The 227,000-nt window shown below is 68.3% G+C and carries 219 protein-coding genes and 1 pseudogene (1 of these 220 running past the window's edge); 88 read left to right on the top strand and 132 right to left on the bottom strand.

The window, feature by feature from the left end; translation table 11 throughout:
* The 3 genes in view from ACIA58_RS20020 to ACIA58_RS20010 are tightly spaced (each overlapping or abutting the next) and all read left to right on the top strand, a layout consistent with a single transcriptional unit that may run on beyond the window.
* A protein-coding gene (locus ACIA58_RS20020; RefSeq protein WP_396405215.1) for an MOSC domain-containing protein crosses the window boundary here: on the top strand, positions 1–647 show its 3' end. The gene continues 1,030 nt to the left of window position 1, outside the view; 647 of the gene's 1,677 nt are visible here — the last part of the coding sequence; its start codon lies beyond the left edge, outside the window; it ends in the stop codon at positions 645–647.
* Positions 647–1,069 (top strand): VOC family protein, encoded by a 423-nt coding sequence (locus tag ACIA58_RS20015; protein ID WP_396405214.1) that lies wholly within the window; start codon positions 647–649, stop codon positions 1,067–1,069. Before ACIA58_RS20020 ends, ACIA58_RS20015 begins: the two co-directional genes overlap by 1 nt.
* On the top strand, positions 1,066–2,937 hold the full coding sequence (locus ACIA58_RS20010) for a Na+/H+ antiporter NhaA (protein ID WP_396405213.1): 1,872 nt from the start codon (positions 1,066–1,068) through the stop codon (positions 2,935–2,937). Before ACIA58_RS20015 ends, ACIA58_RS20010 begins: the two co-directional genes overlap by 4 nt.
* On the opposite strand, the gene ACIA58_RS20005 is transcribed toward ACIA58_RS20010, so the two are convergent.
* The 3 genes from ACIA58_RS20005 to ACIA58_RS19995 are packed head-to-tail and all read right to left on the bottom strand — an operon-like array spanning position 2,924 to position 5,634.
* The gene (locus tag ACIA58_RS20005; RefSeq protein WP_396405212.1) at positions 2,924–3,958 is read right to left on the bottom strand and encodes an enolase C-terminal domain-like protein; all 1,035 of its coding nucleotides are present in this window, start codon (positions 3,956–3,958) and stop codon (positions 2,924–2,926) included. The genes ACIA58_RS20010 and ACIA58_RS20005 overlap by 14 nt on opposite strands.
* A gap of 3 nt (positions 3,959–3,961) precedes the next feature.
* Positions 3,962–4,984, bottom strand: coding sequence for a DUF4037 domain-containing protein (locus ACIA58_RS20000; protein ID WP_396405211.1), 1,023 nt, complete (start codon positions 4,982–4,984; stop codon positions 3,962–3,964).
* On the bottom strand, positions 4,981–5,634 hold the full coding sequence (locus tag ACIA58_RS19995; protein WP_396405210.1) for a methyltransferase domain-containing protein: 654 nt from the start codon (positions 5,632–5,634) through the stop codon (positions 4,981–4,983). The genes ACIA58_RS20000 and ACIA58_RS19995 overlap by 4 nt, the downstream gene beginning before the upstream one ends.
* A gap of 53 nt (positions 5,635–5,687) precedes the next feature.
* Between ACIA58_RS19995 and ACIA58_RS19990 the strand changes: the two genes are divergently transcribed.
* Positions 5,688–6,332: an HAD family hydrolase gene (locus ACIA58_RS19990; RefSeq protein ID WP_396405209.1), complete on the top strand. Its 645-nt coding sequence runs from the start codon at positions 5,688–5,690 to the stop codon at positions 6,330–6,332.
* On the opposite strand, the gene ACIA58_RS19985 is transcribed toward ACIA58_RS19990, so the two are convergent.
* Together ACIA58_RS19985 and ACIA58_RS19980 are read right to left on the bottom strand one after the other, a co-directional pair.
* On the bottom strand, positions 6,297–7,400 hold the full coding sequence (locus ACIA58_RS19985) for a Gfo/Idh/MocA family protein (RefSeq protein ID WP_396405208.1): 1,104 nt from the start codon (positions 7,398–7,400) through the stop codon (positions 6,297–6,299). The genes ACIA58_RS19990 and ACIA58_RS19985 overlap by 36 nt on opposite strands.
* 34 nt (positions 7,401–7,434) lie before the next feature.
* Positions 7,435–8,628 carry an ROK family protein gene (locus tag ACIA58_RS19980; RefSeq protein ID WP_396405207.1) on the bottom strand — a complete coding sequence of 398 codons (1,194 nt, stop codon included), beginning with the start codon at positions 8,626–8,628 and terminating at the stop codon, positions 7,435–7,437.
* Between the two features lie 128 nt (positions 8,629–8,756).
* Between ACIA58_RS19980 and ACIA58_RS19975 the strand changes: the two genes are divergently transcribed.
* Genes ACIA58_RS19975 through ACIA58_RS19945 form a run of 7 tightly spaced genes read left to right on the top strand, consistent with a single transcriptional unit; the run spans position 8,757 to position 15,364 of the window.
* Positions 8,757–10,136, top strand: coding sequence for an ABC transporter substrate-binding protein (locus ACIA58_RS19975; RefSeq protein WP_396405206.1), 1,380 nt, complete (start codon positions 8,757–8,759; stop codon positions 10,134–10,136).
* The gene (locus ACIA58_RS19970) at positions 10,136–11,032 is read left to right on the top strand and encodes a carbohydrate ABC transporter permease (protein WP_396405205.1); all 897 of its coding nucleotides are present in this window, start codon (positions 10,136–10,138) and stop codon (positions 11,030–11,032) included. Before ACIA58_RS19975 ends, ACIA58_RS19970 begins: the two co-directional genes overlap by 1 nt.
* Entirely contained in the window at positions 11,029–11,922 is an 894-nt protein-coding gene (locus ACIA58_RS19965) for a carbohydrate ABC transporter permease (RefSeq protein WP_396405204.1), read from the top strand. Before ACIA58_RS19970 ends, ACIA58_RS19965 begins: the two co-directional genes overlap by 4 nt.
* A gap of 10 nt (positions 11,923–11,932) precedes the next feature.
* Complete coding sequence (locus tag ACIA58_RS19960) at positions 11,933–12,247, top strand: EthD family reductase (RefSeq protein ID WP_396405203.1); 315 nt, start codon at positions 11,933–11,935, stop codon at positions 12,245–12,247.
* Positions 12,244–13,329, top strand: a complete 1,086-nt coding sequence (locus ACIA58_RS19955) for a Gfo/Idh/MocA family protein (RefSeq protein WP_396405202.1) — start codon at positions 12,244–12,246, stop codon at positions 13,327–13,329. The genes ACIA58_RS19960 and ACIA58_RS19955 overlap by 4 nt, the downstream gene beginning before the upstream one ends.
* Complete coding sequence (locus ACIA58_RS19950) at positions 13,329–14,528, top strand: Tm-1-like ATP-binding domain-containing protein (RefSeq protein WP_396405201.1); 1,200 nt, start codon at positions 13,329–13,331, stop codon at positions 14,526–14,528. The genes ACIA58_RS19955 and ACIA58_RS19950 overlap by 1 nt, the downstream gene beginning before the upstream one ends.
* Positions 14,525–15,364 (top strand): phosphoenolpyruvate hydrolase family protein, encoded by an 840-nt coding sequence (locus ACIA58_RS19945; RefSeq protein WP_396405200.1) that lies wholly within the window; start codon positions 14,525–14,527, stop codon positions 15,362–15,364. The genes ACIA58_RS19950 and ACIA58_RS19945 overlap by 4 nt, the downstream gene beginning before the upstream one ends.
* A 24-nt stretch (positions 15,365–15,388) precedes the next feature.
* On the opposite strand, the gene ACIA58_RS19940 is transcribed toward ACIA58_RS19945, so the two are convergent.
* Entirely contained in the window at positions 15,389–16,894 is a 1,506-nt protein-coding gene (locus ACIA58_RS19940; RefSeq protein WP_396405199.1) for an alpha-L-arabinofuranosidase C-terminal domain-containing protein, read from the bottom strand.
* Positions 16,895–17,004: 110 nt separating this feature from the next.
* On the opposite strand from ACIA58_RS19940, the gene ACIA58_RS19935 reads away from it, so the two are divergent.
* Positions 17,005–18,213, top strand: a complete 1,209-nt coding sequence (locus ACIA58_RS19935; RefSeq protein WP_396405198.1) for an ROK family protein — start codon at positions 17,005–17,007, stop codon at positions 18,211–18,213.
* Here ACIA58_RS19935 and ACIA58_RS19930 read toward each other — a convergent pair.
* From ACIA58_RS19930 to ACIA58_RS19880, 11 genes are all read right to left on the bottom strand, one after another.
* Positions 18,210–20,198, bottom strand: coding sequence for a hypothetical protein (locus ACIA58_RS19930; protein ID WP_396405197.1), 1,989 nt, complete (start codon positions 20,196–20,198; stop codon positions 18,210–18,212). The genes ACIA58_RS19935 and ACIA58_RS19930 overlap by 4 nt on opposite strands.
* Positions 20,199–20,285: 87 nt before the next feature.
* A complete protein-coding gene (locus tag ACIA58_RS19925; protein ID WP_396405196.1) occupies positions 20,286–21,884 on the bottom strand; it encodes an arylsulfatase in 1,599 nt (532 codons plus the stop codon).
* A 30-nt stretch (positions 21,885–21,914) separates the two neighbouring features.
* A complete protein-coding gene (locus tag ACIA58_RS19920; protein WP_396405195.1) occupies positions 21,915–22,640 on the bottom strand; it encodes an SDR family NAD(P)-dependent oxidoreductase in 726 nt (241 codons plus the stop codon).
* Positions 22,637–23,470 carry a carbohydrate ABC transporter permease gene (locus ACIA58_RS19915; protein WP_396405194.1) on the bottom strand — a complete coding sequence of 278 codons (834 nt, stop codon included), beginning with the start codon at positions 23,468–23,470 and terminating at the stop codon, positions 22,637–22,639. Before ACIA58_RS19915 ends, ACIA58_RS19920 begins: the two co-directional genes overlap by 4 nt.
* Entirely contained in the window at positions 23,460–24,374 is a 915-nt protein-coding gene (locus ACIA58_RS19910; protein WP_396405193.1) for a carbohydrate ABC transporter permease, read from the bottom strand. Before ACIA58_RS19910 ends, ACIA58_RS19915 begins: the two co-directional genes overlap by 11 nt.
* Before the next feature lie 3 nt (positions 24,375–24,377).
* Positions 24,378–25,241, bottom strand: a complete 864-nt coding sequence (locus ACIA58_RS19905; protein ID WP_396405192.1) for an SMP-30/gluconolactonase/LRE family protein — start codon at positions 25,239–25,241, stop codon at positions 24,378–24,380.
* The gene (locus tag ACIA58_RS19900; protein ID WP_396405191.1) at positions 25,238–26,338 is read right to left on the bottom strand and encodes an enolase C-terminal domain-like protein; all 1,101 of its coding nucleotides are present in this window, start codon (positions 26,336–26,338) and stop codon (positions 25,238–25,240) included. Before ACIA58_RS19900 ends, ACIA58_RS19905 begins: the two co-directional genes overlap by 4 nt.
* Positions 26,339–26,343: 5 nt before the next feature.
* Positions 26,344–27,594 (bottom strand): ROK family protein, encoded by a 1,251-nt coding sequence (locus tag ACIA58_RS19895; protein WP_396405190.1) that lies wholly within the window; start codon positions 27,592–27,594, stop codon positions 26,344–26,346.
* A complete protein-coding gene (locus tag ACIA58_RS19890) occupies positions 27,591–28,907 on the bottom strand; it encodes an ABC transporter substrate-binding protein (RefSeq protein ID WP_396405189.1) in 1,317 nt (438 codons plus the stop codon). Before ACIA58_RS19890 ends, ACIA58_RS19895 begins: the two co-directional genes overlap by 4 nt.
* A gap of 2 nt (positions 28,908–28,909) precedes the next feature.
* Positions 28,910–30,400, bottom strand: a complete 1,491-nt coding sequence (locus ACIA58_RS19885) for a sulfatase-like hydrolase/transferase (protein WP_396405188.1) — start codon at positions 30,398–30,400, stop codon at positions 28,910–28,912.
* Between the two features lie 121 nt (positions 30,401–30,521).
* Positions 30,522–30,734, bottom strand: a complete 213-nt coding sequence (locus ACIA58_RS19880; protein ID WP_396405187.1) for a PASTA domain-containing protein — start codon at positions 30,732–30,734, stop codon at positions 30,522–30,524.
* Here ACIA58_RS19880 and ACIA58_RS19875 point away from each other — a divergent pair.
* Entirely contained in the window at positions 30,727–30,873 is a 147-nt protein-coding gene (locus ACIA58_RS19875) for a hypothetical protein (RefSeq protein ID WP_396405186.1), read from the top strand. The two genes, ACIA58_RS19880 and ACIA58_RS19875, sit on opposite strands and share 8 nt — an antisense overlap.
* 141 nt (positions 30,874–31,014) lie before the next feature.
* Positions 31,015–32,169: an N-acetylglucosamine-6-phosphate deacetylase gene (locus ACIA58_RS19870; protein ID WP_396405185.1), complete on the top strand. Its 1,155-nt coding sequence runs from the start codon at positions 31,015–31,017 to the stop codon at positions 32,167–32,169.
* Between the two features lie 11 nt (positions 32,170–32,180).
* Here ACIA58_RS19870 and ACIA58_RS19865 read toward each other — a convergent pair whose 3' ends face one another.
* Positions 32,181–34,949 (bottom strand): BTAD domain-containing putative transcriptional regulator, encoded by a 2,769-nt coding sequence (locus ACIA58_RS19865; protein WP_396405184.1) that lies wholly within the window; start codon positions 34,947–34,949, stop codon positions 32,181–32,183.
* Between the two features lie 142 nt (positions 34,950–35,091).
* Here ACIA58_RS19865 and ACIA58_RS19860 point away from each other — a divergent pair, with 142 nt between their 5' ends.
* A complete protein-coding gene (locus tag ACIA58_RS19860; protein WP_396405183.1) occupies positions 35,092–36,366 on the top strand; it encodes an ABC transporter ATP-binding protein in 1,275 nt (424 codons plus the stop codon).
* Positions 36,367–36,581: 215 nt separating this feature from the next.
* Here ACIA58_RS19860 and ACIA58_RS19855 read toward each other — a convergent pair whose 3' ends face one another.
* From ACIA58_RS19855 to ACIA58_RS19825, 7 genes are all read right to left on the bottom strand, one after another.
* On the bottom strand, positions 36,582–37,352 hold the full coding sequence (locus ACIA58_RS19855) for an SDR family NAD(P)-dependent oxidoreductase (protein ID WP_396405182.1): 771 nt from the start codon (positions 37,350–37,352) through the stop codon (positions 36,582–36,584).
* 156 nt (positions 37,353–37,508) lie between these two features.
* Entirely contained in the window at positions 37,509–38,522 is a 1,014-nt protein-coding gene (locus ACIA58_RS19850; protein ID WP_396405181.1) for a DNA topoisomerase IB, read from the bottom strand.
* Between the two features lie 3 nt (positions 38,523–38,525).
* Complete coding sequence (locus tag ACIA58_RS19845; RefSeq protein ID WP_396405180.1) at positions 38,526–38,867, bottom strand: hypothetical protein; 342 nt, start codon at positions 38,865–38,867, stop codon at positions 38,526–38,528.
* On the bottom strand, positions 38,854–39,147 hold the full coding sequence (locus tag ACIA58_RS19840) for a hypothetical protein (protein ID WP_396405179.1): 294 nt from the start codon (positions 39,145–39,147) through the stop codon (positions 38,854–38,856). Before ACIA58_RS19840 ends, ACIA58_RS19845 begins: the two co-directional genes overlap by 14 nt.
* A 2-nt stretch (positions 39,148–39,149) precedes the next feature.
* A complete protein-coding gene (locus ACIA58_RS19835; protein ID WP_396405178.1) occupies positions 39,150–40,379 on the bottom strand; it encodes an NRAMP family divalent metal transporter in 1,230 nt (409 codons plus the stop codon).
* Positions 40,376–40,795 (bottom strand): hypothetical protein, encoded by a 420-nt coding sequence (locus ACIA58_RS19830; RefSeq protein ID WP_396405177.1) that lies wholly within the window; start codon positions 40,793–40,795, stop codon positions 40,376–40,378. The genes ACIA58_RS19835 and ACIA58_RS19830 overlap by 4 nt, the downstream gene beginning before the upstream one ends.
* Positions 40,796–40,867: 72 nt before the next feature.
* Positions 40,868–42,298 (bottom strand): SpoIIE family protein phosphatase, encoded by a 1,431-nt coding sequence (locus tag ACIA58_RS19825; protein ID WP_396405176.1) that lies wholly within the window; start codon positions 42,296–42,298, stop codon positions 40,868–40,870.
* Between the two features lie 212 nt (positions 42,299–42,510).
* On the opposite strand from ACIA58_RS19825, the gene ACIA58_RS19820 reads away from it, so the two are divergent.
* Entirely contained in the window at positions 42,511–43,146 is a 636-nt protein-coding gene (locus ACIA58_RS19820; RefSeq protein WP_396406488.1) for a GAF and ANTAR domain-containing protein, read from the top strand.
* Here ACIA58_RS19820 and ACIA58_RS19815 read toward each other — a convergent pair.
* A complete protein-coding gene (locus ACIA58_RS19815) occupies positions 43,115–44,065 on the bottom strand; it encodes an aldo/keto reductase (RefSeq protein WP_396405175.1) in 951 nt (316 codons plus the stop codon). The two genes, ACIA58_RS19820 and ACIA58_RS19815, sit on opposite strands and share 32 nt — an antisense overlap.
* A gap of 104 nt (positions 44,066–44,169) precedes the next feature.
* Between ACIA58_RS19815 and ACIA58_RS19810 the strand changes: the two genes are divergently transcribed.
* The 4 genes from ACIA58_RS19810 to ACIA58_RS19795 are packed head-to-tail and all read left to right on the top strand — an operon-like array spanning position 44,170 to position 47,044.
* Positions 44,170–45,021: a fumarylacetoacetate hydrolase family protein gene (locus ACIA58_RS19810; RefSeq protein WP_396405174.1), complete on the top strand. Its 852-nt coding sequence runs from the start codon at positions 44,170–44,172 to the stop codon at positions 45,019–45,021.
* Entirely contained in the window at positions 45,018–45,773 is a 756-nt protein-coding gene (locus ACIA58_RS19805) for an SDR family NAD(P)-dependent oxidoreductase (protein ID WP_396405173.1), read from the top strand. Before ACIA58_RS19810 ends, ACIA58_RS19805 begins: the two co-directional genes overlap by 4 nt.
* A 10-nt stretch (positions 45,774–45,783) precedes the next feature.
* On the top strand, positions 45,784–46,467 hold the full coding sequence (locus ACIA58_RS19800; RefSeq protein ID WP_396405172.1) for a FadR/GntR family transcriptional regulator: 684 nt from the start codon (positions 45,784–45,786) through the stop codon (positions 46,465–46,467).
* Positions 46,468–46,477: 10 nt separating this feature from the next.
* Positions 46,478–47,044, top strand: a complete 567-nt coding sequence (locus tag ACIA58_RS19795) for a hypothetical protein (RefSeq protein WP_396405171.1) — start codon at positions 46,478–46,480, stop codon at positions 47,042–47,044.
* 9 nt (positions 47,045–47,053) lie between these two features.
* On the opposite strand, the gene ACIA58_RS19790 is transcribed toward ACIA58_RS19795, so the two are convergent.
* The 9 genes from ACIA58_RS19790 to ACIA58_RS19750 are packed head-to-tail and all read right to left on the bottom strand — an operon-like array spanning position 47,054 to position 56,169.
* On the bottom strand, positions 47,054–47,824 hold the full coding sequence (locus ACIA58_RS19790; RefSeq protein WP_396405170.1) for an enoyl-CoA hydratase/isomerase family protein: 771 nt from the start codon (positions 47,822–47,824) through the stop codon (positions 47,054–47,056).
* Positions 47,821–48,873, bottom strand: coding sequence for a hypothetical protein (locus ACIA58_RS19785; RefSeq protein ID WP_396405169.1), 1,053 nt, complete (start codon positions 48,871–48,873; stop codon positions 47,821–47,823). The genes ACIA58_RS19790 and ACIA58_RS19785 overlap by 4 nt, the downstream gene beginning before the upstream one ends.
* Positions 48,873–50,087, bottom strand: coding sequence for a CaiB/BaiF CoA transferase family protein (locus ACIA58_RS19780; protein ID WP_396405168.1), 1,215 nt, complete (start codon positions 50,085–50,087; stop codon positions 48,873–48,875). Before ACIA58_RS19780 ends, ACIA58_RS19785 begins: the two co-directional genes overlap by 1 nt.
* Before the next feature lie 15 nt (positions 50,088–50,102).
* Complete coding sequence (locus ACIA58_RS19775; RefSeq protein WP_396405167.1) at positions 50,103–51,221, bottom strand: aldose 1-epimerase family protein; 1,119 nt, start codon at positions 51,219–51,221, stop codon at positions 50,103–50,105.
* Entirely contained in the window at positions 51,218–51,958 is a 741-nt protein-coding gene (locus tag ACIA58_RS19770) for an SDR family NAD(P)-dependent oxidoreductase (RefSeq protein WP_396405166.1), read from the bottom strand. Before ACIA58_RS19770 ends, ACIA58_RS19775 begins: the two co-directional genes overlap by 4 nt.
* The gene (locus ACIA58_RS19765; protein ID WP_396405165.1) at positions 51,951–53,117 is read right to left on the bottom strand and encodes a mandelate racemase/muconate lactonizing enzyme family protein; all 1,167 of its coding nucleotides are present in this window, start codon (positions 53,115–53,117) and stop codon (positions 51,951–51,953) included. The genes ACIA58_RS19770 and ACIA58_RS19765 overlap by 8 nt, the downstream gene beginning before the upstream one ends.
* Positions 53,118–53,119: 2 nt before the next feature.
* Positions 53,120–53,947, bottom strand: coding sequence for a carbohydrate ABC transporter permease (locus ACIA58_RS19760; protein ID WP_396405164.1), 828 nt, complete (start codon positions 53,945–53,947; stop codon positions 53,120–53,122).
* Positions 53,948–53,950: 3 nt separating this feature from the next.
* On the bottom strand, positions 53,951–54,874 hold the full coding sequence (locus ACIA58_RS19755) for a carbohydrate ABC transporter permease (RefSeq protein WP_396405163.1): 924 nt from the start codon (positions 54,872–54,874) through the stop codon (positions 53,951–53,953).
* On the bottom strand, positions 54,871–56,169 hold the full coding sequence (locus tag ACIA58_RS19750) for an ABC transporter substrate-binding protein (RefSeq protein ID WP_396405162.1): 1,299 nt from the start codon (positions 56,167–56,169) through the stop codon (positions 54,871–54,873). The genes ACIA58_RS19755 and ACIA58_RS19750 overlap by 4 nt, the downstream gene beginning before the upstream one ends.
* 148 nt (positions 56,170–56,317) lie before the next feature.
* Here ACIA58_RS19750 and ACIA58_RS19745 point away from each other — a divergent pair, with 148 nt between their 5' ends.
* Both ACIA58_RS19745 and ACIA58_RS19740 read left to right on the top strand, forming a co-directional pair.
* Complete coding sequence (locus ACIA58_RS19745) at positions 56,318–57,058, top strand: FadR/GntR family transcriptional regulator (protein ID WP_396405161.1); 741 nt, start codon at positions 56,318–56,320, stop codon at positions 57,056–57,058.
* A 73-nt stretch (positions 57,059–57,131) separates the two neighbouring features.
* Entirely contained in the window at positions 57,132–59,147 is a 2,016-nt protein-coding gene (locus tag ACIA58_RS19740; protein ID WP_396405160.1) for a right-handed parallel beta-helix repeat-containing protein, read from the top strand.
* 12 nt (positions 59,148–59,159) lie between these two features.
* On the opposite strand, the gene ACIA58_RS19735 is transcribed toward ACIA58_RS19740, so the two are convergent.
* From ACIA58_RS19735 to ACIA58_RS19725, 3 genes are read right to left on the bottom strand one after another with little or no spacing between them, the layout of a single operon-like run.
* Positions 59,160–59,423: a hypothetical protein gene (locus ACIA58_RS19735; protein ID WP_396405159.1), complete on the bottom strand. Its 264-nt coding sequence runs from the start codon at positions 59,421–59,423 to the stop codon at positions 59,160–59,162.
* A 7-nt stretch (positions 59,424–59,430) separates the two neighbouring features.
* Complete coding sequence (locus ACIA58_RS19730; protein WP_396405158.1) at positions 59,431–62,355, bottom strand: tetratricopeptide repeat protein; 2,925 nt, start codon at positions 62,353–62,355, stop codon at positions 59,431–59,433.
* Positions 62,355–62,786, bottom strand: coding sequence for a hypothetical protein (locus tag ACIA58_RS19725; RefSeq protein ID WP_396405157.1), 432 nt, complete (start codon positions 62,784–62,786; stop codon positions 62,355–62,357). The genes ACIA58_RS19730 and ACIA58_RS19725 overlap by 1 nt, the downstream gene beginning before the upstream one ends.
* A 55-nt stretch (positions 62,787–62,841) precedes the next feature.
* On the opposite strand from ACIA58_RS19725, the gene ACIA58_RS19720 reads away from it, so the two are divergent.
* A complete protein-coding gene (locus tag ACIA58_RS19720) occupies positions 62,842–63,201 on the top strand; it encodes a MerR family transcriptional regulator (RefSeq protein WP_396405156.1) in 360 nt (119 codons plus the stop codon).
* 151 nt (positions 63,202–63,352) lie between these two features.
* Here the strand turns inward: ACIA58_RS19720 and ACIA58_RS19715 are convergent, their stop codons facing one another.
* Complete coding sequence (locus tag ACIA58_RS19715) at positions 63,353–63,544, bottom strand: hypothetical protein (protein WP_396405155.1); 192 nt, start codon at positions 63,542–63,544, stop codon at positions 63,353–63,355.
* 314 nt (positions 63,545–63,858) lie between these two features.
* Between ACIA58_RS19715 and ACIA58_RS19710 the strand changes: the two genes are divergently transcribed.
* Together ACIA58_RS19710 and ACIA58_RS19705 are read left to right on the top strand one after the other, a co-directional pair.
* Positions 63,859–65,904 carry a DUF222 domain-containing protein gene (locus ACIA58_RS19710; protein WP_396405154.1) on the top strand — a complete coding sequence of 682 codons (2,046 nt, stop codon included), beginning with the start codon at positions 63,859–63,861 and terminating at the stop codon, positions 65,902–65,904.
* 186 nt (positions 65,905–66,090) lie between these two features.
* Positions 66,091–67,032, top strand: a complete 942-nt coding sequence (locus ACIA58_RS19705) for an aldo/keto reductase (RefSeq protein ID WP_396405153.1) — start codon at positions 66,091–66,093, stop codon at positions 67,030–67,032.
* Here ACIA58_RS19705 and ACIA58_RS19700 read toward each other — a convergent pair.
* Positions 67,029–67,463 carry a MarR family winged helix-turn-helix transcriptional regulator gene (locus tag ACIA58_RS19700; RefSeq protein ID WP_396405152.1) on the bottom strand — a complete coding sequence of 145 codons (435 nt, stop codon included), beginning with the start codon at positions 67,461–67,463 and terminating at the stop codon, positions 67,029–67,031. The genes ACIA58_RS19705 and ACIA58_RS19700 overlap by 4 nt on opposite strands.
* 46 nt (positions 67,464–67,509) lie before the next feature.
* Between ACIA58_RS19700 and ACIA58_RS19695 the strand changes: the two genes are divergently transcribed.
* Entirely contained in the window at positions 67,510–68,922 is a 1,413-nt protein-coding gene (locus tag ACIA58_RS19695) for an MFS transporter (RefSeq protein ID WP_396405151.1), read from the top strand.
* Here ACIA58_RS19695 and ACIA58_RS19690 read toward each other — a convergent pair.
* Both ACIA58_RS19690 and ACIA58_RS19685 read right to left on the bottom strand, forming a co-directional pair.
* Positions 68,885–69,733, bottom strand: coding sequence for an alpha/beta fold hydrolase (locus ACIA58_RS19690; protein ID WP_396405150.1), 849 nt, complete (start codon positions 69,731–69,733; stop codon positions 68,885–68,887). The two genes, ACIA58_RS19695 and ACIA58_RS19690, sit on opposite strands and share 38 nt — an antisense overlap.
* Complete coding sequence (locus ACIA58_RS19685) at positions 69,730–70,665, bottom strand: patatin family protein (RefSeq protein WP_396405149.1); 936 nt, start codon at positions 70,663–70,665, stop codon at positions 69,730–69,732. The genes ACIA58_RS19690 and ACIA58_RS19685 overlap by 4 nt, the downstream gene beginning before the upstream one ends.
* 78 nt (positions 70,666–70,743) lie before the next feature.
* Between ACIA58_RS19685 and ACIA58_RS19680 the strand changes: the two genes are divergently transcribed.
* Both ACIA58_RS19680 and ACIA58_RS19675 read left to right on the top strand, forming a co-directional pair.
* The gene (locus tag ACIA58_RS19680) at positions 70,744–71,337 is read left to right on the top strand and encodes a TetR/AcrR family transcriptional regulator (RefSeq protein WP_396405148.1); all 594 of its coding nucleotides are present in this window, start codon (positions 70,744–70,746) and stop codon (positions 71,335–71,337) included.
* An 81-nt stretch (positions 71,338–71,418) separates the two neighbouring features.
* The gene (locus ACIA58_RS19675; protein WP_396405147.1) at positions 71,419–73,110 is read left to right on the top strand and encodes a cytochrome c biogenesis protein CcdA; all 1,692 of its coding nucleotides are present in this window, start codon (positions 71,419–71,421) and stop codon (positions 73,108–73,110) included.
* Here the strand turns inward: ACIA58_RS19675 and ACIA58_RS19670 are convergent.
* Complete coding sequence (locus tag ACIA58_RS19670) at positions 73,097–73,852, bottom strand: alpha/beta fold hydrolase (RefSeq protein ID WP_396405146.1); 756 nt, start codon at positions 73,850–73,852, stop codon at positions 73,097–73,099. The two genes, ACIA58_RS19675 and ACIA58_RS19670, sit on opposite strands and share 14 nt — an antisense overlap.
* Before the next feature lie 71 nt (positions 73,853–73,923).
* On the opposite strand from ACIA58_RS19670, the gene ACIA58_RS19665 reads away from it, so the two are divergent.
* Complete coding sequence (locus tag ACIA58_RS19665) at positions 73,924–74,982, top strand: LacI family DNA-binding transcriptional regulator (protein WP_396405145.1); 1,059 nt, start codon at positions 73,924–73,926, stop codon at positions 74,980–74,982.
* A gap of 30 nt (positions 74,983–75,012) precedes the next feature.
* Positions 75,013–76,095, top strand: a complete 1,083-nt coding sequence (locus tag ACIA58_RS19660) for a LacI family DNA-binding transcriptional regulator (RefSeq protein ID WP_396405144.1) — start codon at positions 75,013–75,015, stop codon at positions 76,093–76,095.
* Here ACIA58_RS19660 and ACIA58_RS19655 read toward each other — a convergent pair.
* The 5 genes from ACIA58_RS19655 to ACIA58_RS19635 all read right to left on the bottom strand — a co-directional run bounded on the left by ACIA58_RS19655 (position 76,092) and on the right by ACIA58_RS19635 (position 81,176).
* Positions 76,092–76,601: a LacI family DNA-binding transcriptional regulator gene (locus ACIA58_RS19655; protein ID WP_396405143.1), complete on the bottom strand. Its 510-nt coding sequence runs from the start codon at positions 76,599–76,601 to the stop codon at positions 76,092–76,094. The two genes, ACIA58_RS19660 and ACIA58_RS19655, sit on opposite strands and share 4 nt — an antisense overlap.
* A 5-nt stretch (positions 76,602–76,606) precedes the next feature.
* Positions 76,607–78,175 (bottom strand): DUF3502 domain-containing protein, encoded by a 1,569-nt coding sequence (locus tag ACIA58_RS19650; RefSeq protein WP_396405142.1) that lies wholly within the window; start codon positions 78,173–78,175, stop codon positions 76,607–76,609.
* A gap of 63 nt (positions 78,176–78,238) precedes the next feature.
* Positions 78,239–79,159 carry a carbohydrate ABC transporter permease gene (locus tag ACIA58_RS19645; RefSeq protein ID WP_396405141.1) on the bottom strand — a complete coding sequence of 307 codons (921 nt, stop codon included), beginning with the start codon at positions 79,157–79,159 and terminating at the stop codon, positions 78,239–78,241.
* Entirely contained in the window at positions 79,156–80,094 is a 939-nt protein-coding gene (locus tag ACIA58_RS19640) for an ABC transporter permease (RefSeq protein WP_396405140.1), read from the bottom strand. Before ACIA58_RS19640 ends, ACIA58_RS19645 begins: the two co-directional genes overlap by 4 nt.
* 95 nt (positions 80,095–80,189) lie before the next feature.
* A complete protein-coding gene (locus ACIA58_RS19635; RefSeq protein WP_396405139.1) occupies positions 80,190–81,176 on the bottom strand; it encodes a hydroxyacid dehydrogenase in 987 nt (328 codons plus the stop codon).
* Between the two features lie 186 nt (positions 81,177–81,362).
* Here ACIA58_RS19635 and ACIA58_RS19630 point away from each other — a divergent pair, with 186 nt between their 5' ends.
* A complete protein-coding gene (locus ACIA58_RS19630; protein ID WP_396405138.1) occupies positions 81,363–84,779 on the top strand; it encodes a discoidin domain-containing protein in 3,417 nt (1,138 codons plus the stop codon).
* Here ACIA58_RS19630 and ACIA58_RS19625 read toward each other — a convergent pair.
* A complete protein-coding gene (locus ACIA58_RS19625) occupies positions 84,776–86,419 on the bottom strand; it encodes a DUF4091 domain-containing protein (protein WP_396405137.1) in 1,644 nt (547 codons plus the stop codon). The two genes, ACIA58_RS19630 and ACIA58_RS19625, sit on opposite strands and share 4 nt — an antisense overlap.
* 41 nt (positions 86,420–86,460) lie before the next feature.
* Between ACIA58_RS19625 and ACIA58_RS19620 the strand changes: the two genes are divergently transcribed.
* The 3 genes from ACIA58_RS19620 to ACIA58_RS19610 all read left to right on the top strand — a co-directional run bounded on the left by ACIA58_RS19620 (position 86,461) and on the right by ACIA58_RS19610 (position 89,381).
* Positions 86,461–86,703 carry a hypothetical protein gene (locus ACIA58_RS19620; protein WP_396405136.1) on the top strand — a complete coding sequence of 81 codons (243 nt, stop codon included), beginning with the start codon at positions 86,461–86,463 and terminating at the stop codon, positions 86,701–86,703.
* Between the two features lie 148 nt (positions 86,704–86,851).
* Positions 86,852–88,876 (top strand): catalase, encoded by a 2,025-nt coding sequence (locus tag ACIA58_RS19615; RefSeq protein ID WP_396405135.1) that lies wholly within the window; start codon positions 86,852–86,854, stop codon positions 88,874–88,876.
* Positions 88,877–88,919: 43 nt separating this feature from the next.
* Positions 88,920–89,381, top strand: coding sequence for an SRPBCC domain-containing protein (locus ACIA58_RS19610; RefSeq protein ID WP_396405134.1), 462 nt, complete (start codon positions 88,920–88,922; stop codon positions 89,379–89,381).
* Positions 89,382–89,397: 16 nt separating this feature from the next.
* Here the strand turns inward: ACIA58_RS19610 and ACIA58_RS19605 are convergent, their stop codons facing one another.
* Genes ACIA58_RS19605 through ACIA58_RS19595 form a run of 3 tightly spaced genes read right to left on the bottom strand, consistent with a single transcriptional unit; the run spans position 89,398 to position 91,256 of the window.
* Entirely contained in the window at positions 89,398–90,123 is a 726-nt protein-coding gene (locus tag ACIA58_RS19605; RefSeq protein ID WP_396405133.1) for a FadR/GntR family transcriptional regulator, read from the bottom strand.
* Positions 90,120–90,260, bottom strand: a complete 141-nt coding sequence (locus tag ACIA58_RS19600) for a hypothetical protein (protein ID WP_396405132.1) — start codon at positions 90,258–90,260, stop codon at positions 90,120–90,122. The genes ACIA58_RS19605 and ACIA58_RS19600 overlap by 4 nt, the downstream gene beginning before the upstream one ends.
* Positions 90,261–90,296: 36 nt before the next feature.
* Positions 90,297–91,256, bottom strand: a complete 960-nt coding sequence (locus ACIA58_RS19595; protein WP_396405131.1) for a DUF5937 family protein — start codon at positions 91,254–91,256, stop codon at positions 90,297–90,299.
* Between the two features lie 55 nt (positions 91,257–91,311).
* Between ACIA58_RS19595 and ACIA58_RS19590 the strand changes: the two genes are divergently transcribed.
* Positions 91,312–92,553, top strand: coding sequence for an MFS transporter (locus ACIA58_RS19590; RefSeq protein WP_396405130.1), 1,242 nt, complete (start codon positions 91,312–91,314; stop codon positions 92,551–92,553).
* On the opposite strand, the gene ACIA58_RS19585 is transcribed toward ACIA58_RS19590, so the two are convergent.
* Together ACIA58_RS19585 and ACIA58_RS19580 are read right to left on the bottom strand one after the other, a co-directional pair.
* A complete protein-coding gene (locus ACIA58_RS19585) occupies positions 92,554–93,042 on the bottom strand; it encodes a DUF3291 domain-containing protein (protein ID WP_396405129.1) in 489 nt (162 codons plus the stop codon). It abuts the gene before it with no gap.
* Between the two features lie 14 nt (positions 93,043–93,056).
* Positions 93,057–94,133, bottom strand: coding sequence for a LacI family DNA-binding transcriptional regulator (locus ACIA58_RS19580; protein ID WP_396405128.1), 1,077 nt, complete (start codon positions 94,131–94,133; stop codon positions 93,057–93,059).
* 140 nt (positions 94,134–94,273) lie between these two features.
* On the opposite strand from ACIA58_RS19580, the gene ACIA58_RS19575 reads away from it, so the two are divergent.
* From ACIA58_RS19575 to ACIA58_RS19560, 4 genes are read left to right on the top strand one after another with little or no spacing between them, the layout of a single operon-like run.
* Positions 94,274–95,650 carry an ABC transporter substrate-binding protein gene (locus tag ACIA58_RS19575; protein ID WP_396405127.1) on the top strand — a complete coding sequence of 459 codons (1,377 nt, stop codon included), beginning with the start codon at positions 94,274–94,276 and terminating at the stop codon, positions 95,648–95,650.
* 1 nt (position 95,651) lies between these two features.
* Positions 95,652–96,533 (top strand): carbohydrate ABC transporter permease, encoded by an 882-nt coding sequence (locus tag ACIA58_RS19570; protein ID WP_396405126.1) that lies wholly within the window; start codon positions 95,652–95,654, stop codon positions 96,531–96,533.
* Positions 96,530–97,354 carry a carbohydrate ABC transporter permease gene (locus tag ACIA58_RS19565; RefSeq protein ID WP_396405125.1) on the top strand — a complete coding sequence of 275 codons (825 nt, stop codon included), beginning with the start codon at positions 96,530–96,532 and terminating at the stop codon, positions 97,352–97,354. The genes ACIA58_RS19570 and ACIA58_RS19565 overlap by 4 nt, the downstream gene beginning before the upstream one ends.
* An 11-nt stretch (positions 97,355–97,365) precedes the next feature.
* The gene (locus tag ACIA58_RS19560; protein WP_396405124.1) at positions 97,366–98,280 is read left to right on the top strand and encodes a zinc-binding dehydrogenase; all 915 of its coding nucleotides are present in this window, start codon (positions 97,366–97,368) and stop codon (positions 98,278–98,280) included.
* 18 nt (positions 98,281–98,298) lie between these two features.
* On the opposite strand, the gene ACIA58_RS19555 is transcribed toward ACIA58_RS19560, so the two are convergent.
* From ACIA58_RS19555 to ACIA58_RS19540, 4 genes are read right to left on the bottom strand one after another with little or no spacing between them, the layout of a single operon-like run.
* Positions 98,299–99,123 (bottom strand): carbohydrate ABC transporter permease, encoded by an 825-nt coding sequence (locus ACIA58_RS19555; protein WP_396405123.1) that lies wholly within the window; start codon positions 99,121–99,123, stop codon positions 98,299–98,301.
* Entirely contained in the window at positions 99,120–100,055 is a 936-nt protein-coding gene (locus tag ACIA58_RS19550) for a carbohydrate ABC transporter permease (RefSeq protein ID WP_396405122.1), read from the bottom strand. Before ACIA58_RS19550 ends, ACIA58_RS19555 begins: the two co-directional genes overlap by 4 nt.
* The gene (locus ACIA58_RS19545; protein ID WP_396405121.1) at positions 100,052–101,395 is read right to left on the bottom strand and encodes an ABC transporter substrate-binding protein; all 1,344 of its coding nucleotides are present in this window, start codon (positions 101,393–101,395) and stop codon (positions 100,052–100,054) included. Before ACIA58_RS19545 ends, ACIA58_RS19550 begins: the two co-directional genes overlap by 4 nt.
* Complete coding sequence (locus ACIA58_RS19540) at positions 101,383–102,372, bottom strand: alpha/beta hydrolase (RefSeq protein ID WP_396405120.1); 990 nt, start codon at positions 102,370–102,372, stop codon at positions 101,383–101,385. Before ACIA58_RS19540 ends, ACIA58_RS19545 begins: the two co-directional genes overlap by 13 nt.
* 130 nt (positions 102,373–102,502) lie before the next feature.
* Between ACIA58_RS19540 and ACIA58_RS19535 the strand changes: the two genes are divergently transcribed.
* Both ACIA58_RS19535 and ACIA58_RS19530 read left to right on the top strand, forming a co-directional pair.
* Positions 102,503–103,123 (top strand): TetR/AcrR family transcriptional regulator, encoded by a 621-nt coding sequence (locus ACIA58_RS19535; RefSeq protein WP_396405119.1) that lies wholly within the window; start codon positions 102,503–102,505, stop codon positions 103,121–103,123.
* 401 nt (positions 103,124–103,524) lie between these two features.
* Positions 103,525–104,679, top strand: a complete 1,155-nt coding sequence (locus ACIA58_RS19530; protein ID WP_396405118.1) for a phosphotransferase enzyme family protein — start codon at positions 103,525–103,527, stop codon at positions 104,677–104,679.
* Between the two features lie 112 nt (positions 104,680–104,791).
* Here the strand turns inward: ACIA58_RS19530 and ACIA58_RS19525 are convergent, their stop codons facing one another.
* From ACIA58_RS19525 to ACIA58_RS19515, 3 genes are all read right to left on the bottom strand, one after another.
* Positions 104,792–105,421, bottom strand: coding sequence for a ferritin-like domain-containing protein (locus ACIA58_RS19525; RefSeq protein ID WP_396405117.1), 630 nt, complete (start codon positions 105,419–105,421; stop codon positions 104,792–104,794).
* Between the two features lie 12 nt (positions 105,422–105,433).
* Positions 105,434–106,093, bottom strand: a complete 660-nt coding sequence (locus ACIA58_RS19520; RefSeq protein ID WP_396405116.1) for a ferritin-like domain-containing protein — start codon at positions 106,091–106,093, stop codon at positions 105,434–105,436.
* A gap of 62 nt (positions 106,094–106,155) precedes the next feature.
* Positions 106,156–106,872: a class E sortase gene (locus ACIA58_RS19515; protein WP_396405115.1), complete on the bottom strand. Its 717-nt coding sequence runs from the start codon at positions 106,870–106,872 to the stop codon at positions 106,156–106,158.
* Positions 106,873–107,131: 259 nt separating this feature from the next.
* On the opposite strand from ACIA58_RS19515, the gene ACIA58_RS19510 reads away from it, so the two are divergent.
* Positions 107,132–107,410 (top strand): hypothetical protein, encoded by a 279-nt coding sequence (locus tag ACIA58_RS19510; protein WP_396405114.1) that lies wholly within the window; start codon positions 107,132–107,134, stop codon positions 107,408–107,410.
* A 13-nt stretch (positions 107,411–107,423) separates the two neighbouring features.
* Here the strand turns inward: ACIA58_RS19510 and ACIA58_RS19505 are convergent, their stop codons facing one another.
* Positions 107,424–108,272 carry an alpha/beta hydrolase family protein gene (locus tag ACIA58_RS19505; RefSeq protein ID WP_396405113.1) on the bottom strand — a complete coding sequence of 283 codons (849 nt, stop codon included), beginning with the start codon at positions 108,270–108,272 and terminating at the stop codon, positions 107,424–107,426.
* A 279-nt stretch (positions 108,273–108,551) separates the two neighbouring features.
* On the opposite strand from ACIA58_RS19505, the gene ACIA58_RS19500 reads away from it, so the two are divergent.
* The 4 genes from ACIA58_RS19500 (at position 108,552) to ACIA58_RS19485 (ending at position 112,048) form a co-directional block, all read left to right on the top strand.
* Positions 108,552–108,824: a twin-arginine translocation signal domain-containing protein gene (locus tag ACIA58_RS19500; protein WP_396405112.1), complete on the top strand. Its 273-nt coding sequence runs from the start codon at positions 108,552–108,554 to the stop codon at positions 108,822–108,824.
* A gap of 44 nt (positions 108,825–108,868) precedes the next feature.
* Positions 108,869–110,248 carry a DUF4331 domain-containing protein gene (locus ACIA58_RS19495; RefSeq protein WP_396405111.1) on the top strand — a complete coding sequence of 460 codons (1,380 nt, stop codon included), beginning with the start codon at positions 108,869–108,871 and terminating at the stop codon, positions 110,246–110,248.
* Entirely contained in the window at positions 110,245–110,649 is a 405-nt protein-coding gene (locus ACIA58_RS19490; protein WP_396405110.1) for a hypothetical protein, read from the top strand. The genes ACIA58_RS19495 and ACIA58_RS19490 overlap by 4 nt, the downstream gene beginning before the upstream one ends.
* 472 nt (positions 110,650–111,121) lie before the next feature.
* Entirely contained in the window at positions 111,122–112,048 is a 927-nt protein-coding gene (locus ACIA58_RS19485) for a hypothetical protein (RefSeq protein ID WP_396405109.1), read from the top strand.
* 275 nt (positions 112,049–112,323) lie between these two features.
* On the opposite strand, the pseudogene ACIA58_RS19480 reads toward ACIA58_RS19485, so the two are convergent.
* Positions 112,324–112,602: pseudogene (locus ACIA58_RS19480) on the bottom strand (transcriptional regulator); the annotation flags it as partial.
* Between the two features lie 1,061 nt (positions 112,603–113,663).
* Here ACIA58_RS19480 and ACIA58_RS19475 point away from each other — a divergent pair.
* A complete protein-coding gene (locus ACIA58_RS19475; protein ID WP_396405108.1) occupies positions 113,664–114,137 on the top strand; it encodes a pyridoxamine 5'-phosphate oxidase family protein in 474 nt (157 codons plus the stop codon).
* A gap of 125 nt (positions 114,138–114,262) precedes the next feature.
* On the opposite strand, the gene ACIA58_RS19470 is transcribed toward ACIA58_RS19475, so the two are convergent.
* Positions 114,263–114,559 carry a hypothetical protein gene (locus ACIA58_RS19470; RefSeq protein ID WP_396405107.1) on the bottom strand — a complete coding sequence of 99 codons (297 nt, stop codon included), beginning with the start codon at positions 114,557–114,559 and terminating at the stop codon, positions 114,263–114,265.
* A gap of 94 nt (positions 114,560–114,653) precedes the next feature.
* On the opposite strand from ACIA58_RS19470, the gene ACIA58_RS19465 reads away from it, so the two are divergent.
* Positions 114,654–114,806 carry a hypothetical protein gene (locus ACIA58_RS19465; RefSeq protein ID WP_396405106.1) on the top strand — a complete coding sequence of 51 codons (153 nt, stop codon included), beginning with the start codon at positions 114,654–114,656 and terminating at the stop codon, positions 114,804–114,806.
* Between the two features lie 264 nt (positions 114,807–115,070).
* Here ACIA58_RS19465 and ACIA58_RS19460 read toward each other — a convergent pair whose 3' ends face one another.
* Together ACIA58_RS19460 and ACIA58_RS19455 are read right to left on the bottom strand one after the other, a co-directional pair.
* Positions 115,071–116,066: a zinc-binding dehydrogenase gene (locus ACIA58_RS19460; RefSeq protein WP_396405105.1), complete on the bottom strand. Its 996-nt coding sequence runs from the start codon at positions 116,064–116,066 to the stop codon at positions 115,071–115,073.
* Entirely contained in the window at positions 116,059–116,652 is a 594-nt protein-coding gene (locus tag ACIA58_RS19455) for a TetR/AcrR family transcriptional regulator (protein WP_396405104.1), read from the bottom strand. The genes ACIA58_RS19460 and ACIA58_RS19455 overlap by 8 nt, the downstream gene beginning before the upstream one ends.
* A 99-nt stretch (positions 116,653–116,751) precedes the next feature.
* Here ACIA58_RS19455 and ACIA58_RS19450 point away from each other — a divergent pair, with 99 nt between their 5' ends.
* From ACIA58_RS19450 to ACIA58_RS19440, 3 genes are all read left to right on the top strand, one after another.
* The gene (locus ACIA58_RS19450; protein ID WP_396405103.1) at positions 116,752–117,138 is read left to right on the top strand and encodes an MmcQ/YjbR family DNA-binding protein; all 387 of its coding nucleotides are present in this window, start codon (positions 116,752–116,754) and stop codon (positions 117,136–117,138) included.
* 60 nt (positions 117,139–117,198) lie between these two features.
* Positions 117,199–118,632 (top strand): carboxylesterase family protein, encoded by a 1,434-nt coding sequence (locus tag ACIA58_RS19445; protein WP_396405102.1) that lies wholly within the window; start codon positions 117,199–117,201, stop codon positions 118,630–118,632.
* 128 nt (positions 118,633–118,760) lie between these two features.
* Positions 118,761–119,045 carry a hypothetical protein gene (locus ACIA58_RS19440; protein WP_396405101.1) on the top strand — a complete coding sequence of 95 codons (285 nt, stop codon included), beginning with the start codon at positions 118,761–118,763 and terminating at the stop codon, positions 119,043–119,045.
* Positions 119,046–119,084: 39 nt separating this feature from the next.
* Here the strand turns inward: ACIA58_RS19440 and ACIA58_RS19435 are convergent, their stop codons facing one another.
* Both ACIA58_RS19435 and ACIA58_RS19430 read right to left on the bottom strand, forming a co-directional pair.
* A complete protein-coding gene (locus ACIA58_RS19435; RefSeq protein WP_396405100.1) occupies positions 119,085–120,287 on the bottom strand; it encodes an acyl-CoA dehydrogenase family protein in 1,203 nt (400 codons plus the stop codon).
* Positions 120,287–121,591 (bottom strand): acyl-CoA dehydrogenase family protein, encoded by a 1,305-nt coding sequence (locus ACIA58_RS19430; RefSeq protein WP_396405099.1) that lies wholly within the window; start codon positions 121,589–121,591, stop codon positions 120,287–120,289. The genes ACIA58_RS19435 and ACIA58_RS19430 overlap by 1 nt, the downstream gene beginning before the upstream one ends.
* A gap of 86 nt (positions 121,592–121,677) precedes the next feature.
* Here ACIA58_RS19430 and ACIA58_RS19425 point away from each other — a divergent pair, with 86 nt between their 5' ends.
* The 3 genes from ACIA58_RS19425 to ACIA58_RS19415 all read left to right on the top strand — a co-directional run bounded on the left by ACIA58_RS19425 (position 121,678) and on the right by ACIA58_RS19415 (position 124,694).
* Positions 121,678–122,661 carry a LacI family DNA-binding transcriptional regulator gene (locus ACIA58_RS19425; RefSeq protein WP_396405098.1) on the top strand — a complete coding sequence of 328 codons (984 nt, stop codon included), beginning with the start codon at positions 121,678–121,680 and terminating at the stop codon, positions 122,659–122,661.
* A gap of 63 nt (positions 122,662–122,724) precedes the next feature.
* The gene (locus ACIA58_RS19420; protein ID WP_396405097.1) at positions 122,725–123,732 is read left to right on the top strand and encodes an alcohol dehydrogenase catalytic domain-containing protein; all 1,008 of its coding nucleotides are present in this window, start codon (positions 122,725–122,727) and stop codon (positions 123,730–123,732) included.
* A complete protein-coding gene (locus ACIA58_RS19415; RefSeq protein ID WP_396405096.1) occupies positions 123,729–124,694 on the top strand; it encodes a Gfo/Idh/MocA family protein in 966 nt (321 codons plus the stop codon). The genes ACIA58_RS19420 and ACIA58_RS19415 overlap by 4 nt, the downstream gene beginning before the upstream one ends.
* 52 nt (positions 124,695–124,746) lie before the next feature.
* Here the strand turns inward: ACIA58_RS19415 and ACIA58_RS19410 are convergent, their stop codons facing one another.
* The 8 genes from ACIA58_RS19410 to ACIA58_RS19375 all read right to left on the bottom strand — a co-directional run bounded on the left by ACIA58_RS19410 (position 124,747) and on the right by ACIA58_RS19375 (position 134,489).
* Positions 124,747–125,979 carry an RNA polymerase sigma factor gene (locus ACIA58_RS19410; protein WP_396405095.1) on the bottom strand — a complete coding sequence of 411 codons (1,233 nt, stop codon included), beginning with the start codon at positions 125,977–125,979 and terminating at the stop codon, positions 124,747–124,749.
* A 126-nt stretch (positions 125,980–126,105) separates the two neighbouring features.
* Positions 126,106–126,513: a TIGR03668 family PPOX class F420-dependent oxidoreductase gene (locus tag ACIA58_RS19405; protein WP_396405094.1), complete on the bottom strand. Its 408-nt coding sequence runs from the start codon at positions 126,511–126,513 to the stop codon at positions 126,106–126,108.
* Between the two features lie 164 nt (positions 126,514–126,677).
* Entirely contained in the window at positions 126,678–128,270 is a 1,593-nt protein-coding gene (locus ACIA58_RS19400; protein WP_396405093.1) for a phytoene desaturase family protein, read from the bottom strand.
* A 9-nt stretch (positions 128,271–128,279) separates the two neighbouring features.
* On the bottom strand, positions 128,280–129,107 hold the full coding sequence (locus ACIA58_RS19395; RefSeq protein ID WP_396405092.1) for an HpcH/HpaI aldolase/citrate lyase family protein: 828 nt from the start codon (positions 129,105–129,107) through the stop codon (positions 128,280–128,282).
* Positions 129,108–129,132: 25 nt separating this feature from the next.
* Positions 129,133–130,320: a CaiB/BaiF CoA transferase family protein gene (locus ACIA58_RS19390; RefSeq protein ID WP_396405091.1), complete on the bottom strand. Its 1,188-nt coding sequence runs from the start codon at positions 130,318–130,320 to the stop codon at positions 129,133–129,135.
* The gene (locus ACIA58_RS19385) at positions 130,317–132,305 is read right to left on the bottom strand and encodes an SUMF1/EgtB/PvdO family nonheme iron enzyme (RefSeq protein WP_396405090.1); all 1,989 of its coding nucleotides are present in this window, start codon (positions 132,303–132,305) and stop codon (positions 130,317–130,319) included. Before ACIA58_RS19385 ends, ACIA58_RS19390 begins: the two co-directional genes overlap by 4 nt.
* Complete coding sequence (locus ACIA58_RS19380; RefSeq protein WP_396405089.1) at positions 132,302–133,201, bottom strand: ribokinase; 900 nt, start codon at positions 133,199–133,201, stop codon at positions 132,302–132,304. The genes ACIA58_RS19385 and ACIA58_RS19380 overlap by 4 nt, the downstream gene beginning before the upstream one ends.
* Complete coding sequence (locus tag ACIA58_RS19375) at positions 133,191–134,489, bottom strand: ADP-ribosylglycohydrolase family protein (RefSeq protein ID WP_396405088.1); 1,299 nt, start codon at positions 134,487–134,489, stop codon at positions 133,191–133,193. The genes ACIA58_RS19380 and ACIA58_RS19375 overlap by 11 nt, the downstream gene beginning before the upstream one ends.
* Positions 134,490–134,569: 80 nt before the next feature.
* Between ACIA58_RS19375 and ACIA58_RS19370 the strand changes: the two genes are divergently transcribed.
* Positions 134,570–136,150, top strand: a complete 1,581-nt coding sequence (locus tag ACIA58_RS19370; RefSeq protein WP_396405087.1) for an alkaline phosphatase D family protein — start codon at positions 134,570–134,572, stop codon at positions 136,148–136,150.
* Positions 136,151–136,162: 12 nt separating this feature from the next.
* Positions 136,163–136,972, top strand: coding sequence for a hypothetical protein (locus ACIA58_RS19365; RefSeq protein WP_396405086.1), 810 nt, complete (start codon positions 136,163–136,165; stop codon positions 136,970–136,972).
* Positions 136,973–136,975: 3 nt separating this feature from the next.
* On the opposite strand, the gene ACIA58_RS19360 is transcribed toward ACIA58_RS19365, so the two are convergent.
* The 12 genes from ACIA58_RS19360 to ACIA58_RS19305 form a co-directional block, all read right to left on the bottom strand.
* Positions 136,976–138,112, bottom strand: a complete 1,137-nt coding sequence (locus tag ACIA58_RS19360; protein ID WP_396405085.1) for an ADP-ribosylglycohydrolase family protein — start codon at positions 138,110–138,112, stop codon at positions 136,976–136,978.
* Positions 138,109–139,392, bottom strand: a complete 1,284-nt coding sequence (locus ACIA58_RS19355; RefSeq protein WP_396405084.1) for an ABC transporter substrate-binding protein — start codon at positions 139,390–139,392, stop codon at positions 138,109–138,111. Before ACIA58_RS19355 ends, ACIA58_RS19360 begins: the two co-directional genes overlap by 4 nt.
* Before the next feature lie 46 nt (positions 139,393–139,438).
* Positions 139,439–140,272, bottom strand: coding sequence for a carbohydrate ABC transporter permease (locus ACIA58_RS19350; protein ID WP_396405083.1), 834 nt, complete (start codon positions 140,270–140,272; stop codon positions 139,439–139,441).
* Entirely contained in the window at positions 140,269–141,186 is a 918-nt protein-coding gene (locus tag ACIA58_RS19345; protein WP_396405082.1) for a carbohydrate ABC transporter permease, read from the bottom strand. Before ACIA58_RS19345 ends, ACIA58_RS19350 begins: the two co-directional genes overlap by 4 nt.
* Positions 141,183–142,175, bottom strand: a complete 993-nt coding sequence (locus tag ACIA58_RS19340) for a LacI family DNA-binding transcriptional regulator (protein WP_396405081.1) — start codon at positions 142,173–142,175, stop codon at positions 141,183–141,185. The genes ACIA58_RS19345 and ACIA58_RS19340 overlap by 4 nt, the downstream gene beginning before the upstream one ends.
* Positions 142,176–142,334: 159 nt before the next feature.
* Positions 142,335–144,116 (bottom strand): hypothetical protein, encoded by a 1,782-nt coding sequence (locus ACIA58_RS19335; RefSeq protein ID WP_396405080.1) that lies wholly within the window; start codon positions 144,114–144,116, stop codon positions 142,335–142,337.
* Positions 144,117–144,270: 154 nt separating this feature from the next.
* Positions 144,271–145,221 carry a potassium channel family protein gene (locus tag ACIA58_RS19330; RefSeq protein ID WP_396405079.1) on the bottom strand — a complete coding sequence of 317 codons (951 nt, stop codon included), beginning with the start codon at positions 145,219–145,221 and terminating at the stop codon, positions 144,271–144,273.
* Positions 145,193–146,302: a GNAT family N-acetyltransferase gene (locus ACIA58_RS19325; protein WP_396405078.1), complete on the bottom strand. Its 1,110-nt coding sequence runs from the start codon at positions 146,300–146,302 to the stop codon at positions 145,193–145,195. The genes ACIA58_RS19330 and ACIA58_RS19325 overlap by 29 nt, the downstream gene beginning before the upstream one ends.
* Before the next feature lie 82 nt (positions 146,303–146,384).
* Positions 146,385–146,780 carry a hypothetical protein gene (locus ACIA58_RS19320; protein ID WP_396405077.1) on the bottom strand — a complete coding sequence of 132 codons (396 nt, stop codon included), beginning with the start codon at positions 146,778–146,780 and terminating at the stop codon, positions 146,385–146,387.
* A 29-nt stretch (positions 146,781–146,809) separates the two neighbouring features.
* On the bottom strand, positions 146,810–146,986 hold the full coding sequence (locus tag ACIA58_RS19315; protein WP_396405076.1) for a hypothetical protein: 177 nt from the start codon (positions 146,984–146,986) through the stop codon (positions 146,810–146,812).
* Positions 146,987–147,005: 19 nt separating this feature from the next.
* Complete coding sequence (locus ACIA58_RS19310) at positions 147,006–147,134, bottom strand: hypothetical protein (RefSeq protein WP_396405075.1); 129 nt, start codon at positions 147,132–147,134, stop codon at positions 147,006–147,008.
* Between the two features lie 167 nt (positions 147,135–147,301).
* Positions 147,302–148,102: a GNAT family N-acetyltransferase gene (locus ACIA58_RS19305; RefSeq protein ID WP_396405074.1), complete on the bottom strand. Its 801-nt coding sequence runs from the start codon at positions 148,100–148,102 to the stop codon at positions 147,302–147,304.
* Between the two features lie 82 nt (positions 148,103–148,184).
* Here ACIA58_RS19305 and ACIA58_RS19300 point away from each other — a divergent pair, with 82 nt between their 5' ends.
* Positions 148,185–148,799, top strand: coding sequence for a hypothetical protein (locus tag ACIA58_RS19300; RefSeq protein ID WP_396406487.1), 615 nt, complete (start codon positions 148,185–148,187; stop codon positions 148,797–148,799).
* A 175-nt stretch (positions 148,800–148,974) separates the two neighbouring features.
* Here ACIA58_RS19300 and ACIA58_RS19295 read toward each other — a convergent pair whose 3' ends face one another.
* A complete protein-coding gene (locus ACIA58_RS19295) occupies positions 148,975–152,268 on the bottom strand; it encodes a S8 family serine peptidase (protein ID WP_396405073.1) in 3,294 nt (1,097 codons plus the stop codon).
* A 137-nt stretch (positions 152,269–152,405) separates the two neighbouring features.
* Here ACIA58_RS19295 and ACIA58_RS19290 point away from each other — a divergent pair, with 137 nt between their 5' ends.
* From ACIA58_RS19290 to ACIA58_RS19275, 4 genes are all read left to right on the top strand, one after another.
* A complete protein-coding gene (locus tag ACIA58_RS19290; RefSeq protein WP_396405072.1) occupies positions 152,406–153,380 on the top strand; it encodes a helix-turn-helix domain-containing protein in 975 nt (324 codons plus the stop codon).
* A gap of 124 nt (positions 153,381–153,504) precedes the next feature.
* Entirely contained in the window at positions 153,505–154,263 is a 759-nt protein-coding gene (locus ACIA58_RS19285; RefSeq protein ID WP_396405071.1) for an ABC transporter ATP-binding protein, read from the top strand.
* Positions 154,260–156,917: an ABC transporter permease gene (locus ACIA58_RS19280; RefSeq protein ID WP_396405070.1), complete on the top strand. Its 2,658-nt coding sequence runs from the start codon at positions 154,260–154,262 to the stop codon at positions 156,915–156,917. The genes ACIA58_RS19285 and ACIA58_RS19280 overlap by 4 nt, the downstream gene beginning before the upstream one ends.
* 149 nt (positions 156,918–157,066) lie before the next feature.
* Entirely contained in the window at positions 157,067–158,845 is a 1,779-nt protein-coding gene (locus ACIA58_RS19275) for a glycerophosphodiester phosphodiesterase family protein (protein WP_396405069.1), read from the top strand.
* A 69-nt stretch (positions 158,846–158,914) separates the two neighbouring features.
* Here the strand turns inward: ACIA58_RS19275 and ACIA58_RS19270 are convergent, their stop codons facing one another.
* Positions 158,915–159,985: a glutamate--cysteine ligase gene (locus tag ACIA58_RS19270; RefSeq protein ID WP_396405068.1), complete on the bottom strand. Its 1,071-nt coding sequence runs from the start codon at positions 159,983–159,985 to the stop codon at positions 158,915–158,917.
* 42 nt (positions 159,986–160,027) lie between these two features.
* On the opposite strand from ACIA58_RS19270, the gene ACIA58_RS19265 reads away from it, so the two are divergent.
* Positions 160,028–160,765 (top strand): HipA family kinase, encoded by a 738-nt coding sequence (locus tag ACIA58_RS19265; RefSeq protein ID WP_396405067.1) that lies wholly within the window; start codon positions 160,028–160,030, stop codon positions 160,763–160,765.
* Positions 160,762–161,136 (top strand): DUF3037 domain-containing protein, encoded by a 375-nt coding sequence (locus ACIA58_RS19260; RefSeq protein WP_396405066.1) that lies wholly within the window; start codon positions 160,762–160,764, stop codon positions 161,134–161,136. Before ACIA58_RS19265 ends, ACIA58_RS19260 begins: the two co-directional genes overlap by 4 nt.
* On the opposite strand, the gene pgm is transcribed toward ACIA58_RS19260, so the two are convergent.
* The 6 genes from pgm to ACIA58_RS19230 all read right to left on the bottom strand — a co-directional run bounded on the left by pgm (position 161,133) and on the right by ACIA58_RS19230 (position 167,117).
* Positions 161,133–162,758: a phosphoglucomutase (alpha-D-glucose-1,6-bisphosphate-dependent) gene (gene pgm / locus ACIA58_RS19255; RefSeq protein WP_396405065.1), complete on the bottom strand. Its 1,626-nt coding sequence runs from the start codon at positions 162,756–162,758 to the stop codon at positions 161,133–161,135. The genes ACIA58_RS19260 and pgm overlap by 4 nt on opposite strands.
* A 23-nt stretch (positions 162,759–162,781) precedes the next feature.
* A complete protein-coding gene (locus tag ACIA58_RS19250; RefSeq protein WP_396405064.1) occupies positions 162,782–164,236 on the bottom strand; it encodes a fused MFS/spermidine synthase in 1,455 nt (484 codons plus the stop codon).
* A gap of 73 nt (positions 164,237–164,309) precedes the next feature.
* Complete coding sequence (locus ACIA58_RS19245; protein ID WP_396405063.1) at positions 164,310–164,666, bottom strand: MmcQ/YjbR family DNA-binding protein; 357 nt, start codon at positions 164,664–164,666, stop codon at positions 164,310–164,312.
* Positions 164,667–164,670: 4 nt separating this feature from the next.
* Positions 164,671–165,336, bottom strand: coding sequence for a response regulator (locus tag ACIA58_RS19240; protein WP_396405062.1), 666 nt, complete (start codon positions 165,334–165,336; stop codon positions 164,671–164,673).
* Positions 165,311–166,507, bottom strand: coding sequence for a sensor histidine kinase (locus tag ACIA58_RS19235; protein ID WP_396405061.1), 1,197 nt, complete (start codon positions 166,505–166,507; stop codon positions 165,311–165,313). The genes ACIA58_RS19240 and ACIA58_RS19235 overlap by 26 nt, the downstream gene beginning before the upstream one ends.
* 13 nt (positions 166,508–166,520) lie before the next feature.
* Entirely contained in the window at positions 166,521–167,117 is a 597-nt protein-coding gene (locus ACIA58_RS19230) for a hypothetical protein (protein ID WP_396405060.1), read from the bottom strand.
* A gap of 241 nt (positions 167,118–167,358) precedes the next feature.
* On the opposite strand from ACIA58_RS19230, the gene ACIA58_RS19225 reads away from it, so the two are divergent.
* Both ACIA58_RS19225 and ACIA58_RS19220 read left to right on the top strand, forming a co-directional pair.
* Entirely contained in the window at positions 167,359–167,901 is a 543-nt protein-coding gene (locus tag ACIA58_RS19225) for a hypothetical protein (protein WP_396405059.1), read from the top strand.
* Positions 167,902–168,003: 102 nt separating this feature from the next.
* Positions 168,004–168,489 carry a hypothetical protein gene (locus tag ACIA58_RS19220; protein ID WP_396405058.1) on the top strand — a complete coding sequence of 162 codons (486 nt, stop codon included), beginning with the start codon at positions 168,004–168,006 and terminating at the stop codon, positions 168,487–168,489.
* A gap of 70 nt (positions 168,490–168,559) precedes the next feature.
* On the opposite strand, the gene ACIA58_RS19215 is transcribed toward ACIA58_RS19220, so the two are convergent.
* The gene (locus ACIA58_RS19215) at positions 168,560–169,111 is read right to left on the bottom strand and encodes a YceI family protein (protein WP_396405057.1); all 552 of its coding nucleotides are present in this window, start codon (positions 169,109–169,111) and stop codon (positions 168,560–168,562) included.
* Between the two features lie 149 nt (positions 169,112–169,260).
* On the opposite strand from ACIA58_RS19215, the gene ACIA58_RS19210 reads away from it, so the two are divergent.
* The 4 genes from ACIA58_RS19210 (at position 169,261) to ACIA58_RS19195 (ending at position 171,097) form a co-directional block, all read left to right on the top strand.
* The gene (locus ACIA58_RS19210; RefSeq protein WP_396405056.1) at positions 169,261–169,650 is read left to right on the top strand and encodes a hypothetical protein; all 390 of its coding nucleotides are present in this window, start codon (positions 169,261–169,263) and stop codon (positions 169,648–169,650) included.
* A gap of 85 nt (positions 169,651–169,735) precedes the next feature.
* Entirely contained in the window at positions 169,736–170,224 is a 489-nt protein-coding gene (locus ACIA58_RS19205; protein WP_396405055.1) for an FBP domain-containing protein, read from the top strand.
* A gap of 65 nt (positions 170,225–170,289) precedes the next feature.
* Positions 170,290–170,544, top strand: a complete 255-nt coding sequence (locus ACIA58_RS19200) for a hypothetical protein (protein ID WP_396405054.1) — start codon at positions 170,290–170,292, stop codon at positions 170,542–170,544.
* A gap of 31 nt (positions 170,545–170,575) precedes the next feature.
* On the top strand, positions 170,576–171,097 hold the full coding sequence (locus tag ACIA58_RS19195) for an orotate phosphoribosyltransferase (protein WP_396405053.1): 522 nt from the start codon (positions 170,576–170,578) through the stop codon (positions 171,095–171,097).
* 3 nt (positions 171,098–171,100) lie between these two features.
* Here ACIA58_RS19195 and ACIA58_RS19190 read toward each other — a convergent pair whose 3' ends face one another.
* Together ACIA58_RS19190 and ACIA58_RS19185 are read right to left on the bottom strand one after the other, a co-directional pair.
* Positions 171,101–172,342 carry an exonuclease domain-containing protein gene (locus tag ACIA58_RS19190; protein WP_396405052.1) on the bottom strand — a complete coding sequence of 414 codons (1,242 nt, stop codon included), beginning with the start codon at positions 172,340–172,342 and terminating at the stop codon, positions 171,101–171,103.
* Positions 172,343–172,422: 80 nt separating this feature from the next.
* The gene (locus ACIA58_RS19185; protein WP_396405051.1) at positions 172,423–173,058 is read right to left on the bottom strand and encodes a hypothetical protein; all 636 of its coding nucleotides are present in this window, start codon (positions 173,056–173,058) and stop codon (positions 172,423–172,425) included.
* 18 nt (positions 173,059–173,076) lie between these two features.
* On the opposite strand from ACIA58_RS19185, the gene ACIA58_RS19180 reads away from it, so the two are divergent.
* A complete protein-coding gene (locus tag ACIA58_RS19180; RefSeq protein ID WP_165546543.1) occupies positions 173,077–173,232 on the top strand; it encodes a hypothetical protein in 156 nt (51 codons plus the stop codon).
* A gap of 94 nt (positions 173,233–173,326) precedes the next feature.
* On the opposite strand, the gene ACIA58_RS19175 is transcribed toward ACIA58_RS19180, so the two are convergent.
* Positions 173,327–173,827, bottom strand: coding sequence for a metallophosphoesterase family protein (locus tag ACIA58_RS19175; protein ID WP_396405050.1), 501 nt, complete (start codon positions 173,825–173,827; stop codon positions 173,327–173,329).
* Between the two features lie 10 nt (positions 173,828–173,837).
* Entirely contained in the window at positions 173,838–174,827 is a 990-nt protein-coding gene (locus ACIA58_RS19170; RefSeq protein ID WP_396405049.1) for an oxidoreductase, read from the bottom strand.
* Between the two features lie 181 nt (positions 174,828–175,008).
* Here ACIA58_RS19170 and ACIA58_RS19165 point away from each other — a divergent pair, with 181 nt between their 5' ends.
* Positions 175,009–175,320: a hypothetical protein gene (locus tag ACIA58_RS19165; protein ID WP_396405048.1), complete on the top strand. Its 312-nt coding sequence runs from the start codon at positions 175,009–175,011 to the stop codon at positions 175,318–175,320.
* A gap of 189 nt (positions 175,321–175,509) precedes the next feature.
* Here ACIA58_RS19165 and ACIA58_RS19160 read toward each other — a convergent pair whose 3' ends face one another.
* From ACIA58_RS19160 to ACIA58_RS19120, 9 genes are all read right to left on the bottom strand, one after another.
* Positions 175,510–175,989, bottom strand: coding sequence for a hypothetical protein (locus tag ACIA58_RS19160; protein WP_396405047.1), 480 nt, complete (start codon positions 175,987–175,989; stop codon positions 175,510–175,512).
* Positions 175,986–176,231, bottom strand: a complete 246-nt coding sequence (locus ACIA58_RS19155) for a hypothetical protein (RefSeq protein WP_396405046.1) — start codon at positions 176,229–176,231, stop codon at positions 175,986–175,988. Before ACIA58_RS19155 ends, ACIA58_RS19160 begins: the two co-directional genes overlap by 4 nt.
* A gap of 203 nt (positions 176,232–176,434) precedes the next feature.
* Complete coding sequence (locus ACIA58_RS19150; protein ID WP_396405045.1) at positions 176,435–176,608, bottom strand: hypothetical protein; 174 nt, start codon at positions 176,606–176,608, stop codon at positions 176,435–176,437.
* Positions 176,609–176,622: 14 nt separating this feature from the next.
* Complete coding sequence (locus tag ACIA58_RS19145; protein WP_396405044.1) at positions 176,623–177,423, bottom strand: hypothetical protein; 801 nt, start codon at positions 177,421–177,423, stop codon at positions 176,623–176,625.
* Between the two features lie 19 nt (positions 177,424–177,442).
* Positions 177,443–177,703: a hypothetical protein gene (locus ACIA58_RS19140; RefSeq protein ID WP_130388988.1), complete on the bottom strand. Its 261-nt coding sequence runs from the start codon at positions 177,701–177,703 to the stop codon at positions 177,443–177,445.
* Positions 177,704–177,721: 18 nt separating this feature from the next.
* Entirely contained in the window at positions 177,722–178,399 is a 678-nt protein-coding gene (locus ACIA58_RS19135) for a hypothetical protein (protein ID WP_396405043.1), read from the bottom strand.
* Positions 178,396–181,140, bottom strand: a complete 2,745-nt coding sequence (locus ACIA58_RS19130; RefSeq protein ID WP_396405042.1) for an FtsK/SpoIIIE domain-containing protein — start codon at positions 181,138–181,140, stop codon at positions 178,396–178,398. Before ACIA58_RS19130 ends, ACIA58_RS19135 begins: the two co-directional genes overlap by 4 nt.
* Positions 181,141–181,273: 133 nt before the next feature.
* Complete coding sequence (locus tag ACIA58_RS19125; RefSeq protein WP_396405041.1) at positions 181,274–181,669, bottom strand: VOC family protein; 396 nt, start codon at positions 181,667–181,669, stop codon at positions 181,274–181,276.
* A 7-nt stretch (positions 181,670–181,676) separates the two neighbouring features.
* Positions 181,677–181,886, bottom strand: coding sequence for a hypothetical protein (locus ACIA58_RS19120; RefSeq protein ID WP_396405040.1), 210 nt, complete (start codon positions 181,884–181,886; stop codon positions 181,677–181,679).
* 134 nt (positions 181,887–182,020) lie between these two features.
* Between ACIA58_RS19120 and ACIA58_RS19115 the strand changes: the two genes are divergently transcribed.
* Entirely contained in the window at positions 182,021–185,092 is a 3,072-nt protein-coding gene (locus tag ACIA58_RS19115) for a PD-(D/E)XK nuclease family protein (protein ID WP_396405039.1), read from the top strand.
* Complete coding sequence (locus ACIA58_RS19110) at positions 185,085–188,714, top strand: UvrD-helicase domain-containing protein (protein ID WP_396405038.1); 3,630 nt, start codon at positions 185,085–185,087, stop codon at positions 188,712–188,714. Before ACIA58_RS19115 ends, ACIA58_RS19110 begins: the two co-directional genes overlap by 8 nt.
* Here the strand turns inward: ACIA58_RS19110 and ACIA58_RS19105 are convergent.
* Positions 188,711–189,328, bottom strand: a complete 618-nt coding sequence (locus tag ACIA58_RS19105) for a LysE family transporter (protein ID WP_396405037.1) — start codon at positions 189,326–189,328, stop codon at positions 188,711–188,713. The genes ACIA58_RS19110 and ACIA58_RS19105 overlap by 4 nt on opposite strands.
* Before the next feature lie 376 nt (positions 189,329–189,704).
* Here ACIA58_RS19105 and ACIA58_RS19100 point away from each other — a divergent pair, with 376 nt between their 5' ends.
* On the top strand, positions 189,705–190,331 hold the full coding sequence (locus tag ACIA58_RS19100) for a DUF6308 family protein (protein WP_396405036.1): 627 nt from the start codon (positions 189,705–189,707) through the stop codon (positions 190,329–190,331).
* On the opposite strand, the gene ACIA58_RS19095 is transcribed toward ACIA58_RS19100, so the two are convergent.
* Together ACIA58_RS19095 and ACIA58_RS19090 are read right to left on the bottom strand one after the other, a co-directional pair.
* Positions 190,332–191,846 (bottom strand): LLM class flavin-dependent oxidoreductase, encoded by a 1,515-nt coding sequence (locus tag ACIA58_RS19095; RefSeq protein WP_396405035.1) that lies wholly within the window; start codon positions 191,844–191,846, stop codon positions 190,332–190,334.
* Between the two features lie 76 nt (positions 191,847–191,922).
* Positions 191,923–194,946: a BTAD domain-containing putative transcriptional regulator gene (locus tag ACIA58_RS19090; RefSeq protein ID WP_396405034.1), complete on the bottom strand. Its 3,024-nt coding sequence runs from the start codon at positions 194,944–194,946 to the stop codon at positions 191,923–191,925.
* A gap of 93 nt (positions 194,947–195,039) precedes the next feature.
* Here ACIA58_RS19090 and ACIA58_RS19085 point away from each other — a divergent pair, with 93 nt between their 5' ends.
* The 4 genes from ACIA58_RS19085 (at position 195,040) to ACIA58_RS19070 (ending at position 197,435) form a co-directional block, all read left to right on the top strand.
* Positions 195,040–195,603: an NADPH-dependent FMN reductase gene (locus tag ACIA58_RS19085; RefSeq protein WP_396405033.1), complete on the top strand. Its 564-nt coding sequence runs from the start codon at positions 195,040–195,042 to the stop codon at positions 195,601–195,603.
* Positions 195,604–195,624: 21 nt separating this feature from the next.
* A complete protein-coding gene (locus ACIA58_RS19080) occupies positions 195,625–196,164 on the top strand; it encodes a dihydrofolate reductase family protein (RefSeq protein ID WP_396405032.1) in 540 nt (179 codons plus the stop codon).
* Positions 196,165–196,356: 192 nt separating this feature from the next.
* Positions 196,357–196,929, top strand: coding sequence for a hypothetical protein (locus ACIA58_RS19075; RefSeq protein WP_396405031.1), 573 nt, complete (start codon positions 196,357–196,359; stop codon positions 196,927–196,929).
* Entirely contained in the window at positions 196,926–197,435 is a 510-nt protein-coding gene (locus ACIA58_RS19070; RefSeq protein ID WP_396405030.1) for a hypothetical protein, read from the top strand. The genes ACIA58_RS19075 and ACIA58_RS19070 overlap by 4 nt, the downstream gene beginning before the upstream one ends.
* A 55-nt stretch (positions 197,436–197,490) precedes the next feature.
* Here ACIA58_RS19070 and ACIA58_RS19065 read toward each other — a convergent pair whose 3' ends face one another.
* Complete coding sequence (locus tag ACIA58_RS19065) at positions 197,491–198,855, bottom strand: FAD-binding oxidoreductase (RefSeq protein ID WP_396405029.1); 1,365 nt, start codon at positions 198,853–198,855, stop codon at positions 197,491–197,493.
* A gap of 273 nt (positions 198,856–199,128) precedes the next feature.
* Between ACIA58_RS19065 and ACIA58_RS19060 the strand changes: the two genes are divergently transcribed.
* The gene (locus tag ACIA58_RS19060; protein ID WP_396405028.1) at positions 199,129–199,680 is read left to right on the top strand and encodes a dihydrofolate reductase family protein; all 552 of its coding nucleotides are present in this window, start codon (positions 199,129–199,131) and stop codon (positions 199,678–199,680) included.
* 19 nt (positions 199,681–199,699) lie between these two features.
* Here ACIA58_RS19060 and ACIA58_RS19055 read toward each other — a convergent pair whose 3' ends face one another.
* The 5 genes from ACIA58_RS19055 to ACIA58_RS19035 all read right to left on the bottom strand — a co-directional run bounded on the left by ACIA58_RS19055 (position 199,700) and on the right by ACIA58_RS19035 (position 205,276).
* Positions 199,700–200,365 carry a GntR family transcriptional regulator gene (locus ACIA58_RS19055; RefSeq protein ID WP_396405027.1) on the bottom strand — a complete coding sequence of 222 codons (666 nt, stop codon included), beginning with the start codon at positions 200,363–200,365 and terminating at the stop codon, positions 199,700–199,702.
* Positions 200,366–200,405: 40 nt separating this feature from the next.
* Positions 200,406–201,320 carry a D-2-hydroxyacid dehydrogenase gene (locus ACIA58_RS19050; protein WP_396405026.1) on the bottom strand — a complete coding sequence of 305 codons (915 nt, stop codon included), beginning with the start codon at positions 201,318–201,320 and terminating at the stop codon, positions 200,406–200,408.
* Between the two features lie 9 nt (positions 201,321–201,329).
* On the bottom strand, positions 201,330–202,178 hold the full coding sequence (locus ACIA58_RS19045; RefSeq protein WP_396405025.1) for a 2-hydroxy-3-oxopropionate reductase: 849 nt from the start codon (positions 202,176–202,178) through the stop codon (positions 201,330–201,332).
* A complete protein-coding gene (locus ACIA58_RS19040) occupies positions 202,175–204,211 on the bottom strand; it encodes an alpha-amylase family protein (protein ID WP_396405024.1) in 2,037 nt (678 codons plus the stop codon). Before ACIA58_RS19040 ends, ACIA58_RS19045 begins: the two co-directional genes overlap by 4 nt.
* 150 nt (positions 204,212–204,361) lie before the next feature.
* Positions 204,362–205,276, bottom strand: coding sequence for a LysR family transcriptional regulator (locus ACIA58_RS19035; RefSeq protein WP_396405023.1), 915 nt, complete (start codon positions 205,274–205,276; stop codon positions 204,362–204,364).
* Between the two features lie 78 nt (positions 205,277–205,354).
* On the opposite strand from ACIA58_RS19035, the gene ACIA58_RS19030 reads away from it, so the two are divergent.
* On the top strand, positions 205,355–206,260 hold the full coding sequence (locus ACIA58_RS19030; protein ID WP_396405022.1) for a DMT family transporter: 906 nt from the start codon (positions 205,355–205,357) through the stop codon (positions 206,258–206,260).
* 52 nt (positions 206,261–206,312) lie between these two features.
* Here ACIA58_RS19030 and ACIA58_RS19025 read toward each other — a convergent pair whose 3' ends face one another.
* From ACIA58_RS19025 to ACIA58_RS19015, 3 genes are read right to left on the bottom strand one after another with little or no spacing between them, the layout of a single operon-like run.
* A complete protein-coding gene (locus tag ACIA58_RS19025) occupies positions 206,313–207,137 on the bottom strand; it encodes a methyltransferase domain-containing protein (protein WP_396405021.1) in 825 nt (274 codons plus the stop codon).
* Positions 207,134–207,820 (bottom strand): hypothetical protein, encoded by a 687-nt coding sequence (locus ACIA58_RS19020; protein WP_396405020.1) that lies wholly within the window; start codon positions 207,818–207,820, stop codon positions 207,134–207,136. The genes ACIA58_RS19025 and ACIA58_RS19020 overlap by 4 nt, the downstream gene beginning before the upstream one ends.
* On the bottom strand, positions 207,817–208,161 hold the full coding sequence (locus ACIA58_RS19015; RefSeq protein ID WP_396405019.1) for a hypothetical protein: 345 nt from the start codon (positions 208,159–208,161) through the stop codon (positions 207,817–207,819). The genes ACIA58_RS19020 and ACIA58_RS19015 overlap by 4 nt, the downstream gene beginning before the upstream one ends.
* Positions 208,162–208,319: 158 nt before the next feature.
* On the opposite strand from ACIA58_RS19015, the gene ACIA58_RS19010 reads away from it, so the two are divergent.
* Both ACIA58_RS19010 and ACIA58_RS19005 read left to right on the top strand, forming a co-directional pair.
* On the top strand, positions 208,320–210,368 hold the full coding sequence (locus ACIA58_RS19010) for a histidine kinase (RefSeq protein ID WP_396405018.1): 2,049 nt from the start codon (positions 208,320–208,322) through the stop codon (positions 210,366–210,368).
* Entirely contained in the window at positions 210,365–211,045 is a 681-nt protein-coding gene (locus tag ACIA58_RS19005; protein ID WP_396405017.1) for a response regulator, read from the top strand. The genes ACIA58_RS19010 and ACIA58_RS19005 overlap by 4 nt, the downstream gene beginning before the upstream one ends.
* Positions 211,046–211,110: 65 nt before the next feature.
* On the opposite strand, the gene ACIA58_RS19000 is transcribed toward ACIA58_RS19005, so the two are convergent.
* Positions 211,111–212,121 (bottom strand): helix-turn-helix transcriptional regulator, encoded by a 1,011-nt coding sequence (locus ACIA58_RS19000; protein WP_396405016.1) that lies wholly within the window; start codon positions 212,119–212,121, stop codon positions 211,111–211,113.
* Positions 212,122–212,175: 54 nt separating this feature from the next.
* On the opposite strand from ACIA58_RS19000, the gene ACIA58_RS18995 reads away from it, so the two are divergent.
* On the top strand, positions 212,176–213,306 hold the full coding sequence (locus ACIA58_RS18995) for an epoxide hydrolase family protein (protein WP_396405015.1): 1,131 nt from the start codon (positions 212,176–212,178) through the stop codon (positions 213,304–213,306).
* 8 nt (positions 213,307–213,314) lie between these two features.
* Here ACIA58_RS18995 and ACIA58_RS18990 read toward each other — a convergent pair whose 3' ends face one another.
* Positions 213,315–213,476: a hypothetical protein gene (locus ACIA58_RS18990; RefSeq protein WP_396405014.1), complete on the bottom strand. Its 162-nt coding sequence runs from the start codon at positions 213,474–213,476 to the stop codon at positions 213,315–213,317.
* 320 nt (positions 213,477–213,796) lie between these two features.
* Between ACIA58_RS18990 and ACIA58_RS18985 the strand changes: the two genes are divergently transcribed.
* Positions 213,797–214,075: a hypothetical protein gene (locus ACIA58_RS18985; protein ID WP_396405013.1), complete on the top strand. Its 279-nt coding sequence runs from the start codon at positions 213,797–213,799 to the stop codon at positions 214,073–214,075.
* Positions 214,076–214,443: 368 nt separating this feature from the next.
* On the opposite strand, the gene ACIA58_RS18980 is transcribed toward ACIA58_RS18985, so the two are convergent.
* Entirely contained in the window at positions 214,444–214,806 is a 363-nt protein-coding gene (locus ACIA58_RS18980; RefSeq protein ID WP_396405012.1) for a hypothetical protein, read from the bottom strand.
* A gap of 100 nt (positions 214,807–214,906) precedes the next feature.
* Between ACIA58_RS18980 and ACIA58_RS18975 the strand changes: the two genes are divergently transcribed.
* From ACIA58_RS18975 to ACIA58_RS18965, 3 genes are read left to right on the top strand one after another with little or no spacing between them, the layout of a single operon-like run.
* Positions 214,907–215,095 (top strand): hypothetical protein, encoded by a 189-nt coding sequence (locus tag ACIA58_RS18975; protein ID WP_396405011.1) that lies wholly within the window; start codon positions 214,907–214,909, stop codon positions 215,093–215,095.
* A gap of 60 nt (positions 215,096–215,155) precedes the next feature.
* Entirely contained in the window at positions 215,156–215,506 is a 351-nt protein-coding gene (locus ACIA58_RS18970) for a hypothetical protein (RefSeq protein WP_396405010.1), read from the top strand.
* Complete coding sequence (locus tag ACIA58_RS18965; RefSeq protein WP_396405009.1) at positions 215,503–216,147, top strand: hypothetical protein; 645 nt, start codon at positions 215,503–215,505, stop codon at positions 216,145–216,147. Before ACIA58_RS18970 ends, ACIA58_RS18965 begins: the two co-directional genes overlap by 4 nt.
* A gap of 6 nt (positions 216,148–216,153) precedes the next feature.
* On the opposite strand, the gene ACIA58_RS18960 is transcribed toward ACIA58_RS18965, so the two are convergent.
* The 7 genes from ACIA58_RS18960 to ACIA58_RS18930 form a co-directional block, all read right to left on the bottom strand.
* Positions 216,154–217,839 (bottom strand): TIGR02391 family protein, encoded by a 1,686-nt coding sequence (locus tag ACIA58_RS18960; RefSeq protein ID WP_396405008.1) that lies wholly within the window; start codon positions 217,837–217,839, stop codon positions 216,154–216,156.
* A 157-nt stretch (positions 217,840–217,996) separates the two neighbouring features.
* Positions 217,997–218,734 (bottom strand): hypothetical protein, encoded by a 738-nt coding sequence (locus ACIA58_RS18955; protein WP_396405007.1) that lies wholly within the window; start codon positions 218,732–218,734, stop codon positions 217,997–217,999.
* Positions 218,731–219,573: a hypothetical protein gene (locus ACIA58_RS18950; RefSeq protein ID WP_396405006.1), complete on the bottom strand. Its 843-nt coding sequence runs from the start codon at positions 219,571–219,573 to the stop codon at positions 218,731–218,733. Before ACIA58_RS18950 ends, ACIA58_RS18955 begins: the two co-directional genes overlap by 4 nt.
* A gap of 34 nt (positions 219,574–219,607) precedes the next feature.
* The gene (locus tag ACIA58_RS18945; RefSeq protein WP_396405005.1) at positions 219,608–221,416 is read right to left on the bottom strand and encodes a hypothetical protein; all 1,809 of its coding nucleotides are present in this window, start codon (positions 221,414–221,416) and stop codon (positions 219,608–219,610) included.
* Entirely contained in the window at positions 221,413–222,393 is a 981-nt protein-coding gene (locus ACIA58_RS18940; RefSeq protein WP_396405004.1) for a PD-(D/E)XK motif protein, read from the bottom strand. Before ACIA58_RS18940 ends, ACIA58_RS18945 begins: the two co-directional genes overlap by 4 nt.
* Positions 222,390–224,957, bottom strand: coding sequence for a Z1 domain-containing protein (locus ACIA58_RS18935; protein ID WP_396405003.1), 2,568 nt, complete (start codon positions 224,955–224,957; stop codon positions 222,390–222,392). Before ACIA58_RS18935 ends, ACIA58_RS18940 begins: the two co-directional genes overlap by 4 nt.
* A gap of 107 nt (positions 224,958–225,064) precedes the next feature.
* The gene (locus tag ACIA58_RS18930; RefSeq protein ID WP_396405002.1) at positions 225,065–225,547 is read right to left on the bottom strand and encodes a very short patch repair endonuclease; all 483 of its coding nucleotides are present in this window, start codon (positions 225,545–225,547) and stop codon (positions 225,065–225,067) included.
* 124 nt (positions 225,548–225,671) lie between these two features.
* Between ACIA58_RS18930 and ACIA58_RS18925 the strand changes: the two genes are divergently transcribed.
* The gene (locus ACIA58_RS18925) at positions 225,672–226,775 is read left to right on the top strand and encodes a DNA cytosine methyltransferase (RefSeq protein WP_396405001.1); all 1,104 of its coding nucleotides are present in this window, start codon (positions 225,672–225,674) and stop codon (positions 226,773–226,775) included.
* Positions 226,776–227,000: the final 225 nt, after the last annotated feature.

Raw genomic sequence — 227,000 nt, 5'->3', positions numbered from 1 at the left:
TCACTCCCGTCCTGGCGATGCTGCACGCTCTCAGTACGGCCGCCAGTGAACGTGAGATCTGGTGGATCAGCACTGCCCGCACACCTGAAGAGCACCCGCTGGCCGCCGAAGCGCACGAACTGCTCAGCAGGCTGCCGCACGCCAGGGAGTGCATCTTCTACAGCGCCCGAGACGGCCGCCTGACAAAGGACAAGTTGGCCGAGCTGGGGCTCCCGTCCGACGCGTCGGCGTACATCTGCGGACCGGAGTCCTTCATGGCGGACATGCAGGAAGCACTCGCGGCGGTCGGCGTGAGCCAGATCCACACGGAGCTGTTCGGCGCGCTCTCGTCGATGAATCCGGGTGTTGTCGCCCAGACCGCTCGTCCGCCGCACCTGCCTGCCGGCACGCCAGGCACCGGACCGCTGGTGACCTTTGCTCGCAGCGGTATCGCGACGACCATGCCCGACGGCAGTCTGCTCGAGCTGGCCGAGGCGTGTGACGTACCGACGCGCTGGAGCTGCCGGACCGGCGTCTGCCACAACTGCATCACGCCGCTGCTGTCGGGCGAGGTCAGCTACTCCCCCACCCCACTCGAACCCCCGCCGGACGATCAGGTGCTGATCTGCTGCTCCCGTCCGACGACCGACCTTGTTCTGGACATGTGATGGACTACTCGATCCAGGTGCTCACGCTGCCCGTGAGCGACGTCGACGCGTCGCTTGCCTTCTACAAGTCACTCGGCTTCGCGGTCGACGTCGACTACCACCCGCGGGACGGCTTCCGCGTCGTCCAGGTGACGCCGCCCGGCTCGGCCTGCTCGATCCAGTTCGGCGAAGGGCTGACCGATGCCGAACCAGGATCGGCCCGGGCCAACTATCTCGTCGTACCGGATCTCGCCGCCGCACATGCGGATCTCGTTGCCCGCGGCATCGAGGTCGGCGACGTACGGCACAAGACGCCCGCCGACGCCTGGGCCGGGGACCTCGCGCCGGGCCTCGATCCCGAGCGGCGCTCGTACGCGAGCATGGCCGAGTTGTCCGACCCCGACGGCAACACCTGGACCCTGCAGGAGATCCGTCGGTCATGAGCGAGCCTGGCTCCCAACTGGACCCGAGCGGGATGTCGATGGTCGGTCCGGCCACGAGCCCACTCCGGGCGTTCCTACGGACCGAGGCGGCGAGCGCCGCCGTACTCGCCACGGCGATCGCGCTCGCACTCGTGTGGGCCAACGTCGCAAGCACGGGGTACGACGACTTCTGGACCACCCACGTTCCGGTCCGGATCGGACCGCTGTCGGCGGACCTGGATCTTCGGGTCTGGGTGAACAGCGGCCTGATGACGTTCTTCTTCCTGGTCGTGGGACTCGAGGCCCGCCGTGAGTTCGACCTCGGCGAACTGCGCGAACGCCGCCGGCTGATCCTGCCGGTCGCGGCCGGGCTCGCGGGCATGGTCCTACCGGTACTGATCTACCTGGCGTTCAACCACTCCGGCGCCGGACTGCACGGCTGGGGCGCGGCGATGTCGACCGACACCGCTCTCGCGCTCGGCGTACTGGCTGTCGGCGGGAAGCTGGTGCCGGACCGGATCCGGACGTTCCTGCTGACGGTGTTCGTCGTCGACGACGTGGTCGCGCTGGTGGTGATCGCGGTCGCCTACACGCCTGAGGTCCACGCGGCAGGACTCGTCGTCGCGATCGCGACGTACGGCGGTCTGCTGGCCAGCACGCGGCTGGCGTACCAGCAGCGGCGGCTGGTCTTCACCGTGCTGGCGGTGGTGCTGTGGTGCGCCTTGCTTGCCAGTGGCATCGATCCGGTGGTCACCGGTCTGGTGGTCGGGCTTGCGACCTCGGCGTACGTCCCACGACGTGATGCGCTGGAGCAGGCGACCACGCTGGTGCGGCTGTTCCGTGAGCAGCCCACGCCGGAGCTGGCCCGGTCGGCCACTCGCGGTCTGACCGGAACGCTGTCGGCGAATGCGCGCTTGCAGCACACGTACCACCGGATGACGAGCTATGTGATCGTGCCGTTGTTCGCACTGGCGAACGCGGGCATTTCGCTCGACGGCAGCGTTCTGAAGGCTGCGCTGACCGCACCGGTCGCTGTCGGCCTGTTCGTTGCGTTTGTCGTCGGCAAACCGATCGCAGTGGCCGGTACGTCGTGGCTGCTCACTCGCAGCACGCACGGAGCCGTGCGCCCGTCCGTCGGATGGGCAGGTGTCGTCGGCAGCGGCCTCATCGCCGGAGTGCCGTTCACGGTCTCCTTGCTGATCGCCGACCTCGCGTTCACCGGACCTGCGCTGGCGGAGGCGAAGCTCGGCGTACTGGCGGCCGCGATCACCGCGGCAGTCATCACCCTGGTCTTCTACCGCGTCGTGGCTCTGCTTCCTCGCCGGACCCGTGCGCTGCTCGGGACCGGCCGACAGCTGAGCGATCTCTCGACACCGGTGGACCTGGACCGCGACCACGTTCGAGGCCCGCAGGACGCTGTCGTGACAGTGGTCGAGTACGGCGACTTCGAGTGCCCGTGGACGCAGATGGCCGCGCCGACGGCTCGGGAACTGCTCGCGGCGAACAACCACATCCGCTACGTCTGGCGGCACCTGCCGCTGCACGACGTACATCCGCATGCGCAGCTGGCAGCTGAAGCCGCCGAGGCAGCTGGTCGGCAGGGCAGGTTCTGGCAGATGCACGATCTGCTGCTGGCGAACCAGGAGAAGCTCGAGCTCGACGACATCCTGGCGTACGCGACCGACCTGCAGCTCGACCTCGAGCGGTTCCGGGCGGACCTGACGACCCACGACTTCGCCGGCCGGATCGCCCAGGACGTCGACTCGGCCGACCGCAGCGGTGTGGCCGGTACGCCGACCTTCTTCATCAACAACCACCGGCACGAAGGGCCGCAGGACCTCGGCACCCTGAACCAGGCGATCGCCCAGACACTCGCTACGGCATCGTGAGGCCGAAACCGGGCTGCTCGGACAGGACGACGTACCCGTCCTCGAGGGTGTAGGCGCCGGGGCCCGGGACGCCCTCGACGATCGGGACGTTGCCGAGGCCGGCGGCGAGGTGGGCGGCGTACAGGGTCTTGAGCGGCACGCCCCAGGCATGCGGTGAAGCCTCGGCGGCGAGCTGCGGCATGGTGCGGCGCCAGGCGGTGAGGCCGTGGCCGACGACGTCCATCAGGGCGACGTCGACGAGGCCCTCGCCGGCCAGGCGGAGGACGTGGTCGACGTTCGGCTCGTACTCGCCGTCTGCCACCTTGGGCCGGTTCGGCAGCGTCCGCAGGTGCTCGCCGAGCGCCTGCAGATCGGGCCGCCGCTCCAGGAACGGTTCCTCGATCCAGTACAGGTCGCAGTCCGCGACGCCGTCGAGGTACTCGAGCAGTCCGTTGAGGGTGAACCCGTCGTTGCCGTCGACAAGGATCCCGGCGTCCGGGTACAGCTCACGCGCCAGCCGGGTCACCTCGATGTCGCGCGCCAGACCGGCCCGCGGATCCATCCAGCGGTGCCCGCGGCCGATCTTCAGCTTGAAGTCGCGGAAGCCGAACGCGTGGTCCTGCGCGAGGTTCGTCCGGATCGCGTCCAGGCCGTCCTCGAGGTCGTCGAAGTAGATGCCGCCGCTGTAGCAGCGCACCCGCGTCGAGCCGCGGCCGCCGAGCATCGCATAGACCGGTACGTCGAGGATCCGGGCCGCCAGATCGTGCAGCGGATAGTCCAGGAACTCCGCCGCCGGGTCGATCACGCCACGGTCCGGGTCGATCAGCTCCGCCAGATTCCTCCCGATCAGCGGTCGCGGGTCCGCGTCGTGCAAGGGCAGACCCCACCCGGTGGCGCCGCGATCGGTCTCGACGACGTACACCGTCTGCTTCCCCCCGCTCCCGTGGCTGCCCAGGAACGCGTTGCGGCCGATGGTGCGGAGGTAGTCGTAGTGATGATCGGCGGTCGTGACGGAGCGGATGACATGGCTGGCGAGGGTCATCGCTCAACGATAGATGCCGATGAACTTGCGGTAAGCCTCCGGATTGCTCAGTACGTCGGTGTTGTCGGCGAACTGGTCGATCGAGCCGATCAGTCCGCAGCGCGCGACCGCCTCGTCGGTCACCGTGGCCAGACACGCGCGCACGAACCGACCGGCGTCGATGACCTGCGCGGGACGCGTGAAGTACGGCCGCGGCACCGGGTCCAGCTCCTCGGTGAGGTCCAGCGCGTTGTGGCGGCGCGCCACCAGTTCGTACGCCGTGACGAGCGCCCGCTCGCGGTCCTCGAAGCGGACGGCTCCCGTCGCGTCGGCGAGCGCCCGATCCAGACCGTCGGCGTGATCCAGCCGCGCGAACGCCGTACCCAGCCACTTGGTGTACGGCGCATAGGTCCGCGACTGCAGCAGCGCCAACCGCATCACGTCCCGCACCAGGCGTGCGGTGACCACGCGCGACCCGAGCTCGTCACCGACCTCGTAGGTGCGCTGTACGAACGCCTCCTCCTGCGCGATCCGCGACCACTGGCAGGCAAGCATCCACCGCCACACCTGGTCCGGGTACCACGCGAGGGCCTCACGTACCGCGGTCAGCCGTCCGTCGTCGGCGTACACCTGACCGGCCACCACACCGAGCAACTGCTGCTGCGGAGTCACCAACCAGTCTGCAAGCTCGATCCCCTCCGACGCGTCGAACCCGAGCTGTCCACGCAGCCAGTCCCCCAGCGTCGCGACCGTGACATGGTGTCCGGCCTCCTGGCTGTCCCAGCCGAACCGCACCGCATAGCCGTCGTACTCGTCCGGCAGCCCGTCCTCGACGGCTTTGCGAACCCGCTCGACCTCGCCCGCGTCCACCAGTACGACGACCCGCGGTCCCCACCCGTGGTCCATCGAACGCTCGGTGTCGTACCCGAGCACGTCCGATCCCCAGCCCAGCAGTCCGGCCGCACACCCGACGTCTCCCACCAGAGGCGCGATCACGTCGGCGTGGAACCCGACGCCGATCTCAGCCGCACTCCGGAACTCGGTCATGCCGCCTCCTCCCGACGCAGCACGGCCCACAAACCCCAGCCGGCATGTGACATGACCGCAGACCAGCCAGCTCCGGAGGCCTTCTCCAGTGCGGCCAGCACGGTCCCGATCGGCACGTGGTGCGGTGCGTCCTCGCCGAGCGCGTTGGACCACACGACCACACCATCTGGCGTCAGTGTCCGTACAACCTCGTCAGCAAAGAGAGGCACGTCGGCCAGAACGACCGCCTGTGCCGAGGCGTCGCCGGCGGGCAGCTGCGAGGCGTCACCCAGAACGCGCCATGGAGCGGGTGAGCGGCTCAGCATCGCCCAGGTGAGATCCAGACTGACCACCTTCGGCCAGACGCCGTGGATGAGCTCGGACAGCAGTCCGGTCCCGCAGCCCACCTCCAAGCACAGCCCGGCAGGCCACGGTCCACCACGCTGCAGTGCGTCGGTCAGTGGGACAGCACGGTAGCCACCGCGCTCACCGTCCCAGGCCGGCGCCAGCTCGGTGTAGCGGCGTACGACTCGCTCGGCCTCCTCGTGCGACCAGGTGGCCGGGTGCTCGGCCAGCTCACGCGAGGCCTGTTGACTGGCGGCTGCTTCCGGCCGTACCGGCTTCCCGGGGTCTGCCGGTACGACCCGTGTCAGCTCCGTGATCTGACCCACTACGTCACCTTTCCACTCCGAGCAGCTCTGGTGGCCCGTCTACAGTTACCCCGGTGAAGGCTTCGCATGTGGTGTGGGACTGGAACGGGACGCTACTCAATGACAATCACGCCGTACTGGCTGCGGTCAACGAGGTTTGTGCCGGCTTCGGGCGGCCGGAGCTGAGTTGGGTCGAGTGGCAGGCCGCCTACGCGCGGCCGATGCGCGTCTCGTACGAGCAGATCCTGCAGCGCACGCTCGACGAGGAGGAGTGGGCGCGGGTCGACAAGCTGTACCACGAGCGGTACGACGCGCTCCTGCACACCTGCGAGCTCGCCGGCGGCACCCTCGACGTACTGCGGGAGTGGACCGAGAGCGGGCTGACCCAGTCGTTGCTGTCGATGTGGTTCCACGCCCGGCTGACGCCGACGGTCGACCAGTACGGCCTGACGTCGTACTTCACCCGGATCGACGGGCTGCCGGGTGACATCGGCGGCGGGTCGAAGGCCGACAGCCTCGTCCGCCACCTCGAAGCGCTGCGGCTCGACCCCGCGAACGTCGTACTGATCGGCGATGTCGTGGACGACTGCGACGCCGCCCGCGCAGCTGGAACCCAGTGCATCCTCGTCTCGACCGGCGCCATGTCACGCGATTCCCTGGCGGCCACCGGCGCCCCGGTCACCTCATCGATCGCCGAGGCGCTGCGCCGGCTGCACTGAATCACCGGCGGGCAGCCGGCGGTAGAGCTCGTACAGCTTGAGGATCTCCCGGACATCCGCGAGCGTGCCCTTCTCGATCGGTTTCCCGGCCAGCAGCCGCTCGCAGAAATACACCACCTCGGGGACGTAGCCCAGGTAGAACAGGTTCTTGTTGTAGAGCTGCCCGAGCGAGAACTCCGGCTCCCACCGCAGCGGCGCTACCGCGTCGTCGGTGACGAACGACGCGGCCCGCCCGTACGGCAGCTCCGCCCCCGCGCGGTAGTAGGTGATCCGTACGCCGTTGTCCACCACGACGTTCGCGCCGTCGCCGACCACCTCGACCCGCTCGAGCGGCGCACCGGTCGCCGAGCCCGACGCGAGGTGCAGTGTCCCCACCGCGCCGGACTCGAACAGCAGACTCGACACGCTCGCCCCGGTCCGCGGCTCCCACTCGTAGCTCAGGCGCCGCACCGGTCCCATCAGGTGGGTCAGGATCGCGCCCGGGTGGAAGATGTGGTCGAGGAACCCGATCATCTTCACGTCGTCCGAGCGCAGGTCCGGCGCCGGCAACGACTGCGGGTACCGCACCGAGATCGAGGACGCCGTACCGAACTCCGGCGTCCGCAGGATCGACTTCACCTTCTCCATCGCGGGCGTGAAGATCTTCTTCAGCCCGGTCATCACCGTGCGCCCGGTCTCGTCGGCGACCGCCTGCAACCGATCGAGCTGCGCGAGCCCCGCGGCGGTCGGCTTCTCCATCCACACGTGTGCTCCGGCCCGCAGGCAGTCCTGCGCCAACGCGGTCGCCTGCACGTCACCGTCGTCGGTGTACGACGTGACGATGAAGACAGCATCCGGTTGCTCCGCCGCGAGCATCTGCCGGTGGTCGTCGTACGCCGCCGGCGCGCCGAACGACCGGGCATACGTCCGCGCCCGGTCGAGTTCCACGTCGCACACCGCGACCAGCTCGACCGGCGCGTACTGGAACGCGGGATAGACGTTGCGGTACGAGTGCCCGCCCGCACCGATGAAGGCACAGCGCAGGCGCTCGGGGTACTCGAACTGGTAGGTCTGGTACGGCACTGTCATCGCGGGGCTCCTGCCACGAGGCTCGACGGACGTCCTAGACGGATTGCATGGTCAGCAGGTACGCATCGACCGCGGCCGGGCTGAGGGCGTGCTCGACGACCATCATCGCGGCGCCGTACAGACCGGCGTCCGCGCCCATCGTGGCCGGCTCGATCCGTACGTCGCCGGCCGGACCGGACTGCGCCGACCGCGCGATGCTCTCGCGGATCCCCGCGATCAGCTGGTCCTCGGCCTCGGCGAGATAGCCCCACAGACTGATCACGGCCGGATTCAGCAGGTTCACCACGCTCGCGAGCACCTCGCCGATGTCCCGCCCGGCCATCCGCACCGCCAGGCCGGCCTCGACGTGGCCTGCTCTGGCCAACGCGGCCACAGCCCGCGCGTTCGGCGCATCCACTCCACCGGCCCGCAGTCGCAGGGCCAGCGCGGCGCCGCTGGCGACGGCGTTCAAACAACCCAGATTGCCGCAGCTACAGGGCTCTTCGGACGCCCCGACGCGGGTGTGCCCGATCTCGCCCGCGAGCCTCGAGACGCCCTGCACGACCTTGCCGTTGACAACGACTCCGCAGCCGATGACCGTACCGGCCTTGACGCTGATCAGCACCTCCGGCTCGTCGGTCCGGGCACAGTGCTCACCGAACGCCAGCAGGTTGACGTCGTGGTCCACGAAGACCGGTACCGCCCGCCAAGCCGCTAGCGCAGCCTGGACCGTCTCGCCGGACCAGTCGACCCTCGGCGCGTGGGTGGCGAGCTCGATCCGGGCCGGCATCCCGACACCGATCCCGTGGACCTGCGCCGGGTCGACGCCCAGCCGCTCGAGCAGCTGGCCGAACTCGGCGATCGCCACGTCGATGACCGGCACGGCGCCGGTGGTGACGTCGATGTCGGTCATCGTGCTCGCCAGGATCTCGCCGGACAGATCCGTGACCGCGGTCCGGACCCCGGAGATGCCCAGCTGCGCGGCCAGTGTCACGCCGGACCGCGGGTTGAAGCTCAGCGTGGACGCCGGGCGGCCGCGGGACCCGACCGCCGTCGGACCGTCGAGCGACAGCATCCCGGAGGCGAGCAGCACCTCCAGCCGGTCGTTCACGGTCGAGCGGGCGATGCCGAGGTGATCGGCGAGCTGGCCGGTGGTGTTGGCGTCACCCCGCCGGACCAGCTCGAGGATCTCGCCGGCCCGGACGATCCGGGACGGGGGCATCCGCCGCCGGGCGGGCTCTGTGCTCATCGAATCTCCTCTGCAACCGCGACGTTCAGGGTACGACGACTCGATTATGTCAGAATCAACATCTTTCTGTTGACGATCGACATTAAAGATCCTACGCTCGCCGAAAACGCCCTCCTGAGGAGCACGCGATGAGCAGTTCAGGACTCACCCGGAGACAACTGCTCCGGACCGGTGGAGCAACAGCAGCCGCCGGACTGGGAATGGCCGGCCTGGCCGCCTGCGGAGGTTCGGACGACGCCGGCGCGACGGACGGCAAGCTGAGCTTCATGTACTGGGGATCGGCCTTCGAGAAGAAGGCGATCGACGAGATGCTGAAGAAGTACGCCAAGGAGCACAAGGGCGCGAAGGTCGACCCGATGTTCGTGCCCGTCGCGAACTATCCGACCAAGGTGTCCAGCCTGGTCGCCGCGAACACGCCGCCGGACCTCGGCTACCTCGGCACGTCGCAGATGTACGACCTGGCCCAGAAGGACCTGATCCTCAACCTGTTCCCCTACCTGGACAAGTACCCGGCGCTGAAGGACCGGCTGCCCAGCAGCTACTTCTGGTACGGCAAGGACAAACTCGCCGCGAACCAGCTGGCCATGGGCGTGCAGATCCTCTACTACAACACCGACGCGTTCAAGGCGGCCGGTGTCGACCCGGCGCCGTTCACCGCCGGGACCGCGTGGAGCTGGGACGACTTCGTCCAGGCTGCCGACAAGCTGACCGTCGACCAGAACGGCAAGCACCCGTCCGAGGACGGTTTCGACGCGGGCAAGGTGAAGCAGTTCGGCACCATCGCTCCGTTCGGCGGCGGCGGGCTGTACAGCTTGCTGCGCTCGAACGGCGCCGACATGGTGAACGAGGACGGCACGAAGTTCGCGCTCGACTCCGCCGCGGCGATCGACGTACTCAAGAAGCTCCAGGACCTGATCTACGTGCACCGGGTCGCGCCGACCCCGGCGCAGCTCGGCAAGAACGCGCCGACCACGGCGGTGCAGCTGCAGACCAAACGGGTCGGGATGGTCATCGACGGCAACTGGCAGATGCTCGACCTGATGGAGGGCAAGGTGCCGTTCGGGGTCGCCGTCCTCCCGAAGTTCCAGGAGTCGCTCACCATGACCGGGGGCGCCGCCGGCGCGATCTTCGCGAAGACCAAGCACCCGGAGGAGGCGATCGAGCTCTACCTCTACTACAACGACCCGGAGCACGTGGACCTGTTCAAGGACGGCCTGTGGGCTCCGCTGCAGAACAAGTACTACACAGACCAGGCCGAGATCGACAAATGGGTGCTCAAGGACAAGTACCCGCCGAACTTCCAGAGCGCGGTGGTCGAGACGACGCTCAAGCACGGCGTCACCGACTGGGGCCAGCAGATGAAGAACTCCGAGCGGATCCACCAGGTGCTCGACCCGGCGATCGAACAGATCAGCCTGAACAAGGGCGCCCCGGTCGACATCGTCAAGGCGCTGAAGCCGAAGATGCAGGCGCTGCTGCAGGGCAAGTGGCCGAGCCAGGAGCTGTGATGGCCTCCTCCCCGATGAAGCAGGAAGCCCGCTGGGGCGTGCTGCTCGCGCTGCCCGCGATCATCGGCTTCGTCGCCTTCACCTTCCTGCCGATGATCGCGTCCGCGGTGATCAGCCTGACCGACTGGACCATCGGCGCGGCCCCGAAGTTCGTCGGGTTCGCCAACTACAAGCGGATGTTCACCGCCGACGACAGCTTCTTCAAGTCGCTGTGGTCGACGCTCTACTACACGCTCGGCGCCGTACCGCTGCTGCTGGTGGTCGCGTTCGCCGCGGCCATGCTGCTCAACCAGCCGGTCCGCGGGCAGGCGTTCTTCCGGGTCATCTACTACCTGCCCGCGATCGTGCCGATCGTGGCCAACTCGATGCTGTGGATCTGGTTGTTCAACCCCGACTTCGGGCTGCTGAACACGCTGACCGAGAAGGCCGGGCTGCCCCGGTCGCAGTGGATCTTCGACGAGAGCACGGCGATCCCGTCGCTGATCCTGATGTCCGTGTGGGGCTTCGGCAACGTCGCTGTCATCTTCCTGGCGGGACTGCAGGGCGTGCCGCGGCAGCTCTACGAGGCGATCGCGGTGGACGGCGGCGGCGCGTGGCGGAAGTTCCGCCACATCACGCTGCCGATGATGACGCCGACGATCTTCTACAGCCTGGTGACCAGCGTGATCGGCGCACTCCAGGTCTTTGTCCAGGCCGCGGTGATGACCGAGGGCGGGCCGAACGACTCGACGCTGTTCTACATCTACTACCTGTACCGGACCGCGTTCACGAACAACGAGATGGGTTACGCCAGCGCGCTGGCCTGGGTGCTGTTCCTGGTGATCATGGCGGTCACCGTGGTGCTGTTCCGCAATTCCAGTCGCTGGGTCTACTACGAGGCCGGGAGTGCTCGATGACCGCCGTACTGGACAAGCCGGAGACCGTCGCGCCCGCGCCGCCGGCGTCCCGGCCGCTCGCACCGAAGGGCATCGGCAAGAAGATCCTCGTCTACGTGCTGCTGATCGCCGGCGCGGTGCCGACGCTGCTGCCGCTGATCTGGCTGATCCGGAGCGCGCTGATGGACTCCGGGCAGATCTTCGTGTCGCCGCCGGAATGGATCCCGAAGCCGTTCGCCTGGGACAACTTCACCGGCGCGCTCACCCAGGTCCCGTTCGCGCGGTACTTCCTGAACACGCTCGTCATCGAGGCCGGTGTTCTGATCGGGACGATGCTGTCCTGCTCGCTGGCGGCGTTCTCGTTCGCGCGGTTGCGCTGGAAGCACAAGAACCTGGTGTTCGGCATCCTGATGTCGGGGGTGATGCTGCCGTACGCCGTGACGCTGATCCCGACGTTCCTGTTCTGGCAGAAGCTCGGACTGGTGAACACCTACGTCCCGCTGATCCTGCCGCACTGGTTCGGCACCGGGGTGTTCAGCATCTTCCTGCTCCGGCAGTTCTTCCTGTCCATCCCGTACGAGCTGGACGAGTCGGCCTACATCGACGGCGCGACGCCGTTCCAGGTGTACTGGCGGATCATCCTGCCGCTGTCGAAGCCGGCGCTGGCGGTGGTCGGCGTCTTCACCTTCCTCGGGGTGTGGAACGACTATCTCGGGCCGCTGATCTACTTGAACGACTCGGACAAGTACACGCTGGCGATGGGGCTGGCGTCGTTCCAGGGCACCTACACGGCACAGTGGGGCTACCTGATGGCCGCGGCCGCCGTCGTGCTGCTGCCGATCGTGGTGCTGTTCGCCTTCGCGCAGAAGTACTTCGTCGAGGGCATCGCACTGACCGGACTGAAAGGCTGACATGTCCTCCATGTACAAGGTGACCGTGCTCTACGGACCGCCGGACTCGGCAGAGGAATTCGACCGGTACTACGACGAGACGCACATCCCGATCGCACAGAAGATGACCGGGCTGAAGCGCTGGACGGTGTGCCGCTTCGACCCGGCGCCGGACGGTACACCGCCGCAGTACCACTACCAGGCGGAGCTGTACACCGACAGCCGCGCCGACCTCGAGCTGGTGCTCGCGTCGCAGGCGGGCCAGGACGCGAACCAGGACCTGGACAACTTCGCCACCGGCGGCGCCGTGTTCCTGTTCGGCGAGGAGCGGGAGGTACCGGTATGAGCATCGACGTCATCGTGGTCGGACTGGGGTTCGGCGCGGACTTCGCGCCGATCTACCAGGCGCATCCGGACGTCGGCCGGGTCGCGGTCGTCGACGCGGACCCCGCCCGGACGGCGGCAGTCGCGGACCGGCTGGGGATCGCGGAGCGCTTCGCCAGTCTCGACGAGGCGCTCGCCGCACCCGGGTGGGACGCCGTCCATCTGCTGACGCCCGTGCGGTTCCACGCCGAGCAGGTGCGGCAGGTACTGAAGTCCGGACGGCACTGCGCATCGGCGGTGCCGATGGCAACGACTCTTGACGACCTGGACGCGTTGATCGCCGCCCAGGACGATGCCCAACGCAACTACATGATGATGGAGACCGCGGTGTACTCGCGCGAGTTCTTCCACGCCCGGCGCCTTCTGCAGGACGGCCGGCTCGGACGACTCAGCTACTTCAAGGGTGACCACCTGCAGAACCTCGACGGCTATCCGGAGTACTGGCGCGGCTATCCGCCCATGCACTACGTCACGCACGCCCTCTCCCCCGCGCTCGCGCTCGCGGACACGCGCGTCGAGTCGGTGCGCTGCGTCGGGTCCAGCAGGCTCACTCCCGACCACATCGGCGTCGCGGGCGACGGGTTCGGCACCGAGGCCGCGCTGTTCAAGCTGGCCGGGGACGACCTTGTCGCCAACGTGACGATGTCGTTCTTCCAGCTCGGGCGGAGCTACCTCGAGGGATTCTCGGTGTACGGCGACGAGGGCGCCCTGGAATGGCCGCAGCTGGAGGGCGGACCGATGAAGGAGTTCCGGATGGCGCCGCTGACCGAGGACCGGCGCGGCCGAGCAGTGAACGTGGTCGACGTGGAGCCGGACGGGTCGCCGGAGTCGCTCCCGGAGGTCTTGCGGCCGTTCACCTCCGGCGGGCACGGCGGTTCGCATCCGCATCTGGTGCACGAGTTCGTGTCGAGCATCGTCGAGAACCGCACACCCCGGGTCGATGCCAGGACGGCAGCGACGTGGACGGCGCCGGGGATCTGTGCGCACCAGTCCGCGCTGCAAGGCGGCGCCGAGATCCAGGTCCCGGACTACGGAGCTCGTTGATGACCGTGATCGCGCTCGTCGGCGCACTCGACACGAAAGGAGCGGAGTACGCCTTCCTGGCCGACCGGGTCGCTGCCCTCGGCGCCACTCCGCTGCTGATCGACATCGGCGTACTCGACGAACCCACCGTGCCGGCGCGGATCGGCCGGGACCTGATCGCCGAGCTCGGCGGCGGATCGCTGACCGGCCTGCGAGCAGGCGCCGATCGCAACGCGGCGATGACGGTGATGGCGCGCGGAGCGGCCAACGCACTCGTGGACCTGGACGTCGACGGTGTGCTTGCGGTCGGCGGGTCCAACGCGGCGTACGTGATGGCCGAGATCTGCACGCGGTTGCCGTTCGGCTTCCCGAAGGTGCTGGTCTCGACGATCGCGGCCGGCGACACCCGGTCGTACGTCCGCGAGACCGACCTGACGCTGATGTACCCGGTCGTGGACATCAACGGCCTGAACCGGATCAGCCGGCCGGTCCTCGCCAACGCCGCCGACGCCTGCGTCGGGATGGCGCGCAGCCGGTACGCCGAACCGGCGGACGGTGCACCCCTGGTCGGGGTGAGCATGTTCGGCGTCACCACCGCCGCCGGGTCGAGCGTCGTCCGCGGCATGGCGGATCGCGGGTTCGAGGCGCTGACGTTCCACTGCACCGGGGTCGGCGGCCGGACGATGGAGTCGCTGGTGCTCAACGGCACGATCCAGGGCGTCGCGGACCTGACCACGACCGAACTGGCCGACGAGCTGGCGGGCGGGGTGTGCTCGGCCGGTCCGACCCGGCTCACCGCCGCGGCGGTGCGCGGCGTACCGCAGGTGGTCAGCGTCGGCGCGCTCGACATGGTCAACTTCTACGACGCCGTACCGTCCGCGTTCTCCGGCCGGCAGCTGTACCCGCACAACCCGGCGGTCACGCTGATGCGGACGACGGCCGAGGAGTGCGCCGAGCTCGGGCGCCGGATCGCGGACCGGCTCAATCCGTCGACGGCGCCGGTGGCCGTGCTGTTCCCGCACCGCGGGCTGTCCCAGCTGTCCGTGCCGGGCGGGGTCTTCTCTGACCCGGCCGCGGACGAGGCGCTCTACCTGGCTCTGAAGGACGGGCTGCGGCCCGGAATCGACCTGCACGACTTCGACACCGACATCAACGACCCGGTGGTGTCCGGCACCGCCGTGGATCTGCTGGCCACCTGGCTGGAGAAGGAGACACCGTGAACACCAAGTCGCGTACCGAGCTGCTCACCCAGTTCCGCCAGAAGGTCGCCGAGGGACGGCCGATCATCGGCGGCGGCGCGGGCACCGGCCTGTCCGCCAAGTGCGCCGAGGCCGCCGGCCTCGACTTCGTCGTGATCTACAACTCCGGCCGGTACCGGATGGCCGGCCGCTCCTCGATGGCCGGTCTGATGCCGTACGGCGACGCGAACGCGATCGTGATGGAGATGGGCAACGAGGTGCTGCCCGTGACCGACCAGCTGCCGGTGATGGCCGGTGTCTGCGGCACCGACCCGTTCCGCGACATCCCGCGTTTCCTGGACCAGGTGAAGGCGGCCGGGTTCGCCGGCGTCCAGAACTACCCGACCGTGTGCCTCTTCGACGGCATGATCCGCGCGAACCTCGAGGAGACCGGCCTCGGCTTCTACCGCGAGGTCGAGATGATCGCCGCCGCGCGCGAACGCGACCTCGTCACCCTCGCCTACGTCCACAGCGAGGACGAGGCGAGGGCGATGACCGAGGCCGGCACCGACATCCTCGTCCCGCACATGGGCCTGACCACGAACGGCATGATCGGCGCCCGCACCGCGCTCACCCTGGACGACTCGGTCGACCTGGTGACCCGCCTCCGCGACGCGATCCTCGCCGTCGACCCCGGCGCTCTGGTGATCTGCCACGGCGGCCCGATCGCCACCCCGGACGACGCCGCCCACATTCTCGCGAAGGTCGACGGCATCGTCGGCTTCCTCGGCGCCTCCAGCATGGAGCGCCTCCCCACGGAGGTCGCCATGGTGGACCACATGCGCAGCTACCACGCCATCCGCCCGACGGCACCCTGACCTCACGCCGGAGCTACGGGTCCGTCAGGGCACGACCGGAGTCGTGGTGGTGAGCTCGATGATCGTGTAGGAGCTGGGTGGGAGTTCGACGGTGAGGTCGTCGTCGAGTTTCAGCTCGTCGGAGTGTGAGGTCACGCGGTCCGGATCGGTGCGGGTGTTCCGGGCCAGCGGATCGTCGGTATGGAGCTGGTGGAGGTGGACCACGGTGGTGGCCAGGGGCCGGCCGAGGTCGAGGGTGAGGCAGACCGGCTGGTTGCGGTCGCGATTGACGACCGAGAGCCAGACGGTGGTGCCGCCGGGATTCGTGGAGGCGCTGATGTCGAGGGCGGGCAGCTCGGTCGGGGTGCGTTCGAGGGTCTCGCCGGGCACGGTGCCTGCGGCGGTGTCGCCGGCCAGCGAGATGCTGCCGCTGTGGTGGCGTTGCATCCGGAGCGGCCAGTAGACGGTTTCGCGGATCACCTCGTCGTCGGTGACGACGAGGGCGCCGACCACGTTGACGCTCTGGGCGAAGTTCGCCAGGGTCACGCTGCCCGCCTGCCGCTGCAGGACGTTGAGGAACGACGCGACCGCGAGGGCATCGACCGTCCGGTAGCGGGTCTCGCCCGGGCGCCACTTCGGGCTCATCTCGAAGCGCGTGGCGTCGGCACAGTTCCATTCGGTGAAGGCGAGCTCCGGCTTCGGCGTACCGGGCTTCTCGCGGGCGACCAGGTCGACCAGTCCCTGGATCGCGACGATCGCGTCCTCGGTGCGGTGCGGACCACTGAGCACCCGCGCGTAGTCCCCGCCCTCGGCGCTGGGATCGAACGGCCAGTAGGTGTGCAGGGTCAGGTAGTCGATGTGGTCCCAGGCCTCGCGCAGCAGCGCAAGGTTCCAGTCGAGGGCCTGCGCCGGCTCGAAGCAGCCGATCGCGAGCACCTTCAGGTCCGGGTCGAGGCGCTTGATCGCCTTGGCCCACTCACGGCACCGGACGGCGTTGTCCTGCGCGCTGACCTGGCCGATCTCCCAGGCGCCCCACTCCTCGTTGCCGATCTGCCAGTACCGGACGTCGAACGGCTCGTCGTACCCGTGGGAGCGCCGCAGGTTCGCCCACACCGAGTCGCCGGTGCCGTTGCAGTACTCGATCCAGGCGAGCGCCTCGCGTAGCGTGCCGGTCCCGGTCGTCAGGTTGATCTGCGGCTCGGCCCCGATCCGCCGGCAGTACGCGACGAATTCCGCCGTACCGAAGCCGTTGCCGACGTCGTACCCGAAATGCCAGTCGACGGTCCGCCCGCGGTCCGGGCCGACCCCGCGCTCCCACTCGTACGACGTCGCAGTGCAGCCGCCCGGCCAGCGGACCACCGGCGCGCCGAGCTCGGTGATCGCCTCGACCACGGCCCCGCGCAGGCCGTCGTCGCCGGCATCCGGGTGACCCGGGTTGTGCAGCGCCTCGTCGGCCACCCAGCGGCGGCGGGACAGGAACTGCCCGTAGATCTCCGGCCGGATCGTCGCGTTGACGGTCCCCCGCAGCTTGAACGTCGCCTGTGTGCTCACTGAAATCCCTTCGCCCGACTTATCTCTGACTTGAAGTTAAATAGGTTCGCCCGGGTGTGTCAATGGACCATCACCACGCCGGCCGCCACAACCGTGCTAGAACCGTCGGCATGAAGGAGCTCCCGCGCTCTGCCCAGTTGAGCGACATCCGGCAGCAGAACTACTCGACGATCATGCGCGAGCTGATGCGCTCCGGCCCGACCGCTCGCACCGACCTGGCCGCGGCGATCGGGATGTCGACCGGTTCGGTCACCCGGCTGACCGGGGCACTCGTCCGCGCCGGCCTGGTCAAGGAAGCGTCCGAGCCCACGCAGCGCGGAATGGGCCGCCCCAAGGTCCCGGTCGCCGTCGACGAGTCGACGTACGGCGTCGTCGGCGTTCATTTCGGCCTGCACCGGGTCAACACCTGCCTGATCGACCTGCGCGGGCAACTCGTCGCCGAGGTCCACGCGACCGAGCGCACCACCAGCTTCGAGCGTCTGGTCCGCAGCGCGGCGCGGGCGGTCCGGAAGCTGATCGACGGGAGCGAGCTGACGGTCCTCGGCGTCGGGGCCAGCACCGGCGGCTGGGTGGACAGCTCGGCGGGCCGGGTGCTGAGCCAGCCCATCCTCGACTGGCAGAACGCACCGCTCGAGGCGTCTCTGTCGGAGGCGATGGGCCTGCCCGTGCTGATCGACTCCCAGGTCCGCGCCCTCGCACTGGCCGAGCACTGGTTCGGCGCGGCCGCCGGAGTCGACAACTTCATCCATCTGTTCGTCGGCAACGTCATCGGCGCAGGGTTCGTCCTGAACGGAGCGCCGTACCGCGGAGCGCACGCGGCCGCGGGCGGGCTCGACCATCTGCCGATCGCCGACAAGTCCGGTGAGGTGTGCGCCTGCGGCAGCCGCCGTTGCTTCGCCATGGTGGCCGGCGACCTCGAGGTCGCTCGCCGGGCAAAGGCCGCCGGACTGATCGACGCGGATCAGGAGGTGTACGACGTCTTCGCGCTCGCGGTCAACGGCAACGCCAAGGCGCGCCGCCTGTTGCGGGAGCGCGCCGTCGTGGTCGGGGCGGCGACCGCCACCTTGATCGAGCTCCTCGATCCCGAGCTGGTCATTCTCGGTGGTGGGATCACCGCCCCGGTCGACGACGTCGGGACCATCCGCGACGCCGCGCAGGCCAAGCTCGCGGTCGACCGGGACATCGACGCCGGCGCGCGGATCCGGCCGAGCGCCTTCGGTCCGTACGCCTTGGGCATCGCCGCGGGAGCGATCATGCTCGACGCCGTCTACCGCTCCCCCGAGGCCTTCGTCCCGGCTCTCACCGCGCACGCGGTCTAGTACATGAGCTCGATCAGGTTCGCCGAGTGCGGCGGAAGCTCGGCCTCGACCTTTGGCCCCTTCCGAAGCGTCGTCGTCGCCGGCTGCACCGGTTGCGCCTGATCGTTGTTGTACGCCGTGATGTCGTCGTCGGTTACCGTCGTCTGTCGCGCGGACCGCACCGCCGGACCTCCGGCCGGATCAACCGTGATCGGCATCGCCTGGTCCAGGCTCCGGTTCACGACCAGCAGTTGTACGCCCTCCTTCGTCCGGGTCGCGGCGGCAACGACGGCCGTGTAGTGCTGATCCGGCGCCGTCGGATTGCCGGTCATCGTGACGTTGCGCGGCGCCGCGCCGATCATGGGCGCGGCCAACGTCAACGACATCGACCGCCCGGTGACGCCGAACCCGGGTGGCGAGCCCAGGATGTTGCCCCAGTCCCGTTTCGCCGGATCCGCGGCCGGTCCGCCGTTGAGGTTCGAGTTGATCGCGAGGCGGACGCCGTTGGTGAGCTGACCGATCAGCATCGTCGTCTCGTAGACGTTGTGCATCTGCATCGCCGCGAAGTTGTTCGGCGTACTGACTCCGGTCGGACCGTTCTGGCTGATCGTGCCGTACTCCGTGACCGCGAGGGTCGGGCGCCGCCGCGGATCAGGGAAGTTCGCGGCGATGTGCTCGCGCAGCTCGGCCAGCTCCGCGGTCGGGGTGTCGCTGGCGTTCATCAGCTGCTGATAGAGCTCTGCCGGGTCGTAGGCGCCGTCCGCGTCGCCACCGGGCTGATCGGTGTAGGAGTGGATGCCGATGCAGTCGTACGGCCGGTTGCCCATGGCATCGACGAACTCAGGCTTGCCCCAGCCCGAGCAGACGGTGATCTTCGGGTCGACAGCCTTCATCGCCTTCACGAAGTCGAGGAACCCGTCCTGCCGGCCGGTCGTGTACTCGATACTCAGCTTGGCATTCTTCGCCGGGATCGCGCCGTGCGTCCCGTCCCCGAAGCTGACCGTGCCGTCGGCCTGTCCGATCCGGTAGACCTGATCGGTCGCGCCGGCCGTCGCCAGCGAGTCCACCCGCGTCCACCGAACGCCGTTCACCGTCAGCACCGGCTCCGCGATCGGGCCCGACTCGGGTGTCGCGTCGGCGGGCAACGCAATCGGGTTGTAGCGCGTGCGGTACGTCTGGTCCGCGGCGCCCGTGCCCGTCTTCCGGTTCACCAGATCGCAGCCGCTGAACAGTCCGTCGTCGTTCTGGTACGTCGACGACGCGGCCGTCTGCCGGCTCCAACCACCCTCGATGAACTGCTTCACCCGCACCTGCGGGTCCTCGTCGCGCCAGTACCGTTGCCCGTCGAGGAACGGCTCGTTGCCGTACTCCCAGGTCTTGATGCCGTACGGCGCCGGGTGCCCGTTCGCGGCGCGTACTTCGGCCCAGTCGGTCCCGCCGTTCGGGTTGGTCGCCGCCCCGTCGCTGGGCGAATTCATGTACTCGACGTAGTCCGCGGCGTCTGTCGCTGTCTGGTTGATCGACGGGACCATCACCATGGTCTTCGCGCCGATCTGTCCGGCCAGAGCCTCTTCCTCGTCCGGTCCGAAGCCGTTCCGCGATCCCGGCAGATTGCCGAAGCGCACTGCGGCGAATCCGCCGGAGGTCTGGCATCCGCGCTGCGCGACCGGTCCGATCGCCTTCTTGAAGTCGAAGAAGTTCGCGACCGTGCCGCCCGGGTAGCGGATCAGGGCGAGCTTCGCGGCCGCGGCCGCGTCGGCGAATCCCGCCGCCGGGCCGTGGGTGGCCGGGTCCCAGGCTCCGAGCTCGTCGTCGATCCAGCGCGCGTTGGCGCCGAAGATCTCCGGCTCGATCGTCGGCGCCGGCACCCCGTCCGCCATGATCAGCGGCCCGCGATCCACGTGGATCTCGACCCGGCCGCCCGGCCGGGCATCGGCGGGAGCCTGCACCTGCGTCAGTCCGGCCGCCACCAGTACGACGGCCGTCGCCGCTGTCCGTTTCCTCATACCCGCGCCTCCTGACGCTCGTACGCCGCCCGCGCGGTCTGTACTGCGCGGATCACCAGCAGGATGTTCGGTCGACGCGCTGTCATCTCAGGCCGGCTGGTTCGGCATCGAGGCGCGAGCTGCGAGTACGTCGCCGTACGGGATCACGCCGACGGAATCTGCCCACGCCTGCCAGCGTGTGGTCAGGTCCTGCACCCGCTCGGGCTGAGCCGCCGCCAGGTCGTTGCTCTCACTGCGGTCTGTGGCGAGGTCGTACAGCTCCCACGGACCTTCGTACTCGCGGACCAGCTTCCAGCGGCCCGACCGGACGGCCGCGTTGCCGATGTGTTCCCAGAAGAGGTCGTGGTCGACGGCCGATCCGCCCCGGAGCAGGTCGAGCATGCTTGCCCCCGGCAACTCGGGGAGCTGCTCGCCGTCGCGCTCGGCCGCTGCGGACACTCCAGTTGCCTCAAGCAACGTCGGCGCGATGTCGGTGAGCTGGTTCGGAGCATCGATCACGGTAGTGGTGAGATTGCCCGCTGGCCACGACACGATCAGCGGGGTCGCGATGCCGCCTTCGTGCACCCAGCGCTTGTAGAGGCGGAACGGCGTGTTGGACAGGTTCGCCCACGCCTGCCCGTAGCTCGTGTACGTGTCTGCTGTGCCCGGTCGGATGTCGGGCGAGTTGCCCACACGCATCGGCGTACCGTCCGGAGCGCTCGGCGGGATGATCAGGTGATGCTTGCGGAAGCGGTCCGCGGCCTCCGGGTCGCTGCGGAGCTCCTCGGCGCAGCCGCCGTTGTCGGACAGGAACACGACGATCGTGTCGTCGCGCTGTCCGGTGTCGTCGAGCGCGGTCAGGATCGTGCCGACCGCACGGTCCATCGCGCGGACCTGAGCGGCATACGCCTCCATCCGCTCCAGCTGCCACTTCTGCTCGGGCTCGTCGGACCAGGCCGGAACCTCCGGGTCGCGGCGGTCGAGGGTGGCGTCCGCTGCGCAGATGCCGGCGTCGAGCTGACGCTGCCGGCGTCGCGTACGCAGGACGTCCCAGCCTTCGTCGAACCTGCCACGCGTCTCGGCCAGGTCGGACTCCTTCGCGTGCAACGGCCAGTGCGGTGCGGTGAACGCGACGTACCCGAAGAAGGGACGGTCCTCGTCGGTCGCATCGCGGATCGCCTGAGCGGCATGCGAGCCGATCTCGTCGGTGTAGTAGAAGTCCGGCCCCAGCTCGGACAGCGGTACGGGGGTCTCGCCGTCGTGCAGCGTGGTGGTCTGGAAGTAGCTGCCGGCGCCGCTGATCGTGCCCCAGAACCGCTCGAACCCGCGCCGGGTCGGCCAGGTCTCGTTCGGACGTTCCCGCTCGTTCGACAGGTGCCACTTGCCTGTCATGTGCGTCTGGTAGCCGGCCGCACGGAAGGTCTCGGCCAGCGTCGAGGATCGGCTGGTCAGGCTGCCCGGGTAGCCACCGGGCCCGTCGTTGTTCACCAACTCGGCGACGCCGGTCTGGTGCGGGTGCAGGCCGGTCAGCAGCGATGCCCGGGACGGGCTGCAGCGCGCGGTGTTGTAGAAGTTCGTCAACCGCGCGCCGCGCTCGGCGAGGCCGTCGATGTTCGGGGTCCCGATCTCGCCGCCGTAGCAGCCGATGTCGGAGTACCCCATGTCGTCGACCAGGATGATCAGGACGTTCGGACGCGCAGTTCGCACGGATACCTCACTCTCCAAGAGATTCTGAATTCAGGCCCAGCGCGGCAGCATCGCGAGCATCCCGCCGTCGACCGGGAGCGAAACACCGGTCACGCCGCGCGAGTCCGGTCCGAGCAAGAAGGCCACGACCTGCGCGACGTCCTCAGCGGTGACGAAGCGTCCCAGCGGATGGTTGGCCAGCAGGTTGCCGGCGATGTCGGGATCGGACCAGCGGTGCTTGTTCCGTTCCACCGGGACGAAGCCGGGCAGTACGGCGTTGCACCGCACACCGTGCGGACCCCACTCGACCGCACCAGCGCGGACGAGCGCATCCAGCGCCGCCTTCCCCATCGCGTACGCCGCCATGCCGGGGCCTGCGCGTTGCGCGTGCACACTCGAGATGTGCACGATCGACGCCTGATCCGCGGCGGCGACAACCGCCGTACTCCAGGCCCACGCGGCCGACACCTGCACGTCGAACACAGCAGTGAGAGCGGCCGCATCGAGGCTCTCCAACGAGCCCCGTTGCTCCGCGAGGGTCGCGGTCACCAGCCCCCGCACCTGCCCGTACTGCGACGCCGCCGCCACCGCGTGCTCGACGGTCGCCTGGTCGCGCACATCGCCGAGGACCCACTCGAGCGAGTCGATGCCCTCGAGGCCGTCCGGGCGGTCCACCAGGTCGACACCGACGACCGCCCAACCGTGCTTGGCAAGCGTCGTCACGACGGCCGAACCGATACCACCGCCGGCCCCGGTGACCAGCGCGACGGGGCTCATCCCTTGAGGCCCGACGTCGCGACACCGTCGACGATCTTGCGCTGGAACGTGACGAACAGGACGAGCGGCGGCAGCAGCGCAAGGGTGCTCATGGCAAGCATCGGGCCCCAGGACGAGTCACCCGTCGAGTCGAGGAACTGACGCAGGCCGAGCGGCACGGTGAACAGCTGGACGTCGTTCAGGTAGATGAGCTGCTTGAAGAAGTCGTTGTACGTCCAGATGAAGGTGAAGATGATCGTGGTCACCAACGCCGGCCGCAGCAACGGGAAGACGATGTGGCGGTAGATCTTCCACGGCGAACACCCGTCCAGCCGCGCGGCCTCGTCCAGCTCCCGCGGCAGGGCCCGGATGAACTGCACCATCAACAGCACGAAGAACGCGTCGACGGCGAAGAAATGCGGCACGAACAACGGGTAGAACGTGTTCACCCAGCCGAGCTTGTTGAACAAGATGTACTGCGGCACCAGCGTCACGTGCGTCGGCAGCATCAGCGTCACCAGCATCGTCGCGTAGGCGATCCGGCGTCCGATGAAGTGCAGCCGGGCGAACGCGAACGCCGCGAGACTGCACGAGATCACGTTGCCGACGATCGCCAGCACCGAGATGAACAACGAGTTCTCGATGAAGATGCTGAACGCGGTCGAGATGCCCTTCCAGCCCTCGGCGTAGTTCGACGGCTCGAAGTGCCGCGGGATCAGGCCGGGCTGGGAGAAGATCTCGTCGGTCGGCTTGAAGGAGCTCGCCACCATCCACACCAGCGGGTAGAGCATGACGAGCGTGACCACGATGAGGGCGAAGTGCGCGAGGAGACGCTTCTTCTTAATTCTCATAGTGCACCCAGAACTTCGCGAAGAAGAAGTTGACGGCCACGACGGCGCCGGCCAGCAGCACCAGCATCCAGGCCATCGCCGCGGCGTAACCCATGTCGAAGTTCACGAATCCTTCCTGATAGAGGTACAGCGAGTAGAACAGCGTCGAGTCGGCCGGTCCGCCGGAGCCGTCGCTGATGATGAACGCCGGCGCGAACGCCTGGAACGAGCGGATCAGCTGCAACGTGAGGTTGAAGAACAGGATCGGACTCAGCAGCGGCATCGTGATGCTCCAGAACTGGCGGGACTTGCTCGCCCCGTCCACCTGCGCGGCCTCGTAGAACTCGCGCGGGATCTGGCGCAGCCCGGCGAGGAAGATCACCATCGGCGCCCCGAACTGCCAGACCTCGAGGGCGATCAGGGTGCCGAGCGCGGTGTGCGGCTCGGAGATCCACGACGGACCGTGGATCCCGACCAGCGCGAGGATCTGGTTGACCAGGCCGTCACCGTTGAACACCTTCCGCCACAGCACCGCGATCGCGACACTGCCGCCGAACAGCGACGGCAGGTAGATCGCCGACCGGTAGAAGTCGAGTCCCCGCAGTCCACGGTTCAGTACGACGGCGACGGCGAGCGCGAAGCACAGGCTGAGCGGCGTACCCACGAACACGTAGATCGCGGTCACCTTCAGCGACTGCAGGAAGAGCGGGTCGTCGCCGAACATCCGCCCGAAGTTGCCCCAGCCGATCCATTTCGGCGCGGTCAGCAGGTCGTACTTGGTGAAGGCGAGGTACAACGACATCAGCATCGGGCCGGCGGTGAACGCCAGGAATCCGATCAGCCAGGGCGCCAGGAACAGCAGCGCCCATCCGTTCTGATACCGGGTCCGCCGCCCGCCACGTAACGCCGGGAACGCAACAGCCACAGCTCACTCCTGTCCGACTCGTGTCAACTCGACCCCCACAGCCCCTACCCGGCCGGCGTCCCACATCCGCCCGGACTCGGGGAAGCGCTCCAGGGCGGCGGCATCGAGCCGCTTCGTCCCGGTGGTCACGATCAACCGATCCCGCTCCGGTCCGGCAAAACAGCAACTCGTCGCCAGCGGCACCGGCACCTCGACCCGGTGCAACACACGTCCCGCGGGCGAGAAGCAGGTGACGTGCCCACCGCCGGCGAACGCGCTCCAGAGGTTCCCGTCGACGTCGACCGCGAGCCCGTCCGGCGAGCCGTCCGACCCGTCGGCGTCGACGACCGTTCTCGGCTCGGCCGGATCGCGGTCCGGACCCACCCGCCAGGCCGTGATCCGCCCCGGCCGCGTCTCCGTCATGTACATGACCGTTCCGTCCGGGCTCCATCCCATACCGTTTGGTATGGTCCCGCCGTTGATCACCTGCCGGACGCGCCCGTCGGGTTCGCGGACGAAGTACGCGCCTGCGCCCGCGGTCCAGTCGTAGGCCATGCTGCCGACCCAGATCCGTCCCCAGGGGTCGCTCACCGCTTCGTTCAGACGAATGCCGCCTGCCGTCAGCACCTGAGTGCGCCCACCGAGTCCGCCGGTCGTCGTCCACGACACCAGATCGGTGCCGAGAGCAACTACGTACTCGGTCTCGTCGACCGCGATCGCCCCGGCCAGCGGCGTACCGACGTGGGTCGCCTGCGTGCACCACTCGACCCCGTCCAGCGTCGCGCGGTGGAGGGTGCCGCCGTCGATGTCGACCCACGTCAGCGTGCCCGTCGCGGCGTCCCACCGCGGGCACTCGCCGAGCGTCGATACCGGTCCGAACCACGTCACGATGCATCCTTCGCAGTACGTCGGGAGGCTTCCAGCTCGTCGTCGGGTCGCGTTCGGGGCGAGCACCCGATGCCGGGCCCCGCCGGCCGCAGCATGCCGTCGACCACCGCCTCGGGCGGGTCGAGGAAGGTAAGGCGATCCGTCTCGCCCCAGGCGTACTCGAGCCATGTGCCGGCACTAGCCAGCCCGGCGAGATGAGCCGCATGCGCAGTGCCTACCGGCCCGCTCGGGTTGTGGAACGTCAGCTGCGTGTCCCCGATCGCTTCGGCGATCCGCGCAACCCCGGCCGGGCCGCCCGCGTGTTTCGGGTCAACCAGCCAGTACGTCAGCGCGCCACCGGCACAGGCCGTCGCAGCGGCTGCGGGCTGCCAGATGTGCTCCCCCGCCGCCAGCGGCAGCCCGGTCGCGGCAGCCGCGTCCAACGCCGCGCGATCATCGACCCGCACCAGATCCTCGACCCAGTACAGGTCCAACGTGGCCAGCTCCCGCGTGACGACTGCCAAGAGCTCTGCCGGTACCAGGTGATGGCAGTCAACCATCAGATGTACGTCATCAGGGATCGCCTCCCGCACCTTCACCACCAGCTCGAGCCCCGCGTCGATCAGCCGCGTGCCCGACATGCCCCGGGCGTGGTTGTCCAGGAACGGCGCCACCTTAACCGCCGAGAACCCGTTGCCTGCGGCACCCACTGCCTCGGCGACGATCGCCTCCGCGCCGGCTCCGCCGTACCGCCGGTTGACGTTCGCATACAGCCGCACCGGTCCGGGTTCGCCGAGCCCCAGCGACGCCGAGAGTGACCGCCCCTCGAGGCGTGCGACCAGATCGGCGAGCGCCGATTCGTACCCGCTGAGGACCGTCGACCAGAGAAACGCTTCGGGACCCGTTGTCGACCGAAGCTCGGCCCGGACCTGCTCCAGCGGGCGGCCGACGATCGCGGACCGCACCGATCGCGCGGCCGCAACCAACGCGGCCACAGGTCCACCGTCGGACAGCTCGCCGACACCCCTGATGCCGTTGGCAACCAGTTCGACCATCACCCAGGTACTCCGGGCCGACGCACGGTGCGTCCATACCACTGCGGACTCGACACAGACCATGCCCGTCACCCGTACCGCAGCTCGAGCAGACCGGGGACGAACTCCGCCGGCGCCGCGTAAATTCGATCGAGGATCACACTCGCCGCCGACACAGCCACACCGTCCGCGCCGAAGGCGCTCAGCCGCACCACCGAGTCCACGTCCACCGGACGCTTGTCCCGCAGGTACGCGCGCGCCCCGCGCTGCACCGACCGCAGGTACTCCGGCGCGTCCACCACGCCGCCACTGACGACCACGACCTCCGGATCGAGCATGTCGATCAAGGTCCCGGCGGCCACGCCCACCAATTCGGCCCGGGCAACGAGCAGTCCGTCCGCCCGTACGTCGCCGTCCCGCGCCGCCTGCACCAGATGCTCCAACGTCCCCCGGGCGCCGATCAGCCCCTCGCTGCGGGCACGAGCCAGCACAGCCAGGTCGCTGGCCGCCGCGTGGAGGCAGTCCCGCCGCCCGCACGAACACGCCTCGGCGGCCGTGACGCCTACCGACAGATGATCGACCGTCCCGGCCGCCGCCCGGTAGCCGGAGAAGACCCGCCCACCGAGCACGAACCCCGCGCCGACGACGTTCCCCACGAACAGCCCGATCAGATCGTCCATCCCTTGGGCGCCGCCGAACCACCGCTCGGCCATCGCCAGCGCTCGGAAGCTCGAGTCGATTTCGGTGGGCAGACCGAGACCACCGCCGAGCGCGTCCCGCAGCGGGACGTCCCGCCATCGCAGTACCCGATGGTCGCGGACCACGCCGGCCTGGCGGTCGACCCAGCCACCGGTGCTCGCTCCGACGCCAAGGATCTTCCCCGGAACCCGCGAGACCAGGTCCCGGATCCCCTCGACCGCCTGCGCCACGAGCGGCTCGAACCCACGCCGGCCTCGATGCGGCAGCCGCACCTCGGCCAGCAACGTCCCGCGCAGGTCGAGCAGACACACCGTCGTACGGCGGAGGCCGAAGTGCACACCCACCACGCGATGCGTCCGGTCGTCCACCACCATCGGCGTCCGCGGGCGGCCGAGCGCCCCGTGCCCCGACTCCGCCGGCAGCTCCCGCAGCAGACCGGCCTCACACAACAGACTCGTCAGCTTCGTCATCGTCCCTGTCGTCATCCCGGTCAGCCCGGAGAGCTCCGATCGCGCGACCGGCCCGTGCCGCATGACCGCGCGCAGGATCGCCGAGTAGTTCTGCTGCCGTACGTCGAACGGCTGCGCGGATCGCATCCGTCCCCGGTCCGGGCGGATCTCCCAGGCCGTACCGTCGGTCACTTCAGCGCGGCCTTGGCGTCGGAGAAGAACTTGGTCACCGCCTGGGACACGGAGCTCTTGCCGAAGCCGACGACCTGGTTCGCGTTCGGCAGCGATGTCTGCAGCAGCTTGCTCGCGCCGGGCGGGTACATCTGCAGCGCGGCCGGACCCTTGGACGCGACGAGCGCGTAGTTGTCCAGGACGAGCTTGTTCAGGCCGGTCGCCGACTTCGCGACCGAGCTCCGGATGTCCTCGGGGATCGGGACACCGCGGGCCAGGCCCATCGCGTTGGCGGCCTCCGGCTTGCTGGTCAGGTACTTCAGCATCGAGACCGCGCCTTCGATGTTCTTCGACTTCGGCGAGATCGCGAACCAGCCGGCCGGGATGATGTTCGTCCCGGGCTGCGAGCCCGGCCCGCCCGACGGGAACGTGCCGAGGCTGAGCGTCTCCTTCGTCAGACTCTGCATCGACGGCAGCCCCCGCGACGTCGCCGTACCCGTGTAGGCCGCCTTGCCGATCGTCACCGGGTCGTTCTGGAACCCGGTCGCCGCGGCCGTCACCGCCATGGGTACGGCGGACCCGTTGCTGCGCAGGTCCTGCCAGAGCTGAAGCCACGCGGCCAGGTCGTCCTCGCCGAAACCGAGCGAGCTGCCGTCACCGAACAGCGCCTTGCCGCGGCCGCGCATGAAGGACTCGAGCGCGATCGGGTTGCCACCGAGGTCCGCCGTACCGGCCAGCTTGTGGCCGCTCTTGCTCCACACGTCCGCCATGGTGGTCTTGTACTGGTCGATGGTCCAGTCCGGACCGGGCGCGGTCAGGCCGAGGCCCTTCAGCTTCGTGGTGTTGACGATGATGGCCGGCTGGGTCGCGGCGCCGAGCAGCGCGAAGTAGTACTTGCCGTCCGCCTTGGTGGTCGTGGCGACGTAGTCCGGCATCGAGTCGAGGCCGAGGTCGCCCTTGTACTGGTCCAGCGGCGCCACCGCACCGCGCTTGATGTACTCCATCAGGTACGGCAGGTGGATCTGGAACACGTCCGGAGGGTTGCCCCCGGCAACACGGGTGGCCAGCTTGTCGTAGTACCCGGAGAAGCCGGAGTACTGCGGGTTGACCTTCGTCGCGCCCTCGCTCTTCTGGTACAGGTCGAGCGCCTCGATCAGCTTCTTGTTCTGGTCGCCTTCACCCCAGAACATGAAGTCCAGCGCGCCTTTCGAACCACCGCCGCCCGACGAGGAACCGCTGCCGCCGAGGCCGCGGCCGCAGGAGGTGAGGGCGGCAGTTCCGGCCGCCGCGGCTCCGAACTGCAGAAGCCGCCGCCGGGAGAACTGAGAGTTCATGATCAGCCTTTCGATGCCTGTGTGGCGGGAATGCTCTTACGGACCAGGGCTGCGGCCTCCGGCAGTACGTCGGAGACTTCGTTGGCGAGCAGCTCCGCCAGCTGTGCGACCGTCGCGGTTTCGGCGGTCGCGACGTTGTGCTGCTCCCAGGGGTCGGCCGCGAGGTCGTACAGCTCGGCCTCGTCGTGGGACCGGAAGACGTACCGGTGGTCGGCAGTCCGGACGGACAGGTTCAGGCTGTCCCGCGGGTACTGCCAGTGCTTCGCGTGGAACGGGTCTCCGTTCCCGCCGGGACGGCCGTCGTGCAGCATCGTCTCCGCGGTCACGTACTCGCGGATCGGCGCGGCCCTGTCGTCACCGACCATCGCCGCGAACGAGAATCCGTCCTGCGGCTCGTCCCACGTCACGCCGGCCAACTCGCTGATCGTCGCCCCGACGTCGACCAGCGAGACGAAGTTCGCGTTCCGGCTCTGCCGGCCGTCGGGATGCCGGACGATCAGCGGCACGCGGAGGTCTTCCTCGTAGTGCAGGAAGTGGCCCTTCTCCATCAGCCGATGCGCACCCATCAGGTCGCCGTGGTCGGAGGTGAACACGACCACCGTCCGGTCCCACTCACCCGCGTCCTCGAGGTACTGGCGGATCCGGCCGAACTGCGCGTCGACGAGCGCGCACAGACCGAGGTAGTGGCTGGTGACCTCGATCCACTCCTGCTCGGTGAGGTTCTCGAAGTCGCGCGCGAAGTGCGAGTCACGCACCTCGCGCGGCTTCGTCGCCGTACCCGTCGACCAGCTCTCCGGCAGCCGCACGCGGTCGCGGTCGATCAGCTCGTCGTACGGGCTGGGGACGAGCATCGGGAAGTGCGGGGCGTTCATCGAGCACACGGCCAGCCAGGGTTTGTCGGCCGGCCGCTGGTCGAGTCCTTCGAGGAACGTGTCGCACTGCCACGTCTCGAGGAACGAGTCCAGCGGGACACTCGACGTCGCGTACGGCTTCTCACCCAGCGCCGCGAGGTCTCTCGTGGTGAGGTTCTCGATGTGGTCAGGGTCGAACGTGTACCCACGCTTCCCGGCCCAGCTGCGGTAGTCCTCGATGTAGCGCCCCCGGTCCTGACCTCGCAGTACGGCGGGGATCGCGCTGCTGTCCGCCCAGCCCATCTGCCCGGGCGTCGTACCGGGCACATGCCACTTGCCGTTGTAGTGCGTGTGGTAGCCGGCGGCGGCGAATGCCTGCGCGACCCCGGCCGACCGCAGCCGCGGCTCGATCGGCCGCCAGTTCCCGAGTACGCCGTGGTGCCGCGGCATCAGGCCGGTCCACAGGCTCGTCCGCGCCGGGCAGCACAACGGGAACGGGGTGTAGCAGGCGTCGAAGACGGTCGACTCCCCCGCCAGCGCGTCCAGGTACGGCGTCTGCGCAGCGGGGTTTCCGGTACAGCCCAGGGTGTTCCAGCTCTGTTCGTCAGCCATGACGACGAGCACGTTCAGACGGTCGCTCACACGTCCCACCTTGTCGGTCCGACGGCTTTACTTCCAGCTGAAGTTAATTCGGCGCGGATGCTCTGTCAACCGGTTGGGGAGAATTAACTTCAGCCAGAAGGAAATCGGCGGGCCAGCAGACCTACTCGCCGATCTTCTTGGAGCGCAGGACGATCTTGGTGTCGGCGGGTGCGTGGGTGCCGCCGGCCGGCTGCTGGGAGACGACGACCCAGTTGCGGTCGTTGATCAGCAGACGGCCCTGACCGCTGGCGTCCTCCTCGGTCAGGAAGTAGAAACCGGCCGCCTGCATGGTGTCCTGGGCCAGCTGATGGTTCAGCCCGACCACGTTGGGCACGATTCCGGCCTGCACGGACGGACGCGCAACCGAGGACGAAAGCGGCGTACTGGATGCCGGACTGGATGCGGGCGTGCTTGGTGCCGGGGTGCTGATGGGTGGTGCGGTCACCGTCCGGGTGACGGTCACGGTGGGCTGAGCCCCGGCCGCGCCTGTCCCTCCGCACGCTGTCAGCAGAAACAGCGAGCCGAGAGCAATCGCAAACCATCCCCGGGCCACCTTCCACCAATACCCGAATAGCCTGTAGACCTAACTCTCAGCACCGGACCCGAGGAGACACATGCGAGAGGTCCTGGAAGGTCGTACTGCCGCCGGACGGGGTGTGCGGGTGCGGTACTCCGCTGCCGGGATCTCGGAGATCACCGATTTCCCGTCCGCGCCGGACCTGCTGTTGATTCCCGGGCTGGTCGACCTCCAGCTCAACGGGTACGGCGGTCTGGACGTCAACGATCCGGCGCGTCCGGCCGGTGAGCTGACCGAGCTGGTCCGCATGCTCTGGGGGCAGGGGGTCACGACGGTGTACCCGACGATCATCTCCGCGGACGACGCGACCACCACTACCCTCGTCACCCGGGCGGCAGCGGCTCGGGCCTCCGATCCGGTGGTGGCGTACGGCGTACCCGGTCTGCATCTGGAGGGACCGTACATCTCGAGTGCCGAGGGAGCCCGGGGCGCGCACGATCCGGCGGTGATCCGGGACCCGGACCCCGATGAGTTCGACCGCTGGCAGAAGGCCGCCGGCGGGGCCATCGCCATCCTGACCCTCGCCCCGGAACGCACAGGTGCCCTCGACTTCACCCGCTACCTCGCCGCCGGCAGCTCTGATGTGGTGCTGTCGGTTGGGCACTCGCTTGCCACTGCCGACGACATCCACGCCTTCGCGGCTGCGGGTGGGCGGCTCTCGACGCACCTCGGGAACGGCTTGCCCGCGCAGATCGACCGGCACCGGAACCCGATCTGGGCTCAGCTGACCGAGGACTCGCTGACCGCCGGGCTGATTGCCGACGGCCACCATCTTCCCGCCGACACCTTCGCCGCCCTCGTCCGCGCGAAGGGCAGCACCCGCTGCGTCCTCACCAGCGATGCGGCTGCCCTGGCCGGCTGCTCCCCCGGCAACTACGAGACCGCGGTCGGCGGTGCGGTCACCGTCGACCCCGACGGCAGCCTCCGCCTGCAAGGCACGCCGTACCTGGCCGGCAGCGGCGCCTCCCTGCTCGACTGCCTCCGCTGGGCGACCGGCCCCGGCGGACTCCCGCTCGAGACAGCCGTCACGATGGCCACCACCACCCCGGCCGACCTCCTCGGCCTGGCAGACCGCGGCCGCCTCGAGGTAGGCGCCCGCGCAGACCTCGTCCAGCTCACCCGCACCCCGGCCGGCGGCGTCGGCGACGTCGTCACCGTCGTGGTCGACGGCACGATCCTGAGTCACCCCTGACCAGGGCAGTCTCAGCTGTCTGCGACCAGCTCTCGCAGCCGTTCCGCGACAGCAGGCGAGGTGCCCGGCGCAAGCAACGGCAACAGGTTCTCGGCGCGACCCCAGGCCTTCCGCGCGGAGACGAGATCGCCGGCCCGTCGGTACGCCTTCCCGAGGTCGGTCAACACGTCGATCGCCTGGACGTACGACCTGCCCTGCAGCGCGACCGTTGCCGAGCGTTCGAAATAGCCGACCGCTGCCTGGAGGTCGCCCAGCAGGCTGTGCGCCTCACCCAGAGCATTCAGCGACACCGCCACCTGCACCAGATCGCCCAGCTTCTCGCCGACCCTGAGTGCCTCGTCTGCCGTCTCGATGGCTTCGTCCAGCTGCCCGCAGTGCACCTGGGACACCGCGGCGGCGTTGAGCGCGAACAGCATCCAGAGCGTTTCACCGCGCTCGCGATGGGCAGCGACCGAGCGCAGACTGAGGCCGAGCGCAGCGTCGTGCTGTCCTTGGAGTTGCTTCAGTGTGGCCAGGTTCGAGCGCGCCATCGCTTCGCCTTCGTGATCCCCGGTTCGCGCACAGATCTCCATCGCCACCGTCAACTGCTCGTCGGAGCCGGTGAGATCGCCTGCCGAGGCTAAGGTGCCCGCGATCTGATTTCTGGCCACCACCTCGACCTCGGGCAGGTCGGCCTGCTGCGCCGCCGAGATGGCGATCTGCTGGACCGTCGTCGCGTCGTCCACCGCGCCGCGGGAGCGCAGATCGGTCCAGAGTTGCACAGCCAGGAATGCGGTGAGCCGATGATGACCGGCCGCTTCTCCGGCCCGGACAGCCGCAGTGAGGAACCTGCCCTCCGAAGCGAACCAGTCGGCGGCGGCCGACCCATCGGCGAACGTCAACGGTTCCACGCCGTCGAGCCGGTCCGGCTGGAATCGCACCTCCTCGACGAGAGCCGACCGCGCCGCGATCGCCGTCTGCAGGTACCAGTCCAGCAGCCTCTCCTCGGCCGCCCAACGATCGCTCGCGGACACCGATCCGGCGACCAGCTCCGCCGCGTACGCGCGCAGCAGGTCGTGGAACCTGAACAGCCCCGACGACTCTTCGAGCAGATGGACGTCGACCAGCCTGCGCAGGATCCTGCGGGTCGCGGCAACCGGCGTACCGAGCAATGCTGCCGCCACCCCGTTGCCGAACAGCGGCGCCGGACACAGCCCCAGGAGCAGGAACAGCTGCCGGCTCTGCTCGTCCAACGCCTCGACCGACCACGACAACACCGTCCGGAGATCGCTCGAGGCGTCGCCCACCTCGAGCAGGTCGAACCGGTCCGAGAAGTCCTCCAGCTCCTGGACCACGACCGGCAGCTCCGCGACCCCACGCCGCTGAACGTGGTCCGCCGCCACTGCCAGCGCGAGCGGCAGATGGTTGCAGCGGTCGGCGAGCAGATCGAGCAGACCGTCGTCGCTCACTTCCGCCCGCATCCGCGCCCGCAGCAGCCGACGGGCCGAGTCCGACGACAGGTGCGCCACCGGCACCGAACGAGCGGCTTCGCGCGTGGCGAGGCCGCGCAGCAGGCTACGGCTGGTGACCACGACCATCGAGCCACCACCGGGGAGCAGCGGTCGGACCTGCTCCTCGCTCCGCGCGTTGTCCAGCACCAGCAACACGGAGCGGCCCGCCAGCGTCGACCGCAGCAGCGCGCTGCGCGCATCGAGCCCGGACGGTATCGCGTCGAGCGGCAGCCCCAGCCCGGTCAGCAGAACCTCGAGTGCGACGGCTGGGTCCATCGGCTCGCCCGGACCATAACCGTGCAGGTCGACGAAGAGCTGACCGTCGGGGAACCGATCCGCGACCCGATGCCCCCAACGCACCGCGGTGGTCGTCTTGCCGATGCCGCCCTGACCGTGCAGGACGACGGTGCGGATCGGCTCTCGCTCGCCCAGGTCCGCGACGAGTGCTGCGTCAAGTTCCGCGAGTACCTCGTCCTGGCCGACGAATCCTGCCAGATCACTCGGCAGTTGCTCCGCCGCCGCAACCGGTCGGGAGGCTGGCCCAGCACTCACCGGACCCGCCGGACGCTCGGCCGCCAGCACCCGCTCGAACACTCCTCGGAGCTCCGGTCCGGGCTCGATGCCCAGTTCGTCGGCGAGCCTGGCGCGGATGACGCCGTACAGGTCGATCGCCTCCGCGCTGCGGCCGGCCGCGTCGAGCGCGGTCATCAAGCTCGCCCAGAGGGACTCGCGCAGCGGATGCCGACTGGTCAGCTCGAACAACTCGGGCAGCGACTCGGCCGCCCGACCGTCGGCCAGGCGCAACTCGGCGCGCCGCTCGACGGCCGACAGGTACAGCTCCACGAGCCGCGGCCGCTCGTGCCGGTTGAGCCAGTCGCAGAAGCCGTCCCCGAACGGTTCGCCCCGCCAGAGGGCAAGGGCTGTCTCCACCGCCTCGCCGGTCGGGACGGGCGTCAACAGGTCCGCGAACGCGACGGCGTCCACATCGTCGGGCGGCAGATCGAGGTAGTAGCCGTAGTCGCTGGTCCCGATCGTCGAAGCACCCAGCGCCCGCCGAAGCCGTCGTACGGCGACATGCAGGCTCCCCCTGGCGTCTCCGGAGACGCCTTCTCCCCAGCACCGGTCGAGCAGATCCGCGGCCGCCACCGGCTGCCCGGGATTCAGCGCCAGCACGGCGAGCAGGTTCCGGACCCGGTCGCCGCCGAGCTGAACCGGCCGCCCGTCGTCCAGTACCTCGAACGCCCCCAGCATCCGGATCCGCAGCACGTCGACCTCCCCAGTCCTCGACACCCTAGCCTCCGACCGGGCCAGGAGCGGCAACATTCAATTGCCTGAGGCAACAGTCAAGTGGTCAATCTTGCCCCCTGCAAGTACCTGTCAAGCAGCGGCCGGTCCTTGCCGGTGAACCGGGTCTTCCCGTATAAGAAGCGGGATGACAGCGATCCGGCTCGACGGGGTGTCCAAGGTGTTCGAGGGGGAACACCTGGCTGTGGACGAGCTGTCCCTCGACATCGCCGACGGCGAGTTCATGGTGCTGCTCGGGCCGTCCGGGTGCGGGAAGACGACGCTGCTGCGGATGATCGCCGGGCTGGAGCGGGTGACCGCGGGCGAGGTCTGGTTCGGCCGTACCAACGGGACCAGGCTGCCGCCGAAGGACCGCCAGGTCGCGATGGTGTTCCAGACCGGCGCGCTGTACCCGAACCGGACCGTCCGCGAGAACATCATGTTCCCGCTCCAGATCGCCGGGCACGGCGACGACCACGCGAGCTCGACCGCCGCCGGCCTGGCGCAGATCCTCAGCATCGAGTCGGTGCTCGACCGGATGCCGCGCACGCTCTCCGGCGGACAGCGCCAGCGCGTCGCGATCGGACGTGCGCTCGTACGTCGCCCGAACGTGTTCCTCCTGGACGAACCGCTCTCGAACCTGGACGCCACGATGCGGACCGAGCTGCGCCAGGAGATCGGCGCGATGACCCGCGACCTGAATGTCACCACGCTCTACGTCACCCACGACCAGGTCGAGGCGCTCACGCTCGCCGACCGGATCGCCGTCATGCGCGAGGGCCGGATCGAGGACGTCGGCACGCCGGCGCAGGTGTACAACGACCCCGCGACCGCGTTCGTCGCCGGGTTCCTGGGCTCCCCGAGGATCAACCTGCTGTCCGCGACCGTACGCGTCACCGCACACCACCGCGTCGCCCTCGACTTCGGCGCCCAATCCGTCAGCCTGTCCCCGACCGACCGCCGGTCGCTCATCCTGCGCCACCACGAGGGCGCGCAGGTCATCGTCGGCGCCCGGTCCAACGCCTTCCGCGTCATCACCGACGAGGACGTCGCGAACCAGCTGACCGGCACGCTGCGCGCCTTCGAGTTCCACGGCCAGCAGTCGATCGCCTTCGTCGAATGCGGAATCGAAGTCGTAGACCCCGACCGAGTCGGCATCGCCAAACCGATGCACGCGACCCCGGACGTCGGCAGTGCGGCGCCGACCTCCCTGATGACGAGAGTCCTGTCCCGCGTCCGCTCACCCCGCTCAACTCCCCAGACCGAGATCCTCCCGCCCACCCACCGGCGGGCCGACCTGGTCATCGAACTCCCCGCCAACGCAAACCTCACCCGAGGCACCCGAATCCACCTGGCCCTGGACACCACCCAAATCCACCTCTTCGACACCACCGGCCACCGAGTAGACCGAATCACCCGCTAACCCACGCGCTACGTCGCACGCAGCACCGCGCGTTCACGGGGCAGTACGCGCGCGTGCTGAGGTTGGCGGGCGCCGGGCAACGTCTGAGGGGTTATCCGCTCGAGTTGTGGGTTCTGTGCCTTCATGTGGGGGGAGAACCCGCAACACGAAGGGATAACCCCTCAGATGTCGCAGTCCTCAGGCGCTGCGGCGCGATCACCGGTGGCAGGCTGCAGTTAGTGCAGCGTGTAGCCGCCGTCGATGACGACCACTGAGCCGGTCATGAAGCTCGATGCGTCCGAGGCCAGGAAGACGACGGTGGGGGCTATTTCCTCAGGTAGGGCGTAGCGCTGCATCGGGGCGTCGTCGATCCAGCGGGCCTTGAACTGGGGCTCGTCGACCGGGGCCATCTCGGTCTTCACGTAGCCAGGCGCGACTGCGTTCACGCGGATGTTCAGCGGCGCCCACTCGGCGGCGAGTGACTTGGTCAGCTGGTGGACCGCGGCCTTGGAGGCGTTGTACGCCGGTTGCCACTGCGGGCGGTTCACGATCTGGGCCGAGATCGAGCCGATGTTGACGATGGTGCCACCGCCGACCGTGGTGAAGTGGCGTGCGGCCGTCTGGCTGAGCTTCCACAGGCCGTCGACGTTGGTCGAGAAGACCTCGTCCCACTCCTCGTCGGGGATGTCGAGGGACGGCCGATGGACGCAGGCCCCGGCGTTGTTCACCAGGATGTCGAGCCGCCCGGTCGCCTCCAACGCAGCCTCGACCGCGGCCCGCCCGGAATCCCGATTGTTCACGTCGAGCCCCACACCGATCACCGTCCGCCCGGTCGCCTCGGCCAGCCGCGAAGCCGCCTCCTTCGACGCCGCGACGTCACGCGCCCCGATCACCACATCCGCCCCGGCCTCGGCCAGCCCGGTGGCGAACGCGAGCCCGAGCCCCCGATAACCACCCGTCACCAACGCCGTCCGCCCCGCCAACGAGAACTTGTCAAGAACGCTCATCGGGCCATTCTCCCTGGTACGCCGTGGACGCGAGCTGAACGAACGGCCGGACGAGCGGGTTGGCGTCCCCCGTCTTCCAGCTCATCACGACCCGACCGGCGGCAGATCGACAAGCGGTACGACGGTCAGCTCAGCTGTCTGTGCGCCGAGTGACCGCTAGCGTTTGTCCTCGTCCAGGATTCGGTTGACGGAGCGTTCGACGGTGGCGCGGGTCTTGTCGTCGCCGAGATCGTCGCCGACGCGGTCGATCACCTCGGCGATCGTCCGGCCGTGGGCGAACTGGTCGATGATGCGCGGGTCGACGTACGAGCTGCGGGCGACCGCCGGGGTGTTGCCGAGGTGGTCGGAGACCTCCGCGAGCATCTCCTTCACGGCTGTGTTGAGCGCGGTCTTCGTGGTCGGCGGGTCCGCGTCGGCCAGGTCCACCGCGGCATGCACCGTCGCCGTCCAGGTGCGCAGGTCCTTCACCGTGTAGTCGTCGCCGACCAGTTCATGGAAGCGGTCGTTGACCATGCCGGCGTCGATCTCGTGGTAGCCGTCGTCATCGCGATACACCAGCAGCAGCGGATTCTTGTGCCGGCCGCGCTTCAGCGACCGGACGGCCTCGACCAGGCGCTCGTCGTCGAGCACGATCGTCCGATCCTGCCCGCCCTTCGCGACGAAGTCGAAGACCACCTTTCCCTTGCTCACCCGTACGTCGTCACGCAGCAACGTCGCCGCGCCACGGCTGCCGTTCTCGTCGGCGTACTGCGTGTTGCCGGTCCGGAAGACGCCGTAGTCGAGCATCCGCAGCGCCACCGCCAGCACCCGCCGCCGGTCGAGTCCCTGCGCGCACAGATCCTTGTCCACCGCCTCGCGGAACGCCGGCAGCTTGCGCGCCAACTGCCGCACCCGGTCGTGCTTCACCGCGTCCTGCGCCGACCGCCAGTCGTCGTGGTACAGGTACTGCCGTCGTCCGGCCTCGTCGGTGCCCGTCGCCTGGATGTGCCCGTTCGGGTAGGGGCAGATCCACACGTCCTCCCAGGCCGGCGGGATCGCCAGCGTCCGGATCCTCTCCACCACGTCGACGTCCTTGATCTTCTTGCCGTCGAGGTCCAGGTAGCTGAACCCGCGCCCGCGCCGCCGGCGACGGAACCCCGGCTGGTCGACCTGACTTCGTTTCAGCCTCATCGCTCAGTACCGAGCCATTTCTTCCAGTGGGCGGAGATCGGTGCGGCGCGTCGTGATGGTGACGATGCCGTCGGTGATCTGCTCGACCTCGGTCCAGGGGAGGTACCAAACGTTGCCGAGCCGCCAATGGACCAGGCGGCGCAGCAACTCCGGGCCGACATGGCGTTCGTACCCGAACAGCCGGGTGGAACGGTTCTCCACCACGATCAGGCCGTCGACCCGCAACGCGCGCTGCATCGACACCAGCAGCGGCCCGTCCTGGACCAGGCGGACGTCCGCGACGCCGCCGATCTCGTTGCTGTCGGCATCGATCACGCGGTGACCGAGGAGCTCATTCAGTCGCATCGCCGGCTCCGGGGATCTTGTCGATGACGTGGTGCTCGACCCAGTTGTCGTAGTAGTCGAGGTCGAGGCCGTCGGCGGAGACCGTGACGGCTGTCTCGATGTCGGCGATCCGCGCCGCCGGGATCCCGGTCCGGCCGGAGATCAACGCCGCGACCACCGGCGGATCGGCGTCGAGGTCGAGTTCGACGTCGTCGACCTTGCCGGCCAGGTGGCCGTCGGCCTGGTCGATCAGCTGCCGGTCGAGCAGATGCAGCTGCGCATGGAGTACCCGTCCCGACATGGTCACGCTCCTGCTCTGGTGATGATCATCAACGGTATGGCGGCGACCGACGCGATGGTCAGCAGCGCCAGGTAGAACAGCGCGAAGGCGTTCAGAACACGTCCGTTGGTCTCCCGGCCGACGTAGTCCGGATCGTTCGCGACGATCAGGATCGGCAGGTACGTCAGCGGCAACGCCATCGCCGCGAACACCACGGAGTACTCCGTCACCTTCACCGGATCGACAGCCGTCAGCAGGGTCAGCACCGCCAGCACCAGACACACGATGATGACCACGTGGAACCGTGACGCCTCGCGCGGCCGGACGAACTTCCCCCACTGCCAGCCGCGGTACTGCGCGATCGTGTACCCGCACGACAGCGCCGTCTCGAGCGCCGCGCCGAACGTCGCGGCGAACATCCCGATCAGCACGACCGCCAACCCGATCTTGCCCAGGGCAACCGCTACCGGCAGCGCCACCTGGCCCAGCGTGCCGACCTGGATACCGGCCGGCAGGAACAGCACCGCGGCGCAGCCCATGATCGACAGCGACAGCAACCCGCCGAGCGGGAACCCGATGAAGACGTTGTTCCGCTCGGTCCCCAGGTCGCGGCGCGTCCACTTCTCCTCCACCCCTCCGGAGGAGAAGAAGAACACCTCGTACGGCGTCATCGCGGCGCCGAACAGCGCGATCCCGTAGTACGTGTACGTCGCCCAGCCTTCGTGGCCGATCGGATGCGGCCGGACCGCCTGGTGCAGCAACTGCCCCCAGTCCGGACCGAGCTTGAACAGCGCGACAGCGAACACGATGAGCAGCAACCCGAGCAGCCCGAAGACCTGCTCGAGCCGCGAGAACTTGACCCGCCAGATCACCAGCCACACCGCCAACGCAGCGAGCGGCATCCACAACAGGTAGCTGACTCCGCTCGCCAGTTCGAACGCGAGCGCCACACCGCCGATCTCGGCGATCAACGTCAGCAGGGTCACCAAGAACGACGCCACCAGTGCGAGCAATCCGGTCCGCGGTCCGAGCCGCTCCCGGATCAGGTCGAAGACCGGCCGTCCTGACATCGCCACGACCCGCCCGGACATCTCGGCGTACAAGCAGATCCCGATCACGCCGACGATGACGATCCAGGCCAGGTGCATCCCGAACCGGGCGCCCACCAGCGCATTGGTGACCAGGTCGCCGATGTCGACGAACCCGCCGATCGCGGTCAGGATCCCGAGCGTGACGCCGAGGAGCTTCTTCACTTGGTCAGCTCCCCGACCTGGCCGAGGTCCTGGCCGGACTGCCTGAGGGCCGGGAGCTGCTGTTCCGCCCCGGCCAGGTCGTCGTTGCCCAGGGCAATCCGGACCGCCGTCACCGTTGACACCGCAGTGTCCAGCGTCGCGTTCACCTGTTCGTACAACCGGGCCGACTGCTCGGTCGACGGTTGCTGCGCGGAGAACGCGTCCGCTGTCTTTCCGAGGCTCTTCTCGGCGTCGTCGACCATCCGGCCGGCAGGCTGCGCCCAGATCCGGTGCGCGCGCAGCTGCTCGACGACCAGACGGGTCGTGTTCACCTCCGAAGCAGCTGTACGCGCGGTCTGCGCGGCGTTCTCCCGGAGCTTCTGATCGGGATCACCGCATCCGGCCAGAAGTACCGCCGCCAGCACTCCGCCTGCCATCCACCGCAGCACACGCCACCATCCGAGGTCCGATAGTCGTACGACGGACCGGTACCCCTGGTTACACCTGGATCAGGCCGTGCGGTGCGGGAGCTGGGTCAGAGCGAGCACGTGCTCCGCCGGTGTGCCCTGCAGCGCGACCAGCTCGAGTTTGCGATCGCTGCGGCGCAGCGCGGCGGCGAGCACCCGGATGCCTGCGCTGGCCAGATGAGTGACCCGCGACAGGTCGACGGTGAGCGGACGGGTCGCGTGGCGGGCTACCTCACGCAGGATGCGGTCGAACCCGCGTGCGGTGGCGATGTCGATCGGCCCGCCGACCAGAAGTCTGCCGCCGGTGACAGCCGCGGAGAACTCGACCTGGTCCGTCGCGGGCCGCGCCTCCCCGACGACCTTGCTCGGCGCCTTGGTCAGCGCCGTACGCACGGTTGCCGTCGTGCCGGTCGCGGTCCGCTCGACGGTCAGGTCGTCAACTGTCGATCCCGCCAGCGCGAGCCCGTGCCCACGGTCGGCAGCCGGCTCCGAGTCCATCCACCGACCTCGATCCCGCACCGAGATCTCCAGCTCCCCGCTCGGCGCCAGGCCTGCCGCCAGCGTGAGCTCACCGGGTGCGCAGTCGTAGTACGCGTGCTCGACCACGTTCGCCATGAGCTCCAGGACCGCGCTCTCTACTCCGATCACCACGACCGGTTCCGGATCCAGCGCGCGCAACCACGCGGCGAACTCGTCGCGGAACCGCGCCGCCGTCGCCGGAACAGCCGGCCCGCTCTGCGTCAACGCCACCACCGGAGTACGCCGGTGCGCGGCGAGCACAGTGACGTCGTCGGTGTGACCGGCAACCAACCCCAGTGCCTGCTCGGTGACCCGCTCAGCAGAGAGCTGCGGTTCGTCGGCGGCGGCCGCAGTGACTCTCAGCAGGTCGGCAATCGCCTGATCCGGAGTGCACTGCGGACGTTCGAGGATTCCGTCGGTGTACAGCAGGAGCACGTCATCGATGTCGAGGTGCTCGCTGCCGAGCTGGTACTCGCCGGGTGCGCCCAGGGGCGTGCCGCCGGACGGGTCGACGTACCGGGCCGTGCCGGATGTCGACGCGATCAGCGGCGGCGGATGACCCGCGGTGCAGTACGTCAGGTCACCGGTGGACGGATCGAGTACGGCGGCGCACACCGTGGCCGCCTCCGCGCCCGGGACCCGGCGCGCGAACTTCTCCAGCCGAGTGATCGCGTCGGCCGGATCCGCGCCGTCCTGCAGCGCCATCGCCAACGCGGCGCACAACCGGCCTGTCACCCACGGCGCGCGCAGTCCGTGACCGACGACATCCCCTACCGTCAACGCGATCCGGCCGTCGTCGAGAACGACCGTGTCGAACCAGTCGCCGCCCGCGTCTGTCCCGGTCTCGGCCAGCAGGTATCGAGCCGACAGGTCCACACCAGGCAACACCGGCAGCCGAATCTGCGGTGGCGATTCCCGCAACGTGCTCGCCGACCGCCGGGCCTCTTCGTACATTCCCCCGACCTCCATCCCAGAGTGACGCCGGCCTGAGACCTTCCTGTGCCCACTTCCACCCGCAACTCACCTGCCGGCCGGAAACGGTCTCGCGTCGCCTCGTTCCCACCGCGACCGAGGTGCATCATGGAGAGGTGGATGAGATCGAACCTCAGCCGACGTTGCGGGACCGCGACGAGGTCGCCGCGACGTTCGCCCGGCTCGCCCTCGACATGCACGACGCCGGCGGTGTGGAGGAGACGGTCCAGGCGGTGGTGGACTTCGCGCTGCAGGCCGTCGACTGCCAGTACGCCGGGGTCGCCCTGTACGCCAGAGGCAAACAGCCGGAAGTCCCGGCGGCGACCCATCCCACCGTGGCCGAGATCTACCGGTTCCAGATGGAGGGCGAGGCCGGTCCGCTGGTCGAATGCATGCGCAGCCATGCGGCGGTCGTGGTGCCTGACACCACGTCCGAGCAACGCTGGCCGGAGTGGGCCAAGAAGGTCCTCGAGTTGGGTGTCCGCAGCGTTCTCGACGTTCCGTTACGGACCGCGACGGGCACCGTCGGCGTGCTGGGTCTCTACAGCGTCGAGGCCGATGCGTTCGGCCCGGACGCGGAGGCCATCGCCCACATCCTGGCCCGGCACGCCTCGGTCGCCGTCGCGACCGCGCGCCGCGAGCACAACCTGAACCTCGCGGTCGACGCCCGCAAGCTCGTCGGCCAGGCGATGGGCATCCTGATGGAGCGCTACGGCCTGGACGGCGACCGTGCCTTCCTGGTCCTCAAGCGCTACTCGCAACAGACCAACACCAAGCTCCATAACGTAGCGCGACAGCTCATCGACACGCGCGCACTGCCCCGCTCCTGACCAGGGATTCCCACAGCGCAGCGGGTACGGAGGTTCCCAGGCGGGCAACGTTCTGACGAACCTGGTCCGGCGTGGTGGCGCCGGCTACGACCGAGCTGACGCGCGGGTCGAGCAGCGGGTATTGCAGCGCCGCGGTCGGCAGCTCGACGCCGTACTCACGGCAGATCCGGTCGATCTCCAGCGCACGCTTCAGCACCTCGTCAGGTACGTCGTGGTAGTCGTACTTCGCGTCCCGGCTGGGGGTGCCGGCAAGGAGACCGCTGTTGAAGACGGCGGCCGCGACGATCCGGGTGCCATGGATGTCGCACGCTTCAAGCAGGTCGGGTACGACGCTTTGGTCGAGCAGCGTGTAGCGGTTGGCGATCATGAGGACGTCGGCGAGACCCGTGCGCACCGTGGCCAGCAGCGCGTCCACACCGAGCGACCCGGTGCCGATGGCGGACACGACGCCCTCCGCTCGCAGGTCCGCGAGGGCGGACATCGCCGTCTCGATGGCGCCGGGGATGCCTGACAGCTCAGGATCGTGGACGAAGAGCACGTCGATGCGATCGAGGCCGAGCCGGGTGAGCGAGTCCTCGACGCTCGCCCGCACCCCGGCGGCCGAGTAGTCCAGCTCCCGACGCAGCCGAGCCGGTACGACGAACCCTGTGCCGTCCATCGCGGAGCCGTCCCAGTCCGGATTCTCGCGGAGCAGCCGGCCGACCTTCGTCGAGACGACGTACTCGTCGCGCGGCTTGCTCGCGAGGAAGCGTCCCAGTCGCTGCTCGGACAGTCCGAGGCCGTAGTGCGGCGCGGTGTCGAAGTACCGGACTCCCGCGTCCCAGGCGGCGTGCAGGATCTCGTCGGCTTCGTCATCGGTGAACTGCTGGAACAGGTTGCCGAGCGGCGCACATCCGAGACCGAAGCGGGGCAGCTGCATGGACAGAGGCTAGACATCATATGTTTCAGGTGTCAATGTTGGTGCTGAGTGCCGCAAAGCCCTCAACGCTGACCTAAAGATCTGATCTCTGTGGAGGTAGCTTCATGAAGTTCGCCCGCCTGGGACCTGTCGGCCAGGAGGTGCCCGTCGTGGTGCTGGACGACGGCGTCCATAGCCTCGCCGGACTCACCAACGACCTCGACGCCGCCTTCTGGGAGTCCGACGGACCGGCCCGGGTCGCGGCCGCGGGCGACCTGCCGCTCGTCGAGGACGCCGCCGACCTGCGCATCGGCCCGCCGATCAGCCGGCCCGGCGCGATCGTCTGCATCGGCATGAACTACGCCGCCCACGCGGCCGAATCCGGCGCCGAGCCGCCGACCTCACCCGTCGTCTTCTTCAAGGCGCCGAACACGCTGGCCGGCCCGAACGACCCGGTCGTCATCCCCCGCGGCAGCACCAAGACGGACTGGGAGGTCGAGCTCGGCGTCGTGATCGGCAAGCGGGCGTCGTACCTCGACTCCCCGGCGGACAGCCTCGACCACATCGCCGGGTTCGTCGTCGCCAACGACCTGTCGGAGCGGGCGTTCCAGCTGGAGGTGTCCGGCGGTCAATGGAGCAAGGGCAAGATCGCGGCCGGTTTCAGCCCGATCGGTCCCTGGCTCGTGACACCGGACGAGCTCGACCACCAGAAGCTCGGGCTGCGCAGCTTCGTGAACGGCGAGCCGCGCCAGGACTCCAGCACGGCCGACCTGATCTTCGATGTCGCGACGGTCATCCACCACCTGAGCCAGTACATGGTGCTCGACCCGGGGGACCTCATCCTGACGGGTACTCCCGAGGGCGTCGCGTTGTCGGGCCGCTTCCCGTACCTGCGGCCGGGCGATGTGGTCGAGCTCGAGATCGACGGACTGGGCCGCCAGCGGCAGGAGTACGTCGCATGGGAGGCCGGCCGATGAGCCGCGAGTACGACGGCCTGGTCGCGATCGTCACCGGTGGCGGATCCGGCATCGGGGCAGCGGTCGCGCGTGAACTCACGGAGCGCGGTGCGAACGTCGCGGCGTTGGATCTGGATCCGTCCGGAGCCCCGGACGGCGTGCTCGCGATCAAGGCCGACGTGTCCGATGACGAGAGCGTGCGCGTCGCCGTACAGCAGGTTGCCGATGCCTACGGTCGCATCGATGTCGTGGTCAACAATGCGGGTATTGGTGCCCAGGGCACCGTCGAGGACAACCCCGACGAGCAGTGGCACCAGGTCTTCGACGTCAACGTGATGGGCGCGGTCCGGGTCAGCCGGGCCGCACTCCCCCACCTGCGACGGTCGCCCGCCGCCGCGATCGTCAACGTTGCTTCGGTTGCCGCGACCACGGGCATTCCGCAGCGTGCGCTGTACTCGACCACGAAGGGCGCGGTGCAGTCGCTGACGATGGCAATGGCCGCCGACCACCTGCGCGAAGGTGTCCGGGTCAACTGCGTCAACCCCGGCACGGCCGCAACTCCTTGGGTCCAGCGCCTGCTCGACTCGGCGCCGGACCCGGTCGCGGAACGTGCGGCGCTCGACGCGCGTCAGCCCCATGGCCGCCTCGTCACTGCTGAGGAAGTCGCACTCGCTGTGGTCTATCTGGCCGGACCGTCGTCCGGCTCGACGGCGGGTACGGCGCTTGCGGTCGACGGAGGCATGGCTACGCTGCGGATGCGTCCCAAGGACTGAGAGGAAACAGATGGCCCTGACCGATGTCGCGATCGAGAAGATCAAGGCGATGATCCTCGACGGCCGTCTGAAGCCGGGCGACAAGCTGCCACGCGAGGCGGACCTGGCCGAGCAGCTCGGCATCTCCCGCAGTCCGCTGCGCGAGGCCGTCAGCGTGCTGTCGATGCTGCGCGTCCTCGACGTACGCCGGGGTGACGGCACGTACGTCACCAGCCTGTCGCCCGACCTGCTGCTGGAGACGATGGGGTTCATCATCGACTTCCACCAGGACTCGAGCATCCTCGACCTGTTCGAGCTGCGCCGTGCCCTGGAGCCGATGGCGGCGGAGAAGGCTGCCTTGCTGATGAGCGACGAGGACGCCGTACAACTGCTCGCCCTGACCGACGCCGTCGATGCCGACAGCCCGGTCGGGGACGTGGTCGCGAACGATCTGGAGTTCCATCACCGGATCGCGGCGGCGGCCGGCAATCCGGTGCTGTGCTCGTTCGTCGACAGCGTCGCCGGCCGGACCCAGCGCGCCCGCATCTGGCGCGGCGTCACCCAAGAAGGCTCCTTCGAACAGACCCGGCGCGAGCACCGAGCCATCGCCCTCGCCATCACCGACCGCCAACCCAGCGTCGCGGCCGCCCTCTCCCTCTCCCACGTCGCCGGCATCGAAAACTGGATCCGCCGCAACCTCACCCCCACGCCCTAGACTCCTGCGCATGGTGGAGGTCCGGGTAGCCCCGAAGCAGGATCGAAAAGCCGTCAGCGTCGTCCTGGCCGACGCGTTCGCCGCTGATCCGGTGGTCCGCTGGCTGCTGCCCAAGGCGGGACGCGACGTTCGGATGTTTCGGGTCCTCACCTCTCAGTTGCATGCCGCTCCCGGTTGCGCCGACATCGCGCTGGACAAGGGTGAACCGGTCGGGGCCGCCTTGTGGGATCCGCCGGGCCATAGCTTGTCCCTGGGGCAAGGGTTGGCGGCGATGGCGGGGTTGCTGCTTGCGATGGGGTCGGGCTTCCGCCGGGGCGCTGAACTCGAGCGCGCCTTCACCCGGGTGAAGCCGGCCGGACAGTTCTGGTATCTCGCGCAACTCGGCGCCTCGACGCCGGGACGAGGTGTCGGGTCGGCTCTGCTGGAGCACCGCCTCGCGAGCATCGACGGGCCGGCCTATCTGGAGAGCAGCAATCTGCGGAACGTCCCGCTCTACGAGCGATTCGGCTTCGCCGTGATCCAGGAGATCTCGCTCCCGGAAGACGGGCCCACGCTCTGGACGATGCTCCGCAGATAGTCGCCGGGTCTAGGACCGCGTGAACCGTGGCGCGCGCTTGTCCGCGAACGCCGCCCTCCCCTCGACAGCATCCTGAGTGGCGAAGCAGATGGTTTGGAGGTCGCGCTCGTACGCGACGGCCTGGTCGAGCGGCAGGTTGTACGCCGCCGACAGGTTCGCCTTGGCGGTCTCGACGGCAATCGGGGCGCGGGACGCGATCGTCGTGGCCAGCTCGAGCGCACGCGGCAGCAACGCATCGGGCTCGAGTACTTCGCTGACCAGTCCCCACGTCAGCGCCCGCTCAGCATCGATCGGATCGCCGGTCATCAGCATCACGGCGGTGTTGCTCGGCCCGATGGAGTGAGCCAGCAGAGCCGACATCCCACCGCCCCCGATCCAGCCGAGTTTCACCTCCGCGGCGGCGAAGCTCGCGGTCGTCGACGCGAGCCGGATGTCGCAGATGAGTGCGGTCTCGAGACCTCCACCGAGCGCGTAGCCGTTGATCGCCGCAACGATCGGCTTCCGCAGCACCTTCAGCGAGTCGCAGTAGTCCCCGCGATTCCGGAACGCCCACGGCGACTGGTACTTGTCCAGCTCACGAATGTCCGATCCGGCACTGAAGGCACGCCCGCTTCCCGTCAGTACGACGCTACGGATCTCGTCGGAGTCGTTGCACCGCTGGGCAAGCTCGACCAGGGCATCGGACATCTCCTGCGTGACCGCGTTCAACTTGGCCGGCCGATTGAGCGTGATGACGGCGACCTGTCCACGCTGCTCGAACAACACGTCCTCGGTGCTCACGATGAAATCCCTTCACTGTGCAAGCTCTTGATCCGGTCCAGCCCCGTCGCGATCGGCACCGCGCCGGACACCACCTCGCGGACCACCTCACTCGCCGCGGTCTGGAACGCGATGTATCCGGCGTACCGCGGCCGGACCCACGCCGACGCGATCGTCCGCAGTGTGGCGCGGTAGAAGTCCGCAACAGGCGCGTTGACCTGATCCGACGTCCATGCACTCAGCCGTGCAGGCTGACCCGAGTGCTCCGGGATGAAGCTCTCCTGCACGGTTGCTGACAGCAACCACCGGAGGTGATCGGCGAGTTCCGGCGTCAGTGAGCACCGCTTGGTGACCGCGAGGCCGGTGCCACCGATCGTCGAGCCCGGGCGTGACCCCGGTCGGTCGCTCGGGGCGTCGGTGAACGTCACCGGTCGGTCCAGCTTCACGGAGGCGTAGTTCACGTACCCGTAGACCAGCGGGCAGTGCGCCACGGTGTCGTCGGAGGTCATGTCCTCGAGCAACCCGATCGGATCGAGCGACAGCGAGTGCTGGGGCGCACGACCGGCCAGCTCCGTCATCAACTCGAACGCCCGCTGAGCGGTCGGTGTCGGTACGAACTCGGGCTCCTCCCCCAGCGCGACACAGATCGACGCGAACGTCAGCAACGCATGTGGTCCGGCCAGTGACAGCGCAACCGGCGTACGACGCGACAGCTCGATCACGTCCGACCACAGCCGCGGCGGTGCGCCGGCCAGGTCCACCCGCGTCGCGGCAACCTGGGTAGCGGCATCCAGCGGCAGCGCCCACAGCTTCCCGTCCATCCGGTACGACGCGAGGCTCGGCCCGACGAAGTCGTCGACGATCTCGTCCAGCGGCTGCACGCAGTTGTACCGGAGCGCATCGCCGAGATGCGGGTGGTCGAGCACGATCACGTCGTACCGCTCGGCCAGCTGCTCGATCGGCGTCGACTCGAACCCGCTCAACGGATGCACGTCCCACGTCAGCCAATCCGGCGCAGCCGCCACCAACGCGTCACGGCCGCGCGGGTGGTCCCAGGTCAGACCACGCATCACCGCACCGGATCCGGAAGCTTGGTCTCGACGATCGCTCCGCTCTCCATCAGCCCGGCGATCTCCTCCGGGGTGAAGCCCGCCTCGTCGAGTACGTCGCGGCTGTGCTCACCGACGAGCGGCGCACCGCGCTCGATCGTCGCCGGCGTCTTCTCGAAGCTGTACGGGAAGCCCGGCGTCTTCACGTGCCCCTCGGTCGGATGGTCGTACTCCACGAACGTGCCGTTGTGACGGATCTGCGGATCGTTCACCAGCTGCTCGTAGTCGTACACCGGCCCGCACCAGATCCCCGCCGCAGTCAGGTCGGCCAGCCACTCTTCCGTGGTCCTCAGCGCCAGGCGATCCGCAGTACGCCGGAACACCTCGTCGCGATGCGTCCACCCGTGGACCTCGGAGTCCATCTCCAGGAACGCGTCCTCGCCGATGACCCGGCCGAGCGTCGGCAGATCCGGCATCGCCAGCGCGAGGAAGCCGTCCGCGGTCTTGAACGTCCCGTACGGCGATCGGATGTAGACGTGAGCGTGCGGCTCGGCGCCACGCTGCTGCGGGACCCTGCCGGCCGTGAACACCGACAGCTCCTGCATCTGCAGCGTGGTGATCGCATCGAGCATGTTCACCTTCACCAACTGGCCCTCGCCGGTGCGCTCGCGGTGCAGCAGCGCGGCGAGTACTGCCTCGAAGGCGGTCGACGCGGTGACGGCGTCCACGAGGTACTGACCGGCCGGCTGCGGCGGCTCACCGTGACGGCCGGTCGACAGCATTGCGCCGGACTTCGCCTGCAGCAACAAGTCTTGACCGGGCAGGTTCCGATGCGGACCGTCCTCGCCGTACCCGGACATCGACACGTACACGAGTCGCGGATTGATCGCCGACAGCGTCTTGTAGTCGACGCCGAGCCGCTCGGCCACGCCCGGTCGATAGTTCTGCAGGAAGACATCCGCGGTCTCCACCAGACGCAGGAGAACCTCCTTGCCCGCGGCGGACTTGAGGTCGACGGCGAGGGAACGCTTGTTCCGGTTCAGCGACAGGAACGAGACGTTGATCTCGTTGCCCTTGGCACCACCGGCCGCGGCGTGCCGTTGCCACTCGCCGGTCACCGGCTCGACCTTGACGACGTCCGCGCCGAGGTCGCCGAGACGCTGGGCGGCGAACGGGCCGGCCATCGCGATCGAGCAGTCGAGCACGCGGAAGCCTTCGAGAATGCGGTTGGTCATCTGTGCGTCCTTCAGTCAGTCGGGCTGGCCGGAGACGCGACGGATCGCGTCCCGGGAGGACGTGGTGGCCTCGGTGCCGTCGAGCACCCGGATCGTGGTGCGGTACGTGCGCGACTCGCCGTGTTCGAGCCAGGTCATCGATCCGTCCGTACGCGCCGCGGTGTCACCGGCGACGTGGTGCGTCGACGGCTCGAGCCCGACGGCGTACTGGCCGCTGCGCAGGTTCTGCCACTCGAAGAAGCACGGCATCGTCGCGGCGTCCCACGCCACCTCGACGCCGAAGGTGCTGTCCCCGCGGATCAGCGCGACCCGGTACTGACCGTTGTCATCGGCAACCAGGCTGTGCTCGTACACCTGTTCCACGAATCCCGGCCGCGGATCGGGCAGCACCCGGTACGACACGCCCTGCTCGGCGCACGAGTCGCTCCGCCAGGTCGTCTCCTTGATCGGGGCAACGAACTCGGCGCCCGCGTCAACGATCGGCCAGCCGAAGTTCAGGTGGTACAGGAACATGTGCGGCGTACGCTCGAACCCGAGGTTGTCGACGACATCGTGCAACCGGACCTCCAGCCCGTCGAAGTCGACCTCGACGGTCCGGGTCAGCCGCAGATGCTCGCCGAACGACGTGGCCTGCACGACCTCACCACGGACCCGCAAGGTGCATCGGTCGCCGTCCCAGACCTCGCCGGCCTCCAGCAACCGCCCGGGAATCGCGGTCAACCGGCCGTGCAAACCGTGCGACACCGTCTGCTTGGGCGGATAGCCGTACTGCTCGGCGTCCACCTCGTTGCCGAACAACGTGTGGTCGAGTCCCCCCGAGACGAGCAGCCCGTCGAGCGCCCGCAACCACGACAGTCCACCCTCGTCGTTGTTCTCGTGCAGCCCCGGATGCCGGAACCCGTTCCCCGACCGCCACCCGAACGGCACGCCCCGAAACCGGGCGCCCCCGAGATCGAGCGCCCGGTCCACCAGCACCTCGACCTCGAGCCCGGCCGCACTCCGCACCTGGACCGCCCGCACCCCGCGCTCGACCCCGTTGCCCAACACAACTTCCCGGACCCCGCCGACACTGGCCAGGTCCCCCGTCCGCTCCCGCAAGGCCCTGGCCGACAACTCTTCCCCGAAGATGTTCATTCCATCACCCATCCGCCGTCGACATTGATCGTTTGCCCCGTGACGAACGATGCGTCGGGGCCGGTCAGGAACGAGACCACCGAGGCGATCTCGGCCGGGGTGCCGCGGCGTTTGATCGACTGGTGGTCGAGGACGAAGGTGTTGTACGCCGCGGGGTTCTCGTGGATCGTCTCCGCCTTCGTCGGGAACGCGCCGGGCGAGACCGCGTTGACGCGGATGCCGTCCGGTCCGAGTTCGCGGGCGAGTGCCCGGGTGAACGCGACCGCGGCGCCCTTCGTGCTCACGTAGCTGGCCAGCTTGTCCCAGCCGCCGTGCCACGTGATCGACGCGACGTTCACGATCGCACCGGACTGGCGCGCCCGCATCGATCGGGCGGCGGCCTGGGCGGCGACGAAGTACGCGCGCTGGTTGACCGCCACCACGTCGTCGTACTCCGCGAGCGAGATGTCGAGGAACGGCGTCGCCGGGTAGATGGCAGCGTTGTTGACCAGCGCCTGCAGCGGTCCGAGTTCGTCCTCGGCGGCCGTGATCGTCGCGATCAGTCCGTCGGAGTCGCGCAGGTCGATCGGCAGTACGGCGTACCGCCCGCCGGCCGCCTTGAGCGCGGCCTCGGACTCCTCCAAACCGTCACCCGGCAGATCGAGCAGCGCAACGCCGAACCCGTCGCTCGCGAGCCGCAGCGCAATGCCGCGCCCGAGCGACCCACCGGCTCCGGTCACCACAGCGGACTTATTCATTGGCCTCCCATCGGATTGCCGGCTTGCCGACCAAGCGGCGGCCGGCGCGATCAGGTCGGACGTGCGGACCGGCCCCAGAACCCCAGTCGGCGGCATCGCCGAGCCGCGCGACGGCTGCCTCGTCCACCGTGTAGCCGAGGCCGGGTGAGTCGCCGAGGACCAGATGACCGTCGACGACTTCCTGATCGGCGGTGATCCCGATCGGCGTCGTGAGGTCCTGGATCTCGATCGACAGATGATTCGGTACGACGGCCGCTGCGTGCCCCAGCGGATTCCCGTCGTAGCCGACCGGGCTGATCGGCAGATCGAACGCGTGCGCCAACGCCGCCACCCGGAGGAAGTGCGTGATCCCCCAGACGCTGCCGGTCTGCACAACGTCCACCGCGTTCGCCGCCACCAGCGGGCGGAACTGCTCCAGCCCGGTCAGGTTCTCGCCGGTCGCCACCGCTGCCTTGACGGACTGTGTCACGAGAGCGAGCCCGTCGACGTCCCAGCGCCGTACCGGCTCCTCGATCCAGGCCAGGTCGACGTGCTCCTCGATCCGGCGGATGTGCCGGACGGCCTCCTTGCGCGACCAGGCCTCGTTCGCGTCGAGCATCAACGCCGGCGTGTCCCCGTTCTGCTCGCGGTACAGCGCACTGACCAGCTCGAGCCGCCGCAGGTCCGCCGCGACATCCAGACCGCCCTTGAGTTTCACCGCCCGCAGGCCGCGCTCGGCGAACTGCTTGTGCAGCCTGACCAGTTCCTCGTCCGCGAGCGGACTGTCGAGTCCCGACGCGTACGCCGGTACGACGCGATCGCGTGCCCCGAGCAACCGCCACAACGGCTGCTCGGCCGCCTTCGCCTTCAGGTCCCACAACGCCATGTCCAGCGCGCCGATCGCGCCGAACACAGCGCCGGTGTGCCCGCGTTTGAACACCCACGACAGCATCCGGTCGTAGAGCGCCACCACCGCCCGCGGGTCCTGGTCCTCGATCGCGCCGAACACCACGTCCAGACCGTCGTGCGACCCGAGCCCGATGCCCTCCAGCCCCGAGTCGGTGGTGAGTACGACGATCGGCACGGACGTCTTGCCGGAGGCGACCGCCCCGTTCGCGTCACCGATCGGCCGGCCCCAGTCGTGCACCGTCGTCGCGGTCCGGTATCCCGTGATTCGCATGCTCATCCCTTGGTCGAGCCGGCCGTGACGCCGTCGGTGATCTGCCGCTGGAAGAACAGGTAGATCGCGATCACGGGCAGGGCCGCGACCAGGACGCCACCCGCGAACAGCGGGATGTTGTCGGAGTACTGACCGCGCAGCGCGGTGACGCCGACCATCAGCGTCCGGTTCTGCTCCGACTGCATGACGAGCAGCGAGATCAGTACGTCGTTCCAGCAGAACAGCGCGTTCAGGATGCCGACCGACAGCAGCGCGGGCCGCCCGAGCGGCAGCATGATCCGCCGGTACACGCCGAGCGTCGTACTGCCGTCGACCCGGGCCGCCTCGATCACCTCGGCCGGGATCCGCGAGTAGAAGCTCGTCATCAGGAAGATCGTGAACGGCAGGAACTGCCCGGTGTAGGCGAGGATCAGGCCGAGATGCGTGTCCAGCAGCCCGGTCTGCCCGAGCACCCGGAAGAACGGCACCATGATCACCTGGAACGGAATCATCAACGCGCCCAGACAGACCAGGAACAACCACTTCCGGCCCCAGAACGTCAGCTGGCTGAACGCGAAGCCGGCCATCGAGCCGAGCAGCAGCAACAGCGCGACCGCGCCGACGGTGACCACCACCGAGTTGAACGTGTACCGGCCGAGGCCGGAGGTGTTCCACGCGTCGGCGATGTTCGCGGCGGTGAGGTGGTCGGCCAGCGAGAACTGGTTCAGCACGTACTCGCGCCGCGACTTCATCGCCACGTTCAGCGTGAACAGCATCGGATAGATCGTTGCCAACGCCAACAGACACATCGGCACGGCGACGATCCACCGGCCGAACCCGCGTTCGCGCATCGGTCACACCCCCTTCGTGGCGCGCTTGATCAGCCGGATCTGCGCCAGCCCGACGACCAGCATCAGCACGAACAGCACCATCGACGCGGCCGAGGCGAGCGCCGGGCTGTTCATCTGGCCCTGCGTGATCCAGATGTAGAACTCCGGCAGGTACGTCGCACCGCCCGGACCGCCCGCGGTCATCACGTAGACCAGCCCGAACATGCCGGTCAGCATCCCGATCATCGTCGTGACGAACACGAACTGGATGGTCCGGCTGAGCTCCGGAACGATCACGTGCCGGATGGTCTGCGGCAGGTTCGCCCCGTCGCACTTCGCGGCGTCGAGCAACGACTGGTCGAGCGTCGAGAACCCGGCCATGAAGATCACCAGCGCCATCCCGAACGTCGCCCAGATGTGCACGCCGATCACCGAGAAGATCGCGACGTGCGAGTTGCCCAGCCAGTCCACCGGCCCGATCCCGAGCTTGGTCAGTCCCTGGTTCAGCGGGCCGTCGTAGGACAGCAGGATGTTGAAGATCGCGCCGATGATGACCGGCGACAGCACCACCGGGAAGAAGTACACGCTGCGGTAGAAGCGGTGGCCCGGCGTCTTCAGGAACAGGAAGGTGGCCAGGATCCCCGGCACCGCGACCGCGACCGGCAGGGCCAGGAACAGCAGCCCGACGTTCTTGATCGCGGTCCGGAAGACCGGGTCGTGCGCCAGCGCCCGATAGTTGCTGAGGCCCACGAACACGCCGTTGCGGGCGCCGTCTCCGGTGAGCGAGTACTGCGCACCGAGGATCAGCGGGACGATCCGCAGCCCGACGATGACCAGCAGCGCGGGCGTTACCAGCACCAGCGGGGCAAGCTTGTGCTCGCTGATGTGCCGGCGACGGACGTCCGTCGTACGTCGTGGTGTGGTGATGGCTTCCCCTGCCGAGGTCATTTGTCCGACGCCGCCAACTGGGTCAGTGCGGCGTCGACGGTCACGTCACCGCTGATCAACTGCTGGGAGAGCCGGTGCATCAGGTCGAGCGTCTTCGCAGAGAGCGCGGTGTGCAGCAGCGGCTTGCTGTCGGGCAGCCACGAGACGATGTCGCCCGCTGCCTTGACGTCGACCGTCGAGGTGTCGATGGTCTTGTCGGCCGCGATCGCACCAGCCTTCTCGAAGAACTGCTTCTCGGCGTCGGTGCTGGACAGGCTCTTGATCAGGTCGACGGCGAGATCCGGGGACTTCGTCCACTTCATCACGCCGTACCCGATGCCGCCTTCGGCGGGCAGGAACGTCTTCGACACGTTCGCCGGATCGATCACCGGCGCTTGGTAGACGCCCAGGTCCGGACCGAGGAACTCGTCGAAGCTCTTCCAGTGCGCGGTGTCTGAGATCAGCCCGATCACGTTGCCGCCCTTACCGCCGGAGAACATCGTGAACTGGTCGTTGAACATGGCGGTCGAGTTGACGCCCTTGTTGTACCAGCCCTCGTCGTTGGTCTTCTTCCAGAGGTCGAAGATCTGCTTGACCTCGGGCGACTTCCAGTCCCGCTTGCCGGCCAGCCAGGCGTCGTACTGCGCCGGGCTGAAGACGCCGGGGGCGAACCCGGACAGGAAGAACTCGATCCCGATGCCCTCCTTGTTGCCGAGGTTGAAGCACGCGTTGCCGGACTTCTTGATCGCCGCGCAGTCGGTCTGCAGTTCGGCGAGCGTCTTCGGCGGCGTCTCCGGGTCGAGGCCGGCCTTCTTGTAGACGGCCTTGTTGTAGTAGAACGGGAAGCCCTGCAGCGTGATCGGTACGGCGTAGGTCTTGCCGGCGTCCTTGAAGGCGTCCCAGCCGACCAGCCGGTCCTTCAGGTCAGCGGTCTTGTCGTCGAGCGGCAGCAGCGAGGTGGCGCGCTCGCGCATCTGGGCGCCGCCGTTGAACATCGCGATGTCCGGGCCCTTGCCCGCCTGGATCGCGGTCCCGAGCAGTGTGTAGTACTGGTCGTACGGCTGGGCCACGAAGTCGACCTGGACGTCGGGGTGCTTGGCCTCGAAGTCGGACTTGGCCTTGTCGTAGTACGCCTTGGTGCTCGCGTCGCCGGAGTGCCAGTCCCAGACGACCAGCTTCTGCGCCTGCTGCGCAGTACCTCCGGACGAGCTCTGCGGCGCGGCCGCACCACAGGCGGCGGTAGCGAGCGCGACTGCTGCGACGAGGGCGGCGGCGACCCAGCTGCGCTTCGGGATTCGAGTTGAGGCGGTCGGCATGACGCCCTCCTTGGATCAGATTCGGTGAGCTCCAGGCTCGGCGTCGATTGTTAGTTGTCTGTTGTCTGTTGTCAAGAGTTTGTTGACTGCTGCAGACTGGGCGACAATCCGTGAGGTAGGCACCACCGGAAACACCTTGGAGGACAGCGTGGCGGAGCTCGGACAGGCGACCGTGCGACTCGCACCGGCGGCGGCTGCGGCGCGCCCGGCGCGGCTCGCGGACCTGGTGGTGGAGTCGATCGTGGACGGAATCGTGTCCGGCTCGATCGCGCCGAACGCCGTACTGCCGCCCGAGTCGGCGCTGTCGGAGCAGTTCCAGGTGAGCCGGATCACAGTGCGTGAAGCCGTCAAGCTGCTCGAGGCCAAGGGCCTGGTCGAGGTACGCCGCGGTGTCGGCGCCGTGGTCAACGACGACTCGCGATGGAACCTGCTCGACTCGGCCGTCCTCGGCGCGGCCGTCAAGCACGATGCGAACCTGACGATCCTGGACGAGCTGGTCGGAGTACGCATCGCGCTCGAGTCGAGCCTGGCTGGCCAGGCCGCGGAGCACGCGACCGACGAGGACCGCGCCGGGATCGAGGCGGTCTTCCACCGGCTGGAGGCCGACACCACCCGGCCGGAGGTGTTCATCCAGACCGACGTGGAGTTCCACGACCGGATCATGGCCGCGTCGGGCAACCGGCTCGCCCGGTCGATCGTCAGCAGCGTGCACAGCCAGGCCCGCACGAGCATGCGCTACCAGGGTCACCCGAGTGTCGAGGACGTCAGCATCACCAACTCCGAGCACCGGGTCGTGCTGGAGCGCATCCTCGACCGCGACGCCGCCGGCGCCGCGCAGGCCATGACTGACCACATCCGGTCAGCGTGGGAACGTCGCCGCCCCGCCTGACCTTGACGCCACCCCTCGACGGACCTAGGTTCCTGCTCACTGATGTCAGACAACTGTCAACATAGGAGTGAGCATGACCCGACCTCGTCCGCTCCGCGTCTGGGCCGCCACAGCCGCCCTTTCCAGCCTCGCGCTGGCGGCCCTCGCCCTCTCCACCGCCCCGAGCTCCGCCGTCCCGTCGCGCACCGAGGTGATCCTGGTTGCGCCGGACGGCAAGAAGCCCGTCCAGGCCGACCCCGCCGATCACGTCGTCCGCAGCCTGCAGGCCGCCCAGGCCCTCGTCCGGGCGAACAACTCCCGCTCCGACGTCCGCGTGCTGCTGGCCGGCGGAACCTACGAACTCAAGACCCCGCTCCGCTTCGACGCCCGCGACGGCGGCCGGAACGGCCACACCGTCACCTGGCAGAGCGTTCCGGGCCAGCAGGCGACGCTGTCCGGCGGCTCGAAGGTGAGCGGCTGGACGCTGCACGACCCGGCGAAGAACATCTGGTCCGCCGACGTTCCGCGCGGGACCCGGTCGCGACAGTTGTACGTCGACGGAAAGCTCGCCCAGCGCACCCAGCTGCTGCTGGCGGAATCGAAGAACACCCGCGGCCACCTGGTCTTCAGCCAGCGCGGCCTCACCGTCAACGATCCGACGCTGGCCGCGCAGATCGCCGGTCTGTCGAACCCCGGTGACCTCGAGATCGAGGAGCTCGGCTCGTTCACGGACCGCTACTCCCCCGTCCGGTCGGTCGAGGGCAACACCCTGGTGATGGAGCAGCCGGCCTGGGACAACAACAACTTCGGGTACGACACTCTCAAGTCGCCGTACGCCCGCGGTGCGCTGTACCTCAACAACGCCTACGAGCTGCTCTCCGGCCCGAACCAGTGGTACCTCGACTCCGCGAAGGGCAAGGTCTACTACCGGCCCGCCGACGGGCAGACGATGCGGACCACCGACGTACGGCTCCCCCGGCTGGAATCGCTGGTGCAGGTGAGCGGAAGCTACCGCGACCCGGTCCAGAACCTTGCCTTCAGCAACCTGAAGTTCGCGCACACGACCTGGAACTTCCCGAGCGGTCCGCAGGGGTACGTCGACCAGCAGAGCGGCGCGCACGCCGTCGGCACCTACGCGAAGCCGGCCGACTTCCTGACCAGCTGCCAGAACGGCTGCCCGGAGTTCGAGAAGACGCGCAACGAGTGGCAGCAGATACCCGCCGCCGTACAGGTGTCCGCCGCCTCGCATGTCAGCTTCGACGGGAACAGCTTCCAGCAACTCGGGTCGGTCGGCCTCGGTCTCGGCATGGATCCGAACCCGAATGGGATCGGGTACGGCGTCAGCCATACCGCCGTACTGCGCAACACCTTCACCGACAGCGCGGCGTCCGCGATCGTCGTCGGCGGCCTACAGCCGAACGCGCACCATCCGCGCGACCCGCGAATGACCAACCATGACGTGACGATCAGCGACAACACGATCGCCGGCGTCAGCAAGGAGTACCGCGACAACGCCGGCATCCTGTCGACGTACGTGACCCGGGCGACGATCACGCACAACACGCTGACGGACCTGCCGTACGACGGCATCGACATCGGCTGGGGATGGGGCATCAACGACCCGGGCGGCAACCTGTACTACCTCAAGGCCGGGCTCTACAACTACCAGCCGATCTACCAGACACCCACGACGTTCCGCGAGAACCTCGTGGCCGGCAACCTGATCCACGACACCAAGCAGGCGATGCACGACGGCGGCAGCATCTACACGCTCTCGGCGAGCCCCGGCACCGTGATCGAGCGCAACTACGTGTACGACAGCCAGACCACGTTCGGCGCGCTGATCGACCAGGGCACGAGGTACGTCGTGATGCGCAACAACGTGTTCCTGGGCAGCAGCAGCTGGGTCTACATCAACTCCGACGCCGGCAACCCGGACACCTTCAACACCAAGGACAACCTCGTCACCGGCAACTGGTGGGACGTCGGCTCCGCCCGCAACCCGGAAGGCCCGGGCTACAACAACCAGGTCGTCGACAACACCCAACTGACTGGCGCCGTCCCACCGGAAGCACAGGCGGTCATGAGCTCCGCCGGCGCGCGACCCTGACCCCGTCCGGGATCAGGTCGGTTCGTGCTGGGCCTTGCGGACGATCTTCTGGGCGGCTCGCTCGGGGATGAGCAGGCTCAGCAGCACGGTCACGAGGAAGTCGTCCCGGCCCGCTGTGGTGTCCGCCGCGGAATGGCTGATCTCGGGGACCATTCTCGACCCGACCCGCACGAATCCCACGCTGCGAAAGGATTGTGCGCCCTGGTCGTACTCGTACATGAGTGGGAGGACTGTCGATCGGTCGATGGTCAGGACGGCCGTACGGAACATTCCCATCCAGGAATCATCTCCTTCCGAAGCGGCGAGTGCCTGGGCGAGGCGTGTCCCGCAGCATCTGACGGACGTCGACCGCCTGCAGGTACGCCTCGTGGAAGACCTGCGGCTGGCCGGCGGCCAAGCGACGGTAGCGGGTGATCGACTCGTCGATCGCCCGCATCGCCGCGTCGTGGCGGCCGGTCGCGTCGAGGCGCAGGCACAACACCGCGAATCCGAACAGGGAGCGCGCCAGATCGGGTTCGTACGCGGGTGAGCCGGCGCCGACGAGTCCTCGGCGCAGCTCCACGGATCGGGCGCCTGCTGCCAGCGCGTCGACGGCGCGACCGGTCCCGGCGTACCGGAAGGCCAGGTTGAACAGCGCTCGTGCCAGGTCCGCCCGCACCACTGCCGGGTTGTCCCGCGCCAGGCGCTCGAAGATCTCCACGGCCTCCTGGCACGCGGTCAACGCCGAGTCCGGTTGCTCGAGTGCGGCCAGCCGGATGCCGAGGTTGTCGAGTGCCTTGGCGAGATCGAGCTCGTGCCGCGCCGGAGTGTCCACGGCGAGTTGGCGGAAGACTGCGACGGCCTCCTGGCCGGCGGCAAGGGCTTCGGCGGGGCGGTCCGTGAGTGCGAGCTGATCGCCGAGGTGGTCCAGCGCGGCGGCGAGCTCCAGTCGATGCGGGTACGCCGTGCCGAGCCGTCGAAGGATCTCCACTGCCTCACTTGTCGCGAGCACGGCCTCACCCGGGCGACCGAGCTGGCGTTGGCAGACTCCGAGGTGGTTGAGGCTCTTGGCCAGCTCCGGTTCGAACGCGAGCGGGTTGAGGTCGGCCATCTCCCGCCACAGGGCGACCACTCGCACGGCGACGGCCGCAGCCTCCTCCCACCTTCCGGCGCCGAGCTGCCGGAGGTGCAGATTGCCCAGCCGCCGCGCGAGGTCCGGTCGGTGCTGCGCCGGGTTCTCAGCCGCGAGGTGCTCGGTCAGCTCGACGGCGCGGCGGGCCGTCGACAACGCCTCGTCGTACCTGCCGACGTCCGCGAGCCGACTCCCCAGGTTGTCGACGGCAGCGGCCTGGTCGGCCGAGACGCCCTCGTGCCGCGCGACCGCCTCCTCCGCCGTCGCGAGGGCCTGATCGCGGCGCCCTTCACCGGCCAGGCTGATGCTGAGGTTCGTCAACGCGCCGGCCAGCGCAGGAGTGAGCTGTGGATCGGTGCCGGTCAGCCGTCGCCAGACTGCGACCGCGCGCTCGTTGGCTGCCAAGGCTTCGCGCCGGCGCCCCAGCCGGTACAACGGCCGGACGAGGCTGCCGACGGCTTGTGCGAGGAGCATGTCGTCAGCGGACTGTTCAGAGCCGGCGACGGCTTGTTCGGCCGCCGCCAGCGCTTCGCCGTGCCGGCCGGCATTGTCGAGCCGAGCACTGAGCTCCAGCTGCAGCAACACGCTGTCGGCATCGCCGGCACCGACCAGCCGCAGCTCGGTCAACCGGACGACGACATCGGCGATACCGACATCCAGATCAGCCTGTGAACCGGCAGGGAAGTGCGGCTCGATCGCCGTGAGCACGTCGAGGCCGACCTGTGGGATCGCAGCGATCGCGGACAGGGCAGCACTCCCCGCGTCTACCGCCAGCCGGGGCCGGTCGCGTAGCAACGGGAACAGCTGGGCAGGCCCTAGATGCGGCCAGCGCGCGGCCGCCGACGCGAGAAAGGTGACAGCCCGCGCGGGGTCGGCCGTTCGCTCGAGTACGGCGGTCGCCGTGCCGTTCGCCCAGGTCTGCGCCTGATAGGCAGCCGTATGCCCTGGCACGCTCACTGCGAGGAAGTCCTCGGCCAGGCGGTCGGGATACAGCGGCTCCAGCACGGTTCCGTCGGCCGGTGGATAACAGACTGCGTGGTCGCGCAGTACCTGTGTGGAAGGCAACGACAGGTCCAGCGCGTCCAGGACGGCGACGCCGGTCGACGGAGGGACGGCACCGGTCAGCGCTGCTGTGAACACCGCGCGATTCATGACATCGGGCGGAGTCCGGTAGCTGGATGCGGCCGGACCGAGGCGATGCGACTTGTCGTCGTACCGGCGGGTCCAGTGCAGGTACTCGCGATCCAGCAGGTAGCAAGTCAGGCCGGTGGGATCGACGGGCGGCCGATCCCGGGCACCGGCGTGGGCGTCGACCGCGACGAGCGCTGCCATCTGCAGTGCCAGCGGCAGCCCGAAGTCGGCGTCATCCAGCGGGCCGGGAACCGCCACATCGTCCGGCTCGTCGATCTCGTAGACGGTCGCGAAACCGTCCCGCGCCGCCGTGACCATGGCCGACCGGGACTCCGCGTGCAGCGGCGGCAGGAGCTGGCTGGAGGTGTCCACCTGGTAGTCGGCCAGCGCGGAACGAACCGGCGGCCAACTGTCCAGATTGCGGGCGAGCAAGAGGACCCGGGCCGGCACATCAGGCCTGTGCAGCAAGGCGTTGCTGAACAGCCAGGTGAGGTGAGTCAGCGGCCACCGGTCGGCGTAGTCGACGACGAGCAACAACCCCTCGGCCGCGTCGAGACGCAGGTCCTCCTGCCGGCCCGGTGGCAGTACGGCACCTGGGCCATGGACGGCGACGACGACCTTCCAACCCTCCGCACGCGACTCGTCCATGAGCTGCGCAGCCAGCCGGCTCTTGCCCTGCCCGGCCGGACCGTGCAGCCACCGCACGGCCATCCGCGAGCTGTCGTCGCGCCAACGACGTAGCTCGGCCAGCTCCTCCGTCCGGCCGGTGAATTCCGCCACCGCGAACCGGGCGTTGAGCATCCGGCTGGGCGCCTCACGCAGCCACCGCGGATCCGGCTCGGGGCCAGGCTGCCAGCTCAGCAACAGATACAACGGAACGCCGTCACCGAAGACATGCAGGTCGGCGCCGATCACGCCGTACCCGACCCCGCTCTCGACGTGCACGATCTGGCGGTCCGGCACCATCAGCCCGCTTCGTCGGAGTCTGCCGGATGTTCGTGATAGTGCAGGTCGCCACCCTGCACCCCGAACGCACGGCCATTGCCACGAGCAACGATGTGCTGCACGAACGTGGGCTGCGCGAGCGTGGACTGCGCGAGCAGCTCCTTCAACTCGTCCGCGGCCTCAGGCTCCGCACCGAGCAGCTCGCTCAGCCGATCCCGCCACCGCTCGACGAGCTCGCGCTGCAACGTCTCGTGATCGTTCACGTCGGCGTCTGCCAACCGATCCGCGTCCCGCTCCAACTCCGCGAGTACGGCGTCCCGCTCCTTCTTCCCGCGCCGCCCGAACAACCTCGCCACACCGTCCCGGGTCGCCCGCCACGCATCCGTAGCCATCGCCCCGACGACCGCGGCCCCGCCGGCCGCGGCCAGCGTCACCAACGCGTCACCCACCATTCGGAACCTCCTCGCTCCGACCGTACCTGTCCCACGGACCGTCTAGGCTCGGAGCATGACGACCTACGGTCCGGCGGAGGCAGCTGAGCGGTCCGGGTTCAGCATCGACACGTTGCGCTACTACGAGCGGGAGGGCATCCTCCCGCCCGTGGCGCGCAGTTCGGGCGGACGGCGGCAGTACTCCGACGGCGATCTCGCGATGCTCGACTTCCTGCGCTGCTTGCGCGACACCGGCATGCCGATCGAGCGCCTGCGCCGGTACGGCGAGCTCGCGCGGTCGGAGGAGACCATGCCGGAGCGCCTCGCCCTGATCGAGGAACACGCCGCGGTGGTCCAGAGCCGAATCGCCGAGCTCGAGTCCCAACGCGCCCGCCTCGAAGAGAAGGCCGCCTGGTACCGCGAGCAACTCGGGTGAATCCGCAGGGCAGACGAAGAGATTCGGAGTAGCGACCGGCTCCGGTGACCGCCCGCAAGCTTGCTGCGCTGCATAGGGTGCCAGGACAGACTTCGACCCACCGTTACAGACGAATCGAAGTTGCGGCGCAACGCGCCTGCCGGCCCTTGGCTCACACCGGCACGTAGAGCAAGAACGCTCCGACCAGCACGGCGAGCGCGATCGCCGTGGGAAGCGCCATGAAAGCAATGAGTTCATCAAGGCGCGACTGTGTTGCCGTCCAGGCGTAGCTCCCGGAGGGCTGCGCGATGTTGGCCTGTGTCGGACCTCGGTCCGAGGTGATGGTCCGTCGGTGGTCGGGCATCCGACGCCGGGCCTGGTCAGCATCACCGGTTCCACCCGAGCCGGCTCTGCCCTGGATGATGCCGGGCGCGTTCCGCGGTACCGCGGTCGACGGCGAGTACGGGATTCCTGCCGCGACCAACCCGGTCGGGCAGGGCCGCTGCCGGCAGCGGCGCGCGGCGGCAGGGCCAGTTCGCCTTGTGGACAAGGGGTTTCGCTGGTTGACCCGATTTGGCATGCGCGAGTCGAGCAGATAGAATCGAACACATGTTCGACACTGATCTGAGTGAGCTCTCGACGGCCGACCTACTGGAGTCGGCCGCCGAGCACCGCGCGATGGCCAACCGGGCCGACGCGCGGCTACTGCAGCACGCTCAGATCTACGCCGACCGATCCCACCCATCCACCTGCCGCGTCCGACCCGGCCGGCGCTCGTCTGATGGACGGGAGCGCGCCGTAGTGCTCGGCGGCGACGGCTGCCCCGAGATCGCGGAGTTCGCCATCGCCGAATTCGGCGTCGTGCTCGGCATCTCGCCGATGGTCGCCGCCCGGTTCCTCGGCGAAGCCCTCGCCCTACGCCACCGGTTCCCGTTCACCTGGGCCCGCGTCCTGGCCGGCGACGCCACCCCCTGGAAGGCCCGCCAACTCGCATCGGCGTGTGTGAAGTTGTCGGAGGAAGCCGCCCGCTACGTCGACCGTCGCGTCGCACCACTCATCGACTCCATCACCCCGTACCGCCTCGACAAGATCATCCGCGCCGCCAAAACCCACGCCGACCCCGACCTCACCCGCGCCGAAGCAACCGAAGCCGCAGCCGAGCGCGGCGTCTTCATCGGACGATCCGACGACCACGGCAACAAAACCATCTACGCCAAAGCCCCCGCCGGCGCGGTCATCCGCCACGACGCGACCATCGCCGCCATCGCCGACGCCCTCAAAACCATCGGCGACACCCGCCACCTCCAACACCGCCGCGCCGACGCCCTCGGCATCATCGCCGACCCCCGCTTCACCCAAGAACTCCTCACCCAAGCTCACAACCACCCATGCTCAACCACCTCCACAAGCACTCCCACAGGCACCGCTACTGACACCGCCGCCGCACCCGCAGACACCTCAAGCCCGGCCTCATCCCCCGGCCGACATGCAGCGGAGCCAAGCCCCGAAGCGGCCCCCGGCTCGCGAGCCCCAGAAGCAGGCCCTCAAGCACCCGGTGGTATCCGAACCGCAGAAGCATCCGTCGGCGCGCGATCGGCGGCTGCAGCCCGCAGCGCGTTCATTCCGCCCGACCGCCCGACCGCCACACCGTGCCCGTCCGCAGACCCGGATCGCGGCGGTACTGCCCCGCGCCCAGCAAGCCCGCCGTACAACAGCCCCCTCAACCACCCAAACAACACACCACGTACGCCGCACCCGGCACACGACGCCACCACACCACCCCCAACAAGCCCGCCCTACGACGGCCCGCGCGACCACTCCAACAACACACCACGCACGCCGCACCCGGCATGCGACGCCACATCAGCACCCTCGGCAAACCCGCCCTACGACGGCCCGCGCGACCACTCCAACGACACCCGGTGCACGGCAGACCCGGCACGCGACGCCGGCGCCGCGCGCCCGGCGAGCCCGCCGTACGACGGCCCGCAGGCCGGTGACACCAGCCCGGCTGATCCCATCAGGCTGCGGGAGGTTCCGTGGGCGGATGAGGTCGGGCCGTACGATCCTGATCCGCCGAGCGATCCGTTCGATGCTCGGCCGATGGGCCACGTTCCCGGGCCGCGGACCGAGCCCGACGACGGGGCGCCGATGGACGCCGTCGCGCAACGGGCGCTCGACGCACGCCTCGCGCAGATCAAACATGACGCCCACACCAACCCCACGGGCGGACAGGTGCGTCCCGGGCAGGCCGAGATCTTCGTGCACCTCACCGACCTCACCCTTGCCACCGGCAACGGTGTACTTCGCGCCGAGGGCATCGGCCCGCTGCTCGCCGACCAACTCACCGAACTCGTCGGCCACGCGCCCTACACCGTCAAACCCGTCATCGACCTCAACGACACCGTCAGCGCCGACGCCTACGAAATCCCCACCCGCATCCGCGAACGCGTCCGCCTCACCTACCCCGTCGAACTCTTCCCCTACGGCACCCGCGAAACCCATCGCACCATCGATCTCGACCACATCCAGCCTTACAACCCGCACGGCCCGAGCGGCCAGACCAGCACCCGCAACCTCGCCCCTCTCAGCCGCTTCGCCCACCGGGTAAAGACCCACGCCCACGGCTGGGACGTCCGCCGCATCGACTTCAAGACCCTGGAATGGACAACACCCCACGGCTTCACGTTCGAAGTCGGCCCCACCGGGACGCACCGCCGGTGAGGCCTTCGCGCAGCCGTTTGCCGGAGTAGCGGTCCTCGCGGTCCTCGGTCGGCGTAGGCGTTCCGTCGGGCGGCTGATCCGAACACGTCCGCAACTACGGATCGGCGGACGCGCCGAGCCAACTGGATACCCGACTCTCTGGGTCGGCTTGACCTGGTGCGCGCTCCAGGTTGGATCGTCGTCGGCATGACATCTCTTACTTCACCGTTGGTGCTCGGCGCGATGATGTTCGGTACGGCGATCGACGAGGACACGTCGTTCGCGTTGCTCGACCGCTTCGTCGAGCGTGGCGGAGTCTGGATCGACACCGCCGACTGCTACTCCTTCTGGGCCAGCCCGGACGGGCGCGGCGGGGCCAGCGAGCGTGTGCTCGGCCGCTGGCTCGCCGCGCGGCCGGACGTCCGCAACCGGATTCGGATCGCCACCAAGGTCGGCGCGGAACCGCTCTGGGCCGGATCCTGGCCGGATCAGCGGGCGGGCCTGAGCCGTCGCGCGATCCACGACGCGTTCGCCGGCAGCCTCGAACGGCTCGGCATCGAGCAGGTCGACCTGCTGTGGCTCCACCAGGAGGATCGCCGGACGCCGATCGAAGAAACCGTCGAGGCCGTTGCCGAACTCAACGAATCCGGCCAGGTACGACGGGTCGGCGCTTCGAACCACCCGGCCTGGCGCATCGAACGCGCCCGCGCTCATGCCATCTCCAAAGGACTCGCGCCGATCGACGCGCTGCAGCTGAGTGCCACCTACCTCCGGGTCCGCCCCGGCACGCTGCCGGAGGCAACGGCGCACCCGTTCGGGCAACTCAGCGACGAGCAGCTGGATCACGCTCGCGAACACCGGATGGAGGTCTGGGCCTACACGCCGCTGCTGGCCGGCGCGTACGACAACCCGGACAAGCAGATCCCCGAGGCGTACGACCACCTGGGCAGCACCCGCCGCCTCGCTGCTCTGGACGACGTAGCCCAGGAGAGCGGCGCGGCCCGGGGCCAGGTCGTCCTCGCGTGGCTCGTTGCCCAAGGCATCCGCCCGATGCTCGGCGGCAGCAAGCTCCACCAATTGGAATCCGCCCTCGACGCCACCGAGCTGACGCTGACCGCCGAACAGCTGAAGAAGCTCGACGTGAGCTAGCGGTTCGCGCGGAGGTTCTGGGCCAGATCGCCGAGGGCCGGGAGGGCGTCGATGATCGTCCGGGCGGACGCCTTCGGGAGTTGGTCGAGGCAGGCGCCCAGGGCCTCGGTGCGGAGCAGCTTGACGCGTTCGTGCAGCTGTCGGCCGGCATCGGTCGCCTCGACCCGGACGGCGCGCAGGTCGTCCGGGTTCGGGTCGCGCTGGATCAGGCCCAGCTCGGTCAGCCGGCCCACCACCCGCGACAGCATGGTCGGATTGAGCCCCTCGAGCTGAGCCAGTTCGGTCAGCCCGAGGGGGCCACGGAACGTGATCAGACCGAGCACGGACGCCTGGGTCGGCGTCAGGCCCTCGTCGGTCGCCGTGGCGTTGAGCTCCCGCGCGAGCTTGGAGATCACCCCACGAAGCTTGCTCAACGTCTCGGTGTCAGTCATGTCACCCCTTTATTGCCTGCCAGCAAGCAATGTAGTCTGTTCATCGATGGAACCGTCAAGTTCACCACCAGTGATCACCGAGCCTGCCGCAGACGGGTCAGGTGAGCCACTGGCGCACCGGCGGCTCGTCTTCGGCATCGTCGCGATCGCCCTCCTGATGGCCTCGATCGATCAGACCATAGTGGCGACAGCGCTGAATGCAATCCGCAGCGACCTGCGTGCCGAGCTGACCTGGAGCGGCTGGACGATCACCGTCTACGCGCTCGGCCAGATCATCGTCATGCCGCTGGCCGGACGCCTCGGCGACCAGTTCGGGCGGAAGAAGATCTTCCTCGGCGCGGCGGCGCTGTTCACCGTCGCCTCGCTGTGCTGCAGCCTCGCGGACAACATCTACCTGCTGGTCGTCTTCCGCGCCCTCCAGGCGATCGGCGGCGGCGCGTTCATGCCGACCGCGACCGGCATCGTCGCCGAACAGTTCGGCCGCGACCGGGACCGGGCGATCGGCATGTTCACCTCGATCTTCCCGATCGGGGGCATCATCGGCCCGATCATCGGTGGCATCATCGTCACCTACTGGTCCTGGCGCGAGATCTTCGTGGTGAACATCCCGATCGGACTGCTGCTGATCGTCCTGGGTCTGCGATTCATCCCGAGCAGCCCGCCGAAGGCCGCCTCCCGGATCGATGGGACCGGCGCCGCACTCCTGGCGCTGACGATGCTCTTCGGCATGTACGGGATCAGTTCCCTCGGCAGTGCCGGCGCGGAGCCGACCGATCCGCTGTTCATCGTGGCCATGGTGCTCGCACTGACGCTCGGCTTCCTGTTCGTCCGGCACGCGAACCGGCACGCGGCGCCGTTCATCCCGGTCAGCCTGCTGCGCGGCCGCGGGTTCGGGGCGATGAACACGATCAACTTCCTCTTCGGCGCGGCCATGCTCGGCTTCGGCGCGCTCGTCCCGCTGTACGCCGAGTCGCGGTACGGGATCCAGCCGCTCCAGGCCGGGACGTTGCTCACCGCGAGGGCAGTCGGGATGATCTGCGTCGCCGGCCTGGCCGTGTTCGCGCTCCGCCGGACCGGGTATCGCGCTCCGATGATCGGCGGGTTCGTGCTGGTTGCGGCCGGGATGACGCTGATGTCGGTGGCCCCGCGCGGCCTCACGCCGTACGCCTGGCTGGCGATGGCCGCGGGCATCACCGGTATCGGGATGGGTCTGTCGATCCCCGCCTCCAACAACGCCAGCCTGCAACTGGCCCCGGAACAGATCTCCGCGATCGCCGGTCTGCGCGGCATGTTCCGTCAGTCCGGCGGCATCGTCGCCGTCTCGATCACCACCGCGATCCTGAACCACGCCACCGATGCCGGCGCCGCCCAGGCCCACAGCTTCGTGGTCTTCGCCGCCATCCTGCTGCTGATGATCCCGTTCACCTTCCTGGTCCCGGACCACCGCGGCCACTGGTGAAATCGAGGATCAGCCGGGTCAGCTCCCGGGGCTGATCCTCCGGAATGAAGGAGTAGGAGTCGGCGACTCTGACCAGCGTCGCATCGGGCAACGTTTCGGCCAGGCGTTCGAAGAGGCGCGGTGCGAAGATGCGGTCGTCGGCGGCCTGGACGAGGAGGACCGGCTTCTCGAAGCTGGTCAGCGCCTTGGCCGCTGCGAGTGTGTAACTGCTGTCGACGTTCGCGATGAACTTCTTGGCGTCTCGGCGGATCTCGGCGCTGTCGCGGATCGGCTGCAGGTAGGAGTCGAGGATCGTGTCCGGGATGCCACGCTTGGCCAGCCAACCGAAGGTGTTCGGGAGTCGGCGTACGGCGTTGAACCGGAGCAGGCGGCTTGCCAACCAGATTGCGCCCGGCAGGCGGGCCAGTTCGGGGAGCTTGCCGAACGGTGGCGGGAAGAAGTCCTCGAACGCGTCGCAGGGTGTCAGGACGACCCGGCCGATTCGCTCGGGGTGGTTGGCCATCAGGATCTGGGTGAGGGCGCCGCCGGTGTCGTTGGCGACGATGGTTACGTCGGTGAGGTCGAGCTCGTGGAGGAAGCCGTCGATGAGCCGGGCAACACCGGCCGGCGTGAGGTCGGCGTCAGGTGCCATCGGCAGTTGGTGCGCACCGAGCGGCCAGTTCGGGGTGATACAGCGGAAGCCGGCCGCGGCGACGTCCGGCACGATCTTCCGCCAGAGGTTCGCGTTGACCAGGAGGCCGTGCACAAATACGACCGCCGGTCCGGTGCCGAGTTCTGCGTACGTCACCCCACCGGCGGTCTGCCAGTTCACACCGGCACCTCAACACTTCCCGACAGCGCATCGAGAGCCGCACGCCGACCGGTCTCGACCGCCGACTTGAGCGGATCGGGCCGCCGCTCCGTGCGCCCGATGCTCACGCTGCCAACCGGCGGACGGACCTGAATGGTCGCCGGATGCGACGTCAGCAACCGCTCCTCCTCCGCCCGAATCTCGACGCGATGCAACCAAGGCTCGAGGGCTCCCGGCGCGTGGCGAGCGAACCAGCGCGACATCAACATCCGCTCCGCGCGCGACGGCGGCGACTGCGTCTCGTCGAGCCGACGAGTGCGGAAGGCAACGATATGCGTGGCACCTTGCGACAGCGCAGTACGCACGGGAGTGCCTTCACTCACGCCGGCGTCCACGTACGGCGTACCGTCGATCTCGACCGGCGGACCGGCGAGGAGCGGCATCGCGGCCGAAGCGCGGAGCGCCGTCTGCAGACTCGCCTGATCGTGGATGTGCGGATGCAGATCGACCGGCCGGCCGGTCATCGCATCGGTCGCGATCGGATGGATCCCGACAGGGTTGTCGAGGACCTCCTGGAACCCCATCGGCATGATCTCGGTGTAGACCTTCTGGACGAGGTAGCTGGTGTCGACCACCGGCCGGCGGCGCAGGATGCGGCGCGGGTTGATGGTCGTACCCATGATCGTGCGGTCCCACCAGGCGTGCTTCGTGCTGTCGGCGCGACCGCACAGCAGCCAGGCTGCGTTCAATGCCCCGGCGGAGCTGCCGTAGACGGCGTCGAACAGCGGCAGCAGTCCGAGCTGCTCGATCGCAACGGTCATTCCGCTGGAGTACGCGCCGCGCGAGCTTCCGCCCTCGATCAGCAGCACGAGGCGCGCGTCGTCCCGCCGTACGCCGGGAGCACTCCCCTGCTTGCGGCGATCGCGCAGCAACTGGATCACGGACTCGGTCACCAGTCCTTTATACACCGTTGTGTATCGCTGTTACGGATCGGCGTTCCAGAACAGAGCGGGGCGTGCTACGGTCGGCGCGTGCCGCGGGTGAAACAACGGACCGAAGCGCTCCACGAGCGGGGGCTGGCCAGCGCGCTCGTGGTGCTCGCCGAAGAGGGCGCCGCCGGTCTGACCACGCGGGCAGTCGCGGGCCGGGCCAACGCGTCGGTGCCTGCGATCTACGAGGTCTTCGGCGACAAGGCGGGGATCGTTCGGGAGGTCTTCTTCGAGGGCTTCCGGCAGCTCGCGGACGAGTTGGCCGCTCTCCCCCCGCAGGCCGAGCCGTTGGAGGCTTTACGCCGCCTCGCCGAGGCGCTCCGCCGGTTCATCCTGGACCACCACATGCTCGCCGAGGTCATGTTCGCCCGTCCCTTCACCGACTTCGACCCCACGAAGGACGAGGCCCGCGCCGGAGCCAAGGTCCGCAAGATCTTCGTCCAGCACGTCCGTGACGCCGTCACCGCCGGCCACCTCGCCGGCGACCCCACCGACATCGCCCTCCTGCTCTTCACCTTCACCCAGGGCCTGGCCGCCGCCGAGAACGCCCACCGGCTCGGCACCACCAAACCCTCCACCAACCGCCGCTTCCACCTCGGCGTCAACACCCTCCTCAACGGCTTCGCGCAGAGCTGATCCACTGGCGGCACCCATCCGGTGGGTGGTTCGGGACGAAGTAGTGGTGTTCTGTCGGGCTTTCGTCTTGGGGTGCTACTGATGATCACGCTGGCCTTCATCGGATTGCTGGGCGGTCTGATCACCGGGGTCTCTCCGTGTGTCCTGCCGATGCTTCCGATCATCTTCTTCGCGGGTGCCGGGGGTACGTCGACCAGGCGCGATCTGCGGCCGTTGAAGATCATCGTCGGCATCGTGGTGAGCTTCAGCGTGTTCACGCTGATCGGCTCTGTGATCCTGTCGGCGCTCGGGCTCCCGGACGACTTCCTCAGGTGGGGCGGTCTCACCATCCTCACGCTGGTCGGGCTCGGCCTCATCTTCCCGGCGCTCGGCCACCTGATCGAGAAGCCGTTCTACCGGCTGCCGAAGATCAACCGGAACGACAACGGCGCCTTCGTCCTCGGTCTGGGCCTGGGCACCTTGTACGTGCCGTGCGCCGGCCCGGTCCTGGCCGCGATCACGGTGGCCGGCGCCACCGGCAACATCGGCTGGCGGACCGTCGTACTCACGGTGTCGTTCGCACTCGGCGCCGCGCTGCCGCTGCTGATCTTCGCCTCGGCCGGATCGCGCATCTCGCAGCGGGTGAAGGCGTACCGCGATCACGCCCGCGGGTTCCGGATCGGTGGCGGGATCGTGATGATGCTCCTCGCCGTCGCGCTGGCCTTCAACATCACCGATGTGATCCAGCGGGAGCTGCCGTCGTACACCAGCGGGCTGGAGAAGAAGGTGGCGGAGAACAAGACGGTGCAGGGCGCACTCGCGCCGGCCGTCGGCGACGCCTCGGCCGAGCTCAGCAAGTGCACGCCGGGCGCGGCAGAACTCGCGTCGTGCGGGGCGGCACCGGCGTTCCGCGGTACGCAGAAATGGTTCAACACCCCCGCCGGACAGGCGGCTTCTCTCGCCGACCTGAAGGGCAAGGTCGTGCTGGTCGACTTCTGGGCCTACTCGTGCATCAACTGCCAGCGCGCGACACCGCACCTGCTGGCCTGGGACAAGGCGTACAAGTCCCTGGGCCTGGAGATCGTCGGCGTCCACTCCCCCGAGTTCGCCTTCGAGAAGGACGCGGGGAACCTCGGGTCGGCGATCCGCAAGGAAGGCATCAAGTACCCCGTGGTCCAGGACAACAACCTCGCCACGTGGACGGCGTACCGGAACCAGTACTGGCCGGCGAAGTACCTGATCGATGCCGGCGGCACCGTTCGCGCGATCAACTTCGGCGAGGGCAACTATGCCCAGACCGAGCAACAGATCCGCGAGCTGCTCACCGCCGCGAATCCGAACGCCGAACTGCCCAAGCCCGTGGACGGGTCCGTGAAGGCCGACGTCGGCGTCTCCGGACGTACACCGGAAACGTACCTCGCCTACTCCCGCTCGACGAACCTCGCCGGCACCTCGGGCAAGCTCACCCCCGGCAAGACCGTTGCCTTCGGCCTCAATCCGGCGCAGCCGAACGACACCTACAGCCTCGGTGGCAACTGGGCCGTCGGCACTCAGAGTGTCACGTCGACCAGTGGCTCCCAGGCACGCCTCAACTACAACGCGTCGAAGGTCTACCACGTACTGTCCGGCCATGGCACAGTCACCGTCTCGATCCCGGGCGAGCCCGATCGAGTCATCCAGGTCAACGGCACGCCGAACGCCTACGAACTGGTCGACAAACAGTCCGCCGAACGTAAAACCATGACCCTCACCTACAGCCCAGGAGTCTCCGCCTTCACCTTCAGCTTCGGCTGAGCGAAGCCAGCCAGCTGTTGACCAGACCTGCGAATGCTTCCGGTCGTTCGCGATGAAGGAAGTGGCCGGCGTCGGGCCACAAGACCACGCGCGAGCCGGGCCGGACAGCGCAGCTCAGATCCCAGGCCGCCATCGACGGCGTCGGCCGGATGCACAGGAGCGGCCTGGTCAACTGCGCGAGGGCTTCGGCCGCCGCGGGTCGGGCACCGATCGCACCCGGGTCCGTGTACAGGCCGGCGTAGCTGTCGGCCAGGACATGACCCGGCGTACGAACCAACTGATCTCGGACGTCATCGGTCAGGTCCCCCAACTGCGCCACGGCCGCGGCGGCCCCGTCGCGACGGAGGGCGGTCAGCCGCTCCTGGAAGGTCGCTGCCTCGGCTTCGTCAGCGCCGTACGCCGGATCGATCGCCACCACCGCTCGGACCAGATCCGGGCGCTCCATCGCCAGCAGTACCGCGACCTGACCACCCATCGAATGGCCGACCGCCACAACCGGTGGAAGGTCCAACGCGTCGACCAGCGCGGCGAGGTCGACGGCATAGTCGCGCGGACGATATCCACAAGAAGGAACCGGCGACCGCCCGTGGCCGCGGAGGTCGACCGTGACGACCCGTCGGCCGGCGAACTCGACCGGATCCCACGACCGGCCGTCTCCACCCCAGCCGTGCACCAGGAGCACCGGCTCTCCGGTCCCGTGATCGGTGAAGAACAGCCGTACGGCTTCGACATCGGACTGCATGAGTGGCAGCATAGTTAACGTTTTCTATGCAGCTCCACCAGCGAAGTTTTCGATCCATGAGGAGAGCCCGAGTGGCCAGACCGTCGTCGAACGGCCGCCCGACCGTCAAGGACGTAGCCGCCGCCGCGAGCGTGAGCGCCACGACCGTCTCGCGCGTGCTCGGCGGCGACTATCCGGTCAGCGCCTCTACCCGCAAACGGGTGCTCCGCGCGGTCCGCGACCTCGACTACGTCATCAACGCCCAGGCCCGGGCGCTCGTCGGCGGCTCCACCCGGACCGTTGCGTTCGTCGTCCGCGACCTGGTCGGCCCGCTGTTCGCCTGCATCGGCCAAGGCGTCGAGCTGCAGGCCACCGCCGAAGGCAGGGTGTGTCTGGTCTCCACCCATCACGGCGATCCCGATCGCGAGCTCGAGCTGATCGAGTTGATGCGCGAGCAGCAGGCCGAGGCCGTCGTGCTCGTCGGCGGCGGTCTCCGGACCGAGGCCCACACCCGCCGGATGGCCGAGATCGCGCATTCGCTCGACCGGGTCGGCTCCCGGCTGGTGCTGTGCGGCCGCCCGCCGATCGGCCCGGACGTACCGGCCACCGTGGTCGAGTACGACAACGAGGGCGGCGCGTTCGCGGTGACCGACTACCTGATCTCGCTGGGCCACCGCCGGATCGCGTTCGTCGGAGCCGGCGAGCCGGAGCACACGACGACCGGCGCCCGGCTGGGCGGATACACCGCGGCACACACCGCCCGCGGGCTCGAAGCCGACCCCGAACTCATTGTCAGCGGCAACTACGACCGTGAGTCCGGGTACCGGCAGACCACCGCGCTGCTGGCTCGCGGCGCCCGGATGACGGCCGTCGTGGCCGTCACCGACATGGTCGCCAGCGGTGTGCTCGCCGCGCTCCGGGAAGCCGGGATCCGGGTGCCGGAGGACATCTCGGTCGTGGGGTACGACGACATCCCGCTCAGCGCCGACCTGAACCCGGCGCTCACGACCGTACGCATCCCGCACGAGGAGCTCGGCCGCGCCGCCGTACGGCTGGCGCTGCACCGCGACGAGCACGCGCTCGACCAGCACCTGATGCTTGGCACGCACGTGGTGATCCGGTCGTCCACCGCTCCCCCGCGCCAGGATTAGACTCTGGCCGCGACACCACGAAAGGGGAATATGACAGACGAGCGAGCGTCCGGTCGTCGGCGGCCGTCGTCCGGGCCTACCCTGGCCGATGTCGCCGCCCACGCAGGGGTTTCACCGGCGACGGTCTCCCGGGTGCTGGCCGACAACTATCCGGTGTCCCGCTCCGCCCGTCAGCGTGTCCAGCGGTCGATCCGCGAGCTGAACTACTCCGCCAATACACACGCGCGGGCGCTGGCGGCGGGAGCGCGATCGAAGACGATGGCGTTCATCCTGGCCGACGTTCGCGGCCAGTCGTTCGCCGATGCGGCGCACGGGGTCGAGCAGGAAGCCGCGCAGCGCGGCTGGCTCACCCTGATCGGCACGACGCAGGGCGCCCCGGAGCGCGAGCTGGCGCTGGTCCAGCTGATGCGGGAGCAGCGGGCCGGCGCGGTCATCCTGATCGGCGGGGTCACCGACGAGGCCGACGAGTACCGGCAGAAGATGACCGAGATCGCGACCTCGCTCCACGCGGCCGGTTCCCTGCTCGTGCTGTGCGGCCGGCCGCCGCTCGGTGACGGAGTCCCGGCCGCCGTGATCGAGTACGACAACGAGAACGGCGCCTACGCGCTGACAAGCCATCTGCTGTCGCAGGGCCATCGGCGAATCCTGTTCCTGGCCGGCCCCGAGCGGCACAGCACCAGCATCGAGCGGCTCGCCGGCTATCGCAGAGCACTGTTGGACTTCGCCGTACCGGATGCTCCGGAGTTGGTCGAGCACGGTGTCTTCACCCGCGCTTCGGGCTACCAGTTGACCCGGCGCAAGTTGACCGCGGGCCAGGACTTCACCGCCGTGTTCGCGGGCACCGACGTGGTCGCGGCCGGGGTGTACGCCGCCGCGGCCGAGCAGGGTCTGTCCGTGCCGGAGGACCTGTCCGTCGTCGGGTACGACGACGTCGAGCTCGCCCAGGATCTACGGCCCCGCCTGACCACCGTGCACGTGCCGTACGAGGATCTCGGCCGTACGGCGGCCCAGATCGCCGTCGCCGATCAGCACCTGCAGCCGGGCTGGACCGGGGACCATCGGCTCTTCAAGACCCATGTGGTGATCCGGAGCTCGGTCAGCCGGGTCCGTTAGCCGGCCAGCTCCGCGGGCAGGTCGAGGATCGCCGCGAGCGCGTGCGACACCGCGTCGTCGAGGCCGGAATCGACCAGCACACAAGGGATCTGGTGTGCTGCGAGGTACGCCCGCTGCACCTCGGTGAATTCGGCGTCGAGCCCGATCACCCCGCGGCTGCCCCGCGCGAACAGCTGTTCCAGCCACACCCTGGGGACCGGGCAGCCGGGCGTGACCGTCGTGACCACGACGGCCGGCCCAGGCCCCCGGACCCGCTCGGCCAGGCCCGCGAGAACCTCGCCGGCCCAGCTCGTCCCGGTGCTGGCGACGACGACGTCGATGAGCACGGACGCCTCCCGCCGTACTGGGCGCTCCACCGGATACCCAGCGCGTCGCAGTACGGCGCGCACCCGCTCCCGGGTCGCGGGCGCCACGTCGGGATAGGCCCGCAGCACCTTCGACACCGTGGACACCGAGACGCCGGCTTCCCGCGCGACGACCGCGAGCTTCCTCCGCGGGGTGCTCATCGGACTCAGGCGCCCTTGAGGTACGCGTTCGCCTGCTTCTCCATCTCAGCCTGCAGGTCGGCGAGCCCGGCCTTGTCGACCGCCTTCTTCAGGTTGTCCAGCCCCTTGTCGACGTCGACCGCGCCGATCCACAGCGGATTCCCGTACTGCGTCATCGCCGCGCTGACCTGACTGTCCTGCCGCTTCACCGGGGTGACGTCCGGCACGAACGACGCGTAGGGGTCGACAGTGAAGTTGTTGTAGTCCTGCGCCCAGTCGAACCACGCCTCCTCGGTCGGCGTGATGTCCTTGATCTTCAGCTCGAGCTTCTGCCGCCAGCACAGAGCGAAGCCGGGGAAGCCGTACTGCGACAGCTGCTGGAACTTGTCCGTGCCGACGGGCTTCCAGTCCTTGCCTTCGACCCCGTAGCTGAGCAGATCGTGGTTCTCCTTGATCGAGACCCAGTCCTCCAGCTGCATGGCGCGTTCGTTGCTCTTGCCCTTGACGTTGAGCACGACGAAGTTGTCGGCCTGGAACGTCTGGTTCGGCTTCGCGCTCTTGCCGCCACCCAGTGGGATGACGTTGGCGATCTGAGCGCTCGGCACCGCCTTGCGCAGCGGCGCGAGCGACTGCGACGACAGCCCGTCGGTCATCGCCCACCGGGTGGAGATCCGGCCGGACTCGAACTGGGTGCCGATCGTGGACGAGTCGACGTTCAGCGCGTCCTTGTTGATGATGCCGTCCAGGTAGTACTTACGAACCGTGCGGAGCGCGTCGAGCACGCCGGGCGCCTCCCAGAACGGGATCGGATGCGCCGAGCCGGACGACTTGCCGTCCTGGGCCAGGTAGAACGGGAACGAACCACCGCTGAAGGTCTGCACGCTGACGTGCGGGTTCTCCCAGTCGTGCTGGTTGAGCCAGCCGACCGGGGCGAAGGCGACGAGCAGGTCGGGCATGTTGGACGAGATGCCGACCGGAGTGATCTTCTCCTTCTGCTTCACGTCGTACCAGAACTTCTCCAGCTGGTCGAACGAGCTGAGGTCGCCGGCGCCGAGCTTCTCGGCCAGATCCTGCCGGACGGTGAAGTGATGCAGGCGGGCGGCCGAGTTCACCTGCGGGATGCCGTACAGCTTGCCGGACCACTTGTTCTGCTCGAGCAGCTGCGCATCGAGCGTCTTGCTCAGGTTCGGGTACTTGCCGATCAGGTCGCCGACCGGGACCAGAGACTTGCTGGCGACGAGCTGGATCATGTTCAGCCAGCGGGCCTGGAGCGCGGTGTCGAACTTCTCGCCGGCGGTGAACTTCAGCAGCGCCTGCTGCTGGTAGTTGGACCAGGCGATGAACTGCGGCGCGATCGTGAAGCCGAGGTCCTTCTTCAGCTTCTCGTTCACCTTCGCGAGGACGGCGTCCCAGCCCTTCGGCGCGTCACCGGGGAGCAGCAACGCGAGGTTGTCGGTGTTGCCACCGGAGCCGGAACCGGAACCGGACGACGAGTCGCCGCAGCCGCTCAGGCCGATGAGGGACGCGAGGGACAGGCCGCCGGTGGCGGCCAGAAAGCCGCGCCTGCTGAGACCGGCTGGAGATGTGGCGGGCACGATGCCTCCTGGACTACTGAGTGGAGTACTGAATGGAGTACTGAAAGTGGTGGGACGGAGCCGTCAGCCTTTGGTGGCTCCGAGAGTGATGCCTTTGACGAAGTAGCGCTGCGCGAAGGGGTACGCGAGCAGGATCGGGCCGATGGTGACGACCGTCAGGGCGAGCCGGAGCTGGTAGACCGGCGTCGATTGCTCCGCGGCCGTCGGCAGCATCTGCGAGAACGAGACGTTGGAGATCAGGTTCTGCAGCAACAGCGGCAGCGGATACTTGTGCACGTCCGACATGAACAACAGCGCCGTGAACCATTCGTTCCAGTAGTGCACGGCGTAGAACAGACCGATCACCGCGAGGATCGGCTTCGACAGCGGGAGCCCGATGCGGAAGAAGATCTGCATCTCCCCGGCGCCGTCGACCCGCGCCGAGTCGAGGATCTCCTCGGGCAGCTGGCGGAACGCCGACACCTGGATGAACACCAGGAAAGGTGCCACGAGCAACGGCAGGATCACGGCGAAGTAGCTGTTCTGCAGCTTCAGGTACTGCGTGACGAGAAGGTACAGCGGGACCAGGCCGCCGGTGAACAGCATCGGGATGTACGCGAAGACCGCCAACGGCCTGCTGACGTAGGGCAGACGCCGCGCGATGACCCAGCTCAGCCCGGACGTGAAGGCCAGCGCCATCGCCGTACCGACGACGGTGATGACGATGCTTGCGGTGTAGGCGCTCAGCACGGTCGGACCGGTGAAGATCAGCTGGTACGACGTGGTGGAGAACGGCCTCGGGATCAGGCTGTACCCCGTGGTGGCCAGCGTCTGCTCGTCGGTGAACGAACCGGACACGATCATCCAGAACGGCACCAGGCAGATCAGCATGAAGCACGTGACGCCGATGACGCTGACGACGGTGAACGCTTCCGGGCGGCGGCGCCGGCGGGTCACGGTCCGGGCGGTGGTCTTCGCCAGGCTCGAGGTGAGGGCAGTGGTCACAGCAGGCTCGTTTCCTTCGAGTACCGGCGCTGGATCAGCAGGGCCGTCGCGACCAGGACGAACCCGACGACGGACTGGAACAGCCCGATCGCCGCAGTGGTGCCGAAGTCGCCGATCTGGCGCAGGGAACGGAAGACGTAGGTGTCGATGACATCGGTCGTCGGGAAGAGCGTGCCGTTGTCGCCGATGATCGCGTAGATGGTGCCGAAGTCCCCGTAGAAGATCCGGCCGACGCCGAGCACGAGCAGCACCGCCGCCGTCGGCTTGAGCAGCGGGAGCGTGATCCGCAACGCCATCTGCGCGCGGCTCGCGCCGTCGATCTGGCCGGCTTCGTAGACGTCCTCGGGGATCGACGTGATCGCGGCCAGGAAGATGACGCTCATGTAGCCGCCCATCTGCCAGACCTTCACCACGGTGAGGATCCACGGCCACGGACCGGGCTCGGTGTACCAGCTGACCGTCGGCAGGCCGAAGCCCGCCAGCGCGTCGTTCACCGCGCCGCCCGATCCGGCCGGCCCGGACAGCAGCACCTGCAGCATGATCGCGATCACGACCGGCGAGACGAAGTACGGGAAGAAGATCGTCGACTGGGCGACGCGTTTGAAGTACCGGCCGCGGAGCTCGTTGAGCATGATGGCGAGCGTGACGCCGGCAGCCAGCGTCGCGGCGAGGAACAGCACGTTGAGCAGCAGTGTGTTGACCAGGATCCGCTGCGCGTCGCCCGAGCTGAAGAAGTACCGGAAGTTGTCCAGGCCGTTCCACGGGCTGCCGAAGATGCCGCGGCTGATGTCGAACTCCTTGAAGGCGACCACCAGCCCGGCCATCGGCGCGTAGCTGAAGACTGCGAAGAACGCCACGGCGGGCAGTGCGAGCAGGCCCAGCCACAGACTCGTCCGCAGCATCGCGCGGCGCCGCCCGGCCGGTAGATCGGTCATGGCAGTCTCCTTCCGACTTCTATAGAAAGCGCTTTCCATCTGCCGGGAACCTAACTGTGCTGACAAGGCGTGTCAAGGGCAGGGATCGTTGTCTTTCAGGCGCCATAGTCGAGGTCGGCAAGCGTGACCTGGAACCGGAGTGGGTCCCCGGCCAGGAAGCGCTGCAGCTCGTCCGCCACGCAGGCGCCGAGGCGGGCGAGCTCGTTGCCGTGCGAGCCGGCGACGTGCGGCGTCACGAACGCGTTCGGCAGGCTGAGCAGCGGCGAGCCCGGCGGCAACGGCTCGGGATCGGTCACGTCGAGGACCGCCTCGAGCCGTCCCGACCGCAGCTCCGCGATCAGCGCCTCGGTGTCGACGAGCTGTCCGCGCGCGGTGTTGATCAAGGTCGCACCGTCTGGCATCAACGCGAGCTCGTCGGGCCCGATCATGCGGTACGTCTCCGGCGTGGCGGGTGCATGCACACTGACGATGTCGCTGGTCGAGAGCAACGTCGGCAAGTCGACCACGGCCAGGTCCTCGGCGTACGGATCGTAGACCTGGACGTGGAAGTCCAGCGGCCGGAGCAGGTCGATCACCTGCCGGCCGATCCGGGAGGCGCCGATGATGCCGACCGTGCGTCCGTAGTTCCCGATGTCGGGATGGATGAACCCCAGCTCGAACCCCTGGTCCCGGCGATAGCGCTCCCGCAACCCGAACGCGCCCTTGCCGGCCAGCAGGATCGCGCCGAGGGTGTACTCCGCGACCGGCACGGCATTGGCCGACGCCGCGGACGAGACCGCGATACCGCGCTCCCACACCTCAGGACACAAGTGCCCCTTCACGCTGCCGGCGGCATGCAGCACCGCGCGCAGCTTCGGCATCGCGTCCAGCGTCGGTACGTCGATCGGGGGACAACCCCAGCCGGTGATCAGGATCTCCAGGTCGGCCAGCCGTCCTCCGAGTCGCGGATCGTCGAGCCGGTCGACGACCAGCACCGGATCGCAGGCGACGAGCTCGTCGATCCGCCGCCGGACGGCAGCCGGGAACAGCGACGGCCAGTGCTCCGCGGACAGCACGAAGACGGCCGGCGGTCGATCGGGCACGGTACCTCCAACAGGCTAGAGAGCGCTTTCTGGATCCACCGCTCGATGTGCGCTCAAGCCTGGCACAGCAATCGTTAACTACGGCAGTTGCAAAATTTTCGGGACCGGCTTGCTTCTTGGCCGTCGCTGACCGCGATGCGAAGCTCCCGCTGGTCCCCGCCGACGAACCAGGGAGAGTGACCCACGATGAATCAGCTCCGGGCAGCCGTGGCGGTTGCGGTGGCTGCCGTCCTCACGGCGATAGGCGGCCTCGTGGGAGTCGCGCCACCCGCGTCCGCCGCCGGGTTCCCCGCACCGACGATCAACCGCGTGACGTCCGCGGCGGGGTTCGTGCATCCCGGCCTCGCGGTCAGCGCGTCATCCCTGGAGACGGCCCGCGCGCAGGTGCAGCAGCACGTCGAACCCTGGGCGTCGTACTACGCGGCGATGACCGCGACGTCGTACGCGTCGACGACCTTCAGCTCACGGAACCAGGGCCCCGGCGTGGACCAGCCCGCGAACAAGGCGTTCAACTCGCAGGGTGTCGAGTCGCAGTTCATCGACGACGCGTTCCGCTCGTACACCCAGGCGATCCAGTACGTCATCACCGGCGACCCCGTGTACCGCGAGAACGGTCTGCGGCTGATCCGGATCTGGAGCCACATGGACCCGAACGGGTACGTGTACTACCCGGACGCCCACATCCACAGCGGTGCTCCGCTGATGCGGATGCTCGCGGCCGCCGAGATCCTGCGTTACACCAGCGTGAACTCCGGGACCAGCGGCTACGACCTCGCGTGGAACGACAGCGACACCGCGGCCCTGACGGCCAACCTCGTCGTACCGCTGACGCAGACCTTCCTGTACCGCAACCACAACTTCATGGGGCAGCACAGCTACTCGCTCATCGGCGCGATCGCCGGGTACATCTTTACCGACAACCTCCCCCGCTATCGCGAGGCGGTCGAGTGGTTCTCGGTCAACTCGACCAATACCGAAGTCGACACCAACGGCGCACTCAGCAAGGTGATGCCGCTGATCGCCAAGAACGATCCGCGCAATCCGTACGGGCGCTCGTTCGTGCAGTTGCAGGAGATGGGACGGGACCAGGCGCATGCCTGGGACGACGTCACGATGCTGACCCAGCTCGCTCGCGTCATCGACGTCCAGGGGACCCGGCTCGACCCGGTTCGCGGCACGGTGTCGACCCGGCGCGACGCGGTGTCGCCGTACGCGTTCGGCGACTATCGGCTGCTGCGCGGGTCCGAGCAGTTCTTCGCGTTCATGATGGGCAAGGACATCCCCTGGATCGACACCACCCAACGCGGCGGGGTGCTCTCGCAGGCCTACCGCGGCCGGCTCTTCGATCCCACCAACGAGCTCTACACCATCTACGAGGGCTTGCTCGGACCGGCGGTTTCGAAGATCGCGCCGAGCATCACCGAGCTGGCGACCAAGCAGGACGGCGGACCACAGTTCTTCTGGGGCACGGCGCCGTACAACTTCTGGAACAGCAACCCGGACTTCAATCCGGACTCCTGGCTGTCGTTCCCCGCGTCCATCGCCGGTACGACGACGCCGGTGCAGCAGAACGCACTGGTCCAGGCGGAGACGCGTACTGTGCCGGTCACACCGGGAACGTCGGTCAAGGGGACGTACGTCCGGATGAAGGCCCGCTCGACCTTGGCCGTGCGCACGCTGCTGTACGACGACCGCTCCGGCTACAGCCCAGTCGGCGTCCTGATCCGGACGAACGGTACGGCGACGTTGGAGATCCGCAAGGAGCGAACGCTCGCGCCTTACTACTCGTTGACTCTCCCCGACACGCACGGCAAGTGGCGGTACATCACCTACGACATGAGCACGAGCAAGCTCCGCGGCAGTGCGGGTGGCGAGTATCTCGCGTACTACACGGTCCTGGGATCCGCTGTGGATCTCGATGCCGTCAACCTGAAGGCGAAGACCGAGCTGTCACCACCGCAGTTCACGCAGGGGTCCGACATGCGCCTGCTGGGGGTCGCGGGCGAACCGTTGTCGGCTCCGCTCGTTGCCACGGACAACGACCAGCTCACCTACACAGCCGGCACCGCGCTGCCTGCAGGCGCAGCAATCGACGCGCAGACAGGGACGCTGACGTGGCGTCCGACCGCGCGGCAGGTCGGCTCGGTCAACACGTTCGTCGTTGCCTCCGACGCGGCGACGGACGCCGTACTCCGGGTTCGGCTGACGGTCGGTCGGGACCGCTCGGCAGCGATCCGCGCAGCACTGGACGGGTACGACACAACGGTCGGTTACACCAGTGCGACCAAGAACGCGGTCGAGACGGCGAAGACGGTCGCCGAAGGTCACGTGCAGAGCGCGGACTCGGCGACCTTCGCCGCTGACCTCGTCAATCTGCAAACCGCAGTGGCACACCTGGAGAAGCTGACACCGACGATGCCCGACGACGGGTCGTTCGACTACTTCGGCCGGGCCACGTCCGCGACGCTGTCTCAGGTGGCCCTAGGCAACATGCTCGACGGTGACTTCAACACCTTCTCCGGTGATCTGACCGCGCCGGCGATCATCGACTTCGGGTCCGGCTTCCGGGTCACGGCCGACGCGTTCGGTTTGCAGGCCCGCTACAACTTCGCGAACCGTACTCAAGGAGCCAACGTCTACGGATCCAACGACGGACGTTCCTGGACGTTGCTGACGGCCCGCGAAACCACGGACACCTCCGACAGCGGGTTCGCTCTGGAGCGCATCCCGGTCCGGGACGAGGTCAAGGGTCAGAGCTTCCGGTTCCTGAAGCTTCAGGTCGACCATCCGGGTGTTCCGACCGACCCGGCGTACCCGGGCCTGTCAAGCTTCAGCGAGTTCCGGGTCTACGGGCAGCGGGCCCAGATGAGTACGGCGATGAACTCGGTCTCGATCGCCTCGAACGACAGCGATCCGGCGCTCGCGCAGGACGGGGACACCGTGACCCTCAGCATGACCGCTACCGAGGCGCTGAGCACCGTGGCGGCGACCATCGAGGGTCTCGACGCTCACGTGACGAGCACGGACGGCACCCACTGGACGGCGACCACGACGTTGCCCGATGACGTCGCCTACGGCCGCACGCTGCGTTTCAGCATCGACTACACCACGGCCACTGGTCAGACCGGTGCGACGATCGTCGGCACGACCGACGGCACCTCGCTCCAACTCTGGAACACCCGCGTACGTACACTGCCGATCGAGCAGGGCTGGGTCGTTGCCTCCAGCCCCACCTTCCCCGGCGTGGGCACGCCCGAGGCGAACGGGTGGAAGATGTTCGACGGTGACATCAACACCTTCACGGACACGACGTCAGGCAACGGCTGGGTCCAGGTCAGCCCCGGCACGTCTCTGACGTTCGACGCGGTCCGGGTCCATCCCCGCAGCAACTTCCCGGGCCGCGCCAACGGCACTGTCGTCCAAAGTTCGTCCGACGGCGGCAGCACCTGGACGACCCTCGCCACTGTCACGGGCATTGCCGACGGCAACCAGTGGTACGTCTACCCGTTGGCCGCTCCAACGTCCGCATCTCTGATCCGGGTCAGCGACAACCACGGCGGCTTCACCAACCTGGCCGAGGTCCAGCTGCTCACAAGCAGCTAGTCAGGGAGGCCCGTCAGCGCAGCGGTCATGCGCCGGCGGGCCCGGTAGTAGTGCTCCGGATCGAGCACGGGACGGTCGAAGCGCAGGGTCCGGTCCGGGTCGATGATGTCCAGCGCTGCGTCGTTCCCGTGAGCGGTACGGACGGCCTGCAGAGCGCGGTGGTCCCACATGGCCTGCGCGAACACCCGGTGGCGGAGCGACGGCCACGGCGTTCCGTCCGTACCGGGGTAAACGGCGAACGGGTCGCCGGACGGGAACGCGCCACCGGCCGAGGTGTCCGCGAACGGGTTCACCTGGCGAATCGCGTGCCAGGTGTACCAGAAGTTGAAGCCCCAGTGCAGGAATCCGTCCACTCCGGACGCGAACAACTGGTGCCCGATCGCCCGGTTGCGCGCGGAGGGCATCCCGACGAAGCGGTTGGCCACGTCGCGATCCTGGCTGACGCAGTAGTACACCCAGAGGCGCTCCGGGCGCTCGGCCAGGAAAGGTTCGACATGATTGGTGGCGACAACGGGAAGGGGCACGGCGCCCGACGTGTAGAACGCGTGCTCGCTCAGGGCATCGACGATCGTCCAGCCCTTCAGCAGAGCAGCGACGACTCCCTTCGCGGCGAGATAGGTCGCGAGCCCACCCTCCCCCGACGGCTCGTCCGAGATGTGGAAGACGACATGCTCGCGATCCCACTCCTCGTCGAGCACGGCCTGCAGCGCCGGAAGCAGCGCCTCCATCAGTCTCCTGTACTGCGGGTCGGTCGCGCCGACGTCCCACCCGAAGGCTCGCTCCTGGTTCACCACGATGCCGGGCGTGGCCTCCGCTCCCCACTGTGTGAACAGATGGGCGATCTCGACGCCGGTGATCCCGTTGCGCCGGCACAGCTCGAGCCAACGCCGAAGCCGATCGAACCCGAAGCCGTACCCCTCGTCGGTCGCGGTGATGTCGATGAGCTGTACAACGGTCCGGTACGAACCGACCGCCGTGTCGAGCGGCGGCGTCCAGACCGGGGTGAGCAGCGACGTCGCGCCCATCTCGGCCGCCGAGGCCATGAACCGGTCGACCATCGCCCAGTGCTCTTCGCTGAACACCTCGACGCCGTAGTGATCCGCGAGCGAGTCCAGGTGCATCCAGTGGCTCGACACGATGTCCAGCGGCGGTAGCTCGATCCCCGTGATCTCGACGTTCACCGATGTCCGGTGCAGCTCAGCGCCATCCGGCGAGCTGACCACGACCGTGAGTTCGTGGACGCCGGCCCGCGCCGGATCGGAGGTGGTGACGTCGAACCACATCGCACCCCAGCCACCGAACCGCACCGGAGCCTCGCCGCCAGGCGCCGGCCGCAGCAGGTCCGGATACAGCCCAGGCTCGTCGAACTCGTAGCCGTCGTCATGTCCCGGCAGCGCGACGAACGCGCACGGCACGAGGTCCACGACCGAGCCCACCACCAGATCGGCGGCATCCCCCTCGACCCGTACCCGCAGCGGACGCGGATCGCGGAACGTCGCCTCGAGCGGAGGCCGGTACGCGAGCTGGAACGACGCCGGCTCACCCAGGAACGCCTGGAACCGGGTCCCGTCGGCCACCGGCCGCGGCTCCCGCACCGGGTGCACCTTCACCAGCGCATCGCAGACAACGAACTCCCACATCGCGGTCCCACCATCCCAATCTCTGCGCAATAGTGGAACCTATGATGCAGATCCGCGCATCAATGCACAACAGCGCTCGCCGGCCGGCGCGAGTCGTTCGTACTGGGAACGACGCGGTCCAAGCAGGCAAGGTCCTGTACGTCGGAATCTCCGACCCGCCGGCCTGGATCGTTGCCCTCCTGCCGATGGCGGAGTCGCTCGGCTTCGGCGCCCGCGCCACCGGCCAACTCCGCGACAACCTCGCCGCGACCGGCCCATGGGTCTTCGGCGCAGCCTCCGTCTGACCGGCAGCGGGGGTGGATCAGCACGCGTAGGCGGGGGTACTGGGACTCGTCCGGATCAGTCCTGAGGAGTCTCATGCCCCCGAAACGCAAAGCTTCCCGTGCTCCACGTGGATCAAGCGCAGCGCCGGCCGCGCCCGCACAACAACCCGTGGAGCGACCGGTCGAAGCGGCTGAGGGGCGACTGCAGACCAGCTCACTGCTCACCACCGCGCAAGGCGTGCGGCTTCACGACACCGATCATTCGCTGAAGGCCGGGCCGCGCGGGCCGAGCCTGATCGACGATTTCCATCTGCGCGAGAAGATCACCCACTTCGACCACGAGCGGATCCCGGAGCGCGTGGTGCATGCCCGCGGCGCGGCGGCTCACGGCACGTTCACGGCGTACGGGAACGCCGCGGCGGCGACCAAAGCAGGGTTCTTGCAGCGTGGCCGGCAGACACCTGTGTTCGTCCGGTTCTCGACAGTGCTCGGATCCCGCGGCTCGGCCGACACCGTCCGCGACGTCCGTGGTTTCGCGACGAAGTTCTACACCGACGAGGGGAACTTCGATCTGGTCGGCAACAACATGCCGGTCTTCTTCATCCAGGACGGGATCAAGTTCCCCGACATCATCCACGCCGGCAAGCCGCACCCGGACCGCGAGATCCCGCAGGCGCAGAGCGCCCACGACACGTTCTGGGACTTCGTGTCGCTGCACACCGAGGCGACCCACCACGTGATGTGGGCGATGTCCGACCGCGGCATCCCCCGGTCGTTCCGGACGATGGAAGGCTTCGGCGTCCACACGTTCCGGCTGGTGAACGGCGACGGCGAGACGTGCCTGGTCAAGTTCCACTGGAAGCCCGTGGCCGGTATCCACTCGCTGGTCTGGGAAGAAGCTCAGCTCGCCGCCGGAGCCGATCCCGATTTCCACCGGCGCGACCTCGCCGACGGGATCGCCGCCGGCGCACCGCTGGAGTTCGAACTGGGGCTGCAGATCATGCCCGATTCCGACGACCAGACCTTCGCGGGCATCGATCTGCTCGACCCGACCAAGATCGTTCCCGAGGAGCTCTGCGAGGTCCAGTTGGTCGGCAAGCTGTCGCTGGACCGCAACCCGACGAACTACTTCGCCGAGACGGAGCAGGTCGCATTCCACACCGGGAACCTGGTCCCCGGGATCGAGGTCACCGACGATCCCCTCATGCAGGCCAGGCTGTTCTCGTACCTCGACACCCAATTGACCCGCCTCGGCGGCCCGAACTTCACCCAGCTGCCGATCAACTGCCCGCACGCGGCCATCAACGACAACCTCCGCGACGGGATGCACCAGACCGCCGTACATCGCGGCGTCGCGCCGTACCTGCCCAACAGCCTCGGCGCCGAGGGCGAACCGGTGCCTGCCGAGGTCGACGAGGGCGCCTTCGTCCACGTCCCGCGCGAAGTCGAGGGTCCCAAGGTACGGGCGAATCCGGTCTCGTTCGCCGACCACTTCTCGCAGGCCACGCTGTTCTGGGCGAGCATGACCGCCGTCGAACGCGCCCACATCGTCGAGGCCTTCACCTTCGAGCTCGGCAAATGCTACGAGCAGCCGATCCGTGAACGGATGCTCGGCGTACTCGCCAACGTCGCGACAGATCTCTGTACGGCGGTGGCGGCAGGACTCGGATTGCCCGCGCCGAGCGGAACTCCTGCGACCGACCCGGTCCCCTCTCCCGCGCTGTCCCAGATCGTCGACACACCCGGACCGATCGCCGGCCGGGTGGTCGGAGTGGTCGCGGCCGACGGCGCTGACCTCGCGGGCGTCAACAAGCTGCGTCGAGCGGTCGAGGCCAAGGGTGCAGTACTACGGCTGCTTGCGCCGTCCGGTGGCGTGATCAAACGCGGCCGCTCGACCCAGACCGTCGAGCGCACCTTCCTCACCACCCGATCGATCGAGTACGACGCCCTGGTCGTTGCCTCCGGCAACCCGACGCTGACCGACGGCAGGCTGACCGTCCTGCTCGGCGAACTCTTCCGGCACTGCAAGGTGATCGGTGCCTGGGGCGACGGCGACCAGGTACTCACGGCAGCCGGCATCGACACCACCGCGCCAGGCATCGTCCTGGGCGACACCATTGCCAAGCCCTACACCACCGAACTCGTGGCCGCGATCGGCCTTCACCGAGCCTGGAGCCGTTCAGGTCTGGCCTGACCAGCAACTGCTTGAGGAACTGGAAGATGGGCACCAGTGAGGTATGGCGATTACACGACACCGGGTGCGGACGACCGGCACGGATCGGTCGCCGCAGCTGAGGTATATCAGGGCGTTCGACTGTGACGGAGACGACCTGTGGGAGCTGATCACCACGCCGGAGGCGCTGAGCGAGTGGCTCGGAGCAACGATTCTGAGTGACGCACCGCACGGCGAATTCGTCGTCTCGACCGGCGCCACGGAGCGGCGAACGGGACTCGTCACAGCTTGCTTGCCCCCGCACTACTTCCAGGCCGCCTGGGACGAACCGCCCCACCCGTCGAGCACGCTCCTCGTCGACGTCATCCACGGGACGCACCGCTCCGACCTCATCCTCACCCACGGCGGCATCACCCCCGAGCTCGTCGATACCTACGAGTCCTTCTGGACGGCACGCCTCGACCGCCTCACGCAGTACGTCGAAGCGCGACGATCGTTGGCTGCCGGTGGCCGTCCACGTTGGTGATCGAAGGTCCCGTGCGTCAGACGCCGGGCGGCCTGTCCTCGGACGGGTCGTCCGGAGGGCGTTCGTGGAGGTAGTCCTCGACCGCCAAGAGGTGCGCGGCCATGCGCACGCGGGCGCGATCGGGGTCGCCGATCGACAGGGCCTCGAGGATCGAGCGATGCTCGGCGTGGGTGGCCTCGTCGGCGCCCTGCTGACTGATCGATCGCCACAGCCGGTCGCGGGTCGTCCGTCCGCCGAACGCGTCGATCAGGGCGGCGAGCACCGGGTTGCCGGATGCCTGGGCGATGATCCGGTGGAAGGCGATGTCGCAGTCGATGATCGCCTCGTGGTCGGGCTCGGCCGCGGCCAACTCGGCTTCGATCCGCTGCAGCATCTGGTCGGCCGCGGCCAGGTCGCCGGCGCTCATCGACCTCGCCGCGAGACCGGCCGCCTCGGTCTCGAGAACCCGGCGTACGGCGTGCAGATGGTGTGCACCGCTGCGATCGTGCAGGTCCACGGCGAAGCCCATCGGTGCCAGCAGCAACGACGAGTCCAGGCTCGTTACGTAGGTGCCGGCTCCTTGGCGGGTCTCCAGGACCCCCAGCGCCGACAGGGCCCGGACTCCTTCGCGGAGCGGATTCCTCGACACCCCGAGGGCCTCGGCCAAGTCCTTCTCGATCGGCAACCTGTCGCCCGGCCGGAGCTTGCCGTCGATGATCAGGTCGCGGATGCCTTGGACGACGACGTCGGTCTGCGAACTCATGGAACCAGATCGGACCGGTCGGTGGACGCCCAGTACGTCCCGGCCGGGAACGTGTACGTCGCAAGCGTCTCGCTGTGCATCTCCGCACTGTAGCCGGGAGGTGTCCACCTGCCCGACGCCGCGCCCAGCTCACCCATGACCGGCCTCGCCCTCACCCTCGCCCTCGATCTCGCCTAGGCGCCACGGACGAGGCGGTCGCCGAGGTCCGAGCGGCGGTAGAGGACTGAACGGCCGTGCCGCGCGGACGTCAGCAGACCGGCTTCGCGTAGTGCACGGAGGTGCTGGTTGACCGCGGTCGGCGTGACCTTGAGGCGTACCGCGAGCTCGGTCGACGACGTCGGCGTCTCGAGCAGGTTCATCAGCCGTGCGCGGACCCGGCCGATCAAGCCGGCCAAGGCACTCGCGTGCACATCGGGCTCGGTCTCCCAGAGCGTCCCGAGGCCGCGCGCCGGATACATGATGTGCGGTGGTCGATCGGCCGAGATCGGCGCCGACGCCCGCCTGCAGAACAACGAAGGGACGAGGGTCAGGCCCCGGCCCGCGGTCGAGCTCCGGTACGAGAGGCCACTGCGCAGCCGTACGTACACGACGGTCTGCTCGAGGCTGACGTGCGGGTCGACATCGGCGAACATCACCGCGAGGCCGGATTGCGCGATGACCCGGCCGCGGTACACGACGTCGGCCTCGAGCACGGTCCGCATCCGCTGCCAGTACGGCTCGAAGCAGACCTCCCAGTAGTCCCGCAACGCTGCCAGCACCCGGACGAGAATCCGGTCCGGCCGACCTCGGAGTACCGCCGGCAGGGCTGCCGGGTGGACCTCCGCCAGGTCCGCGCGGACGACGGGACCGGGTGTGCCGGTCAGCGCCGCAAGCTCGTCCTCGATCCTGCCGAGCGGGGTGTACGGGCGCGGCGAGAGGAAGTCCGGTGTCCACAGCGCTTCGTTCGTCAGGGCGCGCAGCAGATCCAGGTTCAGCCCGGCTCGCGCTGCCTCGGTGGCCCGCAGCCAGGGCAGCTGCAACGGGAACCGGCCCGGGTCGCGCAGGGTCCGCAGCGACAGGACCAGCTCGTTCAGCGGCGAGATCGCGAAGCGCACCTCACCGAGATCGTTGCCGACGAGCTCGTACTCGATCATGAAGCAATACGCTACATCGGTGGCGTCGCCCGCGGGCGGATGCGACAACAGACGCGTGCCTGAGCTCCTCCGCGATCCCGTCGAGCGGGCGCTCGCCTGCGCCGTCGCCGCCCTCTCCCTGTCCCGTGGCATGTTCTTCACCGTCAGCGCGCTCTACTTCACCCGCGGAGTCGGCCTGTCGCCGACCACCGTCGGGATCGGTCTCACGATCGCCGGAGGAGTCGGCGTCCTGGGGTCGTACGTCGGTGGGTGGCTCAGCGACCGGTACGGCGCCGATCGGCTACAGCAGTGGGCTCTCGCGGCGAACGGCGCCGCGCTACTCGGCTATGCCCTGGCCCACGACGTCGTCACCTTCGTCCTGGTGGCGGCCTGCGTCTCCGCGACCCGTGGTCTGCAGAGCACCGCGCAGATGACGTTGCTCGCCCGCTGGTACGTCGGCCCGGAGCGGGTTGCTGTCCGTGCCCGCCTGCGCGTGGTGATGAATGTCGGCATCGGTATCGGCACCCTGCTCGCGGGACTGGCTCTGCTGGTCGACACGGCAACGGCGTACCGCCTGACTGTGCTGCTGGTCGGCGCCATCACCATCCTCGGCACGATCCCGTTGATCGGCATGCGCAGAAGAGTGTCTGGACTCGCGGAGCGGATGGACGCATCTGCCAGTGCCGAAGGCCCGCGGGGTCCCTCGCCTCTCCGGGACCGGACCTACGTCACGTCGACAGCCCTCAACGCCGTACTCGCGATCCACTTCGGCCTGACGTCCGTCGGCATACCGCTGTGGGTCGCGGACCACACCGACGCGCCGACCGTCGTCGTATCGGCGCTCCTTGTGGTGAACACGGCGTACGTCGCGCTCTTCCAGGTCCGTGCATCCCGCGGCACCCAGGACCTTCGCAAGGCCGGACGATCGGTACGCCGCGCCGGCCTCCTGCTGCTCGTCGCCTGCGCGCTCTTCGCCGTCGCGGGTCACCTCGGCGCCGCAGCAGCCACCTGCGTCCTGCTACTCGCCGCACTCGCCTCCTCCGCCGCGGAGACACGCGGCGAGGCCGGGAGCTGGGGCATGGCGTTCGAGCTGGCCGACCCCGCCCGAGCCGGCGCCTACCAGGGCCTCAGCCAAACCGGCCTCGCACTGGCCCAGATGCTCGGCCCCGCCGTCGTCACAACAACTGCCCTCAACCACGGCACCCCCGGCTGGCTGACCCTCGGCACCCTCTTCGCCACCACCGGCACCGCCACCGCCCTCCTCGCCAACCACGCCGCCAAACACCGAGCACCTCTTGCAGACCTAATTCCGGGCTGATCAGACCCGTCGGGCCCGTTGCTCCGGGCGGCCGTCGGGGGCGAAGCGTCTTCGCAGGGAGAACGCGCGTGGCGTTGGACCGTACCGTCGTAGGTAGTCGATATGGGCCAAGGCTTCTTCAGGTGAAGGTGTAGTCCCCTGCGCGACCCACCACAGCGCTGTGCTCGGTTGCGCGACCGGCTCGAACCACTCAGCGGTACGCCGGACATAGTGGAAATGCTTGCTGCGATAGACGAAAAGGTGCAGCGATTCGTAGCCCTTCCACACCGACACGTTCAGCAGCGTGCGGGGATCGTCCGGAAGACTGTAATGAGCGCCCGTGGTCGGGTACCGCCACACGAATCCCGGCGCGCGCTCGGCAAGTTGGTTGACGTGGGCAAAGGCGTCCATCAACTCCGCCAGCCGAGCATCATCAGCGGCGTACCGCAGTCGGCTCACATTCGCGTGCGCCAACTGCCGGCCGTCGAACTCCCCCAGAGCGCCTTTCAACCCTGCCCCCCGCCTCAGCTCGAGCTGGACGAATTGCGCGACTGCACTTGGACCGGACCGCTGCTCCCCCGGATCACCAGCTCCGGGGCGAGGACGACCTCGTGGTCGCGGGGCAGCTCTCCCGCCAGAATGCCGACGACCAAGCGGACGATCTCCGCACCGACGGACTCGAGCGGCTGGCTGACGCTCGACAATCCTGGCCGCGCCATCGACGCCGGAGGGCTGTCGTCGAATCCGACCACGGCCAGGTCCGTGCCGACCGTCAGACCCAGGCGCTCGGCCTCGTGGTAGCACGCGATTGCCAGCAGATCGTGCGACGCGACGACAGCGGTCGGCCGCCTCTTGCCGAGCAGCTTGGCCGCCAGCCGTTGTGCCTCTTCCAGGGACCGGGCCGCGCCGCGTGTCGTCAGTCCGCTCGTACTCAAACCATGGTGGTGCATTGCAGAGCGCCACCCCCTGAAGCGGTCATCCACCGTCGCGCGGTCCGCGGGCAGGCCGAGGAAGGCGATGTCACGGTGCCCGTTCTCGACCAGGTGATCGACGGCAGCACGAGTCCCGGCCGCGCCGTCGACATCGACCCAGGCGCTTGCGTGCTCGAGGCCCCAGATGCGACCGAACGAAACTGACGGTACGCCGCGGTCCGCCAGCCACGCCGGCCGCGGATCGGCGTACACCGGATCGGACAGGACGAACGCGTCGACGGCGGCCGACTGGATCAGTTCGCCGTACACCTCGAGCTCCTCCGTGTCGTCCTCGGCCGCGCAGAGCAGGATGTTGTACCCCGCTTGGCGTGCGGTGCCGGCGAGCGCGTGGACGAAGCGATCGAGCACCGGGCTGGGGAGACCGTGCGGCGTCGGCTGGACCCGGTACCCGATCGTGCGGGTCGACTGGGTGCGAAGCGAACGCGCAACGCGATTCGGCCGGTACCCGAGCTCCTCGATCGCGGCCCGCACCCGGGCCAGGGTCGGAGCCGCGACCCGCTGCGGCTGGTTGATCGCGTACGAGACGGTCTGCCGACCGACGCCGGCCTTCGCGGCGACCATCTCGATCGTCGGCGGCCTCGACCCTTCGGACTTTTCGCCCTCTGCCACGTGCCCTCCCTGCGCGCATCCAACCTATCCCGGGCCGATCCCGAAGCCTTGACAGCCGGGCCGATCGATTTCTATGTTGTGGATCGTTCCACACGTGGAACGTTCCACACAACAGTCACCCCGGACAGGAGACGAGCGACATGCAGATCGGACGGCGGAGGTTGGTGGTCGGAGCCGCGGCTTTGGCGGCAGCCCTGAGCGCAGGGGCCTGCAGCTCGCTGACACCGGGGAGCAGCGGCGCAGGGCCGGCGAGCGAGCAGACACCGACCGCGAAGTTGTCCCCGGACGACGTACGCAACCTGGGGCCGGTCACCCTGAAAATGATCGACTTCGACCCGGTCGGGCAAGGCCTCGGAGCAGCGCTGGACAAACTGGTGGCCCAGTTCCAGGCCGCCTATCCGAACGTGGCCGTGAAGCGGGTGTCGAAGGACTTCAACAGCTACAGCAAGACGATCAAGCTGACGATGTCCGACGCGGACGCACCGGATATCGCCCAGGCGAACGTCGTCATGGCCCGCACCCTCGTGCCGGCAGGCTTGATCCGTCCTCTGGACGGCTACTACGACGCCTACGGCTGGAAGACCCGTTACCCGTCAACCGTGCTCGACCTGCTGCGGTCGAAGAAGAACGGCAAGACCCTGGGCGAGGGCGAGTACTGGGGCCAGGCGATCGGCGGGAACATGGTCGGCGTCTATTACAACGCCAGTACCCTGAAGCAGCTCGGCCTGACCCTGCCGACGACGTACGGCGAGTTCGAGCACGACCTGCAAGTTGCCAAGGACAACCACGTCCTCCCGGTGCAGCTGGGGAACCTCGAGCAGTGGCCGGCCAACCACGTGCTTTCGACGCTGATGAACGCCACTGAGGACCCACAGCACATCCGGGACTGGATCGAAGGCGCACCCGGCGCGACGTTCGAGACGCCAGGCATCGCCGACGCAGCCCGGACGCTGCGTGACTGGGCCCAGAAGGGATACCTGCCGTCCGACGCGAACGGCGTCACCAACGACCGCTCGATCGCGCAGTTCGGCGCCGGCCAGGGACTGTTCTACATCACCGGCTCATGGCAGATCCCCCGCATCTCCGCCGCGCTGAAGGACAACGGGGGCTTCTTCCTCCTCCCGCCCAAGGCAGCAGGCGGTCCGGCGAGCGCGACCGGCTGGCTCGCGAATCCGTACACGATCTCCACCAAGTCGAAGCATCCCGATCTGGCGGCGTTCTTCCTCGACTACATGGGCGGTCCGGCGGGCACCACGACCGCGGTCGCCGGTGGGTTCCTGCCGTTCGGCGAGCTCCCGGACGGCTATCACCAGTCGAAGACAGCGAGCGATGTGACAGCCGCGTGGAGAGCCGCCATCAAGGACAACGGCCTCGTCCCGTACCTCGATTTTGCGACTCCGTCCCTCGGGGACGTGGCGTTCCCGGCGATCCAGGCGGTCATCGCGGGCCGGATGAGCCCAGAACAGTTCACGAGCAAGGTGCAGGCCAACTGGCGCGAGTACCACGGCGGGTCCTGACATGGCCCGGAACGGATCGCTCCCCGGGGAGCCGCGACATGTTGCCTACCTCTACCTATTGCCCGGGCTGCTCCTGATCTCGGCCTTCGTCCTGCTCCCCCTGCTGCACACCGGCTGGCTGTCGCTGTTCGAGTGGGACGGCGCGACAGTCGGACGGTGGGTCGGGCTCGACAACTACACCAAGGTTCTGGGCGACCCGCAGCTTCGCGCCCTCTTCGGTCACAGCCTGGTGCTGGTCGTCTTCTACTCGCTGATCCCGATCGGACTCGGCCTGCTGATCACCGCGCTGCTGACCCGTCGCCCGGTTCGAGGGATGACGGCGTACCGGGCCCTGTTGTTCGTGCCGCAGTCGGTGTCGCTGGTCGTCGTCGCGGTGGCGTGGCAGTTGATGTACGCGCCGGACGGGATCGTGAACCGGGCGTTGGGAATCGTCGGACTCGATCGTCACATTGCTTGGCTCGGCGAGTTCGGCTGGGCGTTGCCCGCGATCGGCATCATCGGCTCGTGGCTCCTGACGGGGTTGTGCATGGTGCTCTTCATCGCAGGCGTCCAGAAGATCGATCCGGACCTGTACGCCGCCGCGCAGATGGACGGCGCGTCCCCGATCGACGAGTTCCGCTTCATCACCCTGCCGGGGTTGCGCGCGGAGATCTCGGTCGCAGTCACCTTGACGGTGGTCGCCGCACTGCGGAGCTTCGACCTGGTCTACGTGCTGACCAAGGGTGGGCCCGGCACTTCGACCTCGGTCCCGGGGCTCGAGATCTTCGAACGCGCCTTCAGCCGCGGTCAGGTCGGGTCGGCGTCGAGTCTGGCCGTCATCCTCACGATCCTGATCTGCGCGGTGACCGTGCTGATCGGACGCCTGTCGAAGGAGCCGGAATGAGGCAGTCGCCGCTATCACGCACAGGCACGCACGTGCTGCTGATCCTCGGCTCCGTCATGGCGGTACTGCCCTTCGTCAGCATCGCTCTGATTTCGCTGTATCCATCCGATCAGGCGCCGACCGGCCTCGCTCTGCCGCACTCGCTCAACTTCGGCAACTACGCCCGCGCCTGGAGCGCGGCGAACTTCTCGAGGCTGCTGACCTCGAGCGCCGTCGTGGCCGTCTGCGTCGTCCCGCTCGCCAGCATCGTGTGCATCTTGACGGGCTATGCGTTCGGAACCATGCGCTTCCGCGGCAGGAAGGTGCTCTTCGTCGTGTTCCTCATCGGCCTGCTGATGCCGTTCGAAGCCACGATCATCCCGCTGTACTACGACCTGCGGTCGATCGGGCTCAGCAATACCTACGCCGGCCTGATCCTCCCCGAAGCCGCACTCTTCCTCAGCTTCGGCACCTTCTGGATGCGCGCCCACTTCGTGTCGATCTCGCGCGCTCTGGTCGAGTCGGCACGCCTCGACGGCGCCAACTCCTGGACGACGCTGTGGCGAATCCTTGTTCCTGGAGCACACGCGCCGATCACCACCATGATGGTCCTGTTCTTCATCTGGAGCTGGAACGAGTTCCTCCTCGCACTGGTCCTCGCCTCGGCGCCCGCCGTACAGACGGCGCCGGCGGGCCTGGCGTTCTTCTTCGGCGAGCACGTCACGGACGTATCCGGTCTGGCGGCTGCGGCCATCATCATCACCACGCCCGTCCTGGTGGTCTACGTCCTGCTGCAGCGCAGCTTCATCCAGGGCGTGACCTCAGGCGGAATCAAGGGATAGGAGCACATCGGATGACATCAGGACGTCGATACGAACTGCACGGTCCGCGCGCCGGCGGACCAGTGCCCGAACAAGTTCCGGTCCCGGGAATCGGCCAGGTCCTGGTTCGGGTCCTGGCGAACGGCGTGTGCGCGAGCGACCTCACCGCCTGGCGAGAAGGTGCAGGCACCTTGGGGCACGAGCCGGTCGGTACGGCCGTTGAGATCGGCCCCGGCGTCGACCTCGCCCCCGGAACGCTCGTGACAGGCCGATTCGTCCGCTCGTACGCGGACTTCGTACTGGCCGACTCGGTCGATATCGTCGAGGTTCCGGCCGACGTACCTCTGGAACAGGCCGCGATTGCCGAGCCGCTGGGCTGCGTCGTCGAGGCCATGCGAAGAGCGCCCGTCCAGCTCGCAGAACGCGTCACGGTCATCGGGCTGGGATTCATGGGGCTGTGCATGATCCAACTGCTGAAGCTCGCAGCCACTGCCTGCGTGTCAGGGGTCGACTTCCGGGAGGACGCTCGTACCGCCGCGCTGCGGGCCGGTGCCGACGAGGTGTTCGCTCCCGCAGAGCTCGCAACGCGTTCGGCCGACGTCGACCTGGTCATCGAGGCAACAGGCACCCAGTCCGGCCTGGATCTCGCCACAACCTTGGTCCGCCCGCACGGACGGATTTCCCTACTCGGCTACCACCAGTCCACGAGGCAGGTCGACCTCCAGTCCTGGAACTGGAAAGCCATCGACGTCATCAACGCCCACGTCCGCGACCGCCACCTCCTCAGATCCAGTACCCGAGCCGGCCTCGACCTGATAGCCGCCGGCCGCGTCGACTTCACCCCGCTCATCACCCACCGCTTCCCCCTCGACCGCGTAGACGAAGCATTCACCCTCCTGGAAACAAAACCCCCAGGCTTCACCAAAGCCATCATCCAACTGACGTGAGACGCGAGCCTGCTCTGGTCATTTCACGGCTCCCTGCATCAGCGCCCGGACAAAGTTGCGTTGAAAGATCAAGAAGATCACCAGCGACGGCAGCATGATCAGCAGAGATCCCGCACAGAGCAGCACGACGTCGGTGCCGTGCTGCCCCTGGAAGACGCCGAGTCCGCCCGCCACCGTTCGCTTCGCTGGGTCGTCGACGAGGACGAGCGGCAACAAGTACTGGTTCCAGCTGGCCAGGAAGAAGAGCACCGCCAGTGCCGACCAGGCGGACGTTGCCAGTGGCAAATGAATTCGCCGGAACGTCTGCCACCCGGTCGCCCCGTCAACCTTCGCCGCCTCGGTGAGCGCCGGCTCGATGCCGAGGAAGTGCGCACGCATCCAGAAGACACCGAACGGCATGAGCAATCCGATCAGCGGGAGCACGATCGCGAGCCGGGACCCGAGCAGACCCATGCTCTGCAAGTCGTAGTACAGCGGAGTGATCAGCGCCTCGAACGGCAACGTCAGTCCGACGACGAGCAGAGCGTAGATCGCCCGGCCGAACGGCACACTCAGTTGCGCGAGTGCATAACCGGCAGCGGTCGCCATCACGACCGTGGCGGGGACGACGCCCACCACGATCAGAATGCTCGACCGGAACAGGGCGAGGAAGTTCGCCGAACTCCAAGCGTCCACGAAGTTGTGCCAGTGCGGATCGCCCGGCCAGGCCAGCCCTCGAGGAGTGCTGCCGGGCTCGGCGAGCGCGGTGGTGAACATGCTCAGCAGCGGCACGATCGCGAACAGCATCAGCGCCAGCAGGATGCCGGTCCGGGTGAAGCGCTGAGCCACGGTGGACCCCGTCATCTGTCCCTCCCGAGCCGCTGGATCGGCCAGATGATCACGAGGACGAGAGCCGCCAGGAAGACAGCGAGCGCCGACGCCTGGCCGACATGCTGCTGAAGGAACGTCAAGCGATAGATCTCCACTCCGGGCACCATCGTCTGGTAGCCCGGGCCGCCCTGCGTGGAAATCTGGATGACGTCGAAGCTCGCCAACGCCGCGATGACGGTGAACGTCGTACACACGACGAGCTCCCGCCTCAGTCCCGGCAATGTCACGGCGAGGAACTCGTGGACCCGCCCGGCTCCGTCCAGCCGAGCCGCCTCGTACAGCTCGGGTTCGATCTTGCCGATGCCCGCGAGCAACAGCACCGTGCAGAAGCCGAGCATGACCCACACACCGATGACGCCGACCGCCGGTAGCGCGAAGGTGAAGTCACCGAGCCAGGCCCGGGTGTGCCGTTCGAGTCCGGCAGCTCGAAGGACCTGGTTCACGAGGCCGTCCGACGAGTACATCCAGGTCCACGCGATACCCGCCGCGACCAACGGAAGCACCTGCGGGATGAACAGCAGCACCCGAGCGGTCGTGCTGAACGCTCCGGGCCGGAGCTCACGGATCAGCGCCGCCGCAACCAGTCCGAGCCCCACGGGCAGGACCGAGTAGAAGACGATCAGGATGAACGCGTGCTCGACCGAATGCAGCAGCTCAGGCTGGGTGAAGATCGCCTTCCAGTTGTCCAGCCCGGCAGGCTTCGCGCGGCCGATGCCGTCCCAGTCGTAGAACGAGTACTGAATCGACTGGAGCATCGGATACAGCACGAACAACGCGTACATCCCGAACGCTGGTGCGACCCAGATCAGCGCTGCCCAGTTCCGCCTGCGTCGTGCGGAGCGGCGTACGACGTCCCGTGGTGCGAGTGGGTCCTCCGAACGTTGCCGGAGCAGTACGTCGGTCATCGCCGGAGATCGCGTTCGTAGTCGGACTGCACCTTGGCGGCGTACGCCGCGGGTGTCGTCTTGCCGGCCAGGAGGAGCTGGGTCTGCGGGATCAGGCTGTTCACGTGGATGGATGCCGTCGCGTCGGCCATGAAGCCGACCAGGCCGTTGGACTTCAGCAAGTCCTGGAAGGCGCTGACCGTCGCAGCAACCGCCGATCCGTCAGCGGCAGTCGGAGGCTGAGCGTCCGCTGGACCGGCGGGCACGAGGCCGCCGAGAGTGACCGTGTCCTGGCGTGCCTGGGTGTTGGTCTGAATGAAGTCCAGGAACGCAGCCGCGACGTCGGAGTGCGACGACTTGGCCGCGATCCCCAGGTTGGCGGCAGCAGTCATCGCGTACGAGGGACCACCGGCCTGGCCCGGAGGGAACAGGAAGAAGCCGAACTTCCCCGCACCGGACTTGTCCAGCCCGGGCGCCTGCCAGTTGCCGCTCGGGAAGAAGACGCCGTTCCCCTCGAGGAACTCGCGAGGCGCCCGGGTCTGATCGATGTCGTTCACGTCCGCCGGCAGATATCCAGCCCGGCCCCAGCGCTGCAGGGCTGTCGCGCCGTTGACCGTCGCCGGGGTGTTGATGGTCGCGCCCGGCTTGGCGTAGTTCCAGTCCTGGACCGCCTGGGCGGCGGCTGCCGACGACATCACGAGGTTCTGCAACGGATACACGCTGCCGCCGTCCTTGCCGTTGATCATGATCGGCTGCAATCCGGCGTTCTTCGCTTTGCCGAGGAGTTGGTCGAACTCGGCAGCGGTTGCCGGTGGCCGCGACATGCCGACGCGCTGTGCGAGTGCCTTGTTGTAGTACACGCCGGTCAGGCCGAACCCGGGACCGACCGCATAGAGCGAGCCGGTCCCCCGCTGTTTGCCATCCGGACCGACACGCGTCGAAGCAAACTGTGACTGCGGCCATTTGTCCCAGCCGTAGGCCTTCGCGTACGGATCGAGGTTGGTCAGCAGGTTGTCCTCGATCAGGTTGCCGAGCTGCGACACCCGGACGATGTCGGGCGCCGTACTTCCCGCAAGGATGTGCGCGACGTTCGTGGTCAAGGTGGCGTAGTCCTGGTTGTCCACCTTGACCGTCACGTTGCTGTACTTGGCGTGGAACAGTTCACCGAGGGCGGTGTAGAACGGCACGTCGACGCCGCTGTTGACCAGCAGCCTCAGGGTGACGGGCTCACCCCCGACGCCGGTGGACACCGGCTTGGACGGCGCCGGTCCGGCCTCGGAGTTCCCGCCTGGTGCACAGGCCGCGAGGAGCAGCGCGGCAACCGCGGCGACAGCGGTTCGGTACAGGTTCAGCGATCGCACGAGAACTCCTTCGGAGGTTCGCTGGGTTGAGTGGAATGCAAGGCGCGACGGACGGCGTCACCGGCCGTGTTGACGGCATGGTGGGCATCGGGCGTGACGGTGAACATCTCGAAGAAGCCGTGGATCTGACCGCCGTACTCGATGAGTTCGACCGGGACACCGGCCGCCTTCAGGCGCCTGGCATAGTCCTGCGCCTCGCCGCGGAGAAAGTCATGTTCGGCGGTGATGATCGTTGCCGGCGCGACACCGTTCAGGGACTCCGCGTGCAGCGGCGAGGCGTACGGCGTCCTGCGAGCGGCTGGGTCGGAAACGTAGGCCGCCCAGATGTGCTGGAGCCGTTGATAGCTGTTGGCGCCGAACCCGGTCCGCCCGGCGAAGCTCTCGTACCGCGTCCGGAACGCGACCTTGTAGTCCGTGTCCTCGGTGCTGTCGACCGCCGGATAGATCAGCAACTGGCCCGCGAGCTCGACAGACTCGTCGCGCGCTTTGAGGGCTACCGCGGCAGCGAGGTTGCCGCCCGAACTGTCGCCGCCGACCACGACCCGCTCGAACTCGCGCCTCGCCCACCCGGCCGCGGCCCACAAGTCGTCAAAGCCGGCCGGAAAGGGATGTTCGGGCGCGAGCCGGTAATCGACGGACAGTACGGCGCAGGCCGCCCGGTTCGCCAGCGCACGGGCAACGCCATCGGCGGTGTCGAGGTCACCGTGGATCCAGCCACCGCCATGCGCCCAGACGAGCACGCCCCGCTCCGCACCGGTGGACCGGTACAGCCGGCCCGGTACGCCGTCTGCGTCGACCGACTCAACGGAAGCCACCGACGCGGGCTCACCCGTCACCGCCAGCACCTTCGCTCGGGCGTCCGCGCGCACGACCGCAACGTCGGCGCTCCAGGGGTCAGGCGAGATGCCGGTGTTCTGCAAAAACCTCCGGATCTCCTCGCACGGCTGTGGCGGACCGGTCACGAACGCTCCACCCATCGGTAGGTCCTCTCGTTGCCAGAATTCCAGACTGAGTACTCAGTCTGTTTTCGAAAAGCTACCGAGTACTCGGTCGGTTGTCTATGCTTGGCCGCGAACCCGGTCGTCACAACCCGCGAGGAGCTCGACTGTGCCCGCTGCCCAGAAGCCCAAGACCTCCGCCAAGGGCCTCGAGACTCGCGAGCGCATTGTCGATGTCGCCGTGCGCTTCATCGCACGCAACGGCGCCCGCGGCACCAGCCTCGCCGACATCGCCGCGGAGGCGGGCGTGTCACAGACCGGCCTGCTCTACCACTTCCGCACCAAGGAGGCGCTGCTCAACGCGGTCATGGATCGCCACCTGGTCTTCACCGAGGAGTGGCTGTGGGGTGACGGGCCGGACCCCGGGGTCAAGATCGTGGACATCATCGCCCGGCACATGGCCAGCTGGCCGAGTCAGCACGACGACAAGGTCTACAGCCTGCTCGGCATGAACACCGTCGTCCTCGGCGAGAACGTCAGCCCGGAGACCGAGTTGCACCCGCGTCTGGTGGAGGGTTACCAGACCACGATCGATCGCGTCTCCGCGACCCTGCGGTCGGCGCAGCAGCGCGGCGAGATGCGCGACGACATCAACCCCCAGCTCAAAGCCATGGAGATCATCGCCTTCTGCTACGGCGTCGAGGCCGCTTGGTTGGTCGACCCCACAATCCCGGTCGCCAACGCAGCCAAGCAGTGGGCAGCACAACAGACCACCCAGATGACGCCCTGATTCCAGCCGACACAACCCGTTGCCAGGCCCTCGTCGGAAGCTTGTTCGGGGCCGGTCGGCACGCCGTGGATCTGCAGTGGGACGGCGTGATGAGGAGGTCTCGCAGGTAGCAGACCGTGTGCGTTTCCATGTCACTCATGTATCGAAGACAGCGCGGTGTGCCGGCCGACGGAGGTTCGTTGCGGAACGACTCAAGGTCCAGGTCATCGTGATGGTTGACACCGCGTCGATGCCTCTACGATGATCGGCAGTGGCGTGGACCTGACGCCGAGCCTGCGAGGACCTGCCCCAGCCGGGCCCTCGGGATGGCGAAGGGGAATTTGCCCTCATGGTCGCGACCGGTTCAAGCCTGTTCGAGTGTCACGTTGCTGGGGGACGACGACACGTCGAGGAGGCTTGTCATGACCAAGCAGAGCAGTTTCAAGCGCGCGGCACGGGAGCGGGCCCGCGTCACGGGTCAGCGGTACACCCAGGCCCGGGCCGATCTGGAATTGGCGAATCGGCAAGAGTTCGTGCATTCGCGCCCGTTCGAGCAGGCGGCAATCACGGCTCACCTTGAAGAGCATTACGGGATCGGGATCAGCTCGATCATGCCGATCGACGACGATCCCGCCACGCGTCCAAGCGACTCCTGGCCAGGTCACTATCCCTCGACCCTGGTCGTCAAGCACGTCGACGGGCAGCAGTGGATAGCGCGGATCTTTTCCTCATCGGCTGACCGGGTCAGCCGCGTACAAGGTGACGCAGAAATCCTGCAGTTCCTGGCCTCCCACGACTTCCCGGCCGAACGGATCGCCCACGCTGATCCCGTGACAGTCCTCGACGGCAACGGGATTGTCGTCACCACGTTCATCGACGGCGGACGTCCGAGCGCCGGCTCTCCCGAGGTCTGGTACGAACTTGCCGATCTCCTGGGTCGGCTGCATACGCTTCCCTCGGCTGGCGGTGCTGTCGCGCGGGATGGCGGCGCCGAAGAGCACGGCGGCGGCTTTCATGTGGGCCGGCCGAAAGAGGATCTGGCGGCTGCGATGAGCTTCCTGGTCAGCGTCGAGGACGACGTGACCGACGCCGCTCCCGAGAAGTTCGAGTGGCTGCGCGAACAGGTCGAGACCGCGGACGACGCCGAAGGCCTGCCCGAGGCGCTGACCCACGGCAACTATCACCCATGGGCCGCCGTCGGCACACCCGGCAACCTCGCGATCGTCGGCTGGGCAGGATCGGGGCGCGGGCCACGGCTGCCCGCATTGGCCTGGCTCCTGCGCACCGCGGCCGAACACAACACCACCCAGAATGTTGCCGCAGTCATGCACGGATACTCCAAGCACGTCCAACTCACCGACGAGGAACTCCACAGGCTCCCGTCAATCCTCAACCTGCGGCCTCTGTGGCTGGAATGTCTCGACTTCCGGATGGCCGTCAACGACGGCGGTACTCGCGCGATGGACGAGGGCTGGATGCAGCCCGCCAGTCACGAGGTCGCTGAACGTTTGGCGGCACAGGCGATCGCGGCACTGTCGAGTCCCAAGTCTCCGGCCGCGTGGAAACCTACGCGGTGAATCTCGCCTGGGCCGGCGGCGGGTGCCGTCGGCCCAGGTTCGGGCAGATGTCTTTCTCAGCTGAAGAGGCCGAGGAGGCCGTGGTGCCAGCCGCCCGCCTCGCGGATGGGTTCTAATAGGTGATTGCGGCAACGACCTTGGCCGGGTCCTGCAGGAACGGCGCGACCGCCTTCAGTACGTCGGCCTTCGGAATGCCGACCTCGGTCGAACCCATGTACACACCGCCCTCGGCCTTCAGGCCGAGCAGGTTGCCGACCACGGCGGCGTGCCGCGCCTCCACACCGAAGATTCCGGCGGCGGCCTGAAGGATCATCTTGTCCTTCACGAACCCCGCAGCACCCAGATACGCACCAACTCCCTTGTTCTCGAAGATGTGCGACGTGGTCAGGTAGCTCTTCCGGTTCGCGAACGCACCACCGAAGTCCACCGCCGGCGCGCCGACCGGCGTACCGCCGAGCTTCTGGATCGTCGACATGACCGTGGCGACGTGCGACGCCTCGTCCGCGCCGATCTGCATCAGGTACTTCTTCTCCTTGCCCTTCAGCAGGCCGGCGGCGTTGCCCTGCCGGTAGAACTCGGCCTCGAGATACTCCAGCGTCAGCGCGTAGTTCAGTACTTCGACGTCGCTGCCGAAGTCCTTCGCACTGGCGAGCTCGAAGCCGTGCGACAACGCTCCGAGCGCCAGCCCGGGCGATACCGCGGAGGCGTTGCCATGGATCAGATCACGTGCGGTGTCAGTCATCAGCTCTCCTCCTCACTTCGCGATGAACGGCATGGCGGCCTTGAGCACCGGCGCCATCCCGAGATGGGCTTCGATCGGGGCCGGGAACGGGTTCCCGCCCGAGATCTGGGCGATGATCGCCGCGTGCCTGGACTCGACCCCCGCGATCGACGCCGCGGCCGCGAGGATGTGACCGTCCTTCACCAGCGGCACCTGACCGTGGTATGCCTTCACGCCGAGCTCCTCGAACGTGCCCGCGGTCTTCAGGAACGCCGCCCGGCTGGAGAACGTGCCGGCCGGGAACTTCACCTTCGGTGCCGCAACCGGCTTGCCGCCCAGGTCCTGGATGGTTGTCCTGACCGCCGTGACGTGGTTGGCCTCGTGTTGCTGGATCGGGTCGATCAGCTCCAGCTCACGGCCCTTGAGGAGCTTCGCCTTCAGGCCCATCGTGTAGAACGCCGACTCCAGATACTCCAGCGTCAACGCATAGTTGAGGATGTCCAGATCGCTCTTCGCGGCCTGCGTACCGAAGCCGCGATCGGCATTGCCGAAGGCAACCGGATCACCGACGCGAGAAGCGGCGTACGTCAGACCGACACCGACCAGCGCGGCATTGCGCAGGAAGCTGCGCCGACTCTGCTCGTCGCGGAACTCGAGAACCGGTCGGCCCCCGAAAATCGTGCGGATACCCATGATTCTCCTTCTATGGATGATTCAGGTTCCCGTTCGACTCTTGGCGCAGGGATATCGCCTCCTCAATCGGCACGCGCCTGCACGACGATTCGCTGGTAGTGGGCAGTGATCGGATTGCAGGCGAACAGCGTGATCACCTTTGCGCCCGCATCAGCGGGCTGCCGCAGGATGAACTTCACGTACTCCGCCTGCGGCACGATCGTTGTCTTCACGACTCTGTACGTCGTGCGCTTCGAGCCGACCGTCGCGACGATCGGGTCCCCCGGCCGGAGCTTGTCCAGATACAGGAACGGCTTGTCGTGAGTACTCCGATGCCCGCTCACGACACTGTTCCCGCGGCTACCCGGCAACGGCGTACCCGGCCAGTGCCCGACGCCATGGACCAACGCGGCCTCGTCCACCCCGTTGTTCAACGGCTCACTGACGCGCAACCGGGGAATCGACAGTTGCCCCAGGCGCAGTTCTTCGCCCGGCTTGGCCTTGATCGCCTCGATCGGCGCTCCCGCGGCTGGATTGTCACCCGCGGCGAACTGCGGCTCGACAGGCTTGCCGGCGCGTATCTGATCGAGCATCCGATTCACCAATGCCTCTTGGTCCACCGGCGCAGCCGTCGACGACGGTGTCTTGCCCGCCGCGGTGGAGCGCGCCTCACCGGGCGATCGTGCACCGGTTGATGCTCCGCCGCTACCAGGACCCAGCACGACAATCGCAACCGCGACCAGCACCACAAGCCCGGTACTGGCCGCCAGCCATCGCCACAACGGTTTCCAAGCCTTCATCGGCCCTCCTCGCTCGGACGACATGTGGGCACTTCGGAGCCATCGCGAGTCCAGATAGGTCCAATCGCCGATCCGTCGGAGGAGTTGCTCCCAAGCACCCACAGACACCCCGACCGAGAGGCCGAGACATGTATGCACCCGCACCGCTGCGCCGACCAACATCGCGGCCGGAGCCGGCTACGGCTATCTGCTGTGCTGGGTCGTCGTCGGGGCGATCGCGCTCAAGCTGCTGTTCGAGCTGCCCCTGCTCGCCGGCGGAGTGATTACCGGCATCGTCTCGTTCGCGCTCCTGCTTTATCAGTCACGCCGCGGCCAGCGCTCGTTCGAGACCGCGATCGTCGGGTTGCTGGCTGTCGCACTCGCCGGATTCGTCGTTTCGACCATCGCGGCCGCACCCGACGGATCAAGCGTGGTGAGCGGCCTCACGCCCCCGGTTGCGCGGTACCGACTCGCTGGTGCTGGCGGCCGGCATGCTGGGCGCAACCGTGATCAACCGCGCCCTAGTGATCTCACGGGTCGTCCTGAGCTTCGCGCCTGACGGCCTCTTCCCGTCAGCCGATGACGCGGAGGGCTTCGGAGCGGCAGGTGGCCCAGGCCGTGGAGCGAGGGTCTATCAACTCGAAGTGGCCGATGTTCGGGAGTTCGGTCAGCTTCACCTGGTCGCGGGCATTGGCGGCGGCGTCTCGGTAGCGTCTGCTCTGCTCGATCGGAACCTCCCCGTCCCGGGTGCCGTGGATCAGTGCGACCGGTACCTTCAGCGGCAGTCGCTCGAACGGTGATGCCAAGGCATAACGCTCGCGATCCTGATCGGGTGTAGCACCGAGGAAGGCCTGTACGGCGTCGCCGCCGACCCGCTCACGGTAAGCATCGACCAGATCGAGCACCCCTGCCTGCGAGACGACCGCTTTGATCGGAACCTGTGGAGCGGAACCCGGTGCCGTCACCGGCAGGTGGGTCCGGCCAGCGGCCCAGACTGCCAACTGCCCGCCTGCGGAGTGACCGATGGCGACGACCTTGCCCAGGTCGACGCGCGGCTGCTTGGCGAGGGCGTCGATCGCAGCCGCGACATCCTCGAAGGTCGTCGGCCAGCCGCCGCCGTTCCCCACCCGGCGGTACTCGATGGCGTATCCCGCGATTCCCGCTGCGGCCAGATCCCGCGCCAACGGGAGCGCCAGCTCCAGCCCGTACTCCTTCATCCAGAAACCGCCGTGAATCACGACCGCCACCGGTACCTTCGCACCCCCAGCCGGCAAGTGAAGCTGCGCCGATTGCGCGCCGTCCTCCCCGTAGCTGATACCGACCGGATCCGGCGTGTTCGGCACCTCGTCCTTCCCGCAATCCGCTGCGCCGACAATCCCGGCCAGCGCTCCCGCGACAAGCACCCCACGACGAGTGATCACGACACAGCGTTCGGAACCGAAGAACCGCCGGATCGCTGACAGCGCCCATCCGCCGCCCCGCCGCGCCGACTTCGAAAGAAGGCGGCCCGTACCCGGACCTCAGCAATCCGCAGAAGCAATCCAAGAAGTTCCGTCCTGCCACCCATCCGCAGTGGCCGGCGCACCGAACTCACCGCAGCGCCAACGATGTGATCTGCGACACAAATGCGACGTACTCGCATCTGTTGGTGCCCCGCCGGTGACGTCCGGCGGTCGGGCTGGATTACGGAAGGAAGCGACATGACTGACGCCACACGCCGCGGGTTCCTGGTGTTCGCGGGGGCGGGCACCGCGGCCGCGGTCGGTGCGGTTGCGGTACCGAAGATCTTCGAGGACCGACCGGCGAATGCTGCCTCGCAGCTGGACCAGGCCGACCTCACCCACGCCGAATCGTTCGTGGTGCACGTCAAGGACGTGCAGAAGGGCGAGATGGCCATCCTGGTCGGCGAGCGCGAGGTGGTCGTCACCGACCGCGAACTCGCCGCCCGCCTGGCCGGCGTGACCACAGCCTGACACCAGGCTCCCCCGACTTTCTTTTCACACTGGAGGAAACTCTCATGTCTTCGCACCGCGAAGCGCCGGAGATCTCGAAGGACCCGGTCGCGGACAATACCGATGTCTACGCGTTCGTGTCGCCGGACCAGCCGGACACGGTGACGATCATCGCCAACTTCATCCCGTTCCAGAACCCGTTCGGCGGACCCAACTTCTACGAATTCGGCGATGACGTGCTGTACCAGATCCACATCTCCAACAGCGGGACCGGCAAGGCCGACATCAGCTACCAGTTCAGGTTCCACGCCGAGATCCGCAACAAGAAGACGTTCCTGTACAACACCGGTCCGATCGCCTCGATCAAGGACCCGAACTGGAACCGTCCGCAGTTCTACTCCGTCACCCGCGTCGAGCACGGCCGCGCCCGGATCCTGGCCCGGGATCTCGCCGCGCCGCCGGTCAACGTCGGCATCCGCAGTACGCCGAACTACGCCAAGCTAGCCGCCGAGGGCATCCACACCATCGGCACCCATCGCCGGGTGTTCGCCGGCCAGCGCGCGGACGGGTTCTTCGCCGACCTCGGCAGCATCTTCGACCTGGGCACGCTGCGGCCGTTCCAGATGGCGCACCTGATCCCGTCGGCCGCGGCCATGGGCGTCAATGGCCTGCAGGGCTCGAACGTCCACACCATCGCCCTCCAGGTCCCGATCGCCGACCTCACCCGCGACGGCAAGGCGCCCAAGGACGTGCTGGACGCCAAGTCGGTCATCGGCGTCTACGCGACCGCGAGTCGGCAACAGTCCAAGATCCTCGACGACCTGCTCGGCGTACCGGTCTGGCACGGTCCGTACAAGCAGGTCTCCCGGCTGGGCAACCCGCTGTTCAACGAGGTCATCGTCCCGATGGCCGAGAAGGACAGGTGGAACAGCCTCGCGCCCCACGAGGACAAGCGGTTCGCCCAGTACGTCACCAAGCCCGAGCTCGCCGGGCTGCTCCCGGTGCTCTACCCGGGCGTCTTCCCGCGACTCGCGGCGTACAAGAAACCCCGCGCAGACCTGGCCGCGATCTTGCTGACGGGGATCCCGAAGGGCGTGGTGCCCGGATTCCAGAACCACACCGGCCCGGTCCAGGCTGACATGCTGCGGCTGAACGTCGCCGTACCGCCAGCCAAGTCGCCGAGCCCACTCGGTCTGGTCGCCGGCGACGAAGCCGGCTTCCCGAACGGCCGTCGGGTCTTCGACGACGTCGTCACCGTCGAACTGCGGGCCGTCGCCGGTCTCACCATTCCGTTGGTCGACCCCACGTTCAAGCCCGACGATGCCGCAGCAGCAATCAAGGACGGTACGTCGAACACCAACTCCGACTACCTAACCTCGTTCCCCTACCTCGGCACGCCGGCGGGCGGCTATTCGTCCAAGCCGGGAACACCAGCGGTGTCATGACCAAGCCGCTGACGAACGCGGAAGAGAATCCCCACGCCGGCAAAGGCTCCTCAGTCCTGCTCGACATCGGCGACGGCATCGGCGCGATACTCGTCACCATGCCAGCAGGCCTGGAGGACGTGGAAATCGAACGTCGCGCGGCCGATGCGCCGCCCGGGCATCGGCACGAAGACGTCATGTCCGGTCACGGTCATGGACACCGTCACGGGGGTGTCCATGACCCGCACGTCGCGGTCGTTCCGCGCCCCTCTGCCGAGGGACAGATCATCCACTCGGCGGTCTTCTCCGATGTGCCCGAAGGGCGTTACGACCTGTACGTCATGCCCGACGGCCCGGTCCGGCTGACCGTCGACGTACGTAGCGGAGAAGTCACCGAGGCGTCTTGGCCCGACTCGGACTGAGCCGAGATTGATCGGCGGACCTGTGCAGGGCGGTGAGCAGCCTCCAACCGGCCCGATCGAGATGCTCGAGGGCATGTGCACGGTCTGCAGTCTGTAAGGAGAGCCCGCCAGTACGTCCGAACTCTCCTCCGCAGGCCACGCACGATGACTCACAGGACGCTGACGATCTCGATCATCGTGATCGCGAGGGCTTCGTGGGTACGGAGACCATCGGCTCTCCATCGACTACGACAAGGGGAGAGATGGACCGTGGCACATTAGGTTGTTGTTGCGGTTGAGGGTGAACTGTCCGATCACGACGCGTCTGCGGCTGCTGCTCACGAAAAGACCGACGGCCCGGTGGAGTATCACTTGCTGATCGCCACCAAGGAGGCAAGCGACGGAGACAGCGGCCTCGCCCTGTTCGGTGTGCGGCCGGCAGACACCTTCGGCTCGGCGGCGCTCGCACGACGGATGAATGTCCAACCCCCGGATGGCGACGGCCGTGCTCCTTCAGATCTGGGGAAGGTCATTCTGGCGTCACTTTCCTGGTCACCGCGCTCGCCGTTCCCGACTGCCGGTCAGGCGCCGGCGGCATTCCATCGTCGGCGGCGCGGTACTGGTGACGGTGGCTCTGCTCGGCCTCGCGCTGTTGACTCGGGCAGGCACCAGTGACGGCCGGCTCAGTGCCATTGTGGTGATCGCGGCCTTGGCAAGTCTTGGCACCGGAGCGATGCTGCCCTCTCTCCTCGGGCTAACGCTGTCCCAGGTGCCACCCACGAATGCGGTTGCGGTTGCGCAGCAGTTCTGTGAAGCAGCTGGTGTGGCTGTTCTCGGCACCGTGTTCTTCGCGGCTGCGGGGAGTCCGGTGGATGCCGGAGCCGGGTGCGGTATGGCGTGGGTGGCCGGCGCCGGAGCTGCGCTCTGCCTGCTGATCGCGGCTTGCGGCATCGCCGGCTTGCGGCATCGCCATGCGCCGAGATTCCGAGGGGCGCTGAGGCGTGCACGGCTCGGTGATGTCACAGATCTGGGCGCTGCGGCGTCTCGGGAAGGTACCGAAGTTCCGGAATGTCAGGAGAAGGCATTGTCGTACGGTGGACGAGTCGCGTTGTTGTTCATCTCGCTGGCGGTATCGGCGATCTTGTTCTTCGCCGGTATCCAGGTCGTGGTTTCGGCGGCCGCGGAAGCGCGGCGATGTTCGGGCACCCAGCAATGCCTGTCCGCGCAGATCGATGCCGGCAATGCGACGGTCTTCGCATTCGCCGGGTTCGCCTTCGCGGTCGTCGCGGCGGGGTTCGCCATCACGACTTGGCGACGCCAGCCGGCCGGCGCGCAGGATGGAATGGTGCACCAAGGCCCTTGGTCCCAGTGGCCATCGACGCAGCCACCGATGCAGGCGCCGGGCGGTCCGCAGCGGTAGTTCGGCGTACTTCGCCCCGACCGCCCCGCAGTGTCCGTGCTGATCGCACAGCGACAGTAGTTCGCGCATATCCCTGAGAACGGAACGTTCCGCCGCCCGAGATCGTGCTCGAGCCGGTGTGACCGCCAGGTCGAATCGCACCGGCACGGCGATCTCGGCGGTGAAGTCGACTCGGTCGCCATCCCCTCCGACCGGTGCAACCGGCGGATCTCAGCCCAGTCCTCCACTGTCAAGCGAGAGATAGCCGGCACCCAGCCCCGGCAGGTGGACAGCTCCCCCACGAGGTCGTGCATCGCCTTGTCATGGGGGTCACGACCGGCCTCGGTGCGCAGGATCGAGACACAGGTGTCGGCGGCGGTGTCCCAATCCGGGTAGAAACGGAGCGAGTCCTCGTCAAGAAAGGTGTAGCGGGCGAAGTTCGGCTGTCCGCCGGGGTCCCGCTCGTAGAGCGACGAGTGCATTGCGCGGCCGAGGTGGTTGGTCGCCAGCAGGTCCATGCGGCCATTGCGGACGATCGCGGGGCCCTCGGTAATAGTGTCGAGAACCCACTGCAGGCTCGGGCGCGGTGTCCAGCGTTTCGAGGATCGTCGCGGCCGGACCTCGCCCGCCGTACCCGCATGAGCGCATATCCACCTAGCGCGGGCGGCGACACAGGCGCGACGCCCGGTGGCGTCGTCCGGTTCTCCGGCAGCAATGAGTCGCTGACCAGAACTAGTCTCAGATCATCGGTCCGTCAGGGCGCCGGCACGACCAGCCACAACGGTAGGTGTTGCCTGCGATGTCACAGCTGAGCAGAGCTACATCGTCTAGTACTGGTCAGACTGGCGACAACAGGAGGAAGAATGAGGATTGCCCTCAAAGCAGCATCGGTGGCGACCACAGTAGCGGGAGCGATCGCGCTGTCTACCGCCCCGGCATCGGCCGCCTCGCACGGCCACGAAGTGGATCAGCACCTTACGGGCGGCTGCGTTGTGAGCCTCTACTACAACAGCAGCACAAAATGGGCCTATGCGAACGTCGGTCCTTATGCTGCGGGGCCCTGGACGTGCAAGGGGTTCGTCAAGAACACGCACGGGAGCAAGAGCTGGACGGCGACAACGAGTACCGACGCATGGAGCGGCGGGGTCTGGCGGGGCTCGGGGTACAAGGTCCAAGCCTGCGTCTACGCCTACTACAAGGGCACGTATAAGTCCTGGGCCTGCACCAGCTGGCACTAGGCCACCAGCCGGTTCGCCTCACGCTCCGTCTCAGCACGGCCCGGAGGCGAACCGGCCATCGGTCGATCCATCGTAGTGCTCGATCCTCGACGCACCCCACGTGGGAAGTTCCCTCGGCATCTCGCGCTGCCGTCTGCTGAAGGTCGACCACCTTGACTTCCACGGCGAAGACCTCGATGGCGTCAACAGCCCAGTCGTCGACATCGGATCTGGTGCAGCGAGGCTCTGGCCGCGGCGCTATCAGCAACCGGCAACAACGCGGTCGCCACATACTTCATTTCAACTCGTCTCCTACTCTGGGCTGCCTGCCACCCGCCCCATTCCGCGGCGGTCACACCCTTGACCTCAACAGGTCTTGAGCTTGCACGATCGTCGCCATGAACCAACCGACTTTCGACGTGCTGGGCTTCCTCAACGAGCCGAACCTACCGGCCAGCGTGGCCACCACCACGCGGAACGGCAACACCGCTTTGGCGATGATGTGGTTCCTGGTCGAGGACGGGAGATTCTGGTTCCACACTCCCGAAGGAGGCTCCCGGCCGACCGCATTTCTGGACGCGGCTCGTGACCAGCGAGACGTCTCGGTCATGATGGCCACGTTCAACCCACCTGAGGACGTTCGCCAGGTTCGGTTCAGTGGGCCGGCCAGAATCGAAACCAAGGACGTCGCCCGGGTGCGCCGAATCTACGAACGATACGTACCGGAATGGACCACCACCTGGATCGACCACGCCGCCTCCCCAAATACCTTCCTGTGGTCGGTCTCACCGCACCGCGGCATGGCCGTCGCATATCCCGGTCTGCAGAACCGACCAACTTTCCGCTGGTCCAAAGTATCCGAGTTCTTCGACCTCGCGCCCCTCACCGGCTGAGCGATCGGACATGTCCCGCACGCTTCTCGTAGCGACCGGTCAAGGCGCGGGCAATGACGATGACTGCTGGCGAGTCCAGCCGCTCCATCGCATTTGCCGCACCGCCAGAACCTGCAGGCGCTCGATCACAGGCTTGTGTCGCCGCAGAGCGGCCGAACTTCCGGCGGCTGTTCACTACCGAGATGGTCTCCAGCGGCCTGCCGCTGCACATCGCAGCGACGCTGCTCGGCCACCTCAATCTCGACACGCCCCGCGGCTACACCGCCGTGTTCCCCGAGGAAGTGATCGCCGCGCACCAGTTCTTCATCGAACGCCGTCGCGAGCTGCGCCCGTTCGGGGAGCTGCGCCCGGCCTCGGGTGAGAAGTGGCAGGAGTTCGAGCAGCACTTCTTGCTGCGCGAGGTCGCGCTGGGCAGCTGCCATCGGCCCCTACGGGACGCCGTGCGTTCACGAGCATGCGTGCTCACGCTGCCGGTTCCTGCGCGTCGACCCCGATCGGCTGCCACGGATCGAGGAAATGACCAGCAACGCAGAGGCCCGCCTCATCGAAGCCAAGGACAGGGCCTGGCTCGGCGAGGTGGCCGCGCTGGAGGAATCGCTGAAGCATCTTCGGCAACGCCGAACTGAAGCGCTGGCGGCATCGCAGGACGACCTGGTGACTGGCCGCTGATCGCCGCAGACCAGGCCCTGCTGACCGGGTAGTTGCTCCACCGCCTGGGCGAGCTCCAATCCGACTGGCCCGAGAAGATAGGGCGCCAGTTCGCCCACACAGCCAGTGTGACGCTCTCGACGCCGGCGCTAGTTGCCCTCGGCGACGATCGCCACTCGGTCACGTCTCAGTCACAGACGATCACACGACTGATGCCACGCCACCGGCCAGCAGTCACCGGGCCTATAGGCGCCGCGCAGTGGTGGCGCATCTGATGGGCGGGCCTCAGGTTGCGGGTAGGACGATGACGTATTTCCCGGGTTGGTGGCGGGACTCTAGGTCGCGGTGTGCTTCGGCTACCTTTTCGAGCCCTTCGTGGGCTCCGGCGATGACGATGTTCAGGGTGCCGGCCTCGATGGCGCGCAGGTACTGGTCCAGGGCGCCGGAGGGAAGGTCGTTGGCTTCGCCGGCGTAGCTGGTGAGCCGTACTCCGGTGGGGATGGCGAACGGGTCGAAGTCGGGGATGGTCCAGGTACCGCTCAGCGCGCCGACGAAGCAGACTGTGCCGCCGGGTCGTACGAGGGACAGCGTGGCTGGAAGCGCTGTCGCGCCGACGAATTCCAGGGCTGCGTCGAGGCCGTCTGGGGTGAGGTTACGGATCGCGTGCGGCAGAGTGTCGTCGTCGACGAGAGCATGGTCGGCGCCGGTCCGGGTGAGCAGCTCGGATCGGGCTGGGTTCCGGGTTGTTGCGATGACTGTCGCGCCGAGCTGGTGAGCGATCGCGATTGCGGCGAGCCCTACGGTGGACGTGCCGCCGTGGATGAGGACGCTCTGGCCGGATTCCAGCCTCAGCCCGGCGGTGATCGAACCATGGGCGGTTTGCAGCATCTGTGGGAGCGCGCCGACGGCGTCCCATCCGAGGTGGGTATCGAACGGGATGACGTTGACCGCGTTGACGACGGTGTATTCGGCGTAGCTGCCATCGATGGTTCGGCCGAGGCCTCCCATCATCGTGGCGACTTTCTGACCGGTGCGAAGCGCGACTCCGTCGCCGACGGCATCGACGACGCCGACGGCTTCGATGCCCAGGATCCGGGGGAAGGAGAAGTCGGGGCCGGACTCTCCCTGGCGGCTCGTGGCCTCGGACTCGTTGATGCCGAAGGCCATCACCCGGATCCGCACAGACCCGGGTCGAACCTTCGGGATCGGTACGTCGCTGACCGTGAGGCCGTCGATGTCGACGGGGCCGGTGAGTCGGATGGCACGCATTGTTTCAGGCATCGTTCCGCTCCTTCTCGTGGAAAGGGTGACCGGGGGCGGGGAGGGCAACAAGCGCTTCCCAAGCCTGGCGCACGGCCAGCTCGTCGAGCGCGGTATCGGGGTGCGCCAGGCGGTGGCTCCACCAACCCCACAGCAGGGCGTTGATCACAAGCGCCGTGCTGTTCGGGACCACGCGATGGAGCATCACCAGGGAATCGTCCTCGACCGCCTGGAGGACCTCTGCCACCTTCGGGTTCCGCGCAGCGTAGTGGCGTATCTCCTCGTACAGACGGATGTCGGCGAGGCTCGGGCTCGTCGTACCGATCGTCGCCTCGACGAGCGCCTCGACGACGTCTGCCGGGGTGCGGGCCTCCCGGAGCGGGGCCGCGTAGCGGGGTTCGAGATCACTACGGGTGGAATCGAGAGCACTCAGGATGAGGCCCTCGAGGGTCGGGAAGTAGTAGGTCATCGATCCCAGTGGGACCCCGGCGTGCGCGGCGATGCCCCGGTAGGACGCCGCGCCGATGCCGTCGGACCTGATCACGTCGAGCGTCGCTTGCAGGATCCGGGAGCGGCGCCCGGGGTCATTCGGTTTCCCTCGTCGCATATTCCTCTCCAAATGCTTGAGGTAGTGCGTACACTCGTACGCAGAGTGCGTACAGTCGTACGTATCTGGTTTCAATCTAGCCCACGGTGAAGGGATCGCATGAACGGCGTTGAACTGCAGGAGCATGCTCGGGCGCGAGTGCAGGAGCTACCTGGTGCGAATCTGGAGCACCCGTTCGGGCCCGGCTGGGACGTCTACAAGGTCCGGGACAAGGTCTTCATGTTGCTCACCGACGTCGCCGGGGAGCCGATCGTGATCGTGAAGACCGACCCGGACGACAGCAAAGCTCTTCAGGAGCAGCACGACGGCATCACTCCCGGCTATCACATGAACAAGAAGCACTGGATCACACTGCACCCCTCGGGCGGCCTGCCGGAAACCTTGATCGATGACCTGGTCACCGACTCCTACCTGCTTGTTGTCGCGAACTTCCCACGTGCGCAGCGACCGGTTGACCCTGCCACGTTCGCTCGCGCTATGCGGTGACGCGCTCGGGAACCGAGCGGCTTCGGCACGACAACCAAACCCCGGAAGGAACTTCGTCACATGACCAGCACCGACACCACTGAGCAGAGCACCGTGCGCTCCTGGCTGGGCGTGCCGTACGCCACCGCGGACCGCTTCCGCAGCCCGAAGGTTGTGCCCTTCGACCCCGACCTGCCCTACGACCAGAAGGGACCCGCGCCGCTCCAAGCCGGGGACACCAGCTGGCTCGAGGCCGACAACGGGTTCAGCGAGGACTGCCTGAACCTCAACATCTGGGCACCCACAGACAGCGGAGCCAAGCCTCTCCCCGTCATCGTTTACATCTTCGGCGGCGGGTGGATGCTGGGCTCGAACACGCAGACCACCTCCAACGCGTCCGGGCTCGCCGCGACCGGACGAGCCATCGGCGTCTCCCTCAACTACCGGCTCGGCCCGTTCGGTGCGCTCTCCCTCTCCCAGTACGGTGGCGCGCTGGCCGAAGCCACAAACCTCTGCCTGCAAGACATCATCGCCGCCCTGCGATGGGTCCGCGAGAACATCGCCCGGTTCGGCGGCGACCCTGGCAACGTCACCGTCACCGGTCACAGCGCCGGCGCCTACTCCACCCTCAGCCTCCTCGCCGCACCATCCGCCGACGGTCTCTACCACCGTCTGGCGGCGTTCTCCGGTATGCCGGCACGCCAGGTACCGGCTTGGGGGGCGGAAGAGCGCGCGCTAGCCGTCCTCACTGCGCTCGGCGTACAGAACGACCCCGAGCAGCTCCTGAACGTCGACGCGCACCTCCTCGCTGAAACGCTGACCAAATCGCAGTCATCAGACCCTGGCGCAGCGCACGGGGTGGACAACGACCTCATCGGCATCGTCGACGACCGAAACCAGCCGAACGGTGTCCTCGCCGGCCATCCCCTGCGAGTTCTCGAATCCGGTCAGCACCGCGACGTCGACATCCTCTTCAGCAGCACCACCCACGAGATCGACTGGTGGGTCCTGCACAGGACCGAGGACTTCGACCCCGGCAGCATCGACGGCCTCCTCGAGGAGTTCGCCCACCGGAACCGCATCCCCCGCAGCCGCGCCAGCGAGATCATCGCCGCGTACGACGTCGACGGGCGTACTCCTATCCAGGTCCGTGGTGCGCTGCTCACCGACCTCACCTTCACCCTGCCTCAGACCCGTGGCGCGCTCGCGCACGCCGCGGCCGGAGGCAACGCACATCTACTCTCCGTCGGTCCCGTCGAGGGAGCGCAAGCCGTTCACGGAACCGAGATGTACGGCATCGTCGGCCAGACGCGACCTGGCGCCAGCGACCAGCAGATTGCCCGCGACACCTTCGTTCGCGACGCCCTGCTCGCCCTCGCAACGGGCGACACCAACACATTGTGGGAGCCCGTGACCACCGTTCCCAACGCGCATGGCATCGGGGACGTACCCTACGACGCCACCACCCACGCGAAGGACGTACTCGAAATCTTCACCGGCATCGACCGCCCATAGCTGATCCGAGCCCCGGCGAGCTCGACAGCCTGCTGCGGCTCGCAGTTTCAACGTCAAGAGCGTCTTCTTTCTCACGCAGCCGCCGGGGAAGGCGTTTCCGGTTACAGCACCTGTGAAAGGGACATGGCATGAGCGTCAGCAAGGAAGGGATCAGCAGGACCATCATCGAGTTGGAGAAGTCCTTCAACGAGCGGTGGAGCGCCGGCGACAATCGCGGCTACCTCGACGGGTTCGCGGAGGAGGTCAGCGACTTCGATTCGTCGCTCCTGGAGGATCTCGTGGTCGGGCGGGACAAGGTCGTCGCGTGGGTTGACTCGGTCTACTCACACCCGCACATCGTCCGCTCGTCGCCATGCCGTGGACCGGCGGCTCGCTCACGTTGCTCCGTGGGCGACGGCGCGGGCCTCCTCTGAGACGATCTCAGCCAGAGCCAGAACACCTTGCAAATAAGGCTACTTGAGCTCAGCAGACGTCTTCCCCAGCAACCTGCGCGCCACGATCAGTTGCTGGATTTGTTGGGTGCCTTCGAAGATGTCGAGGATTTTGCTGTCGCGGGACCACTTCTCGAGGAGTTCGTGTTCGGAGTAGCCGAGGGTGCCGGTTAGTTCTACGCAGCGGAGGGTTATGTCGTTGGCGGTGCGGCCCGCTTTGGCTTTGGCCATGGAGGCTTGGAGGGAGTTGGGGTGGGCGTTGTCGGCCATCCACGCGGCCTGGAGGGTTAGGAGGTAGGCGGCCTCCCAGTCGGCTTCCATGGACAGGTATGTCGCCGCGGCGGCGGGCTGCAGGTGGACGGGGCGGTCGTAGTCGACGTGTACGCCGGCGTCGGCCAGCAGGTCGCGGGTGAGTTCGAGGGACGCGCGGGCGCAGCCGACGGCCATCGCGGCGACCAGCGGACGGGTGTTGTCGAAGGTCTGCATGACGCCCGCGAAGCCCTTGTCGATGTCGGCCGAGCCGAGGAGGTTCGAGCGCGGGACGCGGCAGTTCTCGAAGCGGATGGTCGCGGTGTCGGACGCGCGGATGCCGAGCTTGTGCTCGAGCCGTTCGACCGTCATCCCCGGCGTGTCCTTCATGACCACGAACGACTTGATCGCGGCCCGGCCGAGCGTCTTGTCGAGCGTCGCCCACACCACGACGGCGTCGCAGCGGCCACCCGCGGTGACGAAGATCTTCTCGCCGTTCAGCACATAGTCGTCGCCATCCAGCCGGGCGGTCGTCTGAATGTTCGCCGAGTCCGATCCGCAGTCCGGCTCGGTGATCCCCATCGCGGCCCACACGCCGTCGAAGCGCCGCAGCTGCTCGTCCGACGCGACGGACGCGATCGCCGAGTTGCCCAGGCCCTGCCGCGGCATCGACAGCAGCAGCCCGACATCACCCCAGCACATCTCCATGATCGACAGCACCGACGACAGGTTCGACCCGTTCACGACACCTTCGTCGCCGGCCGAGGAACGCCGTACGCCGGAAGCGCCCGCGCCCGAACCGGTGCCTGAGGCACCTAATCCGTCGACCATGGCGGCGAGCATGTCCAGCTCGACCGGGTACTCGTGCTCGGCCAGGTCGTACCGGCGCGAGTTCGGCCGCAGCATCTCCGCGGCGACCTGATGCGCCTGGTTGACGAAGGCCCGGAACTTGCGCGGAGTCTCGAGGTTGATCATCAGACCAGCACCGCCCCTTCCATCACGCCGATCGCCCGCAGGTCGCGGTACCAGCGCTCCACCGGATGCTCCTTCACGAACCCGTGCCCGCCGAGCAGTTGTACGCCGTCCGTCCCGATCTGCATGCCCTTCTCGGTGCACAATCGCCGTGCCAACGCGGCCTCCCGGGCGAACGGAAGCCCTTGGGCGGCACGCGATCCGGCCCGGTACGTGACCAGCTTCATGCCTTCGAGCTCGATCCCGATGTTCGCCACCATGAACGCGACCGACTGCCGGTGGCTGATCGGCTCGCCGAAGGCCACACGCGAGTTGACGTACGGCGTGACGTAGTCGAGCACCGCCCGCGCCGTACCGAGCGCCAGCGCACACCACCCGAGCCGCGACAGCCGCACGCACTCGGCATAGTCGTCCAAGGACCCGAGCGGAACGGCCGGCACATCGGTGAGGATCACCCGGCTCATCGAGGCGGCCCGCAGCCCCATCGACGGCTCGGCCTCGATCACCACGCCCGGATGATCGGCCTCCACCACGAACAGCCGCGGACCCGCATCCGTCTGCGCGCCGACCACGAACAGCTCCGCGTCGGCGCCCCGCGGTACCAGCGACTTCACGCCGTTCAGCAGTCCACCCGTGTACCGCGTGCTCAGCGTGAACGGATCGAACAACACCCGCGGCTCGAGCAACGCCAACGCAGCGGCCGGCACCGTCGAACCAGTGAACGCGGGCAGGTACGTCGCCTGCTGCTTCTCGTCGCCCCAGAGCGAGATCGCCGTACTCACGGCCGACGGCGCCAGACACGCGACCGCCTGCCCCATGTCGCCGTGTGCGAGAGCCTCCGCGACGAGTACGCCGGTCATCGCCGAGCGCTCGGTGACGATGCCGCCGAGGTCCTCCGGTACCTCGATCAGGCTCAGCCCGAGCTCGGCCGACGACTCCAGGACCTGGGACTGCGTCGCGCACGCGGTGTCGGCCGCGGCGGCAGCGGGCCGCAGTACCTCGGCGGCGAACTCGCGGACGACGTCGACCATCATCTGCTGGTCCTCGGTCGGCGTCAGGTCGAACCGCCCGGTGCCCTTCGCCGCGGGCAGCCGCGACGGCCCCGACAGGCCCGTCGCCGCGGAGAACCGCCGGGAGAGCGCTCCGGCCGTCCGGAATCCGGTCTTGGTCGCCTCGAACACCGCCCGCTCGGCCGGCTTCCGCAGCCCGAACCGGTCGATCGCCCGCGACCGCGCCAGCTTGTTGAGCAGGGCAACACCGACCCCGATCGCGTCCCGGCGCCCGCGGGTCTTCTCCTGAAGGCTCATACCCGCAACTGTAAACCGAAGTTACAACCCAGGTCACGCCTGACCTTGATAATCTGACGCAACCCAGGCCCTGAAGGAGCGCGGTTGTGGCGGTCAGCATGTCCGACGTGGCCCGCCACGCGGGCGTGTCCCAGCGCACCGTCTCGAATGTGGTGAACAACTACGTCCACGTCTCCCCCGCGACCCGCGCCCGCGTCCAGGCCAGCCTCGACGCCCTCGGGTACCGTCCCAACACGGCGGCCCGCCGCCTGCGCACCGGCCGCACCGGCACCGTCACGCTGGCCGTCCCGACCTTCCGCGAGCGGTACTTCGCCGACCTGGCCGAAGCCGTCATCGCCGCCGCCCGGGATCGCGGGACGACGATCCTCGTCGAGACCACCGGCGGCCGCCACGAGCTCGAGGTCGAGCTGCTCCGCGGCGGCGGCGACGTTCTCACCGACGGCGTGATCATGAGCGCGGTCGCACTGAGCCGCGCGGACCAGCGCAGTACGCACCCGGTCGTGCTGGTCGGCGACCGAGAGCCCGGCAGCGCGATCGACCACGTCGGCATCAAGAACCGCGAGGCAGCGCAGGCCGCGGTCACGCATCTGCTCGATACCGGCCGGCAACGGATCCTCCTGCTCGGTGCGAACCACGGCCCGCGGCGCTCGTACCAGCTCCGCCGCCAGGGCTACCAGGCCGCGCTCAAGAAGCAGGGCATCGACCTGGACCCGGCGCTGATCGTCGAGTGCGACTGGACCACCGCGGCGGCCGCGGAGGCGATCAGCCGGACCTTCGAACAGCTCCACCCGGACGGCATCTTCGCGATGAACGACTCCGCGGCCCTGGGTGCGCTGCGGGCGTTGCAGCGCGACAACGTCGACGTACCGGGCGAGGTGTCCGTCATCGGCTTCGACGACATCGTCGAGTCGAGCCTGTCCACCCCGACGCTCAGCACGATCGCCCCGCTCCTCGACGACATCGCGAGCACCGCGCTCGACCTGCTCGAGGAGCAACTCGAGGAGGATCACGTCCCGCAGCACCGGATGGCCGGCTACGAGCTGCGCATCCGGGAGAGCACCACTCGCTGACACCACCGCACCATCCCGCAACCTCTTGTGGGCCGCGTTTGCTACGTAGTAAATTCCGGCACCATGACGCGCACCGCCCTCGCTCCCAGGTTCACCGGCGCCGGCAACATCGAGTTCGCGGATCACGAGTACGCGGACGCCGGCCCCGGCCAACTGCTCCTCGCCGTCCAGGCCAACGCCCTCTGCGGCACCGACCGGCACCAGTACTACGACGGCTCGTCCGTCGTACCCGGACATGAAGCCGCCGGCACCGTCCTTCAGGCCGGCGAAGGCACGAGCACGCCGGTCGGCGCTCGCGGAGCGGTGTTCCTGATGGACTTCTGCGGCGAGTGCCGCAGCTGCAAGCTGAACGCCACCAACCAGTGCCTGGCCAAGCGGGCCGACATGGGCTTCACCCACGACGGCGGCTACGGCCCGTACGAGGTGGTGCACGAGTCGAACTTCTTCCCGATCACCGACGACATCGAGATCGGCAACGCGACGATGCTGCTCGACGTGATGGGGACCAGCAGCCATGCGATCGGCCGGGCGTCACTGGTCAGACCAGACGTCGAGAGCGTGTACATCGCCGGCGCCGGACCGATCGGACTCGGTCTGACCGTGATGAGCAAACTGAAGTACGGCGCCGACGTCCCGGTCTACATCTCCGACTTCTCCCGCTGGCGGCTCGACTTCGCCGAGTCGTTCGGTGCGATCCCTCTGCTCGCGGACGATCTGACCAAGGCAGGCGCTCCGGACGTCGCCTTCGACTCGTCCGGCAAGCAGTCCGCCCGACGGGCTGCGCTCGACATCGTCAGCAAGCGCGGCGCGCTGATCTGCGTCGGCCACGGCGAATCGCTCACCATCGACGTGTCCGACGACCTGATCTCCCCCGAGCACGCGATCCTCGGCAGCGAGTACTTCCGGTACGACGAGATGCCGGGCAACCTCGCCCTGCTGTCCGACCACCAGGACCTGATCTCCCGAGTGATCAGCCACCGCTTCCCGGTCTCCGAGATCAGCGAGGCGTTCCGGCGGTTCATGGCCGGCGAGACCGGCAAGGTGGTCGTCACCCAGGACGGCGCCTCATGAGGGTCGCCGTCGTCGGTGCAGGCGGCTGGGGCGAGCACCACGCGCGCATTTTCTCCCGCCGCCAAGACACCGAGCTGTGCGGGATCTTCGGCCGTACCCCTGCCCGCACCCAGGCGCGAGCCGAGAAGTACGGCACCACGCCGTACACCGATCTCGACGAGATGCTGGCCACGGAGCAGCCCGAGCTCGTCACGGTGTGCCTGCCGAACGAGGACCACTACGACGTCACGCTGAAACTGGTGCGGACCGGCGTACCGCTGCTGGTCGAGAAGCCGCTGGTGTTCGACCTCGCCGAAGCCGACAGCCTGCTCGCGGAGGCCGGCGACAACTTCTTCGCCATCAACTTCAACCACCGGTACGCCGAACCCGTGCAGCGCGCGAAGGCGCTCATCGACGCCGGCGAACTCGGCGACCTCGTCTTCGCGACCTGGCGCTTCGGCGGCGAGGCGAACCACGGCAACTCGCCGCACGCGAACCTGATCGAGACCCAGTGCCACGGCTTCGACCTGCTCGAGCAACTGGTCGGACCAGTAGCCTCAGTATCCGCGCACATGACCGACAAGACGTACGGCGCCTTCAGCACGGTCGCGCTCGCGCTCGATTTCGAGAACCGCGCGGTCGGCACGATGCTCGGCACGTACGACTCGTCGTACGCCTACCCGGACACCCAGCGGATCGAGATCAACGGCACCGAGGGCCGCCTCGTCATCCACGACACCGTCCGCGCGCTGACGTTCTCCAAGGCCGGCGACCCGGTCGAGCAACGCTGGCACTCGACGTACTTCGACGACGAGTCCCGCACCTTCGCCGGCACCTTCGACCGCCACGTCGATGCCCTGCTGCAAGCCCTCCGCGCCGGCGACCAGCCCCCGGTCCACGCCCGGGCCGGCCGCCGGGCCCTCGAACTGGCCCACGCCGCGATCGAGTCCCACCACAGCGGACGCCGGGTCAGCACCTCCTGACCTCAGTACGATCCTCGAAGCCCTGCAAGACATGTCCCAACCGGTCGCCAACTCATGCCGTGATCGCGTCGGCCTTCGCCTGGAGGTAGCGCTGCTCCGGGAGGCTCGTCGTACGGCGGGCCGCCGCGAGATAGAGCTCGTGCGCCTTGCTGAGGTCGCCGGCGCGCTCGTAGAGATGGGCGCGGACGGCGTCGAGGCGGTGGGTTTCGGTGACGTTCTTGTCGTCCTCGAGCGTCGCCAGCAGGTCGAGACCTGCCTGCGGGCCCTCCACCTGCGAGAGCACGATGGCGCGGTTGAGCGTCACCATCGGGTTCGGGGCGAGCTTCTCCAACACCAGGTACAACGAGAGGATCTGGCGCCAGTCGGTCTCGTCCGCGCTCGGGGCCTCCGCGTGGACGGCGGCGATCGCTGCCTGCAACTGGTACGGGCCGACCGTGCCGCGCTGCAGCGTGTGCAGGATGAGGTCGGCTCCCTCCGTGATCTGCGCGCGGTCCCACAACGACCTGTCCTGCTCGTCGATCGGCATCAGACCGCCGTCCGCGGTCGTCCGCGCCAGCCGGCGCGAGTCGGTGAGCAACATCAACGCCAGTAGGCCGGCGGTCTCGCCGTCGTCCGGCAGCGCTGTACGCAGCATCCGCCCGAGCCGGATCGCCTCCGCGGTCAGCTCGACCCGCTGCAACTCCTCCCCCGAGCTCGCCGTGTAGCCCTCGTTGAAGATCAGGTACAGCACCTGCAGTACGACGCGCAGCCGCTCGGCCCGCTCCGATTCCGGCGGCATCGCGAACCGGCTGCCCGCGGCCTTGATGCTCTTCTTCGCGCGGCTGATCCGCGGCGCCATCGTTGCCTCCGGCACCATGAACGCGGCCGCGATCTCGGCCGTCGTCAGACCGCCGACCGCCCGCAACGTCAACGCGACCTGCGAGGCCGGGGTGATCGCCGGATGGCAGCACAGGAACAGCAACGTCAACGTGTCATCGGTGTCCGGAGCATCGTCGACATCCGCGCCCGGGGCAACCAACTCCTCCGGCCCGGCCATCGCGGCCACGCTGTCCTCGCGCCGCCGCCGCGCACTCTCGCTCCGGAAGGCGTCCGTCAGCCGCCGCGTCGCAACGGTGATCAACCACCCCCGCGGATTCGCCGGTACGCCGTCCACCGGCCACTGCGTCGCCGCCGCCAGCAAGGCCTCCTGCACGGCGTCCTCACACAGGTCGAACTGCCCGTGCCGCCGAGCCAAGAACCCCAACACCTGCGGCGCGAGCTCCCTCAACAGCCCCTCCACGTTCACCCCGCCGAGCCTACGCGCCACGCGGCGTACAACTCGACAGGACGTATACGTCCACTGAACCGGATCAGCTGCTCCGCTGAGCCAGAGCGTGGCCGGGACGAGCGGACACCTCCTGTCGAGCTGCCGTCAGCCGAACGACCAGCCCGACCATCCGTCGACCCGGATCGCGATCACCGGTCCACGCGGCGGGTCGGCCTCGTACTGCGGGTACTTCGCTACCAGCAACGCGACCGCTGCCGGGTCGGTGGACACCACGCGCGCGACGCCGTCCACCCGGACCCACCACAGATGCGTCCAGTCCTCGTCGTACTCGTCGACCAGCACCGCGACCCGCTCGTTGGCAGCAATGTTCCGCAGCCGCTTCAACGCGGTCGTCGTCTTCGGCTTCTGATCAACCGCGATGAACAACTCGTCCCCGTGAACGGCGTACGTGACCGGCACCAGATGCGGCCGCAGATCAGCCCCGACAGTGGCCAGCCGCCCCACCCGGGCCGCCGCCACCCGAGCCCGGCACCCACCCTCATCAAGTCTCACACCCCGACCATAACCACCCGCCCCCTCCGCAAAGCCCGCGCCGATAACGGGTTGTGTGGTCGCTGGCGCGTTGTAGCACTCCACCAGCCAAACAACCCGTCATCCGGGCCCCGATCACCGCGAGACGGAGGGGGCGGATCGGAGGGGGTACGGGCGGCGTGTGGTTAGCGTTGGAGGTGGCGGAGGGCTGCGGTGGGGAGGGTGCGGGTGATCGGGCCCAGGAGGGAGGCGTCGCGGATGGCGGTGCGGGCGGCGAGGTGGCCGCAGGCGCCGTGGACGCCGCCACCGGGGTGGATGGCGGAGCTGCCGAGGTAGAGACCGGTGACGAACGTCCGGGCGCTGCCGAGGCCGATGGTCGGACGGAAGACGAGTTGCTGGTGCAGCTGCATCGTGCCGCCGCCCAGCGCGCCGAACCCGAGCGCCGCGTTACCCGACTCCAGTGCCGACGGGCGCTGCAGATCGCGGCCGATGACCAGGTCGCCGAAGCCCGGCGCGAACCGCTCGATCGCACGCTCCATCCGGCCGGCCAGCTTCTCCGCGGCCGCGTCCTCGGCGATCCCGCGCGGCAGGTGCGAGTACGCCCAGACCGCCTCGGTACCCTCCGGCGACCGCGACGGGTCCGACTTCGTGGTCTGCCCGATCAGCAGGAACGGCTGCGCCGGCACCCGCCCGGTGTCGAGATCCGCGGACACGTGCACCAGGTCGTCCGCCGTCCCGCCGAGGTGGACGACGCCGGCCGACCGCGCCTCGGGCGACTTCCACGGGATCGGTCCGCTGAGCCGGAAGTTCAGCTTGACCGTCGGGTAGTCCCACTCGAACCGCTCGTCCAGATCACGCCGCAGCCCCGCCGGAATGAGTGCCTCCGGCAACAATTCGCCGTACAGCGCCGGGGCGGAGGTGTCCGCGACGACGGCACGCGCCACCGAGACGGTCTCGCCGGAGGCCGTGTGTACGGCGCTCACCCGGCCGGCGGACACCTCGATGCTCGTCACCGGCGTACCGGAGACGAGCAGCGCGCCCGACCGCTCGGCTCGTCGCACCATCGCGTTGGAGAACGCCGACGATCCGCCGACCGCGACCGGGTAGCCGACGTCCTGCGCCATCATCGCGAGCAGCCAGCCCATCGTCCCGCTGACACTGCCCGACAACGGCGCGTCGGCGTGCAGCGCGTTCCCGGCCATGATCGCCGGCCCCTGTCGCCCGGCGAACAACTCCTGCCCCATCCGGTGCATCGGCATCGCCATGAACCGCGCGAACCGCATCAGCTCCCCGACCGAGCCGAGCTTCCGCGCCAGCTGCACGCCCGGTCCGACCGGCGGCCAGGTCGTGAGCAGCGCGTTGAGCAGCGGCTCCCGGATCGACACGTACTGCTGGTACAGCTGCAGCCAGGCCTCGCCGTCACCGGGGTGATCGGCGCCGAGCGACTTCGCGGTGTCCTCGGGATCCGGATGGATCGCCGCCGCGGCGCCGTCCTCGTCGAGCAGATGCACCAGCGGCAGCGGCGCGTTCGACCATTTCAGGCCGAACTTCTCCAGCCCCAGCGCGCGGATCACCGGCGAACCGACCCCGAGCGGATAGTTCGAACTGAAACGATCACTGATCCAGCCGCCGTCCTCGGTCGACCGGACCGCGCCGCCGAACGTGTCGGCGGCCTCCAGCACCAGGACGTCCCAGCCCGCGTCGGCAAGCGTGATCGCGCTCACCAGCCCGTTCGGCCCCGAACCGATCACTACGGCATCAACACTGCGCGGCAGCATGCTTCGAGACTAACTTGACCGGGACGAGATCTCCCGCATCAGGGTGGTGACCTCGCGGGCGCGCCCGATCATGGCCGGGTCGACCATCCGGCCGTCGGGCAGGACGATCACGCCGCCGGCGGAGACGCCCGCCTTCTCAACCGCCTCCAACAGCGCCTCCGCTTCGGCCACCTGAACGGCGGTCGGCGTGAAGGCCTCGACGATCGTCGACAGCTGGCGCGGATGGATCGCCGTACGGCCGACGAAGCCGAGCATCCGCCCTTCCAGGGAGGTACGCCGAAGGCCGTCGAAGTCATCGACCCGCGGGTACACCGACATCATCGGCGCGCCCAGCCCCGCCGCCCTGGACGCCGACACGAGCCGGCCGCGCGACCAGGCCAGTCCGGCCGTGTCGTCGACGCCCAGCGCACTGGACAGATCCGCCTCTCCGAGCGCGACCGAGACGACCCGCGGATCGGCGGTCGCGATCTCGAACGCCCGCTCGACGCCGAGCGGCGACTCGATCAGCGCCGTGATCCTTGCCGACGGCACCTTCTGCAGCACGGCGCGGACGTCGGCCGCGCTCTCCACCTTGGGCAGCCGGATCCGCACCCCGGGTACGGCGGAGATCGCGGCCAGGTCGTCCTCGATCCAGGGCGACCCGAGCGCGTTCACGCGGATCTCGACCGGGCCGTGCGGATTCCCCGCGATCCAGGCGACCGCCCAGCCGCGGGCGTCCGCCTTGGCGTCGACCGGTACCGCGTCCTCCAGGTCGAACACCACCAGATCGGGGCCCGCGGCAACAGCTTTCGCGAACCGGTCCGGCCGGTTGGCCGGAACATACAGTGCCGTCAGCACCTTGAACGCCCCCTCCAGGCGACTACTACACGACTCCGGCGGCTCGCAAAGCCGCGAGTTGGTCCGGGGTAACGCCGATGTCCGCGAGCACATCGTCGGTGTTCGCGCCGTGTGGCCCGCCGGCCCATCGGATCGACCCCGGCGACTCCGACAGCCGGAACAGGACGTTCTGCATCTGCACAGGCCCGCCGAGCTCGTCGTCGTCCACGCTGACGATCGTCCCGAGCGCGGCGTACTGCGGATCGCTCATGATTCCGCGGATGTTGTGCACCGGACCGACGGCGGCCTCGGCCTTCTCGAACTCGGCCATCACCTCGTCCAACGGCCGCTCCGCGATCCACGAACCGACGGCGTCGTCCAGTTCGTCGGCGTGCTCGGCCCGCTCCCGCCCGGTCGCGAACCACGGCTGCGCGACGAGATCGGGCCGACCGACCAGCGTCACCACCCGCTCGGCGATGCTCTGGGAGCTCGTCGACACCGCGACCCAGCGCCCGTCCGCGGTCTTGTACACGTTCCGCGGGGCGTTGTTCGACGAGCGGTTCCCCAGCCGGGGCTGGACGTACCCGGTCTGCTGGTACGCCGTGATGCCGCCGCCGAGCATCATCAGGATCGGCTCGATGATCGCCATGTCGATCACCTGACCCGCCCCGGACCGATCCCGCTCGCGCAGCGCGACCAGCACGGCGTACGCCGTGGCGAGCGCGGTGATCCCGTCCGCGAGGCCGAAGGGCGGCAGCGTCGGCGGCCCGTCCGGCTCACCGGTCACCGCTGCGAATCCGCTCATCGCCTCGGCCAGCGACCCGAACCCGGGCCGCCGTGACCACGGTCCGACCTGCCCGAACGCCGTCACCCGCGCGATCACGAGCCGCGGGTTCGCCGCGAGCAACACATCCGGTCCGAGACCCCAGCGCTCCAGCGTCCCCGGCCGGAAGTTCTCGACGAGCACGTCGTTGCGTTTCACCAGCTCGAGGAACACGTCCCGCCCGCGCGACAGGTCGAGCGTCGCGAGCCGCTTGTTCCGGCCGAGGGTCTTGAACCACAGCCCGACGCCGTCCTTCGACGCGCCGTGGGTCCGCGCGGCGTCCGGGCGGGACGGATGCTCGATCTTCGTCACGTCGGCGCCGAAGTCACCGAGGAAGGTCGCCGCCAGCGGTCCCGCGAACAGCGTCGCCGCCTCGAGCACCTTCACCCCGTCAAGAGGAGCAGACCTCATCCCGCACACCTGAAGCCGATGGTCTCCGAGCGATCGAGACCACCACCGGTCAGCACCAGCTTGAAGCTGACCTCCGGCGCCTGCGGTCCGCCGTCGGCGTACCAATCGGAGCCCTCGGCAACATAGTGCGAACCGCCCTTGAGAATGCAGAACCGGCTGCGGCCGTCGCGGTACTCGCTCTCGGTCAGGTTCCACACGATCGGCTCCAGCCGGCCGAATCCCTCGACCCCGGCCGCGACCTGCCATTCGTCCTCGGTCGGAAGCCTGCCACCGCGCCAGTCGGCGTACGCCCGCGCGTCCGGCAGGTCGACGTACGTCACCGGGTGATCCTCGGTGCCCGGAGCCGGAGCGCCCTCGACCCAGTGCTTCAGGAACCGATTCGCAACCACGGGCCGGTAGCCGGTCGCCGCTAGGAACTCGGAGTACTCCGCGTTGGTCACCTCACGCACCGCGACCGACACACCCGACAGCGACACGTCGCGCTTGACGGTCTGCAGGTCGTGCAACCTGGGCGGCAGCGGCTTCCACTCCTCGACGTACGGGGCGGTGTCGTACAGCCCGGTCTCGCGCCGCCGGTGCCGGACCGTCAGCGTCTGGTCCCCGGCCGGTACGGCGACCGTTGCGCCGATCGATGCGGAACCTGAAATCGTCGGCACCGCGACCAGCTCGGCCGGGCGCATCGGGAACGCGGACTCGGTCAGATGCGGCCGCGGCATGGTGCCCAGCCGGCGCGCGGTCGCCCGGCACGAAGCCCCCGCGGTGGCTCCGACCCGGATGATGCCGGCCACACCACGACCCGGGACGACCAGGTGGACGCCGTCGTCGTCGGCGGTGATCGGGACGCCCGAGGTCACGTCGTACCAGTCGCCGACCTGGTCCTCGGAGCGCAGCACGATGCCGTCGAAGTCCTCCTCGTCGCGGTTGATCAGCGTCCAGAAGGTGATGTCGGCCAGGTCGAACCGGGAGCCGTACACGCCGTGGTCGCGAGCCTTCTCCGGGATCTCCGGCGTCAGCTGGATCCAGTCGCCGTCGATCAGCACCGGCGCGAAGGCCCGCTGCGCGGCGACCATCCGGCGCAGGGTCGCGCGGTCGCGGGCGTTCCAGCCGACCCAGGCCGAGAACACCGACTCCCAGACCAGCATGCCGACGCCGTTCACCCAGGCGGACTGCAGCTCGTCGCTGTGGTCACGGTTCCAGCGGCGGGTGTGGTGCATCATGTGCCGGCGCTCGAACAGGTGCGCGCGCAGCACCCCCGGCGTGTGCGTGTCGGCGAACCACTGCGCCCAGGACAGCGCGTGGTCGCTGATCCTTGCCATCGGCAACCGTGACTCGCCCTCGAGCGCGATCGCCGGGTTCGCCTTGCGGAGCGCGCGGGTGAGGGCCGGATCGCCTTCCTTCAACGTGTCCAGGAAGACCCCGTCGACGGCGAAGTCGGTCACCAGGCTCGCGAACTCGTCGGCGTCGGACCGTGCCGACCGGCGGGTGCCGACGTCCCACGGGTTGTAGTCGAAGAACACCTTCAGGCCGAGCCGGTGCAGGTCGTCGACCAGTGCGCGCAACCCCGGCACGTCCCGATAGAAGTCGAACTGGTTGCGGTCGTCGATCCCGATCACCGGGTAGGCGTGCCAGAGCACGATCGCGTCGTGCCCGCCGAACTCGTCGGCCGCGTGCTTGACGAACTTCTCCGGCGTGAACTTCCCGCTCCGTACGTCGTAGAGCAGGTCGTCCCAGAGCCAGACCAGCGCCACCGAGTACGCCGTCTGGGTCCACTCCCGGCCCGGTTCGTCGTAGTGCGAGCCGTCGTACCGCGTCCGCTCGATAGCGCCGAACCGCCACTCGGCCAGCTTGGCGCGCCAGCGCGGCAGGTCGGACGGGTCCTCCGGTGCGCCGAGGATCTTGGCGTCGTCCAGGAAGGACAGATCGGTCCCGAGCCCCAATTCGACCCTGGTGGGCAGGTCGATGGGCCGCGGTTCGAGCGGATTCACAGGTACACCTCCGCATAACGCGCGTCGATTGCATCCCCGTGAGGCACCGAGGAGATCGCCCCCGCGCCCTGAACACTCAATGAAGCAGCAACGTTAGCGCGTCGGACCGCGTTCGTCAGGTCGCTTCCCGTGATCGAGTCGTTAGCTGACGCGGCAGCTAGCCCCGCGGCCAGCACCCCGCAGAACGTATCCCCCGCGGCAGTCGTGTCGATCACGTCGACAGGTACGCCGGGAACGACGATCTCGTCGCTGTCCCTGGTCAGGACGACCGCGCCGTCCCCACCGAGCGTGACGATCGCGGCCGGCACCTTCTTCAGCAGCGCGGACCGGTCCGGACCGCCGATCGCCTCGGCCTCGGTCTCGTTCACCACCAGGAGATCGACCTCGGCGAGCAGCTCGTCCGGGAGCTCCGCGGCCGGGGCCGCGTTGAGGATGAAATACGCCGACGCCGCGGCCGCCGCCTGCACCGTCGGCAACGGGATCTCCAATTGGGAAAGCACGATTTTCGCTTGACCGATCGCGGCCAGCGCGGCCTCGGACAGGGTCAGCTCGCCGTTCGCGCCGGGCGCGACCACGATCGAATTCTCGCCGCTGTCCTCGACCGTGATGATCGCCGTCCCGGTCGGGGCGTCGCCGGTGGTCGCCAGCGACAGATCGACACCGGCCTCGTCGAGCACCTCACGCAGCAGCGCGCCGCCGTCGTCCGCACCGAGCGCCACGACCATCGCCGTCCGCGCACCGGCCCGCGCCGCGGCGACCGCCTGGTTCGCTCCCTTACCACCCGGCCCACGGCTCATCACGCCCGCGAGAACCGTCTCGCCCGGGCGCGGGATCCGCTGGACCGGCAACACCAGATCCACGTTCGCGCTGCCTACTACTACGACCTCAGGCTGCACGCCGGGCCACCTCCACAGTCCTAGCCGCCAGTTCGTCGATCGCGATCTGGTTCATTCCCGGGAGGCTTGTGGTCACCCGGTTGTCCAGTGGTGTGGACCACTCTGCCGGAACCCCCCGCGTCGCGCCAAACACAGCACCCACCGTCGCGCCGGCCGAGTCGGTGTCCCAGCCGCCCATCACCGCACGACCGATCGCGGTAGCGAAATCCGGAGCAGTCAACGCGTACGCCGTGAGTGCGGTGTTGTTCACCGCATGTACCCAATGCAGGTCGCCGTACTCCGCGTGCAGGGCGTCGAGCGCGTCGTCGAGCTCTGCGTCCGCGAGGGTGAGCCCGAAGCGGACGGCGCGGGCGATCGCGCCCTGCCCGTTGATCACTTCGAGCCCGGAGACAGCCGCCTTGACCGGGTCGTCGAGGACGAGGGCGGCGGCGGACGTCGCGGCCACCCAGAGCGCGCCGTCGACTCCCGCGCCGGTGTGGCTGAGCCGGGCGTCGACGAGGGCCAGCCGAGCGGCCGCGGTACGGTCGCCGGGATGCGCCCAGCCGTAGGCGTCGGTCCGGATCTGGGCGCCGATCCACTCGCGGAACGGGTTCCCGACGACGGCGGCCCGGGCCGGCTCGACACCTTCGAGAAGGTTGCGGTAGGCAACACGTTCGGCGGTGAACACCCGCCCGGCCGGCAGGTCGTTCAGCCAGCTCTGCGCGACGTCCTCCGTGGTCATCCCGGGCCCGAACCGCTCCATCATCAGCAGGGCGAGGATGGCGAAGTTGATGTCGTCGTCCTCGGGCATCCCGTCGATGACCTCGCGCAGGCTGGTCTCCTTGGACCGCCGGTTCCACGGCCAGCGCCGCTGGACGTCGTCCGGCACGCCGACGGCGGTGATGTACCGGGTCAACGGCCACTGGCCCGAGCTGTCCAGGATCTCCCGGATGCCCTCCCGCGGAATCTTCTCCACCGGCTTGCCGAGCAGGTTGCCGGCGGCCCGGCCGAGCCAGGCGTTCAGCGTCCGCGCCTCGAGCTCCACCGGCCGACCGAGCGACGGCAGCTCGGGGATCTCCGGCTCGCGCCAGTCCACCGTCCGCGCGTCGAGCACGTCGAGCAGCTCACGGGCGAGAGCGCGCAGAGCCGACGGCGCGGGCTCCGCGGAGGCGCCCGAGACGGGTGCATCCGTCGTGCCGCCCGCGGCCAGCCAGCGGGCTTGGACGTCGGTGACGTCGACCCCCTCGGACCGAGCCTGGACCAGCTGGTGCGGGAGGAGGTCCTCCGGCTGCACCCAGGTCATTCTCATCGCACTCTTTCCTTCCCTTGTTGCGCCAGGCGAAACGCACACCTGGATCGTTGCGTCGACGCGGACCGATACTCCGAGCCATGCTTCGAACAGCTGTCACCCGCCGCAGCCTTCTGACCGGAACCGCGGCCGCCCTCGCTCTGGCCGGCAACCTCCCCGATCTGGTCGATCTCGTCGATGGAGCAGGGATACCAAACCGCACCGACAAAAGGCCGCTCTTCACTCTCGGCGTCGCCTCCGGCGACCCGCTGCCGGACGCCGTGGTGATCTGGACCCGCCTCGCACCCGGTCCGCTCGAACCGTTCGGCGGCATGGACGACCGCGCTGTGGACGTCGAGTGGGAGGTCGCCGAGGACGAGACGTTCCGTCGAGTGGTACGACGCGGCACGGCGCACGCCCGTCCGGAGTACGCCCACACCGTCCACGTCGACGTGCGCGGGCTGCGTCCGTGGCGGCACTACTTCTACCGCTTCCGCGCGGCGGGTCAGCTCAGTCCGACCGGCCGCACCCGCACCGCGCCGGCGCCGTCCGACGAGCCCGCGGTGACGATGGCGGTCGCGTCCTGCCAGGCCTTCTACGACGGCTTCTACACCGCGTACCAGGACGTCGTCCGCCGGGACCACGACGTCGTACTGTTCCTCGGCGACTACATCTACGAGGTCGGTGTCGGTCCGACGGCCGGCGTACGGAACCAGGCCGTCCCGGTGGACTTCGCCGGCGAGATCTTCACGCTCGACGAGTACCGGGCGCGATACGCGCTGCACAAGACCGACCCCGACCTGCAGGCCGCGCACGCCGCGGCGCCGTGGATCGTGACGCTCGACGACCACGAGGTCGAGGGCAACTGGGCCGGGTACGTGTCCGAGGACGGGCTGTCGTACGACGACTTCCTGGTACGCCGGGCCAACGGCTTCCGCGCGTACTGGGAACACATGCCGCTGCGTCTCGACCAGTCCCCCGACGGCCCGTCGATCCGCTTGCATCGTCACCTGCGCTACGGGCGCACCGCCGACCTGAGCGTCCTGGACACGCGTCAGTTCCGCGACGACCAGACGAGTACGGGAGGCTGGCTGCCGCCGGACGCAGTGTCGACCGATCCGGCCCGAACCATCACCGGCGCCGAGCAGGAACGCTGGCTGCTCGACACACTCGGCCGATCCACCAGCCGCTGGAACGTCGTCGCGCAGCAGGTTGCGATGGCTCAGCTCGACCGCAAGACCGGTCCGGACCTCGAGCTCCCGATGGACACCTGGAACGGGTACACCGCGTCCCGCGACCGGGTGCTGTCCGGTGTCCGCGATCGTGACGTGCGGAACTTCGTCGTACTCACCGGGGACCTGCACCGCAGCGTCGCGTCCGACCTGCGGGTGAACTTCGCGGACCCGTCCACGCCGGCTGTCGGGACCGAGTTCGTCACGACGTCGATCTCGTCCGGGAAGGACGGTGCCGACGCCGACGCGACCGGTCGCGCACTGCTCAGCGAGAACCCGCACGTCAAGTACCAGAACGTCCAGCGCGGCTACCTCAGTTGCCGCCTCGACCGCAGCCGGTGGACGTCGGAGTTCCGCATCGTGGACCGCGTCACCACACCCGGCGGTACGGCGTCCACCCGCGCCACCCTGGTCGTCGAGGACGGCCGTCCCGGAACCCACCTGGTCTGAACGGATACGACGATGAAACGCGCCGCTTTGCTGCTCCTGCTCGCTCCAGTCGCCCTCGTTGCCACCAGCAACGACAACCACGTCGAGATCAGCGCCACCCCGCAGCCGGTCGAGGTCGTGCCGCTGCCGTGCTTCCCGTCCGGCAAGCTCACCCTCGGCATGACCAACACCGGCCGCAAGGCCACGATCGCCGACATGCGCATCGCCGCTGACGACGCGCTCACGCTGTCCCGGCACCAGTTCTCCAGCTACCTGCCGGTCGACCAACTCGTGAAGGCTCCGCTCGAGATCACCGTGCCGCGCGGCACCGCGCCCGCGACCCACGACGTCGACCTCACCGTCGGCCGCGAACACCTGAAGGTCCCGGTCGTCATCAAACCCGTCCCGGCCCGCGACAACCTGCTGCTCGGCGAGCAGGCCGTCGCGTCCTCCACCAACGGCGACATGAAGCTGTGCGGTGGCGTCGACGGCAACACCGACTCCGCCCAGTGGGGCGCCAGCGGCTGGCACGACGCCACCAAGGGCGTCTTCCCCGACACGTACGGCGTCGACTTCGTCCAGCCGACCACGGTCGGCCGCGTCGTCGTCCAGACCCTCGACTCGGCCAAGTATCCCGCGGCCGTCATGGGCATCCGCGACTTCGACGTACAGCTGCGAAACGACGGTGTCTGGACGACCGTCGGCGAGGTCCGGGCGAACACCACGGGACGCCTGACCTTCACCTTCGATCCCCGGCCGGTCGACGCCGTCCAACTGGTGATCCACGACTCCAACGACCACGGCTACTCCCGGATCATCGAGGTCGAGGCCTACAGCTCCTGACATTCAGACCAGCGCATCCAACGCGGCCGCTCGCCGGGCCCAGCGCTCGGCGTCGGCCGCACGGATGTCCCGCACAACAGACGCCATAACGCGGCCCGGCTGCTCCAGCTCCGTCTTGCTGGCCAGCGCGATCTCGGCAGCCCAGTCATCAGGTACGCCGCTGCGCCCGCCCAATGCACCGGCAATCGCGCCTGCCATCGACGCGATCGAGTCCGCGTCGCGTCCGTAGTTGGTGCCGCCCAGCACAGCCCGGCGTACATCTCCCTCGGAGACCAGGACGAAACCGAGCGCGACCGGAAGCTCCTCGATCGCCTTCGTCCGGCTCGGGCGACGTGCGTCCATCGACAGCTCCCGATAGTTGGGACCGACCGTGTCGTAGGGCTCGATCGCCTTGCGCAGCACCGGAATCGCCTGTTCCCAGTCGGTCACCCCGTCGGCTGCCTCGACCACCGCCTCGACGGCCCTCCGAGTGCCGTCCTTGGCCAGGTCGAGCGCTGCCCCGACCGCGGACGCGGGGGTCGCCCCCGGGGTCATCGCGGCGGCGACGGCGGCCGCGAATACACCGGCCGCCTCCCGCCCGTAGCTCGACTGGTGCGCACCGGCGACGTCGAGCGCCTCGGCGTACGCACCCTCGGGATCGCCCGCGTTCGCGACCCCGACCGGCGCCATGTACATCGCCGCACCGCAGTTGACGATGTTGCCGACGCCGGCCTCCCGCGGATCGACGTGCCCGTAGTGCAGGCGGGCGACCAGCCACTTCTCGGCCAGGAACACCCGCTGCAGCAGCAACGCGTCCGCCTCGAGCTCGGGAACCCAGCGGGTCCCGTCGATCATCTTCGGCACCAGCGACTCCGCGACGGCGTACGCGTCGAGATGGGCCCGGCGCTCGTCGTACACCTCGACCAGCGCGTGCGTCATCAACGTGTCGTCGGTGATGTGCCCGTCGCCCTTGTGGTACGGCGCGATCGGGCGAGCGGTTCGCCATTCGTCGTACCACGGGCCGACGATGCCGGTCACCCAGCCGCCGTGCCGCTCCCGGATCGCCTCCGGGGTCCAGCCCTCGACGGCTCCACCGATCGCGTCGCCGACCGCGGAACCGACGAGGGCACCTACCGACTTGTCTTCCAGCAAGGAAGTCACTGGTTGACCTGACCCCATCCGTCGCTCAGTTTCTTGCCCAGGGCAGCCAGATCGGTCTTGTTCGCCAGGTACTCCTGGAGCGCCGGCGTCGCGATCTGGTCCTTCCACTTCGGGTAGTTCTCCACGCTCTGGAACGGCGCCTTGGTCAGCTCGGTGCCGCTGGCAAGCGTCTGCTGCCAGCCGTCCTTGCCGCCGGTGGTCTTCAGGATCGCGTCCCGGGCCGCCTGCGTGGTCGGGATCAGCCAGTCGCCCTGACCGACCGCGGCCAGGTTCTCGGCCTTCATGAAGTAGTCGACGAACTTCGCCGACTGCTCGATGTGCTTGCCCTCGGCCGGTACCGACAGCGTCTGCGGGTTCGCGGCCTGCTTGGTGCTGGTGCCCTTCAGCGGCGGCAGCACCTCCCACTGGAAGGTCTTCGGCGCCTCCGCGAGGATCTGCTGCGCGACATAGTTGCCGGCCACAATCATCCCGTACTTGCCGGCGTAGAAGCCAGGCAGGACGTCGGAGGCGCTCTGCGTCAGCGAGGTCGGGTCGATCGACTTGTCGTCGTACGCCATCGCGTGGATCCGCTTCGGCACCTCGAGCTCGGCGTCGCCGATCGTCGCCTTGGCGTCCTTGCCGGTGCCGTCGAAGAACTTGCCGTCGAAGTTCATGCCCAGGTTCAGCACGGTCGCGGTCGGGCTCTTCAGGCCCCAGCCGAGTCCGTACTTGCCGCCGGCCGTCAGCTTCTTCGCGTCCGCGGCCAGGTCGTCCCAGCTGAGCGAGTCACCGGTCGCGGTGATCCCGGCCTGCTTGAGCATCGCGGAGTTCGCGAGCACGACGTACGACTGCATCAGGGTCGGTGCGCCGTAGATCTTGCCGTCGTTCGAGACCGTGTCCCAGACACCCTGCGAGACGGCGTCCTTGGTCTCCTGGCTCAGGTACGGCGAGAGGTCCGCGAGGTACCCCTGGTTGATGAAGCCGGTGATGTCGGCGGACTCGTCGTGGATGATGTCCGGCGCGGTCCCGCCCTGGAACTGGGTCACCAACTGATCGTGCACCGAGTCCCAGCTGCCCTGGACATACTCGACCTGGATGTTCGGATTGGCGGCGTTCCAGTCGGCGACGATCTTCTTCGTCGCGGCCACCGTCGTCTTCTGGAAGGCGAGGCTCTGGAACTTCAGCGTCACCTTCTCGTTCGACGATCCCGAGCCACCGGAACTGTTGTCGCTGTTGCCCCCGCAAGCCGCGAGCGCCACCAGTGCGCCCGCCGCCGCCAGAGCGGTCAATGCTTTCTTCATTGCATCTCCTCAAACCCGACTACCACGTCTTTTGGTTTCTTGGTTTTCAGCCCTTGACTGCGCCGCTCAGCAGGCCGGAAGTCAACCGGCGCTGCAAGAAGGCGAAGAACACCAGGCTTGGGACAGTTGCGAGTACGGACGCGGCCGCCAGCGGGCCGAACTGCACCTGGCCCTCGGCGCCGACGAAGCGGGCGAGCACCAGCGGAAGCGTTTTGAGTTGCGGATCCTGCAGCAGAACCAGGGCGAAGAAGAACTCGTTCCACGCCGAGATGAAGGTGAACATCGCGGTTGCGATCAGACCCGGCCGGAGCAGCGGCATCACGATCGAGACGATCGTCCGCAGCCGGCTCGCGCCGTCGACCGAGGCCGCCTCCTCCAGCTCGCGCGGCACGGCGGCGACGTACCCCTGCAGCATCCACAGCGCGAACGGAAGTGACCAGACCATGTAGACGATCACCACGCCGGGGATCGTGTTCGTCAGGTGCAGCGGGCGCAGGATCATGAACAGCGGGATCACGATCAGGATCACCGGGAACACCTGGCTGACCAGGATCCAGCCGTTCGTCAGCGGCCGCAGCCGGCTGCGGAAGCGGGCCAGCGCGTACGACACCGGCAGCGCGACGATCAGCACCAGGATCGTGGTGTAGATCGAGATCTGCAGGCTGTTCCCGAGGCCGCGGACCAGGCCCTGCTCGTTCAGCGCGTCGGTGTAGTTGGAGAAGTCGACGTGCTTCGGCAGGATCGACGGCGTGACGCTGGCGAACTCCCGCGGCGACTTGAGCGAGCTGGAGATCAGCCAGAGCAGTGGGAAGCCGAGGAAGATCAGGTACGCCAGGACGGCGATGTACTGAAGAGCGCGGGTGGTGGGTCGGGTTCTCATGCTTCGCTCCTCAACCGGTTCCGCAGGTAGAAGAACAGGAACAGGATGATGATGACCACCATCACGTCCCCCATCGCCGCGGCCATACCGAAGTTCCCGTAGCGGAACGCTTCGTTGTAGGCGAACAGCATCGGCAGCATCGTCTTGCCGCCCGGGCCGCCGGCCGTCAGCACGTAGACCAGGCCGAACGAGTTGAAGTTCCAGATCATGTCCAGGCTGGTGATCGCGACGATCACGGTCCGCAGCTGCGGGAGCGTGATGTTCCAGAACTGGCTCCACGCGCCGGCGCCGTCGACCGCGGCCGCTTCGTACAGGCTGCGGTCGATGCCTTGCAGGCCGGCCAGGAGGGTCACGGTCGTCATCGGCATACCGACCCAGATGCCGACCACGATCACAGCCGGCAGCGCAGTACTGAAGCTGCCGAGGAAGTTGATGGGGTGGTCGGTGAGGTGCAGGTTCTGCAGGATCTCGTTGACCGGGCCGTTGGTCGGGTGCAGCAGCAGACGCCACATGATCGCGACGACCACCGGGGGCATCGCCCACGGGATCAGGGCGATGGTCCGGGCGACGCCGCGGAACTTGATGTCGGTGTTGAGCAGCAGGGCGAGGCCGAGCGCGGCGACGAACTGCAGGATCGTGACGGACAGGGTCCAGATCACGCCGATCCGGAACGAGTCCCAGAACAGCCCGTTGTGCAACAGCTTGCTGAAGTTGTCGAAGCCGACGAAGTTGGTCTCCACATGCAGACCCGCGCGGGCGTCGGTGAAGCCGAGCGCGATGCCGCGGATCAACGGGTAGACACTCAGGATCAGCACCGGGAGCAAGGCCGGCAGGAACAGGAGGATCGCCTCCCGGTTCTGCTTCGGCTTACCCGGCTTCTGCACCTGCGTCGGCGCGGTCAGGGTCGCCGTCACGGGGTGGACCTCCTGATGCTGAGGGACGGCTGTACGACGATGCGCCGCGGCGTCCGGTCGTTGTCCTCGATCCTTGCCAACAGCAACTCAGCCGCCCGCCGCCCCCGCTCCGCCGACCCCAGATTCACACTCGTCAACGTCGGGAAACACTGCTCGGCCAACTCACCGTCATCCATCCCCACCACCGCGACATCCCCCGGCACCTCCAACCCAACCGCAGCCAACTCATGCATCAGTCCGACCGCCAACAGGTCGTTGGCGCAGATCACCGCGTCGAACCCGGCGGCGGCGGTCAGGAGCGCGGGGGCGGCTGCTCGGCCGGCGGCGAAGGTGAAGTCGGCTGCCTCGGCGAGGGCGGCGGGCTCCAGGTCGTGGGCTTTGAGGGCGTCCGCGAAGCCTTTCGAGCGGGCGGCGCCGGGGACTGTGTCGGCGGGGCCGTTCAGGAAGGCGATTCGGTGGCGGCCCTTGGCGACAAGGTGTTCGACGGCGAGGAGGATGCCTTTGGGAGAGTTGGCGCGGACGGTGTCGACGCCGGCTTTGGCGGGGACGTTACCGGCGACGACCACCGGTACCTCGCACTCGCGGATCGACTTGACCAGGTCCTCGTCGACGCGGATCGGGCTGATCAGCAGGCCGTCGGCGTACCCTCGCGCCATCCCCCGGACCAGCGCGACCTCGTCCACCACGTCGGGCCCGGTCGTCGTCACCACCAACCGGTAACCGGCCGCGGACACGACCTCCTCGACCGCGCGCATCATCGTCACGTACACCGGGTTGCCGACATCCGCGACCGCCAGCGTCAGCTGGAAGGTCCGCCCGACCTTGAGCGAACGCGCCCGCGCATCCGGCACGTACCCGAGCTCCTGGACCGCGCGCTGCACCCGCTCGGCCATCTCCTCGGTCGCGGGCAACCCGTTCAGGACGCGCGACACCGACGCCACCGAGACCCCCGCCGCCCGGGCCACCCCAGCGATCGTCGGACGACTCACGCCGACCTCCTGTAATCGTTCTTGTAATCGTTTACAAGCCCGACACTAAGACGCCGCCCCCACCCCGTCAAGTCCACGCGACTTTGGGCACCCGCCAACCATCCAAGTCGCTCGGCAATGGTTGGTGGGTGCCCAAAGTGTCAGTGCATCAGCCGCAGGTCAACACCGCGTACTGAGTTGTGGGTTGGGGAGCACGGGGCTGGTGAGGGTTCCGCCGAAGCGGGCCAGGTCCGGCGTGCCGTACTGCGCGGTCCCGCCGAAAGCCCGCACGGTCCGGTTCGGGATCACGTTGCCGAAGTTCCACACGCACACGCGCGAACCCAGCGACGACCGGCCCAGGCTCCAGAACGGGTAGAACGCCGCACCGACCGGCTTCGCAGTACATCCTGCTCCGGTTCGGGTGTTGCAGAGGATCTCGGACGCGGCCACGTTCGTCTCGAACTGGACCGAGGGGTACGGATGGATCCCGCCGGTGAACGGCCCGAGATACTCGAACGAGGTCGGATGACCGCGTGACCCGTCCGGCCAGTCCGCCTGGTACGACGACCCGTCGAAGTCGAGATCGCCGTTCTGGAAGACATTCTCCTGGCAGCCGGCAATCGGCCACCGTTCCACCACCGCCTTGCCGTTCACGTACGTCGTCCGCGGGCCGGCGATCATGCAGTTGGCGCCGGAGAACTCACAGTTCACGCCGCTGGCGGAGTCGTTGGTCGGACACGCGGCACCGTTCTCCGTGGTCGCGTTCTGGCAGAGCCCGGTGGCCGGGTCGCACGGCCCCTCGCCGGAACCGTTGCCTTCGGCACCACCGTTGCAGACCTGGTAGACGCTCGCATCAGAGAAGCTCTGACCGTCGGCGAACGTGTCGTTGACCGGCAGCCGGCTCGAGACCGACCCGCAGGTCTCGAAGTGACCGAGCTCGTCCTGCATCAGAACGCCACCCTCGAGGGCAGCCCACGGCACCTGGTTCTGCTGCTGGGCGCTGCTGTACTCCGGGTGGAAGTCGAACGGCGTCCCGGTGCAGTCGGCGATGTTGGTGTTCATGAAGCCGTTCGCGGCACTCGCCACGATCGACCCGCTCCGACCGGTACTGAGATCGTCGATCCGGGCCAGTAGGCCGTGCGCGGTGTCGCGCATCACCACCCGCAGTGCATCGCCCTGATGCATCTTCAGGGTCTTGCTGTTGGGCGTCAGGGTCGACACGTCGGTGAGCTGCGGACTCGGCGGACCGGACGGCACCCCGTCGGTCTGCAGGTAGGAGAAGTTCACCGGCTCGATGCAGTTGTTGTTACAGGTCGCGAACCCGAAGGTGCAGGCGAGACTGTCGATGGTCAGCGCCGCGCACCATTGGCTGGCGTCGCAGCTCGGGCCGTCGATGAACGGGCCGAAACCCGGCGGGTAGAGCTGCAGTTCCATGAAGGCCGACCCGGCCGCGTTCGGGTTGTTCGTCTGCGACTCGTTGGCGTCACTGGTCGGCGTACATGGGTTCAGCGGATACGACTTCGGGTCGCACAGCGGCAGGCCGAACCACGGCGCCGGGCTCAGTTCGGCGTACTTGCTGACCTTCGGGCTGTTGACGGTCGGCTTCGCGTTCGGGTCCTTGGACAGCCGCATGAGGTAGGTGATGTCGCTCGCACTGCCCGGCCGGCTGGAGATGAACTTCACCGACGGCTCATCGTGCCCGATGTAGTGCTCGTTGTCCTCGAACCGCCAGGGGACGCCGTTGCGATCGATGGTGATCGGGTCGGTACACAACCCGCCCAGTCCGTGCTTGACGGATTTGTACTTCGGGCTGAACCCGTTGCAGTCCATCATGTTGGTCGCGTTCGGCTTGACCGTGGCCGGAGCCGCGGCCGTTGCTTGCCATCCCAGAGCCGGCATCATCGCGATCGCGAGTGTGACGACGACGGCACCTGTTCCCCACCGATAACTCGATCTGCGCATCGGCGTGCCTCCACCCCGCAGAGATGGGAGGCCCGAGGCTGGGCCGGCGACGGCTCCGGGCCCCCCTTGTGGGCCGCCGTCGGTGCAACAAGCTCAGCCCTATGCCCGGCCGTCACCCGGTGTCAAGAGTTGACTACCCGTTCTCAGCCGGCGCTCAGTCTTCTGGGTCGTCGGCGCCGGGGCGTTCTGCCCAAGGGGTTTCCTTGGCCGGGCGGACGACGATGAGTTTGTCGCCTGCGGCAAGGACCGAGACGTTCGAGTCGTAGTACCGGTGGACCTTGCCGTCGCGGACGACCGACACGACGCGGTCGGGTACGGCGGACGGCGGCTTGCCGACCTCGCGGCCGAGGACGGGGCGTTCGGCAACCTCGAGGCCTTCGCCGTACGTGAGGAGGTCCTCCATCACCTCGCCGAGGTTCGGGCTGACCGAGGTCAGGCCGAGCAGCCGGCCGACGGCCTCGGACGACGTGACGACAGCGTCCGCGCCGCTCTGCCGCAGCAGCGGCACGTTGTCCTCCTCGCGGACCGCGACCACGACATGCGCGTTCGGGTTCAGTTGCCGCACCGCGAGCGTGACCAGCACCGCCGAGTCGTCCCGGTCCGTCGTCACGATCACCTCGCGCGCGGTCATCACCTCGGCGCGACGCAGTACCGTCCGGTTGGTCGCGTCGCCGTGGAAGGCGGCCATCTGGTCGTTGCCCGCGTCACCGATCGCCTGCGCCCGCGGGTCGATCACCACGATGTTGTCGCGCTTGACCCCGTTGCTGATCAGCGTCTGTACGGCGGAGCGGCCCTTGGTGCCGTAGCCGACGACGATGGTGTGGTCCTTCATCCGTTTCCTCCAGCGCGTGTCGCGCATGATCCGGCGACCCTCGTTGGCCAGCACTTCCAGTGTCGTACCGACCAGAACCACCAGGAACGCGATCCGCAGCGGAGTCACGATGAAGGCGTTCACCAGCCGCGCGGTCGGCGTCACCGGTGTGATGTCGCCGTACCCGGTCGTGGTGAGCGTGACGGTTGCGTAGTAGATGCTGTCGATCAGCCCGACTTTGCCGTCGTAGCTGTCCCGGTACCCGTCACGGTCGACCACCACGATCAGCACCATCACGGTCAGCAGCCCTAGCGCGATCAGGATCCGGCTGAAGAGCTGAAAGAGCGGCGAGCGTGTGCTCGCGGGCAGGTTGACCAGCAGACCGTGGGGGTTCCGACCGGTGGGAAGGGGTGGCACGCGTACGACGATATTGCACCGGCGGCCGATCCACCGCATGCGACAGGCTCCGGTCGGACAGCGCGACGCTGACCATCAGGCTGTCGCCGTCCCGGACCACCCGCGACCGCATCCGCAGCCGCTCGAGGGTCCGCAGCATCGCGTGGTTCTCCGGCTGCACCAGGCAGACGACCCGATCGGCGCCGAGCGTCCGCGCCTCCCCCACCACCTGGCGGAGCAATCGGAGCCCGAGCCCCTGTCCCTGCCAGCCGTCCTCGACCAGTACGGCGACCTCCATCGTCGTACTGCCCAGCTCCTCCCACGGCGCCGCCGTCGCCATCCCGATCACGGCGCCGTCCACGTCCGCGACCACCGAGACGCCACCGGACGGTGCGGACAGGTGCCGCGCCGTCCGGGCAGTCAGCTTGGGCATCGGCACGTGGTACCGCCGGGTGCGGCTCTCGTACGAGCAGCGATCGTGCATCGCGACCACGGCGTCGGCGTCCGCCACGGTCGCCGTCCGCAGCACAGGTACACCGCTGCCGGGCCGAGGACCTTCCACCACGTCGAACCGCTCCGCGAGCCGACCGGCGATCTCGACCAGTACGTCGGCCCGCGCCCACTCCGCCGGCGTGTACTCGTCGAAGCCCTGCAGATTCCCGAGCTCCTCGTCGACCGCCACCGGGTCGTCGATCAACCGCAGTACGGCTCGCAGATACCGCGTCGGGGCGTCACTCAGTACGTCGGCCTGGCACGGGCGGACCGTCGTACCCACGCAACCGGCCTCGGCGGCCAACGAGGTCAGAGCATCGGCGCTCCAGCCGGCACCGGCCGAGACCACGAGCTCGTCGACGGCGCCGGTCTCGGCGGTGAAGACCTCGAGGCTGAGGATGTTGATGTCGTCCGCACCACACCGTGCAGCGAGTTCGGCCAGTGCACCGGGCCGGTCGGCGAGTTCGGTCCTGATCTTCCAGAGCATGCGGACGCCCTCCCTCGTGGAAACGTGCTTCCACTGTGCGTCCGGCCTGTTGCCCCGCCGGGTCCGGGATGTTACGCGTGCGTCAACGCTTCCGCCGGACCGTCGGCAGGTGCGGCCTCGGCTTCCGCGCGGCCAGCACGACGGAGGGCTCCCGCTTGTCCAGGTCCGCGTGCCGCAGCAGCTCGGGGTACGTCGCCTGCGGGACGGAGGGGTACGTCGTCACGATCGCGTCGCCGGAGAAGACGAAGAAGATCGCCTGACCGTCCTTGATCACCTTCAGCAAGGAGCCGTCGCGCACGGTGAGAGCATGCTCGACCGCCTTCCGCCGCGCGGACCGCTTGGCCCACGCGGCTTGGACGGCCTGTTGCGCCGGCTCCCGCCCGTGCCGCACCGCCTCGACGACGAGTGGCCCGTAGCGCACGCCGTACTTGACCAGGTTCTTGGCCAGCTTGCCGCTCGGTTTCCCCGCAGTCGCCATGTGTCGAGCGTACTGACCTCAGCCGGTCATCAGCTGACGGCCGCCGCGGGGTCGGCGAGCCAGTGCCGCCAGACCGGGCTCTCCCAGTCGAACTCCAGGTTCGTCATCCAGGTGGCCACCCGGACGATGGGCGGGCCGGAGCCGTGTACGGCGTACGCCAGCTTCACCGCATCCGGCGCTGCGCAGTACCCGACCCTCTGCCTCACATCGGATGCAGCCCGGACGTCAGAGCGTGTGCAGTTTGTCGAAGGGCGACATGACGCGCAGCAGGCGGCCGGCCCCGAAGTCGACTACCACGGCGTGAGTGCCCTCGACGGCGCTGATGCGCCCGATGCCCTCCCGGTCATGGGACACCCGATCACCAGCCTCGAACGTCTTGATGGGGGCAGAAACCCGGGGGGCGAAAGGACTCGTGGGCAGGTGACGACGCGTCGTCGCGCGAGAAGGCTCCATCAGAGCTCCAGTATGCGCCCATCTCGGCCAGATCGCCCATTTCGCGCCAGGACTTAACGGTCAGGTGGTCACGGTTTCCAGATGTAAGGGACCGTCACCGAGACCGGTCGCAGGCCCAGCCGGGCCAGGATGCCGCGGCTGTCCGGCGACGCGTCGACCTGCAGGTACCGGTACCCGCGCTCGGCGGCCAGGTTGCGGCGGTAGGCCACCTGCGCCCGGTAGATGCCCCGGCCGCGCCACTCGGCCAGCGTCGAGCCACCCCACAGCGAGGCGAAGCCGGTGCCGGTGTGGAACCGGATCCAGGACGCACAGACCATCTTCGGCTCGTGCTCGTCTGTCTCCGCGACGAGCACCGCCGCCGGGTCGTCGTCCGCGATCGCCTGGGTGAGCGCATCCGGCAGCCAGGCGTGCGAGTGACCCCACACCGCTTCCTCCATGGCCTGCATCCGCTCCAGATCCGCGCGCGACGCGATCTCGCGCAACCGGACGCCTTCGGGCAGTACGACGTCGCTGGACAGCTCGGCCACGTCACCGAGGAGGAGGCACTCCTCCTCCTCCGGCACGAGGCCGGCCTTGGTCAGCCGCTCGGGCAGATCCGCCGGCAGATCGTGCGAGTAGTACTTCCACTCGAACTTCGCGCCGAGCTTCCTGAAGTACTCGACCTGGTCCGCGATCAACTGATCGAGCTCGGCCCCGTCGATGCCACCCAGGTACTGCACGAATCCGTCGCCCTCGAAGCCGACCTTGCGGATCAGCGGGCCGAGGAGCTCGACCGTGCCGCCGTTCCCGCTGCCGGGGCGCGAGCGGATCTGGTCGTCGTAGGCCGCCCGCAACGCGAGCGCTTCCGGTGAGGTGTCCAGAGGAATCACGCCATCAGTAGACCAGCCCTCGCAAACGCATTTCGGGACACCGGGTCGCGTCGGCATGCGGACGTTCGTCGCGTCAGGCACCATGGAGGCCGTGACCACCCCCAACCCGCGCCGTCCGATCCTGCCCGGCAGCAAGTTGTTCGAGTCGCTGCCCGGTGCTGCCGACCCGGCGACCGTGACCGAGGCCGCGCACCGGACCGCCGAGTTGCTGGTCCGCGGCGTGCGCAAGTCCGAGGATGCCGAGGTGCACGCCCGGGTGGTCAAGCTCGCCGACGAGTACGGCCTGGACGAGCTGGCCGAGCTCTGGTCGGACTCCCCCGCGGACTCGTTGCCCGGAGCACTGTGGCGGCTGTACGTGCTGCGCTCCTGGGTGCACTCCAACGCCGAAGAAGTGTCCCGCGAGTTCGCCACCGGCCGCAAGTACGCCGAGGTGCACGCCGTCGTCGCCGGCGTCGCCGAGCCACCCGGCCCGACCGAGGTCCGCGACATGGTCGACGCCGTACTGCGGGGTGTCGCGACCGGTGACTTCGCGACCACGCTGGACCGGGCGGCCGCGTTCGCGCGGATCGTCGCGACCGGGCGGGCGCACCTCGCCGACGACGGTCACGACCGGGTGCTGTCCGCGTCGAAACTGGTCGAGACCGCTGACCAGCTGCAGACCGCGGCGCGCGCCGAACGCGCCGGACATTTGTGGTAGTTGCGCCCGGCGCGTTCGGATGTTATATGGTCTCGCGGCCCGAGATCTCAACAGGACAAGGGGTTTGGGCACCGGTTACACTGTTCGAGGTGTCGGGCCGGTGCAAGCCCCGGGTCCCAAAATTAGCCGCTACGAGCGGCCACGCGCCGTGAGGCGCTTCCCGGTCCGGCACCCTCTAACTCACCACCCCGTAGAAGTGGTCGAGCGTCTGCGTCACCGACTTCCCGTGCGAATCCGTCAGCTCGACCTTGAGCGTGACGAACGATGCCGCCTTCCGGTTGTCGACCAGCGCGATCGCCTTCGTGCCGAGGTTCAGCGTCGGGACCGGGGTCCAGGTCGCGCCGTCGTCGTACGACGCGGTAACACGGGCCGACGTGAAGCGGCCGGCCGTGTACCACTGGCCCGACTCCGCGGTGATCGTGACCGGGAACGCCGGCACCCGGGGCGCGCGATCGTGCAGGTCGACGGGCAGGTCGTAGTCGGGGAACAGCAGCGGCAACGGCTTGCCCGCGTCCGCCGACGAGCTGCGCCACTTCCACCGGGTCTCGACCGTCGACGGTGACTCCCACGTGTAGTCGCCGCGCTGCCAGCGGATGAGGTCGTACTTCAGCTCCAGGTCGGTCGCCGCGGCCGGCACGTCCCACACGCCCTGGCCGTAATACCCGTACTCCCCCAGGGAGACACCGTTCGCGAACAGCTCCGTGCCGCCCAGGTCGAGGAAGCCCTGCGACGAGAAGTGACCGGGTTGGGTGTCCGCCCAGCCGGCGAAGTTGCTCCAGATCGTGTTGCCGTCACGCGCCGCCGGAGCGTACTTCTGCCCGGTCGTCTGATCGGTCACCAGCCCCGGCCGCAGTCCGGCCTTGTACCAGCTCTCACTGTGCCGGCTGCCGGCCTTGTACGCCGTCGCGGTCGACGTCATCAGCGTCGCGAACGGCCACGCCATGACATCGGAGTGCCCGACCATCTGCGACACCCTGGTGTCCTTGTCGGCAGTCACGAGGTGTTGTACACGTGTCGGTGCCGCCACGGATCCGCGATCGCCGGTCGGGATCAGGTTGATGCTCCACGGCCGCCACACGTCGACGTACTCGGAGTACGTGTAATCCTTGCCCGGCGTGTAGTACGTCGCGTCGATCGTCGCCAGCTCGCGGTCCCGGACGCGGTGCGCCGGCTTGCCCTTCACCTGCTGCTCGTGCGTGAACGCCAAGCTGTAGAGGTACGGCGACTTCGCACCGGCCGGAGATGCGTACTGCCATCCCTCGACCACCTCGAACGTCCCGCGCCGGGCCTTGGAGGTCGTGCCCAGGTAGATCGATTTGACCGTGGTGCCGTAGCTCCGGCTGGAGGACAGGATCCAGTTGTCGACGACACGCCCGTACGTCAGGCTTCCGCCCTTGCGCTGCGTCGGCCGCTCCGTCGTGACAGTGGCCTCGGCGGCGGTGCGGGCGTCGTACGTGATCGTGGTGTCCTTCGTGAGCGTGATCTCCGGATCGCCGAGCAGCGCGTACGAGTCGACCAATCCGTCGGCGCCGTCGTGCGCGATCGTCGCGGCCAGCGAGTACGTGCCGGCGCGTAGGTGCAGCGTCTGGTCGGCACCCTCGAAGCCGACCCGCTGCGCGGCGATGCTGTCGAGATCGAAGACGTCCAGCGAGGAGATCGACGCGGCCGGCTTCCCGTCCCGGTCGATCAGCTTGAACGTGACGTCGACGTACTGCGGCTCGAGGTAGAACCCGAGCGGCGTCACCACAGTCTGCCCGCTGGTGCTCCTGGCAACCACGCGGGTGCTGATCGCGCCGTACAGCCCGTAGTCGAGCGCCGCCGACGGATCGACGGTCACCGGTAGGTCGGCGCTGCCGCCGGCCGGGACGGTCACCGACTTGCCGAAGCTGATCAGGGCCGACGGCAACGGCTTCCCGTTGTTGCCGCGGGCATCGGCCGTGACGGTCAAGGTGACCGGTGCCGTGCCGTCGTTGCGGTAGGTCAGCTGCTTGGTGACCTTCTGGTCCGAGGTGTGCGGCCAGGCGAACGTACCGAGATCGGCAGTGGCCGGACCAGTGACCTCCTGCGTGACGGCCTGAGCGACGTCGAGCTCACCGGCGCCTTGTTCGTAGATGCCGACCTTGCTCTCGGCGCGCACCGAGTTCTGCAGGACGGCCTTGAGTTGCTGGCCGGTCCAGGTCGGGTGCTCCTGCTTGAGGATTGCTGCCGCCCCTGCGACATGCGGCGTCGCCATCGACGTACCGCTCATGTCGATGTACGCCGAGTCGCCGCGGCCGCCTGCCCTCGCGGCGGTGATGTCCACGCCGGGCGCCGCGATGTCGGGCTTGACCGCGTGGTTGGCGAGGACCGGGCCGCGGCTGGAGAAGTCTGCCGTCGTCTGGGTAAGGTCCGTGGCGGCGACGGTCATCGCGGACGCGGCGCAGCCCGGGCTGGTGATCGCCTCGGCCGGTCCGCCGAGGTTGCCTGCGGCAATGACGAACAGGACGCCGGACTCGGCGCTGATCCGGTCGACGGCGGCGGCCATCGGGTCGGTGCAGTCGACGGGTTCCGACGTACCGATGCTCATGCTGATCACATCAGCGCCTTCGGCGACGGCCCACTCCATGCCGGCGATGATCCAGGAGAGGTCACCGCTGCCGTAGTCGTTCAAGACCTTGCCGGACAGCAGTTGCGCGCCCGGGGCGACGCCCTTGTTGCGGCCGTTGGAGGCGACGCCTCGACCGGCGACGGTGGACGAGGTGTGCGTGCCGTGGCCGTCGTGGTCGGCTACGTCGGGGCTGTCGGTGAAGTTCTGCTGTTCCTTGACCGCACCGACGAGGTCCGGGTGCTCGGCGTCGACACCTGAGTCCAGTACGGCGACCGTCGTGCCGGTGCCGTCGTACCCGGCTGCCCAGGCCTGCGGGGCGCCGACGTACGGGACGCTCTGGTCGAGGGTCTTGTGCACCTTCAGGTCGAGCCAGAGCTTCTGGACGTCCCGTCCGGTCGAGAGAGCCTGCCAGGTGTCGTGCGCCCGCGTCTTGTCGGTCTTGTACGCGGCTGCACTCACGGACGACAGCGTCCGGGTGCGGGTCGATCCGGCGGGCACAGCCTGCAGCGCGGCGCGGGCCGTCGGCGTGTAGGTCGCTATGACGGGTATCTGGCTGGTCGACGAGTCGTCGTACCCCTGCCGGATCAGACCGCTCACGTTGAACAGCGCCTGATCCACCTTGCCGCTGTTGACGAGACGGGCGGCGCTGTCGGGTACGACGTACAGGTCCTTGCCGACTGTCCGCGTCTCGTAGCCGGTGTCGGCGGATGCGGGAAAGTAGCGCACATTGCTGCGGCCGGAGCCGGCCGGGGACACCTGCACTTTGTCGCCAGTGATCAGGGTGACGGACTTGGTGTCGTCGACCTGCACAGGCAGGGAGGGCTTGGGCGGCGCTGCTGCCGCGGGAGTGACTGTGAGGGCGAGAAGGGCGGAAAGAGCCACGCCTATGAAGGCTTTGCGCATGGGGACGAGTTCATCGCAAAACCGCCAGCGAAGGATGGGCAGCTGGTGGCAAGATTGCGACAATGCGGTTACCCGCCAGGCCCTGACTCCCACTCCCCCGCCCACAGGGAGGCATCGTGCTCGACGTGCTCGGACTGGATGACGCCGAAGAACTCGCGTACCGCGCCCTCGTCGAGGTGCCGTCGTACGACGCTGCCGAGCTCTCTTCCCGACTCGGCTGCCACCCGATCGAAGCGGCACGCTCGCTGACCGCCCTGGAGACGCTCGGCCTGGCTGCTCGATCCAGCGGCAGCTCCGACCGGTACGTCGCCTCGCCGCCGTCGGTCGCCTTGTCTGCGCTGGCCGTGCAGCGTGAGGAGGAGCTGCGGAGAGCGCAGCGGGAGATCGAGTCGCTCGCTGAGGTCTACCGAGGTACGGACACCGAGCGGTCGGTCAGCGACGTCGTGGACGTGGTCCGCGGGGCCAATGCGGTCGGGCAGCGGTTCGCGCAGCTGCAGATGTCGGCGCGCGAGGAGGTGCTCGGGTTCGTCAAGGCGGAGATCGCTGTCGTGCCACCGGAGGACAACAAGGAGGAAGACGCCGCAGTCACCCGAGGAGTGCGGTACCGCGTGCTGATCGAGCGGAGCGCGTTCAACCGCCCTGGGTTCTTCGCCGCCGCATCCGACTCGCTGAACGCCGGCGAGGAGGTCCGCGTCGTCCAGGAGCTTCCGATGCGGCTGCTGATCGTGGACCGGCGGATTGCCCTGGTGCCGTTGCTGTCCGGCGCCGGTAGCAGCATCGGCGCACTCATCGTGCACAGCAGCGGCATGCTCGACGCGCTGCTTGCCCTGTTCGACCGCGTCTGGCGCGACGGCCTCCCGCTGGTACTCGGCTCGAACGGAATGGTGGAGGGAGCAACCGACGGTCTGCCCGACCTCGACGCCCGCATCCTCGGCCTGCTCCTGGCCGGCCTCACCGACCAGGCTGTGGCCAACCAACTCAACCTGTCGATGCGCACGGTCCAGCGGCGGGTACGCGCCCTCATGGACCTGGTCTCCGCCGACACCCGCCTCCAGCTCGGCTTCCACGCCGCCCGCCGCGGCTGGATCTAGCCGGCTCAGGGGCGATCCGGGGAAAACCCCCTATCGATCCACGCCGAACGCGCGCAGACTCGGAGGCAGTTTGTCGACCGGTGGTCTGGGGTGGCCGCTGATCAGCCAGGGAGGGCGATCGGCAATGGAGGGGACAGTCCCGTATGTCACTGACGTCATCGAGGTCGTGGACGCGAAGGACCTCGTTCGCGTCTACGGCGAAGGAGATACAGCGGTGCACGCGCTGCGCGGTGTCGGCGTGCGCATCGAGCCCGGCCAGCTCACGGCGGTGATGGGGCCGTCCGGTTCGGGCAAGTCGACGCTGATGCACATCCTGGCCGGGCTGGACCGGCCGACGTCCGGCTCGGTCAAGATCGACGGTATCGAGATCACCACTCTCGGCGACGACGCGCTGACCAAGCTCCGTCGCCGGCACATCGGTTTCATCTTCCAGTTCTTCAACCTGCTGCCGATGCTGACCGCGCGCGACAACATCCTGCTGCCGCTCACGATCGCCGGCGCGAAGCCGGACCAGGAGTTCTTCGACGGCCTGGTCGAGCGGGTCGGCCTCGCCGACCGTCTCGAGCACCGGCCGGCCGAGCTGTCCGGCGGGCAGCAGCAGCGGGTCGCCATCGCGCGGGCGCTGGTGTCGCGGCCGACCGTGGTGTTCGCGGACGAGCCGACCGGCAACCTCGACTCCCGGACCAGCGGCGAGATCCTCACGCTGATGCGGTCGTCGGTCGAGGAGTACGGCCAGACGCTGGTGATGGTGACGCACGACGCCCGGGCGGCCGCGATGGCCGACCGCGTGCTGTACCTGGCCGACGGCGAGATCGTGAAGGAGACCGGCAGGTCCAGCCAGCACGAGATCCTCCAGATCATCGACACGCTGGACCTGCAGTGATCCGGTTCGCGTTACAGGGCTTGCTGGCCCGCAAACTCCGTACTGCGCTGACCGCGATCGGCGTCGTCCTCGGGGTCGCGCTGATCTCGGGCACCTACGTGCTGACCGACTCGATCACGTCCGCCTTCGACTCGATCTTCACCCAGAACTACAAGAACACCGACGCCGCGATCACCGGCAAGACGGCGTTCGACGCATCCGAGGACGGGACCGTGACCGCGCCGCCGTTCGACGCCGGCCTGCTCGCGAAGGTCCGGGGGCTGCCCGAGGTGGGTGCGGCCGGCGGCGCGGTCAGCGGCGAGGCGCAACTCATCGGCAAGGACGGCAAGGCGATCGTCTTCGGCGGCGCTCCGCAGCTGGGTTTCAGCGTGGATCCGGCGTTGCCGCAGTTCAACTCGCTCGCCCTCGTGTCCGGATCCTGGCCGAGCGCGAACGAGGTCGTGATCGACACGAAAACCGCCAAGGAGAAGGGTTTCACGGCCGGCGACACGATCGGAGTGCAAGCTCGCGGCGCGGCCGAGCGGATGCGCGTGTCCGGGCTGGTCGAGTTCGGCGAGGTCTCGTCGATCGGCGGCGCGACACTGGCCGGTTTTGATCTCGGGACGGCGCAGCAGCTGTTCGGCAAGACCGGCAAGCTCGACCAGATCCTGATCGCGGCCAAGTCCGGCACGAGCGACCAGCAACTGCTTGACGCCGTCCGATCCGTGCTGCCCGCGGCCACGCAGGTCCGGACCGCCGAGCAACAGGCCGCGGAGGACGCGGCCGGTACCTCGAGCTTTCTGAGCTTCCTGAAGACGTTCCTGCTCGTCTTCGGCGGGATCGCGTTGTTCGTCGGCTCGTTCGTGATCGCCAACTCGCTGTCGATCACGATCGCCCAGCGGACCCGTGAGTTCGCCACGCTCCGAACGCTCGGCGCGTCCCGGCGGCAGCTCCTCGGCACGGTGGTGCTGGAGGCGCTCGTCACGGGTGCGGTGTCGGCCGTGGCCGGGCTGTTCCTCGGGCTCGCGATCGCGACCGGACTGTTCAAGCTCTTCGACGCGGTCGGCTTCACGTTGCCGAACAACGGGCTGGTGTTCCGCACTCGGACCATCGTGGTCGCTCTCGTGGTCGGCGTACTGGTCACCGTCGTCGCCAGTCTGCGTCCGGCCTGGCGTGCGACCAGGGTGCCGCCGATCGCCGCTGTCCGCGAAGGGTCCACGCTCGCGCCGGGGCGTCTGCACCGCTTCCGGCCGCTCGGCGCCGCCCTCCTGGCCGCGGGCGGAATCGCGCTCGTCGTGATCGGTCTGTTCGCCGACGAACTGTCGACCAGCACGCTGTTGTCGCTGCTGGGCGCGGGGGTGCTGTTGCTGTTCATCGGCATCGCTCTGTTCTCCGCCCGACTCGTGCGACCGCTGGCGGCGGTGTCGGATCCGGTCGCGCGCTGGTCGGTCGTCGTCCTGACCGCTCTGATCTGGCCGATCATCCTGGTTCCGCTCTGGCTGGTACGACGTCTGTTCGGACGGCACACCGAGTTCCCCGGCGTCCTGCCGGACGGCCCGGCCGTGGCCATCGGCGGACAGAACAGCCGCCGCGATCCACATCGGACGGCGTCGACCGCGGCGGCGCTGATGATCGGGCTGGCGCTGGTCACGCTCGTCGCCACGTTGGGTGCGGGCCTGATCAGGCCGTTCGAACAGGCCGTCGACGGAATCTTCAGCGCCGACTACGCGGTCACCGCGCAGAACAACTTCAGCCCACTGCCGCCGCCGGTCGCCGCGGAGGTCGCCAAGGTGCCGGGAGTCGAGAAGCTCACCAGCGTGCGCGGCGGCGAGGCCCAGGCGTTCGACAAGACGATCACGATCACCGCGGTCGATCCCCAGGCGCCGGACCTGCTCACCTTCGACTGGCGCTCCGGAACGCAGGCGGCGCTCGGCGAGCTCGGCGCCGACGGCGCGATCGTCGATGCGGCGTACGCCGACAGTCACGCGCTCGTCCTCGGCTCGCGCTTCCCGATGCAGACCGCCACCGGGAAGACCCTTCAACTGCAGGTGAAGGGCGTCTTCCGGCCACCGGCGGGCGGGTCGCCGTTCGGGAACGTGACGATCTCGACGGCCACGTTCGACGCGACCACCTCGCAGCCGTTGAACCTCTACACCTTCGTGAACATGACCGGCGGCGTCACCGCCGCGAACACCGCGACCCTGAACGATGCCCTGAGCACGTTCCCGAACGCCAAGGCGCTGACGCGCGACGAGTTCAAGAAGGCGCAGACCGACAGCATCAAGAGCATCCTGAACGTGCTCTACGTTCTGCTCGCGTTGTCGGTGCTGGTCAGCCTGTTCGGCATCGTCAACACGCTGGTGCTGACGGTCTTCGAGCGGACGCGCGAGCTCGGCATGCTGCGCGCGATCGGTCTGACCCGCGGTCAGGTGAAGCGGATGATCCGCCAGGAGAGCGTGATCACCGCACTGATCGGCGCGGTGATCGGGATCGCCCTCGGCCTGCTGCTGGCCGCTCTGCTGGCCGCCCGGCTGGACGAGATCTCGTTCACCATCCCGGTCGCCCAGCTGGTGATCTTCGCCGTCGTCTCGGTGGTGGTGGGGATCTTCGCCGCGATCTGGCCGGCCCGGCGTGCGGCCAAGCTGAATCCGCTCGAAGCACTCCAGTACGAGTAGCCGCACGCACGAGCGTCGATCGGGCGGATCACCTCCGCTCCGTAGCCGTCTGGTCACTTCTCGGCTACCTTCACGAGGATGTGGGTACTCCTGCGGCAGACAGCCTCAGGACCGTCCCGCCCCACAACCCCTCCGGAAGGAAACCCCTCATGCGCCGCCTTCCCCGCGCGCTGCTTCCGTGCGCGCTGATCGCCGGGCTGCTGCTTCCGGCCGCCCCGGCCGCCGCCCACCGTGGCGATTTCGACATCCAGGCCCACCGCGGCGGTCTCGGACTGACCGTGGAGAGCACGATCGCGTCGTTCTCGCACGGTCTCGAGCTCGGCGTCAGCACGCTGGAGCTCGACGTCCAGATCACCCAGGACGGGTACGCCGTCGTCACGCACGACCGGAAGGTCGACGGCAAGAAGTGCCGAGACACCGCGCCGTACACCGCGGACGACCCGGAGTACCCGTACGTCGGCAAGTTCATCAACACGCTGTCGCTCAAGCAGGTCAAGCAGCTCGATTGCGGATCGCTGCCGCAGTCCGGCTTCCCCGCCCAGCAGCCCGACCCGGGTGCCCGGATGCCCGAGCTGCGCGACATCTTCGCGCTCGTGCACCGCTACCGCGCGTACGGCGTGAAGCTGAACGTGGAGACCAAGGTGGAGGCCGGTGCACCGACCGAGACCGCTCCGCGTGAGCAGTTCGTCCAGGTGGTCGCCAGCGAGATCCGCAAGGCGAACATCGCCCGCCAGGTGACGATCCAGAGCTTCGACTGGGGCTCGCTGATGCGGATGCACCAGGTGATGCCGCAGCTGCCGCTGGTCGCGCTCGACAACTACGACTTCCTCCAGGTCGGCAAGCCGGGCAAGTCGCCGTGGCTGGGCGGCATCGACATCGACGACTTCGGCGGCGACCCGATCAAGGCGGTCAAGTCCTTCGGCGCCTCCGCGATCTCGCCGGTGGACGGCTTCCCGCAGGGCGGCAAGATCAGCGACCCGGCGTTCCGGCCGTACTTCACCAAGGCCACGGTGAAGGCGGCGCACAAGGCCGGGCTGAAGGTCATTCCGTGGACGGTCGACGATCCGGCCACCATCAAGTGGTTCATCGAGCAGGGCGTCGACGGGCTCATCAGCGACTACCCGGACCGTGTGCGCGACGTCGTACGGTCCGAAGGCATCCGGCTCCCGCAGGCGTACGACGCTCCCGCCGTACGGGCGCTGCCGTCGGCGCACGCGCACAACGACTACGACCACCGGCGGCCGTTGCAGGACGCGCTGGACCGTGGATTCAACAGCGTCGAGGCGGACGTGTGGCTGGTGGACGGTGAGCTGCGCGTCGCCCACGACCTGGCCGACGCCAAGCCCGGTCGCAACCTGGAGAGCCTGTACCTGAGGCCGCTGGCGGACCGGGTCCGGGAGAACCACGGGCAGGTCTACAAGCGCGGCCGGGACTTCCAGTTGCTGATCGACATCAAGAGCGACGGACCGTCGACGTACGCCGCCGTTGACAAGGCACTGGCGAAGTACCGCGGCATCAGCACGATCTTCGTCAACGGTCGGGTGCTGGAGGGCGCTGTCACGTCGGTGATCAGCGGCAACCGGCCACTGGACGACATGAAGGCCCAGAAGCTCCGCTACGCCGGGTACGACGGCCGGCTGAGTGACCTGGAGTCCGGTATGCCGGCGTCCCTGATGCCGCTGGTCAGCGACAACTGGTCCAACGTGTTCACCTGGCGTGGCATCGGCCCGATGCCGGAGGCCGAGAGGACCAAGCTGCACGACCTCGTCGTCAACGCCCACCACGCCGGCTACAAGGTCCGCTTCTGGGAGACCCCGGACACCCCGGGCGCCGCCCGCGAGGCCCTCTGGCGCGAGCTGGTCGCCGCGAACGTCGACTACATCAACACCGACGACCTGCACGGCCTCGAGGACTTCCTGCGCGGCTGACCCAAAGGCAAGGCAGGCAGAAAAGCACAGCCCAGAGTCGTAGGCGGGCCTTCCAGCTCGACTGCAGGGTCAGTTCTTCGGGGGCGGTTTGATTTCCGTGAGGGCGACCACGTCGTCGCCCGCACGGAACGCCGCCCGCTGTTTCATGGCTCCGTTGCCGTCACGGAACGCCCGCTCGATGCCCTCTTTCACCAACTCCGCCGCATCGAGCTCCTCCAGTGCGGGCGCAGCGTGCTGCCGGAGGCTCTCCATCACCTCACGCATCGGCAACTTCTCGCCCGTGAAGACGTCCAGGCCGTCAGCCGTGAGCCCGCCCCGGGCCGCGAGCCAGTAGCCCGCCCGCAGGATCTGCGGCTCCAGCGTCGGCCCGCGTCCTCCGTCCTCGAGCGCGGTCATGACCAACGCCCGGCACAGCGTCGCCAGCAGCACAGACTCGTCGACCGTCATCGACACATCGCTGACCCGTACCTCGATCGTCGGCAGGTGTGACGACGGACGGGCGTCCCAGTAGATCATCTGCTCGTCCATCACCGTCCCGGTGGCCAGATGCATCGCGACCATCGCCTCGTAGTGCTCGACCGACTCGAGGTACGGCGGTGGTCCTGCCGACGGCCAGCGCGACCACATGATCCAGCGCCAGCTCGCAAAGCCGGTGTCCTGGTCCAGATACACCGGTGAGTTGGCAGTCAGCGCCAACAGCGCTGGAAGCCAGGGCCTGAGATGGTTGGAGACGCGGACCGCGGACTCCTTGTCCGGTACGTCGACGTGCACGTGACAACCGCACACGCCCTGCTCGCGGGCCAACTGCCCGTAGCGCTCGGCCATCTCCTGGTAGCGGGGTTTCCTCGTCACCAGCTGAGCAGGGTGCCCATGCGGCGGTACAGCGATCGCCAGCAGTCGACCGCCTTCCTCGGCCGCCGCAGCAGCCAGCGCGGCCCGCATCTCTGTCAGCCGCGCGTGCAGCTCGTCCGCGGTCGTGCAGACCGGGCTGTTGATCTCCACCTGCGCCCTCGTCAGCTCGAGCGCGACGTCCAGGTCGTCGTCCAGCTCGTCCAGCACCGTCTTGCTGCGCGGGAGCGGGTCTCCTGTGGCGGATACGAGGAGTAGCTCTTCCTCGACGCCGATAGCGGGTTGCCTCACCGCGGACCGGTACCCGGCCGCTAACCAGTTAGGCTCTGCGGCGTGAGTCTGCCTGTTGTTACCGCGACCCGGTACGTGTTGCCGTTGCGTGAGGGCGGGTCGTTGCCTGGTGTTGTCGAAGGCAACGATCTCGGCACCTACGTGATCAAGTTCCACGGTGCCGGGCAGGGCCCGAAGGCGCTGGTGGCCGAGGTGATCGTCGGCGAGCTGTTCCGCCGGCTCGGCCTGCGGGTGCCGGAACTGAAGCTGATCCGGCTCGATCCGGCGATCGGCAGGTCCGAGCCGGACTTCGAGATCCAGGAGCTGCTGATCCGCAGCGCCGGGCTGAACCTGGCCGTCGACTTCCTGCCGGGCTCGTTCGGGTACGACGGCTCGGCCGGCAACCCGGGCGACGAGGCGATGGCCCGGATCCTGTGGCTGGACGCCTTCGTCGCGAACGTGGACCGCTCGTGGCGCAACACGAACCTGCTGGTGTGGCACAAGAACCTGTGGCTGATCGACCACGGCGCCGCGTTGTACTTCCACCACTCGTGGATGTCCGCGGAGAAGTTCGCCTCGTTGCCGTACGACGCGGCCGACCATGTCTTCTCCGTTGCCACGCCTGGCGTTGCGAAGGTCGACGCCGACCTGGCTGCGGCGATCACCCCGGAGCTGTTGACCGAAGTGATCGGGTTGGTGCCGGACGAGTGGATCGAGCCCGGTGACCGGGAGCGGTACCTCGGGCACCTGCTGGCCCGGCTCGAGCATCGGTCCGCCTGGGTGCCGGGAGGTGCTCGATGAGTCCCTTCGACTACGTCATTCTGCGGGCTGCGCCGAGGATCCAGCGGGGTGAGTTCATCAACGTGGGTGCGGTGCTGTACTGCCGCGAGCTCGACTACCTGGGGGCCGGATGGGACGTGAACCGCGAGCGACTGATGGCCCTGGACCCGAACGTCGATGTGGACGTGGTGTGTGCGTCGTTGGAGCAGGTCCGCGCTATCTGTGCGGGTGACGCCGGCGGTGGGCCGGCGGCGGGCACCACGATCAGCGAGCGGTTCCGGTGGCTGGCGGCGCCCCGCAGCACCGTCGTACATCCGGGACCGATCCACAGCGGGATCACCGCGGACCCCGCTGCGGATCTGGAGCGGTTGCTCGACGCCTTCGTTCGTTAGGCTTCGAGCGCCGTCGACACGACTTCGCGGGCCTGCTCGAAGACCTGCTCCAGATGCTCAGCGCCCTTGAAGGACTCGCCGTAGATCTTGTAGAGGTCCTCGGTCCCGGACGGGCGGGCAGCGAACCACGCCGACTCGGTGGTGACCTTCAGCCCACCGATCGCCGCTCCGTTGCCCGGAGCGTTCGTCAGCCGGTCCACGATCGGCTCACCGGCCAGCTCGGTCGCAGTGACCGCATCCGCGGACAGTGCGGCCAGCTTGGCCTTCTGCTCGCGTGTCGCGGGCGCGTCCACCCGTGAGTACGCCGACGCGCCGAACCGCTCCACCAGCTTGGCGTGTGCCCGTGACGGCGTCTCCCCAGTCACAGCGGTGATCTCACTCGCCAGCAACGCCAGAAGGATGCCGTCCTTGTCCGTCGTCCACACCGTGCCGTCGAAGCGCAGGAAGCTCGCTCCGGCCGACTCCTCGCCACCGAACCCGACCGAGCCGTCGACCAGCCCCGGCACGAACCACTTGAAGCCGACCGGCACCTCCCACAGCCGACGGCCCAGATCGGCGACCACGCGGTCGATCAGCGACGACGACACCAGCGTCTTGCCGACGGCCACGTCCGCGCCCCACTGCCGGTTGCTGAACAGGTAGGAGATCGCTACGGCCAGGTAGTGGTTCGGGTTCATCAGTCCGTCGTCCGGGGTGACGATGCCGTGCCGGTCGGCGTCCGCGTCGTTCCCGGTCGCCAGGTCGTACTTGTCCCGCTGCGCGACCAGCGAGGCCATCGCGTACGGCGAGGAGCAGTCCATCCGGATCTTGCCGTCGTGGTCCAGCGTCATGAAGGACCAGGCCGGGTCGACCCGCGGGTTCACCACGGTCAGGTCGAGACCGTGCCGCTCGGCGATCGCGGCCCAGTAGTCGACGCTCGCACCGCCCAGCGGGTCGGCGCCGATCTTCACTCCGACGTCGCGGATCGCGGCCAGGTTGACCACCGACGGCAGGTCGTCGACGTAGTGGCCGACGAAGTCGTAGTCCCCCGCGTGCTGACGGGCCTGTTCGAACGGCTTGCGTCGTACCTCGCGGTTGTCGCCGGCGATCAGCTGGTTGGCGCGATCGGCGATCCACTTGGTCGCGTCCGAGTCGGCCGGACCACCGTGCGGCGGGTTGTACTTGATACCGCCGTCGCGTGGTGGGTTGTGCGACGGCGTGATGACGATGCCGTCGGCGTCCGCGCCGGCGCCGCGGTTGAGGCGCAGGATCGCATGCGAGACCGCCGGAGTCGGCGTGATCCGGTCGGCGCTGTCCACCAGCGTGACGACGTCGTTGCCGGCCAGCACCTCGAGCACAGTGCGCCAGGCCGGCTCCGACAAGCCGTGGCTGTCCCGGCCGACCAGCAGCGGTCCCGTCGTACCCTGACCGGCCCGGTACTCGCAGACGGCCTGTGTGATGGCCAGGATGTGCGCCTCGTTGAAGGCGCCGTCGAGACTCGCGCCTCGATGCCCCGACGTACCGAAGACGACCTTCTGGGCCGGGTTGTCCACGTCCGGGGTGATATCGCCGTACGCCGCAAGCATGGCGTCGACGTCGACGAGGTCCTCGGGCTGAGCGGGCTGGCCTGCGCGTGGGTGCATGACCACATGCAACCACAAGAGCCTCACTGACCGTACGGCGTGAGCAACTGGTCGACAGGCGCGTAGTCGTCGCTGAGGACGGGGGCGTTCCCGGCGAAGGCGGCCGGGTTGTCCTGGAGCTGCATACCCGGCTCCAGCCGTGCGCTGATCGCAGGCACGTCGAGCGGCCGGTCGGACCCGATCAGCACGAAGTTCCCGCCAGTGCCGCTCTTGCGAACGATCAGCCCGACGTACGGAAAGACGGCCTGCAGCATCCTGACCTCGGCCCTCGCGAACCGGGCTGGGCCGTGGTCGATGACGTTGATCAGGTAGATGCCGTCCGGCCGCAGCACCCGACGTACATCGGTGACCAGCTCGCGGGTGGTCAGGTGCCACGGCACGGACTGTCCGCTGAACGCATCCATCAGGACCAGGTCCCGGCTGTCCGTCGCCTCGGACCGTACGCCGAGCCGGCCGTCCTGCACCCTCACGGCCAGCTCCGGTCCGGTGCGTACGCCGAGCTCCCGCTTGTCGAGCTCGACCACTGCCGGGTCGATCTCGTACACCTGGTGCTTGCTGGTCGGCCGGGTCGCCGTGATGTACCGCGGCATCGTCAGCCCGCCACCACCGACGTGCAGCACGTCCAACGGCTTCCCGTCCTCCCAACTGCCGTTGATCGCCGCAGCGAAGTTCTTGATGTACTCGAACTCCAGATAGGTCGGATCGTCGAGGTCGACGTACGAGTGCCGGAGCTGGTCCAGGTAGAGCGTCCGTCCGCCCTCCCTGGTCGGGTCCGCCACCACCCTGGCGCAGTGGTACGCCGTCTCCACCTCGCACGGGCGTGGTGCGACGACTGTCAACGTGGCGCCGATGACCGCGAGAGCGACCGGCTTCACGGCAGCCTGCGCACCACGCAGCAGGAACGTCAGCGCGGCACCGACAACCACCAGTGCTGCGCCGAGCGTCAGGACGATCGTGCTGATCGGCACGGTCGCGACGAAGACGAATCCGGTCAGCACAGTGCCGACGATGCCGCCGACCGTCGCGTACGCGGACAGCCTGCCGACGACAGTGCCGGTCTGCTCCAGAGTGGACAACCGCAGCTTCGTCACCATCGGCGTGACACCAGCCAGCAGCGCAGCGGGCGCGAAGAGCGTCACGGCAAGCACGAGGAACACCATGTCGTTCGCGAGCGCCTGACCGGTCCACCGCACCACTGGGAGGATCAGCATCACCAGTGCGCCGCCGAAGAGGATCAGCGGACCCAGAGTCCGCTGTGGCGGCACCACGTCGGCGAACTTGCCACCGAGGGCCGCTCCGGTCGCGATCGCGGCCAGTGCGACCCCGATGACCGCCGTGTTCGTCTCCAGCGTCAGCCCGATGTACGGCGCGACCAGGCGAAGCGAGACGAGTTCGAGCACCATGACGGCCGCCGAGCTCCCGAACGCCAGTGCAATCGCCAGCTTCTGACCGACCGGACCAGCCTCGCCCTTGCCCATCGCGTCACCCTATCGGTGCAACGAAAACGTCAACGGAACCGTGATGGACGCATCGAGAGGTTCCGCTGAACGACTAAACCTCGTCCAACCGAGCTATCAGCGTCTTCGGGGCGATCTGACGGAACGCGTTCTCCACCAGGTCCTCGAAGTGCTCCCAGTCGACGTCCACGTCCAGGTACACCCCCAGCCAGCCACGGTGACCGACGTACGGCGGCCGGTAGAAGTGCTCGGGGTCCTCGGCGACCAGCGCCTCCTGCACGCCGGGCGGCGCTGCCATCCAGACGCCGAGGCGGTCGTCGTGGTGATGGTCGGCGTACATGACGAACACCTTCTTGTCCCGTACGAACCAGGTCGGCTCACCATGGCTCGGCCGCTCGGTCGCCTCGGGCATCGAGAGGCACAGGTGGCGTACGCGTTCCAGGACGTCCATTGACCTAGTGTCGCGGACCTGGGATCACTACGCCTGCCTCGTAGGCGTAAACGACGGCCTGAGCACGGTCACGGAGGTCCAGCTTGGTCAAGATGTTGCTGACGTGCGTCTTCACGGTCTGCTCTGCCAGCACCAGTTCGTCGGCGATCTGCCGGTTGGACAGTCCACGCGCGACCAGCCGCAGTACGTCGGTCTCCCGCGGCGTCAGGTGCACCGGCGTGATCGGTACGACGGGCTGGGCGCGGGCGAAGTCCTCCACCAATCGACGGGTGACGGACGGGGCCAGCAGCGCGTCACCAGCGGCTACGATCCGCACCGCCGCGGCCAGCTCGTCCGGTGTGGAGTGCTTCAGCAAGAACCCACTCGCACCGGCCCGGAGCGCGGCGTACACGTAGTCGTCGAGGTCGAACGTCGTCAGCATCACGACGCGCGGCGGCTCACCGGGCGCCGAGCCGGCGAGGATGCGGCGGGTCGCGGCGAGTCCGTCGAGAACGGGCATCCGAACGTCCATGAGGATCACGTCCGGCTTCAGCTCGGCCGCCAGCTCGACCGCCTTGGCGCCGTCACCTGCCTGTCCGACCACCTGGAGATCCGGCTGTGCGTCGAGCAATGCGCTGAATCCGGCCCGCACCATCTCCTGGTCGTCAACCACCATGACCGTGATCGTCACCCAGCACCTCCGTCCCGACCGGAATGATCGCCTGCACCAGATAACCGCCTTCGGGGGTCGGGGCAGCGCTCACCGTCCCCTCCACGAGCGCCACACGCTCACGCATCCCGGTCAGTCCATGGCCACTACCCGGCGCAGGCCTGGTGCTCGCGGGTGGCGGGGTGTTGTGCACGCTGACCTCCAGCTCTTTCTCGGTCCGCCGTACCGCTACCTGCACGACAGAGTGCGGTGCATGGCGTACTGCGTTGCTCAGCGCCTCCTGCACCACCCGGTACGCCGTCAGCTCGATCGTCTCGTCGAAACCAGCCGGCACCGGTCCCGTCAGCCGCACGTCCGCACCAGCTCGGCGCGTGCTCTCGACGAGGTCAGCCAGCTCCGCCAGACCAGGCTGCGGCCCCAGCTCCCCCATCGTCGGCTGCTCGACAGGTTCGCGCAGTAGACGCAGTACTCGACGCATCTCCGTCAGCGAGACACGTGCCGCGTCGGCGATCTCCGTGAACTCCTCGCGGACGTTCTCCGGTACGTCGACCAGACGGTGCGGCGCGCTGTCCGCGCGGACCACCACGACGGACAGGTGGTGTGCCACGACGTCGTGCAGCTCGCGTGCGATCCGGGCCCGCTCCTGCAGACGCTCCCGCTCGGCGCGCTCGGCCTTCGTGATGGTCTCCTGCTCGGCCAGCCGCCTGTTCGTCTGACCGCGGGAGTGGATCAGGTCGCCGACCACGATTGCCACTGCCGAGAGGATCGCCATAGTGATCAGGCCGCGCCAACTGCCGCGGTCCGGCGCCAGTTCGACGGCGGCCACGCCTACGGCTTGCGTCGCCACCCACCAGCCGATCTGCTCACGCCGACCGAGTCCACGGGCGCCCGCGATCGCGACGACGAACGCGTGGCCGAACGCTGCCGTAGTACCCCATGGCCACGGTTCACTCGAGCTGACCGGCGTCGTCACCGCCGCGGTGACGGCTGTCGTCACGAGTGAGACCAGCATCGCCACCCGGGGTCGCAGCCACGCCAGGCCAAGGGCCAGCGCCCGCGCCATCGCGAGCGCCAGCACCGCGCCGAGCTGTACCTCGTAGTGCTGTCCGAGATCCATGACCGTCAGGACGAGCAGCGTCGCGACCCCGAGCGCCGCGCCCCATGCCCATCGCCCGCGCGGCCATTTGTTCACAGTTGGACCCTACTCACAGTTGCTGCAGCCAGGACCAGAAGAACGCCAGACAGCCGGCCGCCAGCACGATAGTTGCCGGAAGCACCCACCTGCGCGCCGCCAGTCCGTACAGCGGCCGCACTAGCTGGGCCTGCAGCGCCGCGATCCCGCGCAGCGCGAACAGGAAGGCGACGACGCACGGTACGGCGATCAGCCCGTGCGCCGTCCACGCCCCGGCCCGCGTCGGACCACCCCACGTGCCGGGCTCGACCGCACCATGGTCGACGAAGCCCCAGAACGGCCCGCGCACCACAGCCACCAGCACCAGCAACATCAGGAACCAGCTGGCCAGCCCGAGCACCGCACTGATCAGCCCGTACGCGAACACGCCACCGGTCGATGGCTCGCCCGCGCCGCCCGCGCGCACGAGACCACGCCACCCGAGCCGGAAGGCCGCCAGCCTCCGCCAGCGCTGCCCAGCGGCCTGTCGCTCCCCGAGCACGGCGTCCGCCATCGTCTGCGCACCGACAGGCGCCAGCACCGCGCCGTACGCCAGCGACCTCCCCAGCCGGCGTGCCTTGCCCTCCACCGGTTTCCTGCCCGCCCCGCGGCGGGCCAATGTGTCCGTCATCGCGTCTCCTCAAGTCTCAGGTCCTGAGATAGAGGCTAGAAATCGGACGCTCCCGGCACATCCAGCCGCAGAGCCAACCGGGGACCAGTACCCCGGTAGGGGGCAAGTGTGATCTACGCCACAGTGACCACGATGCGTGTCCCGACGTTACACGGTCAGTGCCGGACGGCGTACACGGCTCGCTGGGCTGCCCGACGGCACGAGCGGCGAGGCCGCGCCCAACAGGAGGTACTCGGACACCATGCGCATGCGGAACCTGGCGGTGACCGCCACGCTGATCCCGGTTTTGCTGCTACCCGGCTGCGGCACCGACGCCGGCGTCGCCAACGCGGCACCTGCCGCGCAGAAGGCGGCCCGGCCCAGCCTGACCGACCAAGCGGCCACGGAGACCGGCTCCGACGACCCGGTCGTGAACGCGTACTACGCCTACCGGATCGCCCTCGACGTGATGATGCGCAGCGGCGGCGGGAAGACGGCGCAGCTGGAGCAGGTGATGACGCCGAAGATGTTCCAGGCGATCAGCGTCCAGGCGAAGTACTTCCGGACCCGGAAGCTGCACAACACCGGGATCACGAAGGTCCTGTGGGCCAGGCGGACCATCGCGTCGAACGGCGTCATCATCACCGCCTGCTACGACACCTCCGCCGCCCGCACCGTCAACTCCCGCGGCCACTCCGTCCTCCCGAACACCACCCCGACCCGCTGGCTCGACCAGATGCGTGTCCTCCCCCAGCAGTCCCACTGGATCGTCGACGGCGGCACCACCACCCCCAACGCCTGCTGATTCGTCCCAGTGCGATCACGATCGCGCGCCCGGTGGATTCCGCTTACCACCCCCGGGAAGACTCACCACCAAGTGCCGGCTGGGTATGTCTGGGGTTCGCCGATGATCGACACGAGTTTCCGCCGTTGGCTGCCGACGTGGTGCGGTGGCCGTCGTGCGCCGGAGTCCTTCCGGCGGACGAACTCCCGCGTCAGTCGTCTCGCCGTGCAGTACGACGTCGAGGTCGACGCGGCGCTGCAACGCCTGTGGCCGAAGGCGCGGATCTATCACGACCGCGAATTCACCCGGGACCGCGCGGACTTCCTGCTGGTGGTTCGCGGCCGCGGCGTGATGATCGAGACCAAGGTCAAGAGCGACCCCGGCCCGTTCCACGGGTCCACGCTCCCGCCGCTGCTCGATCGCCTGCAGCGCGACGGCCGGCGCCTCGTCGTACTGCTCAACCAGGGCGACCCCGCGCCCGCCCGCGACCTGATCAGCACCAAGCTCGGTGACAAGGGCCGCATCGTCGTCTGGTCCGGCCCCCACCACGACACCGAACTCCGCGCGGCGGTCGAGTGCCTCCTGCACCAAACCACCCGCCACGCCTGACACGGGCCGCGGGGACCTTGAACATGCCGTGACATGTTCAAGGTCCCCGTCAACTGTTCACAGTTCCTGATCAGGCGTTCTTGATTGCCGAGACCTCGAGCTCGAGGGTCACCTTCTCGCTGACCAGTACGCCGCCGCCCTCGAGGGCCGCGTTCCAGCTGACGCCGAAGTCCTTGCGGTTGATCACGACCGAGCCCTCCAGGCCCACCCGCTGGTTACCGAACGGGTCGGTCGCCGCACCGGTGTACTCGAACGTCACCTCGACCGGACGGCTGACGCCACGGATCGTCAGGTCGCCGGACACCACGAACTCCCCGTCGCCGGCCGGCTTGACCGCGGTCGACACGAAGGTGATCTCCGGGTGCTCGTCCATCGCGAGGAAGTCGTTGCTGCGCAGGTGCTCGTCGCGCTGCCCGTTGCGGGTGTTGATGCTCTTCGCCTGGATCGTCACCTTGCCGGACGAGTTGGCCGGGTTCTCGCCGTCGATGTGGAACGAGCCCTCGAACTCGTCGAACGCACCTCGCACCTTGGTCACCATCGCGTGCCGGGCGCTGAACCCGATCCGGGTGTGCGCCGCGTCGAGCGTGTAGTCGCCGGACAGTGCGGCGTACTCGTTGGACATCGCGGATTCCTCCAGAGGACTAGTTGAAGTTTACATAGTACAGATTTCACCTTTGACGCTCAGAAGTCCACCCCGCACCCGGCGTGTTCACCTGCTGGACCTGTCGGGGCCGGACAATGGACCGATCGACAGAAGGAGAGTGGGGTTCGGTGGAGCGGAAGGTGTACTGCGCGTCGGGACCGAGTGACGTCTACCGCGCGGTGAGTACGTCGCTCGGCCGGGAGCGGTTCTGGGCCACATCGGCGCCGGAGTCGGGCGGGGTGATCTCGTTCGTCCTCGCGGACGGACGCACCGGCGAGAGCCGGATCGAGCAGGCCCTCCAGGACGAGTTCTACCGGCTGCGGTACTTCGGCCGGACGCTCACGTTCACGCTCGCCGCCGGAGACACGGGCGGCACCGAGCTCACCCTCGGCTCGGACGATCCGGCCGACGGCGCCGAGATCGTCTCGCTGCTGCTCCGGCTGAAGGCCTCGGTCGACTTCGGCGTCGACCTGCGCAACCACGACACGACCCGGACCACGGCGTACGCCGACAGCTGACCGTTGCCTGCGGCAACAGAGTTAATCGGTTGCGGCGTCGCGGCGGCACCGGGTCTGATGGGTGGCCGAAGATCGGAGGACCGTCGTGGAACCGCTCAGCGCCGAACAGATCAGGCGCTCGTTCGTCAATTCGACCAAGAGCCAGGTGAAGGCAATCGCGCTGCCCTCGCGGTTCGCCGAACTGCCCTGGGAGTCGCTGGACTTCCTCGGCTGGCGGGACGCGAAGGCACCCAACCGCGGTTACCTGGTGGTACGCCGCGACGGCGAGGTGACCGGGATCGCGGTCAGCACCCAGACGTCCGGGGCAGCACGCCGGTTCGCCGGGCTGTGCGACCTGTGCAACACCGCGCATCACGTCAGTGACGTTGCGTTGTTCGCCGCCCGCCGGGCCGGATCGGCCGGCCGCGAGGGGAACACCGTCGGCATGTACATCTGCGCCGATCTCGCCTGTTCGCTGTACATCCGCGGGCTGCGTGAACTGGACCTACCGCAGGGCGAGACCGCCCCACCGGAGGTCCGCGCGGAGCGGCTGACGACTCGCCTGGAAACTTTTGTCCGACGCGTCCTCTCCTGACATCCCAGACACTACGCTGAGGCTGCATAATCGGCCCGCAGAGGACAAAGGGAGAGCGAGTCGCGATGACCGAGTTCCGCATCACGCACGAGATCCACCAAACACACCCGGACATCCGCGAGAAGCTCACCGCCACCACCATCGAGGCGATCAACGAGTCCAGCGCCCGGTCCGCCGAGGACGCCGCCCGGGTGCTGCGGCACAAGCTCGCCGAGATCGGCGTCCAGATGAGCGAACCCGCCTGCCTGTCCGCGATCGAACGCATCCGCTCCGGCAAGCAACTCCGCTTCGAGATCGAGCCGCTCCCGGACGAGGAGTGACCGCGCCTCGGCGCCGGATAGGGTGCCGGGTGTGCTCGAGGAACTAGGACGACGGATCTACGCCACAGCTCACCTGACCGGGGAGTTCGTCCTGCGGTCCGGCCAGACGACGACGGAGTACTTCGACAAGTACCGCTTCGAGGCCGATCCGGTGCTGCTGGACGAAGTGACCGCGGCGATGGTCCCGCTGATCCCCGAGGGCACCGAGGTCCTGGCCGGTCTGGAGATGGGCGGCATCCCGGTCGTGACCGCGCTCGGCCGGCACACCGGTCTGCCGTGCGCGTTCGTCCGCAAGGAGGCGAAGCCGTACGGCACCTGCCGCCTGGCCGAGGGCGCCGACATCGAGGGACGCCGCGTCACGATCGTCGAGGACGTCGTCACCACCGGCGGCCAGATCGTCCTGTCGACCAACGATCTCCGGAGGCTCGGCGCGACCATCACCGACGCACTCTGCGTCATCAACCGCAACGCCACCACCCCCGCTCCCCTCACCGAGGCCGGCCTGACCCTGCACGCCCTGCTCAACCCGGAGCACCTGGTGCCGACAGCCTGAGCCTCACCCGGCCTTGCGCTGGTCGCTGGGCTGGTCCGTAGGCAGCAGCCGGCGGAAGTCGTCCACCGAGATGATCGGGACGTCGAACTCTCGCGCCACCCGAGCCTTCACCGACAAGCTGTCGACGTCCGCGGCCACCAGGAACGTCGTCTCGGGCCGGACCGCCTCTTGCGGGACGAAGCCCGCCGCCACCGCCCGGTCCCACCACACCTCACGCGGCTCGACCATGTCGCCGGTGAAGACCATCGTGCTCCCCTGCGGATACCCCCGCGCCCCCGGACGATCGGGCACGACGTACCGCCCGGCGCTTGCCCGGAGCAGCGCCTCGTCGACATCGACCGCGCGCTGCCCGAGCATCACCGCGATCCGGTCGACATCGCTGCGCTGGTCCGGTGTGATCGTCCCGTCCCCCCAGGACGCCGTCGCGAGCGCCGCCACGTACCACCGGTGGAGACTGTCCACTTGGGGACGGGTCAGGCCCAGGTCGGTTGCCACTTGCACCAACTGGTCGGCGTCGGCTGCTGTGATCTCGCGGTTGGCGAGGATCGTGTCCAGCAGCACGAGGTACGAGTCGGCCTGCGGCGGCTCCGGCACCCGCGGCAACTGGTCGACAAGCCGGCTCATCCAGCCATGCCTCCCGCCCGCGTGCACCGGGCGGACAGTCGGCGCGACGTCCGTCCCCGGCAGGGCGGGCCACTGCAGTCGGCTTATTTCTTCGTACGCCCATTGCCACGGCGGCGGTGACGGAAAAGCCTTCAAGTACCGCGAGAACAGCTCAGCCGTTGCTCGCGTGTCGGCCATCGCCGAGTGCCAGCCCTCGATCGAGATGCCCGCAGCCGCGCAGCAGGCACCCAAGGTCCGCTTCGCGCCCGGATACAGATAGCCGGCCAGCGCCATCGTGCACATCGACCGCTCGGTGATCAGCGGGACGCTGACGCCGAGGCGCGCGAACTCCGCCCGCAGGAACCCGAGGTCGAACTCGACGTTGTGCCCGACAACCATCCGCCCCGCCAGCAGCTGCCCCAACTGCCGAGCGATGTCCCCGAACTCCGGCGCGGCCAGCACGTCGGCGGTGAGGATCCCGTGAATGTGCTGCGGCCCGAGGTCGCGCTGGGGATTCAGCAGCGTCACCCACTCGTGCTCGACCTGCCCGCGGGCGTCGAGCAGCACGACCGCGATCTCGATGACCCGATGCCGATGGCTCGGCAGCAGGCCGGTCGTCTCAGTGTCGATGACCGCATACATCCGGGCCTCCTCCGGCTCTGCTCCGGCTCGATGACCGATTGGAACAACCCAATCACACGCCGCCGACAGTTTCGGATCCGTCAGGCATCGGCCGGGATGTCGACGGCGATCTCTTCGCCCAGCCGGGCCCCGTGCGCCAGCTCCAGTTCATCGCCGCTCCAGAACCGCCCCGGGTCGTACCAGTTCAGCTTCCGCCCGCGCAGCAACCCCATCTCCTCGTAGGTCACCGCGACCACCTCAGCGCAGTACGCCGACTCCAGCTCGAGCTCGCGCGATCCGCGACGGATCGCCGGTACCCGTCCGCGCACCCACCTCGACGCGAGGCGTGCCGTCGACGGGAACGGTGTACCGTCCAGGCGCGCCACTGTCCGCAGTACGGAGTCCTCCATCTCGCGCGTGACAGGGTGGTCGAGCTGCCGCAGCCAGGCCTGCTGACCGTACTTGCGCGCCCACACCAGCACCGCGTCGCGCAGATTGTGCAGCTGCGCGCCGCGCTGGTGCTGGCCGGTCCACATGTCCGGCAGCGAACGCCCCAGCTCGGCGTGCCACATCAGCGGCGGGAGGTCCTCGACGACGACCGCCATCCCGACGTGGTTGACCGGGCTGTTCGTGGTCAGCTGGATAGCGCGATCCGCCGCGCTTCCGCCGCGGAACAGCCAAATGTCACCTGTTCGTGTCAGTTCCGTAGCGTCATCCAGTGAAATCCGGCTGTTCACGTCGCTAGGTTAGTCGCCATGAAGGTATGGAAGGTGGTAGGGCTTGCGGGGCTCGTCGGCGTGGCCGCAACGGGCGTGGTGATCGCGCGGGGCGAGCGGAAGCGCCGTGCGTACACGCCGGAAGAGGTCCGCGATCGCCTCAAGACCCGGGTCAAGGAAGCAGCCAACGCCTGACCCCTCGGCCGGGCAGGCCGGAACACGCCGTAACTCGGTGGTACGGCGCTGTTCTCGCCTGCCCGGCCGAATTCGTTGTACGGCGCAACCAGTCCTAAAGGTTGTGCAGGGCAACGTCTTCCAGCCGGCCGGCGGTGATCGTCGCGGTCTGGTAGGTGCAGTACGGCTGCCGCCTGCGATCCGTCGGCGACCCCGGATTCAACAGCCGCAACCCGCCCGGGGTCGTCGTGTCCCACGGGATGTGGCTGTGCCCGAACACGAGTAGATCCACCCCCGGGTACGCCGCCTCGCACCGAGCCTCACGTCCCGCGGCCGAGCCGGTCTCATGCACCACGGCAACCGAGAGCCCGTCGAGGGTCACGCGCGCAACCTCAGGCAGTCGCGCCCGCAACTCCGGACCGTCGTTGTTGCCCCAGCACCCGATCACCTGTGCTCTTCCTGCCGCCCGGGCCTCCAGCTCGTCCAGCAATCCGACGCTCACCCAATCGCCCGCATGGATGACCACGTCGGCACGCTCGATCGCCTCCCAGACCGGCTCCGGCAGCTTCTTCGCCCGAACCGGCAGGTGAGTGTCCGAGATCAGCACCAGGCGCATGCGGCCTAGACTAGGCGTTCAGCGCCTCGATCAACTCCTTCTCCTTCGCCGGGCTCAGACCCGCGCGGCGGTCCCGATCCAGGCCCAGCTCCCGCTCCCACGCGAGCGCGTCCGCCAGGAACTCCCGGCGCGGACGGTGTCTCAGCCCGGCCGCGGCCGCTGCCGCACCACTCCGCGACGACCAGCCCTCATACCCGGGCTCGGTCAACCACATCGCCAGCGAATCCGGCCCCATGTACTGCTCGACCTTCTGCTCCTCCAGCCACATGCGCGGCGCGAGCACCACCGGCCCGGTGTGGCCGCCCACCTCACGCGCCAGCTCGATCCACTCGCCGAACGGCACGATCGGCCCGCGCGTGTCGAACGTCCCGGTCCGGCCCTCCGTCGCGTTGTCCAGCAACCAGCCGGCTAGGTCCCGGATGTCGATCACCGACGTCGACAACTCGGGCGTGTCGGGCACGAGCATCGGCTCTTCGGGTGCCCGCGCCGCTCGCGCGACCCACGAACCCGACCGGTCGCTGCGGTCCCCCGGCCCGCCGATCAGCCCGGCGCGGGCGATCACGAGCCGATCGCCGACCACATCCCGCGACGCAAGCTCACACGCGACCTTGGCCTCGCCGTACAGCTCACGCTCCACCGCATCCAGCTCGGTCGGCTCCCGCAGTACCGCGGTCTCGTCGGCGCCGGGGGTGTCGTACTTCTCGTAGACATTCACCGACGACACGTACGTCCAATGCTTCGCCCGCGCACCGAACGCCGCCAGCGCACCGCGCACAAAGCCCGGCTGCCACGACACCTCGAACACGGCATCCCACTCCCGCGGCGGCACCGCGTCGTACGCATCCGGGCTGCTGCGGTCCGCCGCGATCAGCGTCGCGCCGTCCGCGACCGCGCCGCTCTCACCACGCGCCACACACGTCACCGAATGCCCGCGCGCAACCGCCTGCGCAGCGATCTCACGACCGAGCCAGGCCGTCCCACCGAGGATCAGAATCTCCATGCAGGCAAGCCAATCAGGCCTGACCGACAAAACCCAGACACCTCTGCCGACGGCAGAACGCGGCGCGTGATCCCCCGCCCGCGTCAGGTCACCGTCAGCGGTCGGGCCTTGCCAGGCAGGCGATCCAGGCGCACTGTCGAAGAAGACACCCAGGGGTGAGTGTCAGGACACAGGGGGAGAAATGGCTGGTTTCGTTCAGATCATCGAGTACCGGACGTCGAAGCCGGACGAGATCAAGGCGCTGATGGACGACTACAGCGCCAAGCGCGAAGCCGAGAGCGACGGGCCCAGCCCGGTCCGCGGCATCACCTGCGCCGACCGGGACGAGAAGGGGCGCTACTTCGCGATCGTCGAATTCGCCTCCTACGAGGACGCGATGGCGAACTCCGGCCGGGACGACACCACCGAGTTCTCGACCCGGATGATGGAGCTCTGCGACGGCCCCGGCGCGTTCTACAACCTCGACCTGGTCGAGGAGATGAACTACCGCTGACCGGTCCCGGCCCAGGCGTATCGCGAGTCCGCCTGGGCCGGTACCGCGTCCGGGTACGGCTTACGCCACCTCGCCGAGGCGTATGCCGTACCCGGACCTCGACCGGTGCCGGGAGGGGATACGGCACCGGCGCACTGGGTCAGATCGGGTCCGCGGCGCCGGATCCGCGCTGAACGGTCCGCTGACGACTCAGCGGAAGACTCGGTACGACGTCCAGGTGGACGGCGGCGCGGCGCCGCGCCTGCCGCGGCTGAAGTCGCCCTCGGGCCCGAAGCCCCGGTCTGGATCCCGGTCGAGGTCGCCGTCGAGGTCGCCGCTCATGTCGCTGCCGAGGTCGCGGTCGGAGTGGAGCGGGTCGGGGTCCTGCGGCTCGGGGGTCGAGTGCAGGTCCGGCCACGGGCGGGGTGGCAGGGACTCGCGGGGCGGCAGCTTGAGGTCGGGGTCGGGGTCCGGCTCGGGGTCGAGCCACTCGACCTCGGTGGCCCCGCCGTGACCGTGGATGGCGATGACGGACTCGATGCCGTCCCACACGGTCGTGGTCGGATAGTCGCCGTACCAGCGCAGCGCGACGGCTCCGTCGGTGAACTGCACACCTTCGGCGACGGGCCCGGTGCCGCTGACACCGGAGACGTCCTGATGCCGGATCAACCGGAAACGACGAGAACTCATTTCGGCGCTACCTCCCACAGCCGCTCCCCCGGCAGCTTCCGCTCCGGTCCGGGATCGTGGTCCGGAACCGGATCGCTGGTCACCCGCAAGCCGGCGAACCGGCGCGACATGGCCGCCGCGTACCGCTCGGCCAGCTCGACTTCGGCCCGGTAGTCGGCGACCACATGATCCCCGAACCAGACCCGCACCCGACGACGCTCCACCCGGACCGCACCCGGGTGAGGATCACCACCGTCGGCCATCTCAATGCACCCGACACCGGGTCGAGCAGCTTCCCATCAGCGACTTCGCACAACCCTTCACGTCAATCACTTCCACTTCCCTGTGGGATGGGTTCACAGGTAGTGACGACCGCCACAGCCGTTCATGACGCGATTCCCCAGAAAATTCTCACCCCACGTGACAAGGACATGCCCGAGGCCGCCACGACGACCCGCACACGCCGTCAGACAACCCAGGGGCGCCAGGTGTCGAGGGCGTCGGCGTCGAGGGAGGTGGCCCGGGGGAAGGTGTGGACGCCGGCGCCCGGGTCTCCTGGCTTGATCGCGTTCGAGGTCCCGCTCTCCGGGGTTTTGAACTCGATGATCACGCGGGCCATACCGAGCCCCTTCCGCACCATGCTGTCCGGATTCTTCAGCTGGTGCTTGGTGTGATCAGCCGGCCTTGCGTCAACTCGCCAGCCTTCGCCTGGGGGCGGGCTTCTTCGGGGTAGTCGAAGGTGGCGATGATTTGGTCTGGGGTGATGGTGAGGGTGGCTTGTTGCCATTGGTGGTCGGCGGAGTCGGCCATCGACTCGAGGAGGGCTTTGACGGACTCCTCCAGGGCTGGGGCGATCTCGAAGTCGCGGGCGAGGCGGTCGGCGCGCTTCTGGTCTTCCTTTTCGTCGGTTTCCTCGAACTCGATCTCGCCGGTTTCGGTGACGGTGATTTCCAGTTCGAGGAGGGCCTTGTCGTCGCGTTCTTCGTCGTCGTCGTTCTCGTGCGCCTTGCGGAACTGTTCGAAGGCCTTGCGGGCGACGGTGACGAGCGGTGGCTCGTTGTCTTCGGCAACTTCTAGGTCTTCGTAGTCGAAGGTCAGGCGTTTGGTGCGGCCCAGGGAGTCGAGGTCGCCGGAGCCGCTGGTGGGCTTGTTGCGGTCGGCGGAGTCTGACGACGGGCGGTTCGTCGACGGGCCCGCCGTACCGACGAGGCCCTCGGCCCAGCCGCGGGCCTTCGGCGGGGCCATCGAGAGGTAGTGCGCGGCGGCCTCGCAGGCGCGGGCCGCGGCGTCGAGTTGCTGGGCCGCGACGGTCGCCTGGCCGCGGGACGCGATCAGTGCGAGCTGGGCGTTCTCCCGGCACCGTACGGCGGTGCGCTGCAACTGGTCGACGACGCGCGGAATCTCGTCGAAGCAGTCGACCAGACCGCGTGCGACCCGCTGCAGCTCCGACGGCATCCCGGCGCCCCCGAATCCCTCAGATCTGGTCGGCGTAGTTCTTGCAGCCGGCCGAGGCGATCTCGAGCGCCTCGGCAGCCTGCTCGACGGCCTTGCTCGCGGCCTCGAGGATCTCGGTGATGTCGCGGTCGATGCCGGTGGCGGTGCCCGCGATCAGGCTCTCCACCAGCTGGCTGTGCTGGGTGAAGCGGAGCTTGAACCCGGCCAGCCCACCAGCTGCCTGCTTGGCCTCCATCGAGACCTGGTGCAGCTGTTCCTTGAGCCGCAGTACGTCGGACACCTCAACCCACTCCCAAACCTAGTTGCGCTTCTTCGGCAGCACGATCGCCGTACCTGCCACCACGACCGGTACGCCGATCCCGATCCACCACGGCAGCCCGGCCGCCATCAGCACGAAGACCGCGACCGCACCACTCCAGCCCCACCAGCGCGCGCCGGGCAGCCGCGGCAGCCCGAGCATCCGCGAGGCGGCCAGCATCGTGACGGCGGCGATCGCCGCGGCCTCGACCCCGGCCAGGAACGACCCGCTCAGTACCCACACCAGCACGAACCCGACCAGCGCCAGGACCGCGCTGATGGTACGACGCTTGCGCTGCTCCTGGAGCGCCCGGGCCGTCGTCCGCATCTCCTCCAGCTGGTCGACGGTCTCGGCCAGCTGCTTGGTGATGCGCTCGGCAACGGTCTCGATGTCGTTCAGCGCGCGGATCTCGGGCAGCGTGTGGTTCGATCGCTTCCCCTCGGCCGGCAGCCCGGCCCGCTGCAGACTCGCGGCCGCCTTCTCGGCGAGCGCGTTCAGCCGGGTCTGCAGCTTCAGCCCGCGCTCGGCCATCGCGTCAGCCTCTGCCGCCGCGGTCGCCTCGGCCTTGGACTTGTGCGCGGTCAACCGATCCTGCGCCTGCTGCGCGTCCGCCCGCGCCATGGCGACCGTCCGCAACGCCCGCACATACTCGGACCACTCCTGCTCCACGGTCTTCATCGGCGTACCAGCTCCACCGTGCGATCCACCTCGTCCGCCCGCAGCGCGGCGAACGGTACGACGACCTGCGCCTCAGGATGCAGCCCGTCCCACAACAGCCCCCGATGCGGCTCCGAGGCCCACCGCACCAGCGGACCGGCCACCGCGCGTACGCCGTCCTGCGGGTGCCGTAGGAACAGATGAGTCGCCACGTTGGCCCGCCCGAACCCGAGGTGCTCGGTGCACACATGCATCCGGTTCCACCACCCGTACGTGATCAGGCCCTGCGCCGGACCGTCGCGCACGATGTCCTGCAGCGCGTTCGCCGGGCTCTCGAAGTACCCCTCGGCGTGCAGCTGCATCCGCGGTACGCCGTGGAACCCGAACCCGAGCAGGTACGTCCCGCCGGCCTCCCCGGACCGCATCGCGTCCCGCAGCGCGAACAGCCGCGGCGCGATGTCGTCGTGCTTGTCCACGGTCTCGACCTCGCAGCCGAGCTCACGCAGCACCCGCATCAGCGCATCCTTGCCCTCGGCAACCGCCGGCGCCGAGTTCGTCCCGTCGACGAACACGAACCGCGGCGGATCCACCGCGCCCGCCGCCGTCGACACCGCCAGCCCGGTCAGCACGCCGAGCGCATCGGCCGGTCCGTCCCCCAGCAGGAGTACGCCGGCACCAGGCTCGGGCCGCACCTCGACGGACACCGGCTCCTCGGTCACCGCGATCGGCAACCCGGTCCACGGCCGCCCCAACTCGGGCTTGACCGCCGCGGCGGTCTCCGTCAGGTGCGCAGCCTCAGCCAGATGGAACACCCGCGGCGGATGCGCCTCCGCCCCAGCGCGCGACCACAGCTCTTGCCGCAGCGAGTCCAGCACCGGCTTGTCCGCGAAGCTCACCAGCACGTGCTGGTTGTCGTCCGGCGACCCGAAGTTCGCGTTCAGCACGGCCTCGCCACGGAACTGCAGCTCGGCCGCCGCCGTGTTCCCGCTCCGCAGAATCGCCTGCGAATCGGCCGGCGTGGTCTTCAGCGCGATCCGGTAAGGCACCTGCCCGAAGATCGAGTCCCGCCGCGTCGACAGCCGCTTCACGCCCTCGATCGTCTGCGTGGCCAGTACGACGTGAACGCCGTACGCACGCCCCAGCCGAACCAGCCGCTCCAGCAGCTTCGCTGCCTCGTCGGCCAACTCGTCGTCGTCCTCGAGCAGCACCTGGAACTCGTCCAGTACGACGAGGATCCGCGGCGGCCGATCCGGCCCCGGCGCGAGCTCCGCGATGTCGGCGACGTTCCCGTGCGACTTGAAGATCTCACTCCGCCGGGCCAGCTCGTCCGACAGATGACGCAGTACGGCGAGACCGAACGCGCGATCGCTGTGGACGCCGAGCACGCGGACCTGGGGCAGCCAGTGCGGCTGGTCCGGACCCGGCCCCAGCGCGGAGAACTCGACGCCGTGCTTGAAGTCGAGCAGGTACATCTCGAGGTCCGCCGGTGCGTACCGCGCGGCCAGACCGTGGATCAGCACGAGCAGCAGGTTCGACTTGCCCTGGCCGACCGCGCCGCCGACGAGGACGTGCGGCAGCGCCGGGTTGCCGCTGCGCAACCGGACCACAGCCGGCGTGCGGTCGTCGTACCCGATCACGGCGCCGATCTCGTCCTTGACCGACTGCCACCAGGTGGAGCGGTCCGGCAGCGTCCGCTCGAAGTCGATGGTGGGGAGGACGGCGATGTCGGCCTGCTCCGCGATCACGTCACAGATGCCCGCGGCAATGGTCGCGTCGAACGGCGGGTCCAACTTCGCCGGCGGCAGCTGCGCGACCTCGACCCGGTCGTTGCTGATGACAACGGGATTGAGGAGCTCGAGCAACTGTTTCGAGTCGACGTCCAGCTCCGCGGCCGTCGAGGCGTCGTAGTGGACCAGGAAGCAGATCCCCCGCTTGCCCGCGGTCGCGGCCAGCCGGAGCAGGTCGCGCTGGGCGAGCGTGTCGATCCCGGACGGGTAGTCGAACAGGATGACGAGGCGGTACGGATCGGTGACCTGGCCGGTCTCCTTGAGCAGGTCCTCGAACCGCTCGTGGCCCAGCTGCGCCTGCCGGCTCGCCCGCAGCGACGAGACGTCGACAAGCCCGGACAGCACGGTGTGCAGCTGCTCCGCCGTGTGCGTTGCCCTGGGCACCAATTGCGGGTACTTCGTGGTCAGGTGGCCGAGCAGCCCCATCATCCCGGTCAGCCGCGGATCGAACGCGTCGACCCGGAGCCGGAACGGTTCGGCCGCCGCGACCAGCCGCAGCGCGATGCTCTGCAGAAGGCGGCGCGCGTTCTCGTTGCGGTCCGCGGTCACCTTCCAGCCGTTGGTCCGAAGCAGTGGCGCGACCACCGGCGTACCGGCGTCCAGCTCACCGACACGCACGTACGACGGGACGCCGGCGCCGACGAGCTGACGTGAACGCCAGCGCGCGTCGTTCGGCGGGATCGATCCCAGCCCGGGCGCGAGCCGATCGGCGAGCAACCGCGCCTTGGGCTCGGCCTCGGACAGCGCCTCCGCGGTCTTCGCGTCGACCAGGCCCCGCGACTCGCGCCGGGCGATCGCGGTCTGCTCCTGCAGCTGACGGTGCAGCCGGACGGCGCGCTGATGCTCGCCTTGGGTCAACCGTTGAGCGTTCTCCAGCAGCTGGCCCAGTGCGTGCTGCAGACCGCGGATCCGGGCTTCCAGGAGCTCCGGTGCTGCGTCTGAACTGCGCGCCCCGCGCGAAGCCGGTCCGGGCATACTTCCCCCGTCAGGCTTCTCCGTCACGAGCACCGCCCTTTCACCCTTGCCCCGCGACCGTACTGATTGCCTGGTGTAACCATGTCACACCTGCAGTCCCATCTGTCACTCCAGGCATCAGTAGTCTCACCTGCTAATCCGGTGCGACGATTTCCAGCTCGTAGCCGTCGGTGTTGTGGAGGAAGGCGGCGTAATGCTGCGGCCCGCCGGCGTACGGGTGGCGGTCGGCGAACATCAGCGTCCAGCCGTGCTCGGCGGCCTCGCCCACGACGGCGTCGACCTCGGCCCGGCCGGCCGCGTTCAGCGCCAGGTGGTTCATCCCGGGCCGCATCCGGTCGTGCTCGGTGGCCGACATCGCCGGACTCTGCTCGACCACGACGTACGAGCCGTCGGGGGCGGTCCAGGTCATGCCACCGGGCCAGCCGTCACCGTCCTTCCAGCCCAGCCGGTTGAGGACCCAGCCCCAGCTTGCGACGGCCCGGGACAGGTCCGGGACCCAGATCTCGACGTGATGCACCGCGGCGACCATCGCAGCATTATCTGTGCTCGGCAGAATGGTTCGACATCGCCGTCGAGACTGCCGTCGAGATCGCGCCCGAGACCGTCAGCCAGACCAGCGCCGCGACCAGCCAGGGCCACCACGGCCGGGCCTGCGCGGCCTCGGCGACCGCCTTGCCGAACAACCCTCCGCCGGGCGCGAAGACGAACACGAGCAGCATCCGCGCGATCCTCGTCTCCCTGGTCATTTCTTCATTGTGAGAGGCCGCCGCCGACCCTGCAGAAACCTTGGCGTTTCGCGCCCCTTCACCTTTCTGTCTGTGGCAGGGTCTACCGTCTGCGATGACAGTCGACAGGCAGATCGGGCGGATCGGGGGCTGTGGTGAGTACCACCCGGATCGAGAGCACGGCGTACGGCGCCGCGGCGCTGGACTGCCTGCAAGCCGTGGTCGCGCGACTCAAGGCCGACGATCCGATGACCCCCGTCACTCTGCTGCTGCCCAACAACCTGTCCGGCGTCATCGCCCGCCGCCACTTGGCCGTGTCCGGCATCGCCGGTCTGTACTTGGCGACCCTCGAGCGACTGGCCGAGCAGATCGCCGCCGGTGAGCTGTCACCGCGTCGCCCCGCCACCCGTCCGATCGTCGCCGCCACCTGGCGGACGGCGCTGGCGAAGGCGCCCGGCGTCTTCGACGAGGTCGCCGAGCATCCGTCCACCATCCAAGCGCTTGCATCCGCCCATCGCGAGCTCCGCGACCTCACCGATCCCGCTCTGGACAAGGTTGCGGGCGCATCCGCGCTGGGTCCGGATCTGGTCCGCCTGCACCGCCATGTCACCACCGACCTGGCCGCGGACTGGTACGACGAGACCGACCTCCTCCGCGCCGCCGCCGCCCGGATCGCAGCGTCGCCCGAGGTCGTCCGCGAGCTCGGTGCACTGGTTCTTTACCTGCCGCAGGAGCTGACGCAGTCCGAGGCCGCGTTCGTCGGAGCCCTCGGCGACGCAGCGGCCGACCTCACGGTGATCGTTGGTCTGACCGACGTACGCCGGGCCGACCGCGCGGTCCGGCGATCGCTCGAACGCATCGGGATCGACCTGCCGCGGTCGATCTCGAAGAACTACCCGGTCGCGACCGAGATCCTCAACGCGTCCGACGCCGACGACGAGGTGCGGTGCGTCGTCCGCGACGTCGTGTCGGCGTTGGAGCACACGCCCGCGCATCGGATCGCGGTGCTGTACTCGGCCGCCTCGCCGTACGCGCGTCTTCTGCACGAGCACCTGGGCGCCGCGAAGATCGAGGTCAACGGACCTGGCACGCGACCGGTGCACGAGCGGGCGATCGCCCGGACCCTGCTCGAGGTGCTCGCGCTGGTCGATCAGGATCTGCCGCGGGCCGACGTCTTCCGTGCGCTGGCGAACGCGCCGACGCGCGACTTCGGCGGCGAGCGGATTCCGGTGCCGCAGTGGGAGCGGATGTCGCGAGCGGCCGGGGTGGTGCGCGGAGACGACTGGGACACGCGGCTCGCGCGGTACGCCGAGTCCGAGCGACGGACTGCCGATCAGGAAGAGGCGGCCGAAGATCCACGCCCGGCCGCGGTGCGACGCGCGCAGTACAACGCAACGACGGCCGAGCGGTTGCATGCGTTTGCTTCGACACTGCGGCGCCGGTTGAGTGCGTTGGCGCTGCTGGAGACGTGGGCCGATCTGTCCGAGGGGGTTCTGCAGCTCTTCCACGATCTGCTTGGCGACTACTCGTCCCTGCCGGTCGAGGAGCAGTACGCCGCGGCCGCGGTCGAGGGGTCGCTGACCGGCTTGTCGACGTTGGACGAGCTTGGCACCCCGGCGAGCCTGGCGGTGCTGCGCGACGTGCTGGATCTTGAGCTGCAGCAGTCGTTGCCGCGGGTCGGGACGTTCGGGACGGGCGTGCTCGTCGCGCCGCTGTCGGCGAGCATCGGGCTGTCGGCCGACATCGTGTACGTCGTCGGTCTGTCGGAGGACTTGTATCCGGGCCGGGTGCACGAGGACGCGCTGCTCCCCCATCGGGTGCGGGAGGCGGCCGCGCCGGAGTTGGCGTCGTTCCGGGATCGACTCGACGAGAAGCAGCGACACCTGTTGGTCGCGTTCTCGGCGGGTGCGCGGGTGGTCGCGGCGTTCCCGCGCGGCGATCTGCGGCGATCGTCACGCCGGCTGCCGACGCGTTGGCTGCTCGGGTCGTTGCGCGAGCTGACGGGCGATCATTCGCTGCCGGCGACGCAGTGGGACAGGTACGGCGAGGTGCTGCAGACGTCGGCGTCGTACGCGGGATCGTTGACGATGGCAACGATGCCGGCGACGGAGCAGGAGTGGCAGACGCGGGCCGCCGCGGCGGGGCTGTGGGTTCAGGACGGCGTGCTGGTGCGGGCCCGGGAGTTGCTGCGCGGACGTGGGTCGAATGCGTTCACCCGCTTCGACGGGGACCTGTCGGGCGTCTCTGGCCTGCCCGAGTATGCCGTCCAGGACCGGATCGCGTCGCCGACATCGCTCGAATCGTACGCAACCTGCCCGCACGCGTATTTCGTCGAGCGGTTGCTTCAGGTGGAGCCGTTGGAGGCGCCCGAGGACCTGCTGGTCATCTCACCGGTGCAGATCGGCAACCTGATCCACAACAGCCTCGACGCGTTCGTGACGCGACTGGCGGGCTCGCTCCCGGCGTACGGCGAGCCGTGGACGGCGGACCAGCGGTCGCTGCTGCTGGCGATCGGGGCGGATCTGGCCGAGCAGTTCGAGGCCGAGGGGCTGACCGGGCATCCGCGCCTGTGGCAACGCGAGCGGTTGCGCATCCTCGGCGACCTCATGGTCCTGCTGACGGACGACGATCGGTGGCGTGCGGAGCGATCGGCGTCGGTGATCGCGAGTGAGCTGCGGTTCGGGTTCGACGGTGAGCCTCCGGTGGAGATCCCGGTGCCGTCGGGTCGGGTGCTGTTGCGCGGGTCGGCCGACAAGGTGGACCTCGGCGCGGATGGCACGATCTATGTGACGGACGTGAAGACGGGCGGCTTCTCGCGGTACGAAGGCATCGAGTCGGACCCGGTCGCGGGTGGGACCAAGCTGCAGCTGCCGGTGTACGCGTACGCCGCACGAGCCCGGCTTGGCGAGCAGTCCACTCCGGTCGAAGCGTCGTACTGGTTCGTCCGCCGCGGCGGCAAACGGATCCCGGTCCCGCTGACGCCCGAGGTCGAGGAGCGGTACGTCGACACGCTCGACGTGATCGTGTCGTCGATCGCGGCCGGGTACTTCCCGCCGAAGGCGCCCGAGGTGCCTGACTTCCTCTGGGTGCAGTGCCCGTACTGCAACCCCGACGGCATCGGTCACAGCGAGGTCCGGGCTCGATGGGATCGCAAGCGGCATGACCCGGTGCTGGAACGCCTGGTCCGGCTCATCGACCCGACTGCGTTGGAGGCCGGCGATGAGTGAGCAGCTGCTGGACGGGGCGGCGCGTGACCGCATCCGCTCCGACACCGAGACCACGTTGTTCGTCGAGGCGGGCGCTGGGTCGGGCAAGACGCATGCGTTGGTGGATCGCGTGACCACGCTGGTATTGCGTGACGGCGTACCGCTGCGGACGATCGCCGCGGTCACCTTCACCGAGAAGGCCGGAGCGGAGTTGCGGGATCGGCTGCGGGTCGAGTTCGAGAAGGCGCGGAAGGGCGATGCTCGTGAGCTCGCCGACGCGGCGCTGGACGACCTGGACTCGGCGTCGATCGGCACGTTGCATGCCTTCGCGCAGCAGATCCTGCTCGCGCATCCGATCGAGGCCGGGCTGCCTCCGCTGATCGACGTACTCGACGAGGTCGGGTCGTCGGTCGCCTTCGAGGAACGCTGGGCCGAGTTGCAGCAGCAGCTTCTCGATGACGACTCGATCGCCGAGCCGCTGCTGCTGGCGATGGCGGTCGGGGTCGAGCTGAAGCACCTTCGGTCGCTGGCACGACTGTTCGGGAACGACTGGGACCTGATCGCCGAGCGCGTGCTGGTCGATCCGCCCGAGTTGGTCGCGATGCCGGACCTGACCGGACTGATCGCGGCGGCCGCTCAGATCGGCGGGGTGGCCGAGTCGTGCCTCGACGCCGAGGATCGGCTGCTGCCGAAGCTTGTGCAGATCCGCGAGCTCGGGCTGATGCTCGACGCCGCGTCGGACCAGGAGACGCAGCTGGCGATCCTCCAGACGTTCCGCGGTCTGAAGGTGGGACGGATCGGGCGCAAGGAGAATTGGCCCGACATCGCCAAGGTGCGTGGCGATTGCGGCGAGGTGGTCGAGGTCGCCGGTTCGCTGGTCGAGCTGCTGCTCGATGCTTGCCTTCGGCATCTTTCGCATTGGATCGCGGAGCGGGTGCGGGAGTCGGCCGAGCTCCGTCGAGCCGAGGGGCGGCTGGAGTTCCACGATCTGCTGGTGCTGGCTCGCGACCTGCTGCGGGGTAACGCTGTTGTTCGAGCGGAGCTGCAGGAGCGGTTCGAGCGGCTGCTGCTGGACGAATTCCAGGACACCGATCCGATCCAGATCGAGCTCGCGGTCCGGATCGCCGGCGGCGCGGAGGCCGAGGCCGAGGACTGGCGCGACGTCGAGGTTCCCGAGGGCCGGTTGTTCGTGGTCGGCGACCCGAAGCAGTCCATCTATCGCTTCCGCCGCGCCAACATCGCGACGTACCTCACCGCGCAGGACCTCCTCGGCGAGACCGTCGCCCTCACCACCAACTTCCGCACCGTCCCCCCGATCCTCGACTGGCTCAACACCGTCTTCGCCACCCTGATCCAGCCCCAAGAAGCCGCCCAACCCGCCTACCAATCCCTCTCCCCCCACCGCACCAACCCCACATCCCACGGCAGCCCCACTCGCCCGGCCGCATCCTCGTCCGAGCCAGTCGCGCCCTCACCAACCAGCCCCACCGACTCCGGCGCCGGTTCACCGTCCCGGCCAGGCACGCCCACCCGACCCGGCGCCACGCCACCCACCCGCCGTGGCGCACCCGGCCATCCCCCGGAGCCCGCACCCGTCAAGGGCGGCGACCAACTCTCGATCTTCGACGACCCGACCCTCCTCGACGAAGACCCCACGGACCAGCCTTCACCCGATTCAGCTGAGGGCAGCTCGGGAGAGCAGGTTGGTGACTTGGCGGCTGTTTTGCCGTTTCGGCGGCGTGGGGGGCCGGTGTCGGCTGAGGTGCCGGAGCTGGCGTCGGGCGACGTCCTGGACCCGGACCCGGACGACGCCGTCGAGGATCCGGCCGCCGGGCCTGCCGTCACGATTCTCGGTGCCGAACCGCATGGCGACCTGCCGCGCGCGCAAGCGTCCGTCCTGCGCGAGCGGGAAGCCGCCGACGTGGCCTCGGTCGTCGAGCGGGCTCTCCGCGAGGGCTGGCTGGTGTACGACGAGCGTGCCGAGGTCTGGCGGCCTGCGGAAGCGGGTGACATCGCGGTGCTGGTGCCGGCCCGCACCTCGCTTCCGTTCCTGGAAGATGCCCTCGACCGCGCCGACATCCCGTATCGCGCCGAGGCCAGCTCGCTCGTCTACCAAACGGCAGAGGTCCGCAACCTGCTCGCGTGCGCCCGCGCCCTCGGCGACCCGAGCGACCAACTCGCCCTCGTCACCACGCTCCGCTCCCCGCTGTTCGGCTGCGGCGACGACGACCTCTTCACCTGGAAACGCTCCGGCGGCTCGTTCACGCTGACCGCACCGGTCCCGGACCAGCTCCTGACCCATCCGGTCGGCGACGCGATGGAGTGGCTGCGCCGCACCTACTACGCCGCCCGCTGGCTCACCCCCAGCGAAGTACTCGCGAAGATCGTCGCCGACCGCCGCATGCTGGAAGTCGCCGCGATCGGCCCACGCTCCCGCGACGCCTGGCGCCGGATCCGCTTCGTCGTCGACCAGGCCCGCGCCTGGTCCGAGGTCGAGCACGGCGGCCTGCGCTCGTACCTCGCCTGGGCCGCCCACCAGGGCGAAGAAACCTCCCGCGTCGCCGAGGCCGTGCTCCCCGAGACCGACGCCGACGCTGTGCGCGTGATGACGATCCACGCCGCCAAGGGCCTCGAGTTCCCGATCGTGATCCTGTCCGGCATGACCGCCGCCCCGAACCGCCAGCGCGGCGTCCAGGTCCTCTGGCCACCGGACGGCGGGTATGCCGTGAAGCTCAAGTCCTCCGTCCAGACCGAGGACTTCGACCTCGTCCAGCCGGTCGACGAGCAGATGGACGACTACGAACGCCGCCGCCTCCTCTACGTCGCCGCGACGCGCGCCCGCGACCACCTGATCGTCTCGCTGCACCGCTCCGGCAACCGGCGGCACTCCAGCAACGCCGAGTTGCTGGCGTCCGCCGGCGGCGTCGAGGCGCCGCATTCGACCCTGTTCACCAGCCCGCCGGTCCCCGACCGCGAGCCGTCGGGCAGTCCGGACGTCACCCCACCGATCTCCCGGACCGAATGGGAGTCCCGAGCCTCCGCCGCCCAGGCCGCGAGCCGCGCCCGCTCCGCCCAGAGCGCGTCCGGCCTCGAGGGCACCGGCCCGGAGGTCGCCCTCGCCGAGATCGACCCCGGCACCGCGAAGGCAGCCCGCGATCTGGAGCTTCCACCTTGGTCGAAGGGCCGCTACGGCACTGCGATCGGCCGCGCGGTTCACGCCGTACTCCAGGTCGTCGACCTGACCACCGGCGCCGGCCTCGAAGCGGCGGTCTCCACGCAGTGCCTGGCTGAGGGCGTACTCGAGTACACCGACGTCGTCACGGCGCTCGTCCGCTCTGCCCTGGCCTCCGATGTAGTGAAGCGGGCCGCCGCCCGCGAGCACTGGCGCGAGTCGTACGTCGGCACCGTCCAGCCCGACGGCACGGTCCTCGAGGGGTTCGTCGACCTCATCTACCGCGAGGACGACGGCCGCCTCACCATCGTCGATTACAAGACGGACGCCATCCCCGCGGCGGCCCTGGACAGCCGAGTCGCCTACTACGCACCACAGCTCCAGGCGTACTCGGCCATCCTGCCGAACACCGGCCCGCCGATCCTCCTCTTCCTCAACCCGAGCGGAGCGATCGAACGACAGGTGCCCTAGGCAACGAGCCGGGCGGCGAGCACGACGATCAGCACGGTCGACGCCAGCGTAGTCATCAACTTCCCGACGTGCCCGGTGAGCAGACGTCCCAGCAGCGCACCACCGCCGGCGAGCAACAGCTGCCAACTCGCCGAGGCCACGAACGCCGCGATCGCGAACACGATCCGCTCACCGAGCCCCGCGACACCGGATCCACCGAGCACGAGAGCGGCGAAGTAGATCACTGTCCACGGGTTGAGGAGCGTCATCCCGAGCATCCCGAAGTACGCCGTCCGTACGCCGACCGGCGTCTCCTGCTCGATCACCGCGAGCCGCTGCGCCCGGTACCGCCGTACCGCCTTCGCCGCGCCCATCACCGCGAGCCCGATCAGCACGACGACAGAAGCCCACCGCAGCGGCCCCACAACCGGGACCAGCAACGGCGCCAACGCCGTGCCCGCAACCGCCGCGACCGCGGCATACACGCCGTCGGCCGACGCGACCCCGAGCGCCGCGAACGCACCGATCCGCAACGAGCTCCGTGCGGTCAACGCAACCAGATAGGTCCCGACAGGCCCGACCGGCATGGCAACGCCAAAGCCGGCCAGCAGCCCCGCGACCACTGCCCCGATCACGACTGACCGGGCGTCGACCTCCAGCCACGACCGGTCTGCTGCTGAACCCGGGCCGCCGCGGCCGCAGGTTCGATCAGCATCAGTCCGAAGGTCGTAGTCATGTCCACATCATGAAGATCCACGCGCCTGTCCTCAACTGAATTCCCGGCCGCCGCCGGGTTCCGTGCCTCCTCTCAGTCGCGGCAGTGTTACTCAGAGTTTATCGAGAAGCGCGCGGTTCGGGCCGAATAGTTACAGGTTGTGGACAACGGGAAGTGACCCTGGCGTGCAGGTGGCCGCGGAGTCGCTACGATCTGCGGAAACAGTGTGTGAGGAACGTTCGAATGATGGTCCGCCCGCTGGCGGGTCTGCCACCACAAGTGTGAGGGTGTGGCTCATGAACATCGGTACCCGGAAGATCGTCGTCGACGAGGCGATCGCGCAGCTGCGGCTGTACGCCGAGACGAATGGCGCCGTGCTGCAGTACTACGACGGGCTGCCGGGGATGACCACCGTCGGTGGCTCCGACCCGAACCGGGTCACGTTCGAGGACCTCGGCCGGACGATGGTGATCGGCAGCGATCTGCGCGCGCTCGACATCCCGTGGCTGCTCGAGGTCGAGGCGGAGAAGGAGTTCGCCGCGATCCCGGTCGACGCGCGGCTGGAGGACGCGGCGCGCGGCAGCGACCTGTTCGAGGCCGCGATGGCGCTGGACGACAAGTTCACCGGTCACCGCGGGTTCGGGCACGCCAAGAAGTCCAAGCTGCTGCACCTGAAGCGGCCCTTCCTCTACCCCGTGACCGACAGCTTCATCCGGATGACGTACGGCACGGCGTCGGCCGGATCCGAGTTCCTGTCCGCCGTCCGCGACGACCTGGTCAACCCGGCCAACGTCCGCGACTTCAAGCTGCTGCAGGTCCGCCTGATCGCGGAGCCGCCGACGAGCGCGGCCCGGCTGCTGGGCGAGGTGCCGACCCTCCGCCTCCTCGACATCCTCGCCTCACTCCTGGGCGAGGCGAAGTAGCTAGAGCACCCCGAGTCGTGCGAGCGGCTCGACCAGTTCGCGTTCCTCGTAGGACAGATGCGAGAGCAGCGTGTCGTCGAGCAGGTCGACGGCGGCACGCAGCCCGTCGATGCCGCCTGACCCGTCAACCAATGCGACAAGGGCTTTGTCGACACCTTCGAGTACGTCGTGGATGATCTTGTGCTCCTCCTGCAGCCGGTCGACGACCGGGACCAGCGCAGGGTCGGCCCGGCGAAGATGCGGGAAGAGTGAGGCGTCCTCGATCGAGTGGTGCGTGGTGACCAGACGGCAGTAGGACTCGCAGTACGTGCCGAGGGTCCAGTTGTTCTGTCGCATCGTCATCGTGTTGATCGCCGAGCGCGCCGCGCCAACGCCCAGCGTGCCCGCGGCGACCTGCTCGACCAGATCGCGCACCTGCTCGAGCTCAGCGCGCAGATGGTCGTGTACGTCGATCAGATGCTGGCCGGACTGCAGCTGGTACGGCGTGTAGGTCCGCGACGGGTCCTGCGCCGGACCCGTCGGTCGCTCAGACTCGTCCAGCAGCTGTACGGCGCTGCGCTTGGCAGCCGGAGGCGGTGTCGGGACCACGCCAAAACCGCCCGCAGGAGCAGCAGTCCGGTGCACCGCCTCGGTCGGCGTACGACGAGCGGCGTCAACCGCCTCTCGAACGCCTGCCGCCACCTCGGCGAACCGCCGGATGTCGTCAGGGTCGTCGGAGGCGAGGATGTAGGTGCTCATCCCCTCGCCCACGGTCAGCTCGGCGAGCTGGTCGATCCACAGCTCCTCCGGCCCCTGCAGAAAGCCGCCGCTCCCGTTGAACCGGCCCGAGATGTTGTACAGCCGCCGCACCGCCGAAGGATCCCGGCCGGCCTCGAGCGCTGCCTCGTCGATGAGCTTGTTCATCTCGGCCAGCTCGTCCGGACCGGCGTACCCGCTGCTCGGCAGCCAGCCATCCGCGAGCCGCCCGGTGAGAGCAAGCATCCGCGGCTTGTACGCGCCCAGCCAGATCGACACATCGTGCGCCGGAGCTGGACCGCGCTTGGCTCCGGCGACCGTGTAGTGCTTGCCGGCCAACCGGATGCCGCCACCACCAGGCGTCCAGACCTCGCGCATGATCGCGATGGCCTCCTCCAGCGCGGTGATGCTCTGGCCCGTCGTCAGCCGCGGCCCGCCGTTCGCTGCGACCGCGTCCAGGAAGCCACCGGCTCCCAGGCCGAGCTCGACGCGCCCACCGGTGATCAGGTCGAGCGTCGCGACGCTGCGTGCGAGAACGACCGGGTGGCGGAGCGGGAGGTTGGCCACGTTGGTGGTCACCTTCACCCGCTGGGTCTGGGCGGCGACGACCGACAGGAGGGTCCAAGCATCCATCAGCCGCGGCTGGTACGGGTGGTCCTGGAAGCTCACCAGGTCGAGGCCGACCTGCTCGGTCAGCTGGGCCAGCGCGATCACGCGGTCGGGGTTGTCGACCGCGGGGGTCAGGAACGTGCCGAAGACCAGCTCGTGGCCGTAGTCCATGGTTCACCTTCACCTGTCGGAGTTCGCTCGGGAGCAAAACTACTTCGACAGGCAAATAATCTCAACTACAGAACATCTACTGGCGGACGAGAAGCTCGAAGGCCTCGGCCGGGCTCAGGGCGGCGCCGCGCCTGTACGCCGCGTCGTACGCCTCCTCGCCCAGCACAGCAGCGGCAGCGACGGCCCGGTCGAGGTCGTCGGTCTCGGTGGCGGCCATCAGGTAGTTCTCCGATGCCCGGGTCGTGGCCGCGGACCCGAGCAACACCGCGGCCAGGGTCTTGTCCGGGTGACAGGCCGCAATCCCCTCCAGCGCCCAGCACATGCCGCGCAGCGAGTCGAAGTCCACCGAGACCTGGAAGGCCTCCCGATGGAGCTCCAGCGCATCGTCCGGACGGCCCTGGAGCTCCCTGACGAACCCGAGCTCCTCCAAGACGATCGAGAGATAGAGGACGGACTCCTTCTGCAGGCGCGCGGCGGCGATCAACGCCTGCAACCGCTCCGACGCCTCGTCCAGAGCGCCCGTACGACGGGCCGCGAAGCCGAGCACGAGCTCTGCCAGTGCCTGCGTCGAGCGCTGCCCTTGTTCAGTAGCCAGCCGCAGTGCGCGATCGGCGTACGTACGCGCCGACTCGTAGCGGGCCTGCCGGATCGACGTCCACCCGAGCATGCCGAGCGCACTGGCGACCTCCGGCCAGAGTCCGATCTCCTCTGCGGCCTGCACGCCCTCGAGGTGGAGCCGCTCGGCCTCGTCGAAGTCGCCGACGAGTTCCGCATGCGCTCCGAACCAACCAGTCGCCTGCAGAACGCCCCACCGGTCCCCAAGCGAGCGGAACATGATGCGACTCTCGCATGCACTGTCGTAGAGCGCCGGCAGATCAGCGCGCACATGCGCGTGCTTGGCTCGCGCAGCCAGCACGGCCGCGACACCCCACGGGTCCTCGTCGGCCTCGAACCTCTTCAGGGCCCGGTCCAGCATCGACTCACACGTCGGGAGGTCACCGGCATCACTGGCGGCGTTGGCGATCCACCAGAGTCCCATCGCATCGGCCGCGTCCACCCACCGATCCCGCTCCACGGCAGCGCCGGGATGACCGAGGAGGTACATGTACCCGGCCCGCCAGGCCCCAGCCCGAGCCGAGCCCGGCACAGCCTCCAGCGACCGCATGGCCTCGACGTGACGCCCACGCAGGAACCAGTACCAGGCCAGCGCATCGACAAGCCGTTCAGCCAAGTCCAGTTGCCCAGTCGCCACAGCTCGATCCAGCGCGGTACGAAAGTTGGCCGAGTCCTCGTCGAGCAACTGCAACCATCGACTCTGCTCACCTCCGAACAGCCCGGGGCGCGCCGCCTCAGCCAGCGACACGTAGTAGGACAGATGCCGCTGATGGACAGACTCCAACTCGCCGGCTGTCCGCAGCTTGTCGACGCAGTACGCCGCCACGGACTCGAGCAACCGGAAGCGCGTCCCGTCGACAGGTACGACGAGCGACCGGTCGACCAGTCTCACCAGGACATCCAGTACGTCGTCCTCGCCGCACACAGCCGCCGCAGCCTCCGCAGTACAGCCGTCTGCGTGTACCGCGAGGCGCCGCAGGACGGACTGCTCTTCTGGAGCGAGCAGCTCCCAGCTCCAGTCGATCATCGCGTGCAGGGTCTGCTGTCGCGGCGCAGCGCCCCGATGACCTGTCGCCAGCAATCGGAACCGGTCGTCCAACCGTGCAACGAGTCCACGTACTCCCAACGCACGCACCCGCGTCGCAGCAAGCTCCAACGCCAACGGGATCCCGTCCAGCCGACGGCACAGCACCGCAACGTCAGCCACGGTCTCGTCGGTCAGTGCAAAACCACGTGACGCCGCAGCGGCACGCGTCGCAAACAGCTGCACCGCACTGCACTCACCGGCCGCCTCCGGACTGAGCGAAGGCTGCGGCACCTCCAACGGCGGGACGCTCCAAACGACCTCACCAGCCAGTCCGAGCGGCTCCCGGCTCGTTGCCAGCACGCGGAGGCCGGGGGCTGCAGCCAGCAACCGGTCCGTCAACGCAGCAACGTCCTCGATGACCTGTTCGCAGTTGTCCAGGACCAGTAGCCGCGACCCCATCACTGCGGCCAGTCGGTCGACCGCAGACGAGCCTCCGGTGTCGCGGAGGTCCAACGCGGCTTGCAGAGCGTCAGTGAGCGAGTTGGCGACCGACAACGCATCGGGTGTGACGGCTGCGAGCTCGACGAGCACAACGCCGTCAGCGAAGCGGTCGGCCGTGGCAGAGGCAGCGGCCAGAGCTAGCCGCGTCTTGCCTACTCCCCCAGGTCCCGTCAGGGTGATCAGGCGCGACGCCGCCAGACTGGCGCTGACGTCCGCCAGAGCAGCGTCGCGACCGATCAACTCGCTCAAAGCGGCAGGCAGGTTGTTCCGGGCGTGCGGCAGGTCCTGCGTGAGGATCGACTGGTGCAGGGCGACCAGCTCGGGGCTGGGGTCGAGACCGAGCTCATCGAGCAGCAGGTCCCGCAGTTGCGCGTAGCTGTCCAGGGCCTCGCTCTGACGACCGGCACGGTAGAGAGCCTTCATGTGCGCGGCCCTCAGGCCTTCGCGCAGCGGGTGTTCCGTGACGAGGGCTGCGAGGTCGACAACCGGCAGGTCGGCTTGCTCGAGAGCAGTGAGTCGAAGATCCGTGAGCCGGGCCACGGCCGTCTCGGCGAAGGCATTGTCCGCAAAGTCGGCGTACGCCGGTCCGCGCCACAATGCCAGCGCCTCATCGAGCGAGCCGGCGCCTACCAGCTCGCCGAAGCGCAGCGCGTCGAAGTTGGCGCTGGAGACGGACAGCGAGTAGCCGGCCGGACCGGACTGCACCAGCGAACGGCTGCCTGGCTCCGCGTCCTCGAAAGCCCGCCGCAACTGAGACACCTTGGCAGACAGCGTGCCGGCCGGGTTGCCGGGCACGTTCGCACCCCACAGGTCGTCGATGAGCCGATCCGCGGGCACCGGACGCCCCTCGTGTACGAGCAGGTCGGCCAGCAGGGCACGCACCTTCAGGCCTTGGACGACCACAGGTGTTCCCGCGTCCGTCCACGCCGTCACCGGTCCGAGCACCCCGAAACGCATGAAGGCACCTTATTCCGGCTGCAGTCGAAGGACCGGAAAGAAACCGTAAACGGGTTCCGGCAGAGTCTGACTCAGACGGAAGGAGGCAGGACGATGCGACTAGCAGTGATCATCGGCAGCACCCGGCGTGGCCGGTTCGGACCGATCGTGGCGGACTGGCTGGCACAGCAGGCGGCCAAGCAGTTCGAGGTCGACGTCCTCGACCTCCAGGCCGCGGACCTGCCGACGATCCTGCCTGACACCGACGACGAGACGCCGGCACAGGTCGCCGTACTGGCTCCGCGGCTCGTAGCGGCAGACGCGTTCGCCGTTGTCACTCCGGAGATCAACTGCAGCTTTCCGGCGTCACTGAAGACCGCGCTGGACTGGTACTACGAGGAGTGGCACGCCAAGCCGGTCGCAGTCGTCAGCTACGGCCGGGAGAGCGGCGGCTGCAACGCCACGGCTCAGCTGCGCCAGGTCTTCACCGAACTCCAGGCCGTCACGATTCGCAACACCGTCGCACTGCCCTGCTACTGGGAGCAGTTCACCACCGACGGCGGCTGGCCCAAGCCTTCCGCCGGTTACGAGGCGCAAGCCAAACTCATGCTCGACCAGCTCGTCTGGTGGGCCGAAGCACTCCGGGACGCCCGCACGCGGCGTCCTTACACATCCTGAAACCCTGAAAGGACAAGACCCATGAGGAAGCTGATCGAAACCACGTTCGTCACCCTGAACGGCGTCATCGACGACCCGCAGCGCTGGAGCCCGCCGTACTGGGACGACGAGCACGCGGCGTACTCGCAGGGCCTGATGGAAGGCGTCGACGCACAGGTGCTCGGCCGCGTCACGTACGAAGGCTTCGCGGACGCGTGGATGCAGCGCGGCGGGGACCCGTTCACGGACCACTTCAACGCGATGCCGAAGTACGTCGCCACTCGCACGGTGACGGAGTGGAAGTGGAACGCCCAGCCGCTCGAGGGAGACGCGGCCGAGGCCGTCCGGAAGCTCAAGGAGTCCGACGGCGGGGACCTGATCAAGTACGGCACGGGGTCGTTCTCGAAGACGCTGCTGGAGAACAAGCTCGTCGACGAGTACCACTTCTGGATCTTCCCGGTGGTCGCCGACGGCGAGAACATGTTCCGCGGCGACGGGATCGCGCTTACCCATCTCGAACTGCTCGGTACGACGACGTTCAAGTCCGGCATCGTCGTCCACAAGCTCGCCCCGAAGGCCTGAGACCCGGCGTACCCCTCCGGCCGGCACACCTCGACAAAGGTGTGCCGGCCGGATGCTTGGCTCCGAAAGTGGTGGGTACCGGACGGCCCACGGGGGATGTGAGGCGGCGCTGGGGACCGTCTGCCAAGGGGTCTTGCGATCGCCGGCTTGCGCGATCGCGGGTCCGTACAGCCAATCGGACTTGGAGTTCTGATGGGTACCGTCCTGACCATCGTGATCATCGTCGTCGTGGTACTCGCGGCGGCGGCGCTGCTGTTCATGTACCAGCGCAGACGCTCGGGTGAACTGCAGCAGCGGTTCGGCTCGGAGTACGAACACACCGTCGAGGAGTCGGGAGACCGGCGCAGCGCGGAACGCGAACTGCGCGGGCGCGAGCGGCGCGTGTCGCGGCTCGAGATCAGCCCGCTGAGCCGGGGATCCGCCGCGGCGTACGAGGCGGAGTGGGCCGACATCCGGCAGAGCTTCGTCGATCACCCCGCGAGCGCGGTGGCCGAGGCCGACCGGCTCGTACTGCGGATGATGCGCGAGTCCGGCTATCCCGTCGACGACTTCGACCAACGGGTCAACGACATCTCGGTCGACCACCCCGAGGTGGCCGCGCACTATCGCGACGCGCACCGGGTCGCCGTCGCCGACTCCCGTGGCGAGGCCGGCACCGAGGACCTGCGCCAGGCGGTCACCGCCTACGGCCAACTGGTCGACGCGCTGTTGCACGACAGCGCCGATCACCACTCCCGCCCGACGAATGCCGAGGAGCAAGCATGACCACGCCAGACGACCGCCGCTACGACACCGAACTCGACGACACCACCCGGGACGGCATGGGACGCGCCGACGCCGCCCGCGACGACAACGCACTCGACGACTCCGCACTCGACGACCGCATGGCTGACGACCGGATGGCAGATGACCGGATGGCCGACGACCGCGTGACTGGCGACCGGATGGCTGACGACCGGTCGGCAAGTCGTACCGAGGACGCCATGACAGCCACGCCGACGGGTGACGAGCCGTTGGTGGCCGAGGATTCGGCCGTCGACTACCGCGCTCGCTGGGAGGTCATCCAGCAGGGATTCGTCGACGACCCGCGCAAGGCCGTCACCGAGGCCGACAGCCTGGTCGACGACGTGCTGAAGGCCCTGTCGGACACCTTCGACCGCCAGCACCAGGGTCTGGAACAGCAGTGGTCCGGCGGCGAGCCGTCGACCGAGGACCTGCGCTCGGCCCTGCAGCGGTACCGCGCGTTCTTCCAGCGCCTGCTGACCCTCTGACAAAGCCCAGGGTGCGGCCGGTACGACGACGTACCGGCCGCACCCTGTCAGTTGCCTAGGGCACGATGTTCTGGTTGAGATGGAACACGTTGCCCGGGTCGTACTTGCGTTTGACCTCGACCAGCCGGTCGTAGTTCTGCTTGTAGTTCTCCCGGATCCTGCCCTGGTCGTCCTCGGCCATGAAGTTGATGTACCCGCCGGCCTCGGAGTGCGGCGCGACATCGTCGTAGTACGAACGCACCCATTCGATCCCGGCCTCGTTCTGCGCCGGGTCCGGCCACATGCCGGCGATCACCGTGGCGAAGTTCGCGTCGCGGTAGGCGAACGCCGTCGCGTCCGGGGTGACCCGGTGGCAGGCGCCGTTGATCGGGTAGATGTGCACGGTCGAGTTCACCGCCGGCAGGCCGGGCGCGTGCCGCAGGTGCGCCTGGATCGCCTCGTCGGTCAGCTCGGTGACGAAGTTCGCCTTCCAGTAGTGCTGCAGGCCGGCCGGCACCAGCGCGTCGAACGCGCCGTTCAGCGCGGGGTACGGCATCGGTCCGACCATCTCGGCCATCACCGGCGCGAACTCGCGGAACTTCGAGATCTGCGCCTCGCCCTCGTCGAGGTCGCCGGCCCAGCAGCCGACGATCGCGGCGAACGGCTCGCCGTGCCGGTTCTCCGGGATGAACGGCAGCGGCGGCGCGATCTGGAACGCCGGGAACCCGCCGAGCTGCTCGGGCGCGTCCTTGATCAGCTCCCGGAAGCCCGTCAGCACAGCTGCCGCGTCGGACAGCTCGAAGAACATCGGGCCGCCGTAGATCATCGACACCGGCGCCAGCCGGTACTCCAGCGCGGTCACCACGCCGAAGTTGCCGCCGCCACCACGCAAGGCCCAGAACAGGTCCTCGTTGTCCTTCTCGCTCGCGATCACGAACTTCCCGTCCGCGGTCACCACGTCGGCCGAGATCAGGTTGTCGCAGGACAACCCGAGGCCGCGGGCCAGGTACCCGATCCCGCCGCCCAGCGTCAGCCCGCCGACGCCTGTGGTCGAGATGATGCCGCCGGTCGTGGCCAGCCCGAACGCGTGCGTGGCCGCGTTGAAGTCGCCCCATGTCGCGCCGCCGCCGGCCCGCGCGGTCCGGTTCACCGGATCGACCCGGACGCCGCGCATCCCGCTCAGATCGACGACGAGCCCGTCATCGACCGTGCCGAACCCCGGCACGCTGTGCCCGCCGCCGCGAACCGCCAGCTCCAGGTCGTTGGTCCGTGCGTAGTCGATGGCCGCCATCACGTCACCGGCGTTCTCACACCGGACGACCACCTGCGGCCGCTTGTCGTGCATCCAGTTGTTGACGCGGCGAGCCACGTCGTACCCCTCGTCACCTGCCGTGAAGACCTGTCCTCTGGTGCGTTCCCGCAGGTCCTCTATCGCACTCATGTCCGCTCCCCGAACTGTCGCCTGTCGCAGATCGGCACGCACGTGCGAACCCGCACCGCGCATACCGCGCAGACCGGTCGTCGTCGAGTGCAGCGCGAACCTCACCCCAGAGAGCGTCTGAACCCCGACGGGCAGCCGGCCCTCCCCCAGACCCGCCCGTTCACCCCCGACACTCCCAAGCGGAACCGATTTCGTCAATCCCGGGAAAGGATGTCAAGGCTTGCCGCTCGGTGACGACCAAGAGGCACAAGCAGCCATCACCCGGAGGACATCATGCGGAAGATCATGTACTACGTGCACCAATCACTCGACGGCTTCATCGAGGGCCCGAACGGCGAGTTCGACTGGGCGCAGCTCGGCCCCGAGCTCGGCGACTACTCGATGAGCCTGACCGAGCGCGCCGACCTCTTCCTGTACGGGCGGACCGTCTGGAACATGATGTCGTCGTACTGGCCGAACGCCGAGTCGATGAACCCGGACGAGCACGCGATCCAGTTCGCACCGGTCTGGCGCAGTACGCCGAAGGTCGTGCTCTCGAAGACCCTGGAGAGCGCCGACTGGGACACCCGCATCGTCCGTACCCCGGCCGAGATCAAGGCGATCAAGGACGAGCCCGGCAAGGACATCCTGCTGACGGGCAGCGCGAGCGTGGCCGCCGCGCTGACCGAGCTCGGACTGGTCGACGAGTACCACGTGATCGTGCACCCGGTGATCCTCGGCGGCGGCAAGCCCGTCCACCAGCCCACCGACCGCCGCAACCTCCGCCTGGCGGCGACCCGCTCGTTCGACAACCGGACCGTGCTGCTCCGCCACGATCTCGTCTGACTACTCCTGGGGCACTGTGCTACTCCTGGGGCACTGTGCTGAGCAGGCGGGCTTCGGCCTGCTCGAGGTGGTGTGCCATGTACTCCGCGGCCGCAGTCGCATCGCCGGCGGCGATGGCCTCCAGTACGGCGGCGTGCTCGGAGGCGACGGTGGACGGATCAACCTTCCGGTGGGCCTTGTACTGCCCCATCGAGAGGTGCACCTCGCCGATGATCAGCTCGTGCATCCGGGACAGTCGCCGGCTGCCGACCGCGGCGACCAGCGCCGTGTGAAAGGCGATATCCGCGTCGACCTGGTTCTCGAACAGGCGGTCGCGCGCGGCGTACTCGATCGCGACCTGGGCACGCGCCGCGTCGGCCGGCACCTCACCGGTCGCGGCGAGCGCCGACACCGCCGCCTGCTCGATCGTGATCCGGCTGAAGAACAGGTCGCGGATCTCGGCCTGGTCGAGCACCGGGACGACGGCGGTCTTGTGCGCCGTACGCCGCAGCAGGCCGAGTGCCGTGAGCCGCTCCAGTGCCGCCTTGGCGGTCGGGCGGGCCACGTTGTACTCCGTGGCCAACCGGACCTCCGTGAGCTTCTCCCCCTGCGGGATCTCGCCGTTCACGATCCGCTTGCGGATCGACTCGTAGAGTGCGTCGGTCAGCGAGGACGGTCCGAGTTCCAGGCGCGCTTCGGTGCCCACGACACCCCCTCTAGAAAACTGGTCTGGCAAGTGTACTGGCCTAGTAACCGTGGACCTTGTCAACGACATTGTGCAGCGGCTTGTCGTCGACGAACCGGTGGATGTTGTCGGCAACGATCTCCTGCGAGCGGCGCAGATTGCCGTCGCTCGTCGCCCCGTTGTGCGGCGTGACGATGACGTTGGGCAGCGACCAGAACGGGCTCTCCGGCGGCAACGGCTCCACACCGTGCGCGTCCAGGCCCGCGCCCGCGATCTGCCCCGACCGCAACGCCTCCAGCAGCGCGTCGTCGTCCGCGATCCCGCCGCGCGAGATGCAGATGAAGTACGCCGACGACTTCATCCGCGCGAACGCGTCCCGATCGAAGACGCCGGCCGTCGTCGGCGTCCGCGGCACAGTCACGACGACGAAGTCGGACTCCGCGAGCAGCTGATCGAGATCGCACAGCTCGTCCACGTACGGCGACGGCTGGTCCGGACGACGCCGTACGCCGAGGGTCCGCATGTGGAACGCCTTCGCCTTCTGCGCGAGGTCGATACCCGAGTTGCCGAGGCCGTAGATGCCGACGGTGCGCCCGGCCAGTTCGCCGTGCCGGTAGTGGTCCCACCGGTGCTCGGCCTGCGCGCGCATCCACCGCGGTACGTCGCGACTCAGCATGAGCATCAGCAGGATCGAGTGCTCGGCGAGCGGGATCCCACCGTTGCCCGCACTCGACGTGAGGACGACCGGCGACGCGCGCATCTCGGGCGTGAGATCCGAGTCGACACCCGCGGACGGGCTGTGCACCCAGCGCAACTTCGGCGTCTTCGCCAGCACCTCGGGCGACACATGCCCGACCACCGCCTCCAGCTCGCCGAAGAACTCCGCCGCGTCGTCCAGCGAGTCGACGAACCGCACCGCGACGTCGCCGGCCGCCTCGACGTACGCCGGATTCTCCTTGCCTACAACAACAATCATCGCAAGACCTCAGATCCTGTCCCGGCGCAATGTCCGATAGAGAGCGGAGTGGTCGAGTTCGCCGTCCCCGTCGGCGACCGCCGCGTTCATCAGCTGCTGCGTGGCAGCGGTGTTGGGCAGCGCGAGGTCGAGCTCGGCCGCGGCCTGGATCGCCAGCCGGAGATCCTTGCGGTGCAACCGGATCCGGAAGCCCGGCTCGAACGTCTCCTGAACCATCCGCTCGCCGTGCACCTCGAGGATCCGCGAACTCGCGAACCCGCCCATCAGCGCCCGCCGGACGACGTCCGGATCCGCACCTGCCCGCTCCGCGAACAGCAGCCCCTCGGCCACCGCTTCGATGGTCAACCCAACGATGATCTGGTTCGCGACCTTCGCCGTCTGTCCCGCACCGGCGCCGCCGATCAAGGTGACGTTCTTCCCGAGTACGTCGAAGATCTGCCGGGCCCGCTCGAAGACCGCGGGCCGCCCGCCGACCATGATCGTCAGCGTCCCGGCTCGCGCGCCGACCTCCCCACCCGACACCGGCGCGTCGAGGTACTCGCAGCCGAGCTTCTCGATCAGCTGCGCGAACCCGAGCGTCGCCGTCGGCGAGATCGAGCTCATGTCGATCACCAGCGAGCCCGGCTGCAGACCCTCGGCCACGCCGCCCGGCGCGAACAGGACCGACTCGACATCGGGTGTGTCCGGCACCATCAGGATCACGACCTCCGACCGCTCGGCCACCTCCTTCGCCGATCCGCACACGTACGCGTCGACGTCGGTCCGCCCGCGGTACACCGAGAGTTCGTGGCCGGCGGCAAGCAAATTGTCGACCATCGGACGCCCCATCACGCCAAGGCCGATGAACCCGATCCTCATGCCTCACTCCAATCCACCTGGACGACCTCGAGCAGCCCCGCTGTCGGGACCACCACCTCGGCCCGGCCATCGACGACGATCGGCTCGACGTCGACCCCGGCCACCAGCAGCCGGACCTTCACCTGATCCGTCGGTACGGCGATCGACACGGTCTGCGGCGGCAACGGCAAGGTCTCCCGGATCGGCCCACGCATCGCCATCGGATTGGTGAGGTTGACCAAGGCAACTGCCCTGCACGATTCGCCTTGATGAACAGCGACATCCACCAACCCGGCACCCTCGACTGTCACGTCCGGCGCCGTGCCGAGCGCCCACGAGACAGCGTTCGCGATCAGGCGTCCGTGGTCGGACTGCAGCGCTTCCCAGAAGATCGCGCCGACGTTGAACGCGAAGTAGACCGTCCGCCCGCCGCGAGCGTTCTCGGTGCAGACCACGGCAGGCTTGTCCGGCGCCTCCCGCTGGTACACCTCCTCCATCGGCAGATCCGGGAAGTCCGGGATGAACCGGAACGGCGCCGCCGCGTCCGACTCGACGCCGATGATGTGGGTGCCGCCAATGATCCGGGTCGCGCCGTCGAAGCCTGCGCTCAACGGATGCGCATCCATCAGCGCGATGTAGTTGTTCTGTACCGGACGGCTCTTGTCGGTGAGGTGCACCTCGAGCACGTCGCCGAGCCCGAAGTCGGAGCGCGCCGCCCCATGCTCGTCGTACAACGAGCTCTGGTACGCCGCCACCAGCGAGCCGCCGCCCTCGACGTACGAGCGGAGGATCGCGCACTGCCCGTCGCTCAACTGCTCCGCGTTTGCGAGCACGATCACCTTGAAGGCGCGTAGTCGATCCGGCGTCATGACCTGGTCGGAGACGAACTCGAACGGGATCCGTGCCTCGACCAGCGCCTGGTAGAAGCCGTCGTCGTGATCGTTGTCTCCGGCCCGCAGTTGCCCGGTCCGGGTCGCGTCGAGCAGGGCGACCTCGGCGGTGATCCGCAGGTCGCGCAGGACCGGCTCGACCGTCGCGTGCAGGTTGAACGCCTCGACGACCGGTTGGACCCAGCGGCGATCCTGGATGGTCGCGTTGAACTTCGTGAACCACGGCAACGCGCCCTGCGCGAACCCGTCGACGATCCAGGTCCTCGTCTCCTCGGCCGGCGCGACCGAGTCCTTCCAGCGGTACTTGTGCTCCGGCCCGACCGACGTGATCAGCTGCACCGGCCGATCCGGGTACACGCCGCGGTTGCGCTTGCCGGCCCGGCCGGCCGCCCACGGCGCCTCGATCCCGTGCCGGCCCTGCTTGTCGACGACGAACAGCGGCGCGACCGGCTCGGGCAGGTCCAGATCGCGGGCCGCCAGCGCGCCCAGATTCGGCACGAACCGTGCGTGCGGCCGGAGATCCCGGACGGCCCGGTCCCAGATGCCGACCAGTTCACCCAGCCGCCGGCGCCGCCAGGCGAGGTACTCCGGCCAGCCGTCGCCGTGCTCCTCGAGCGGCAAATCGAGACCGGCCTCGTCCCGGAACGACTTCCGCGCGCCCTCGCTGTACGAGATCCCGAAATACCCCTCCCACCGGTTCGCGAAGACCGCGTCCACGTCGTACTCGCGGACGATCTCGCGGATGACCTCGGTGAGGAAGTCCCGGTGGTACGGCGTAAAGGCGCACGTCAGCCAGACGCCTGGGTACGCCCAATGCTCGATCGGGGTGCCGTCGCGGTCGCGCGCCAGCCACTCCGGGTGCGCCTCCGCCGCGTCGGCATGGACCGCGTGCGGATCGACGCGGGCCATCACGCTCATGCCGAGGCCGCGGGCCCCTTCGACGAGCGTGCCGAACGGGTCGGTGCCGGCGAGGTACTTGCTGCGGTGGTGGTACTCGATCTGGGTCGGGTAGTAGGCGATGTACCCGCCGGCGCTGATGCAGGTCGCGTTGGACCTGCTGTCGCGCATCAGCCGGAGCCAGAAGTCCGCGTCGAAGTGTGCGGGATCGTCCTCGGCCAGGGTGATCTGGGCCCAACGGGTCGCGGTCGAAGCCCAGTTGTCCATGGCGAAGATTGTTAGACAAGAATGCACGACTGGCAAGAGCGGTCTTAGCCTCCGGACGTGGAGTACCGCGGCCGCGAGCTGAGCGGGAACGTCTCGATGCTCGGTATCAGGGAGTCGAGGCGTGCGAGTACAAGCCGACGACTGACACCCTCACAGGTCTGGCGTGGCTCGGCCAGCGGCCTCCGTCAGCGCATCCGCGACCGCTGCGACGGCCGGCGTTCGGGTCCGGCGGGTGAGTAGGAAGACCGTTCGTCCGACAGCTCCTTCGGCCGGCAGTCGTACGGCGACGCCGGGTGCGCCTTGGCCGAGGACCAGGTCCGGGAGGAGTGCGCCGGCGCCCGTCGTACGGACGAGTTCGAGCAGGATCAGGAAGTCGTCGGAGCTGTAGCGGAGATCGGGTTCGAACCCGCCGAGCTCGCGGCAGACGCGGACGTGCATCTCGCGATGCCCCGTACCCGGCTGGCAGGCCGCCCAGGGCAGGTCGGCGAGCTGAGCGATCGGGACACGGTCGGCCGCGGCCTCGGGATGGTCTTCCGGAAGTACGACGCGGATGTGCTCGCGGAGCAGATGCTCGCGGAGGAGATCGGTGTGTACGGCGCGCGGCTGGCCGTCGTACTCGTCGCCGACCATCACGTCCAACTGCTGCAACCGGAGCGCGGGTGCAGCCTGCTCGACCTCGAGCTCGGCGGCCTCGACCCGGATGTCGGGATGTGCGGCGGCGAGGCTGCGGATGGCCGGTGCGACGACCCGGATGAAGGCCGACTGAAACGCGGCGACGCGGACAACGCCGGCGACTCGACCCGCGGCGACCGCGGCCAACTCCGCCTCGGCCGCCTCGACTCCGTCCAGCAGAGCGGTCGCGTGCCGCACGAGGACCTGCCCCGCGGCGGTGAGCCTGACGTTGCGGCCGACGCGCTCGAGCAGCGGCGTACCGGCCTCGCGCTCCAGGACGGCCAACTGCTGGGAGACGGCACTGGGCGAATAGCCGAGCGCTCGCGCCGCGCCGTGAACGGTGCCGCGACCGTGGACCTCGCGCAGCAGTCGCAACCGATGCAGATCCATCATTCGTTCAGCTTAGCTTCACGATGTCGTCCGTGAAGCCGCGATGGACGTGAACGGTCTACTGGTCTGACCATCGACGTCGTGGGACGCCTCTTCTGCCTTCTCTCCGCCGCCGCCTTCGGGGTCATGGCCGTGTTCGGCAAGCTCGCGTACGACGCGGGCGTGTCGGTGGACGCGCTGTTGCTCGTCCGTTTCGGCCTGGCCGGCGGACTGCTGCTGACGATCGCGCTGGCCCGCGGTTCGCTGCGCAACTTGCCGCGGCGCGCGGTGCTGACCGGGCTGGGCATGGGCGTATTCGGGTACGCCGCGCAGTCCGGCCTGTACTTCTCCGCGCTGGCCCGGATGGATGCATCGCTGGTCGCGCTGATCCTGTACCTGTACCCGATTCTCGTGATGGTCGCGGCGATCGCGCTGCGGCGGGAGCGAGCGTCGCGCCGGCGCGTGGGGGCGCTGGCGATCGCGCTGATCGGGATCGGGCTGGTGCTCAGTGGGGCGCTGGCCGGTCGGTTCGACCTGCTCGGCGTGCTGCTGGCGTTGGGTGCACCAATCGTTTACACCGGGTACATCCTCGTGGGCGATTCGCTGACTGCCGATGTGCCTCCGCTGGCGTTGACCGCGCTCGTGTGCACGGGGGCCTTCGGCACCTTTCTGGTCCTTGGGCTCTTTCGTGGCTTCGATCTAGGTTTCGCGCCCATCGGCTGGCTGTGGCTGGCGGCAGTGGCGTTGATCAGCACGGTCGCCGCGATCCTGCTGTTCTTCGCCGGGATGGCGCGCGTCGGCCCGTCGGTCGCGTCGATCCTGTCGATCTTCGAGCCCGTCGTGACGGTCGCCGCGGCGGCCCTGGTGTTCGGCGAGCAGCTCAGCGCGACGCAGTGGATCGGCGGCGCGCTGGTGCTGTCCGCCGTACTGATCGTGCAATGGCGGCCACAATCGTTGCCGGAACTTTCGCGGTCTTCGGTGGAGACGACGGCAGACTTGACGGTATGAGCCGGATGGCGCGGGCGGGTGTCGTCGCCTTCGTGACGACGGCCGCGACGCTCTACACAGCACGGGGTTTGATCGCGCTGACGGCGTACATCGTCAGAGACATGTGGAAGGCGCCGCGATCGGCTGCTTCACCGAGGGTTTTCGCGAAGGCCTCGGCCTCTTCAGGTGTGATGACGCCGGCCTGCAACGAGGTCAGGTGCATCATGCCGACGAACCCTTGCCGCGCACCCTCTTGCGGCTCCAGCCACGTCGCGGCGGTCTCCCCCGTGATCTCGAGTCCCGCGTCGGCGAGCAGACCGCGCAGCTGACGACCGGAGTACGGGTTCGCCGACTCGCGCAGGAAGTAGCCGACCATCCGCTGCAGTACGTCGGGATCCGCCGGGTGGATGATCGCCGTACCCCAGTCGGTGTCGATCAACGCGATCCGCCCACCGGGTCGCAATACACGTGCCATCTCCTTGACGACCGCGGCGGGATCGTCGACGTGCTGCAGCACTCGCTCGGACCGCAGTATGTCGACCGACTCGTCGTCGAAGGGCAGCATCTCCGCCTGGCCGTCCACATACTCGACGTCCACGCCGGCCGCTCGCCGTACCGCCTCGGCTCGCAGACCCGGGCTCGGCTCCACGCCGATCGCCCTGGCGCCGAACTTGTGGAGCGCGACCACGTCCTCACCAGTGCCCGAGCCGACGTCGACCGCCGCCTCCCCCGCGGTCGGCGCGAGCTGGTCGAGCGCCCAGGACTTCAGTGCATGTACGGCGGGCCGGGCCGCCATCTGGTCCAGGATGAACGCCTGGCGGTCGATGTTCTGCCGGGCCACGTGCGCGGCCCGGAAACTGCCGCGCTCCGTGACGAACCCGGCCCCGTCCGGCCTCATGGCAGCGGCTGCCACTCGTCGTCACGCATCCGGAGGATCGCCCACCCCACCGCGGCGAATCCGGCGGCCTGCAGACCCCAGCCGATCAGGTCGAGCGTGTGACTGCTGACGATGACCGCGGCCACGAAGTGGATCGGCTGCGAGACGATCACCGCGATCGCGGCCCAGCGCGGCCCGACGTGGGCCCGCCACATCGCGATGCCGAGCAGGATCGTGCCGAGGACGTGACCGATCACGAACGCGAAGCCGGCCACGTTCATCGAGCCGTGCGTGACGTCGGCGGCCTTCGCGATCGAGGCCGGATCGAGTCCCGCCGTCCCCGCGGACCAGGTGAACACGTCGCTCGCCGCGGTCCACGGCAAGGACAGGTACCCGGCGATCATCAGGACCACCGCGACCGCGGTCAGCCACGGCGTACTGCGACGCGTCAGGCGGCCGACGAAGTACACGGCCGGAACCAGCGTCAGGAACGCGATGTAGCCGAGCCACAGCACGAGCGAACTGCGATCGAGGTTGCCGACGATCTTGTTGACGATGGTCGGTACGTCGTCGGTCGTGTTGTACGGCAGGAAGTACCGGAGCAGGGCCACCGCCGCGGGGCCGATCGGCAGGATCAGCGCGGCTGTCCATCGCCAGAGCGGCCGGATGTCCGCGTGCGTCGTAGGCGTCAGTGTCTGCGTCATCGCGCACCTGCCAACTCACGCCGCGGCAGCAGCACCGCCACGACACCGACGATCGTTGCGCCGACGCCGACGCCTGCCGCGGCGACCGCGGCTGCGGGTACGTCGGAGGCGAAGAACGCCGGCACCGCGAGCAGTGCGGACGCGATCCGCAGGGTGATCAGCGGAACCAGCGCCCCCCGCTTCCCCCGCCACGCGAGCCCCACCAGCACCAGGCTGGCCAGCCCGAGCGCCGCCGCGCCGATGGCGATACTCATCGGCGGGTGGTCCCCGTCCGTCATCAGCGGTGTGGCCAGATCCGCCACACCGAGTAGTCCGAGCAGAACCAACCCGAACTTGTTCATCTCATTACCCCCTCATCAGTGTTTCCGACCGCCCAACCGTCGCGCGCCGGACGGTGGTCGGGCCCGGGGCCGGGTTCCCTGCTGCTCAGGCGGCTCCCCGGCCGGGCCGGGAACGCGATCCCGAGACGCCGGGAACCCTTTGGGCGCACACTTCGGATATGACCACCACCGCACCGAGCCGACGGGGCCGAGTCGCCCGAGCCGGCCTGGCCGGTCTGCTCGCGGGCTTCGTGGTTGCCGAGGTCGCGGTCGCCGTCGGCTATCTCCTCGCGATCGGCTGGGGCTGGCACGAGCTGGTCGACTCGTTCATGGTGACCAACGGCCTGATGGCACTGACGTTCGGTCTGTGCGGCGCGGTCATCGCCTGGCACTGGCCGTCCAACCCGATCGGCTGGCTCTTCCTCGCGGACGGGATCGGCCACGCGACCACACCGCTGGCCGGCGCGCTTGCCGAGTTCATCGGTGCCCAGGGCGGCTCACTGTCTGCCCAGCGGGTCTTCGTGACGATCTCTTCGGCCGCCTGGCCTTGGTCGATCGGTCTGTTCCTGCCGCTGGCGCTGTTGCTCTTCCCGACCGGCCGCCTGCTCTCGCCGCGGTGGCGCTGGGCGGCCATCGGGATCATCGCCACCGCACCGCTGTTCGTCCTGGAGATGGTCGGCAGCGGCGACCCGATCGCGCCCGATCTCCCGCGGGGCTACCTCTCGATCCCGTCGTACGACGATCTGCAGCCACTGTGGAGCTTGACCGAGCTGCGCAACCTGCTCGCGATCCTGCTGGCCATCATCTGCCTGGCGGTCAGGTACCGGCGCGCGGACGAAACGGGCCGACGGCAACTCCTGTGGTTGCTGCTGGCATCGGTGATCGCGATCCTGTTCGTCACACCGTGGGCCTTCGTCACCGGTACGCCGATCCTTGTGCTGCTGGCGATTCCGCTGATCCCGATCTCGGTGGCGGTCGCGATCGTGCGCTACCAGCTGCTCGACATCCGTCTGGTGATCTCGCGGGCGCTGACCTGGGCCCTGTTGTCGTTGGTTGCCATTGGCATTTACGCCGTACTGGTGGCGTTGCTCGACTCGCTGATCGCGTCCCAGGTCGGGCGGTCCGCGGCGGTGACGGTGTTCGTCGCGCTGATCATCGCGCCTGTTCTGCCTCGTTTGCAGCAGCTCGTCGATCGGGCGTTGTACGGCGATCGGCATGACCCGGCGCGGGTCGCGTCGCGGGTTGGCGAGCAGCTGTCCGCCGGGCTGCCCGGTGTGGTCGCCGCGATCCGGTCCGCGCTCCGTCTCCCGTACGCCGCGTTGACCGTCGACGGCCAGGTGATCGCTGTGGACGGTACGCCGGGGGACGTCGTACCGCTGGAACTCTCGTACGGCGGAGAGGTGGTCGGATCTCTCGACATCGGAGTGCGGTCTGGCGAGTCCGGGTTGTCGTCGGCCGATCGGAGTGTGCTCGGGCTGGTCGCCGTACCGCTGGCCGTTGCTGTGCACGCGACTCGGTTGTCCGCTGAGCTGCAGTCGTCGCGGGAGAAGCTCATCTCCGCGCGCGAGGAGGAGCGTCGCCGTCTCCGCCGCGACCTCCACGACGGCCTTGGCCCGACCCTCACCGGCATCGCGTTCTCCGCGGACGCCGTCGCCAACCTGATCACCGCCGACGCCACGCGGGACCGCACCGCCGCCGCGCCGCCGTCCCCCGACGCCTCGGGGGCTGTCGATCTCCTGACGAGGTTGCGGGCGGACACGCGGACCGCGATCGGCGACATACGCCGACTCGTCGACGACCTGCGGCCGCCGGCACTGGACGAGCTCGGCCTGGTCGGGGCGCTGCGGCAGCGAGCCGACCAGCTGTCGTTCCGCGCCGACGGCGCCACCATCCAGGTCGCGGTCTCGGCCAACGGCTTGCCGACGTTGCCGGCCGCGCTCGAGGTCGCGGCGTACCGCATCGCGACCGAGGCGCTGACCAACGTCGTACGGCACTCCCGCGCGACCTCCGCCGTACTCGCCCTGCGCTGCGGCAGCGACCTCGAGATCGAGGTGACCGACGACGGCCCGCCGAACGGCGCCTGGCGTCCTGGCGTCGGCCTACAGGCGATGCGCGAACGCGCGGCCGAACTCGGCGGCACCTTCAAAGCCGGCCCAACCCCGACGGGCGGCCTGGTCCGCGCCAGCTTCCCCCTCGCCGCGACGACGGCCCCGCTGGAGCCACGATGACCGCCGGCGACCTCCCCGACACCATCCGCGTGGTGCTGGCAGATGACCATCCCGTGGTCCGAGCCGGCCTGGCTGCACTCCTGACCTCGCTCCCCGGCATCGAGGTCGTCGGCGTTGCCTCAACCGGCCGCGAGGCGGTCCGCGAGGTCATCACCAGTCGCCCCGCCGTCGCCGTACTCGACCTGCAGATGCCCGACCTCGACGGCTTCGCCGCCACCCGCGAGCTGGCCCGCTCGGCGCCGGAGACCGCCGTACTCGTCCTCACCATGTTCGAAGACGACGACTCCGTCTTCGCCGCCATGCGCGCCGGCGCCCGCGGCTACCTGGTCAAAGGCGCCGAACAAGAAGAAATAGCCCGCGCCATCCGCGCCGTAGCCGCCGGCGAAGCCATCTTCGGCCCCGGCGTCGCCCGCCGAGTCCTCACCTTCTTCTCCGCCCCACCCCCGGCCGCCGACCCGTTCCCCGAACTCACCACCCGCGAACGCCAGATCCTCGACCTCATCGCCGCCGGCCTCTCCAACCCCGCCATCGCCGACCGCCTCGCCCTGGCCTCCAAAACCGTAGCCAACAACGTCTCCACCATCTTCACCAAACTAGGCATAGCCGACCGATCCACCGCCATAATCCAGGCCCGCAACGCCGGCCTTGGCGCAGACGTGGTACCGAACGACGGGTAGTGGTCGCCGCGGCCACCCACCTCCCCGCCTGAAGGGTCCTCAGGTGATCGCCGATCGCCCGACCACTACCCGTCCGTCGGTACCGGGATCGCCTTCAGGTAGCGGTTGCCGATGGTTTCGAGGTGGGTGATGAGGGCGGGTGGGCCGTCGACGTGGAAGTCGAGGCCGAGCATGCCGATGTAGACGGCGACGATTTCGAGGGAGTCGGCGCCGGTGACGAGGATGCAGGTGTTGTCGTCGACGGATTCGACGATGCCGACGGCGGCGTGGATGCGGGACAGGACTTCCTGGGCAGGGGCGTCGACGGTGATGCGGGCGTGCACCTTCCAGCCGGTGGTGGCGACGTCCCGCAGTACGAAGTCGGTGTAGTCCTCGTCGGCGATCGGCCGCGGTTGATACCTGCGACCTGTTGCCATGCGCAACGTTATCCAGTCGACGCGGTACGTCCGCCAGACCGACTGCTCGTCCCGCGCGACGAGGTACCAGTACCGCTGCCAGCTCACCAGACGATAAGGCTCCACCAGGATCGGCAGGTCCTGGATGACGCCGGATCCCGCGCCGCGGGCCGGGCTGCCCGGCGCGACGGCGTACTCGAAGCGGAGGTAGTGCTCGTCACGGATGCAGGCCGCGATCGTGGCGAGTACGCCGGGATCGATCTCCGGATCCGCGACGTTCGACCCGGTGTTGTCGGGGCCTTTCTCCATCGCCCGGTGGATCGCGTTGACCTGGCGCTGGAGCCGGTGCGGGAGGACCTGCTCGAGTTTCGTCAGCGCCCGCGCGCTGCTCTCCCCCATCCCCGCCACGCCGGCACCGGTCCGCAGCCCGACCGCGACGGCGACCGCCTCCTCGTCGTCGAGCAGCAGCGGTGGAAGCTTCGCGCCGACGCCGAGCTGGTAATGCCCGGACGAGCCGCGCGTCGCGTCGACCGGGTACCCGAGCTCGCGGAGCCGGTCGATGTCGTTGCGGATCGTCCGCGTCGTCACCTCGAGCCGCTCGGCCAGCTCCGTGCCGGTCCACGCCGGCCGCGTCTGCAGCAACGCGAGGAGGCTGAGGAGGCGTTGCGAGGTCTCGAGCAAATCAGTCTCCTAATTAGGAATCTAATGTTCCTATATGGATTCTACGGTAAACCCATGAGCACAAACGAGAGCATCCGGCCCTTCACCGTCACCATCGACCAGGCCGACCTGGACGATCTGCAGACCCGCCTCGCGCGGACCCGGCTGCCCGAGCCCGCTCCCGGCGACAACTGGGACCTCGGCACCCCGAACCACTACCTCCGCGAGATGGTCGACCACTGGCAGGACGGGTTCGACTGGCGGGCGCAGGAGGCGCGGATGAACGAGTTCCCGCACTACCTCACCGAGATCGACGGCCAGACCGTCCACTTCATCCACGTCCCGTCCGCCGTCGAGGGCGCGACGCCGCTGCTCCTGCTGCACACCTACCCGGGCTCGTTCGTCGACTTCCTCGACATGATCGGCCCGCTCACGGATCCGGAGTCGTACGGCGGATCGTCGTCGGACGCCTTCTCCGTGGTGGTCCCGTCGATGCCGGGCTTTGCCTTCAGTACGCCGCTGGTCGACCGCGGCTGGACGATGGCGCGGGTGGCGCGGACGTACGACACGTTGATGCGGCGGCTCGGCTACGAGTCGTACGGCGCGCACGGGTCCGACGGCGGCGCGATGATCTCGCGTGAGCTCGGCGTACTCAACCCCGCTGGGTTCCTCGGGCTGCACGTACTGCAGCTGTTCTCGTTCCCGTCGGGCGACCCGGCCGAGTTCGAGAAGTTCACGCCGGAGGACTACGCCGCGCTGGAGCACCTGAAGTGGTTCCAGTCGGTCGGTGGGTACAACGCGATCAACTCGACCCGTCCGCAGACCGTTGCCGTCGGCATCTCCGACTCCCCCGTCGGCCAGCTCGCCTGGAACGAACTCTTCAACAACTTCGGCAACGGCACCAGCCTGGTCAGCCGCGACCAGATCCTGACCGAGGTCTCGCTGTACTGGTTCACCAACAGCTCGGCCGCCGCCGGCCGCTACCACTACGAGGAAGCCAACTCCGGCGCCGAGCCGCAGCTCAACCACGCGCCGACCGGCGTTGCCGTCTTCGCCGACGACTTCAAGACCATCCGCCCGCTGGCCGAGCGGGACAACACCAACATCGTCCACTGGTCCAACTTCGACCAGGGCGGCCACTTCGCCACCCTCGAACGCCCGAACGACGTCACCGCCGACCTCCGCAAGTTCTTCGGCAACCTGTAGGCCTCGCGCTAAACACCTCGGGCCGGCTCCGCACAGGGGCCGGCCCGACAACGTGGCAGCTCGATGGTGCCGATCACGGTCGGACCAGCCGCGTCGAGTACGACGATGCCTGCCTCGTAGATCCGGCCGACATAGATGCACTGCCCGTCCGCGCTGACCGCCAGTGCCACCGCGGCCCGCAGATCGGTAGCCAGCCTGGCGACAACCTCGCGACTCCGGTGTCGACGACGTACAGCAATCCGCCCACACCTTGCTTCGCAAACCCTCGACCACGTGACGGGTGAAGACGGACTGCGCTGCCTCGCCGTGGATCTGACTGCCCTCGAAGGCGTACTGCGTCGAGCCCGTTGCCGTCAGCACGATCCGGCCACGCCCACCGAGCTCGGTCTTCGTGTGGACGGCCGAGTCCGCTTTCGCGATCTGCTGTACGCGCTCGCGTTTGGTGTTCTTCATCGCCAGGTACAGGCGACCGTTGTCGTCCCTTCAAACCATGGCCGCTGCAGTACAACAGCGTCAGGTCGTCGCGCTCGGCGCCTCCGGGTCCTGCGCAGGGGTGTTGAGGTGGCGCAGACCCCACGGCTCAGCTCGCTTCGTGCTTGCGCAGGAACGCCTCGATCAACCGCGCCCGACGACGACGGCGTCGCCCTTGCTGCCCTCAGGCGCGGCAGTCCGTACGTCGCCGGGTGTCGAACTCACCCAACTCCCGCCGCAACTGCCGAATCCCCCGATCCGCGAACTCCGGATCGTCGTCCACCAGCCCAACCTGTAGCTAAACCCGTACAGAACCCTCCCAGGATCGCGCCATCATGCTCCCGCGTCAGGCCGTGGTTCCGCAACGTTCGGTAGCCATTTGCCGACGCAACGCAGGGAACCCGGGGTGCTCACGCACCCCGGGCTCCTTTGGGCTCCACCCTTCTGGAGGGACGTCCGGGCAGAGCTTCCTCTTCGGGCTCGACCTCAGACCCGCCGGCGCTCCCACCAGCTCCGCCGCGGTCCCCCGAAACCACAACGAACAGGCCGCCGCCCAAGGCCTCCCCGAATCCTGCACCGCCGCACCGAGTGCAGCATCACAATCCCCTCCCCCACCCAACGACGCTACGCCCGCCCGATTCCCCGGACAACGCTTCACACGTTTGACTAGCGCGCTCGGTTCAGGAACTCCTCGAGCAACACAGCCCGCCCGTCGAACGTCGGCCGCTCCATCTCGATCGAGTCGTCCCCCAACGTCACCACAATCCTCCCCGGACTCTTCCGCCGCCGAATCCAGTCCCGCAGTACTGCGACCAACGTAGGCACCACCCCACCGGCCCCCACCAACGCCACCGCAATAGCAATAGACCCATCGCCCTGAGCCGCCCCACCCGTCTGAACCACATCCTGCGTAGGCAGCCCCTCGTCCGCCAACTCCTTCCGCAACTGCCGAACCGCCTTCACACACTGCCCCTCATCCACCCCCGCATCCCCCACCACCCGAACCTCGACCCACCGCGGCTCACCCATCCACCACTCCCATCAGTTGCCCCAGGCCCCCTGTGGATAACTCCCCCGCCGACCACTACCCAACTTCTATTCTGCTGAGAACCCCACCGAAAGGCCCCCAATGAACCCCAACGAAACCGAGCCCATCTGCCTGATCACCCCCTCCACCGCCGCCGAACTCCTCCCCCACATGCTCACCCGCTTCCACCTCGGCTACCAAGACCCCTTGATCTTCGGCACCACCAAACCAGAAGCCGTCCTAATCCCCTACACCCTCTGGCAGACCCTCAACCCCAACTCCTGTGGATAAGTGCGACGGGCGGGCAGCTGCCTCGTCTAGGCTGGACAGACAGTCAGCGAAGGAGCCCAGATGTCGACGGAGACACCGCAGGATCGCCCGAACGGTGACCGGGTCAACGTGATCGATACGGCGACCGCGGCGTACAACCTGCCTCGGATGCTGCAGCGGTTCCGCGCGGGCCAGGCCGAGCCGCTGATCTTCGGCGACGACGGTCGCCCCGAAGGCGTGGTCGTTCCGTTCGACCGATGGGAGCAGCTCGAGGAGCTGGCCGAGGACGCCGAGCAGGCCACGGAGATTCGCGAGGTCACTCAGCGACGCCTGACGACGAACCGCGCCGAGGACTACGTCTCGGCCGACGACCTCGCCGCAGAGTTCGGTTGGAATCTCGACAGCGACAACGAGCCGCCCGCACCCCGATGACGGCCAGGTATCACCTGATCCTCGACCCGGAACTCCAGGACGAGCTTCGTGAGCTCCACGCCCGTGCCCAGGCAGACCCCAACGGTGTTGACGCCAAGCAGTTCGAAGCAGCTCGCGTCGCTCTGAGCGCCCTCCGCGAAGGCCGCGAGGCCGAGTTCGCTGGCGAGCGTCTCGGCCGTTCCGACGACCATCCGGACCTCCGCGACTGCGCCGAGATCAAGATCCCGGTGGTGGAGGAGTTCAACCGACGCGGGCGACCGATGGGCCCCTCGCACCGAGTCACCTACCGAGAGTTCGAGGGCCCGACCGGATCGTCCCTCCCGGTGCGGCAGGTCGTCGCCTTCGCGCCCCGCAAGAACGGCGAGATCTTCGACGTCACCGCCAACCGACTAGGACGCTCGAAAGGCGTCGCCCTCGACGAACTCGACCACCTCCCGACGGTGCGCCCCATAACAGGCCCAGGCAAAGAGCCTGACCGCCTCATCGGTCCACCACGCATGGCCCTACCCCCTGACCTGGCCCAATCATTCAAGGCCCTCGAAGGCCTGGACCCACCCACCGGCACCCCACCAACAACAACGAACCACCCACCCGCCCCTCGACGCCAAACCCCGAACCGAGGCCCTTCCCAGGGCAAGTGACGAACGTCAGGCGTTGTGGCTCGGGTCCGAGCCTGCGCCGAGCTCCAGGGCACGCTCCATGTGCCGGTAGAGATGAGACAGAATGCTCAACGCATCCAGGCAGTCCTGGTAGGTCATAGCCTCGGTCTCGATCAGCAGCAACTCTTCCTCGTGCGCACCCGGATTGCGGAACGCGGCCACGACGCCGTCCGACAGCTTCCACTGCCCGTTACGCAGGTTCCTCAACGTCTTGATGTCGAACCCGGCATCGACATAGGGACGTGCGACATCGATCAGCGGGACAGGCTCTGCGTCTTTGACCTTGAACGCCTCGTTGACGATGGCCGATGCTTCCCTCCCGTCCAGGTGGGTAGCCTTTCGTATCTCGTTGATGAACCGTTTGAGAGCCTCGGCGAGCGCTGCATGGAAGAGCCCGGACTCGTAGTACCGCTCGGACACCCGCTTGATGGCCGGGTGCAGATGCCGCCAATGCAAGTCGGCGTAGTCCGGGGCAATGGTTCGCAGACTTTCGATCAGAACCTTTCGGTCGCCGTCGTCGATCACCGAGTCAGGAGAGGTCAGCACCGACGCGGCACGTCCGACGGCCTCTCGTTCTTCGCTCCTGATCGATGTGACCCAGGAATTCAAGTCGACGCCATGATCGGACTCGATACGTTCCTCGGTCGCCTTCCTCCGAGCTGCGCGCCGCTCCTGAGAAGCCCATCGCAGAAGGCGCTGAAGATAGTTGTTGAGGTCGGCAGTCAGATCACTGTCCCAGCTGATCGACTGTCGATCGGTGGCGATCACGTCCGCAGCTCCGTCGTCGATGTAGTCGACGTCGAGGTAGCCGGTCAAGTACGAGAAGGCGTAGCTCGACTCCGAGACGCCGTAGAACTCCGGCTCGTTCGCGAGCCGTCCATGGGCGTAGAGGGCAACGCCGCGTTGCTCGGCAGGGACGGGCTTGGCCGCGGCAACGATCCGACCTCTGATCTTGTCGTTCGGCAGGTCGGCCCGCAGGTCGGCGGGCAGATCGCCGGGGATACGCCATTCGACGTCGGCCTCGATGGAGTTCAACCGCGAATCACGGTCCACCGGCCGCTTCGTGCCCGCGGCATCGATCACCTCGATCTCGAAGTCGTCGTCGAGGTAGCCGAAGAGCCTGCCCAGGCTCTGGGCCAGCTCGCGGGCGTTGACAGGCGTGCGGCGGTGCAGCTTCGTCAACTCGACAGTCGTACCGTGCTCCTCGAGCGCCGCGGCGCGTGACGACAGTGACGGGTGGTACTCCGTCCCGCTGGCGTGCTTGATCTCCGACCAGCTCAGGGCGACCTGTAGTTCAGCGGACTCACCCCGCCGCTTGGTGGTCAACAGGATGGTCTCGCCGATGCCGAACAAGGCGAGCTTGCCCAGACCCTTCTTACCGGCCACCGCACGCCGACCCGACTCGGACCGCCCGTCGTTGTCGGCGCGTCGATTTCGTCCGATCCGAAGATATCTGTCCTGCAGATCTCCCAGCCCCATCCCGTGGCCGTTGTCCTCGACGATCACGGCGCGACCGTCATCGTCCTGCCGAAGGACGACTCGTACCTTTGTCGCATCGGCGTCGTACGCATTTGCGATCAGCTCCGCCAATGCGTTCGGCAAATGGGAGTACATCTTGTATCCCAGGTGCTCGATCGTCAGCGGATCGAACTGCAGGGTCAGCGGAGAACTCACCAACATCGTCCTTGAATTGACCGGACGGCCGCAGAGATCGCACTGCACGCAGGCACGTGGCTGGTGTCATGCGAAATGTGTGGCGGCCATGAACGGATTGTCGTCGAACCTCTCAACGCTATCGAATCGGGAGTGCACGCGGCAGCGGTCAGGCGTGTCACCTCGTCGACTGCGAGAGTTGGCGAATACCTGCGACGGACTCACCGACCAGATACGAGCACCAGTCGATCAATGTCCGGTCGTCGAGTGCGCGGACGTCGACGAAGGCCAGATGGCGGCGCAGTCGCGGGGTGACGTCGCGGATGACGGTACGCCGGGGGATCCCGGCAAGATCGCTCTGAACAAGCGCTCGCCCGATGCTTCGCACCAACCGTGGATCCCCACCGATGGAGCGACGCTCGAGGAGCTGGTTGAGATCACTTTCGGTCAGCAGCCCGAGCAGTTCGGGATCCGACTCGAAGACCACTGCCTGCCACCACAGTCTGGCCCAGGTGTGGCGCGTGAGGTCGGTGGCCACCCATCGTTCGACGTTTGTCACGCCGAACCGCCAGTGCGTGACCTGTGGGAGCGGCACGAGCGCGACGAACGACCAGATGGACCGTGTTCCTGCCTCTGCCCAGGTGACGTCCATCAGCCCTCGGAGCAACGACGCGCAGCTACGGTCGAACGCGATCTTCGACGCATCCGGAACGGCTGCAGGGAAGCCGTGCAACGAAGCCAGGGTGCCAACCTCGTCCGCGAGCCGGGTGATCTCGGAGCTCTCGACCCGCTCGCCCACCGGTGCGTAGACCTGTTCCGGATGGTGACCCGCAGAGCGCAGCTCGGAACCGGCTCGCACCTTCTCGTACTCTTCGAGCGCGACCGGCTCGGGAAGCCGCGGCCACAGCACACTCATTCGAAGATCCTTCCCTGACCGCCTGCCCGGACGATGCCGGCCAAGGTCGACCGGAATCTCGGAAGGTCCTGCGCGCCGGACGGCTCATGAAGGTCACCTGCTTGCACCAGGCACCTGCTCAGGACCTCACCGACCGAATCCGCGGGCCAGACATCCCGGTCGGACAACTCCTCCCGATGTGCGACCGCCAGTTCGAGCAGCAGAACACCGAGGCCATGGGCCAGCTCGTCGACGAGAGCCTGCTGTCGGGTCGTTTTCGCGCCACGCTCGACCGCCTTCATCAGTTCACCGTCGAGCCGGTTCAGCAGCAGGCGGAAAGTACCCATGAAAGGCGCGTGCAGATCGGGCGATCCCTCGAGATGCCACGAAGCCGACGGATGCAGATTCGTGTGGCTGAAGTCGACACCGTGAACCGGGAACATCGACATCGTGCCCTCGAGCGCGACCTGGGCGTGATCCTCGACGAGGATCGAGCCTGGGAGACGTGCGATGCCGAGCGCTCGCGCATGAGGTGCGTTGGCGATGGCAACGGTGGTCCTGATCCGCAGGACACCCCCGACCTTGTCACCAGGTAGGACTGCCTCGAGGACGCACGGTCCCGAGGTCGCCAGCCGGATCGGTCGCACCGATTCGCTCATCTGGGACGTAGAACTGGTCCAAGAAACCGTGACCACCAGGCCTACCTCGGCGGGAAGCTCCGCGTCGTGTCGAATACGCTCCTGATCCACGACGACGACACGGCGGATCATCAGGTCGGTCCCCGAATCCCAACCTTCGAGAACGTCAGGCAGAACGGTCGACTCGTCCCCGTCGACGAGTTGCCAAGGTTGCCACGTCACGCTGCCCCGACCTGGCAGTAGATACGGACGGACTTCATTTGCCATCGGTGGCCCCCTCCGTGATCCTGAAGCGAACCACGGCGTCCGGTACATACGTCGCGAAGACCCACCAGTCGGTGGAGTCGCCAGGACGAACGACCACCTCCGGTCCGTCGATCCCTCGGTCGTCCTCGGTTCGCCACCCGGTCACGACAGGAACCGGCGCGCCCGCCGGCGCCACAGACTCGCGCCCGCCACCGTCCACGACGACCGCAACCTCGGCCCGCACAGTCCGGTCCGTCGACGAGGGCGGGACATGAACCTTGGCCATCAGGTGCAGTTTCCCGTCGTACCTGTGGAGATTCGGACCGTCTACGATGCGCGGTACGACACGTCCCTGCCCGCCGGAGCCGCCGGACGACCCGGGCTGACCGGCGCCGGGACCAGTTGCGGAGACCGACGGCAGCAAAGACGCCAGACGAGACGACAGCGCGCCCAGACCTTTGGCCTGACCGCCGGTAGCCCCGTCACCGAGTCCGAGCTCCGCATCAACCGTCTTGACGACGAAACTGCGCCCGCCCTGCACAACGCCACGCGCCGTACCGCTCAGGCCCTTCTCCACCCAACTGTCGTGGGTAGGGGGCTCGGACGACGCGAAGTACTCGTCCGAATCGAGCGTCGACCTGAAGACGCCGCCGTACCGCAGCAATCCGTCCGGGTGCGCGCTGGTCGGCAGGTAGTCGACGACGAGCTCCGCGACACGCATCCGGGCGACGTGATGCGACGGTCCCTCGTAGGGCTTGGCCATCTCCACAATCTCGTCGGCCGACTGTGTCGTGGCAGCACCGACGGTCAACGCGAGTCGGCCTGCGTCCTTGGGTGCGACGGTACGTCGGTACCCGCGCGCGGTGCCGGTCCGTACCTTTTCGAGACTCTGTACGAACGGCCGCAGTTCCGAGACCGACTGCGGATCAGGAACCTGCAGAAACTCGCCGTCGATCTCGACCGAGAAGCGCATCGGCGGTGTCGATTCGACTGCCACGGCCTTCGGCCAGAGATGCCACAACATCGAGGAGGCAAGGAAAAGACCGGCTTCCTGCACCGTTCTCGGTCGGGACTCGCCTGCGTCGTCGGACGTTCCGAGGTCGGCAGCAATCAGCGCGACGTCGGTTCCGGTTTCGCCGTGAGCGAACCCGGGGAGACCGAGCTGAGCAGCGAGATCCTCTGCCTCCGACCCGACGTACGGGTCGGGGATGCCGTCCGCGGCGACGTCTCCCCACCAATGTCTGCCCGTGTATCGCTGGTCTCCGTCGTACCAGCTGTTGCCGAGGGCCGCACCCATCAGCCGACGGTCGCCCTGGGACGTCCTGGTGTCGACGAGGATCGCTGCCGTCCTCGACAGGCGGTAGAAGATCCCTTTGCCGAAGCCATACGTCCCGCCACCGAACTCGTTGTCGTTCGGCTCTCCGACGTTTCTCAGGAACTGTACGAAGTCGGCCTTCTCGTCGTCGGCCGGCCTCGCTCCTGCCCGGAGTGGGCCACCCAGACCACGCGTCCCACGGTCGGACACGACCAGTAGGACAGCGTCGTCCTTGATCGACGCGTCGAGCGGCAGCTCGGCCGTCCTCTTCGGGCCTGGGAGGATCAGGTCACGCCAGGCGTCGGTCAAGGGACCCAGCGTTCTCAGATTGATCCGGAAGTCGACCTGGCCGCTGCCTGCTCGCGCGTCCCAACTGTTCTGGGCAGCCTCCCGAACGAGAACCGTGAGCGGATCCAGCAGCGGCCGTCCAAGCTGCTTGACGATGCCTTCGGCGGCCGCGGATCCCTCAGGCGCGAACGGTTGAGACCACCACCGCGTGCTCATTTCACGACCTTCGTGGCTAGTTCGGTCAACGAAGCGATCGTGGCATGCGGTTCGAGGGCCGCTCTGTCGATCGAGTACTCCAGCCGGCCGACGCCGTCCGGCAACTCGGCCGCTGTGAACGAGCTACGCACAATGCGCGGGACTTCCTCAGAGACCGGTACGACGACGACAGGACCGATCACGTACCGGGAGTTGGCCCCGGGGTCGTCGTCGCTCCAACCTGCCGCGATCAATCGGCCGGCAAACGCCGCCCGATCTCGCACGACACCTCGCAGATCCCCAAGGAGATCCGGAATGGTTCGTCCGTCGGGGTCCTCGGCAACCGTCAGGACGGCGAGGTAGAGAAGCCTGTCGCTGTCCGGCGCCAACTGCTCGAGCCCATGTACACGCACAGCCTCCGAGATCGTTCCGGTCGCCTTCACCTCGACACACGCAGACATCAGCTCGAAGTCATGCGGCTCACGCAAGGGACCACGCCAACTGTCCACCTTCAGGGCGGGGTCAGCGGCCGCAAATTCCTGCAGACAGGTGAGTTCCGCGAACAGACCCCGACGCGCCTCCGCGCTGAGTCCGCGCACAGCAGCCGTTCCGAACAGTCGGCGCCAACGCGCCACGACCTCGAGCGTCGCCTGCCGGGCATCCGTGGCGTCGCGTACCGCGTCGACGATGTCCTGCACGACTGCGTCGAATTCGTAGTACAGATCCGAACGGACACAGCCGACATCGACAAAGGACTGTTCGGCGCCCCCGAAGACGAGATCGCGTTGCTCGACCGTCAGGGCCGAACCTCGTTGGGCTTGGAGTGCATCCCCGTGTCCAACCGGAACCAGCACATGTCTGGCACCGGCGCGATCGACGGCGAGGCGACAGTTGGTCGGGCCACCGACTGCATCGAGTGGGAACGATACGTATCTGCGGTGGTCGGTGGGTGGCGAAAGAACCGCCCACCCCCGACCGATCAGCTCGCGCGTCGTCACACTTCCACGCTCTCGGTGTCCGTCTCGATGGCCTCGTCGACGTCGTCCTGTTCGACATCGGTGAGGTCGACCGCGAGATGCGTGGCGATCACACTGTTCTTCTCCGCCGGCTGACCAGGAAAGACCAGTCCGACGCCAATCACGGTGTTCACCGCGTCGAGCGGGCGTCGTGGGTTCCTGGGGTCCAGTTGGGATTTCGACTTCTGCGTAGGCTCACTGACTGCGTCGATCGGATAGATCACGAGAAGGCCCCGATCCCGGAGCTCAGGATCTGCATCACGCAGATCCTTGAGTTGTGCCTCCGTGCGTTTCTGCGCATCGCCGACCGCGATCGAGAGGTCCACAACGCGGTCCTGCTTGCTCATCAGTGTCTTGATATCTGCCCGACTGGGCACCTCGTCGTCGAGTTGCGACCGAATAACCGATGCGACTTCGACCCCGTTCCCCAGATCCACAGTCGGTCCGGTGCCTGGCACGACGCACACCGACCACCGGGACAAGGTCGGTGAGTCCGATCCGAGTTGACGGTCTATGTACTTGTTCAGGAGGGAAGGATCCATGTCGGGCGAATCCGGGTGCACTCGATAGTTGGTCAGGAAGCGCTGTACCACAGGTGCCGGCACATCTCGCAGGACGACGGCCTGCCCTTTGCTGTCGGAGGTTCCGTGTCGCACCGACTCCTGGATCACGGCGCGGGCGGCCTCGAGGTTCGCCTCCAACCAGTCCACGTCGCGGGTGAAGAAGTACCTGGTCTGCAGACGGCTTCCGGCATACGAAACCTCCGCCGTCTGGGCCGCGCCCATCTTCGCAGTGATCCGGAGCGAGGGATGCGTCCTGATCCGTACCGCGACCTGGGTCGGAGTCAGATCCTGTCGCTGGTATCGGTCGATGTCGTCGCGCATCTCGTGCTCGACGGTCGCCAGGTGTCTGAAGGCCGCGGCGAGGCTGCTGGTCATCCAGATCCGCGGCAGTTCTTCATAACCGGTCCGGTATCCGAACCAGCGACCCATCTGCAGCAAGGTGTCGTAGGCCGTGGCGCCACGCACGAAGAGGCTCACCACGAGACCCTCCAACGTCAGACCCCGGGACAGAGTGTTACCGCCGACGGCAATCGCGACGACCGGTCCTTGGCTGTAGTCGAGGCGATCCTGGCTGCGGTAGTTGTCGAGCACCACCGCTGTCTCGTCGACGACGGCGGGCAGACGGCGGAGTACATCGTCGAATGTCAGCGGTTCGCGTCCCCAGTCCGACGACGGAACTCGGACGTACTCCTGCTCCCAGAGCTTTCGCCACTCCGCAATGTCTCCGTCGTCGCCGCGTGCGAGCTGCCGCTTCGCCTGTGCCTGGATACCGAGCAGCGGATCCTTGAACGATTCGTGTACGTCGATCTTGACCGACGTGTGGATCAACATCGTGCTGTGCCCGAAGTCGCCGCGTGCCCGTCGGGCAGCCGTCGCCAGCCAGAACCAGCGAACGGCGTCGACAACACTGTCGGTCATCTCGGGCTCGAAATCGGCAGCGGACGTCTTTCCCATCGGCCTGAGCATCCGGGCCTCGTCCTCGGACACGATCCGGACCATGTCGTAGCCGTCCGGTGCCGTGCCATCTCCTTCGCCCTCGACCTCGTCCCGGCCGAAGATCATCTCGGGTCCGAAGTACCCCTCCGGTCGCGGCAGGTTGAGGATGAACGACTTCGGATAGAGGTCGTCCTGGTTCGGCGCGATGAAGACGTTCGCGAACGGGGTGGCGGTGTACCCGATATAGGTGCATTTCGGCATGAGCTTGAGAATGCGCCTGATCAGGGGGTTGATCTGAGCAGTCGCCACTGATGCCTGATCCGCCTCGTCGTCGATGACGAGGACCGGCGCCGACTTCAACGCATCGCGGCTGTTCGGAGTGTCGAGCCATTTCACGACGCGCTTCAGAACGGCCGCGTTCTTCTTCGCGACAATCAGGACGGGCTTTCCCGAACTGAGGAGGGCGGACGCGTGGTGAGTCGGGACCATGAAGTCGGTCGACTCGTCGGTCATTGTGACCCACTGGTCGGCGGTGAGGTTCTTCAGGAGCTCGTCGAGCCTGACCTGAGTCTGGCGTCGGAGTCCGTTGTGAATCCCGGACAGGACGATGATCATCTTGTACTTGACGTCGGCGAGCTTCGCGATGACGCCGGTGAAGTTGGTGGTCTTCCCGCTCTGCACATAGCCGACAACGAGACCCTTGGCGTCCCACGCCGTGAGGTCCGGCCGCGGCGTGTGGGCGACCACAGTGCTCGAAGCACGATCGACGTCACAGATCCGGTCCTTCGGCCAGTTCTGGCGTTCGAACTCCCGCCGCAGTGCAGGCCAGTGGAGGTCGGCATCCGTAGGACCGCTGTACCAAGCATTGCGCCCTGCGGCGATGACCGGCGGCCCGCCTGCCTGAACGCGCACCAGGTCGTCCTCGAATTGCTTGCGGAACGTCTCCGCGAGCTCGGGCAACGACCGTTTGAACCGATCGGCCGCCGCTGCTGCTCCGTGTGTTCTCGCGAACTCGGCGAACACCGCGTACAGCTCTGGATCTGACATGCTTCCGCTCCTGCGGTCGATAACGTACGGACGCTGTCCGCCTGAACCCGGAGCCGTGCGCTCCCCCGAGGTCCCCCGGCGGCTATATCGCGACAGATGACCGAACGTTACGTACAGTCACCCGACTCCCTCTCGGTAGTCAAGACCCCGACGACCCGTCGGAGCGCCGCGTCCGGGTCCTCGTGCTCCCAGACCCGCAGTACGGTCCAGCCCGATTCGCGGAGGTAGGCGTCGGTCTCGCGATCGCGGTCGACGTTCTTCCGGAGCTTCTCCGCCCACCACACCCCGTTGTTCCGAGGACTGGTGCCGTGCTCGGCACAGCCGTGCCAGAAACAGCCGTCGACGAAGACCGCGACGCGCTTCGCGCTGAACGTGATGTCCGCCCGCCGGCGCGGCATCCCGGGCAACGGGCAGTTGATCCGATACCGGTAGCCGAGACGATGCAGGCGTCGGCGTAGCTCGATCTCGGGTTTGGTATCGCGTCGCGCTTGCCGCGACATCCGTGCCGATGTCTCGGCCGAAGTCTGCAGGATGGGACGGGGCGATGCAGGGATTCCTGTCGCCTCAGCAGCCGAGTCGTTCGTGTCCATTACGCTGTCCAACTTCTCACGATCCGCGGGGCAACGGTACGAATCGCCACAAGCCGACAGCGTCGTCCGCGCCCGGCGGCGTTTCGGATCGTCGGGCCTCGAGACGGCCCATATACTGCGCGGCATGACCCGGGATCTGCCTGCGAAATTCGAGATGGTGGACCTGTTCGCGGGACCCGGTGGACTGGACGTCGCTGCGCGCTGGCTCGGAGTACCAGCCCTCGGAGTCGAGTGGGATCAAAACGCTTGTGAGACTCGCGACGAGGCAGGCCTCGCGACCGAGAGAGGCGACGTACGCGACCACGCACCCAAGGAGTACAGCGGTGCGAAGATCCTCGCCGGCGGCCCACCGTGCCAGACCTACACCGTTGCAGGTAACGGCGACGGGCGGCGCGCGCTGAATCTCGTTGTCAAGGCGGCACACAACATGGCGTTGGACGAGGACGCTGAGGGCGTGCTGATGACCGTCGACGACCGCACGAGACTGGTACTGGAACCGCTGCGCTGGGCGCTCGAAGCGTATCGGTCGGGCGAGCCGTACGAGGCTATCGTGCTCGAGCAGGTGCCGGCCGTTCTCCCGGTCTGGCAGACCGTGAGTCAAGTTCTCAGAGACATCGACTACAGCTGCGAGTGCGGAATCCTCCGGACCGAGCAGTTCGGGGTCCCACAGACCCGGCGTCGCGCGATCCTCATCGCGCGACGCAATGGCAACGCGTCGCTTCCGCGGCCCACCCACCGACCGTTCCGACGAGACGTCCCTCGCGAGAACGGTGAGGCGGCCCTCAAACGGTGGCGGACGATGCACGAGGCTCTTCCTGACCGCCCGGAGCCGTTCACAGTCGTCTCCAACTACGGCACCGGTGGAGATCCGAAGAAACGAGGACGTCGAACTTCCGATCAACCGGCGTTCACCGTGACCGGAAAAGTCACGCGCAACCGCGTCAAGACCACCGACGGCGGCGCCGATCGGTTCTCATTTCCCGAGGCTGGTGCACTGCAGACCTTCCCGAGCGACTACCCGTGGTCCGGCCGTGACATCGCCCAACAGATCGGCAATGCGATTCCGCCTCGACTGGCTGTACATGTCCTCGCGTCCGCTCTCGGCCGAACCGTCGACGAAGACTCCCTCGACGCCGCGATCACACGTCCCTGGTCCGACGCAGAAGCCGAATCACCGCTGGTCCACACCACGCCGACCGAGCAGGACCAGGAGCAGGCGGCATCTTGACCGGGCCGGACTCGGCAGCACATCCGTAGTCACGACGTCTCGTTCTGCTAACACGACACCCTGCGGTCTCCGCAGGACTGCTCCCCATCACGGGCACGCCCCGATGCAGCGCGCGGACAGCCCTTCTAGCTGTACTCGGTCATGAGGTTGGTGACAGTCGGCTGATGGGTGGTCGGCCGCCGAGTGCGGTGTGTCGGCGTTGATTGTTGTAGAAGGTGAGCCAGG

It is taken from the genome of Kribbella sp. NPDC051586 (assembly GCF_044453965.1).
In the GTDB taxonomy this organism is placed as follows: Bacteria; Actinomycetota; Actinomycetes; order Propionibacteriales; family Kribbellaceae; genus Kribbella.
The sequence above is the reverse complement of the archived record's forward strand: the minus strand, read 5'-3'. Positions and strand labels throughout refer to the sequence as shown.

Excerpts from the sequence above, each read along its gene's own strand:
- ACIA58_RS19135 (WP_396405043.1), bottom strand. The coding sequence starts at position 178,399 with ATGAAGACCGTGGAGCAGGAGTGGTCCGAGTATGTGCGGGCGTTGCGG.
- ACIA58_RS19950 (WP_396405201.1), top strand. The coding sequence starts at position 13,329 with ATGACCGTGATCGCGCTCGTCGGCGCACTCGACACGAAAGGAGCGGAG.
- ACIA58_RS19700 (WP_396405152.1), bottom strand. The coding sequence starts at position 67,463 with ATGACTGACACCGAGACGTTGAGCAAGCTTCGTGGGGTGATCTCCAAG.
- ACIA58_RS19620 (WP_396405136.1), top strand. The coding sequence starts at position 86,461 with ATGATGCAGATCCGCGCATCAATGCACAACAGCGCTCGCCGGCCGGCG.
- ACIA58_RS18970 (WP_396405010.1), top strand. The coding sequence starts at position 215,156 with ATGTCGACGGAGACACCGCAGGATCGCCCGAACGGTGACCGGGTCAAC.
- ACIA58_RS19485 (WP_396405109.1), top strand. The coding sequence starts at position 111,122 with ATGGCGACGGCCGTGCTCCTTCAGATCTGGGGAAGGTCATTCTGGCGT.
- ACIA58_RS19785 (WP_396405169.1), bottom strand. The coding sequence starts at position 48,873 with ATGCGTGGTCTGACCTGGGACCACCCGCGCGGCCGTGACGCGTTGGTG.
- ACIA58_RS19170 (WP_396405049.1), bottom strand. The coding sequence starts at position 174,827 with ATGGAGATTCTGATCCTCGGTGGGACGGCCTGGCTCGGTCGTGAGATC.
- ACIA58_RS19695 (WP_396405151.1), top strand. The coding sequence starts at position 67,510 with ATGGAACCGTCAAGTTCACCACCAGTGATCACCGAGCCTGCCGCAGAC.
- ACIA58_RS19400 (WP_396405093.1), bottom strand. The coding sequence starts at position 128,270 with ATGCTGCCGCGCAGTGTTGATGCCGTAGTGATCGGTTCGGGGCCGAAC.
- ACIA58_RS19085 (WP_396405033.1), top strand. The coding sequence starts at position 195,040 with ATGCGACTAGCAGTGATCATCGGCAGCACCCGGCGTGGCCGGTTCGGA.
- ACIA58_RS19065 (WP_396405029.1), bottom strand. The coding sequence starts at position 198,855 with ATGAGTGCGATAGAGGACCTGCGGGAACGCACCAGAGGACAGGTCTTC.
- ACIA58_RS19815 (WP_396405175.1), bottom strand. The coding sequence starts at position 44,065 with ATGCAGCTGCCCCGCTTCGGTCTCGGATGTGCGCCGCTCGGCAACCTG.
- ACIA58_RS19440 (WP_396405101.1), top strand. The coding sequence starts at position 118,761 with ATGAGCGTCAGCAAGGAAGGGATCAGCAGGACCATCATCGAGTTGGAG.
- ACIA58_RS19965 (WP_396405204.1), top strand. The coding sequence starts at position 11,029 with ATGACCGCCGTACTGGACAAGCCGGAGACCGTCGCGCCCGCGCCGCCG.
- ACIA58_RS19130 (WP_396405042.1), bottom strand. The coding sequence starts at position 181,140 with ATGCCCGGACCGGCTTCGCGCGGGGCGCGCAGTTCAGACGCAGCACCG.
- ACIA58_RS19525 (WP_396405117.1), bottom strand. The coding sequence starts at position 105,421 with ATGACTGACACCGCACGTGATCTGATCCATGGCAACGCCTCCGCGGTA.
- ACIA58_RS19355 (WP_396405084.1), bottom strand. The coding sequence starts at position 139,392 with ATGAAGAAAGCATTGACCGCTCTGGCGGCGGCGGGCGCACTGGTGGCG.
- ACIA58_RS19330 (WP_396405079.1), bottom strand. The coding sequence starts at position 145,221 with ATGGTGCTGATCGTGGTGGTCGACCGTGACGGGTACCGGGACAGCTAC.
- ACIA58_RS19520 (WP_396405116.1), bottom strand. The coding sequence starts at position 106,093 with ATGGGTATCCGCACGATTTTCGGGGGCCGACCGGTTCTCGAGTTCCGC.
- ACIA58_RS19740 (WP_396405160.1), top strand. The coding sequence starts at position 57,132 with ATGACCCGACCTCGTCCGCTCCGCGTCTGGGCCGCCACAGCCGCCCTT.
- ACIA58_RS19050 (WP_396405026.1), bottom strand. The coding sequence starts at position 201,320 with ATGATTGTTGTTGTAGGCAAGGAGAATCCGGCGTACGTCGAGGCGGCC.
- ACIA58_RS19595 (WP_396405131.1), bottom strand. The coding sequence starts at position 91,256 with ATGATCGAGTACGAGCTCGTCGGCAACGATCTCGGTGAGGTGCGCTTC.
- ACIA58_RS19750 (WP_396405162.1), bottom strand. The coding sequence starts at position 56,169 with ATGCCGACCGCCTCAACTCGAATCCCGAAGCGCAGCTGGGTCGCCGCC.
- ACIA58_RS19415 (WP_396405096.1), top strand. The coding sequence starts at position 123,729 with ATGAGGGTCGCCGTCGTCGGTGCAGGCGGCTGGGGCGAGCACCACGCG.
- ACIA58_RS19090 (WP_396405034.1), bottom strand. The coding sequence starts at position 194,946 with ATGCGTTTCGGGGTGCTCGGACCGGTGACGGCGTGGACGGACGCGGGA.
- ACIA58_RS19570 (WP_396405126.1), top strand. The coding sequence starts at position 95,652 with ATGGCCCGGAACGGATCGCTCCCCGGGGAGCCGCGACATGTTGCCTAC.
- ACIA58_RS19035 (WP_396405023.1), bottom strand. The coding sequence starts at position 205,276 with ATGATGGATCTGCATCGGTTGCGACTGCTGCGCGAGGTCCACGGTCGC.
- ACIA58_RS19605 (WP_396405133.1), bottom strand. The coding sequence starts at position 90,123 with ATGAGTTCGCAGACCGACGTCGTCGTCCAAGGCATCCGCGACCTGATC.
- ACIA58_RS19350 (WP_396405083.1), bottom strand. The coding sequence starts at position 140,272 with ATGAGAACCCGACCCACCACCCGCGCTCTTCAGTACATCGCCGTCCTG.
- ACIA58_RS19915 (WP_396405194.1), bottom strand. The coding sequence starts at position 23,470 with ATGAGAATTAAGAAGAAGCGTCTCCTCGCGCACTTCGCCCTCATCGTG.
- ACIA58_RS19420 (WP_396405097.1), top strand. The coding sequence starts at position 122,725 with ATGACGCGCACCGCCCTCGCTCCCAGGTTCACCGGCGCCGGCAACATC.
- ACIA58_RS19810 (WP_396405174.1), top strand. The coding sequence starts at position 44,170 with ATGAAGTTCGCCCGCCTGGGACCTGTCGGCCAGGAGGTGCCCGTCGTG.
- ACIA58_RS19375 (WP_396405088.1), bottom strand. The coding sequence starts at position 134,489 with ATGAGAATGACCTGGGTGCAGCCGGAGGACCTCCTCCCGCACCAGCTG.
- ACIA58_RS19070 (WP_396405030.1), top strand. The coding sequence starts at position 196,926 with ATGACCACGCCAGACGACCGCCGCTACGACACCGAACTCGACGACACC.
- ACIA58_RS19710 (WP_396405154.1), top strand. The coding sequence starts at position 63,859 with ATGGCCAACCGGGCCGACGCGCGGCTACTGCAGCACGCTCAGATCTAC.
- ACIA58_RS19755 (WP_396405163.1), bottom strand. The coding sequence starts at position 54,874 with ATGACCTCGGCAGGGGAAGCCATCACCACACCACGACGTACGACGGAC.
- ACIA58_RS19110 (WP_396405038.1), top strand. The coding sequence starts at position 185,085 with ATGAGTGAGCAGCTGCTGGACGGGGCGGCGCGTGACCGCATCCGCTCC.
- ACIA58_RS19245 (WP_396405063.1), bottom strand. The coding sequence starts at position 164,666 with ATGGACGTCCTGGAACGCGTACGCCACCTGTGCCTCTCGATGCCCGAG.
- ACIA58_RS20005 (WP_396405212.1), bottom strand. The coding sequence starts at position 3,958 with ATGACCCTCGCCAGCCATGTCATCCGCTCCGTCACGACCGCCGATCAT.
- ACIA58_RS19600 (WP_396405132.1), bottom strand. The coding sequence starts at position 90,260 with ATGGGTGAGCTGGGCGCGGCGTCGGGCAGGTGGACACCTCCCGGCTAC.
- ACIA58_RS19640 (WP_396405140.1), bottom strand. The coding sequence starts at position 80,094 with ATGACCGATCTACCGGCCGGGCGGCGCCGCGCGATGCTGCGGACGAGT.
- ACIA58_RS19805 (WP_396405173.1), top strand. The coding sequence starts at position 45,018 with ATGAGCCGCGAGTACGACGGCCTGGTCGCGATCGTCACCGGTGGCGGA.
- ACIA58_RS18930 (WP_396405002.1), bottom strand. The coding sequence starts at position 225,547 with ATGGACACGAACGACTCGGCTGCTGAGGCGACAGGAATCCCTGCATCG.
- ACIA58_RS20015 (WP_396405214.1), top strand. The coding sequence starts at position 647 with ATGGACTACTCGATCCAGGTGCTCACGCTGCCCGTGAGCGACGTCGAC.
- ACIA58_RS19490 (WP_396405110.1), top strand. The coding sequence starts at position 110,245 with ATGACCAAGCCGCTGACGAACGCGGAAGAGAATCCCCACGCCGGCAAA.
- ACIA58_RS20000 (WP_396405211.1), bottom strand. The coding sequence starts at position 4,984 with ATGACCGAGTTCCGGAGTGCGGCTGAGATCGGCGTCGGGTTCCACGCC.
- ACIA58_RS19125 (WP_396405041.1), bottom strand. The coding sequence starts at position 181,669 with ATGGTCGCCGCGGTGCATCACGTCGAGATCTGGGTCCCGGACCTGTCC.
- ACIA58_RS18925 (WP_396405001.1), top strand. The coding sequence starts at position 225,672 with ATGACCCGGGATCTGCCTGCGAAATTCGAGATGGTGGACCTGTTCGCG.
- ACIA58_RS19495 (WP_396405111.1), top strand. The coding sequence starts at position 108,869 with ATGTCTTCGCACCGCGAAGCGCCGGAGATCTCGAAGGACCCGGTCGCG.
- ACIA58_RS18955 (WP_396405007.1), bottom strand. The coding sequence starts at position 218,734 with ATGAGTGTGCTGTGGCCGCGGCTTCCCGAGCCGGTCGCGCTCGAAGAG.
- ACIA58_RS19435 (WP_396405100.1), bottom strand. The coding sequence starts at position 120,287 with ATGATCAACCTCGAGACTCCGCGCAAGTTCCGGGCCTTCGTCAACCAG.
- ACIA58_RS19565 (WP_396405125.1), top strand. The coding sequence starts at position 96,530 with ATGAGGCAGTCGCCGCTATCACGCACAGGCACGCACGTGCTGCTGATC.
- ACIA58_RS19930 (WP_396405197.1), bottom strand. The coding sequence starts at position 20,198 with ATGAGGAAACGGACAGCGGCGACGGCCGTCGTACTGGTGGCGGCCGGA.
- ACIA58_RS19735 (WP_396405159.1), bottom strand. The coding sequence starts at position 59,423 with ATGGGAATGTTCCGTACGGCCGTCCTGACCATCGACCGATCGACAGTC.
- ACIA58_RS19780 (WP_396405168.1), bottom strand. The coding sequence starts at position 50,087 with ATGACCAACCGCATTCTCGAAGGCTTCCGCGTGCTCGACTGCTCGATC.
- ACIA58_RS19370 (WP_396405087.1), top strand. The coding sequence starts at position 134,570 with ATGCTTCGAACAGCTGTCACCCGCCGCAGCCTTCTGACCGGAACCGCG.
- ACIA58_RS19020 (WP_396405020.1), bottom strand. The coding sequence starts at position 207,820 with ATGACGCAGACACTGACGCCTACGACGCACGCGGACATCCGGCCGCTC.
- ACIA58_RS19460 (WP_396405105.1), bottom strand. The coding sequence starts at position 116,066 with ATGCCTGAAACAATGCGTGCCATCCGACTCACCGGCCCCGTCGACATC.
- ACIA58_RS19220 (WP_396405058.1), top strand. The coding sequence starts at position 168,004 with ATGATCGACACGAGTTTCCGCCGTTGGCTGCCGACGTGGTGCGGTGGC.
- ACIA58_RS19335 (WP_396405080.1), bottom strand. The coding sequence starts at position 144,116 with ATGCGCAGATCGAGTTATCGGTGGGGAACAGGTGCCGTCGTCGTCACA.
- ACIA58_RS19530 (WP_396405118.1), top strand. The coding sequence starts at position 103,525 with ATGACCAAGCAGAGCAGTTTCAAGCGCGCGGCACGGGAGCGGGCCCGC.
- ACIA58_RS18965 (WP_396405009.1), top strand. The coding sequence starts at position 215,503 with ATGACGGCCAGGTATCACCTGATCCTCGACCCGGAACTCCAGGACGAG.
- ACIA58_RS19250 (WP_396405064.1), bottom strand. The coding sequence starts at position 164,236 with ATGGGCAAGGGCGAGGCTGGTCCGGTCGGTCAGAAGCTGGCGATTGCA.
- ACIA58_RS18945 (WP_396405005.1), bottom strand. The coding sequence starts at position 221,416 with ATGAGCACGCGGTGGTGGTCTCAACCGTTCGCGCCTGAGGGATCCGCG.
- ACIA58_RS19120 (WP_396405040.1), bottom strand. The coding sequence starts at position 181,886 with ATGACCAGGGAGACGAGGATCGCGCGGATGCTGCTCGTGTTCGTCTTC.
- ACIA58_RS19715 (WP_396405155.1), bottom strand. The coding sequence starts at position 63,544 with ATGCCCGACCACCGACGGACCATCACCTCGGACCGAGGTCCGACACAG.
- ACIA58_RS19430 (WP_396405099.1), bottom strand. The coding sequence starts at position 121,591 with ATGAGCCTTCAGGAGAAGACCCGCGGGCGCCGGGACGCGATCGGGGTC.
- ACIA58_RS19230 (WP_396405060.1), bottom strand. The coding sequence starts at position 167,117 with ATGACGGACACATTGGCCCGCCGCGGGGCGGGCAGGAAACCGGTGGAG.
- ACIA58_RS19550 (WP_396405122.1), bottom strand. The coding sequence starts at position 100,055 with ATGACCGACGTACTGCTCCGGCAACGTTCGGAGGACCCACTCGCACCA.
- ACIA58_RS19765 (WP_396405165.1), bottom strand. The coding sequence starts at position 53,117 with ATGCGAATCACGGGATACCGGACCGCGACGACGGTGCACGACTGGGGC.
- ACIA58_RS19010 (WP_396405018.1), top strand. The coding sequence starts at position 208,320 with ATGACCACCACCGCACCGAGCCGACGGGGCCGAGTCGCCCGAGCCGGC.
- ACIA58_RS19100 (WP_396405036.1), top strand. The coding sequence starts at position 189,705 with ATGAACATCGGTACCCGGAAGATCGTCGTCGACGAGGCGATCGCGCAG.
- ACIA58_RS19540 (WP_396405120.1), bottom strand. The coding sequence starts at position 102,372 with ATGGGTGGAGCGTTCGTGACCGGTCCGCCACAGCCGTGCGAGGAGATC.
- ACIA58_RS19775 (WP_396405167.1), bottom strand. The coding sequence starts at position 51,221 with ATGAACATCTTCGGGGAAGAGTTGTCGGCCAGGGCCTTGCGGGAGCGG.
- ACIA58_RS19160 (WP_396405047.1), bottom strand. The coding sequence starts at position 175,989 with ATGAGTTCTCGTCGTTTCCGGTTGATCCGGCATCAGGACGTCTCCGGT.
- ACIA58_RS19675 (WP_396405147.1), top strand. The coding sequence starts at position 71,419 with ATGATCACGCTGGCCTTCATCGGATTGCTGGGCGGTCTGATCACCGGG.
- ACIA58_RS19980 (WP_396405207.1), bottom strand. The coding sequence starts at position 8,628 with ATGAGCACAGAGCCCGCCCGGCGGCGGATGCCCCCGTCCCGGATCGTC.
- ACIA58_RS19455 (WP_396405104.1), bottom strand. The coding sequence starts at position 116,652 with ATGCGACGAGGGAAACCGAATGACCCCGGGCGCCGCTCCCGGATCCTG.
- ACIA58_RS19450 (WP_396405103.1), top strand. The coding sequence starts at position 116,752 with ATGAACGGCGTTGAACTGCAGGAGCATGCTCGGGCGCGAGTGCAGGAG.
- ACIA58_RS19390 (WP_396405091.1), bottom strand. The coding sequence starts at position 130,320 with ATGAGGTCTGCTCCTCTTGACGGGGTGAAGGTGCTCGAGGCGGCGACG.
- ACIA58_RS19045 (WP_396405025.1), bottom strand. The coding sequence starts at position 202,178 with ATGAGGATCGGGTTCATCGGCCTTGGCGTGATGGGGCGTCCGATGGTC.
- ACIA58_RS19890 (WP_396405189.1), bottom strand. The coding sequence starts at position 28,907 with ATGAACTCTCAGTTCTCCCGGCGGCGGCTTCTGCAGTTCGGAGCCGCG.
- ACIA58_RS19985 (WP_396405208.1), bottom strand. The coding sequence starts at position 7,400 with ATGACAGTGCCGTACCAGACCTACCAGTTCGAGTACCCCGAGCGCCTG.
- ACIA58_RS19215 (WP_396405057.1), bottom strand. The coding sequence starts at position 169,111 with ATGTCCAACGAGTACGCCGCACTGTCCGGCGACTACACGCTCGACGCG.
- ACIA58_RS19275 (WP_396405069.1), top strand. The coding sequence starts at position 157,067 with ATGCGCCGCCTTCCCCGCGCGCTGCTTCCGTGCGCGCTGATCGCCGGG.
- ACIA58_RS19515 (WP_396405115.1), bottom strand. The coding sequence starts at position 106,872 with ATGAAGGCTTGGAAACCGTTGTGGCGATGGCTGGCGGCCAGTACCGGG.
- ACIA58_RS19825 (WP_396405176.1), bottom strand. The coding sequence starts at position 42,298 with ATGTACGAAGAGGCCCGGCGGTCGGCGAGCACGTTGCGGGAATCGCCA.
- ACIA58_RS19500 (WP_396405112.1), top strand. The coding sequence starts at position 108,552 with ATGACTGACGCCACACGCCGCGGGTTCCTGGTGTTCGCGGGGGCGGGC.
- ACIA58_RS19830 (WP_396405177.1), bottom strand. The coding sequence starts at position 40,795 with ATGGCAGGCGGAGTGCTGGCGGCGGTACTTCTGGCCGGATGCGGTGAT.
- ACIA58_RS19870 (WP_396405185.1), top strand. The coding sequence starts at position 31,015 with ATGCGAGAGGTCCTGGAAGGTCGTACTGCCGCCGGACGGGGTGTGCGG.
- ACIA58_RS19025 (WP_396405021.1), bottom strand. The coding sequence starts at position 207,137 with ATGAGGCCGGACGGGGCCGGGTTCGTCACGGAGCGCGGCAGTTTCCGG.
- ACIA58_RS19625 (WP_396405137.1), bottom strand. The coding sequence starts at position 86,419 with ATGTGGGAGTTCGTTGTCTGCGATGCGCTGGTGAAGGTGCACCCGGTG.
- ACIA58_RS18980 (WP_396405012.1), bottom strand. The coding sequence starts at position 214,806 with ATGGGTGAGCCGCGGTGGGTCGAGGTTCGGGTGGTGGGGGATGCGGGG.
- ACIA58_RS18995 (WP_396405015.1), top strand. The coding sequence starts at position 212,176 with ATGAGCACAAACGAGAGCATCCGGCCCTTCACCGTCACCATCGACCAG.
- ACIA58_RS19175 (WP_396405050.1), bottom strand. The coding sequence starts at position 173,827 with ATGCGCCTGGTGCTGATCTCGGACACTCACCTGCCGGTTCGGGCGAAG.
- ACIA58_RS19445 (WP_396405102.1), top strand. The coding sequence starts at position 117,199 with ATGACCAGCACCGACACCACTGAGCAGAGCACCGTGCGCTCCTGGCTG.
- ACIA58_RS19850 (WP_396405181.1), bottom strand. The coding sequence starts at position 38,522 with ATGAGGCTGAAACGAAGTCAGGTCGACCAGCCGGGGTTCCGTCGCCGG.
- ACIA58_RS19560 (WP_396405124.1), top strand. The coding sequence starts at position 97,366 with ATGACATCAGGACGTCGATACGAACTGCACGGTCCGCGCGCCGGCGGA.
- ACIA58_RS19060 (WP_396405028.1), top strand. The coding sequence starts at position 199,129 with ATGCGGAAGATCATGTACTACGTGCACCAATCACTCGACGGCTTCATC.
- ACIA58_RS19795 (WP_396405171.1), top strand. The coding sequence starts at position 46,478 with ATGGTGGAGGTCCGGGTAGCCCCGAAGCAGGATCGAAAAGCCGTCAGC.
- ACIA58_RS19005 (WP_396405017.1), top strand. The coding sequence starts at position 210,365 with ATGACCGCCGGCGACCTCCCCGACACCATCCGCGTGGTGCTGGCAGAT.
- ACIA58_RS19660 (WP_396405144.1), top strand. The coding sequence starts at position 75,013 with ATGACAGACGAGCGAGCGTCCGGTCGTCGGCGGCCGTCGTCCGGGCCT.
- ACIA58_RS19760 (WP_396405164.1), bottom strand. The coding sequence starts at position 53,947 with ATGCGCGAACGCGGGTTCGGCCGGTGGATCGTCGCCGTGCCGATGTGT.
- ACIA58_RS19610 (WP_396405134.1), top strand. The coding sequence starts at position 88,920 with ATGGCGATTACACGACACCGGGTGCGGACGACCGGCACGGATCGGTCG.
- ACIA58_RS19720 (WP_396405156.1), top strand. The coding sequence starts at position 62,842 with ATGACGACCTACGGTCCGGCGGAGGCAGCTGAGCGGTCCGGGTTCAGC.
- ACIA58_RS19165 (WP_396405048.1), top strand. The coding sequence starts at position 175,009 with ATGGCTGGTTTCGTTCAGATCATCGAGTACCGGACGTCGAAGCCGGAC.
- ACIA58_RS19705 (WP_396405153.1), top strand. The coding sequence starts at position 66,091 with ATGACATCTCTTACTTCACCGTTGGTGCTCGGCGCGATGATGTTCGGT.
- ACIA58_RS19900 (WP_396405191.1), bottom strand. The coding sequence starts at position 26,338 with ATGGTCTGTGTCGAGTCCGCAGTGGTATGGACGCACCGTGCGTCGGCC.
- ACIA58_RS19975 (WP_396405206.1), top strand. The coding sequence starts at position 8,757 with ATGAGCAGTTCAGGACTCACCCGGAGACAACTGCTCCGGACCGGTGGA.
- ACIA58_RS19080 (WP_396405032.1), top strand. The coding sequence starts at position 195,625 with ATGAGGAAGCTGATCGAAACCACGTTCGTCACCCTGAACGGCGTCATC.
- ACIA58_RS19150 (WP_396405045.1), bottom strand. The coding sequence starts at position 176,608 with ATGGTGCGGAAGGGGCTCGGTATGGCCCGCGTGATCATCGAGTTCAAA.
- ACIA58_RS19725 (WP_396405157.1), bottom strand. The coding sequence starts at position 62,786 with ATGGTGGGTGACGCGTTGGTGACGCTGGCCGCGGCCGGCGGGGCCGCG.
- ACIA58_RS19840 (WP_396405179.1), bottom strand. The coding sequence starts at position 39,147 with ATGTCGGGACGGGTACTCCATGCGCAGCTGCATCTGCTCGACCGGCAG.
- ACIA58_RS19670 (WP_396405146.1), bottom strand. The coding sequence starts at position 73,852 with ATGCAGTCCGATGTCGAAGCCGTACGGCTGTTCTTCACCGATCACGGG.
- ACIA58_RS19860 (WP_396405183.1), top strand. The coding sequence starts at position 35,092 with ATGACAGCGATCCGGCTCGACGGGGTGTCCAAGGTGTTCGAGGGGGAA.
- ACIA58_RS19800 (WP_396405172.1), top strand. The coding sequence starts at position 45,784 with ATGGCCCTGACCGATGTCGCGATCGAGAAGATCAAGGCGATGATCCTC.
- ACIA58_RS19770 (WP_396405166.1), bottom strand. The coding sequence starts at position 51,958 with ATGAATAAGTCCGCTGTGGTGACCGGAGCCGGTGGGTCGCTCGGGCGC.
- ACIA58_RS19935 (WP_396405198.1), top strand. The coding sequence starts at position 17,005 with ATGAAGGAGCTCCCGCGCTCTGCCCAGTTGAGCGACATCCGGCAGCAG.
- ACIA58_RS19555 (WP_396405123.1), bottom strand. The coding sequence starts at position 99,123 with ATGACGGGGTCCACCGTGGCTCAGCGCTTCACCCGGACCGGCATCCTG.
- ACIA58_RS19920 (WP_396405195.1), bottom strand. The coding sequence starts at position 22,640 with ATGAGCCCCGTCGCGCTGGTCACCGGGGCCGGCGGTGGTATCGGTTCG.
- ACIA58_RS19655 (WP_396405143.1), bottom strand. The coding sequence starts at position 76,601 with ATGAGCACCCCGCGGAGGAAGCTCGCGGTCGTCGCGCGGGAAGCCGGC.
- ACIA58_RS19325 (WP_396405078.1), bottom strand. The coding sequence starts at position 146,302 with ATGCTCTGGAAGATCAGGACCGAACTCGCCGACCGGCCCGGTGCACTG.
- ACIA58_RS19845 (WP_396405180.1), bottom strand. The coding sequence starts at position 38,867 with ATGCGACTGAATGAGCTCCTCGGTCACCGCGTGATCGATGCCGACAGC.
- ACIA58_RS19095 (WP_396405035.1), bottom strand. The coding sequence starts at position 191,846 with ATGGACTACGGCCACGAGCTGGTCTTCGGCACGTTCCTGACCCCCGCG.
- ACIA58_RS19365 (WP_396405086.1), top strand. The coding sequence starts at position 136,163 with ATGAAACGCGCCGCTTTGCTGCTCCTGCTCGCTCCAGTCGCCCTCGTT.
- ACIA58_RS19180 (WP_165546543.1), top strand. The coding sequence starts at position 173,077 with ATGAAGGTATGGAAGGTGGTAGGGCTTGCGGGGCTCGTCGGCGTGGCC.
- ACIA58_RS19970 (WP_396405205.1), top strand. The coding sequence starts at position 10,136 with ATGGCCTCCTCCCCGATGAAGCAGGAAGCCCGCTGGGGCGTGCTGCTC.
- ACIA58_RS19225 (WP_396405059.1), top strand. The coding sequence starts at position 167,359 with ATGCGCATGCGGAACCTGGCGGTGACCGCCACGCTGATCCCGGTTTTG.
- ACIA58_RS18935 (WP_396405003.1), bottom strand. The coding sequence starts at position 224,957 with ATGTCAGATCCAGAGCTGTACGCGGTGTTCGCCGAGTTCGCGAGAACA.
- ACIA58_RS18975 (WP_396405011.1), top strand. The coding sequence starts at position 214,907 with ATGAACCCCAACGAAACCGAGCCCATCTGCCTGATCACCCCCTCCACC.
- ACIA58_RS19200 (WP_396405054.1), top strand. The coding sequence starts at position 170,290 with ATGACCGAGTTCCGCATCACGCACGAGATCCACCAAACACACCCGGAC.
- ACIA58_RS19465 (WP_396405106.1), top strand. The coding sequence starts at position 114,654 with ATGACCAGCAACGCAGAGGCCCGCCTCATCGAAGCCAAGGACAGGGCC.
- ACIA58_RS19285 (WP_396405071.1), top strand. The coding sequence starts at position 153,505 with ATGGAGGGGACAGTCCCGTATGTCACTGACGTCATCGAGGTCGTGGAC.
- ACIA58_RS19320 (WP_396405077.1), bottom strand. The coding sequence starts at position 146,780 with ATGGCGACTGCGGGGAAACCGAGCGGCAAGCTGGCCAAGAACCTGGTC.
- ACIA58_RS19730 (WP_396405158.1), bottom strand. The coding sequence starts at position 62,355 with ATGGTGCCGGACCGCCAGATCGTGCACGTCGAGAGCGGGGTCGGGTAC.
- ACIA58_RS19960 (WP_396405203.1), top strand. The coding sequence starts at position 11,933 with ATGTACAAGGTGACCGTGCTCTACGGACCGCCGGACTCGGCAGAGGAA.
- ACIA58_RS20010 (WP_396405213.1), top strand. The coding sequence starts at position 1,066 with ATGAGCGAGCCTGGCTCCCAACTGGACCCGAGCGGGATGTCGATGGTC.
- ACIA58_RS19955 (WP_396405202.1), top strand. The coding sequence starts at position 12,244 with ATGAGCATCGACGTCATCGTGGTCGGACTGGGGTTCGGCGCGGACTTC.
- ACIA58_RS19820 (WP_396406488.1), top strand. The coding sequence starts at position 42,511 with ATGCACGACGCCGGCGGTGTGGAGGAGACGGTCCAGGCGGTGGTGGAC.
- ACIA58_RS19190 (WP_396405052.1), bottom strand. The coding sequence starts at position 172,342 with ATGTATGCGGTCATCGACACTGAGACGACCGGCCTGCTGCCGAGCCAT.
- ACIA58_RS19075 (WP_396405031.1), top strand. The coding sequence starts at position 196,357 with ATGGGTACCGTCCTGACCATCGTGATCATCGTCGTCGTGGTACTCGCG.
- ACIA58_RS19575 (WP_396405127.1), top strand. The coding sequence starts at position 94,274 with ATGCAGATCGGACGGCGGAGGTTGGTGGTCGGAGCCGCGGCTTTGGCG.
- ACIA58_RS18985 (WP_396405013.1), top strand. The coding sequence starts at position 213,797 with ATGGCCGCTGCAGTACAACAGCGTCAGGTCGTCGCGCTCGGCGCCTCC.
- pgm (WP_396405065.1), bottom strand. The coding sequence starts at position 162,758 with ATGCACCCACGCGCAGGCCAGCCCGCTCAGCCCGAGGACCTCGTCGAC.
- ACIA58_RS19015 (WP_396405019.1), bottom strand. The coding sequence starts at position 208,161 with ATGAACAAGTTCGGGTTGGTTCTGCTCGGACTACTCGGTGTGGCGGAT.
- ACIA58_RS19145 (WP_396405044.1), bottom strand. The coding sequence starts at position 177,423 with ATGCCGTCGGAGCTGCAGCGGGTCGCACGCGGTCTGGTCGACTGCTTC.
- ACIA58_RS19040 (WP_396405024.1), bottom strand. The coding sequence starts at position 204,211 with ATGGACAACTGGGCTTCGACCGCGACCCGTTGGGCCCAGATCACCCTG.
- ACIA58_RS19260 (WP_396405066.1), top strand. The coding sequence starts at position 160,762 with ATGAGTCCCTTCGACTACGTCATTCTGCGGGCTGCGCCGAGGATCCAG.
- ACIA58_RS19155 (WP_396405046.1), bottom strand. The coding sequence starts at position 176,231 with ATGGCCGACGGTGGTGATCCTCACCCGGGTGCGGTCCGGGTGGAGCGT.
- ACIA58_RS19470 (WP_396405107.1), bottom strand. The coding sequence starts at position 114,559 with ATGGCAGCTGCCCAGCGCGACCTCGCGCAGCAAGAAGTGCTGCTCGAA.
- ACIA58_RS19300 (WP_396406487.1), top strand. The coding sequence starts at position 148,185 with ATGGAGGCCGTGACCACCCCCAACCCGCGCCGTCCGATCCTGCCCGGC.
- ACIA58_RS19630 (WP_396405138.1), top strand. The coding sequence starts at position 81,363 with ATGAATCAGCTCCGGGCAGCCGTGGCGGTTGCGGTGGCTGCCGTCCTC.
- ACIA58_RS19855 (WP_396405182.1), bottom strand. The coding sequence starts at position 37,352 with ATGAGCGTTCTTGACAAGTTCTCGTTGGCGGGGCGGACGGCGTTGGTG.